The sequence below is a fragment of the Pseudomonas sp. Z1-12 genome, from assembly GCF_051132015.1.
Classification (GTDB): domain Bacteria; phylum Pseudomonadota; class Gammaproteobacteria; order Pseudomonadales; family Pseudomonadaceae; genus Aquipseudomonas; species Aquipseudomonas zanjanensis.
The window spans coordinates 5,624,287-5,850,538 of the sequence record NZ_CP071647.1 but is presented as its reverse complement, the minus strand read 5'-3'; the positions used below and the strand labels follow the sequence as shown (position 1 = coordinate 5,850,538).

Sequence of the window (226,252 nt, the reverse complement as noted above, 5' to 3'; positions counted from 1 at the left end):
ACCACCCACTGATTCCCCTGTGGGGGCAAGCTTTGCCCCCACAGGGCAATCATTATTTGCGGGCCTTGAGGATCACGAATTTCGGCGTGGCGGCCACTTGCTCGACGCCTCGGAACAGCCGCGCCAGTTTGCTATGGTAGCCCAGGTGCCGGTTGCCGACGATGTACAGCGCGCCGCCTACCACCAACGCTTCGCGAGCCTGCTGGAACATCCGCCAGGCGAGGAAATCGCCTACCACCTGCTGCTGGTGAAAGGGCGGGTTGCACAGCACCACATCCAATGACTGCGCCTCTTGCCCGGCCAGGCCATCACCGGCCCGGACGGTCACTTCGCGCTCGCCCAAGGCCGCGCGCCAGTTCTCGGCGGCCGATTGCACGGCCATGTACGACTCGTCCACCAAGGTGTAGTGGGCCTCGGGGTTTTGCAGGGCACTGGCGATGGCCAGCACGCCATTGCCGCAGCCCAGGTCGGCGACCCGGGCCGCTCCGAGATTCTTCGGCAGATGGGGCAGGAACGCACGGGTGCCGATGTCCAAGCCTTCGCGACAGAACACGTTGGCGTGGTTGAGCAGTTCGATCTTTGGCTCGTCCAGCCAGTAGCGCGTGGGGTAGGGCGATACGGCCGGCGCACTGCCCGGCGAAGAGGCAGCTGGCGGCGTGGCGATCAACAGCCGCGCTTTTTTCACCGCCAATGAGGCCTGCACCGGGCCGATGTAACGCTCCAGCAAATCGCCGGCGGCCCGGGGCAAGTGCTTGACCATGGCCCCGGCAATCACCTGGGCGCCCGGCGCCAATTGGCCTTGCAGGCGAATCAGTTGTTCCTCCAGCAGGGCCAGGGTTTTCGGTACTTTGATCAGGACGCGATCGAACGGGCCGGTCAACGGTTCGCTGGCGGGCAACGTGGGCACCGCATCGAAGGGCCGGCCATTGCGCACCAGGTTTTTCTCCAGGGCCTGCAAAGCCAGGAAGGAATCACCGCTGCTGGTCACCAGGACGTTGCCGGCCAGGCTGGCCGCCAGGGCGCCGAAGCCGTCATTGAGCACCAGGACCCGAGTCTGCGCGACCGGTTGTTGTTCGGCCAGGTACGCGAGCAGGTATTCATCGGCCGCATCGAAGGCTTGCAGCGGTTCGTTCTGCTGTTCGGGTTGGCGGATCAGGTCGAGTTGAGCGAAAGGGCTGTCAAGCAGGGGCATGGCTGGGGACTCTGGAGATCAACGAATGTCCCGCTGCCTGGAGGTAGGTGTCTGTGCGGGACCGCCTGAATGAACGGCGTCGCGTGCAAGCAGCGGCATCATTCAAGAGGGACCGTAAATGGTACGTTTTTTTGTTGCACATTACTCGCGGGTTTTTCAGCTCGGCAACGCCGGGCCAAGGGTCAGATCACATGGATCTGGGCGGCTTTGGCCACTGCTGAAATCTTATTGCTGACGTTCAGCTTGCGCATGCAACTGCACACATGAAAATTCACGGTTCGTTCGGAAAGACAGAGAATCCTGCCCACTTCCGACGCCGTCTTGCCTTCGGCTGACCACCTCAATACTTCGATCTCTCTGGGTGACAAGTGACATTTGGGTTGGACAGCGATGGCGTCCGCCAGTTTTTTGCTGGCAAGCGCATGCAGCTTTTGACTGGCGAAGATGGCGTAGCCGAGATTGCCATAATGCTCCTCGATATCAATGGGACAATGGGTTCGTGCAAGGCTGACAGGCTGGACTGGGCCCCTTGTTCGTCATGAACGGCCTGGGTCCAGCCGTACTTGAGTCCCTGTCGATTAAGTTCTCGCCATAACTTCGGGGCCTGAGCGAAAAGATTCTCATCCCAAAGAATCGGGAGCGTTGATTGATTGCAATGTGCTACTAATGGATCATTCGAGGCATAGCCATTTTGTTCATAAAGCCGGTCCCATCCGTAAGGATAATTATTAAGGTTTACCTTGCTGGTATGTTTGTCGGGGCTTCCGAGATAGGCTGAGAATGCGCAATATTCAAATCCTTGATTGTTAAAGAAATTCAGAACTAGACGATAGGCCGTCTGCAGGTCCTTTTCACAAGATAACTTTTTCAGCAACAAGTCCTTCCACCTGTCCATCGCTTTCTCCTGGGTTTGATTCGTCCATGCGGATCCAATCCATGATGCGAATTTTTAGTGTAGGACTATTCCTAACTTTGGAGTGAGATTTTTTAACTGGCTTACAAAATTGTAATGTGATCTTTCTGTAGATTAATTTCTTTTACAGTGTCTCTAACTTTGTACAGTTTTGGCGAAAGTTATAAATGGAACGAGTGCAATTAAAGTGCTATCACTCGCCCGCCGGTGGTGAAAGGGTTCACTTTGCGGGACACTGCACGTCTTGTCTCATAGGAGTGGCCCATGACCGACAGCGCAGAGAAGTTCACCCGCCAGACCCTGCTCGATGTCCAGCCGTTGACGCCTCATTTGTTTACCTTGCGCACGACCCGGGATCGCGGTTTTCGCTTCCGGGCGGGGCAGTTTGCCCGGCTGGGCGTCGCCAAGGCGGACGGCACCACCGTCTGGCGGGCGTACTCCATGGTGTCGTCGCCATTCGACGAATTCCTCGAATTTTTTTCCATCGTGGTTCCCGATGGCGAATTCACCAGCGAACTCAGCCGCTTGCAACCAGGTGACGAACTGTTGGTGGATCGCCAGGCTTTTGGCTACCTGACGCTGGACCGCTTCGTCGACGGTCGGGATTTGTGGTTGCTGTCCACGGGGACGGGCGTGGCGCCGTTTCTTTCGATCCTCCAGGATTTTGAGGTCTGGGAAAAATTCGAGCGGATCATCCTGGTCTACAGCGTGCGCGAGGCACGGGAACTGGCCTATCAGGAGCTCATCAAGGAACTGCCCCAGCGTGACTACCTGGCCGAGTACGCTCACAAGTTTCGTTTCATTGCGACCATCACCCGTGAGCAGCATCCGGGAGCGCTCAACGGGCGGATTACTACGCTGATCGACGATGGCGAGTTGGAGCGCGCGGCCGGCGTAGCGCTGACACCGGAGCATTCGCGGGTGATGCTATGCGGCAACCCGCAAATGATCGATGACACGCGCAAGCTGCTCAAGACCAGGGGCCTGCAACTGAGTCTGACCCGTCGTCCGGGCCAGGTGGCGGTGGAAAACTACTGGTAGGCTCAGGGCCGCTCGTTCTGAGCCTTGAGCAGATCGCGAATCTCACTCAGCAGCAGCTCTTCCTTGGTCGGGACCGGCGGGGCGCTGGGAGCCACGGCCTCTTCACGCTTAAGGCGGTTGATGGCCTTGACGCCCATGAAGATGGCGAACGCGACGATGATGAAGTCAATGGTGCTCTGGATGAATTTACCGTAGGCCAGTACCACCGCAGGCGCATCACCCTGGGCGGCCTTGAGGGTGATGGCCAGGTCACTGAAGTCCACGCCACCGATCAACAGGCCAATTGGCGGCATGACCACGTCGCCAACGAATGACGAAACGATTTTGCCAAAAGCGGCGCCGATGATGATCCCGACGGCCATGTCGACGACATTGCCTTTGACCGCGAAGGCCTTGAACTCGCTTAGCACGCCCATGAGTTATTCCTTGTGACAGATGAAAGATGAGTGGCAGTGTAAGTCAGCCCAACGGGTCTTGCTCGAAACGCTTGCTTACAAAGCTTCCGTTATCGACCTGAGTGGGGAGGAAAAGTTTACAAAGTGCCATCAATCGCGCGCGATACGCGGTTTCAGGCCCGAGCCCTATAACGTTTTTTCTATCGGCACGGTACGGCATTTCTATTTAGGTTTTCTTTTTTCCGGCACTAGCCTCTGGATGGCGCACATGGATGCGCTCTATAACATCAGAGGAACATGCTATGAACACTTCCCTTGGCCACGGGGCTTATTCCCATCGCCGCGCTTTTTTCGTGCTGACCGCGAGCCTTCTATCCTTGTCTGTCAACGCGGCCACCCTGACCCGGGACAACGGTGCGGCGGTCGGCGATAACCAGAATTCGCAAACGGCAGGTCCCAACGGTCCGACCCTGTTGCAAGACGTGCAGTTGATCCAGAAGCTCCAACGCTTCGACCGTGAACGCATCCCCGAGCGCGTGGTGCATGCCCGCGGTACCGGTGCCCACGGCACCTTCACGGTGTCCGACGACCTCAGCGACTTGACCAAGGCCAAGGTGTTCGCCGCAGGCCAGGTGACCCCGGTGTTCGTGCGGTTTTCGGCCGTGGTGCACGGTAATCATTCACCGGAAACCCTGCGCGACCCCCGTGGCTTCGCCACGAAGTTCTACACCGCCGACGGTAATTGGGACTTGGTGGGCAACAACTTCCCGACCTTTTTCATTCGTGATGCCATCAAGTTTCCAGACATGGTACATGCCTTCAAACCCGACCCACGGACCAACCTGGACGATGATTCGCGCCGGTTCGACTTCTTCTCCCATGTTCCAGAATCGACCCGCACCCTGACCGAGTTGTATTCCAACGCCGGCACGCCCGCCAGTTATCGTGAAATGGACGGTAATGGTGTACATGCCTACAAATTGGTTAACGCCAAGGGTGAAGTTCATTACGTGAAGTTTCATTGGAAAAGTTTGCAGGGTTTGAAAAATCTCGATCCGAAAGAAGTTGTGAAAGTTCAGGGTCAAGATTACAGCCATATGACCAATGACTTGGTCAGTCATATCAATAAGGGCGACTTCCCGAAGTGGGACTTGTACGTCCAAGTGTTGAATCCACAGGACCTGGCCAAGTTTGATTTCGATCCATTGGACGCGACCAAGATCTGGCCGGGTGTGGCTGAGCGTAAGGTCGGGCAAATGGTCTTGAACCGTAATCCGGCGAATGTCTTCCAGGAAACCGAGCAGGTGGCCATGGCGCCGGCCAATCTGGTGCCGGGCATCGAGCCTTCCGAGGACCGTTTGCTCCAGGGGCGGGTATTTTCCTACGCCGATACGCAAATGTACCGGATAGGCGCCAATGCCCTGCAGTTGCCGATCAACGCCCCCAAGGTGGCGGTGAACAACGGCAACCAGGACGGCGCGATGAACCCGGGCAGCACCAGCACCGGCGTGAATTACCAACCGAGCCGCCTGACGCCTCGCGAAGAACCGCAGGCGGCACGCTACAGCCAGGCTGCGCTGAGCGGCAGCACCCAGCAGGCGAAGATCCAGCGCGAGCAGAACTTCAAGCAGGCCGGTGATCTGTATCGTTCGTTCAGCAAGAAAGAGCGTGATGACTTGATCGAAAGCTTTGGTGGCTCGCTGGCGACCACCGATGACGAGAGCAAGCACATCATCCTGTCGTTCCTCTACAAGGCCGATCCTGAATACGGCACTGGCGTGGCCCGTGTTGCCAAAGGCGACCTGGCCCGGGTCAAGGCGCTGGCGGAAAAACTGAGCGACTGATCCATCTGTGGGAGCGAGCTTGCTCGCGATGCAGGCAACTCGGTCTGGCTGTGCACCGCAGTGTCTGCATCGCGAGCAAGCTCGCTCCCACAGTCTTTAGTCATGGGGAGACGTCATGATGCGCAGATTTCTTTTATCGATGCTTGCGACCTGGTCAGTGAGCATACTGGCCGATCAGCCAATACCCACTGAGCCGGCTGCGGTACAGGAAGAGTTGCAAAACTATTATTTCGACGCCGCGCGTCGGGGCGACGTGCTGATGCTCGATACGTTTATCGAGGCCGGTTACTCGCTGGATACCCGGGATGAGAAGGGCTACACCGCGCTGATTCTGGCGGCCTATCACGGCCACGGGCCGGCGGTGGAGCGGTTGCTGGCCGCGGGGGCCGATGCCTGCGCCCAGGACAAGCGCGGCAACACCGCACTGATGGGCGCCATTTTTAAAGGCGAAGTGCAGATTGCGCGTCGTTTATTGTCCACCGACTGCAGCCCGGACCAACGCAATGGCGCGGGGCAGACCGCCGCGATGTATGCCGGCCTGTTCAAGCGTGGCGAGTTGCTCGATGCCTTGAAGGCCAAGGGCGCCGACCTGGAGGCCAGGGATCCGTTGGGCAATACCGCGACGAATCTGGCCAACGGTGAAATCAGAATGCCGGCCCCGCAATAAAGCCCGACTGCTATCATCGCGGTTTTTACCCCGGAGTTGAGATGGCCAAGGCAAAGCGCATGTACGGCTGCACCGAGTGCGGCTCGACCTTCCCCAAGTGGGCCGGACAATGCAGTGAATGCGGAGCCTGGAACACCCTGACCGAAACCATGGTGGAAAGCGGCGGCGCGGCGGCTCCTACCGGGCGCACGGGCTGGGCCGGCCAACAGGCGCAGATCAAGACCCTGGCCGAAGTCAGCGTCGAAGAAATCCCGCGTTTCTCCACCGCGTCCGGTGAACTGGATCGGGTGCTGGGGGGCGGCTTGGTGGACGGCTCGGTGGTGCTGATCGGTGGCGATCCGGGCATCGGTAAATCCACCATCCTGTTGCAAACCTTGTGCAACCTCGCCACGCGCATGCCGGCGTTGTACGTCACGGGCGAAGAGTCCCAGCAACAGGTCGCCATGCGCGCCCGGCGCCTGGGCTTGCCCCAGGACCAGTTGCGGGTCATGACCGAGACCTGCATCGAAACCATCATCGCCACGGCGCGCCTGGAAAAGCCCAAGGTGATGGTCATCGACTCGATCCAGACCATTTTCACCGAACAACTGCAGTCGGCCCCGGGCGGCGTGTCCCAAGTGCGTGAAAGCGCGGCGTTGCTGGTGCGCTACGCCAAGCAGAGCGGCACGGCGATTTTCCTGGTGGGCCACGTCACCAAGGAAGGTGCATTGGCAGGACCGCGGGTGCTGGAGCACATGGTCGACACCGTGTTGTATTTCGAAGGCGAATCCGATGGGCGCCTGCGTTTGCTACGGGCGGTGAAGAATCGCTTTGGCGCGGTCAACGAACTGGGGGTGTTCGGCATGACCGACAGGGGCCTGAAAGAAGTCTCGAACCCGTCGGCGATCTTTCTGACACGTGCCCAGGAAGAAGTCCCCGGTAGCGTGGTCATGGCAACGTGGGAAGGGACCCGGCCGATGTTGGTCGAGGTGCAGGCGCTGGTGGACGACAGTCACTTGGCGAACCCACGACGGGTCACCCTGGGCCTGGATCAGAACCGGCTGGCCATGCTGCTGGCGGTGTTGCATCGACACGGTGGGATCCCGACACATGACCAGGACGTGTTCCTCAATGTCGTGGGCGGGGTCAAGGTGCTGGAGACCGCGTCCGACCTGGCATTGATGGCGGCGGTGATGTCCAGCCTGCGCAACCGGCCGCTGCCCCATGATCTGTTGGTGTTTGGTGAAGTCGGGTTGTCGGGGGAAGTGCGACCGGTGCCCAGCGGGCAGGAGCGGCTCAAGGAAGCCGCCAAGCACGGCTTCAAACGCGCCATCGTTCCCAAGGGGAACGCGCCGAAGGAAGCGCCGGCGGGGTTGCAGATCATTGCGGTGACACGCCTGGAACAGGCGTTGGATGCGTTGTTCGAATAATGTCGAGGCAGATGCAGGCCTCCGTGGCGAGGGAGCTTGCTCCCGCTGGGGTGCGCAGCAGCCCCTCAAATAGGCATCGCGGTGTGTCAGGTTGGTGGAGTCGCTGCTTTTGGGGCCGCTACGCGGCCCAGCGGGAGCAAGCTCCCTCGCCACAGGGGATCGTGCACACGGGGGCTGCGGCGGGGCTTTTCAAATATGGATCAAAGCCTTCAACTCCCGCTCCAACTCCTTAGGGTCGCCCAGGTTCAGCTCTATCAATCGGCGTAAATGTGCGATGGAAGCCAGGTCGATATGTTCGCAGACGAAGCCCAGGTGACCATGGTCATCATGGGCCAACCGAACTTCCATTTTGATCTCCGCGTCAGGGCTCAAATGGATATCGGCCATGAAGGGTTGTTCGGGATCGCCAAGCCAGGGTTCGGGTTTTGTGATCAGCATGCCCTTGAGGGACAAATCCAGTAACTTTACCGGCCAGATAAACGGCCCCTGGCTCAGCTCGGTCCTGGCACGGAATTCAACTCGTACGAAGCGGCGACGTTCGCTCATTACGCATTCCCTCTGGAGATTCACTGACTATAGACTGAACTGGGAGCGCATCGTCACCGTTCGGCAACAGACAGACGAATGTCGGGTATGGCCTTTGCCCAGGTTAGCGCTAAACTCCAGTGGCTATCTTTCTTGTCCACCCTGGCTGGAATATAAAAATGAAAAACAATAATAGCCTGCTACGCCATCTGCCCTGGCTACTGCTGGCCGTCATAGGCGCGAGCGCCCTGGGCGTCGTGGCCTTGCGTCGAGGCGAGGCGATCAACGCCCTCTGGATCGTCGTCGCCGCCGTGGCCATCTACCTGGTCGCCTACCGCTACTACAGCCTCTTCATCGCCAACAACGTGATGCAACTCGATGCGCGCCGGGCCACGCCCGCCGTGCTCAACAACGATGGCCTGGACTACGTCCCGACCAACAAACACATCCTTTTCGGCCACCACTTCGCGGCCATTGCCGGCGCGGGGCCGTTGGTCGGGCCGGTGCTGGCGGCGCAGATGGGCTACCTGCCCGGCACGCTCTGGCTGATCGCCGGCGTGGTGCTGGCCGGTGCGGTGCAGGATTTCATGGTCCTGTTCCTGTCCACCCGCCGCAACGGTCGCTCCCTGGGCGACATGGTGCGCGAGGAAATGGGCCGCATCCCCGGCACCATCGCGCTGTTCGGCTGCTTCCTGATCATGATCATCATCCTCGCGGTGCTGGCGCTGATCGTGGTCAAGGCCCTGGCCGAGAGCCCGTGGGGCATCTTCACGGTGATGGCGACCATCCCGATCGCGATGTTCATGGGCATCTACATGCGCTACATCCGCCCGGGCCGCATCGGCGAGATCTCGATCATCGGCGTGCTGTTGCTGCTGGGTTCGATCTGGCTGGGCGGGCAGATTGCCGCCGACCCGGTCTGGGCCAAGGCCTTCACCTTCACCGGGATCCAGATCACCTGGATGCTGATCGGCTATGGTTTTGTCGCGGCGGTGCTGCCGGTGTGGCTGATCCTGGCGCCACGGGACTACCTGTCCACGTTCCTCAAGATCGGCACCATCGTCGCCCTGGCGATCGGCATCCTGGTCACCATGCCCGAGCTGAAAATGCCGGCACTGACCCAGTTCACCGACGGCACCGGGCCGGTGTGGAAGGGCGGTCTGTTCCCGTTCCTGTTCATCACCATCGCCTGCGGCGCGGTCTCGGGCTTCCACGCGCTGATCTCCTCGGGCACCACGCCCAAGCTGCTGGATAACGAAACCAACGCCCGCTACATCGGTTACGGCGGCATGCTGATGGAGTCCTTCGTGGCGATCATGGCCATGGTGGCGGCTTCGGTGATCGAGCCGGGCGTGTACTTCGCCATGAACAGCCCGGCGGCGATCGTCGGTACTGATGTGGTGGCCGTGGCCCAGACTGTCAGCAGTTGGGGTTTCGCAATCACCCCCGACGCGCTGCAAGCGGTGGCCAAGGACATCGGCGAGACCACCATCCTGGCCCGTGCCGGCGGTGCGCCGACCCTGGCGGTCGGGATCGCGCAGATCCTCCACTCGGTGCTGCCGGGTGAGAACACCATGGCGTTCTGGTACCACTTCGCGATCCTGTTCGAAGCGCTGTTCATCCTCACCGCGGTGGACGCCGGCACCCGTGCCGGGCGGTTCATGCTGCAGGACTTGCTCGGCTCGTTCGTGCCGGCCCTCAAGCGCACCGAATCCTGGACCGCCAACCTGATCGCCACCGCCGGCTGCGTGGCGCTGTGGGGTTACTTGCTGTACCAGGGCGTGATCGATCCGCTGGGCGGCATCAACACCTTGTGGCCGCTGTTCGGCATTTCCAACCAGATGCTGGCCGGGATCGCCCTGATGCTCGCCACCGTGGTGCTGATCAAGATGAAGCGCCAGCGCTATGTCTGGGTTACGCTGCTGCCGGCGAGCTGGCTGCTGATCTGCACCACCACCGCGGGCCTGATCAAGCTGTTCGACGCCAACCCGGCGATCGGCTTCCTGGCCCTGGCGCGCAAATACAACGACGCCCTGGCCGCCGGCCAGATCCTGGCCCCGGCCAAGAGCATCGAGCAGATGCAGCACGTGGTGTTCAACGCCTACACCAACGCAACGCTGACGGTGTTGTTCCTGTTCGTGGTCTTCAGCATCCTGTTCTACGCGCTCAAGGTCGGCATCGCCGCCTGGGGCACGAAGGAACGCACGGACAAAGAAGCACCATTCCAGGCCCTGCCGGACGCTTGATAGAGGATTGCAACGATGTTCAATGACTTGAGTCGCCTGGGTAAGTACCTCGGTCAGGCCGCGCGCCTGATGGTCGGCATGCCCGACTACGACAACTACGTCGAGCACATGCAAACCAAGCACCCGGACAAGCCGATGATGGACTACGAGGCGTTCTTCCGGGAACGCCAGGAGGCCCGTTACGGCGACAAGGGTGGGCCCAAGTGCTGTTGATCCGCTGATTGCCAGTGGATGATGCAACCCTGTGGGAGCGAGCTTGCTCGCGAAGGCGTCAGGTCAGTCGCCGTTGATGTGGCTGACACACCGCTATCGCGAGCAAGCTCGCTCCCACAGTTGTTTTGGGTGGGTCCTCAGGATTTGCCTACACCACAGATCCCTTGTGGGGTGGTCTCAGGATCTGCATACACCACCGATCCCTTGTGGGAGCGAGCTTGCTCGCGATAGCGGCGTGTCAGTTGATGATAATGTCGACTGACCCAACGCCTTCGCGAGCAGGCTCGCTCCCACAAAACCGCTTCCCTTTCAGGCATCAAGGAGATTCAGTTTGTCCTCTCCCATCCCGGTCACCATCCTCAGCGGCTTCCTGGGCGCCGGCAAGACCACGCTGTTGCGCCATCTGCTCAAGGCCGAACACGGCCTGAAAATCGCCGTGATCGAGAACGAATTCAGCGATGCCGGTATCGACACCCAACTGCTGGGCGACGAGCCGGTGCAAGTCATGACCCTGGCCAACGGGTGCGTGTGCTGCACCATTCACACCGACCTGACAAAGGCCCTGTACCTGTTGCTCGAGCGGCTGGACAGCGGCGAAATCGCTTTCGATCGCCTGGTGATCGAATGCACCGGATTGGCCGACCCGGCCCCGGTGGCGCAAACTTTTTTCATCGACGAGGACCTGCGCGAGCGTTATATCCTCGACGGCATCCTGACGCTGGTGGATGCCGCTCACGCCGACATCCACCTGGCCCAGGCCATCGCCCAGGCCCAGGTCGGGTTTGCCGATCGCCTGCTGCTGAGCAAGACCGACCTGGTGGACGCCGCCCAAGTCCAGGCCCTTGGCGAACGCCTGGCACGCATCAATCGGCGGGCGCCGATCCGGGTGGTCGAGCACGGCCAGATCGACTTGGCCGAATTGCTCGACATTCGCGGCTTCAACCTCAATGCGGACCTGGGCGCAGGGTTCAGCCTGCGACCGGTGGGCAAGGCCACCCCGGGCGATCGCATCAGCAGCCTGGTGTTGCGCACCGACAAGGCGCTGGATATCGACAAGCTCAGCGAGTTCATGAACCAATTGCTGGAAGATCACGGCAAGCAACTGCTGCGCTACAAAGGCGTGCTGAACATCGCGGGTGAACCCCGTCGACTGGTGTTCCAAGGCGTGCTCAAGTTGTACGGTTTCGATTGGGACACCGAATGGGCACCCGACGAAGCCCGGGAAAGCGTGATCGTGTTCATCGCCGACGAACTGCCTGAAGAGAAGATCCGCGCCGGATTCGAAGCCGCGCTACTTTGACTGTGCCTGCGTTCGTCAAAACGTCTGCTTGAAGCGCTTTTCGTGGCGAGGGAGCTTGCTCCCGCTCGGTTGCGCAGCAACCGCCAAAAAGCGAGGGCGGCTACGCCCCCCAGCGGGAGCAAGCTCCCTCGCCACAACAGCTATTTGACTAGCAGTTTTTGCTCCAGATGGTCCAGGTGCTCGTCCATCAGCCGCACGGCTTCGTTGACGTTGCGTCCTTCCACGGCGTCGACGATCGCCAAGTGTTCCTGCCAGGCGCAATGGCGGCGCGACTTGACCTCGTGTCGCGCCAGGGCCAACGAGGTCAACGGCACCAGGCTGCCGAGAAATTGTAACAATGGCGCGTTACCGGCCATGGCGGCCAGTTGCAGGTGAAACTCGCCGGACAGGCGTATCGCCGGGCCACGCTCGCCGCGGTCCAGGCAGTGTTGTTCCTGCTCTACCAGATCCCGAAGCCGTCGTAGATCCTGCGGTCGTGGTGCCCGGCAGGCCAGGCGCACCAGCGTCTGCTCGGCCAGGCGGCGAGCGTGGAGGATCTGCCGGGTCTGCTCCAGATCTGGCGCGGCGACTTGGGGTCGATGGTTGGGTCGCAGTATCACCACTTGCTGGTGGGACAGGCGCGCCAGGACGCGGCGAATGATGCTGCGGCTGACGCCGAACACATCTCCCAGGCTTTCCTCGGTGAAGCGGCTGGCCGGGGCAATGCGTTGTTCGAGGATGGCGTCGAAGATCCGCGGGTAGATATCGTCCACCGACGGTTTGCCGATCCGGCCGGGCAGGGGCAGGGCGGCAAGTACGTTGTGGTTATGTTGATGGGAAACGAGAGTGTTCATGGCGGTCTCCGCAGGCCCAGGCTCAAGTGCCGAGGCTGTCGTCCGGAATATTCAATTCGATGCCCATGCGCTGGCCTTCCCGGAGAATGTGCCGACGCATTTCGGCGCTGGCCTGGGCGCTGTTCTTGCCACGGATGGCACGGACCACGGCTTCGTTTTCTTCCAGGCGTTCGGCCAGGTGTTCGGGCGAGTTGCGCAACACATCGGCGCTTTGCTTGAGGGCGTTGCTGGTCTGCTGGACCACGTTCTGGAAGATCGGATTGGACGTCAGGGCAAACAGTTCTTCATGGAAAGCGATGTAGGCGTTGGCACAGGCGTCGCTGTCATTGGCTTCCAGGGCTTCGCGCATGTCCATGAGGGTCAGCCGCAACTGGCCGACTTCCTTGCTGCTGATGGACTGGGCCACGAGGCCGACGATGAAGGGCTCCAGGGTGTAGCGCAGTTGCAGCAGGTCTTCCAGGCTCGCGCCGGCCATGGCGCTGCCTTCACTGACGGTATCGTTGAGATTGGCCTCCAATACCACGACGCCTTTGCCGGGCATCGAACGCACCAGGCCCAGCGTCTCCAGGACGATCACCGCTTCACGCAGGCTGGGCCGGCTGATGCCCAGTTGCTCGGCCAGTTCGCGCTGGCCGGGCAGCATGTCCCCCGAGCGCCACTGGCCCCGGGCGAGGGCGGCGCGGAGTTTCTCCACCACGGAATTGACGACGGTCGATGAGCTGATCACATGTGACTCCTTGGAAATCAATCAGGCAATGCCGGCTCGCGGGCCGGCATCGCCGTCTTTCAGAATTGCTGGTGATGGGCACTGCCCACCGGTTTTCTGGGTTGAAAGGTATAGCCTTGTTGGCCGGACAGCACCTTGCGCGCGCGAGGAACATCGATGTCTTTCTCCCAGCGGGCAATCGCCACGGTGGCCACGCAGTTGCCAATCAGGTTGGTCAGGGCCCGGCCAATGCCCATGAACCAGTCCACGGCCAACACCAGCACCAGGCCCACCACCGGGATCGCCGGGATCGCGGTCAGCGTCGCCGCCAGGATTACCAATGCCGAGCCGGGAATTCCATGGGCGCCCTTGGAAGTGATCAGCGACACCAGCAGGATGGTCAACAGGTCGCTCAGGGCCAGGGGTGTACCGGTGGCGTTGGCAATGAAGACAATCGCCAGGGTCAGGTAAATCGAAAAGCCATCCAGGTTGAACGAGTAACCGGTTGGAATCACCAAGCCCACGGTGGAGCTGCCGATCCCCAGGTGTTCGAGCTTGCGCATGATCTGTGGCAGCACGGCATCGGACGAAGCGGTACCGAGGACGATCAGCAGCTCTTCGCGCAGGTATTTGAGAAACGGCAGCATCGGCAGGCCCGATGCGCGCATCACCAGACCGAGGATCACGGCGACAAACGCGATGCAGGTCAGGTAGAACAGGCCGACGAGGCTACCCAGGTGCTGCAGCGAGTCCAGGCCATATTTGCTGGTGGTGAAGGCAATGGCGCCAAACACGCCGATAGGGGCCAGGCGCACGATCATGCCCATGATGCGGAAAATCACGTGGCTGAGTTCGTTGATCAGCCGTGAAATACCGGAAGCGGCGTCACCCACGAGGTTCAATGCACTGCCGAACAGCACGGCGAACAGCAGCACCTGCAGGATATTGTTTTCCGCGAACGCTCCGATCACTGAGGTCGGGATCAGGTTCATCAGGAACTGCGTAGTAGTGACCAGGTGCTGGCCGCGCTGGGCGATATCGTTCACGTCCGTGCTGGAGAGCTGCTCCAGATGGATGTTTGCGCCGCTGCCAATGCCGGTGCTGAAGGCAAGGACCAGGCCGATGACCAGGGCGATGGTGGTAAGGACTTCGAAGTAGATGACCGACTTGAGGCCGATGCGCCCGACCTTCTTGAGATCACCGGCGCCGGAGATGCCGCTGACCACCACGCAGAACACGATCAGGCCGATGAGCATCTTGATCAGCTTGATAAAGCCGTCGCCGAGGGGTTTGAGCTGTGCAGAGTATTCGGGAAGGGTAAGCCCGCAGACGATGCCGAGCACCAATCCGAGGACAACTTGAAGGAAGATCGACCGCGAGCACCATTTGAGCATGGGAGGGATTCCTGGTTCGGTGTCCTTGTTCGCCAGAGGGGCTGGCGTCGGGACTTCATTATTGTGGTCTTACCGGTTTGTCCAGTGCAGGCGCAGTCTAGGCGCTGTTTTCGCGGGTATGCAAGCCCGGCTACAGTGATTTGGCTTGACCGGTCTTACCAGTTGCGGTGAAAGCCCTGTGCTTGAGCCTCTCCCAGGTTGGAAAAAATTTTGCCCCCAAGGCCTAAGCGAATAACGAGGACATGACACAAACCTGTGGCGAGGGAGCTTGCTCCCGCTCGGTTGCGCAGCGACCGCAAAATGTTGGGGCTGCTGCGCCCGAAGCGTCGGACCGGCCCAGCGGGAGCAAGCTCCCTCGCCACAGGGGGTAGATGGTTATCCCAGCCTCACCGGTGTTCTACCGGTATTCGCCTCAGAGGATGCTAAGAATGAACGCCAATAAAAAAGGCCCGCATCTTTCGATGCGGGCCTTTTTGGCTACGCGTTAGCGAGCTAATTAAGCGCCGTATACCGGCAGCTTCTTGCAGATGGCCTTGACCTTCTCACGCACGGCGTCGATGACCGCTTCGTTGTTCAGGTCCGCCAGGATGTCGCAGATCCAGCCGGCCAGTTCCTTGCACTCGGCTTCCTTGAAGCCGCGAGTGGTCACGGCCGGGGTACCGAAGCGCAGACCCGAAGTGACGAACGGCGAGCGTGGGTCGTTGGGCACCGAGTTCTTGTTGACGGTGATGAACGCCTTGCCCAGCGCCGCGTCGGCGTCTTTGCCGGAGATTTCCTGCTTGATCAGCGAAAGCAGGAACAAGTGGTTTTCAGTACCGCCGGACACCACGTCGAAGCCGCGCTCGATGAACACGCCGGCCATGGCCTTGGCATTCTTCACCACTTGTTGCTGGTAAGCCTTGAACTCAGGTTGCAGGGCTTCCTTGAAGCAGATCGCCTTGGCGGCGATCACGTGCTCCAGCGGGCCACCCTGGGCGCCCGGGAAGACGGCGGAGTTCAGCTTCTTCTCGATGTCGGCGTTGGCGCGCGCCAGGATCAGGCCACCACGCGGACCGCGCAGGGTCTTGTGGGTGGTGGTGGTGACCACGTCGGCGAACGGCACCGGGTTCGGGTAGACGCCTGCGGCGACCAGGCCGGCAACGTGGGCCATGTCGACGAACAGGTAGGCACCGACCTTGTCGGCGATCTCGCGGAAACGCGGGAAGTCGAGGACCTGGGAGTAGGCGGAGAAACCGGCCACGATCATTTTCGGCTTGTGCTCGAGGGCCAGGCGCTCGACTTCGTCGTAGTCGATCAGGCCGTTGCCGTCGATGCCGTACTGGACGGCGTTGTACAGCTTGCCGGAGGAGGAAACGCTGGCGCCGTGGGTCAGGTGACCGCCGTGGGCCAGGCTCATGCCCAGGATGGTGTCGCCGGCCGACAGCAGCGCCAGGTACACGGCAGCGTTGGCTTGGGAGCCTGCGTGTGGCTGGACGTTGGCGTAATCGGCGCCGAACAGTTGCTTGGCGCGGTCAATGGCCAGTTGCTCGACCACGTCGACGTACTCGCAACCACCGTAGTAGCGCTTACCTGGGTAGCCTTCGGCGTACTTGTTGGTCAGTACCGAGCCTTGAGCTTCCATCACCGCGGGGCTGGTGTAGTTTTCCGAAGCGATCAGCTCGATGTGCTCTTCCTGGCGCTGAGCTTCTTGCTCCATGGCGGCAAAGAGATCGGCGTCGTACTTGGCAATAGTCAAATCACGGCTGAACATGGCGGTCCTCAAGGATCGGGGCAGAAAAGGGGGGCATTCTACCTCAACCGGTTTTGGAAGGCATATGAAAGGGCGTCATGTCTTGGACGAATGGGTTTCATGGACAATTGTGTGTCGTCCAGGCTGGCGCCATCGCGAGCAAGCTCGCTCCCACATTGGACCTGCGTACACATAACCTGTGGGAGCGAGCTTGCTCGCGATGAGGCCGCTACAGGCGCTGAAGGGCCTCAGTCGAGCATGAACAACGCATCATTGCTGAACTGCGCTTCGAACCGATTGGCCGGCATCGGCCGACCGAACAGGTAGCCCTGGACTTCGTCGCAGCCGTGTTCACGCAGGAAGTCCAATTGCTCGTGGGTCTCGACGCCCTCGGCGATCACCGCCAGGTTGAGGCTGTGGGCCATGGCAATGATTGCCCGGGCGATCTGCGCATCCTGCTCGCCGGAGGGCAGGCCGTCGACGAAGGTGCGGTCGATCTTCAGCACGTCGATGGGGAATTGCTTGAGGTAGTTGAGCGACGAATAACCGGTGCCGAAATCATCGACGGCAATGCTCAGGCCCAGGTTCTTCAACCCGGCGAGGATCTGCATCGCCTCGCTGACTTCGCGCATCAGGATACTTTCCGTCAGTTCCAGCTCCAGGCAGGCCGGCGGCAGGCCAGTGCTGCGCAGGATATTGGCGATGCGCGTGCCCAACTGGCCGTCGGAGAACTGCCGGGCGGAAATGTTGACCGAGACTTTCGGCACCCGGACCTTGGCCTGGTGCCAGGTCCTGAGCTGCCGGCAGGCTTCGGTGATGACCCAGTCGCCGACATCCACCACCAGCCCGAGTTCTTCGAGCACCGGGATGAAATCCCCCGGCGGCACCAACCCGCGTCGCGGATGGCGCCAGCGCAGCAGGGCCTCGGCGCCGGTCAGGCGTTTGCCATCGCCGCTGAACTGCGGCTGGTAATACAGCACGAACTCGTTCTGCTCCAGGGCATGGCGCAGGTCACTTTCCAGTTCCAGGCGCTCCAGGGCGCTGGCGTTCATGTCGGCCTGGTAGAACTGGAAGTTGTTCTTGCCGCGTTCCTTGGCGTGATACATGGCCGTGTCGGCGTTCTTCATCAACTGGCTCAGCTCGTTGCCGTCCTGGGGGCTCAGGGCGATGCCGATACTGGCGGTGACGAAGAACTCGCGGCCTTCGAGCACGAAGGGGCGGACCAGACTGGCGAGGATCTGCTCGGCCACGTTGATGGCCCGGTTCAGCGCCATTTCGCGGCTGGCGCGCGGTTGCAGCAGCAGGGTGAACTCGTCGCCGCCCATGCGCGCCACGGTGTCGTCGTCGGCGACGCAGCCGAGCAGGCGCGTGGCCATCTCCTTGAGCATCCGGTCGCCGGCGGCATGGCCGAGGGAGTCGTTGATCGGCTTGAACCGGTCCAGGTCGAGGAACATCAGCACGACCCAGGTCTTCTGCCGTTCGGCCGATTGCAATGCGGTGTGCAGGCGATCCTGGAACAGCGTGCGGTTGGGCAGGTGGGTCAGGGCGTCGTAATAGGCTAGGCGATGAATGCGCTGCTCGCTGGCCTTGCGTTCGCTGATGTCGCTGAAGAAACACACATAGCTGGCCAGGTCGCCTTCGTCATCCAGCACCGCGGTGATGCCGACCCAGGCCGGGTAGTGTTCGCCATTGCGGCGCTTGAGCCAGACTTCGCCTTCCCAGGTACTGTGCTGTTGCAGTTGCTTGAGCACGTAGCGCAGGTGGGCTTCCTGCTGGTCGTCCACGGTCAGCATGTTGGGCAATTGATCCAGCACTTGCGACACGGCATAACCGCTGACGCGACTGAAGGCTTCGTTGGCCTGGACGATGTAGCCGGCCGGGTCGGTGATCAGGATCGCCGAGGTCGAGTGCTCGAAGACCGTGGCGGCCATGCGCAGGTCTTTTTCGGCGCGACGTTGCTGGCTGATGTCGCGGCCCACACCCAGGACGCCTTCGAACGCGCCATGTTCATCCCACACCAGCACCAACCGCAGCTCGATGGGGATCTTGCGCCCGTCGGCACGCAGGCAGTCGAACAGGAACAACTGGGTCTGCATCTGGTTGCGCAGCTCGGCCAGTTGTGCGGGCTTGTCGAGGGCCTTGCTGACCCGGTCCATCAGGCTGTAGATGCCGGTCAGTTGTTGCGGGTTGGCGATGATCGATTGCCAGCCGTTCTGGAAAATCCAATCGGCGGTGTAGCCCAGCACCGCTTGCACCGACGGGCTGACATAGTTGAGCGAAAGCTTGTTGTCGGTGGAGAAAATCACGTCGCTGATGCTTTCGGCGAGCATCCGGTAGCGTTGCTCGCTGTCGCGCAGCGATTCGCTGGCCTCGATCTGCTCGGTGACGTCCTTGGCCACGCCGATGATTCGCGTCACCTGGTTATGCCGGTCGCGGGCCAGGGCCTGTTCGCGGATGTCGAAACAGCGCCACTTGCCATTGCGATGACGAAAGCGCAACTGGCATTGCAGCAACTGCGTGTAGCCGCCCCGCCGTTGTTCCTGGCGCAGGTTGTGGTAGTGATCGGCATCGTCGCTGTGCAGCAGGATTTCCCAGAAGTACTCGCCCATCTGGTGCAGTTCGGTGCGGTCGTATCCCAGGGTCTGGCCCAGGTGATGGTTGCTGAAGATCATCCGCTGGCTGATGACGTCCTGCACATAGAGATGGTCCGGCACGGTGCGCACCACGTCGGACCAGAACCCCTCGCGTTCGAGCAGCGACAGCTCGATCAGCTTGCGGCTGGTGATGTCGCTGATGCTCAGGATGACCGCGTTATAGTCGTGCTGTTTTTCCGGCAGGCGCAGCACCAGCCACAGGTGCTGGTCGCGACCATGGGCGTCCTGGAGCTTGATTTCCAGTTCCAGTTGCTTGTGTTGATCGAGCAGCGCTTCGAGCAGCTTCGAGCCGACGGGGTTGTTGTCCTGCGCACCCTTGCCGACCAGCAACTGCCAAGCCCGGTCGCAGGAATCGACGTTGAGCAGTTTCAACGCCATCTGGTTGACTTCGGTGACGTGAACTTCCTGGCGCAGCTGTTCGAGTTGGTGAGTGGTTTGCAGCCAGGCGCGCAATTGATCGCCAGTGTGCAGGCCGGCTCGCTCAAAAAAGGCCTTGAGCCCCGACAGGTCAAGTACGCACAGGGCTACGCCGGTGCCTTCGAAAATATCCTGGTAACGTCGCCGTCCCTCGTGCAACTGCCGTTGGCGCCGACGCATGTTCAACAGCGCGATCACCGGCAACAACGAAAACGCCAGGCCCAGCAGGCATTTGCCGATGAAGGCCGGCAACAGTTGTTCAATCACCTGGCGACGGTCGAACAGGCCCCGCAGCTGCCAGTCGCTGCTGCTCAGGGGCACGGTCAGTACGGTGCTTTTCAGGTCGTCCGGCGACAGATGGGTCGGGCTGCTCGAAGGCAGGCTCTCGTCGCGGCTGATGATTTGCTGGTTGAGACGGTTCTCCACCAGCCATAGCGGGCGCAGCCCCACATCGGCCTGCTTGGTGAGGGTGGCGAAAAAGTTCGGGGTCAAGCGCAGGGCCCAATAGCCACGGCCGCTACCGCTGGCCTGGTGCAACAATAGATGCACCACGGAGCCATCTTCGGCATTGCTGAAATAATGGGCCTGGGCCCGGCTGCGTCGCACCAGTTCGCTCAGGTAGTCGGCATCGTGGCTGTTGGCATCACTGTCACTGAGCACCCGGCCGGAAGGGCTCAGCAATGCCAAGCTGCGCAGCTCGGGGAGCGACTGCTGGAGTTTGTGAACCAGGGCCTGCTGCTCGTCGATACTTTGTGGTTGTTCGACGATCGGTAGCAGATTGAGGGCGATTTGCGCGTTCAAGGCCATGTTCAGGCTGACCTGCGCGGCGAGATCGGCGGTGTAGTCGATGGTGTACTGGCGCTGTTGCTGCTGGGTTTCGCGCAGTTGGTCGAGCAGTTGCCAGAACAGCAAGCCGAGCAACAGCAGCACCAGCGTGGCCAGCGCACCCTTCAATGTCCCGCGCAGGGGCGAGCCGGGCACGACAGCGGGTGCGCGAGGGGACAGGGGCGGATTGACGTTGGACAAGCTGTAATCCTGCGTTTTGCTGGACTGGCGCGACGTGCACTATAAGCCGGACGCCCGAAGGGCGGCTAGCATGCCTTGACTTGTGGCAAAGTGCCAGCCCTGGGCGGCTGGACCTTGACCGACGGTTGAGGTAGCTTTGCCGGTCAAACAAGAGCGGTCCAGCTCCAGATTCCCAGGCTCTATTCGCCCGCAGGCATTGATGATCGTCAAGAGCCAGCGCCGCGCATGGCCTGGCTCGTTCTTTTCACCTGTCACTGACGCTAGGTTCACCATGGCTCAATACGTCTTCACCATGCATCGGCTGAGCAAAGTTGTTCCGCCGAAGCGGGAAATCCTGAAAAACATTTCTCTGTCCTTCTTCCCTGGCGCCAAGATCGGCGTGCTGGGCCTCAACGGTTCGGGTAAGTCCACGCTGTTGAAAATCATGGCCGGCGTCGATAACGAATTCGACGGCGAAGCCCGTCCGATGCCGGACCTGAACATCGGCTACTTGCCGCAAGAGCCACAGCTGGACCCAACCAAGACCGTGCGTGAAGTGGTCGAGGAAGCGGTCAGCGTGATCAAGGACGCCCAAGCGCGTCTCGACGAGGTCTACGCCGCCTACGCCGACCCGGATGCCGATTTCGACAAGCTGGCCGCCGAACAGGCCAAGCTCGAAGCGATCCTGCAGGCCAGCGACGGCCACAACCTCGAACGCCAGCTGGAAGTCGCCGCCGATGCGCTGCGCCTGCCGGCGTGGGACGCGAAGGTCGAACACCTCTCCGGCGGTGAGAAGCGCCGCGTGGCCCTGTGCCGCCTGCTGCTGTCGGCACCGGACATGCTGCTGCTCGACGAACCGACCAACCACCTGGACGCCGATTCCGTCGCCTGGCTCGAACATTTCCTGCACGACTTCCCAGGCACCGTGGTGGCGATCACGCACGACCGGTACTTCCTGGACAACGTCGCCGGCTGGATTCTCGAACTCGACCGCGGCGCGGGCATTCCGTACGAGGGCAACTACTCGGGTTGGCTGGAAGCCAAGTCCGATCGTCTGGCCCAGGAATCCAAGCAGCAGTCGGCCCATGAAAAAGCCATGAAGGAAGAACTGGAGTGGGTGCGCAAAGGCGCCAAGGCCCGCCAGTCCAAATCCAAGGCACGTCTGCAACGCTTCGAGGAAATGCAGTCCCAGGAATTCCAGAAGCGCAGCGAAACCAACGAGATCTACATTCCGGCCGGTCCGCGCCTGGGTGACAAGGTCATCGAGTTCAAGAACGTCAGCAAGGGCTACGGCGACCGCGTGCTGATCGACAACCTGTCGTTCTCCATGCCCAAAGGCGCCATCGTCGGTGTGATCGGTGGTAACGGCGCGGGTAAATCCACGCTGTTCCGCATGTTGATGGGCAAGGAAACCCCGGATTCGGGCAGCATCGAGATCGGCGAAACCGTGCAACTGGCCTGCGTTGACCAGAGCCGCGAAGACCTGGACGGCAGCAAGACCGTGTTCCAGCAGATCTCCGACGGTTCCGACCAGATCCGCATCGGCAATTATGAAATCCCGTCGCGCACTTACGTGGGCCGCTTCAACTTCAAGGGCGGCGACCAGCAGAAGTTCGTCAAGGACCTGTCCGGTGGTGAGCGCGGTCGCTTGCACCTGGCGTTGACCCTGAAGGAGGGCGGCAACGTCCTGCTGCTCGACGAACCGTCCAACGACCTCGACGTCGAAACCCTGCGTTCCCTGGAAGAAGCCTTGCTGGACTTCCCGGGCGCCGCCATTGTGATCTCCCACGATCGGTGGTTCCTCGACCGCGTGGCGACCCACATCCTGGCGTACGAAGACGACTCGCAAGCGGTGTTCTTCGAAGGTAACTACACCGAGTACGAGGCCGACCGCAAGAAACGCCTCGGCGAAGCCGCTGCCCAGCCCCATCGCGTACGGCACAAGAAATTGGCCTGATTCGGTCGGTTGCATAAAAAAACGGAGCCTTCGGGCTCCGTTTTTCATGGGCGCAATACGGCCTTCACCACAGATCAGAAATGTGGGAGCGAGCTTGCTCGCGATGGCGTCGGATCAGGGACATTGAGGTTGACTGAGCCACCGCTATCGCGAGCAAACTCGCCCCCACAGGCATTGTCAGCTTGCTTTAAGCGGGCACAGCGAAATCGAGCGACAGTATGTTGGGGATTGTCGGATCGATCTCGTACAGCAAGGCATAACCTGCGCCGGTAATCCCCGTCAGCAGGCTGACGTCGGGAACCCGATCGCTGTCGAGAAAGGGGCCTTCGAAAAACTGCCGGGTGACTTCCTTGAGCGCTTTTCTGACTCTGCCGATCCCCTCGGGATTATCTGAATGCCGATACAAGTCATACAGGCAGATCAGATTGCCGAAATCGCCATGGCAAAGGTTGTAGCCGTCGCCAAACCCGTGTTGCCAGAGATTGTTCTCGCACCGCTTTATATCGTCGAGCACTGTCTGTCGGGTCGCTTCATCCAGGGCGTCCCCCATCGACGCCATGAACTGTCGCCTGGCGATGAGGATGCCTCCATCGCCGTGGCACCACTTGGACGCATGGTCCAGGGGCCCGAGGTTTCGAAGATCCAGCCAGAAACCGTCCCGACTCAAGCGGTTTTCACCTTCCAGCACCTGGATGGCCAAGGGCACCAGCGTTACGTCGCCCGTCACATCATAGGCCTTGCACAATGCGTGGATGACACCCGAGAGTCCGTGGGACAGGCCCGTCAAAATGACGGAGCGATCATCCCGCCGCAGAAGCTGGCCGTCTTCAATCAGGATTTGATCCTTGATGTAGTCGACCATGCGTTGGATGGCCGGCAGCACATCCTCTTGCGCAGAAAGCGCATGGATATTGGCCAGCAGCGTCACAGCGCCACAACAGCCTCCCAGAAAGTCGAAATCATAGTCTTCAGGATGCACTTCAATCAGTTGGCTCAGCAGGCCAGCAATCTTCTCATCATGCCGGGCGTCTCCAGTGACTTGGCGACGATTGATGAGCAAATAGAGGTAAGCCCCCAGCCCGTGATATGCGCTGAGCGTCAAATCGGTTTTGAAAAAACCGAAGCGCTGTTCGAGTGAGTACAGGACCTGATCCATGCGCGACAGAAAGTGCGGCTTGCCGCTCACCTTGAACAGGCTCAGGTAAAACAGGCCAATCCCGGCGATACCGGAGTACAGGCCGTGATCCATTGGCGACGGGTATTTTCTTTGCGTCGTGGAGTGCGTATGGAAAGACAGCCAGCTTATATCCTGTGCTGCGCCCACTATCGCCAGTTCTTCAAGACGGGCGCTGATGCTCTGAACCGCGTCGAGGGCCTTCTTTTCAAGGTTCGCCAGCGTCTGCTTGATACCCGATGGCGGATGCCCATTCGATTCTGGAAACAAGCAGATTTCGAGCAAGGTGCGTTGCAAGGCCCAGTCCTTGCGGGACAGGTTGGCTATTTTTTGTAGGCAACTTTTTAGCGGTGGCTCCAGGGGCGTCATGTCGATGGTTTCACCTTGCGCGCTCGTAAAATAGCTGGCGTTCAGCGGCATGGTAAAGCACGGAATGCTGGACCTTTGCAGATCAGCTATTTCATAGCGGGGAATGCCCTTTTCCCGGTAAGGTTCTTTCAAGTCCTTCCACAAGGTCGCAAGCAGAAGTTCTCTGTCGAGCATGTTTTGTGTAAAGCGTGGGTGACGGATCAGCCCAATAAAATCAGCGTAGCGCTGAGAGTTCTTCAGCAGTACCCGGGTCGACAGTTCACCTGCTGATTGTTCAAGCATCTGCATGACCGCGCGCCGATGAACCATGAGTTCGCCATAGGCATAGTCAAAGCCTTGGAGAAGCTCTGCTTTATACGCTTCAGGTCCCTTGCGCTCACCTTGCCAAAGCGGCAAATGTTTTTGCATCAGGTGGTGTTCGAACTCAACTTTACGCAAATGGTAAAAGCCACCCTCAAAAACCAGGGAAGGGCGCGTCGAGATGAATAGCGCTTGTCGGGTCAGGCCGCTTTGATCGTTATCGGGTTGTTGTGAAAAAGGTACGAAGCCACTGGAACATATTGACTGCTGGACCCATTTAAAACTATTGGACAGTGCACAGCCGGCGGGCAGGTCTGTGAGCAGGTCGCTGGTGGAGGCGGTGAACAAGCACTCGAGGTCAATCATGACCGGACTGTTTGCGCAGACGATAATATTTTCGTAGTGAAAGTCGATTCCGTTCAGCGCATGAATGACGGCCATTTGTGCCCCCATTTTTTGATAGAACAGTCCAACGTCTGCTTCGCTGTCACAAGGTAGGTTGTCGACTTTTTCTACCCAGCTATGTCGCTCGCGGCTGAGAATCCTTGGGGTGTGGATAGAAAAACAGTCCGCGCCTGTCCATTCACGCAATTGTCCAAGAAGACGATAGAAGAAAAGCGCTTCCCGGCTTGCTCTTGGCTTGTAAACCAATGAGGTGGTGCTGATTTTGACTTGGCAGACCGTTTCGCCGCGACCGTGGGGGTCACCCAGGCCGAGCTCGATAGCCTCGATTTTCCGACATGAGATCGAAAACTCCCTCTCCAGCGCTTGAGCATCGTCGGCGAAGTGTTGAATGACTGCATAAAGGTAATGAATGGTGTCGTCCAGCAGATCAAGCAGCAGTACGGCCAGCACTGGGTAGGATTCAAAAAAAACCAGCAACGGCGACGTGCGCAGATGCGCATTGAATCCGTTCAAGTCAATGTCATCGCCGTCCGCAATCTGCGTGTTCAAATAATGCACCAGGCTTTGTTCTGCCGTGCGCCCCACGCGGGTCAGGACATAGCGTTCAAGGCTTGCAAAAAAGGCGGGTTCATCAATGTACGTTGACGCATTGAAATAACGCTCATCGGCCTTGAATGTGTCGACGAAATAAAGATAAAAACGATAGCTGAACCAGTAAAAATTATCCTTGCCGTCCGAGCTTTCTTTCGTTTCGACATGAAGGCTGTCGAGGTGAGTGAGCTTTTCCTTCAAGGCGCTCAACATGCTTTCGCCATCGGTGGGCAAGCCCTGCGGGCTGATGGGTTCCCTGATATACGAGACCAGTTGTTCCTTGTTCAACCCAAAGTGATTCAGCAAGGTTTGGTCATCTGCATGCAGGCGGTTCAGGTTGTTTTCAAAAAGAGCGATGGCACCCTCGGAAGAACCTCTGTACTTCCCTCGTTGATCCAACTTCAAAGCGTTAACAAGCATGCCGTGGCTCCTGGCATGGATAGAGCAGGCAATGCCTGCTCTATGTTTATAGGTATTGCCTGTTGAGAGGGTCAGTTAGCCGGGCTTAACACCCGAGTGTCGAACATCCAATGTTGGTGCACGTGCCAAAGGTATTGCACTCCATCGTGGTTGCCAGCATTCCTCCGAGGTTGTTCGCGGGCGCTTGATAAGCGTCGAATTCGCTATAGAAATCGCCGGACATGTTCAGGATTTGTTCGCTCATGATGTTTTCCTCATCAGTTATCAACATCACATACAGTCAATGGCGTGCGAGTAAACGCATCCGAGCTGTAGGAGGTTGATGGAGTTGTTTTATAGGGGATTAGGACTTATCAAAGACCTGTTGTGCAGATCCATTCTGGCATGGCCAGTATGTGTTAGCTCATTAGTGTCTTTCCTTTGTTGTTGTAATGCGCGCCGATTGGGGCGCGGGAAAAACAGTAGCATGGTGCCGATTTAACGCAAACTTGTTGTTATGACTCCATGTTGCGGTTACATGTGGCTACGGTAAGTAACAAGTTGTTGTGGTGTTTTGATGTTGGGGTTTTTAATTGTGCTCAAAGAGGCCGGCAACATCACTGGAAATCTATCGCCACGATCTCGATGGCGAGATCTCCCAAGGGTCGCGTCCATGTGACTTCATCCCCAACTTTCGCCCCCAACAACGCCCGCCCCAGCGGCGAGCCCCAGTTGATCAATCCACTGGCCGCATCGGCCTGGTCTTCACCCACTAACTGCACTCGCTGCTGTTGATCGTGTTCATCGACAAAGGTCACCCAGTGCCCGATTCGCACCTGATCGGACGACGTCGGCGCAACGACCTGGGCGCTTAGCAGACGCTGTTTAAAGTAGCGCAGATCCCGTTCAAGGTCGGCGATCCGTTGTTTGTCCGCCAGATCCCCTAGGGTCACCTGCTGGCCGTGCAAGGCCTGCAATTCGGCGACCCGGGCTTGAAGCTGGGCTAGCCCGGTGGGCGTGACGTAATTGGGTTGCGCGCTGACCTGGCGTTCGACCGGCTGGTCGGCCTGGGCAGCGGCGTTGTCTTCGTTGACGAAAGCGCGGCTCATGAAACCTCCTCTTGTTGGAGTTTGGGCCATGGTCGCAGGGTTTTGGTTTCGACGGATGTCTGTACGCGACTTACTGCGAGCGATAAGCCCGGGCGGCGTCCTGGTCCTTCTGTTGCTGCCAGGCCCGTTCGCGTTCGTCCCAATGGCGCTCGCGGTAGGCGTTACGCTCTTCACTCTCACGCATCGCCTGGCATTGGCGGAAGCCGTCGCTCCAACCTTCGGCGTAGCGTGCATCCTTCAGGTAACGCGGCACGTCTTTCCTGAATTGGCCAGTGATCACCCCGGCCGCTTGCCGGCCACTGCTGCAGCCATCGTCGTAGCCGTCGGCGAACGCCGGCGGATAGCCCCGGGCGATCAGGTCTTCGTGGGTTGTTTCACAACCACCGAGCAACATCAGCACACCCAGTACCATCGCCGCGCGCTTCATTTTCGTTTTCCTGCGAATCCTGCCTACAAGAAGTCTAGAAGTGGATTCGTCGCAGAGACGTGAAAGCAGGGTGATCAATCCGTTGGTTGCGCAGGCCAGGGTCAGTAGTGATACCACTTCACCTCAAGCATCACCTCGTTCTCCGGCGAGGCCAATTGGCTGAACTCCCGTTGGGCACTCAGGCGCAGGCCGAGGTTGCGGGACAGTTCCCATTGCTGATTGAGGCTCAGGCTACGGCGCACTTCGCCGTTGACGAAATAATCGCCCTTGGCTTCCAGGCTCAGGTTGCCCAGCGGGTTTTTCCACAGCACACCGCTGTTGAAACCGGCGGCCGGGGCGATGAACTGGTCGAAATCGTTGTTGTGTTCCACCCGCACCGTGCCCAGGGCAAAGCCCAGCACATCGTCGCCCAGCGCCCAGGTGCCGCCTGCGCCGCCGTTGACGTGGCTGACCAAGGTTTCATCGTCGTGTTTGCCCGGCACCCGCTCCAGGCCGCCGGTGACCTGCCAGGACAGTGGCTGCAGCAACTCGTTGCGCGGGGTCAGGGAGCGAATGGTCGCCAGGTCCAGTTGCTGCACCTGCCAGTCGTTGCCCTCGTATTGGCGCAGCTTCAATTGGAGGATTTCGATCTGTGCCCCCAGCGGAAAGCTCTCGGCATTGTCGTTGAGGTCGTGATAGGCCATGCGCAAGCCATATTCGCCGAATGCCCGGTCCCCCCGCGTGCCGAGGCCGGCCTGCCAGGTGCGCGATTGGTGACCGTCCTCGGGCAGGCCCGGTTGCGGGATCTCGAGTTCTGGCGCGGGGTTCTGGTTGATCGCCCGCAACAGTTCGAAGCTGCGCTGGGCCCGTTGCGGATCACGTTCCTGGCCGTTGGCGCGATAGCGCTCCAGGCGATAGGCCGCATCGATGATCAACGCCTGGCGCTCACGCGGCAGCGCCTTGAAGGCCGGCGTTTGCAATTGCTGCTGGTCGGCGCTGACCTTAAGTACCCATTGCTGCTCATCATCGCTGAGCGGTTCGGCGCGGCTGAGCAGTTCCCGTTCCCGGGACGGCCGATACTGGATGCTTTCCACCAGGCCGGCTTCCTTCACCGCCTTGACGGTGTCGGTGGGAATCGCCGTCAGCGGGAATTGTTCGGTCAGGCGCAGGCTGGGGCGGGCCACTTGCAACAACTCGAGCAGGCGATAGGAGCAGTTTTCGTCGAAGAAGAAATAGTCGAACTGGATCTGCTTGAGTTCCCAGACATGCCCGACCATGCGCTCGGTTTCCGCCTGGCTCAGGTTGAGGCGGTATTCCCACAGGTCGCGGTTCTCCAGGCTACGGTACTCGGAGAGTTTTTCCTGGTACGGCACCAGGGCGAACAGGCCGGGGTAACCGCCCATCAGGCCTTTCCAGGCATAGAGGATGCTGTTGTCGGAGCCTTCGATGTAGGCACCGAAGTTGATTGCGTAGCTGAGCAGGGCAGTCTTGTCGCTTTGTACGTCGGCCTGGTCGATGCGCAACAGGGTGTGGCCGAACATCGAGGACGGGCTGTTCAGGTACGCGGCCGGGAAAATCATCACCGCGCTGTGGGGCGAGACGTCCTTGAACCACTGGGTGAAATCGCTGCAATCGACTGCCGGCAGGTCTGCCAGGTTGAGCTGCGCCTTCAGCCAGCGGGTTCGCGCCGGGTAGACGCATTGGGCATGTTGCTGGCCGGCGTTGGCTGGGCCATACAAGGCTTGCAGCGTGGCGGTCAGTTCACGGTCGGGATGTTCGTTGCCATCGGGGGCGAGGAAGAATTTTTTGTCGCTGATATAGCTGCGCCAGCCGCCGAGCTTGGCGGTTTCGTAGTGGCCCAGGGAAATCCAGAAGCGGTCGTTGGCCAGTTGCTGCAAACGTTGAGGGTCGACATGAGGTGCGGCGGACAGCGGGGCGCACACACAGAGCGCCAGCCAGGCAAGGCGTTTGAGCATAGTCGGCTACTTGGAAAGTCGAAAAATAAAGACCGAAGGGCCCCAAAAAGAAAACCCGCTCCCCGAGAGGAGCGAGTGCTGCCGAGCTTAAGCTTGAGTGGCGTACTTGGCCAGGCGTGGGTCGTTTTTCAGCACGGCCAGGGTGTTGGTATGCACGTCTTCGGCAGTTACATCAGCTTTGCTGAAGATCTGCTGGAAGTGCTCGTGGGTCACAGCGGAGAAGTGCGCGCGGTCTTCCGGCGCCACGCCCAGTACCACGGCGTAGGTGGTCAGCGCTTCGCCCTGACCCTTGGCCATGTCTTCGGACAGCTCGTTCATCATCCCATTCATGGCCAGCCAGGACTTGCCGCCGTAGGTCAGTGCCGCGTTGGTCGAGCAGCCGTTGGTGCCGGAGGTCATGCCGAAGGTTGCGTTACCGGACGTGCCGTTGGTGGTGGATGCCAGGAAGTGTGCCGGAGTGCCACGCTGACCTTCGAACAGCATGTTGCCCCAGCCGCAATCCGGGCCGCCCGGCGCCTGAGCCATGGCGTTGATGGATACAGCGGTGAAGAGAGTACCGAGAAGAATCCGTTTCATAGCTATGTTCTCTTTATGTGCATACCGATGGACAGGGTCTGGCCCCTACAGCAGCCAGTGGGCCGGTTATTGTTCCAGCCGCGCAGTTTGGAGTTTAGGCACGATCCGAGGGTTCCGTGACATTTTGCAAAAACATTACATGTGATCACCGTTTTACGGGGCCCTGCCCGGGGTTTTTCCGTTGGCTATGCTTTGGTCAGAGGCGCTCCTTGCCAGTCAGGTACAGGCAGCGCCAGAATGCCGCTATCTGCCCCGCCTGATGTAAGGAAGCCCGATGCCTGATCCTGTTGCTGCCAGCTTGCGTCTAGCGCCCGAAGCGCTGACCCGTCCGTTTTCCGCTGAACAGTTCAGCTTCTCTACCACCAATGATCTGGAGCCCTTCCGCGGTGTGCTTGGCCAGGAACGTGCGGTCGAAGCCTTGCAGTTCGGCGTGGCCATGCCACGCCCCGGTTACAACGTATTCGTCATGGGCGAGCCCGGCACCGGCCGGTTTTCGTTCGTCAAACGCTACCTCAAGGCCGAAGGCAAGCGCCTGCAGACCCCGGCGGACTGGGTCTACGTCAACAATTTCGATGAGCCCCGCGAACCCCGCGCCCTGGAACTGCCGTCGGGCACGGCGGGTGCGTTCATCGGTGACATCAACGGCTTGATCGACAACCTGCTGGCGACCTTTCCGGCGGTGTTCGAGCACCCGTCCTACCAGCAGAAGAAAAGCGCCATCGACCGCGCCTTCAACCAGCGCTACGACCGCGCCCTGGATGTGATCGAGCGCCTGGCGCTGGAGAAGGACGTCGCGCTGTACCGTGACAGCAGCAACATCGCCTTCACGCCGATGAGCGAAGGCAAGGCCCTGGACGAGGCGGAGTTCGCCCAGTTGCCGGAAGCCGAGCGCGAGCGTTTCCACGAGGACATCTCTGGCCTTGAGGAGCGCTTGAACGAAGAGCTCGCCAGCCTGCCGCAATGGAAGCGCGAGTCCAGCAACCAGTTGCGCCACCTCAACGAAGAAACCATCACCCTGGCCCTGCAACCGTTGCTGGCGCCGCTGTCGGAAAAATACGCGGAGAACGCTGCGGTCTGCGGCTATCTGCAGGCCATGCAGGTGTATCTGCTCAAGACCGTGGTCGAGCAACTGGTGGACGACAGCAAGAGCGACGCCATCGCCCGCAAACTGCTGGAGGAACAATACGCCCCGAGCCTCGTGGTCGGGCATCCGTCCAGCGGTGGCGCGCCGGTGGTATTCGAACCACACCCGACCTACGACAACCTGTTCGGCCGGATCGAATACAGCACCGACCAGGGCGCGCTCTACACCACCTACCGACAACTGCGTCCGGGCGCCTTGCACCGGGCCAATGGCGGCTTCCTGATCCTGGAAGCGGAAAAAATGCTCAGCGAACCGTTCGTATGGGATGCGCTCAAGCGCGCCCTGCAATCGCGCAAGCTGAAGATGGAATCGCCCCTGGGTGAAATGGGACGCCTGGCCACGGTGACCCTGACGCCGCAACACATCCCGTTGCAGGTCAAGGTCGTGATCATCGGCGCCCGCCAGCTCTATTACGCCTTGCAGGACCTGGATTCGGACTTCCAGGAAATGTTTCGCGTGCTGGTGGATTTCGACGAAGACATCCCGATGGGCGATGAGAGCCTGGAGCAGTTCGCCCAGTTGCTCAAGACCCGCACTTCGGAAGAAGGCATGGCGCCGCTGACCGCCGACGCGGTGGCGCGCCTGGCGACCTACAGCGCCCGCCTGGCTGAACACCAGGGGCGCTTGTCGGCGCGCATCGGTGATTTGTTCCAATTGGTCAGCGAGGCGGATTTCATTCGCCAATTGGCCGGTGACGAAATGACCGATGCCGGCCACATCGAGCGTGCGCTCAAGGCCAAGGCCACCCGCACCGGGCGTGTCTCGGCGCGGATCCTCGACGACATGCTGGCCGGGATCATCCTGATCGACACCGCAGGTGCGGCGGTGGGCAAATGCAACGGATTGACGGTGCTTGAGGTCGGCGACTCGGCGTTTGGCGTGCCGGCACGGATTTCCGCCACGGTGTACCCGGGCGGCAGCGGCATCGTCGACATCGAGCGGGAGGTCAACCTTGGCCAGCCGATCCACTCCAAGGGCGTGATGATTCTCACCGGTTACCTGGGCAGTCGTTATGCCCAGGAATTCCCGCTGGCGATCTCGGCCAGTATCGCCCTGGAGCAATCCTACGGTTATGTGGACGGCGACAGTGCGTCCCTGGGCGAGGCGTGCACGCTGATCTCGGCCCTGTCGAAGACGCCGTTGAAGCAGTGCTTCGCCATCACCGGCTCGATCAACCAGTTCGGTGAAGTGCAGGCGGTGGGCGGGGTCAACGAGAAGATCGAAGGTTTCTTCCGCCTCTGCGAAGCCCGGGGTTTGACCGGTGAGCAGGGGGCAATCATTCCCCAGGCCAACGTCGCGACATTGATGCTCGATGAGAAAGTGCTGGCCGCCGTGCGCGCCGGGCAGTTCCACGTCTATGCGGTGCGCCAGGCCGACGAAGCCCTGAGCCTGCTGGTGGGCGAGCCTGCCGGCGAGCCGGATGAAAACGGTGAGTTCCCGGAGGGCAGCGTCAACGCCCGGGTGGTGGAGCGGCTGCGGGTGATCGCGGAGATGATCAGCGAAGACGACATCAAGGAAGCGGAAAAGGAACTGGCACAGCAGGCCTTGGCGGAGGCCAAGCCGGCTTGATCTCTTCCTGAGGGCCGCAAGACGTCTGTAGAAGTCCACTGTGGGAGCGAGCTTGCTCGCGATAGCGGAGTCTCAGTCATGGTTTTCTCGACTGTCACACCGCTATCGCGAGCAAGCTCGCTCCCACACTGTTTTGTGGATTATCGCTAAAAAGTGCCACCACTTTGGCGTCAATATTCACACTGTGACCGCTCGGCGTATTCTGGTCTCGAAAACCCGTGGGGTCGGAACTTTTCTTCTATCCTCAGCTCAAGGATAACGAGAGTCATCATTGGATCGAAACAGTCTCCTCCCGAGGCTGAATACCGGATCTACCGAGGGGCGCCGCCATGTCGCGCAACCTTTGCCTCACTCGTCAATGCCTGGGTCTGGTCACCCGTATCGAATGCGCCATCCGCCCGCTGGCGGGAGATACCGGTATGTGGACCTTGCTCTTCGCCGCCGGAATGGCGGGCGAACAACCCTCCGCCATCAAGGCCCAAGGGCCATTCCCCGGCCCGACTGCCGCCGAAACCATCCTCGATACCATTGTGCAAAGCCTGACCTTGCACGGCTATGAGCTGGCCGATGACCCGCAGATCTGGTCCTTGCACATGCAGGCCCAACTGCGTGAAATCAATGGAGGCCGTTGTCGCAACGTCGGCGGCTTCGAGTTTCGTCCGCTGCATTGAAAGCCAGCACCGCGCGGGCAGTGGCAGTAAAGTTTTGACACAAGGCGGGAACCAGGGAGGGGCCCGGCATTTGTGGGGCTGGTCATGGCTGATATACTCGCCGCGATTTTTCAGCCCAGGTGTGAGATTCAATGGAACGCTTTATCGAAAACGCAATGTACGCCTCCCGTTGGCTGCTGGCGCCGATCTACTTCGGGCTGTCCCTCGGCCTGCTGGCCTTGGCGTTGAAATTCTTCCAGGAAGTCTTCCACGTCATCCCCAACGTGTTTTCCATGGCCGAGTCCGAGCTGATCCTGGTGCTGCTGTCGTTGATCGACATGGCGCTGGTGGGCGGCCTGCTGGTGATGGTGATGATTTCCGGCTACGAGAACTTCGTCTCGCAACTGGATATCGCCGACGACAAGGAAAAGCTCAACTGGCTGGGCACCATGGACTCTTCGTCGCTGAAGATGAAAGTCGCCGCCTCGATCGTGGCCATCTCGTCCATCCACCTGCTGCGCATCTTCATGGACGCCAAGAACGTCGATCCCGACCACCTGATGTGGTACGTGATTATCCACATGACCTTCGTGGTCTCGGCGTTTGCCATGGGCTACCTGGACAAACTGACCAAACACTGAGGTCTGTCGACCGCGCTGATGCAACGCCCGCCTGTAGAGCCACAGGCGGGCGTTGTCGTTTCCGGCGCCGCACTTTGGCGCGAGGGCTCGTCACCCGCCGTGGCATCTGTGCTAGTCTGCTCGCCCTTTTGGTTCCGGGCGCTCCGGGAGGCGCTGTGGCACACACGGCAACTTCTCGAGCCGTCCGCACAGCGGAGCAGCATCATGTCCGAAGTTAACCTGTCCACCGACGAAACCCGCGTCAGCTACGGCATTGGCCGGCAGTTGGGCGACCAACTGCGCGACAACCCGCCACCGGGTGTCAACCTGGACGCGATCCTGGCCGGCCTGACCGACGCGTTCGCCGGCAAGCCAAGCCGTGTGGGCCAGGACGAGATGTCCGCCAGCTTCAAGGTCATTCGTGAAATCATGCAAGCCGAAGCAGCCGCCAAGGCTGAAGCCGCTGCTGGCGAAGGCCGCGCGTTCCTGGCGGAAAACGCCAAGCGTGAAGGCATCACCACCCTGGCTTCCGGCCTGCAATTCGAAGTGCTGACCCAGGGTGAAGGCGCCAAGCCGACCCGTGAAGACCAGGTGCGTACCCACTACCACGGCACCCTGATCGACGGCACCGTGTTCGACAGCTCCTACGATCGCGGCCAGCCAGCCGAATTCCCGGTAGGCGGCGTGATCCCAGGCTGGACCGAAGCCCTGCAACTGATGAACGCCGGCAGCAAATGGCGCCTGTACGTGCCGAGCGAACTGGCCTACGGCGCTCAAGGCGTTGGCAGCATTCCACCGCACAGCGTGCTGGTGTTCGACGTCGAGTTGTTGGACGTCCTGTAAGACCCTGTCCGGTTTTACAGCCGGACAAAAAACTGTGGGAGCGAGCTTGCTCGCGAAAGCGGATAGTCAGTCGACATCCTCGTTGCTGACGCACCGCCATCGCGAGCAAGCTCGCTCCCACAGGTTATTTATGCTCATCCGTGAAACCTGCCGCTGAAATCACCCGCAGGGCGCAACGCCCGGGCATAGCAGAACAGGAACAGATTGCGCACCAGCTCCTTGAGCACCAGCGGCTCACTGGAATTGAGGCTGTTGAGGTCCAGGTCTCCTTGGTCCTGCAGCTCATTCAAGGCTTCTTCTTCAAGCACCGCACAGACTTCCCCGGTTTCCCGATGCAGGATCCTGAGGTAGGGATGTGGGCGGTCCAGCCAGGCATCGATCAAATACGTCATGGTTCTCATCTCCTTGATGGGTTCGATGAGAATAATTCTTATTCGCTAAATAGCAAGTCTCTATTGGTGTTCCGATTGTTTTTCTGACGATGGGTTGTGGTAGCTCAAGACGGCTGGCACTTGGCTAACGCCCGGGAAATAGGCCTGAAGCGGGGAGGGTGAAGCGCCATCCCACACGCGGGGCATGGGATGGAATACAGCAGTATCAGACTTTTCTGACGAACTCGGATTTGAGTTTCATCGGGCCGATGCCGTCGATCTTGCAGTCGATGTCGTGGTCGCCGTCGCACAGGCGGATGTTCTTGACCTTGGTGCCGACCTTGACCACCAGTGAGGTGCCCTTGACCTTGAGGTCCTTGATCACGGTGATGGTGTCGCCGTCCTGCAGGACGTTGCCGACCGAATCTTTCTTCACGGTGTCGTCGGACGCCGCTTCAATTTCGCCGCTGGCGGACCACTCGTGGGCACACTCCGGGCAGACCAATTGGGTGCCGTCTTCGTAAGTGTATTCGGAATTGCATTTCGGGCAGGGAGGCAACGTGCTCACTAAGGTTCCTTGGGTATCAGGAGGGCAAAAGGACGCACATTATATAGGGTTTTGTTACGAGGAGGGTGATACGGGGCTTTTGTGGCGAGGGAGCTTGCTCCCGCTGGGCTGCGAAGCAGCCCCAATTGGATTGCTGCGATCATTCAGATGGATCGCGTCAGCCGGTTTTACGACGGCTGCGCCGCCGAGCGGGAGCAAGCTCCCTCGCCACAAAAGCTCGCCGTTTTCATGCAATCAATGCGTACGGGCGACCGCAAATTCGCTCAGTTCCACCAGCGCATCGCGGTATTCGCTGGCTGGCAGGGCATCGAGGCATTTGATTGCGCGGGCGACGTAGTCCCGAGCCAGTTTCGCGGTGTATTCCAGCGAGCCGGAGGCTTCGACCGCGACACGGATGCTTTCGAGGTCTTCGATCCCGCCTTTCTGGATCGCCTGGCGTACCAGCGCCGCCTGTTCCGGCGTGCCCTCGCGCATGGTGTAGATCAGCGGCAGGGTCGGCTTGCCTTCGGCCAGGTCGTCGCCGACATTCTTGCCCAGGGTCTCGGCGTCGCCCTTGTAGTCCAGCAGGTCGTCCACCAATTGGAAGGCCACGCCCAGGTGGTCGCCGAAGGTGCGCAGCGCTTCGCTCTGCTCGGCGCTGGCACCGGCCAGGGCGGCGGCGCTGTGGGTCGAGGCTTCGAAGAGCATCGCAGTCTTGCCGCGGATGACTTCCATGTAGGTTTCTTCCGTGGTGCTGGCATCGCGTACCTTGGACAGCTGCAGCACTTCGCCTTCGGCGATGATGCGCGTGGCCTGGGACAGGATCTTCATCACCGGCATCGAGCCCAGCTCGACCATCATCTCGAACGAGCGCGAATACAGGAAGTCGCCCACCAGCACGCTCGGGGCGTTGCCCCACATGGCGTTGGCGGTCGAACGGCCACGGCGCATGCCGGACATGTCGACCACGTCGTCATGCAGCAGGGTCGCGGTGTGCAGGAATTCGATGGTGGCGGCCAGCAGGCGCATGTCGTCGCCTTCGCGACCCAGGGCCTTGCCGCACAGCAGTACCAATAAAGGACGCAGGCGTTTGCCGCCGGCCGAAGTGATGTAGTCGCCGATTTTCGATACCAGCGGCACTCGGGAAGTCAGCTGCTTCTTGATGATGCCGTCGACGGCACTAAAATCGTCCGCCACTGCGCGGTAGAAAGCTTGGGGTTGCATCAGCGACAGGCGCTCCAGAAGGGTTGCGCGGCATGCTAGGACCCACGTCCAGGCCTGTCAAGGCGCGATAGACGGCCACTTGCAAGGCTCGACCGGCTTGCGTACAATCGCGCACCCTGAACTTCCTGGGCAGCACCTGCCTTACGCAATTGCATCCGGGCCTTCCAGCCCATGCAGCCATGCCAGCCAATACCTCTTCTTATAAAGCGCTGGGTGAGCAGGATTATCGGAGAAATACCATGTCGTACGCAGTAATTGTTACTGGTGGCAAGCAATACAAGGTCGCCCCAGGTGAATACCTGAAGATCGAAAAACTGGAAATCGCTACCGGCGAATCCGTGACTTTTGATCGCGTTCTGTTGGTCGCCAATGGCGATGACGTGAATATCGGCGCTCCAGTCGTTGCTGGCGCTACCGTTGTGGCTGAAGTGATCTCCCAAGGTCGTCACGATAAAGTCCGCATCATCAAGTTCCGTCGCCGTAAGCACCACATGAAGCGTATGGGCCACCGCCAGTGGTACACCGAGATCAAAATCACCGGTATTCAGGCTTAATTTCAGCCTAATTCCTCACTAGGAGAATTGAACTCATGGCACACAAAAAAGCTGGTGGTAGTACCCGTAACGGTCGCGACTCAGAAGCCAAACGCCTTGGCGTGAAGATGTATGGCGGCCAGAAGATCATTCCGGGCAACATCATCGTGCGTCAGCGCGGCACCCAATTCCACGCCGGTTACGGTGTTGGCATGGGTAAGGATCACACCCTCTTCGCGAAAATCGAAGGCGTGATCAAGTTCGAAGTAAAGGGCGCGTTCAACCGCCGTTACGTGAGCGTTGTCGCAGCTTAATTGCGAGATCGCTGGAAAAGCCCTGTCTTGCGACGGGGCTTTTTCGTTTGTGGGGTGAGTCTCTTGCAAAACTGTTTGTATGGGCTGTCGGCGCTGCGGTTGGGGCGTGTCATCAGGTCGCTGCGCTCATTTTTGCAAGAGTCTTATGTCTTGTTTTTTTGGCTCGTCCGTATGGCGAGAGGCGTGTGTCATGAAGTTTGTTGATGAAGTATCGATTCGAGTGAAGGCTGGCGACGGCGGCAATGGTTGCATGAGTTTCCGTCGGGAAAAGTTCATTGAAAACGGTGGTCCGAACGGCGGTGACGGGGGTGATGGCGGCTCGATCTACATGCTCGCCGACGAAAACCTCAACACCCTGGTGGACTACCGTTACACCCGGCACTTCGATGCCGAGCGTGGCTCCAACGGCGGCAGCACCGACTGCACCGGCAAGAAGGGCGAAGACCTGATCCTGCGCGTGCCGGTTGGCACCACGGTGATCGATTCGGCCACCCAGGAAGTGATCGGCGACCTGACCAAGGCCGGCCAGCGTCTGCTGGTCGCCCATGGCGGTTGGCACGGCCTGGGCAACACCCGTTTCAAATCCAGTACCAACCGCGCGCCGCGCCAGACCACGCCAGGCAAGCCGGGTGAGCAGCGTGACTTGAAGCTGGAAATGAAAGTGCTGGCCGATGTGGGCCTGCTGGGCCTGCCGAACGCCGGTAAAAGTACCTTCATTCGCTCGGTCTCCGCCGCCAAGCCGAAAGTGGCCGACTACCCGTTCACCACCCTGGTGCCGAACCTGGGCGTGGTCAGTGTCGACCGCTGGAAGAGCTTCGTGATCGCCGACATTCCGGGGTTGATCGAAGGGGCTTCCGAGGGCGCCGGCCTGGGGATTCGTTTCCTCAAGCACTTGTCCCGTACCCGTTTGTTGCTGCACCTCGTCGACATGGCGCCGCTGGATGAAACCAGTGCTGCCGATGCTGCCGAAGTCATCGTCAACGAGCTGACCAAGTTCAGCCCGGCCCTGGCCGAGCGCGACCGTTGGCTGGTGCTGAACAAGTGTGACCAGATCCTTGAAGAAGAGCATGAGGAGCGGGTCAAGGAAATCGTCGATCGCCTGGAGTGGGAAGGTCCGGTCTACGTGATCTCGGCCATCGCCAAGGAAAACACCGAGCGCCTGTGCCACGACATCATGCGGTACCTGGAAGATCGTGCCGACCGCCTGGCCAACGACCCGGCCTACAAGGAAGAACTGGCCGAACTCGATCAGCGTATCGAAGACGAGGCCCGTGCCCAATTGCAAGCGCTGGACGACCAGCGTGCCTTGCGCCGCAGTGGCGTCAAGTCGGTCCATGACATCGGTGACGACGATTGGGACGAAGAGGATGTGGACGACGAGGACGGTCCGGAAATCATCTACGTTCGCGACTGATCGTGTGCTGATGCCACTCCGCTGAAGTCAGTACCTGTGAGAACCCCTGTGGGAGCGAGCTTGCTCGCGATAGCGGTGTATCAGCCGCTATCGATATGGCTGACCCCCGCATCGCGAGCAAGCTCGCTCCCACAGGTTCAACTGTTTCGGCGCGGTGTTATCATCGCAGCCAGCCGGTTTCCAAGGCGCCGCTCACTCGAGCGGCGTTTTGGTATCTGTAAAACGCAAATACGAATAATCCCATGGGCGGCGCTGGGTCGCGCCGTTCGCTGGCAAAGGTTGAAGATGATGCGGAGCAAGGTGACGGGTGCGCAGCGCTGGGTCGTGAAGATCGGCAGTGCACTGCTGACAGCGGATGGCAAAGGCCTGGATCGCCAGGCGATGGCGGTGTGGGTCGAGCAGATGGTGGCCTTGCATGAGGCTGGCGTCGAGCTGGTATTGGTCTCTTCCGGGGCTGTGGCTGCCGGTATGAGCCGCCTGGGCTGGACGTCGCGACCCAGCGCGATGCATGAGCTGCAGGCTGCCGCCGCCATCGGCCAGATGGGCCTGGTGCAGGCCTGGGAGTCGAGCTTTGCCGAGCATGGCCGCCATACGGCGCAGATCCTGCTGACCCACGACGACCTGTCCGACCGCAAGCGCTACCTCAATGCCCGCAGTACCTTGCGGGCGCTGGTGGAGCTGAAAGTCATCCCGGTGATCAACGAAAACGACACAGTGGTCACCGACGAGATCCGTTTCGGCGATAACGACACCCTGGCCGCGCTGGTGGCGAACCTGGTGGAGGCGGACCTGCTGGTGATCCTCACGGATCGCGACGGCATGTTCGATGCCGATCCGCGCAACAATCCCGATGCCAAGCTGATCTACGAAGCCCGTGCCGACGACCCGGCGCTGGATGCGGTGGCGGGCGGCACTGGCGGTGCGCTGGGTCGTGGCGGCATGCAGACCAAGTTGCGTGCGGCGCGTCTGGCGGCGCGCTCCGGCGCTCACACCATCATTGTCGGCGGGCGCTTGGAGCGGGTGCTGGATCGTCTGAAGTCGGGCGAACGCATTGGCACCTTGCTCTCCCCGGAGCGCGGCATGCTGGCGGCGCGCAAGCAGTGGCTGGCCGGGCATCTGCAAACCCGTGGCACGCTGGTGCTGGACGCCGGTGCCGTATCGGCCCTGTCCCAGGGCAACAAGAGCCTGCTGCCGGTGGGCGTGAAGCTGGTCCAGGGCAGTTTCCGCCGGGGCGAAATGGTCGTTTGCGTGGCGCCGGACGGTCGTGAGATCGCTCGCGGCTTGGCTAACTACAGCGCGCTGGAAGCGCAGAAAATCATCGGTCAGTCGTCTGATGCGATTGTCGGTCTGTTGGGTTACATGGCGGAGCCCGAACTGGTTCACCGTGACAACCTGATCCTCGTCTAAGGAAAAATCATGGGTTTGGCAAAAGGATTGATCGGCTTGCTGCTGGCCGTGCCGCTGCTGGCTTCGGCCGAAGAAATCGGTCAGGTGTCCACCGTGTTCAAGTTCGTCGGGCCGAATGACCGGATTGTGGTCGAGGCGTTCGACGATCCTAAGGTGGATGGCGTGACCTGCTACTTGTCGCGAGCCAAGACTGGGGGTGTAAAAGGCGGCTTGGGCCTGGCCGAGGATCGCGCCGAGGCGTCCATCGCCTGTCGCCAGGTCGGGCCGATCAGCTTCAAGGGTGAGCTCAAGGACGGCGAAGAGGTGTTCCGCGAACGCACTTCGTTGGTGTTCAAGACCATGCAAGTGGTGCGGTTCCTCGATAAGAAGCGCAATACGCTGGTGTACCTGGTCTACAGCGACCGGGTGATCGAGGGCAGTCCGCAAAATGCGGTGACCGCCATTCCGATCTTGCCTTGGCGTTAAGTATCGACTGATGAGCGAGCCGGTTGGCTAATGCCGATCAGTTAAGTGGATGTCGCGAGGAAACACATAAACCGTGGCGAGGGAGCTTGCTCCCGCTGGGTCGCGAAGCGGCCCTGTTTTGGGGCTGCTGCGCAGCCCAGCGGGAGCAAGCTCCCTCGCCACAGGATGATTGCCCGACTTTATTTCGCTTAACTGACGGGTCTTAAGCCAGTCGGCTCGCTTTTTTTAATATCCATGGATGTTGTGGTGCTTTTTGGCGCGAAGGGATTCGTATGCGTTCGTTTTTGCTGCTGTTTGTATTGAGTTGTGCTGTTTCCGTCGGGGCCCTGGCGGAGCCGTTTTATAGTGCCAAGCCCCTGGCCCATCCGCTGATAAAAAGCTCCCAGGAGAGTGGGGCGACGCTGGCGTTTATCCGCGAAGCGGAGGGTGTCGTGGGCTACTCATGCCTGTGCGATTCGCCGGATGGCGCGCCGCAAGTGCTCGACCGGTATGGCGATGCCAGTGTCGAGTCGGTGTTCTACGCCAGCCTCGACAGTGATCTCCAGACGTTGGTCGTGCTGTCCCGGGCGAAGGGGCAGTACGTCCTTCATGGTTATCGGTTCGTGCCGTCTACCGGGACGTATCGCCGGCTCGAGACGCTTCAGCCGGCGCTGGATCGTATCGCAGCCAATCGCAAGGTCCTCAATGCCGCCATTGTCCAAAAAGCCCTGGGCGCGTTGCCGCCTTACGCTTACGGCGCCGTGGTGCCCGTGACCGGTATCGTTGAATTCGACACGCTCAATCCCGCTGACGGTACGCTGGTGGGCTACTTCGGTGTCGACGGGGTCCCGGCCTCGGCGGGACAGCCGGCGGAGGATCCCCATCGCGATACCTACAAAAAGACCTTCCAGCAGCGCGAAGGGCGCTGGCTCACGCTGACGTATGAGCGCGTGTCGCCTGGGGATGAGGATGTGGGGGCTGCGTATAGCGTCAGCCGGATGGCTTGGGAAACCCGTCCGGAGCTGTACCGAGGCTCTGAGGATGGGATGGGGGCGATCATGGGGGATAGGCAGCTCTGGGCGCTGGGTTCGTATGCCCAGGGCAAGAAGTCGGGTCAGTGGAAGGAGTTTGGCCCGTCGGGCGACGAGTCTACCGGCGCCTATGTGGATGGGCTGCGCCAGGGGCCATGGGTTATCAGTGATAGGGGGACGGTTTCCAAAGGCATGATTGTCGATGGCTTCTACGAGGGGCGCTGGACGATCGAGGGGTACGACGATGAGGTGCTGATGTCGGGCTTCGATACTTACAAACACGGTGATTTTGACGGGCCTTCCGAGCGTGTGCGTCATGGCGAGGTGATCCAGCGCGGCGATTTCGTGGCGGGCATGCAGCACGGGGATTGGAAAATGCCGTGGGGCGAGGGGCGTTACGTGCAAGGCGTCCGGGAGGGGCGTTGGACATTGAAGGTGGAGGGCGGTGGCGTCCAGACCGTGGATTTTGTTGCCGACAAGAGGCACGGCGAGTTGCGAGAAGTGGATGCTGCGGGGGTGTTGCGGCGGGTCGAGCACTACCGGGCGGGTGTGTTGGATGGGTTGAAAGAGACCTATGCGGCGAATGGCAAGCTCACCTATTCGGCCCACTACGCCAATGGTCAGATCGAAGGGCGGGCGCTGACCTACACGGACGACGGTGCCGTGCTGCTGTCGGATATCTCCTGGCGTTACGGTTCGCGAGAGGGCGCCTTTCGTCTCTACCATCCCAATGGCCAGCCCGATACGGTGGCAACGTACGAAAAGGATGAGCCCATTGGCAACGTGCAATCATTCGACGCGAATGGGGTGTTGATCGCGGACCGCAACTATTGCCATGTGCCGGATGGGAAGTACACCCGCATCAAGCTGTGCGGCAAGCAGCGCGGGGCGTTCAATAACGGCCACTTCGATTCCGAGAGTGACTACCTGTTTGGTAATGAGCAGAGTGCCCGCCATACCCAGGATGGGCGCAATGTGCGGGAGGTGTTGCTGGGGCCTGATGATCGTGTGACTCACAAGGAGTACTACCCCAGCGGTCAGTTGAAGTCCTCCGAGGCTCGGCAGGGGTTCCGGCTGATAACGGTCTACGGGCGCGAATACAAGGACTATTCGTACGCCAGGCGCGAAGGCGAGACGGTTTATTACTACCCAACGGGTGTGGTCGAGCGCCGCATGACCTTCAAGGATGACAAGATCGTGGGCTGCTACACCGGCTACGACGAGGCGGGCGTACAAAGCTTCCCACCACCAGGAGGTTGCCCTCCGCCGAAGCCGGTGGTGTTCAATTTCGGCGAGTAGGGATTCTGATTTTTTGGTCTTCCCCCTCCCAATCAGTGCGGGAGGTTGTGGTGAGTGGAGAATTTATGCCCGCTGAAGATCCAATGTGGGAGCGAGCTTGCTCGCGAAGACGGCAGCACAGTCGGCATCTCCATTACCTGGCCCACCGCCATCGCGAGCAGGCTCGCTCCCACAAGGGGAGGGGCTGCTCTGGTTGGGGGGTAAATCGCAGGCAATAAAAAACCGACCCTGAGGTCGGTTTTTTAATGAGCGCGTCGCTTAGGCAGCAGCGGCAACGTTCAGGGCCTTTACGTGGCCATTCAGGCGGCTCTTATGGCGAGCAGCCTTGTTCTTGTGGATGATGCCTTTATCGGCCATGCGGTCGATAACTGGCACAGCCAGAACGTAAGCAGCTTGAGCTTTTTCAGCGTCTTTTGCGTCGATGGCCTTGACTACGTTCTTGATGTAGGTACGGACCATGGAACGCAGGCTGGCGTTGTGGCTGCGACGCTTCTCAGCCTGTTTTGCACGTTTTTTGGCGGAAGGTGTGTTGGCCACCGTCGAGCTCCTCGAAAGACTTTTTGGGAAATAGCAAACAAAATAGGCCGCGAATCATGCCGATGAGTTGAAGTCTTGTCAAGGGCGGGTGACGCGTTCCGCTGAATGGCAGGTGCTGCGCACCGAAGGATTTCTTTCCGGCGTGCGACCTGTAAACTCGCGGGCTTTGGCTCTGCACTGTTTAGCGGCGCGGAGTATCGCACAAGTGGGCGCGTTGTTCGCCTGCTGTTTATCGACAGGCAAAAACTCTTTTCATGAATCTGCTCAAATCGTTGGCCGCCGTCAGCTCTATCACGATGCTTTCCCGCGTCCTGGGGTTCGTTCGCGATACGTTGATCGCACGGATATTCGGCGCCGGGATGGCCACCGACGCCTTCTTCATCGCCTTCAAGCTGCCCAACCTGTTGCGAAGGATCTTCGCCGAAGGCGCGTTCTCCCAGGCTTTCGTGCCGATCCTGGCGGAATATAAAAGCCAGAAAGGCGACGAGGCGACTCGCACATTCATTGCCTACGTCACTGGCCTGCTGACCTTGGTGCTGGCGCTGGTCACGGCCGCCGGCATGCTCGCCGCACCCTGGGTGATCTGGGCCACGGCGCCGGGCTTTACCGATACCCCGGAAAAATTCCAGCTCACCGCTGACCTGCTACGGGTGACCTTTCCTTATATATTGCTGATTTCCCTGTCGTCCCTGGCCGGGGCGATCCTCAATACCTGGAACCGCTTTTCCGTGCCGGCCTTTGTGCCGACCCTGCTCAACGTCAGCATGATCGTGTTCGCGGTGTTCCTGACGCCTTACTTCGATCCGCCGGTAATGGCCCTGGGCTGGGCGGTACTGGTCGGCGGCCTGGCGCAACTGTTGTATCAGCTGCCGCACCTGAAAAAGATCGGCATGCTGGTGCTGCCGCGGCTGAACCTGCGCGACAGCGGCGTGTGGCGGGTGATGAAGCAGATGTTGCCGGCGATCCTCGGGGTCTCGGTGAGCCAGATTTCCCTGATCATCAACACCATCTTTGCCTCGTTCCTGGTGGCCGGCTCGGTGTCGTGGATGTACTACGCCGATCGCTTGATGGAGTTACCGTCCGGCGTGCTGGGCGTGGCCTTGGGCACGATCCTGCTGCCAACCCTGGCCAAGACCTACGCCAGCCAGGACCGCCACGAATATTCGCGGATCCTCGACTGGGGCCTGCGCCTGTGCTTTGTGCTGGTGCTGCCGTGTGCGCTGGCGCTGGGGATCCTCGCCGAACCGTTGACCGTCTCGCTGTTCCAGTACGGCCAATTTAGTGCCTTTGATGCCTTGATGACTCAGCGGGCACTGATCGCTTACTCGGTGGGTTTGCTCGGCATCATCGTGATCAAGGTGCTGGCGCCTGGGTTCTACGCTCAGCAGAACATCCGCACGCCGGTGAAGATCGCCATTTTCACCCTGGTGATGACGCAGTTGTTCAACCTGCTGCTCATCGGCCCATTGGCCCACGCGGGCCTGGCCCTGGCGATCAGCGCCGGTGCCTGCCTCAACGCCGGGTTGCTGTTCTATCAGTTGCGCAAGCAGAAGATGTATCAACCACAACCAGGCTGGGCCAAGTTCGGCCTCAAGCTGCTGGTGGCCGTGGCGGTGATGTCGGCGGTATTGCTGGGGGCGATGCATTTCATGCCGGCCTGGGGCGAAGGGCAGATGCTCGAGCGTTTCCTGCGCCTGGGCGCCCTGGTGGTGGCCGGCGTGGTGGCGTATTTCGGCATGTTGCTGCTGATGGGGTTCCGTCTGCGCGACTTCAACCGCAAGGCCTTGAGCTGAGGGCGGGCCCTCGATAATCCCGGGTCGGGCAGTGGTTTTGTCGGTTCGATCACTTTGGGGTGCGGTGTTGCCTGTCGTCGGCCGCCGGGTGTGGTTATAATCGGCCACTTTATGAGCAAGAAGCGCGTTATGCAGCTGGTTCGAGGCCTCCACAACCTGCGCCCCCAGCATCGGGGCTGTGTCGCCACTATTGGCAACTTTGACGGTGTTCACCGTGGCCACCAGGCTATCCTGGCGCGGCTGCGCGAGCGTGCGCTGGAATTGGGCGTGCCCAGCTGCGTGGTGATCTTCGAGCCGCAGCCCCGGGAATTTTTCGCTCCGGACACCGCCCCGGCCCGTTTGGCCCGGTTGCGGGACAAGCTGCAACTGCTGGCCGCTGAAGGCGTCGACCGGGTCCTGTGCTTGGCCTTCAACCAACGCCTGAGCAAACTCAGCGCCGCCGAATTCGTCGAGACCATCCTGGTGGACGGTCTCGATGTGAAACATCTGGAAGTCGGCGATGATTTCCGTTTCGGATGCGACCGGTCCGGGGATTTCGATTACCTGCAACAGGCCGGTATCGCCCAGGGGTTCACCGTCGAAGCGGCGCAGACCGTCGAGATGGATGGCTTGCGCGTCAGCAGCACCCAGGTCCGCAATGCCTTGGCGGCGGCCGACTTCGAATTGGCCGAGCGCTTGCTCGGCCGGCCGTACCGGATTGCCGGGCGGATCCTGCACGGGCAGAAACTGGCGCGCCAACTGGGCACGCCGACGGCCAACGTGCAGCTCAAGCGCCGTCGTGTGCCGCTGACCGGGGTGTTCCTGGTGAGTGTCGAGATCGACGGCAAGACCTGGCCCGGCGTCGCCAACATCGGCGTGCGACCCACGGTCCAGGGCGATGGCAAGGCCCACCTTGAAGTACATGTTCTGGATTTTGCCGGCGATCTGTATGACCGGCGTTTGACGGTGGTTTTCCACCATAAGCTGCGTGAAGAGCAGCGTTTTGCCTCCCTGGAGGCGCTCAAGACGGCGATCCATGCAGATATCGCCGCCGCCCGTGCCCTTGTCGCAACCAGCGCCAATCGCTAATGAAGAGCCTTAAATGACCGACTATAAAGCCACGCTAAACCTTCCGGACACCGCCTTCCCAATGAAGGCCGGCCTGCCTCAGCGCGAACCACAGATTCTGCAGCGTTGGGACAGCATTGGCCTGTACGGAAAGTTGCGCGAAATTGGCAAGGATCGTCCGAAGTTCGTCCTGCACGACGGCCCTCCGTACGCCAACGGCACCATCCACATCGGTCACGCGCTGAACAAGATTCTCAAGGACATGATCATCCGCTCCAAGACCCTGTCGGGTTTTGATGCGCCGTATGTCCCGGGCTGGGACTGCCATGGCCTGCCGATCGAGCACAAGGTCGAAGTGACCCACGGCAAGAACCTGGGCGCGGACAAGACCCGCGAGCTGTGCCGTGCCTACGCCACCGAGCAGATCGAAGGGCAGAAGTCCGAATTCATCCGCCTTGGCGTGCTGGGCGACTTCGCCAACCCGTACAAGACCATGGACTTCAAGAACGAAGCTGGCGAAATCCGTGCCCTGGCGAAAATCGTCGAGGGCGGCTTCGTGTTCAAGGGTCTCAAGCCGGTGAACTGGTGCTTCGATTGCGGTTCGGCCCTGGCCGAGGCGGAAGTCGAGTACGAGAACAAGAAGTCCTCGACCATCGACGTCGCGTTCCCGATCGCCGATGAAGACAAGCTCGCCGCCGCGTTCGGCCTGGGCAAGCTGGCCAAACCCGCATCGATTGTGATCTGGACCACCACCCCGTGGACTATCCCGGCCAACCAGGCGCTGAACGTCCACCCGGAATTCAACTACGCCTTGGTCGACGTCGGCGACAAGCTGCTGGTGCTGGCCGAAGAACTGGTCGAATCCTGCCTGGCCCGCTACAACCTCGAAGGTTCGGTGATCGCCACCGCCCCGGGTTCGGCGCTGGAACTGATCAATTTCCGCCATCCGTTCTATGACCGTCTGTCGCCGGTGTACCTGGCCGACTACGTGGAGTTGGGCGCGGGCACTGGCGTGGTTCACTCCGCACCGGCCTATGGCGTCGACGACTTCGTGACCTGCAAGAAATACGGCATGGTCAACGACGACATCCTCAACCCGGTGCAGAGCAATGGCGTGTACGCGCCATCGCTGGAGTTCTTCGGTGGGCAGTTCATCTGGAAAGCCAACCCGGCCATCGTCGACAAGCTGACCGAAGTCGGCGCGCTGCTGCACACCACCGTCATCGAACACAGCTACATGCACTGCTGGCGCCACAAGACCCCGCTGATCTACCGCGCCACTGCGCAATGGTTCATCGGCATGGACAAGCAGCCCACCAGCGGCGACACCCTGCGCCAGCGCTCGCTCAAGGCCATCGAGGAAACCCAGTTCGTGCCGGCCTGGGGCCAGGCGCGCCTGCACTCGATGATCGCCAACCGTCCGGACTGGTGCATCTCCCGCCAGCGCAACTGGGGCGTGCCGATCCCGTTCTTCCTGAACAAGGAAAGCGGCGAATTGCACCCGCGCACCGTCGAACTGATGGAAATCGTGGCCAAGCGCGTCGAAGCCGAAGGCATCGAGGCCTGGTTCAAGATGGATGCCGCCGAGCTGCTGGGCGACGAAGCACCGTTGTACGACAAGATCAGCGACACCCTGGACGTCTGGTTCGACTCCGGCACCACCCACTGGCACGTGCTGCGCGGTTCGCATCCGATGGGCCACGAGACCGGCCCACGCGCCGACCTGTACCTGGAAGGCTCGGACCAACACCGTGGCTGGTTCCACTCGTCCTTGCTGACCGGTTGCGCCATCGACAATCACGCACCGTACCGCGAACTGCTGACCCACGGCTTCACCGTCGATGAGTCTGGCCGCAAGATGTCCAAGTCCCTGGGCAACGTGATCGCGCCGCAAAAGGTCAACGACACCCTGGGCGCCGACATCATGCGCCTGTGGGTTGCGTCCACCGACTATTCCGGCGAGATGGCCGTTTCCGAGCAGATCCTGCAGCGCAGCGCTGACGCCTACCGGCGCATCCGTAACACCGCGCGCTTCCTGCTTTCGAACCTGACCGGCTTCAATCCGGCCACCGACCTGCTGCCGGCCGAAGAAATGCTCGCGCTGGACCGTTGGGCCGTGGACCGTACCCTGTTGCTGCAACGCGAATTGCAGGAGCACTACGGCGAATACCGCTTCTGGAACGTCTATTCCAAGATCCACAACTTCTGCGTGCAGGAGCTGGGCGGTTTCTACCTCGACATCATCAAGGACCGCCAGTACACCACCGGCGCCAACAGCAAGGCCCGTCGTTCGTGCCAGACCGCGCTGTTCCACATCAGCGAGGCCCTGGTGCGCTGGATCGCGCCGATCCTGGCGTTCACCGCCGACGAGCTGTGGCAGTACCTGCCAGGCGAGCGCAACGAGTCGGTGATGCTCAACACCTGGTACGAAGGCCTGACCGAACTGCCGCAAGGCTTCGAGCTGGACCGTGCGTATTGGGATCGCGTGATGGCAGTCAAGGCTGCGGTCAACAAGGAAATGGAGATCCAGCGGGCGGCCAAGGCTGTCGGCGGCAACCTCCAGGCCGAAGTGACCCTCTACGCCGAAGATGCCCTGGGCGCCGACCTGGCGAAGCTGGGCAACGAGCTGCGCTTCGTGCTGATCACCTCCACCGCCAGTGTCGCGCCGTTGGTGCAGGCGCCGGCCGATGCCGTGGCCACTGAAGTCAGCGGCCTGAAGCTGAAGATCGTCAAGTCGAACCACACCAAGTGCGCCCGTTGCTGGCACTGCCGCGAAGATGTCGGCGTGAACCCGGAGCATCCGGAAATCTGCGGTCGTTGCGTGGACAACATCAGTGGTGCTGGCGAGGTTCGTCACTATGCCTAATGTGGCGGGCCGCTTCGGGCGGTTGGGCTGGCTCTGGTTGAGCGTGCTGGTCCTGGTCATCGACCAGGCCAGCAAGTACCACTTCGAGAACTCGCTGACGATGTACCAGCAGATCGTGATCATTCCCGATTACTTCAGCTGGACCCTGGCCTACAACACCGGGGCGGCGTTCAGTTTCCTGGCCGACAGCTCCGGCTGGCAGCGCTGGCTGTTCGCCCTGATCGCCATTGTGGTCAGCGCCGTGCTGGTGGTCTGGCTCAAGCGCCTGGGGCGCAATGAGACTTGGCTGGCGGTGGCGCTGGCCTTGGTGCTCGGTGGGGCCTTGGGCAATCTCTATGATCGCATCGCCCTGGGCCACGTCATCGATTTCATCCTGGTGCATTGGCAGAACCGCTGGTATTTCCCGGCGTTCAACTTTGCCGACAGCGCCATCAGCGTGGGCGCGGTGATGCTCGCCCTGGATATGTTCAAGAGCAAGAAAACCGGAGAAGCCGTCCATGACTGAGCAGCGTATCGCTCAAAACACCGAAGTGAAGCTTCACTTCGCCCTGCACCTGGAAAACGGCGACACCGTCGACAGCACCTTCGACAAGGCGCCGGCGGTGTTCAAGGTCGGTGACGGTAACCTGCTGCCGGGCTTCGAAGCGGCGATCTTCGGTTTCAAGGCCGGCGACAAGCGCACCGTGGTCGTGCCACCAGAAAACGCCTTTGGTCAGCCCAACCCGCAAAACGTGCAGACCATGCCACGCTCCCAGTTCCAGGACATGGAGCTGTCCGAAGGACTGCTGGTGATCTTCAACGACGCGGCCAATACCGAATTGCCGGGCGTGGTGAAGGCTTTTGATGACGCCCAGGTGACCGTGGACTTCAACCATCCGCTGGCGGGCAAGACCTTGAACTTCGAAGTGGAAATCCTCGAAGTGAAGGCGGTTTAAGATTTAACGGGCAGTTCCTGCTGCCACCCGATTCACTGTGGGAGCGAGCTTGCTCGCGATAGCGTCGTACCAGTCAATATTGACGTTGGCTGATATACCCCATCGCGAGCAAGCTCGCTCCCACACGGTATTGCACTGATTCAATTTCTTGCGCGCAAGACACGAGGCACAGCATGCAAATCAAACTCGCCAACCCCCGTGGCTTCTGCGCCGGTGTGGACCGGGCGATCGAAATCGTCAACCGCGCCCTGGAAGTCTTCGGGCCGCCGATCTACGTGCGCCACGAAGTGGTCCACAATAAATTCGTCGTCGAAGACCTGCGCAGCCGCGGGGCGATTTTCGTCGAGGAACTGGACCAGGTGCCGGACGACGTCATCGTTATCTTCAGTGCCCACGGGGTTTCCCAGGCCGTGCGCAGCGAAGCCGCCGGCCGTGGCCTGAAGGTGTTCGACGCGACGTGCCCATTGGTGACCAAGGTGCACATCGAAGTGGCCCGCTACAGCCGTGACGGTCGCGAATGCATCCTGATCGGCCATGAAGGCCACCCGGAAGTCGAAGGCACCATGGGCCAATACGATGCCAGCAACGGCGGTGCGATCTACCTGGTCGAAGACGAGGAAGACGTTGCGGCCTTGCAGGTACGCAACCCCGAGAGCCTGGCCTTCGTGACCCAGACGACCCTGTCCATGGACGACACCAGCCGCGTGATCGACGCCCTGCGTGCGCGTTTCCCGGCCATCGGTGGGCCGCGCAAGGATGACATCTGCTACGCCACCCAGAACCGCCAGGATGCGGTCAAGCAATTGGCCAACGAATGCGATGTGGTGCTGGTGGTCGGCAGCCCGAACAGCTCCAACTCCAACCGCTTGCGCGAGCTGGCCGAGCGCATGTCCACCCCGGCCTACCTGATCGACGGCGCCGAGGACATGCAGCGCAGCTGGTTCGAGGGCGTCGAGCGCATCGGTATCACCGCCGGTGCGTCCGCGCCGGAAGTCCTGGTGCGCGGCGTGATCCAGCAATTGCAGGCCTGGGGTGCCACCGGTGCCGATGAGTTGGCCGGTCGCGAGGAAAACATCACGTTTTCGATGCCGAAAGAGTTGCGCGTCCGCTCTTTGCTTTAAGTCCTTTCTGGCACAGGGGCTCTTCGACTGCGACGCTTTCCAGGCGGACGCGGCCGGAGGGCGCCAATATCACTTGATGATGGCTGATCGCTTCGCGTTTGGCGCAGACATGCAACCTGCCTGCCTGGAATGAGCCGCTGGGGTGCTGGGCGTTCCCCTGGCTGCCGAACCTCACCCCGCGTCTCATCGGCTGGTTACCAACCACCCGGGTGCTTGCGCGGCGTTCCGTCAGCACGGTCTTCTCCTTGTCATCCAGGGTGATGCGCCAGCCTCGGCCCCAATCGTTGTCTATCGCCCTGAGCACGACCGTCCGGTTGCGCGCGATGGCTTCGCTGCGTGCGCTGCGTAACCCGCTGATCAGCAACTGCGCGGTATCCTCGCGTTCGATGGACTCGATCAGCTCTTTGTAGCCCGCGCTGGCCCACGGCAGAACAATTGCGGCAATTGCCAGTCCCATGAGCAGTTCGATCAGGCTGAAGCCCTGTTGATACATGACGTCTCCTCCTTGGAGTCCGAAAACGACGCGCTCCTGGCGCCGCAAACCGAAACAACCGCACACAAAGGCGGTGGTTTGTTCTAGCGTGTAGAAGCAGGTATAGCCGACGGCAACGGAGGGCACCGATGGATCTTCGTACAAAAGGTTTCACGCTGATCGAGGTGCTGGTGGCCCTTGGCGTGCTGCTGATCCTGATCACCATGGCGGTGCCGTCATTTACCGGGTCGCTGCAGAGCACCAAGGCCGACACCGATATCGACGACTTGCGCCGGGCGCTGAACTTTGCCCGGATGACGGCGATCGACCGTGGTATCACCACGCGAATCCGCCCCACCGCCGAGGGCAGCGTCTGGAGCGGCGAACTGACGGTGTATGACAGTACTGGCTCGTCGCCCAATATATTGCGGGTTGTTCCAGCAATGAGCAGCGGCGCGACTCTGACGCTAACCTCAGACGTGACCAACATTGATTTCAACAATCTGGGCGGGCTATCGGCACCGGCCACGCCGGTGAGTTTCAATTATGTACGCGGGGCGCAGAGCAGGACGCTGAGTGTTTGCCTCAATGGACGAATCGTATTGGGAAGTTGCGGATGAAGGGTTGCAGTAAAAGGAGACAGGGGGGCATGACCCTGATCGAGGTGCTGGTGGCGGTGCTGATTCTCGGCGTCGGCTTGCTCGGGGCGGCGATGATCCAGCTCAATGCGCTCAAGTACACCGACAGCTCGCGCATGACCAGCCAGGCCAGTTTCATTGCCTACGACCTGCTGGACCGCATTCGCGCCAACTCCGGCGCCGACTACACCATCACGCCGCCCAGCTCGCCGAACCTCAACGTGGCTCGCGACCAGGACCTTTATGATTTCCAGACCAATATCGTCGCCTTCGGCGGCGCCACGGCCACTGGCACCGTTGCGCTGAACCAGCGGGTCTACACCATCACCATTTCCTGGGATGACGCCCGGGCCGCCAACACCGCCGATGCGGCCGAGGCGCGACGCAGCTTTGTCCTGACCAGCCGCGTCGCCGTCGATCCACCGGGGACGCCGCCATGAACCGGCACAGTCGCGGTTTTGGCCTGATCGAGTTGATGATCGCGCTGGTGCTCAGCCTGATCGTCATCCTGGGTGTCGTGCAGATTTTCATTGCCGCCAAAAACACCTACGTCAGTCAGAATGCCGCCGCGGTGATGCAGGAGGACGCGCGGTTTGCCTTGAGCAAAATGGTCCAGGAAATTCGCATGGTGGGGATGTTCGGTTGCTTGGCGACCATCATCGATGCCTCAACGGATAACAGTTTCGCTGTCAGCCAGACCACGCCAATCCGTTGGGATAACGCCAACCGGAGGTTGACCCTGGTCACCGCTGACATAGGCAATGGCGGTAGCGATCCAACCTGGACCGTCGTCTCCGATTGCCGTACTTCGGCGACGGCCTATTCCAATGCGCGGCTACCAGCGACGGGGCAGTTGGCGTTTCCGATCCGCCGACTGGTCTATAGCTTCAACAACAATCAATTGCTGCTGGGCAGCGGTGCCGGTAACCCGCCGACCCTGTCGGTGCTGGTGGACAACGTGCGGGCGTTTGACGTGACGTTTGGCGTGGCTGGCAGCGCGACGGACATCGCGGCGTCGAGCTACACCAGCAACCCGGCTGACCCGGCGCTGATCCGCAGCGTACGCCTGAGCCTGACGCTTTTTGACCCGAGGAATGCGGTGCGCGAGCAGACCTTCAATGTCGTTGCCGCGTTGCGCAACCGGCTGCTATGAAGGAGATGACTTCGATGGGGCACATGCATCGCCAACGTGGCATGGCCTTGCTGGTCAGCCTGGTCTTCCTGTTGCTGCTGACGTTGATCGGGTTGTCGTCGATGCAGAGCGCCACCCTCCAGGAAAAAATGACCAGCAGCGTCATGCAGCGCAACCAGTCCTTCCAGATGGCCGAGGCGGCGCTGAGGGTCGGGGAAAGCGCGGTGCAGGTCGAAACGTATTCATTGCCGATGTGCACCACTGCGACCCAGTGCGCGCCACCGGACGAGTCGAAGACGCTGACTGTGGCGGGGCGCGACTCAAGGTCGGGAGTACTCTGGGTTGCCGCCGCCGGTGGGTTTTATGGCGTGCAGAACATCGGCACGACACTCACGGCGGTCAATGTGCCAGTCAATACGTCGGCAACGCTGTACCGGATCACGGCGGTAGCGGTGGTGGGCAATAACCAGCGCAGCGTGGTGGAGAGCATCTATGCGAAATACTAAGGTGCTTCGCGGCAGGTGGCAGACGTTGTGGGGGGCGTTGCTGGGCCTTTACCTGGCGGCCCCGGCCTATGCTTTCACGCCTTCGGATTCACCCTTGCTGAGTGCGGCCGCCGTTACGCCGAACGTGATGCTGCTGATCGATGATTCGGGAAGCATGAACAACATCATTTGGGCTGCGGGGTTTGATCCGGCGGCGACGCAAACACGTACTTATGCATGCAGTGCCAGTAACAACTGTAACGACAGGTATGAGCTGGACCTGGAGGACTCGAATATCCTGTTGGTGAGCCTGTTGCGTGGCGGCTGCTCGTCTGGCTGGTACGGTTTCTATCGACCCAGTATCGGCCGGATCTGTCTGCGCTTGCCAGATCCTGTGGGAGGCGGCGATACCCGTTACACCGGCAAATACTTGGCGTATCTGGTGACACTGGCCAACGGCTCGAGCCGCGACTTCACCACAGGTACGATCCCCACGGATTATCGAATCAACGTTGCGCGAGATGTCTCCAATGACTTGGTCGCCAATAACCGCGCCCTGCGTATTGGACTTGCCACCTTCAACCCACCTAATTACAGCAACTCCGGCCCCGGCGGGTACATCGCTCGCGCCATCAGCGACCTGTCGCCGGTCACTGGCAGCGTGACCCAAACCCAGGCCAACGCCAACTACAGCGCCCTGATCAATGCCATCAATGGACTGGGCGCGGTTGCGAACACCCCCTTGGCCGAGAGCTATTACGAGGTCACCCGCTACTTCAGGGGCATGGCGCCTTACTACAATGGCACGCCTGCCACCTACACCAGCCCGATCCAGTACCGTTGCCAGAAAAATTTCGGCGTGGTGGTCACCGACGGCTTGCCCACCTATGACCGGACGTTTCCTACCAACGACCCGCTGGGCCTTTCCCGGCTGCCGAACTGGGATGGCATCAGCAGCAACGATGGCGCCGACCCCTTTGGCAACGCCGAGGGCGACACGCTTTACCTGGACGACATCGCCAAGTTCGCCTTCGACATCGACATGCGCTCCACCGGCACCGACGCCACCGGCAAGAGCTGGAACAGCGTGGATTTTCCTCGGCAGTACCTCAATACCTATACCGTAGGATTTGCCGTCACCAACCAGATGTTGTCCGACGCCGCCCGTTACGGGGCGGGCAAGTATTATCCGGCGAGCGACAGCGAAGGCCTGAATTCGGCGCTGTCGTCAGCCCTGAGTGATATCACTTCCAAAGCTGGCTCCGGGGGCGGCGGCACCACTAACGCCGCCACGTTATCCAGCACCTCCAGCTACTACCAGACCACTTATGACCCCAAGGACTGGCGCGGGACCATCCGGGCATTCGGCTTCACCCCGGCGGGTACGGTCAACACTGCAGCGGTGCAATGGACCACTGACACCGCCATCGTGCCGAGTGCCACGGCACCGATCTATCAATCCTGGAACACCGCGACCAACGTGCCGGTGACCCTGGCCTACGGCAATTTTTCGCCGGCCCAGCAAACCAGCCTCAGCCAGAACCTGCCCACGGGGATCACCGGCAATGACTTGGTGGAGTGGAGCAAGGGCGTCAACAAGACCGGCCTGAAGGTGCGCAGCGCATTATTGGGCGACATCATCAATTCGCCGTTGGTGCTGGCGTCGCCCAATGACCAGACCGCCGCGGATCTGCTCAACGACACCAGCTACAGCACCTACCTGGCGACCAAGGCGACGAACATGAGCACCAGCCTGGTGGTGAATGGCAACGATGGTTTTTTCAGTGTCATCAACAGTGCAAACGGCACGCGGCGTTACGCCTACATGCCTTCGAACGTGCTGCCCTCGTTGCAGGACATTGCCGACGTCAACTACATCAACGGCGTGAGCCACAAATTCCTCGTGGATGGACAGATCGGTGTATTCGACGTGCAGTCGGGGAGCGCCTGGAAGACCGTGGCCGTGGGCGGCACCGGGGCTGGGGGCAAGGTGTTCTATGCGGTCCAGCTGTTCGATGCGGCGGCCGGCAATGCGTATCGGGCGTTGTGGCAAATCAGTGCGCCAACCGTCGCCAACACGGCCAATGCCTTCAATGACTTGGGCTATGCCTACGCGCGCCCTGAAGTCGCGCGGCTGGCGGACGGTCGCTGGGCGGCGTTCATCGCCAACGGTTATGGCAGCAACAGTGGTGTGGCGGCGTTGTACGTGGTGGATATCCGCGACGGTTCGCTGATCCGAAAAATCGTCATCAACAGCAGCGAAACCGATAACGGCCTGTCGTCGGTCAAGCTGCGGGTCAACTCGCAGAATATAGTGCAGGCCGCCTACGGTGGTGACTTGAAGGGACGGATGTGGAAATTCGACCTCAGCGGCACCTCACCCACCGCGTGGGGCCTGGCGTTTGCTGGACAACCGTTGTTCACCGCACCCGGAGGCGCGACCCAGCCGATCACTGTGCAACCTCTGCTGGCAGACAATCCCCAGGGCGGCACCCAGGTGTTTTTTGGCACCGGCAAGTTCAACGAAGCAGCCGACAAGCTCAACAAGGACCTGCAGGCGTTCTATTCGATCTGGGACGCCACGGGCGGCGCGGGGCAAATCACCGTGTCGAGCTTGCAAGCCCAGTCGATCACCGGGGTGTTTTCCGGTAGCACAGGACAGTTCGTGACCACCAGCCAGAGTGATGTGACGTATCCTGCGGAAAAGGGTTGGTACCTGCCGCTGGTGTATAACAATGCGCTGACCGGGGAGCGAGTCATCAACCCGGCCAACCTGGTGCTCGAGCGCGTGGTCTTTACCACGGCCGCCGTGGACACTACCGACCCTTGCGCCAGCTTCGGTACCGGCAAACTGATCGAATTGGATGCGTTCAACGGTAAGATGCTCAACTACGCGGTTCTCGATACCAACAATGACGGCTCGCTCACCAGCCTCGACACGATTTCAGCCGGCGTGGTGTTCACGGGCGGCATACCGACATTGAGCGCCGTCGTCAGTGCCAACGGGGCCACCAATATGATCGTGAACGATTCCGGTGGTGGGATCACCGACCTGCTGGGCAAAACCGTTGGCGGCAGCCGCCGTATCATGTGGCGGCAAATACAATGAGGGAGCAAGGCATGCGCAGATCCAACCGCGGTTTCACCTTGATCGAAATCATGATCGTGATCGCGATCATCGGTATCGTGATCACCGTCGGCTATCCGAGCCTGACCGAATACATGAAGAAGGGCCGACGGGCCGAAATTGCCGGGCTCTTGTCGGAGCAGGCGCAAATTCTTGAGCGCCACTATTCGAAGAACAACGTCTACACCAATGCGACCGGGCTGAGCAGCGGTAACGATTTCTACACCATTAACCTGGTACCAACGGACCAGAGCTTCATTCTGACCGCTGTACGCAGGAGCGGCTCGTCCATGGCCACGGACAAATGCGGTGACTTCAGGATCACCAACACCGGGGTACGAAGCATCGAGAACGCTGCCGCCGGGGTGACCGCCAAGGATTGTTGGGGTCGCTGAGTTTCTTTTATCCGGGCGCGCTTTATGCGCCCTTTGTTTGTGAGTCGAATCAGAACATGACCAGGCAACAGCAAGTGGTGATTGTCGGTGGCGGAGTCATCGGCCTGCTGACGGCGTTCAATCTGGCGTCCGAAGGGCAACGTGTGGTGCTGCTGGACCGTTCCAATGTCGGCCAGGAATCGTCCTGGGCCGGCGGCGGTATCGTTTCGCCGTTGTACCCGTGGCGCTATAGCCCGGCGGTCACGGCGCTGGCCCATTGGTCACAGGATTTTTATCCACAGCTGGGGGAGCGGCTGTTCGCAGCCACCGGGATCGACCCGCAAGTGCATGTGACCGGGCTTTATTGGCTGGATCTGGACGACCAGGACGAAGCGCTGGCCTGGGCCAAGCGGGAAGGGCGCCCGCTGCGGGCTGTGGATATCTCGGCGGTTCACGATGCGGTGCCGGTGCTGGGGGCGGGTTTTTCCCGGGCGATCTACATGGCTGACGTGGCCAACGTGCGTAATCCCCGATTGGTGAAGTCCCTCAAGGCTGCGTTGCTGGCGATGCCGAACGTCACGCTGCATGAGCATTGCGAAGTCGGCGGGTTCATTCGCGACGGTGGGCGTGTGGTGGGTGTGCGCAGTTCTGCCGGTGAAATTCATGGCGATGAGGTGGTGCTGGCCGCCGGTGCCTGGAGCGGTGAGTTGCTCAAGACCTTGGGCTTGAAGTTGCCGGTCGAGCCAGTCAAGGGCCAGATGATTCTGTACAAGTGCGCATCGGATTTTCTGTCGAGCATGGTTCTGGCCAAGGGGCGTTATGCGATCCCGAGGCGTGATGGGCATATTCTGGTCGGCAGTACGCTGGAGCGTGAAGGTTTCGACAAGACCCCGACCGAGGTCGCTTTGGAGAGCCTGAAGGCTTCGGCGCAGCAGCTGATTCCGGCGTTGGCGGGTGCTGAGGTGGTCGGGCATTGGGCTGGTTTGCGGCCTGGGTCGCCTGAAGGTATTCCCTATATCGGCGAGGTGCCGGGGATTGCAGGGCTTTGGCTGAACTGTGGGCATTATCGCAATGGCTTGGTGTTGGCGCCGGCTTCGTGTCAGTTGTTTACGGATTTGATGTTGGGGCGTGAGCCGGTGATTGATCCTGTGCCTTATGCGCCGGCGGGGCGGTTGTAAGGTTCGGTTTTGATACTGCTCTTGTGCTCGGATCAACTGTAGGGAGATTCAACTGTGGGAGCGAGCTTGCTCGCGATGGCGGCCTGATAGTTGGCCGGGATGTTGTTGACCGGGTACATATCCATTGCTGCGGTAACGGCCACTTAGGGTTCCGCCCTTACGGCGGCTCACTTTTGAAAAGCGCAAAAGTAAGCAAAACGCTACATGCCCCACCACTCGGTGCCTCGCCTAGGCTCGGCATGCCCTCACTCCGGCATTGCTTCGTGGGCCGCCGCGAAGGGCCATCCATGGCCCAGCGCGGCTACCTCGGCATCCATGCCGAGGTGCCCACTGCGCAATACCTGCGTTCGGCCATCGTGGTTAACGGGGCGCCTTAGATCAAGATCAAAAGCGAGGCGGCCTAACAGCCGACCTGGCTCTTGCGGTCGTACACCCATCAGATCTGTGGGAGCAAAGCTTGCTCGCGAAGAGGCCTGCACATTCAGCACCTTCATCGGCCATGACACCGCCATCGCGAGCAGGCTCGCTCCCACATTGAATCTTCAGTAGACACAATATTTCATGCGCTCGGACCTCCTGTGGGAGCGAGCTTGCTCGCGATGAGGCCTGCAGCCCAACATCTTCTCGACTGGGGCACCGCCATCGCGAGCAAGCTCGCTCCCACAGGATTTAGGTGGCCAAAAAATTTGTAACTCATCTTCGAGCCAATGTGGGCCTATCCCTCTGTTGCTGTTGCTGTTGCTGTTGCTGTTGCTGTTGCTGTTGCTGTTGCTGTTGCTCTGCTTTTGACTTTGATCTCGGACGCCCCGTTAAACCACGCTGGCCGAACGCAGGCATTGCGCAGTGGGCATCCCGGCATGGATGCCGGGATAGCCGCGCTGGGCCATGGATGGCCCTTCGCGGCGGCCCACGGAGCAATGCCGGAGTGAGGGCACACCGAGCCTTAGCGAGGTGCCGAGTGGTGGGGCAAAGCGTTTTTGGTTACTTTTGGCTGGTCCGGCTCCCGGCTCTTCCAAAAGTGACCCGCCGTAAGGGCGGAACCCTAAGCCGCCGTTACCGCAGAAACGGATATACACACCGCCCTCACAGCCGACCAAGCTTTATGGGAATGGTCGGACAAAATTCTGATTCAAAAAGAATTTTCCGACGAGTTCTGGCGGTTGCCGGGTGGGAAGAACCCTGGCTAACCTTTCCCCGTCGCTGCCAATTCAGCGTCCGGGCGTCGCGGCCCGAAAACTTGGTAATCCATTTCCTCTTTGGAGTACCGCAATGAGTGACAAACCACTACCACCTTCAGAAACCAATAACGCTTCTCCTGACTCCAGCCATAACACGAAAGGGCTCGATGAAGCCGCCAAACGCGCCCTCGACTATTACCTCGGCCCAAAACCCGAAGCCAAAAAGAAACCAACCTCAAACCAGCTATTCACTGTAGTGGACGGCATCGACACCGAATGCCTCCTCACCAACCTCAGCGAAACCCTGGCCTCCGCCAACGCAACAATCAGCGACCTGGCCTTTGAACTCGAAGGCTCGCGACGGCATGTCGCCTTGGGGGTACAGCAGCTGATTGAACTGTGTGCATTACTGGCCAATCGAGTGCTGGACGAACGGGTGCCAGTGCCGGAGGGCTAGAGAGCGGCGTTACAGAGGGTGAACGCCGAACCTGTGGCGAGGGAGCTTGCTCCCGCTGGGTTGCGTAGCAGCCCCAAAAGCAGCGACTCGATCTACCTGATGCACCGAGGTGTCAGGTTGGGGGCCGCTTCGCAGCCCAGCGGGAGCAAGCTCCCTCGCCACAGGGGTAAGCGTAAGCTTAAAAAGCGTGGCTCAATCCAGTCCGAGTTTCTTCAACCGATACCGCATCGACCGAAACGACAACTTCAACCGCTGCGCCGCTGCCGTGCGGTTCCAGCGGGTTTCTTCCAATGCCTGGAGGATGAGCTTGCGCTCGACCTCTTCCAGGTAATCCTCGAGATTGTCGACCTGCATCAAATCGGGATTGCCCGCCTCAGTCGCACTGCCCTCGGCCAGACGCAGGTCATCCGCTTCGATCAGTTGCTGTTCGCACAAGGTATAGGCCCGCTCAAGCATGTTTTCCAGTTCCCGCACATTGCCCGGGAAACGGTAGTTCTGCAGGGCTTCCAAGGCTCGCGGATGGAGCTTTGCCGCAGGGCTGCCGGTGGCGCTGGCCAGGCGCTGGAGCATGTGGTTGGCCAAGGGCTCGATGTCTTCGCGGCGTTCGCGCAAGGGCGGCACGCGCAGTTCGATGACGTTCAGCCGGTAATACAAATCCTGGCGAAAGCGCCCGGCGGCGACCTCGGCGTCGAGATCCTTGTGGGTGGCGCAAAGGATTCGCACATCCACCACCTCCTCCTGCTGGCCGCCCACGGCGCGCACGGCCTTTTCCTGGATGGCTCGCAACAGCTTGACCTGCATCGCCAAGGGCAGGTCGGCCACCTCATCGAGAAACAAGGTTCCGCCATGGGCGGCCTGGAACAGCCCAGGCTTGTCTTCAATGGCGCCGCTAAAGCTGCCTTTTCGGTGGCCGAAGAACTCGCTTTCCATCAGTTCCGTGGGAATCGCCCCACAGTTGACCGGCACAAAACGCTGGTTGGCTCGGGGGCCTTGTTCGTGGATCAGCCGGGCGACCAGCTCCTTGCCGCAGCCCGATTCCCCGCTGATGTACACCGGTGCCTGGCTGCGGGCGAGTTTCTCGATCTGCTTGCGCACACCGAGCATGGGGGGCGAATCGCCCAGCAGGCAGCGTTCTAGGGTGCTGGTCGGTGAGGCGACCGGTGGCAGGCGCAGGGCGCTGGTGACCAGTTCCCGCAGCCGACCCAGGTCGACCGGTTTGGTCAGGAAGTCGAAGGCGCCGGCCTTGAGGGCGTCGATGGCGGTTTCCAGGCTGCCATAGGCGGTGATCATCGCCACGGGCAGTTGTGGATAACGTTGCTGGATGTGCTGCACCAGCTCCAGGCCGGTACCGTCGGGCAGGCGCATGTCGGTCAGGCACAGGTCGAAGGCATCCCCTGCCAGCAGGGCTTGGGCCTCGGCAAGGTTCTTGGCGCTGCGGGTGTCGAGTTTCATCCGGCCCAGGGTAATGTCCAGGAGTTCGCGGATGTCCGGTTCGTCATCGACGATCAGGATTCGTTGCCGTGAGCGATTGTTCAAATCTGTTTCCGTCCGTGAGCAAAAGTGATGCGAAAGCAGCCGCCGCCTTGGCGTGGTTTGAAGTCTAGGCGGGCCTGGTTGCTTTCGCACAGCTCACGGGACAGATAGAGCCCAAGGCCGGTGCCCTGGCTGCTGGTGGTAAAGAAGGGTTCGAACAGGTGCGCCTGCTGCTCGGGCGTGACACCGGGGCCGTTGTCGATGATGTCCAGTGTCGACAGCTGGCTGTGAGGGTCGATGAACAGTTTCAGCCAGGCCTCGGCCTGTTCGTGGGCCATTGCGCTGTGGCGCCAGGCGTTGCGCAGCAGGTTGTCGAGCACCTGGGTGAGCTGATCGGGGTCCATGAGCGTGGTGTAGTCGCCCGGGTCGATGCTCAAGTGCAATTGCTGGTGGTCGGCCATGCTCTCGCGGGCTTGTCGGACGAACTGATCGAGCCAGGTCCGCAGGTCAAGGCGCTGGGGTGTGGTTTGCTGGCGGCGAGACAGCTGCAGGACATTTTCAATGACGCGATTCATTCGTTGGGAGTGATCTTGAATAATCTGCGTCAGACGCCGATCCGCGTCGTTCAGTTCCTCGGATTCGCGCAGCAATTGCGCCGCGTGGCTGATGGCGCCCAAGGGGTTGCGGATTTCATGGGCGATACCGGCGGTCAGGCGCCCCAGGGAGGCGAGCTTGAGCTGTTGGGCGTGTTGGGCCACCTGGGCCAGGTCTTCGAGAAACACCAGGATCTGCTGCTGGTCGTTGTGGCCCAGGGCAATGAAGCTCGGTTGCAGGGTCAGGCCCGTACCGCTGATGGTCAGGCTGGGCGGGCGCAGGCTGGGGTTGTTCAGCCAGAGTTGCAGGCGCTCGACCAGGGCGCTGGAGCAATCGTCGATCGGCTGGCCGACCAGGTCGTGCATGCCCAGCAGGTTCAGCGCGCTTTCGTTGGCCAGTTGGACCCGGCGCTGGCGGTCGAGCACCAGGATGCCGGTGCGCATGCGTTGCAGGATCAGGGCATTGAGGGCTTCCAGTCCGACCACTTCGCTGGCCCGCTGCTCGGCCAGGGTTTCGCTGGCTTCCAAACGTCGGGTCAGGCCCTGCACCAGCAGCGCGGCGGCAAAACACAACGCCCCGAGGGTGCCGGCTTGCAAGTAACTGCTGGGCCGGTTCGAGTCGCTCAAGCCAAGAAATAAACTCGAACCGACGATGCCAAGGGTGGCGACGGCCGCGATCAACAGGCCGATCCGGCCGCGCAGCAGCGTATTGCCAATGGCCACCGAGACGATGAGCAGGTTGCCAATGGCGCTGGGGGCGCCGCCCGCGGCGAAGAACAGCCACGAGAGCAGCAACACGTCGGTCAGGGCCAGGCCGAACAACCGGGCAGGGCGCCGGGTGTTTTCCAGGAACACCACCAGCAGGATATTCAATACCAGGTACAACCAGCTGCCACTGCGCAACAGGTCGTCGTTGGCGTATTCCAGCAGGCGGTTGTCCATGTTGCTGGAGATCAGCAGCACCAGGGTGATGCCGATACTCAGGCGGTACAGGTGGTAGAGGCGCAGCAGGCGCTGCGCCTGTTTGATGCGTGGGCTTGTAGCCTCAGCGCTCACGAGTGCCCGGGCCTTGCTCGAGATGAGCCTGGCTGCAATACCATTGCTGTTCGAGGACCAGCGCCCGGTCACGGGGCAGGTGTACGCCGCAATGGGCGCAACGGACCATGGGCGGTGCGTCGTGCTCCCGCGGAGCGTTCGGCGCGGAGGAGGCGCCCTTGAACTTACGCCAGAACCATACCGCAGTGGCAATCAGAGCGATCCAGAACAATAAACGAAGCATGATGGGCGGCTTTTTGGCTAGAGATCAGGCAGTTTAGCCAAGGACAGGAACGGCGCACAGCGCAATAAAACCCGGGCATAAAAAAGGGAGACCGTCGGGTCAATGCTGTTCACTTAAGGCAATCGGCAAACCCGTGGCGAGGGAGCTTGCTCCCGCTGGGCCGCGAAGCGGCCCCAAAACCTGCCAAGTGCGGCGTATCAGACACACCGCACCCGCCGGTTTACGACTGCTTCGCAGCCGAGCGGGAGCAAGCTCCCTCGCCACAGGGTCATCATTTTTCTTAAGTGAACGGCATTAGACCGTCGGGTCTCCCTTTTTGTAGATGCCTTGGCTCAGTCGAACAGGCCGAAGGTCATGTAGCTGAACCAGGAGCGGTCGCTGGAATCGCTCTCAGGCTCTTCTTCCTCGATCACGTCGCCATTTTCATCCTTGGGCTTGAGTTCGTTCGGGATGGCTTCCTTGGCATCCTGGAACTGGCGCTGTACGTCCTGGTTGGCGCGGGTTTCGCCCGGCGGCAGCGGTGGACGGGATTCGATCAGGCCCAGGGTCGCCTTGCTCAGCCACGAACGGTTGTCGGCTTCGTCAACGCGCGGGGTGAACTGGCCGTCGACCAGCGAAGGGTGATCCGGGTAGTTCAGCTTGAGGGTTTCCAGGCTGGTGGCGGCCAGGTCGTCCAGATGCAGGCGCTGGTAGGCTTCGGTCATCACCGCCAGGCCATCACCGACCGAAGGGGTTTCCTGGAAGTTTTCCACCACGTAGCGGCCACGGTTGGCGGCGGCGACGTAGGCCTGACGGGTCAGGTAGTAGTCGGCCACGTGGATTTCGTAGGAAGCCAGCAGGTTGCGCAGGTAGATCATGCGCTGCTTGGCATCAGGCGAATAACGGCTGTTGGGGAAGCGGCTGGTCAGCTGGGCGAACTCGTTGTAGGAGTCGCGCGCGGCGCCCGGGTCACGCTTGGTCATGTCCAGCGGCAGGAAGCGCGCCAGCAGGCCGACGTCCTGGTCGAAGGAGGTCAGGCCCTTGAGGTAATAGGCGTAATCGACGTTCGGGTGCTGTGGGTGCAGGCGAATGAAGCGCTCGGCGGCGGACTTGGCGGCTTCCGGCTCGGCGTTCTTGTAGTTGGCGTAGATCAGCTCCAACTGGGCCTGATCGGCGTAGCGACCGAACGGATACCGCGACTCCAGCGCCTTCAGCTTGGCGGTGGCGCTGGTGTAGCTGTTGTTATCCAGGTCGTTCTGCGCCTGTTGGTACAGTTCGACTTCGCTCAGGTTTTCGTCTACGACTTCCTTCGACGAGCAAGCAGCAGTCAATGCGAGGATGGCGATCAGCAGCAGGTGTTTCACTTGCATGGCGGCTTGCGTCCCTATGACGGCCGCTGTCTTGGGCGGGGCCGTCCTGTTATGATGAGCGCCCCGTTGAAAAGCCTCGGGGCAAAAGACGCCGTATTTAACCACAAGCGCGCAGCCGAAACCAAAGGCTGTGCCGACGCCCAGTCCGAGCATGTCCGATAAAATAGAACTTCGCGCAGAGGTGCCGTCCGATTTGGGCGGCCAACGCCTCGATCAAGTCGCCGCACAACTCTTTGCCGAGCACTCTCGCTCGCGCCTTTCCGCCTGGATCAAGGACGGCCGCCTGACTGTGGATGGGGCGGTGATCCGTCCGCGCGACATCGTCCACGGCGGTGCCATCCTCGAGCTGACTGCCGAGCAGGAGGCCCAGGGAGAATGGGTCGCCCAGGACATTGCCCTGGACATCGTCTATGAAGACGATGACATCCTGGTGATCAACAAGCCCGCGGGCCTGGTGGTGCACCCGGCGGCCGGTCATGCCGACGGCACGCTGCTCAACGCCTTGTTGCATCACGTGCCGGACATCATCAATGTGCCCCGTGCCGGCATCGTCCATCGCCTGGACAAGGACACCACCGGCCTGATGGTGGTGGCCAAGACCATCCAGGCGCAGACACAGCTGGTCACACAGCTGCAAAGCCGCAGCGTCAGCCGCATCTATGAGTGCATCGTGATCGGTGTGGTCACCGCCGGTGGCAAGATCAACGCCCCGATCGGTCGCCACGGCCAGCAGCGCCAGCGCATGGCGGTGATGGAAGGCGGCAAGCAGGCGGTCAGTCATTACCGCGTGCTGGAGCGTTTCCGTTCCCACACCCACGTGCGGGTCAAGCTGGAAACCGGCCGTACCCACCAGATCCGTGTGCACATGGCCCACATCAACTTCCCGTTGGTGGGCGACCCGGCCTACGGCGGTCGTTTCCGCATTCCGCCGGCTGCCAGCCAGACCATGGTCGAATCGCTGAAGAGTTTCCCGCGCCAGGCGCTGCACGCGCGTTTCCTGGAACTGGATCATCCGACGACCGGCAAGCGCATGAGCTGGGAATCGCCGTTGCCGGATGATTTCGTCTGGTTGCTGACGTTGCTCAAGCAGGACCGCGAGGCGTTCATCGGATGAGTGACTGGCTGATACCCGACTGGCCCGCGCCGGCCCGGGTCAAGGCCTGTGTCACCACCCGCGAAGGCGGCGTCAGCCTGGCGCCGTTCGACAGCCTCAACCTGGGCGACCATGTCGGCGACGACCCCACGGCCGTTGCCGAAAACCGCCGCCGCCTCACCGATCCATTCGCCATCACCCCGGCCTGGCTGCAGCAGGTCCACGGCATTGCCGTGGTCGAGGCTGACCCGACCCAGGTGGCGACCGCCGATGCCAGTTGGACCGCCACGCCGGGTATCGCGTGCACGGCGATGACCGCCGATTGCTTGCCGGTGCTGTTCTGCAACCGTGCCGGCACCCGCGTCGCGGCGGCCCACGCCGGTTGGCGCGGGTTGGCGAACGGTGTGCTGGAAGCCACCCTCGACAGCCTTGCCGTGCCTGCGGATGAAATCCTGGCCTGGCTCGGCCCGGCCATCGGCCCGCAAGCCTTCGAAGTCGGACCGGAAGTGCGTGAAGCCTTCATCGCGCAGTTGCCCCAGGCGGCACAAGCCTTCGTCGCGAGCCCCAACGCCGGCAAATGCCTGGCCGACATCTACGCATTGGCACGGCTGCGTCTGGCGGTACGCGGTGTCACGGCCGTTTACGGCGGCGGTTTGTGTACCGTGACCGACCCACGTTTCTTTTCCTACCGGCGCAATCCGCGCACCGGTCGCTTCGCCTCGCTGATCTGGATCGAGCGCTAGACTTCTCTGATCTGCATCAAGGGCGCCCGGCTTGAATCTTCCAGAATCGACCACATCTATAACGGTATCTGGCAGGTTTCTTCATTCAGGATGTTTTCTAGGTCCGGCCTGCTCATTAGGAAGGTGACCCATGCGTATTGATCGTTTAACCAGCAAACTGCAATTGGCGCTGTCCGATGCCCAGTCCCTGGCCGTCGGCCTGGACCATCCCGGTATCGAACCGGCGCATTTGATGCAAGCCATGCTCGAACAGCAGGGCGGCTCCATCAAGCCCCTGTTGATGCAGGTCGGCTTTGACGTCAACAGCCTGCGAAAAGAATTGGCCAAAGAACTCGACCAGTTGCCCAAGATCCAGAATCCGACCGGTGACGTCAACATGTCCCAGGACTTGGCGCGGCTGCTCAACCAGGCCGATCGCCTGGCCCAGCAGAAGGGCGACCAGTTCATTTCCAGCGAGCTGGTGCTGCTCGCCGCCATGGACGAGAACAGCAAGCTCGGCAAGTTGCTGCTTGGCCAAGGGGTGAGCAAGAAGGCCCTGGAAAACGCCATCAACAACCTGCGTGGCGGCGAAGCGGTGAACGACGCCAACCACGAGGAGTCGCGCCAGGCGCTGGACAAATACACCGTCGACCTGACCAAGCGTGCCGAGGAAGGCAAGCTCGACCCGGTGATCGGTCGCGACGATGAAATCCGCCGCACGATCCAGGTGCTGCAACGCCGTACCAAGAACAATCCGGTGCTGATCGGTGAGCCTGGCGTGGGTAAAACCGCCATCGCCGAGGGCTTGGCCCAGCGCATCATCAACGGCGAAGTGCCGGACGGCCTCAAGGGCAAGCGCCTGTTGTCCCTGGACATGGGGGCTCTGATCGCCGGTGCCAAGTACCGCGGCGAGTTCGAAGAACGGCTCAAGTCCCTGCTCAATGAACTGTCCAAGCAGGAAGGGCAGATCATCCTCTTCATCGACGAACTGCACACCATGGTCGGTGCGGGCAAGGGCGAAGGCTCGATGGACGCCGGCAACATGCTCAAGCCAGCGTTGGCCCGTGGCGAGTTGCACTGTGTCGGCGCGACCACGCTCAACGAGTACCGTCAGTATATAGAGAAGGACGCGGCCCTCGAGCGGCGCTTCCAGAAAGTGCTGGTGGAAGAGCCGAGCGAAGAAGACACCATCGCCATCCTGCGTGGCCTTAAAGAGCGCTACGAAGTTCACCACAAGGTGGCGATCACCGACGGCGCGATCATCGCGGCGGCCAAGCTCAGCCACCGCTACATCACCGACCGGCAATTGCCGGACAAGGCCATCGACCTGATCGACGAGGCCGCGAGCCGCATCCGCATGGAAATCGACTCCAAGCCCGAAGTGCTGGATCGGTTGGAACGTCGCCTGATTCAGCTCAAGGTCGAGTCCCAGGCCCTGAAGAAAGAAAGCGACGAAGCGGCGAAGAAACGTCTGGAGAGGTTGCAGGAAGAAATCGTGCGTCACGAGCGTGAGTATTCCGACCTCGAGGAAATCTGGAACTCGGAGAAAGCCGAGGTCCAGGGTTCTGCGCAGATTCAGCAGAAGATCGAACAGTCTCGCCAGGAACTGGAAGCGGCTCGCCGTAAAGGCGATCTCAACCGCATGGCCGAGCTGCAGTACGGGGTGATCCCGGACCTGGAGCGCAGCCTGCAAATGGTCGACCAGCATGGCAAGAGCGAAAACCAGTTACTGCGCAGCAAAGTCACCGAGGAAGAAATCGCCGAAGTGGTGTCCAAGTGGACCGGCATTCCCGTCTCGAAGATGCTCGAAGGCGAGCGTGACAAGTTGCTGAAAATGGAAAGCCTGCTGCACCAACGCGTGATTGGCCAGGAAGAAGCCGTGGTGGCGGTGTCCAACGCCGTGCGCCGGTCCCGCGCCGGGTTGTCGGACCCTAACCGTCCGAGCGGCTCGTTCATGTTCCTCGGCCCGACCGGTGTCGGTAAAACCGAGCTGTGCAAGGCACTGGCCGAGTTCCTCTTCGATACCGAGGAGGCGATGGTGCGCATCGACATGTCCGAGTTCATGGAGAAACATTCCGTGGCACGGCTGATCGGTGCACCACCGGGTTATGTCGGCTACGAAGAGGGCGGCTACCTGACCGAGGCCGTGCGTCGCAAGCCGTACTCGGTGATCCTGCTCGATGAGGTCGAGAAGGCGCACCCGGATGTGTTCAACATCCTGCTGCAAGTGCTGGAGGATGGTCGCCTGACCGACAGCCACGGGCGCACGGTGGACTTCCGCAACACGGTGATCGTGATGACCTCCAACCTGGGCTCGACGCAGATCCAGGAGCTGGTGGGTGATCGCGAGGCGCAGCGCGCGGCGGTGATGGACGCAATCTCTACCCATTTCCGGCCGGAGTTCATCAACCGGGTCGACGAAGTGGTGATCTTCGAGCCTTTGGCCCGGGATCAGATTGCCGGCATTACCGAGATCCAGTTGGGCCGCCTGCGCAGCCGCCTGACCGAGCGCGAGCTGAAACTGCAATTGAGCGATGAGGCGTTGGACAAGCTGATCGCGGTGGGTTACGACCCGGTCTATGGTGCTCGGCCGCTGAAACGGGCGATCCAGCGCTGGATCGAAAACCCGCTGGCGCAGCTGATTCTGTCGGGTCGCTTCATGCCGGGCGAAACCGTGACCGGAACGGTGGAGAACGACGAAATCGTCTTTACCTGAATCGATTGACAGGGCTTTTGTGGCGAGGGAGCTTGCTCCCGCTGGACCGGGCTGGCGTTCCAGGGCGAAGCACTCCTCGGTTTTTGAGGGGCCGCTACGCGACCCAGCGGGAGCAAGCTCCCTCGCCACGATCCTTGATCTATTCCTGATTCATGGATGTTCACTTTCAAGGGCCATTTTTTTCATCAGGCCGTTGAACTCAAAGGAAAAGGCTTGTAAAGTGCGCCCCGCAGTACGTCACCCCAAGGGCGACTTCTCACTGAGAAGGAATCCAAAATAAGTTGCAAATCATTGTCTTGAAAGCAATTTAAGGGGTTGACAGAGGTTTTGAAAATTGTAGAATAGCGCGCCTCAGACACACGAACGCAGCGATGCAGACGGTGAAAGAGGTTGAAGCGAGATTCAACGATGTAGCTTCAAATTGCAGTAACTTGAAATATCAGTTCCGTGATAGCTCAGTCGGTAGAGCAAATGACTGTTAATCATTGGGTCCCAGGTTCGAGTCCTGGTCACGGAGCCATTTCAATCGGGGTATAGCGCAGTCCGGTAGCGCGCCTGCTTTGGGAGCAGGATGTCAGGAGTTCGAATCCCCTTACCCCGACCATATTTGGGTCGTTAGCTCAGTTGGTAGAGCAGTTGGCTTTTAACCAATTGGTCGTAGGTTCGAATCCCACACGACCCACCATTTTTGAAACCAGCTCGCTGGAATCGAATCTTAAGATCAGAGGCCAAAAGCGCTGATCGAGGAAGGCGACTTGCGAAGGTCGCCTTTTTTTTACCGGGGTATAGCGCAGTCCGGTAGCGCGCCTGCTTTGGGAGCAGGATGTCAGGAGTTCGAATCCCCTTACCCCGACCATATTAAAAATCCTCGTATCGAAAGATACGGGGATTTTTTTTGCCTGGAATAAAGTGGATTACTTAAGTCATCGTACAACTTGCCGATAACCCACCGACAGGGGCCTGGCCCCACCTCGGGCCAACAATAAAAAAGGCACCCTTATGTTTCTTCGTCAGTTGAATATTGCCCCCCGCGCCGCGCTGGGGTTTGCCTTGATCGCCGTGTTGGTGGCGTTGCTCGGGGTGTTTGCGCTGGGGCAGATGTCGAGCATTCGTGACAGTGAAGTCGCCGTGGAAACCCAATGGCTGCCTAGCATTCGCGGGGGTGACGAGATTCGCGAGTGGATGTTGCGGATCCGCACGATTTCCCTGCGCATGGCCCTGGACCAGGATCCGAAGAACATCCCGGTGTACCGCGGCCAGATGGACACCCGCGACAAGGAACTGGGCGAAAAAATCGCGGCTTACGAAAAACTCGTCGTGACGCCTGAAGGCAAGGCCCTTTACGACCAGTTCAAGCAGACGTTCGCTGCGTACCGTACCGGTATCGCGCAATCCTTCACCCTGGCGGAACAGGGGCGTCGGGATGATCTGATCAAGTTGCTGCTGGTGGACATGAAGACCGTGGTGGACGGTTCCGGCAAGCAGCTCAACGATCTGGCGGAGTTGTTCTCCAAGCAGGTGTCCATCGAGAGCCAGAAGTCCCAGGAGCACTACGCCAATTCCCGCATGATCGTCAGCCTGTTCATTGTGCTTGCCGCCCTGGCCACGGTGGCCCTGGCCATGTTGCTCACGCGCAGTATCGTCAAGCCCCTGGGCGAGGCGCTGAATGCTGCGGAGAGCGTCGCCAGGGGGGACTTGACCCGGCCGATCGAAACCCACGGCAACGACGAAGTCAGCCGTTTGCTCAAGGCGTTGGCGGCCATGCAGCAGAATCTGCGCGAGACGTTGCAGGGCATCAGCGGCTCGGCCGCGCAACTGGCCACCGCAGCCGATGAGCTGAACGCCGTCACGCTCGACAGCACCCACAGCCTGCAGCAACAGAACAACGAAATTGAACAGGCTGCCACCGCCGTCACCGAGATGACCACCGCTGTGGAGGAGGTTGCACGCAATGCGGTTTCCACTTCCGATGCCACGCGTCAGTCCAGTGAGTCGGCATCCCTGGGGCAGCAGCGGGTCAGCGACACGGTCGAGGCCATTGGCGCCCTGGCTAACGATGTGCAAGTGACCGGCGGCCTGGTGCAATCTTTGGCCAACCAGTCGCAGGATATCGGCAAGGTGCTGGACGTAATCCGCGCCATCGCCGAGCAGACCAACCTGCTGGCCCTCAACGCGGCCATTGAAGCGGCCCGGGCGGGAGAGAGCGGACGTGGCTTCGCGGTGGTGGCCGACGAGGTGCGAGCGCTGGCTTATCGCACGCAGCAATCGACCCAGGAAATCGAGCAGATGGTCCAAGGCATGCGCAGCGGTGCCACCCAGGCACTCGATTCCATGCAGGCCAGCTCCAGTCGTGCGGCAAGCACCCTGGCGATGGCGGAGCGGGCAGGGGAAGCGCTGCACACCATTACGGCGTCGGTCAGCGAGATCCATGAGCGCAACCTGGTCATCGCCAGTGCCGCCGAAGAACAGGCGCAAGTGGCCCGCGAGGTCGATCGCAACCTGGTGAACATTCGTGATTTGTCGGTGCGCTCGGCTTCCGGCGCGGATCAGACCAGTGCCTCCAGCCATGAATTGTCGCAACTGGCGAATTCGCTGCGCACGATGGTGCAGCGGTTTCAGGTTTGATCGGTGGATAGCTTGGACAGTGATCCTGCCCAAGCTTAAGTATGGACTGTGCCGCCCTCATCGCGAGCAAGCTCGCTCCCACAGGGTGATCGCAATCAACTGTGGGAGCGAGCTTGCTCGCGATGGCGGTGGATCATTCAGACTCAGTGCTGCTGACTCAATGCAACTTCAGCCGAGGCTCGGTCCCGCGTCCGATCTTGCTGCCCAGCATCAGCATGGCCGTGCGGAACATGCCGTACAGCGCCATCTGGTGCATGCGGTACAACGACACATAGAACATCCGCGCCAGCCAGCCTTCGAGCATCACGCTGCCGGTCAGGTTGCCCATCAGGTTGCCCACCGCCGAGAAGCGCGACAGCGAGATCAGCGATCCGTAGTCGGTGTATTTGTAGTCGGGCAGGGCCTTGCCTTCGATCCGCAGTTTCAGCGATTTGGCCAGCAGCGAGGCTTGCTGATGCGCGGCCTGGGCGCGAGGCGGAACGTTACGATCGCTGCCGGGTTGCGGGCAGGCGGCGCAATCGCCGAAGGCAAAGATGTTTTCGTCGCGAGTGGTCTGTAGCGTCGGCAGCACTTGCAGCTGGTTGATCCGGTTGGTCTCCAGCCCGTCGATATCCTTGAGGAATTCTGGCGCGCGAATCCCGGCGGCCCAGACCTTCAAGCTCGCGTCGATCACTTTGCCATCCGCGGTAATCAGGCTGTCGGCGGTCACCTGGCTGACGGCGGCGTTGGTCATCACGTTGACGCCGAGTTTTTCCAAAGTCTTGTGCACCGGTCCACCGATGCGTTCCGGCAATGCCGGCAACACCCGTGGCCCGGCCTCGATCAGGGTGATGTGCATGTTCTCCGGTTTGATCCGGTCCAGGCCATAGGCGTGCAGTTCGTGGGCGGCATTGTGCAGCTCGGCCGCCAGTTCGACCCCGGTCGCGCCGGCGCCGACGATGGCGACACTGATGCGCTCGACGATATCGGTCTGCCCGGCGTGGGCACGCAGATAGTGGTGAAGCAATTGCTGGTGAAAGCGCTCCGCCTGCTTGCGGGTGTCGAGGAACAGGCAGTGTTGCGCCGCGCCTTCGGTGCCGAAATCGTTGGTGGTGCTGCCGACGGCAATCACCAGGGTGTCATAGCCCAATTCCCGGGCCGGCAGCAGCTCGATGCCCGCCTCGTCATAGGTGGCGGCCAACTGGATTCTCTTGCGCTCGCGATCCAGACCGCTCATGCGTCCCAGTTGGAACTCGAAGTGGTTCCATTTTGCCTGGGCAACGTAATTGAGTTCGTCTTCGGAAGAGTTGAGGGAGCCGGCAGCCACTTCGTGCAGCAGGGGTTTCCAGATGTGGGTCAGGTTCGCGTCGACCAGCATCACACTGGCCGTGCCGCGATTGCCCAGAGTCTTACCCAGACGGGTAGCCAACTCCAGGCCGCCGGCGCCGCCGCCAACGATGACAATACGATGAGTCATGGGGATATCTCGCAAGGCTAAAGGAATTCGGTGCCGTTACCCGCGCGAGCATCAAGCGGCTCATAGCGTCAGGTAACTGATCAGTCGGCTCAACAGGCCCAGGCCAATCGTGATGGCCAGTACCACCACCAGGAGCATCCACGGCCGGAAAGGCCGGCGCTCGACTCGGTGCTGGGACAGTTGCAGGTACTCTTCGACATGCTTCTGGTCGTCTGGGTTCAGGCGGCTGGTCATAAAGGCCTCGTCAGGTAGACGTTGCGGAATGTGAAGACGTTACAGCGTCCGGCTAGTTGGCATTGAAAGCAGCATAGCCGCTCGCCGGAACGGGTTCGACGGCCAGGGGGTCGTCCAGGCGAATGATTCCACTTTTTAACACCCGGGCGGTGATTCCGCCATGGCCGCGTACGGCCTGGAATGTACCTTCGCCGAGGTTTCGCTCCAATCGGGCGCAGGGCTGGCACCAGCCGGTGGTTTCAAAAATGGCCTGGCCGATGCGAAAGCGCCGGCCCTTGAGGCTGAACAGATTGATGCCGCTGACCACAATGTTGCGCCGCAGCGCCTGTGGCAGCACCGGCTGGTCCTCGGGACGGCCCATCAGCGCGCTGATCACGGCCAGGTGCTCCCATTGGATCAGCGTCACTTGCCGCGCATTGCGCACACCGGGGCGGGCATGATCGCCGGTCAGCCCGGCCTCCAGGCGCGCCTCCACGGCGTCCAGTTCGATCATCGGTGCGTGGCCTTGGGGGCGCACGCCGATCCAGCGCACACGGCCCTGTTGCGGCACGGCGGCGATCAGTTCCTGCAATGGGCTCACAGGCTGATCCCCACATCGAAGACAATGCTGCGGCCCAGGTTGCCCCGCAGGAAATCCGGCGCATCGGGATGGGCGAACAGCACCCGGGCAAATGTCGGTCCCACCAGCGACAGCGAGCGCCAGCCCTGGCGCAGGTATTCGGTGGGCGGTGGAAAGTGACTGTTGAGGTCCAGCACTTCGCGCTTGAGGCTGGCGAAGGCGATGATGTCCAGATCGCCCAAGTCCATGCCGCGCTCGGTGTAGTTGTGGGCTTTCTTGCGCAACGTCGGGGCCAGGCGCAGCAGGAACTCATTGGCCGGGATCCGCCTGGGCTTGGCTTCGCGCCGCACCAGTTGGCTCAGGGAAAAGGCGCTGCGGCGGCGTTGCAGTTCATCGCGCCATTCGTCATTGAGGCGACGGCCCTCGTCGAGTACGAAAAATACCTCGAAATTGGCATCGCGAAACAGCACGTCCGGCGGCTCCCCGGCCGGGGCGAACTCGTCGGCCCGATAGGGCACGTTCAGCCCTTGCAGCAGACGCTGGCAGACCCAACGCTCACGCTCCCATTTGCGGGCATTGGAAAGAAAGGCGTTGGCTTGCTCGGCCGCGATGGTCAGCAGGCGTAAGTAATCGGAGTCATCCATGAGCCCAAGCTTAGCGTTCAAATGTGGTCAAAAAAATAAAGCTGCTGCGATGGGGCGAAATTTTCGCTGAGGCAGGTGATGCTGTTCACTCAAAGCCCAGCAAGAGCAGAAGGCAGGTCGAGCTTTTTATGCACCTGCGCCTGCGCCATCGCCATCGCGAGCAAGCTCGCTCCCACATGGGGTTTCGGATGTTCACAACATTTTACATACGATACAAAACCTGTGGGAGCGAGCTTGCTCGCGATGAGGCCGGCACATCCAACACCGTCATCGAATGTGACGCCGCTATCGCAAGCAAGCTCGCTCCCACAGGATGAGCATAAGCCTCAGGCAGGGCCCGGCAGGCCATCCTGTTCAGCCTGACGCGCCAACCAGGCGCAGAAAAGATCCCGTTTCTTGCTGTGTTGCGCGCTGCGCTTGGCGATATAGGTGTAGCGGCTTGGCTGAAATCCGAACGGTGCCACCAGGCGACCCAGGCGAATGTCATCGGCCACCAGGTGCCATGGCGCGACACCAATCCCCAGGCCGGCAATCGCCGCCTCCAACGTAAAGTAATAGTGCTCGTATTCCAGTCCGGCCGGCGCGCTGGCGGGGTATCCCATCGCATCGCCCCAGTTCGCCCAGGCGTCCGGACGGGTTTTGGTGTGCAGGAGGGGATAGCGAAAAATCGAGCTCAGGTCAGTCAATTGGATACGCGCGGATAAGGACGGCGCCAAGACGATGCCCAAGCGTTCGGGGAACAACAGGACGGTGTTTTTGCATTCATCCACGACGTCCTGTTCTGCCGTGATCATCACGTCATGACGGTCCCGCCCCGGATCGGTCCCATGGACCGGTGAACTCAAGCGGATCTTGATCTGCGGGTAAGTTGTATTGAAGTCGAAAAGACGGGGAATCAGCCACTTGACCGTGAACGTGCTGAAGCAGGACACGTCGAGGGTGCCGGTCGCCGTGTCTCGGACCCTGCCCACCGCGGCCTCGATCTGATCCAGCGCGGCCGTCAATTCCGGCAGGAGTTCTTGCCCGGCAGGGGTGAGCTGCGGTTTGTTCTTTGGGCCTTCGAACAGGTCCACGCCAAGGCTCAGCTCCAACTGACGGACCTGGCGACTGACAGCGCCCGGGGTGACGGACAACTCTTCGGCGGCCGCATTCATCTTGCCCAGGCGGGCAGCCGCCTCGAAGGTACGCAGTGCATTCAATGGGGGGAGGTGACGTTTCATGAAGTGACTTTAACTCAATTACATCGGGCGCATAAATCGGTATCCGGTACGGTGGGGATTTCGCAGAATTCCTCGGCTTCCCGGGGCTTGACGATTGTTTAACGTCGCGACGACTGGGGAGAACTTCCCCAATCAATTGAGAGCAACTCACATGCCATTCGTTCGTACAGCCGTCACCAAGGGCACCAGCCAGTCGCAACGCCAGCGCATTGTCGAGGGCATACACCAAGCGCTGGTCGAGAGCATTGGCATGCCCGAGGATGAACTGTTCAACCTGGTCACGGACTACGATCCCGAGCAGTTTTTCTACAGCCGCACGTTTAACGGTGTGGATCGTTCAGACCATTTGATCGTGATTGAGATTACGATGCGCAGGGGCCGCAGTGATGCGATGAAGCGCGAGCTCTACAGAAAAATTGCCGACAACCTCGGTATTCAAGCCCAGGTTCGTCCAGAAGACGTTTTCATCTTCATGCATGAGAATGACTATTCGGATTGGTCGGTAGGCTTTGGTAGGTTTGCAATGGCTCTGGTACAACAACCAGGAAGTGTCGCTCCCCAATAGCGAACGAACGGAGTAACCCATGATCGGTGCCGAACTGCTCTCCTCGCAGACCCAGGCGGCCGGCTGGCTGGTGTATGTGCCGGTGTTGGCCTGGGCCGTGGTGCGGGCACCGTGGGTCGAACTGTTCACCGACAGCCGTCGCCAGCATCTGTTATTCGGCACGGTGCTGGCGTTGTTCATGCTGTGGCTGGTACGCCGGGATTTCGATACGGGTGTCTCGTATCATTTCATCGGCATGACCGCCGTGACGTTGCTGCTGGACTGGCCGTTGGCGATCCTGGGGGGCTTGTGCGCGCAGCTTGCGCTGGTGCTGCTGGGACGCCAGGACATGGCGGCGGTCGGGGTCAACGGCGCGCTGCTGATCCTGCTGCCGGTGCTTATCACCGAATGCTGCGCGATCCTGGTGGAGCGCGCCCAGCCACGCAATCTGTTCGTCTACATCTTCTGTTCGGGGTTTCTCGCCGCCGCGCTTTCGGCATTGGCGTGCCTGCTGCTTGGGCTTGGCCTGCTGTGGTACGACGGGATATTCGCCATGCCTTACTGGCTGGAGGACTTCATCGGCTACCTGTGGCTGATCATCTTCCCCGAGGCGTTCATCAACGGCATGGTGATCAGTGCGTTGGTGGTGTTCAGCCCCGAATGGCTGGAGACCTTCAACCGCACGCGCTACCTGTCGGCGCCGTGGAACGATGATGACAAGCCTTGATTCACGTCAAGGCTGCTCCATCACACGCCCTGCATGCTCTGGAAAACTTCCAGGAGCACAACCATGAGTGTTTATGAGTGGGCCAGGCAAGAGATCAGGCGTAGCCACGACGCCGCCATGGAGATCGGTTTCGACCCGGGCTTGAGCCTGCGTGCCTTGCTCAGTGCCATCGTGCAGCAGAGCAAGACCGTGCGCAGCGCTGAAGACTTGGCCGACGAGTTGAGTTTCCTGGCGGAAAACCTCGACGATGAACAGGATTACGGTTTCATGCGGCCTTAGGGGATAACTCCGTTACCTGAGATGACGATGAGCCCGTGGCGAGGGAGCTTGCTCCCGCTGGGGCGCGTAGCGGCCCCTAAAAAACGATGAGTGCTTCGCGCTCAAGCGGGAGCAAGCTCCCTCGCCACAATGATTCCTACCGGGTCTTAGTGATGGGAGCGAGGATTGAAGTCTTCGCTGAACAACTCATCCTCGGCGTCCGGGGCCACGGGGATCTTGTGTTCTTCCGACGCCCAGGCGCCCAGGTCGATCAGTTTGCAGCGGTCGGAACAGAACGGCCGGAATTTGCTCTCCGGGCTCCATTCCACGGGTGCGCCACAGGTTGGACAATCGACGGTTGGGGTTTGGCTCATGATTGGCCTCCACGCAAAGTAAGGTAAAAGTGATGCAGGCGCTCGACCTCGCTGTGCAGCCAGGTGAGGTCGCGGTCGTTGACCACCACGTCGTCGGCATGGCTCAGGCGGTCCTGGCGGCTGGATTGGGCCTTGAGGATCGCTTGGACCTGCTGCTCGCTGGTCTGGTCGCGCTGTAGGGTACGTTCGATCTGCAGTTGTTCTGGCGCGTCGATCACCAGGATCCGCTGGGTCATGGCGTACTGGCCTGACTCGATCAGCAGCGGCGACACCAGGATCGCGTAGGGCGATTGTGCCTGGGCCAGGTGATGGGCGATTTCCTCGGCGATCAACGGATGCAGCAGTGCTTCGAGCCAGCGGCGTTCCTCGGCCTGCTCGAAAATCAGCTTGCGCAGCGCCGCCCGATCCAGGGCGCCGTCGGCCTGTAATACGCCAGGGCCGAAGTGTTCGGCGATTTTTGCCAGCGCCGGGCGCCCGGGCTCGACCACCCAACGTGCGGCGTGATCGGCGTCGATGGCGTGCACACCCAGGTCGATAAAATGCTGGGCCGCCGCGCTCTTGCCGCTGCCGATGCCACCGGTCAGGCCGAGGATCCAGGGTTTTTCCAGGGGGTTATTCATAAAAGATCGACATTAGAAACCGACAGACTGCCAGTAGAAGTCGGTTATTTGACCACCCCAGAGCAAGGCAATCCAGCCGGCAATGGCCAGATAAGGCCCAAAGGGGATTTGTGTCGACCCGGGAGCGTCACGCAGGCGCAGCACAATGACCCCGATAACGGCGCCCACCAGCGACGACAAGAGCAGCGTCAGCGGCAGGATCTGCCAACCGCCCCAGGCGCCCAGCATTGCCAGCAGCTTGAAGTCCCCGTAGCCCATGCCCTCCTTGCCGGTGATCAGCTTGAACACCCAGAACACTGACCACAGCGCCAGGTAGCCGGCCACCGCGCCCCACATCGCTTGGTCCAAGGGAACGAACAGGCCGAAGCTGTTGACGATCAAGCCCAGCCACAACAACGGCAGCACCAAGGTATCAGGTAGCAATTGATGCTCGGCGTCGATCAGGCTCATGCCCAGCAGGCCCCAGGTCAACACCATCACCATGCCGGCCTGCCAGCCAAAGCCGAAATGCCAGGCGACGAATGCCGACAACGCGCCGCAGGCCACTTCGGTCAGGGGGTAACGCTTGCCAATGGGCGCGGCGCAGCTCGAACAGCGGCCGCGCAACATCACGTAGCTGAGCACGGGGATGTTTTCCCAGGCGCGGATGCGATGGTCGCAGTGCGGGCACTGGGAGTGGGGCAACATCAGGTTATAGACCGGGCCCGGGGCCTCAGCCGGCAGGCCCAGCAGATCGTGGGCTTGCAGGCGCCATTCGCGGTCGAGCATCTTCGGCAGGCGCCACACCAGCACGTTGAGGAAGCTGCCGATGATCAGGCCGAGCAATGCCGCAACGAGCACGAAAGCCAGGGGGTACAGCACGAAAAATTCGCTCAAGGGCATGTCAGATCGCAGAGCCGAGTTGAAAGATGGGCAAGTACATGGCAACCACCAGGCCACCGACGACGATCCCCAGGATCACCATGATGAAGGGTTCCATCAGGCTGGTGAGGTTGTCCACCAGATTGTCCACTTCGGCCTCATAAAAGCTCGCGACCTTGTCGAGCATGTCGTCCAGCGCGCCGGATTCCTCGCCGATGGCGGTCATCTGGATGGCCAGGTTCGGAAAGATCCCCGACGCGCGCATGGAAAAATTCAACTGCATGCCGGTGGAGACGTCCTGGCGGATGCGCTGCACGGCGCGCTTGAATACCACGTTGCCGGTGGCGCCCGACACCGAATCGAGGGCTTCGACCAGCGGCACGCCGGCGGCGAAGGTGGTCGAGAGCGTGCGGGCAAAGCGAGCCACCGCGGACTTGTACATCAAGGTGCCGATCAAGGGGAGCTTGAGTAGCCATTTGTCCCGCCAGTCACGAAACGCCTGGGACCGCTTGAGGGCATATTTCACCCCGAAAAACGCCCCCGCCAAACCGCCCAGCAGCATCCACCACCACTCCTGCATGAACTCCGACAGGCCGATGACCATCACTGTGAAGGCCGGCAGCTGCGCACCGAACCCGGAGAAGACCGATTCGAACTGCGGCACCACCTTGACCAGCAGGATGCCCGTGACCACCGCTGCGACGAGTATCACCGCCGTCGGGTAGGTCATGGCTTTCTTGATCTTGGCCTTGAGGGCTTCGCTCTTTTCCTTGTAGGTCGCGACCCGGTCCAGCAGCGTATCCAGGGCACCGGCCTGTTCGCCGGCGTCCACCAGGTTGCAGTACAGCTCGTCGAAATACTGCGGGCATTTGCGCAGCGAGGCGGCGAAGCTATTGCCGGCGGCAACTTCCTGCTTCACCGTATCCACCAGTTTACGCATGTTGGGGTTGTCGAAGCCTTCGCCGATGATGTCGAACGCTTGCAGCAGCGGTACGCCAGCCTTGAGCATCGTGGCCATCTGGCGGGTGAAGAGGGCGATGTCCAGCGGCTTGATGCGCTTGCCCTTGCTGAATATCGAGGTGGATTTCTTGCGGACCTTCTCCGGGTTGATGCCTTGCTTGCGCAGTTGTGCCTTGACCAGGGCCGGGCTCTGGCCCGTCAGCTCACCGGTCATTTTCGTGCCTTTGCGGTCCTTGCCTTCCCACGTGTACACATCGGTTTTGACTGCCTTGACCGCCATGTTCAATCCTTGGTGACCCGGTTGATTTCTTCGAGGCTGGTGACGCCCTGCATCACTTTGAGCAGCCCCGATGCGCGCAGGTCATTGAAGCCGTCGTTGCGCATCTGCAGATCGATTTCCAGCGAGTTGCCCTCGGCCATGATCAACCGTTGCAGCTCGGGCGTGTTCTTGACCACTTCATAAACCCCCACGCGCCCTTTGTAACCGTGGTTGCACTGTTCGCAACCGACCGGCTCATAGATCGTGAATGTGCCGATGCGTTCCCGAGGGAAACCTTCCTTGAGCAAGGCTTCCTCGGGAACCTCGATGGCCTTCTTGCAGTGGTTGCACAGCTTGCGCGCCAGCCGCTGGGCGATGATCAAGTGTACGGCGGTGGCGATGTTGAACCCCGGAATGCCCATGTTCTGCAAGCGGATCAAGGTTTCGGCGGCGCTGTTGGTGTGCAGGGTGGATAGCACCAGGTGCCCGGTCTGGGCGGCCTTGATGGCGATCTCGGCGGTTTCCAGGTCGCGGATCTCGCCGACCATGATCACGTCCGGGTCCTGGCGCAGGAACGAGCGCAGGGCCTGGGCGAAGTCCAGCCCCTGGCGCGGGTTCACGTTGACCTGGTTGATGCCTTCCATGTTGATCTCCACCGGGTCTTCGGCGGTGGAAATGTTGATGTCCACGGTGTTGAGGATATTCAGCCCGGTGTACAGCGACACGGTCTTGCCCGAGCCGGTCGGGCCGGTGACCAGGATCAGTCCTTGCGGTTGCTTGAGGGCGGCCATGTACAGGTCTTTCTGGTCCGGCTCGTAGCCCAGGGCATCGATGCCCATCTGCGCGCTGGACGGATCGAGGATCCGGATCACCACTTTTTCGCCCCAGAGCGTGGGCAGGGTGTTGACCCGGAAGTCGATGGACTTGGTTTTCGACAGGCGCATTTTCAGCCGGCCGTCCTGGGGTTTGCGTCGCTCGGAAATATCCAGGCTGGCCATGACCTTGAGGCGGGCGGCGATGCGGGTCGCCAATTGGATCGGCGGCTTGGCCACTTCCCGCAGCATGCCGTCGGTGCGCACCCGCACCCGGTAGGTTTTTTCGTAGGGCTCGAAATGCAGGTCGGAAGAGCCGCCCTTGATCGCGTCCAGCAACATCTTGTTGACGAAGCGCACCACGGGCGCGTCATCGGTGTCTTGGGTGCCGATGGAGTCCTGCTTGGTGTCGTCGATCGATTCGATGTCCAGGCCATCGAGGTCGACATCGCCCATGCCTTCCAGGCCGGTGCTACTGGACTCGAAGAATTTTTCGATGGCGTCGCTGAGCTTGTCGTCCTCCACCAGGATGGCTTCGGTGGTCAGGCCGGTGCTGAACTGGATGTCGTTGATGGCCTGGTGATTGGTAGGGTCGGAGATGCCCACGTACAGCTTGTTGCCACGCCGCCACAGCGGCAGGGCGTGGTGCTGGCGCACCAGTTTTTCGCTGACCAGGCCGGTGGGTTGGGCTTCCTTGTCCAGGCTGTTGAGGTCCAGCAGGGCCACGCCAAAATGCTCCGAGGCGATTTCCGCGATCTGGCGGCTCTGGACCAGTTTGTTCTGCACCAGGTAGCTGACCAGGGGGATGCGGCTGCGTTGGGCCTGTTGATACGCCTGTTGCGCACTTTGCTCGGTAAGCAGTTCGGCCAGCACCAATTGCTTGGTCAGGCCGCTGAGGGCGATGTCATTCATGGGGATACCGGACGCGGACAGTTCATGACTTATAGCCTAGTCAAGCATCGACGCCAAACCAGCGGGCCAGGGTGACAAAAAACGTCAGATAGTGCGGTTGTTGAGGTAGGACGCCGCCGTTGTGCGGGATCGACACCCTTTATTGATGGGGCTTGAGGGTTGGCATGTGCCCTGCAATGGCGATTTCAGGTCATGAGATTTCGACTCATGCATGGGAGATGTCTATGAATAAGCAAAAGGGCTTTACGCTGATCGAGCTGCTGATCGTCGTGGCGATCATCGGCATTCTGGCGACGTTTGCGTTGCCGCAGTATTCCAGATATCAGGCGCGGGCGAAGGTGACGGCGGGGCTGGCGGAAATCACTTCATTCAAGGTGCCGTACGAGGACAACATGAATCGAGGCGTCGACCCTACGGCCGCCAACATGGGCGTCACCTCACCTACCAGTAATTGCACAATCACCATTACAGGCACAGCGGCGGCCGGAACGGGCACGATTGTATGCGCCCTTGTGAATGCGCCTGCCGCCGTTCAAGGTAGGACAATCACGCACTCTCGTGCAGCGGATGGTGCCTGGACTTGCACGTCTACTGCTCTTCAAGAGTTCTTGCCGGCTGGTTGTGACGGTGCGTAGCAATCCCGGTTGACTCGGCCCCGGTTAAACACCGGGGCTTTTTATTGGAACTGGAAATGCTCGGGAATTCAGGGATTTAGAGATTGGACGAAACCCGCAACTTGCATGTCGAAAATCGGCGGGTCATGCATTTTGCATGATCAAGAAAATTGTCGCTTCGCTTAACCTGCTGATTCATAAGCAATTCATAAATGTTTCAAAACTGGCACAGCCTTCGCACTACTCCTGTTAACCCTGCCGGGATTCATCTCCGGCGGTTTCTGAGAAAAACAGGAGTTACTCGTATGAAGAAGTTCGCTATCACTGCCGCCGCTGCTACCGCTCTGACCCTGACCATGGCTAGCGCATTCGCCGAGACCACTCAAGCAACTCAGGCGCCAATGATGCTGGCTGCAGGCGAAGTGACAGAGGCCAAAGAGGACGTTTCCGATACCTGGATCACCACCAAGGTCAAAGCTGACCTGGTCACTGAAAAAGGCATTCCAGGCACTGATATCAAAGTCGAAACCAACAACGGTGTTGTGTCCTTATCTTCGATGAACAAAGTCACTGAATCACAAAAAGACACCGCCGTGGCAATCGCCAAGAAAATCAAGGGCGTCAAGGACGTATCGGCTGACGGCCTGAAGGCCGAGTAAGGCCAAGACTTCTCGCCTGGACTGGGAGAAGGCACGGCAAGCGGGCTGAGTCATACGCTTGCCGTTGCTTTGGAGTTCATGCGAAAGGCCATAGGGATGTGGCCATTACAGGCCTCCGGCATTCGTGTCGGGGGCCTGTTCTATTTTGGAGAGGGGGCAGTGCGTGGCAGCCGGGAACCGGGTTGCCTTCATCGCGAGCAAGCTCGCTCCCACACTGGATCGCATTGAAATCGGGCCCCTGTGGGAGCGAGCTTGCTCGCGATGGCGGCGGCACGACCAACACACATGACTGCTAGTTGTGTAGTCGCCCGGTCACCGCCCCCGCTTGCTGGTGATCTCCACCAGCCGATTTCCCTCGAAACGCAGGTACTGATACATGCCGTTGTTGGGGCCGTAGGTCAATTCTTCCACCGGGTATTCTTCCCGGCGATTGACGCTGCGTTTGTAGCCCAAGTCATCCCGCGCCGCCGGCTGTCCGCACTTCTGCAGCACTTCGCTCAAGCGGTCGCCGACGCTGATCAACTGGTTGCCGCAGCGCAGCGTGGTGGCCGCCGATGCCTGGCCGGCGGCGAGCAATAGACCCAGGCCGAGCCCGTACCAGGGTTTCATCTTATTCGGCATCCAGATGCATAGGCGTGACCACCCGGCCATCGCTTTCGGCCTGGCCGAGGCTGGCGTCGATGAAATACACGCGGTCGTCGGCCAACTGGCCTTTGTCCACCAGGAAATCCTTGATGCTGCTGGCCCGTTCCTGCCCCAGTTGGCGCAACAGCACGTCGCTGCCGCTCCAGAACTTGATCACGCCTTCGCGCAGTTTCTCGATGCGCGCCGTTTTATCCAGTTGCGTCCATTCGGCCGGCGGCTGGGTCTTGAGGCGCGTGCGGTAGATGCCTTCGAGCAGCGGTGCCTTTTCATCCTCGGGCACCTCTATCAGCGAAGCCTGGGCCGGAACCTTGTCACCCCGACGCTGGAGCATCTTGTAGTAGTTGTACTGGTATTCGCGCTCCAGGCGCTGGGCCGCGAGTAATGGCCCGTCGCTGCTTTCGGCGGCGGTACCCTCGATCTCCAGGCGCAGTTCCGGCCGTTTGGCCAAGGCTTCGGAGAGTTTGAGCAGCGTGCCTTCGTTATCCTTGCTCAGATCGCTGGAGCCCGGCGCAAATGCGACGCTGCCCAGGTCTTCCGAACCGCCGCCGGCCACCAGTCCACCAATGAGCTTGAACGGCGCCTGGGCCGCGCGAACCACCAGGTTGCGCAGGGTCTGCCAGACGATCGGCATGACGCTGAATTGTGGATCGTTGAGGTTGCCGCTGACCGGCAGTTCGATGGAGATCTTGCCCTCGGAGTCCTTGAGCAACGCGATGGCCAGTTTCAGCGGCAGGCTCACGGCGTCCGGGCTGTCGACTTTTTCCCCCAGCTGCAATTGCTCGACCACCACCTTGTTGTCCGCCTGGAGCTGGCCCTTGGTGATGCGGTAATGCAGGTCGAGATTGAGTCGACCCTTGCGGATACGATAGCCCGCAAACTTGCCGGAGTAGGGCGTCAGGGTGGTCAGTTCGACCCGCTTGAAGCTGGTGGCGATGTCGAGGCTGGCCATCGGATCGAAAGGGTTTACTGCTCCCTTGATGGTGACCGGCGCGTAACGATCGACCTTGCCCTTGATGTCCACGCTGGCCGGTTTGGCCTGGCGGCTGTCGATGGTGCCGATCTGGCCATTGAGTTGCTGGATGGCCGTGGCGAAGTTGGGTGTCAGGCTGAAATCGGCGAAGTTGGCCGAACCGTCGTTGATGGCGACGCCGCCGATGTGGATACCCAGCGGTTTTTCCTGGGCCGCCGGTTTGGCTGCGGTGTTCTTCGCGCCACTGTCGGCCGGTTGCGGGATCAGCAGGTCATCGACGTTGGTGGTGCGGTCGTCATTGATCATGAACCGCGCGTAGGGCTGGAACAGGTTGACCTTGTCGATGGACAGGCTGTCGCCGTGCTGGTAGTTGAGGCCTTCGAGGACCAGCTTCTGCCACTTGAGGAAATCACGGGTCTTGAGGGTGTCGAGGGTGTGCAACTGGTCGACCTGGGCGGTGCCGGTGACCGCAAAGGCCAGCGGTTCGGTGCTCTTGAGGTCGACCGCCAGGTCGCTGCCGAGCATCCCGGAGCGCAGCTCCAGGCGAATGAACGGGTTGATGTACGCCTGGGCGACGCGCAGGTCGATGTCCTGGGTCTTGACCTTGAGCCTGGCGCTGATCGGGTTGAGGTTGACCTCGCCGTCGGCCAGGATCTTGCCCTGTTTGCCCAGCCCGGTGTCGAGCTTGAGGGTAAAGGGCGAGCCGTTGAGGGTGTCGTAGTTCTGCAGGTCGAGGTTCAGTGGGCCGACTTCCAGTGCCACGGCAGGCTGCGCCTGGCGGTCGGCCAGGTGCACGTGGTAGTCGCGCAGTTGCACGTCCTTCAACAGCACCTGCCACGGTTTGCTCGGTGGTGCCGGTTCAGGTTTTGGCGAGTCGGCTGCCGCCGGGGCGGATGCCGGTTCAGCCTTGACCTGCGGTTTGGCCGGCTGGCTGGCGAAGAGTTTCTGCCAGTCCAGCTGCCCGTCTGCCTCGCGAGCGGCCCAGGTTTCCAGCTTCTGGCTGCGGATCTTGCCCACCACCACTTGCTGCTTGGCCAGGTCTACCGTGGTTTCGCTGACATCCAGGCGCTCGAGTTTCACCAATGGACGGCCATCGGGGGCCTTGATGGCGAAGGGCGCGACACTGACCGCGACATTGTTGAGCAGCAGTTCGGTGCCTTTGGCCAGGTTGAGCTTGTAGTCGGTGCTGAGGTTCAGGACGCCGTTTTCCAGCACCAGCGGTACGGCGTCGCGCACGTAGGGCCACCAGGCTTTCATCTGGCCACCAGTGACCTTGAGCGTACCCTGGGAAGCAATTGGCGAGAGGCTGAAATTGCCCGTCCAGTCGATCTGCCCGCCCTCGGGGCCGGCGGCCACCAAGGTCATGTCGGCGTTGTCGTCGGGCAGGGTGCTGAGGTTCTTCAGCTCGAAATCGAGGGTGTCGTACAGGAACTCGATGGGCTCGCTGGGGCGCAGGTCCTGGAAATGCACGTAACCGCCAGCCAACTTGATTCGATCGACCCGCAGCGGGAACGGTTTGGCCTCGGGATCGGCAGGCGTCGGTTCGCTGGCTGGCAACTTGAACAGGCCCAGTAGGTTCAACTGACCGTCCTTAGTGAACACGACTTCGGTCTTGGGCTTGTCCAGCTCGATGTTCACCAGATGGAGGGCCCCGGACCACAGGCTGTCGAGTTGCAAATTGGCGTACAGCCGTTCGAAGCCGACTTGCTCTTTGCCCGGTTCGCCGATGTTCAAGCCCCAGAGGGTGACTTCAAGGCTGAAGGGATTGAGTTCGATGCGCTGGATCTGGGCCGGTACTGTCGCAAGGGCGGCCAATTGCTGGTTGGCGATGCGCAAGGCGATGCCTGGCAGAATCAGGAAACCCAACAGACTGTAGAGGGCCAGTGCGGTCAACAGGGCGCCGATAGCGCGAATCAATCCTTTGGGCATGTGCGGCTTCATCTAGGTGTGAATTCGGAGTGCCTTGGAGTATGGCATGCGTTTACGGTTCCGAAGCCACTGTGATTTATGAGATTTATCTGGTTTCCCTGTGAGAATTCAATCCGGGGCCTAGAGCTGGAGGATCAGCGTCTTGAGCGGCGGTTGCTGATCCAGGGAGGGGAAATCGCTGCCTGGGGTCAGCACGCTCCAGTCGCGCACCGGACGGCCGGCTTTTTCCGCACAACGCAACACCTGCTCGCGCCAGTCATCCATGGGCACTTTTGCCAGGTTGTTGCAGCAGATCAGCACACCATTGTCAGCGGTGGTGAGCAGCGCCGGTTTCAGCAGGCTTTGGTAGTCGCGCAACAGATCGACGGTGCCGAACGCACTTTTGGCCCAGGCCGGTGGGTCGAGTAGCACCAGGTCGTACTGGCGTTGCTCCAGGCGCACATAGCTGGGCAGTTTTTGCCCGCGACGCTGGCTGATGGGCAGGCCGGCCAGTTGGCGAATCGCCGGGAAGTAATCCGACTGCACGAATTCCATGGGCTGCAAATCGGGGTTGAGCAGGCCGTTTTCACGGCCCACCGCCAGGTTGCCTTCGGCGAAGTCCAGATTGCATACTTCACGCGCGCCACCCGCGGCGGCGCTCAGGCCGACGCCGCAGGTGTAGGCAAACAGGTTCAACACGCTTTTGCCGCGGCTGTGGGCCTTGACCCAGCCCCGGGCGTTGCGCAGGTCGAGGAACAGCAGTGGATCCTGCCCGGCATGCCGGCCGCGGACACGATAATTCAAGCCCCACTCATGCCCGACCAAATCTTGCAGGGCGGCTTCGTCCGCCTGATAGACGGTGTCCTGGCGGTCGATGCGGGAATTGCCCCGGGCGCGGTCGTTGTAGACCAACAGGGTCTCCAGGCCCAGGCGTTCGTTGACGATGCCGTGCAATTGCAGCAGGTCGTCCCGTTCCAGCGACTGGTGGAAGCTCTGCACCAGCAGTTGCGGGCCATAGCGGTCGATGGTCAGGCCGGGCGCGCCTTCCTGGCTGCCATGGAACAGGCGATAGCAGTCGGTGCCTTGCTGGTGCAGTTGGCCGAGCAGTTCCAGGCGTTGGTCGAGGGCGGCGCGCAGCGCCTGATTCAAGGAAGACATGCCGGGCGCGCCTTAGAGAAATGAGGCGCGGGAGTTTAGCAGTTATGAAGGATCGGGTTTGAGGTTGCACAAGGTTACGAGCTAGACACCGTCCTGTGGCGAGGGAGCTTGCTCCCGCTGGGCTGCGCAGCGGCCCTATGATTTTTGGGAGTGCTACGCACTGGAGCGCCAGCCCGGTCCAGCGGGAGCAAGCTCCCTCGCCACAGGTTCTTGTGTTTGGCCTAGCGATTCAGGCGTTTGTCGATCAACCCCTCCACCACGCTTGGATCGGCCAGGGTCGAGGTGTCGCCAAGGCTGTCGAGTTCGTTGCAGGCGATCTTGCGCAGGATGCGCCGCATGATCTTGCCCGAGCGGGTCTTGGGCAACGCCGGCGCCCACTGGATCAGCTCCGGCTTGGCGAAGCTGCCGATTTCCTTGCTGACGTGAGCCAACAATTCCTTCTTCAGCTCATCGCTGGCCTCCACACCGTTCATCGGCGTGACAAACGCATAGATGCCCTGGCCCTTGAGGTCGTGGGGGTAACCGACCACGGCGGCTTCGGCGATGCTGTCATGCAGTACCAGGGCGCTTTCCACCTCGGCGGTGCCAATGCGATGCCCGGAGACGTTGATCACATCGTCGATACGCCCGGTGATCCAGTAGTCGCCGTCTTCGTCGCGGCGCGCGCCGTCGCCAGTGAAGTAATAACCCGGGTAGGGCTTGAAGTAGGTGTCGACCATGCGTTGATGATCGCCGTAGACGCTGCGAATCTGCCCCGGCCAACTGGATTTGATCGCCAGCACACCGCTGCCGGCACCGTTGATTTCCTTGCCCACCTCATCCAGCAAGACCGGTTGCACGCCGAACATCGGCCGTGTGGCGCAGCCTGGCTTGAGCCGTGGGGCACTGACCAACGGGCTGAGCATGATGCCGCCGGTTTCGGTCTGCCACCAAGTATCGACAATCGGGCAGCGCTGTTCGCCGACCACGTTGAAATACCATTCCCACGCCTCCGGGTTGATCGGCTCGCCGACGCTGCCGAGCAATCGCAGGCTTTTGCGGGACGTTTCCTGCAACGGTCCGGCTCCTTCCCGCATCAACGCGCGCAGGGCGGTCGGCGCGGTGTAGAAGATATTGACCTGATGCTTGTCGATCACTTGCCAGAAACGCGAACTGGTGGGGTGGCTCGGCACGCCCTCGAAGATCAGCGTGGTGGCGCCGTTCGCCAGCGGGCCATAGACGATGTAGCTGTGGCCGGTGACCCAGCCGACGTCGGCGGTGCACCAGAACACCTCGTTGTCGCGGTAGTCGAGCACGTACTTGAACGTCATCGCCGCTTGCAGCAGATAGCCGCCGGTGGTGTGCAGCACGCCCTTGGGCTTGCCGGTACTGCCTGAGGTGTAGAGGATGAACAGCGGGTCTTCGGCGTCCATCGGTTCGGGCGGGCAATCGTCGCTGATGTCGTGCATGGCCTGGTGATACCAGAGGTCACGACCTTCCACCCAGTCCACTTCGCCCTGGGTGCGCTCGACCACCAGCACGGTGCTGACGTTCGGGCAGCTTTCCAGGGCCTTGTCGACGTTGCGCTTGAGCGGTATGAAGCGCCCGCCGCGCACCCCTTCGTCAGCGGTGATCACGGTGCGGCAATCGGCGTCGAGAATCCGGTCGCGCAGGGAGTCCGGCGAGAAGCCGCCGAACACCACCGAATGCACCGCGCCGATGCGGGTGCAGGCGAGCATGGCGTAGGCGGCCTCGGGGATCATCGGCATGTAGATGCAGACCCGGTCGCCTTTCTTCACGCCACGGCTTTTCAGCACGTTGGCCAGGCGGCAGACATGATTGTGGAGTTTCTTGTAGGTGATTTGCGCCGATTCGGCAGGGTCGTCGCCTTCCCAGATGATCGCGATCTGGTCGCCCCGTGTGTCCAGGTGACGGTCGATGCAATTGGCGCTGACGTTCAGCTTGCCGCCGGCGAACCAGGTCGCGTCGCCATTTTTGAGGTCATAGCGCTGGACGGTTTGCCAGGGCGTCATCCAGTCGAGAAAGCGCGTGGCCTGCTCGGCCCAGAAGGCGCTGGGGTGTTCGATGGATTCTTGGTAGAGCCGCTTGTACTCGTCCTGACTCAGTTGCGCAGCCCGGCGGACGGCATCGGCGTGGGGGTACTGGCTGATATCGAACATGACGGTTCCTTATTCTTGTTTTGCGACAAGATATAAAGATGCGCCCAGTAGCCTGAGGGTTCAAGTCACACACAAAGCAACTGTGACAAAGCAACTGTGGGAGCGAGCTTGCTCGCGATAGCGGTGTGCCAGCCCGTTAATAGCAACTGACACACCGCCATCGCGAGCAAGTTCGCTCCCACAGGGAGCAGCGGTGAGCTGTCGGAGCGGGGATACGATCAGCCGCGATGACGCCCGCGGAAGTAGTTGATCAAGCCTTGGGTCGAGGCGTCTTCGGCCGGGTTTTCTTCGCTGCCTACCAGGCGGTTGTAGACGCCCTTGCCCAGTTCCTTGCCCAGCTCCACGCCCCATTGGTCGAAGGCGTTGATGCCCCAGACCACGCTCTGCACGAACACTTTGTGTTCATACAGCGCCACCAGTGCGCCGAGGCGCCGCGGGCTGATGCGTTCGACTACCAGGGTGTTGCTTGGGCGGTTGCCCGGGATCACCTTGTGGGAAGCCAGTTTCTGCACCTCTTCTTCGCTGGCGCCCTTGTCCCGCAGCTCGGCTTCGGCCTCGGCGCGGGTCTTGCCCAGCATCAGTGCCTGGCTCTGGGACAGGCAGTTGGCGTACAGCCACTGGTGATGGTCGGCAACCGGGTTGAAGCTGACGATCGGCACGATGAAGTCGGCCGGGATCAACTGGGTGCCCTGGTGCAGCAACTGGTGGTAGGCGTGCTGACCGTTGCAGCCAACGCCGCCCCAGATGACCGGGCCCGTATCGGTCGACACCGGGGTACCGTCCTGGCGCACGCTCTTGCCGTTGGATTCCATGTCCAACTGCTGCAAATGTTTGGTGATGTTACGCAGGTAGTGGTCGTACGGCAGGATCGCATGGCTCTGCGCGCCCCAGAAGTTGCCGTACCACACGCCCAGCAGCGCCAGCAGCACCGGCATGTTCTGCTCGAATGGGGCGCTCTGGAAATGCTGGTCCATGGAATAGGCGCCGGACAACAATTCCTTGAAGTTCGACATGCCGATGGCCAGGGCGATTGGCAGGCCGATGGCCGACCACAGCGAGTAGCGCCCGCCGACCCAGTCCCACATCGGGAAGATGTTTTCTTCACGGATGCCGAAGGCCACGGCGGCGGCATTGTTGCTCGACACGGCGATAAAGTGGCGATACAGCTCCGCTTCGGAACCACCCTGGGCCAGGTACCAGGCGCGGGCGGCCTGGGCGTTCTTCAGGGTTTCGAGGGTGTTGAACGATTTCGACGAGACGATGAACAGCGTGGTTTCGGCGCGCAGTTTCATGGTCAGTTCGTGGAACTCGCTGCCGTCGATGTTCGCCAGGTAGTGGCAGCGAACGCCTTTGTGCGTGTAGGACAACAGCGCTTCGGACACCAACTGCGGGCCGAGGAAGGAACCACCGATACCGATATTCACCACGTCGGTGATGGGCTTTTCGGTGTAGCCGCGCCACAGGCCGTCGTGAATGCGGCCGACCAGGTCAGTGATCTGGTTCAGCACTTTGTGCACGTCCGGCATCACGTTGACGCCGTTGACCAGCAATTTGTCCCCCACCGGCCGACGCAGGGCGGTGTGCAGGGCAGGGCGGTTTTCCGAGGCGTTGACGATTTCGCCTTCGAACAGCGCCTTGATCGCGCCCCTGAGGTCGACTTCGTTGGCCAGGCCTACCAGCAGGTCGCGGGTCTGGGCGTTGATCAGGTTTTTCGAGTAGTCGAGAAACAGACCGCAGCTCGACAGGGTGAATTGTGTGAAACGCTGCGGATCGGCATTGAACGCTTCGCGCATGCTGAAATCCTGCATGGCTTTGCGGTGGTCATTCAGCGCTTGCCAGGCTGGCAGAGCGGTCACGTCATGAGGGGTTCGGTAATACGCCATCGCTGCGGGTTTCCTTTTTACTTGAACGACCTTTTGTACACGAAAAATTCCGGCGCGGCTCGAGGTGGGCGTCCGGACACTGCATCGACACGATCGCCGGACACAGGGCGACTACAGTAAACCTCGCGTTGCGATCTGTCTTGACTTTGTCTGACCGGTTCCCGGTACTTTTTTATACATCGAGGATGGGAAGGGGCCGACAGATGGAAACGCGGTGGCTTTGAAGATCAACTGTGGGAGCGAGCTTGCTCGCGATAGCAGTGTGTCAGTTGGCGTTTGTTTCAACGGGTACACCGCTATCGCGAGCAAGCTCGCTCCCACAGGGGTTTGTGATGTTCAGGCGGGCGTGTCGAGATCCAGATGCAGGTTGTCGATCAGGCGCGTGGTGCCCAGGAAGGCGGCGACCAGAATCACCAGGTCGCGGTCCTCGCTCGACGCCGGACGCAAGGTCTTGGCGTGACGGATTTCCAGATAGTCGGGACGCAGGCCGGCGGCTTCGAGTTGCTTGAGCTGCGTGCCGATCAGCGCCGGGAAATCCCGCTGACCCTGCTTGATCGCCTCGGCGATCTGGTTCAGGGCGCGATAGACCACGGGCGCGACGGCGCGTTGGTCCGGGCTGAGGAAACCGTTGCGGGACGACAGCGCCAAGCCGTCTTCGGCGCGAACGGTCGGCTCGCCGATGATCTGGATCGGCATGTTCAGGTCATGGACCAGGGCGCGGATCACCGCCAGTTGCTGGAAATCTTTCTGGCCAAACACCGCCAGGTCAGGCTGGACCATATTGAACAGTTTGCTGACCACCGTCGCCACACCCTCGAAATGCCCGGGACGGCTGGCGCCGCACAAGCCTTCGGACAATTGCGGAACGCTGACCCGGGTTTGTCCGGCCATGCCGTCGGGGTACATCTCTTCGACGCTGGGGGCGAACAGCAAGTGGCAGCCGGCCTGGAGCAGTTTTTCCTGGTCGGCCGCCAGGGTGCGGGGGTATTTGTCCAAATCTTCGCCGGCGCCGAATTGCAGCGGGTTGACGAAAATGCTCGCCACCACGAAGTCGGCCCGTTGCGCAGCCTTGGTGACCAACGCCACATGCCCGCTGTGCAGGTTGCCCATGGTCGGCACGAAGGCAATGCGCTTGCCTTCGCCGCGGGCGCGGGCCACGGCGGCCCGCAGTTCGCGTACGGTTTTGACGGTGTTCATGCAGAAAACCCGTGTTCGGTGCCCGGGAAGGTCGCGGCCTTGACTTCAGCGACGTAGGCACTCAAGGCGCCGTGGATAGAAGTTTGCCCAGCCATGAAGTTCTTGACGAACTTGGGCACGCGTCCGGTGATCGATAATCCGAGCATGTCGTGCAGCACCAGTACCTGGCCGTCGGTAGCGCTGCCGGCGCCGATTCCGATCACTGGAATCTTCACCGCCTGGGTGATTTCTTCAGCCAGTTCGCTGGGCACGCATTCGAGCAGCAACATCGCCGCGCCCGCCTGCTCCAGGGCAATCGCATCGGCGCGCATCTGCCGCGCCTGGTTCTCATTGCGGCCCTGGACCTTGTAGCCGCCGAGGATATTCACCGCTTGGGGGGTCAGGCCCAGGTGCGCGCACACGGGGATGCCTCGCTCGGCCAGTAGCCGAATCGAATCGGCCAGCCACAACGCGCCTTCGACCTTGACCATGTGGGCACCGGCCTGCATCAGCATGGCGCTGTTGGTCATGGTTTGCTCGAGGGTGGCGTAGGCCATGAACGGCAGGTCGGCGAGGATCAACGCATCGGTGTTACCACGTTTGACGGCGGCCACATGGTAGGCCATCTCGGCGGTGGTCACCGGCAGCGTGCTGTCGTGACCTTGCAGCACCATGCCGAGGGAATCGCCCACCAGCAGCACTTCGACACCGGCCTCATTGCAGGCGTGGGCGAAGGTTGCGTCATAGCAGGTCAGCATGGTGATTTTTTCACCTTTTTGCTTGAGACCTTGCAGCGTGGTCAGGGTAATAGCTGGCATGAAAAAGTCCTCATTAGGCGCTCGAATTCAGGCGCACCTTCTATGCGTGGTGCTTGTAAGGCCTGGATTACGCCCATTAGCGCCGCGTTGGCGGCGACGGGACGCCTATAGTCGTGAGGAGCACTCGGGAAGTCAATTGGATGTGTTACCGCCGGGTGTTACCGGGGTGACTGATGCGTTTCAGCGTAGGGGCGTGTTCCGAATCTGACTGCTGGGTCCCGGATCCTGTGGGAGCGAGCTTGCTCGCGATAGCGGTGTGTCAGTCATCCTGGACGCTGGATGTGACGACGCCATCGCGAGCAAGCTCGCTCCCACAGGGGGTGGTGTTCGTCAGATTGGTGGCAAGCGTTCCAGGCCGACGAATGGGCACGCCGCAAGGAGATCCTTGAGCAGGCGCCCATCGGCCAGGCGCAGGTCGGCGGGGGCCAGTTCGGCCAGCGGGTAGAGCACAAAGGCCCGGGCCTGCATGTGGTAGTGGGGAACCTTGAGGCGTGGCTCGTCGATCAGGCGATCGCCGAACAGCAGGATGTCCAGGTCCAAGGTGCGCGGCCCCCAGCGTTCGAGACGTTCGCGACCCTGTCCGGTTTCGATGGCTTGCAGCGCATCGAGCAGGTCCAGCGGTGCCAGGCGGCTGTCCAGCGCTGCCACCGCGTTGGTGTAGCGCGGCTGGCCGGGGAGCAGGGAATCGCTTTGATAAAACGCCGAGACACCTACCATTTGCGTGTCAGGCAACTGCGCCAGCGCCTGGACGGCGCTGCGCAATTGTTCGGCGGGTTCGGCGAGGTTGCTGCCCATGCCGATGTAGATGCGTTCCATCGATTATTCGCCCGAAGCGCTCGGTTCACTGGCCCGTTTACGCTTGGCACCGCTGCTGCGACGACGCTTGCGTGGGCCGCTGGCGCCATCATCCTTGCCGCTGAGCTCGCGAATCATGTCGCGACGCTCGCTGTCGTTGGCGTCCTGGTAATCGGTCCACCATTCGCCCAGGCCATCGGTCTGCTCGCCTGCGCTTTCACGCAGCAGGAGGAAGTCGTAGCCGGCGCGGAACCGCGGGTTGTCCAGCAGCAGGTCGGCACGTTTGCCGCTGCGCCGTGGCAGGCGCTCCTGCATGTCCCAAATCTCGCGGATCGGCATCGTGAAGCGTTTTGGAATGGCGATGCGCTGGCACTGTTCGGCGATCAGTTCGTGGGCGGCTTCCTGCATCGCCGGGATCGGCGGCATGCCACGGTCTTGCAGGCGCAGCACCCGGGCCGGCAGGGCAGGCCAGAGCAGGGCGGCGAACAGGAACGCCGGTGTTACCGGCTTGTTCTGCTTGATGCGCAGGTCGGTGTTGATCAGTGCTTCGCTGATCAAGGTGTGGGTATAGGTCGGATTGTGCTCCAGGGCCTCGGCACTGGCGGGGAACAGCGGATCGAACAACTGCAAGTCCACCAGCATCTCGAAGGTATCTGCCGCGTTGCCCGACAGGAACAGCTTGAGCACTTCCTCGAACAGACGGGCCGAGGGGATTTCTCGCAACATCGGCGCCAGTTCGCGAATCGGCATGGCACTGTGTTTTTCGATGCCGAAATCCAGCTTGGCGGCAAAACGCACGGCCCGCAGCATCCGCACCGGGTCTTCCTGGTAGCGTTGCTTGGGATCGCCGATCAGGCGGATCAGGCGATTGCGGATGTCGTGTACGCCGTTGGCGTAATCGAGGATGCGTTCGCTGACCGGATCGTAATACAGGGCGTTGATGGTGAAGTCGCGGCGTTGCGCGTCTTCTTCCAGCGTGCCGTAGACGTTGTCGCGCAGGATGCGCCCGCTCTCGTTGCGGGAAGACTGGTTGCTGTCTTCCTCTTCATCGCTCTGCGGGTGATTGGCCCGGAAAGTCGCCACTTCGATGATTTCGCGGCCGAAATGGATATGGACCAGCTTGAAGCGCCGGCCAATGATCCGGGCGTTGCGAAACTCGGCCCTTATCTGTTCCGGCGTGGCGCTGGTGGCAACGTCGAAATCCTTGGGAGTGATGTTGAGCAGCATGTCGCGCACGCAGCCGCCGACCAGGTAAGCCTGGTAGCCGGCGTTCTGCAAACGTTCGACGATGTTCACCGCATAACGGCTGAACTGGGCCTTTTGCAGTGAATGCTGGCCGCTGTTGAGCACTTCAGGCGTGCTGCGAATATGTTGCGTACGACGCAAGGGAGAACGGAATGACTGGAACAGCTTCTTCAGCATGGGATGCACTGTTTGAAGGAATGTTCGGCCAAAAACGAAGAATGACCGCATGATGGGCGGGGATTCTAGCATTTAGTCGAGGGATGGTGTAGGACAGAGGAGTTTTGGGCTGCAAGCTTTCAGCGAAAGGCGTGTAGGCGGCGGGGAAGGCGGAATGACAGAAACCACAAGGGGAGCCAAAGCTCCCCCAGAATTAGTTGCGTGCTCTGTTTTTATTATTGGTTTCGGGCTTCTTGTTTTTGTTGAGTGCCCGCGCCACGAGGTTTTCCCTTCGTGACCCTCCCAATCGGGAGCCAAGAGCAAACGGATTGCTTTGGTCGCTGTGTTGCAGTGATCAATCGATCCAACCAGTTCAGGCAGCTGTCTTGAGACAGTTTTTATTGTTCTCGGCCTGGTTGCGGGGCAAGCCCCAAATACAACGCCTCTCCAAAAGAATCAGTTAGCTGCGCCTCTCGCCGTCTTGTTTTTATTGTGCGTGAGTCGATTCGTCTTATTTTTATTGTCTTTTGCATTGCTTGTTATTGTTCTTGTACCAAAGCTATAGCAGGGTGCGTGCCAACTTTTGCGAGACCCAGCGAAACCGGGGGTTATAGGGTTATAGCCATTTTTCCGAGGCGAAAAAAAGCCGGGGTTTCGTTACCGTAAGCCCCGGCTTCTGTTACGTGAAAAAGACTGGGGTAACAGTTTTTTCACATTCAGTGGTGTTACCCCCACACCTCAGCTTTCGCTGGTCGCTCCAGTCTTGCGTCGTGGAATCCCCAGGCGCTGACGACGTTCCCACAGGCACTTGCGGCTGACGCCCAGCTTGCGTGCCAGTTCGGTTTCGGTCATGTGGTCCTGGTGCTCAAGGACGAAGTGCTGGAAGTAATCCTCCAGGGACAGGTCTTCGGTAGGTTCGTGGCTGGTGTTGTTGGCGCCGCCGCCCTGTTGCGGGGCCAGGCCGATGAATTCTTCATCGTCCAGATCACTCAGCTCGATATCGATGCCCAGCAGGTCGGCGGAAATTTCCGGGCTCTCGCACAGGATCACCGCCCGCTCGACCGCGTTTTCCAGCTCTCGAACGTTACCCGGCCAGGCGTAATGACGAATGGCCTGTTCGGCGTCCGGAGCGAACTTGAGGTCGGTGCGGTTGACCCGCGCGCTCTGGCGGGCCAGAAACGCCTGGGCGATTTCATTGACGTCGGCGCCACGCTCGCGCAGGGCAGGGAGCTTCAAGGCGATCACGTGCAAGCGGTAGTACAAGTCTTCGCGGAATTGGCCAATTTTCGCCAGGCTCTTGAGGTCACGGTGGGTGGCCGCGATCAGGCGGACATCGACCTTTTGCGACTGCACCGAGCCGACCCGGCGGATTTCGCCTTCCTGGAGCACCCGCAGCAACCGCGCCTGGGCTTCCAATGGCAGCTCGCCGATTTCATCGAGGAACAACGTACCGCCGTCCGCCGCTTCCACCAGCCCGGCACGCCCGGCGCTGGCGCCGGTGAACGCGCCCTTCTCGTGACCGAACAGTTCGGACTCGATCAGGCTTTCCGGAATCGCCGCGCAGTTCACCGAAATCATCGGTGCCTTGGCCCGGCGCGACAGGTTGTGCAGGGCACGGGCCACCAATTCCTTGCCGGTGCCCGACTCGCCCTGGATCAGGACGTTGGAGTCGGTCGGCGCGACTTTGCGGATCTTGCCGTACAGGTCCTGCATGGGCGGGCAGGAGCCAATGATGCCGATTTCGCCATTATTGTTGCTGGCGCCGGCTTTCGCCGAGGCGCTGGCCTTGCCGACGGGTTCCGCAGGATTGCTGGTGGCCGCCTGTCGATCCCGCAGGATGCGGGCCACGGCCTGGAGCATCTCGTCGTGGTCGAACGGTTTGGCGATGTAGTCCACCGCGCCCATTTTCATGGAGTCGACCGCCGAGCGCAGGCTGGCGTAGCTGGTCATGATCAGCACCGGCGTGCCCTGGCCGAGCTTGATCAGCTCGGTGCCCGGGGCGCCAGGCAGGCGCAGGTCGCTGACGATCAGGTCGAACGTGGGGATGCTGAAACGTTCTTGTGCTTCCTGCACTGAACCGGCTTCGCTGACCTGGTACTGGTTGCGTTCCAGCAGGCGGCGCAAGGCGGAGCGGATAATTGTTTCGTCTTCGACGATCAAAATGTGCGGCATTGATTCGATTCTCTCGACGGTCTCAGTTCACAGCGGACGTCGCTTCGACATGACGCGGCAAGGTCACCCGGATACGGGTGCCGCGTTGGCTCTGAACATCGGCCGGGCTGTCGATGGTGATTTGTCCATAATGCTCTTCAACGATGGAATAGACCAGTGCGAGGCCCAGACCGGTGCCTTCGCCAGGATCCTTGGTGGTGAAGAAAGGTTCGAACAATCGGTCCATGATGTTCTGTGGGATACCGCTGCCTTCGTCTTCGACGATCAGGTCGATCGTGTGTTCGAAAGCTTCGCTCTTGACCCGCACCGCGCTGCCGGCCGGTGAGGCGTCCCGCGCGTTGGAGAGCAGGTTGATCAACACCTGGGCGAGCCGCTGGGGGTCGCCATCGACCCAGTGCTCCGGGTCGCACAGGTTGAAGAATTGCACTTCGAAATTGCGCCGGTTGAGGGCCAGCAGACCAATGGCGTCCTGGGCCACTTCGGCCAGGCAGACAGGTTCGTCATTGTGTTGGTGGCCGCCAGCATGGGCGAAACTCATCAGCGACTGGACGATGCGCGACACGCGCTTGGTCTGTTCGAGGATCTGGCCGCTGATTTCCGTCAGCTCGCCGTCGTCCTCGCGCTCTTCGCGCAGGTTCTGCGCCAGGCAGGCGATGCCGGTGATCGGGTTGCCGATTTCGTGGGCCACCCCGGCGGCCAGCCGACCGATACTTGCCAGCCGTTCGGAGTGGACCAGCTTGTCTTCGAGCATTTGGGTGTCGGTCAGGTCTTCCACCAGCAGCACCAGGCCACTGTTACCCGGCGCCAACGGTTCGTCGATGGCCGCTTTGTGCAGGTTCAGCCAGCGGGTCTGGCCGTCGAGGGCCAGGTGCTGTTTGTGCAAATGCTCGTCCGGCAGGTCGATGAACCCTTGCAACAAGCCTTTCCACGGCTCGCCCAAGGTGCTCAGGCGGGAACCGACCACGCGCTGGGCGGCGATTCCGGTGAGCTCTTCCATGGCCTTGTTCCACATCAGGATTTCCTGGTCCTTGGCCAGGGAGCACACGCCCATCGGCAATTCCTGCAGGGTCTGGCGATGGTAACGGCGCAAGGCGTCCAGTTCGGCGGCCAGGCCGGTGAGGCGCGAGTGGTAATCCTCGAGGCGGCTTTCGATGAAATGGATGTCTTCGGTGACGTAGTTCTCGCCGCCAGCCTTGTAGGGCAGGAACGTCTCGACCATGTCCTGGGCCACGCTGGGGCCCATCAGGCCGGACAGGTTGGCCTCGATCCGGTCCCGCAGGCGACGCAAGGCGTATGGGCGGCGTTCATCGAAAGGCAGGTAGAGATCGCGCAGGGCCTGTTCGACTTCCTTTTGCGCGGCCTTGGCGCCCAAGGGCTTGGCCAGTTGCGTGGCGAACTCCTGGGGTGAGGCGGCGTGCAACTCGCGGCGCTGCGGGCGCCGCACGTTGTCCACGGCGCAGGCCTCGGCGGCGCTGGCTTCTTCGCTGCTGGCGTTGGTGAACAGCGAGATCAGGGTGAACATCAGCACGTTCGCCGCCAGGGAAGCGATGGCCGCCATGTGCCAACTGGTGTCGTCGAGCACGTAGATCATGTTCAGCAGCGGAATATAGAAGCCCTGCAGGTTGCCCATCAGCGGTAACAGCATCGCCACCAGCCACACCAGGATTCCTGCCAGCAGGCCGGCGATGAAGCCGCGGCGGTTGGCGGTCGGCCAATACAGCACCGACAGCACGCCAGGCAGGAACTGCAAAGTGGCGACGAAGGCGACGATGCCCAGGTTGGCCAGGTCCTGCCCGTCACCGAGCATCAGGTAAAAACCGTAGCCGGCCATGATGATCGCGACAATCAGCGCCCGTCGGGTCCACTTCAACCAGCGATAGATGTTGCCTTCGGCCGGCGGCTGGTAGAGCGGCAGCACCAAGTGGTTGAGGGCCATGCCCGACAAGGCCAGCGTGGTGACGATGATCAAGCCGCTGGCCGCCGACAGGCCGCCGACGTAGGCCAATAATGCCAGGGCCTTGCTGTTGGCGGCGATGCCGATGCCGAGGGTGAAATATTCCGGGTTGGTGCTGGCGCCCAGCTTCAGGCCGGCCCAGAGGATCAGCGGCACCGCCAGGCTCATCAACAGCAGGAACAACGGCAGGCCCCAACTGGCGCTCACCAGCGAGCGCGGGTTGAGGTTTTCGGTAAAAGTCATGTGGTACATGTGCGGCATCACGATCGCCGAGGCGAAGAATACCAGCAACAGCGTGCGCCACGGGCCTTCCTGCAAAGGCGTGTGCAGGGCGGCGAGGGCGGTCTGGTTCTGCAGCAGCCAGAGCTCAAGCTGCTGCGGGCCATCGAACACGCCGTACAAGGCATAGAGGCCGACACCGCCGATGGCGATCAGCTTGATCACCGACTCGAAGGCGATCGCAAACACCAGGCCTTCGTGTTTTTCCCGCGTGGCGATGTGCCGGGAGCCGAAGAAGATCGTGAACAGAATGATCAGCGCACAGAAGCTCAACGCCACCCGGTGCTGTACCGGCTCGCGGGTCAGGATGCTGATGGAATCGGCCACGGCCTGGATTTGCAGGGCCAGCAGCGGCAACACCCCGACCAGCATGAAGATCGTAGTCAGCGCTCCGGCCCAAGTGCTGCGAAAGCGAAAGGCGAACAGGTCGGCCAGTGACGACAGTTGGTAGGTGCGGGTGATTTTCAGGATCGGGTAGAGCAACACTGGCGCCAGCAGGAACGCCCCTGACACCCCCAGGTAACTGGAGAGGAAACCATAGCCGTACTGATAGGCCAGCCCGACCGTGCCATAGAACGCCCACGCGCTGGCATAGACACCCAGCGACAGGGTGTAGGTCAGCGGGTGGCGGATGATCGCCCGGGGGATCATGCCTCGTTCGCTGATCCAGGCTACGCCGAACAGCACCGCCAGGTAGGCGGCGCTGATCAGGATCATCTGGGTCAGGCTAAAGCTCATCGGCATCTTTTTGGCTCTGCAGGATGAAGGTCACGACAATCAGGATCAGCCAGAGCAGATACGGCCGATACCAGGCACCCGTGGCATCGATCCACCAATCCATGATGGCCGGGGAGAACAGGTAAATCCCCACTACCAGGAGCAGGACCAAGCGATAGATATACATCCCGGCCTCTCTAATTTATGCGCGTGCCCGAAAACGTGCGGCGATGGTAACGGATGGGCGCCAAGCTGCAAGGGCCGTCAACGTATTTGCGCTTCGGGCAGGCTCAGTGTGCGCGGGATCTTGCCCGCATCCCAGTGGCGAATGCCCCAGGCCAGCAGTTCCCGTGGGCTGGCATCGACCAGTTCGAGGCCCGGTTGCTGGCCCAGTGCTCGCAACGCCCTTAGCAACAGCGGCGTGGCCTGGTCGGCCGCCAGCGGCGGCGAACGGTAGGATTTGCCAAGCTTGTGCCCGTCGGGCTGGGTGATCAGCGGCACGTGCAGGTAACGCGGTTGCGGCAACCCGAGCAGTTCTTGCAGGTAGAGTTGGCGTGGCGTGGAGTCCAGCAGGTCGGCGCCGCGCACGATATCGGTCACCCCTTGCCAGGCGTCGTCCAGGACCACGGCCAGTTGATAAGCGTAGAGCCCGTCGCGGCGGCGGATCACGAAGTCACCGACCTCACGGCCCAGGTGCTGGCGGAACTCGCCTTGGACCCGGTCGGTGAAGTGGTATTCCAGCTCGGGGACGCGCAGGCGGATGGCGGCGTCCTCGGTGCCGTGCCCGGCATTGCGGCACAGTCCCGGATAAATACCCTGGTAGGCCTCCAATTGCTTGCGCGAACAGGTGCAGGCATAGGCCAACCCCTGGCTGAACAGGCGGTTGATGACCTGATCGTAGGCGTCATGGCGTTCGCTCTGGCGAACCATCTCGCCGTCCCATTCGAACCCGTAGCTTTCCAGCGCCTGGAGAATCGCCGCTTGCGCGCCCGGCTCCTCCCGGGGCGGGTCGAGGTCCTCCATGCGCAGCAACCAACGCCCACCCACAGCCCGGGCGTCCAGGTACGAAGCCAGTGCGGCGACCAGCGAACCGAAATGCAAGTGGCCGCTGGGGGTGGGGGCGAAGCGTCCGATGTAGGCAGTCATAGGGCGAATGTTACTGGGTCCGGGCAGGAGGAAAGCAATCTCGACAACAAAGCCTATTCCTTGTGGGGATGCACCAAAGCTTGGGGAAAGCATCGGAAACAAAAAACGGAGCGTATGAACGCTCCGTTTCGGTGACAGCCCCGGCAATTACTTGCCGACCTGTTTTTCCTTGATTTCCGCCAGGGTCTTGCAGTCGACACACATGTCGGCGGTCGGACGCGCCTCCAGACGCTTGACGCCGATCTCGACGCCGCAGGACTCGCACCAACCGTATTCTTCGTCTTCGATCAGTTGCAGGGTCTTGTCGATTTTCTTGATGAGCTTGCGCTCACGGTCACGGGCGCGCAGCTCGAGGCTGAACTCTTCTTCCTGGCTGGCACGGTCGGCCGGGTCGGGGAAGTTGGCCGCTTCGTCTTTCATGTGATCCACGGTGCGGTCGACTTCCTGCATCAAGTCCTGTTTCCACTTGTTCAGGATCTTGGTGAAGTGCGCGCGCATGGGGGCGCCCATGTACTCTTCGCCAGCTTGCGGGACGTACGGCTCAAACCCGCTGAGCGTTTGATTTTGATTTTGCTTTGCTTGGGTGGGCATGAATGGACCGCCTCTACTCTTGTAATCCACTACGCAGGATTGCTCCATCACCGACACCTGCCGGCCCTGCGGCTGCAAGCGGGCGAACTTACCAGATCAAATCGGGCCGCGCTACTCCCGGTTGTCGAGCCTGCGGCGGCCGGGGCTTGTAAAACGTGGCCGGGTTCGCTTCGGTGGGGATGTCAACCTGCTCAATGCTTGATTCTAGTCAAGCCTGGGCCAATCGCGGGAGTCATTTCCTGCAATCCGAGGGCTCAGACCGCTTTGGGTTCGTGCTCGTTCCCGCAGTTGTTCCCGAGTTGGGTAGAATCGGTTCTTTTTCCCCTGAAGGAAGGCCAATGGCTCAGCCCTACAGTGCGCGCAGCCGCGCCATCGAACCTTTCCATGTGATGGCGCTGTTGGCCCGCGCCAACGAACTGCAAGCCGCCGGGCATGACGTCATCCACTTGGAGATCGGCGAGCCGGACTTCACCACCGCCGAGCCGATCATCCAGGCCGGCCAGGCCGCGCTGGCGGCGGGCAAGACCCGTTACACCGCGGCCCGGGGCATCCCTGAGCTGCGCGAGGCCATCTCGGGTTTCTATGGGCAGCGCTACGGCGTCGACATCGACCCTCGACGCATCATGATCACGCCGGGCGGCTCTGGCGCGCTGCTGCTGGCCAGCGCTTTGTTGGTCGACCCGGGCAAGCATTGGCTGTTGGCCGACCCTGGCTATCCCTGTAACCGTCATTTCCTGCGCCTGGTGGAAGGCGCGGCGCAATTGGTGCCGGTGGGACCGGATGTGCGTTACCAACTGACGCCGGACCTGGTGAACCGCCATTGGGACCAGGACAGCGTCGGTGCATTGGTGGCCTCGCCGGCCAACCCGACCGGGACGATTCTGACCCGAGACGAGCTGGCGGGGCTGTCCAGGGCCATCAAGGGCCACAACGGTCATCTGGTGGTCGACGAGATCTATCACGGCCTGACCTACGGCACCGACGCCGCCAGCGTGTTGGAAGTGGATGACGATGCCTTTGTCCTCAATAGTTTTTCCAAGTATTTCGGCATGACCGGTTGGCGGCTCGGCTGGCTGGTGGCCCCTTCGGCGGCCATCGGCGAGCTGGAAAAACTTGCGCAGAACCTCTACATCAGTGCGCCGAGCATGGCCCAGTATGCCGCCCTGGCCTGTTTCGAGCCCGCCACGATCGAAATCTTCGAGCAGCGTCGGGCCGAGTTCGCGTTGCGCCGCGACTTTCTGCTGCCGGCCTTGCGGGAATTGGGCTTCGGCATCGCGGTGGAGCCGCAAGGGGCGTTTTACCTCTATGCCGACATCAGCGCGTTCGGCGGCGATGCCTTTGCGTTCTGCCAGCATTTCCTGGAGACCGAGCATGTGGCCTTCACGCCGGGTCTGGACTTCGGACGCCACCAGGCCGGCCATCATGTGCGTTTCGCCTATACACAGAGCCTGCCGCGGTTACAAGAAGCGGTGGAGCGAATCGGGCGCGGACTGCGGAGTTGGCAAGGCTGATGCGTTTTTCCCCTGCGTTGGAAGAAGGCCGCTTGATACGACGTTACAAGCGTTTTCTCGCTGATATCGAGACCGTTCACGGCGAACTTCTTACTATTCACTGCCCCAACACTGGCTCGATGCTCAATTGCATGGCCGAAGGCGCGCGCGTCTGGTTCAGTCGCTCCAGCGACCCCAAGCGCAAGTTGCCCGGCACTTGGGAAATCGGCGAAACCCCTCAGGGACGGCTCGCCTGCATCAATACCGCACGGGCCAATGCCTTGGTCGAGGAGGCCCTGCGCGCCGGGATCATTAGCGAATTGAACGGGTTTACCGGGCTCAAGCGTGAAGTGGCGTACGGCGTGGAAAACAGCCGTATCGATTTTCGCCTGGACTATGAGCTGGGCTCGGCCTGGGTCGAAGTCAAAAGTGTCACGCTGGGGTTCGATGGCACCCACGTGGCGGCGTTTCCCGATGCGGTGACCTTGCGTGGGGCCAAACACTTGAGAGAACTGGCCTGCCTGGCCCGGCAAGGCGTGCGGGCGGTGCAACTGTATTGCGTGAACCTCAGTGGCATCGAGGCCGTGCGCCCGGCACACGAAATCGACCCGGTGTACGCCGCTGCCCTGCGTGACGCGGTGGCGGCGGGTGTGGAGGTGCTGGCCTACGGGGTCACGCTGACGCCCGAGCAGATGTGGGTGGACCGTGCGTTGCCGGTGTTGCTAGAGCTCGACCCAGACGCCGTGCTCGTCCTCCCGGCTATCTAGGGCAGCGAGGAACTGACCGGCGCAGGGGCCGGCCACGCATTCACCGCTTTCGATCAGGAACAGCGCGCCGTGAGTGGCGCACTGGATCAGGCTGGCGCTGGGGTCGAGGAACTGGTCAGGTTGCCATTCCAGCGGCACGCCACGGTGCGGGCAGCGATTGAGATAGACGTACACCTGGCCGGCGCGTCGCACGGCCAGGAGCTTGCGCCCACCGAGCTCGAAGCCGCGACTGCCGTTGTCGGGCAATTGGGCGGCGGTACAAAGAAACTTCATGGGGGTCTCAATATTTGTCGGAGTGAAATCCATTGTGGGAGCGAGCTTGCTCGCGATGACGGTGACACATTCAACATCTGAGTGACCGACAGGCCGCTATCGCGAGCAAGGTTTCGTGTGGCAAAAGATCCATGCTTGACGGTCAAATGAAAACAATTATCAAATGGCGCCTCCTTCGCAAGTGGCTGAGGATACTTGGCCCTACCCGGTCCTGTGAAAAACTTCTTCGAGGAAGCTGCCCGATGCGCCTGAACATCCGCGTTGTTGCGCTCTGTGTCGCACTGTTGGTCAACCAGGGGATCAGCGCCGCTGAGTCGCCGCAGCGTTGGGTCAGCGCTGGCGGCGCCCTTTCGGAGTGGGTCAGTGCGCTGGGCGGCGAATCGAAACTGGTGGGCGTGGACACCACCAGCCAGCATCCTGAGTCGTTGCGGGCCCTGCCCAGCATTGGCTATCAGCGACAGTTGTCCGCCGAGGGTGTATTGAGCCTGCGCCCGCAGATCCTGGTGGGCACCGAAGAAATGGGACCTCCACCGGTGCTGGCGCAAATCCGCAGCGCCGGCGTGCAGGTCGAACTGTTCTCGGCCACCCCTGACCTGCCGACGTTGCAAGGCAATTTGCGCCACTTGGGCCAGTTGCTGGGGGCTGAGGCCGCGGCGGCCCAGGTGTTCGATCGTTATCAGGAACAGCTCACCCAGCAACACGCCCGTGTAGTCGAGGCCCAGCGCAAGCAAAAGGCACCCGGGGTGTTGCTGTTGGTGGGCAGTTCCGGTGGCAAGCCACTGGTTGCTGGCAAGGGCACTTCCGCCGACTGGCTGTTGCAGCAGGCCGGCGCTCACAACCTCGCGACTCACAGTGGCTATAAGTCTTTTTCCGTGGAAAGCCTGGCTGGCCTGAATCCTGAAGTGCTGGTCTTCGCCGACCGTGCCCTGAGCGGTGAAGAGGCGCGAGCGGCGTTGTTCAGGGAAAACCCGATTCTGTCCTCGACCCGAGCCGCCAGGGACGGGCGCGTCATGGAGCTCGACCCGACGCTGTTGGTGGGCGGGTTGGGTCCGCGTCTGCCACAAAGCCTGGTGAAACTGACGGCCGGCTTCTATCCGGCTGAGTCGGCCACGGCGCCATGACCGCGTTGGTCAAGCCACGCACTTTATTCATCGGCCTGGGCCTGCTGTGTCTGCTGGCGACCTGGTTGTCCCTGGCCCTGGGGCCGGTGAGCCTGCCGCTGCTGGACACTTTGCGCGCCGCCTTGCGCTTGTTGGGTTTGCCAGTGGCTGCCGATGGCCTCGAGCAGGCCGAACTGATCCTCGGCCAGATCCGTTTGCCACGCACGCTGCTCGGCTTGGCGGTGGGCGGGGTGTTGGCGTTGTCCGGTGTGGCGATGCAGGGTCTGTTCCGTAATCCACTGGCGGACCCGGGGCTGGTGGGGGTGTCCAGCGGCGCGGCGCTCGGGGCCGCATTCGCAATCGTCGCTGGCTCGACGCTGGGCGGGTTGCCTGAAGCCTTTGGTCCCTACGTGTTGTCGTTGTGTGCCTTCCTCGGCGGGCTCGGCGTGACGGCGCTGGTCTATCGTCTTGGTCGACGCAATGGCCAGACCCATGTCGCGACCATGCTCTTGGCCGGCATTGCCTTGACCGCGTTGTCCGGTTCCGCCGTCGGCCTGTTCACTTACCTGGCGGACGACGCGACCCTGCGCACCTTGACGTTCTGGAACCTGGGCAGCCTCAACGGCGCCAGCTACGCGAGGTTGTGGCCGCTGTTGCTGGTCAGCGCCGGCGTCGCGCTCTGGTTGCCACGCCGGGCCCGGCAACTCAATGCGCTGTTGCTGGGCGAGTCCGAGGCCGCCCACCTGGGTGTCAACGTCGAAGCCCTCAAGCGTGAGCTGGTGTTTTGTACGGCGCTGGGGGTTGGCGCGGCGGTGGCGGCGGCGGGCATGATCGGCTTTGTCGGGCTGGTGGTGCCGCATCTGGTGCGCCTGGTGGCCGGCCCTGATCACCGGGTCTTGTTGCCCGCTTCGGTGCTGGCGGGCGCAAGCCTGTTGTTGCTGGCCGACCTGGTGGCACGCCTGGCGCTGGCCCCGGCGGAATTGCCGATCGGCATCGTCACGGCGTTCATCGGCGCGCCGTTCTTTCTCTATCTATTGGTGCGAGGGCGCGCCTGATGCTGCGAGCCCAGAACCTGCACATTCAACGTGGCCGGAAAACCGTGCTGGCGGACGTCGACCTGCTGCTCAACCCCGGCGAAGTGCTGGGTGTGCTCGGGCCTAACGGTGCGGGTAAAAGCACCTCGCTGGCGGGCCTGTGTGGCGAATTGCGCCCAAGCCAGGGGCAGGTCTGGCTCGATGACCGGCCGCTGGCCCACTGGCAGGGTGTCGAGCGCGCCCGCCGCCTGGCGGTCTTGCCGCAGTCGTCGACCCTGGATTTTGCTTTCCGTGTCGAGGAAGTCGTCGGCATGGGGCGCCTGCCGCACCAGAGCGGTCGGCTGCGGGACGAGCAAATCGTCGCCGCGGCGCTGCAAGCGGCGGACGCCGCGCATCTGCATGGCCGCAGTTACCTGGCGTTGTCCGGTGGCGAACGCCAGCGGGTGCATCTGGCGCGGGTGCTGGCGCAGTTGTGGCCCGGTGAAGCGGGGCAAACCCTGTTGCTGGACGAGCCCACTTCGATGCTCGATCCGTTGCACCAGCACACCATCCTCCAGGCGGTGCGGGAGTTCGCCAGTCGCGGCGCTGCCGTGCTGGTAATCCTGCATGACCTGAACCTGGCGGCGCGTTACTGTGATCGCCTGTTGCTGCTCGCCTCCGGTCGACCGGTGGCCCTGGACACGCCCCGGCAGGTGCTGCGCCCGGAACCGCTCAAGGCGGTGTTCGGCCTGGACGTGCTGGTGCAAGATCATCCGGAGCGCGGGCATCCGTTGATCATTGCCCGCTGAGGGCACCCTGGAGGATATGGACGTGCGCTTGCTCCTGATTCTGGCATTGAGTGTACTGACGGCCTGCCAGAGCATTGCACCGCCCCCGCTTGGCGGACGGATTCGTGACTTGCACAACGGTCAGGCCGTGACGCCCCAAGTGTTGGTCGAACGCTTGGCAAGGGCGCCACGGGTGGTGGTAGGTGAGCGACACGACAATCCTGATCACCACGCGCTGCAGCTATGGCTACTCCAATCCTTGGCCGATCGGCGGGCCCAAGGCAGCCTGCTGCTGGAAATGCTCACTCCAGCGCAACAGCCGCGGGTTGATTCCGTTCGCCAGTTGCCCACCTTGCCCAAGGACCTGCCCGGCGCGCTGGCCTGGTCCCCCGGCTGGGATTGGAATCTCTATGGGCCTATTGTCGAGTTTGCCCTGGCGCAACGTTATGCATTGCTGGCCGCCAATCTGGACGCCGCTGAGATCCAGCGCTTCTATCGGCAAGCGCCCGGCTTGGTGGGCACTCGCTCCAATGCCGTCACGGTGAGGGATGCGTTGTTGGAACAGATTCGTGAATCCCACTGCGGTTTGCTGCCAGAGTCGCAAATGCCGCCAATGCTGGCCGTACAGCAACAGCGTGACCGGCGCATGGCCGAACGCCTGCTGCAAGCGCCGACACCGGCATTGTTGTTCGCTGGCGCCTGGCATGGGCGAAAAGATGTCGGTATGCCGCTGCATGCGCTGGATCTTGGCGCCAGCGAGGCACCGGTCGTGCTGATGCTGGCTGAGGAGGGCAGTGACGTAACGTCGGCCATGGCCGATTACGTGTGGTACACCCCGGCCATGCCGCCCCAGGATTATTGTGTGCAGATGCGTGAACACATCCGTCAATGAAATTGCAGGCAAAAAAAGACCCGGCAAGAGCCGGGTCAAATAACCGTGATTAGCCTGATGAGGAGATATCTGAGAGTCCGAACCAAGGGCTGTTCAAATATCGACCAGTCTCGCGACCGGATGTGGTAATCATAGCGATTCTCATTACCATGTCAAACATTGTTTTACGATTCGTCGAAATAACCTCGCGGCCAGGGTTCGCACAGTGAACGAAAAGGGGTGTCAGGCTTTGTGGCGCGTCGAAATAGCGTCCAGCTGTTTATTCAAGGCTTCCTTGCGTTCAGCGGGGATGTCATTCCAATGCACATCCATCAACGCACCCTCGATGGCGTACAGCAACACCTTGGACGCCCGGAAACCGCGAGTGCGCACGGCGCGATAGGCATCCACGGCCCCGAGCCGGCGTAGATCAGAAGCGCTGTGGATACCCACGGCGTGCAGCCACTGGGCCGATGTCTTGCCCAGATTCTTCAGGTGTTGCAGTTCATCATTCATCGAGCCTCCTTGCGACGGCCGACTGGTGCGGTGGGCAAGCTTCTGAGCAGTGTAGCGGTCAGTAGGAAAAACGTGATTCTTTGGTGGGATTCGACGCAAAAGCTTCTAATGCATTACGCACGATGAGGTGGGAATAGGCTGCATTCTCCAGCGCAAGCGAGGGCGCTGGAGATGTGTTCGGTCGTGGCAGGTCCGCGGGTGGATCGGCCTCGTTAGAGACTGTCAGCGGGTGCGGTAGCGCAATCGGGTGCCGAAATTCATCGACATCAGGATTTCGTCCGCAGACAGCTCGGGCGGAAAGTAGGCCCCGGATATCTGCGCATGGGCCAGGCTCGCGCCTTCCAATGATGATTTGCGGAAATCGATGCCGCGTAAGTCGGTGGCACGGAAATACGCATCGGTGAAATCGACGTCGTCCGCATTCAGTTCCCGCAGATCGAGGCCGCGAAAATCGCCGCCGCGCATGTCGACCATGCCTTGAGGGCGCTCCTTGTTGAAGCCTGAAATGTCATCTTTGCGCAGCAGAGCATAGAGCGGGCTGTTGAGAATCTTGGGATGGCTCATTTCATATCACCTGTTGGTTTTATGACGCCAGTATAGTGCCACTATTTATTGGCCGTGAAGCCGGGCATCGCTTCACGGCCAAAATAGTGATTTACAGGCCTGGCAAACGCTGGCGGATTTGCGCGACGACAATGTCGAGCGTACCGCTTTCATTGGTTTGGACCCGTTTGCTGCAGAGAATTTCCGCCGGGGTCAGGGCTTCGCGGCTGGACTGTTGTGCGGCGATGACCGCCAGGTTCGCATCGGAGGGGTCTTGCTGGTCGGCCTGGCGCTGCGCCAGTCGGCTTTCGATGACCGCTTGCGGCGCGTCGCAGTCGAGAATCAGGAACGGAGCGCCGGTGGCCTCGGCGACTTTTGCCGCGGCATCGCGCTGATCATGCTTGAGATAGGTGGCATCGATCACCACCGGGAAACCGGCGCGCAGGATCGTCGCGGCGACTTCATGCAGGTGGGCGTAGGTGGCGCTGCTGGCGTCGCTGCCATAAATGCCGGCCTGCGGATCGTTGGGGACCTGTTGTTGGCCGAACAGGCGCTTGCGCTCCACGTCCGAACGCAGGCGAATGGCCCCCAGTGCTTCGACCAGGCGCATCGCGACATGGCTTTTGCCCACGGCCGAAACACCGTGGGTGATGGCCAGGAAGGGCGAAGGAATGGTGCTGTAGCTTTCGGCCAGGTTGGCGTAGTTGCGGTATTGGCGCAGGGTGGTTGCGCGCTGCACCGGATCGGCTTCGGCCGGCATGCTGAACAGTGCGACTTTGGCCCGGACGAGGGCGCGGTAGGCTTTATAGAAGTTCAGCAGTTCCAAGCCCTGGTAGTCGCCGGTCAGTTCCAGGTATTGGCTGACGAAACGCCGCGCCAACGATTTAAGGCCGCGATCTTCCAGGTCCATCGCCAGGAAACCGGTGTCGGCGTAGACGTCGGTGAAGCGGAACGGTTCGTTGAATTCGATGCAGTCGAAAATCACCACCTTGCCGTCGATCACGGTGGCGTTGCCCAGGTGGATATCACCGTGGCATTCGCGGATGAAACCGTCGGCCTTGCGCTGGGTGAGCAGCGGCTTGAGCCGTTCGAAACTGCTTTCGGCCCAGGCTTGCAGTGCTTCAAGTTGCAGCAGGTCGGCCTTGTCGTTGAGGAACGGGCGGATCTGTTCGAAGTTCTGCAGCACCGGCGCCATCACGCTTTGCGGCGTGCCGGCGACGTTCTCGGCGGGCACCTTGGGCGTGGAGAGGTGGAACTGGGCGATCTGGGCGGCCATCTCGTCGATGTGCGCGGTGGTCAGTTCGCCGTTGGCTTGCAGTGTGCTGAGCAATTGGCTCTGGGGGAATTGACGCATTTTCAGGGCGTATTCGATGGCCGGGCCGTCGCCACCGAGCTGTGGCGCTTCGGCGCTGCCGGTAATCGGCAGGACTTCCAGGTACAGGTCCCGGGTCAGGCGCTGGTTCAGGCGCAACTCTTCGCTGCAAAAATGCTGGCGCGCTTGGAGGTTGGTGAAATCGAGGAAGCCGAAGTTGACCGGTTTTTTGAATTTGTAGGCGTATGGCCCGGTGAGCAATACCCAGGAAATGTGGGTTTCGATGACCTGGAACGCTTCGACGGGATGCGGGTAGAGGGCCGGGTTTTGCAAGGCGGCGATCAGGGATTGGCTCACGGACGGTCCTTCATAGGCTGGAAAATTCAAGGCCGTCATTATGGCCGCTAGCCGCGCTAACGCAAACCGCGTGGGTGCTCATGTTGAACCGCAGCAAAGTGCGTATAATCCGCCGCCATGACTCGTACCCGATCCCCCCGTACCCCCAAGAAACCACCCGCCAGCCGCCTGCGGCCCTGGCTGGGCTGGGCCCTTAAACTCAGCCTGGTGGGCCTCGTCGTGCTCGCCGGTTTTGCGGTCTATCTCGATGCCGTGGTCCAGGAGAAGTTCTCCGGCAAGCGCTGGACCATTCCGGCCAAGGTCTATGCCCGGCCGTTGGAGCTGTTCGTCGGACAAAAGTTGAGCAAGGCCGACTTCCTGACCGAACTCGATGCCTTGGGTTATCGCCGTGAAAGCGTGGCCAATGGTCCGGGTGCGGCCTCGGTCAATGGCAATACCATCGACCTCAACACCCGTGGTTTCCAGTTCTATGAAGGCATGGAGCAGGCGCAACCGGTGCGGGTGCGTTTTTCCGGCGACTACGTGGCTGCGCTGATCGGCGCCAACAACGCGAGCCTGTCGGTGGTGCGCCTTGAGCCGCTGCTCATTGGTGGCCTGTACCCCAAGAACCTCGAAGACCGGATCCTGATCAAGATCGACCAGGTCCCACCGTTCCTGCTCGATACGCTGATCGCCGTCGAAGACCGCGACTTCTACCATCACTTCGGCGTCTCGCCCAAATCGATTGCCCGGGCCATCTGGGTCAACACCTCCTCGGGCCATATGCGCCAGGGCGGCAGTACCCTGACCCAACAGTTGGTCAAGAACTTCTACCTGACCAACGAGCGCAGCCTGACCCGCAAGCTCACCGAAGCCATGATGGCGTTGTTGCTGGAGTTGCACTACGACAAGCAGGAGATCCTGGAGGCCTACCTCAACGAGGTCTTCGTCGGCCAGGACGGTCAACGGGCGGTGCACGGTTTCGGCCTTGCCAGCCAGTTCTTCTTCAGCCAGCCGCTGTCCGAACTCAAGCTGCATCAAGTGGCGTTGCTGGTGGGCATGGTCAAGGGGCCGTCTTCCTACAACCCGCGTCGTAATCCGGAACGTGCCCTCGAGCGGCGCAACCTGGTGCTCGACTTGCTGCAGCAACAAGGTGTGGCGACAGCCGAGCAAGTCGAAGCGGCGAAAAAGATGCCGTTGGGCGTGACCAAGCGTGGCAGCCTGGCGGACAGTTCGTTCCCAGGGTTCATGGACCTGGTCAAGCGTCAACTGCGGGAAGACTACCGCGACGAAGACTTGACCGAAGAAGGCCTGCGCATCTTCACCAGTTTCGACCCGATCCTGCAGATGAAGGCCGAAGCCTCGGTCGAGGACACCTTCAAGCGATTGGCAGGGCGCAAGGGCTCCGACGAAGTCGAAGCGGCCATGGTCGTGACCAACCCGGAAACCGGTGAGGTCCAGGCGATGATCGGCAGTCGCCAGGCCAGCTTTGCGGGATTCAACCGGGCATTGGACGCGGTGCGCCCGATCGGCTCGTTGATCAAGCCAGCGGTTTACCTCACCGCCTTGGAAAAGCCCAGCCAGTACACGCTGACGAGCTGGCTGTCCGACGAGTCATTCTCGATCAAGGGCGCGGACGGTCAGGTCTGGACGCCGCAGAACTATGATCGTCGCCCCCACGGCACGGTGTTCCTCTACCAAGGGCTGGCGCATTCCTACAACCTGTCGACGGCTCGCCTTGGGCTGGAAGTCGGCGTGCCGAACGTACTCAAGACCCTGGCGCGCCTGGGGGTAAGCCGCGAATTCCCGGCCTTCCCGTCGATGCTGCTGGGCGCTGGTGGGCTGACGCCAATAGAAGTGGCGGCGATGTACCAGACGTTGGCCAACGGCGGTTTCAATACCCCGATGCGCGGGATTCGCAGCGTGCTGACCGCCGATGGCGAGCCGCTCAAGCGTTATCCGTTCCAGATCCAGCAACGTTTCGATCCGGCTTCCATCTACCTGATCCAGAGCGCGATGCAGCGGGTCATGCGTGAAGGCACCGGCAGTTCGGTCTATAACGTGCTGCCCCGGACCCTGACCCTGGCGGGTAAGACCGGCACCAGTAACGACTCGCGTGACAGCTGGTTCGCCGGTTTCAGCCAGGACCTGCTGGCGGTGGTCTGGCTCGGGCGTGATGACAACGGCAAGACCCCGTTCACCGGCGCCACCGGCGCGCTGCAGGTCTGGACCAGTTTCATGCGCAAGGCCGACCCGTTGCCGCTGGACATGCCGCAACCGGACAATATCGTCCAGGCCTGGGTTGATTCGCGTACTGGCCAAGGTTCCGACGCCAATTGCCCGGGCGCAGTACAGATGCCGTATATTCGCGGCAGCGAACCGCCACCCGGTGCAGCCTGTGGCGGCACGAATCCCGCCGAATCGGTGATGGATTGGGTCAAGGACTGGATGAATTAAGCAAAGAGGGTTTCAAGTGAACAAGTGGTTGATTCCAGCGGTAACGGCCGTGGCTTTGCTCAGTGGTTGCTCTACCGTACAACGCGGTTCGATTCCGGTCGTTGACTCCGGCACCGCGGTGTCCAACAGCGAGCGGATCTCGGCCAACGGTGGTTTCCGTCAAACGACGGTGAAACGACCCGTGCAGGGCCAGGCCCAGGCGATTCCGCAAGGCGACACGGGTGTGGTGGTGATGGTGCCCGGTGGCGGCGCGACGACCTCGGCGCCGATCAGCAGCACGCCGATCACACCGGGCCCGATCACGCCAGGTCCTATCGAAACCTCGCCGATCGATCAGGGCAGCTACAGCATGCCCTCGACGCCGAGCCGCATCCCGTCGGCCAGTGCCGGTGGCTTGTCCGCCGATGAGCAACTGGACGGCCCGGTGCTGGCCCTGTTGACCACGGCACAACAGCAACAGGCTGGCGGCGACCTCAACGGCGCCTCCTCCAGCCTGGAGCGTGCCCAACGTGTGGCGCCACGTGAGCCCCAAGTGCTTTATCGCCTGGCCCAGGTGCGTATGGCCCAGGGCGATGCGCCGCAAGCCGAGCAATTGGCCCGCCGTGGCCTGACCTTCGCCAGCGGTCGCCCGGCACTTCAGGCCAGCCTGTGGGAATTGATCGCGCAGGCTCGTGAGAAACAAGGCGATTCGGCTGGCGCGGCGTTGGCCCGTCAGAAGGCCAAGGTTTCGCTCTGATGGATACGCGTTTTCCCCAAATCGCCGATCAGTTGCTGCTGATCGAGCGGGAGCTGCGGGTCCAGGGCTGGTGGAGCGAGGTTTCACCTTCGGCGCAGGCGCTGGCCAGTGTCGAGCCGTTCGCGGTCGACACCCTGGATTTCGAGCAATGGCTGCAATGGATTTTCCTGCCCAGGATGAAAGCCATCCTGGAAAACGACCTGCCGCTGCCCAACGCCTCGGGCATCCTTGCCATGGCCGAGATGGTCTATGCCCAGCGGCCAGGGCAGGGCGCCCAGTTGCAGCGGCTGCTGGCGCAGTTCGATCAGTTGATCAGCGACGTCGGCTGATCGCCATTACTGGCAGTGTTCCTCGATCTGCTGGCGGGTCTCATCGATCCGCTGGCGTCGCTCTTCATCCGTGAGGCGGCGCATTTCCCCCTCCACGTCTTCCCGCACCCTGGGGTTGTTCTGCAATTGCGCCAGGTTGGTCCGGGCCTGTTCGCAGAACACCTTGAGCTGGGCTTCCTGCTCGGCAACCTCTTTTTTGACCTGTTGGTCGATGGCCTTTTGATCGCCAACGACCCCGCCTGAAGCGGGGGACGGTGGTTTGGGCGCTGGCGTCGCGGACTTGCCCACGGTCGTCGCTTCCACGCCTTGGGGCGGCTGGGCGCCAAAGTGGGTCACGCCTTGGGCGTCCACCCATTTATAGATCTGGCCGGCCATGCTCATCGGGCTCAGGCCCACCAGCAGGCTGGCCGTCAATAACATCATTCGCATGCTGTTTCCTTGTCTTGGATTGCGCAATTGAAGCTAACACAGTTGCCGTTTAAGGGTTTTTTCTTGCGTTCTCATGCGCTTACTTCGAATAAAGCACATAGACGACTTGACTTGAAGGAGGCGAAACAGAAGAATCCAAAGTCCGCTGTAGAGGGACTGCCAGAAGCAGACCCACTCGGCAGATCATGAGGCGCATATCCGCGCCGACCTGTTACACCCGCAACGCGTTACCTCGCGCTGGGTGGGAAAGGCCCGCAACACTTGGGACGATCCCAATACTTGCTCAGTCAGTGCTGACGTAGTCGGCGACCACCGTCGCTCATGCTCTGCCGAGAAGTAAACCTATTAAGACCCGTCCCCTTTTGTGGGTCGGTATTCTGGCGTTTTAGAGGTGAACAACGTGGAGCTTTTATCTGGCGGTGAGATGCTCGTCCGCTTTTTGCGTGACGAAGGCGTCAAATATATCTACGGGTACCCCGGTGGTGCTCTTCTTCATGTCTACGATGCCCTGTTCAAAGAACCGGAAGTGACCCACATCCTGGTTCGTCACGAGCAGGCGGCCACCCATATGGCTGATGGTTATGCCCGTGCTACCGGCAAGGCCGGCGTGGTCCTGGTGACTTCCGGTCCTGGCGCCACGAACGCCATCACCGGTATCGCCACCGCGTACATGGACTCCATCCCGATGGTGATCATCTCCGGCCAGGTGCCCAGCACCATGGTGGGCACCGATGCATTCCAGGAAACCGACATGATCGGTATCTCCCGGCCGATCGTGAAGCACAGCTTCATGATCAAGCACGCGTCGGAAATCCCGGAAGTCATGAAGAAGGCCTTCTACCTGGCCGAATCCGGTCGTCCGGGTCCGGTCGTGGTCGACGTCCCCAAAGACATGACCAACCCGGCCGAGAAGTTCGAATACATCTTCCCGAAAAAAGCCAAGCTGCGTTCCTACAGCCCGGCGGTCCGTGGTCATTCCGGGCAAATCCGCAAGGCCGCCGAAATGCTGCTGGCGGCCAAGCGCCCGGTGTTGTACTCCGGTGGTGGCGTGATCCTCGGCGGTGGCTCCGCGCCGCTGACCGAGTTGGCCAAAATGCTCAACCTGCCGGTCACCAATACGCTGATGGGCCTGGGTGCGTTCCCGGGTTCGGACCGTCAGTTCATCGGTATGCTCGGCATGCACGGCAGCTACACCGCCAACCTGGCGATGCACCACGCCGATGTCATCCTCGCGGTCGGCGCGCGTTTCGACGACCGTGTGATCAACGGCGCGGCGAAATTCTGCCCGAACGCCAAGATCATCCACATTGACATCGACCCGGCGTCCATCTCCAAGACCATCAAGGCAGACGTGCCGATTGTCGGTCCTGTAGAGAGCGTGCTGACCGAAATGGTCGCCATTCTCAAGGAAATCGGCGAGGTTCCGAACAAGGAGTCCGTGGCCAGCTGGTGGAAGCAAGTCGATGAATGGCGTGGCGATCGCGGCCTGTTCCCTTATGACAAGGGCGACGGCAGCGTGATCAAGCCGCAGACCGTGATCGAAACCCTGTGCGAAGTGACCAAGGGCGATGCCTTTGTGACCTCCGACGTGGGCCAGCACCAGATGTTCGCTGCGCAATATTACAAGTTCGACAAACCCAATCGCTGGATCAACTCCGGCGGCCTGGGCACCATGGGCTTCGGTTTTCCGGCGGCCATGGGCATCAAATTGAGCTTTCCGCAAGCCGATGTCGCCTGCGTCACGGGCGAAGGCAGCATCCAGATGAACATCCAGGAACTGTCCACCTGCCTGCAATATGGTTTGCCAGTGAAGATCGTGATCCTGAATAACGGTGTGTTGGGGATGGTTCGCCAGTGGCAGGACATGAGCTATGGCAGCCGTCACTCGCATTCCTACATGGAATCGCTGCCTGATTTCGTCAAGCTGGCGGAGGCTTACGGTCACGTTGGCGTGCGCATCACCGAATCGAAGGACTTGAAGTCGAAGATGGAGGAAGCGTTCGCCATGAAGGATCGCCTGGTGGTGATCGATATTGCGGTCGATACCAGCGAGCACGTCTACCCGATGCAGATCAAAGACGGCTCCATGCGCGATATGTGGCTGAGCAAGACGGAGCGTACCTAATCATGCGACACATTATTTCCTTGCTTCTGGAAAACGAACCGGGTGCGCTGTCTCGTGTGGTGGGCCTGTTCTCGCAGCGCAACTACAACATCGAAAGCCTGACCGTGGCGCCAACCGAAGACCCGACCCTGTCGCGTCTGACGCTGACCACCGTGGGGCACGATGAAGTCATCGAGCAGATTACCAAGAACCTGAACAAGCTGATCGAGGTGGTCAAGCTGGTGGACCTGTCGGAAAGCGCTCACATCGAGCGTGAACTGATGCTGGTCAAGGTCAAGGCCACCGGCGCCCAGCGCGCCGAGATCAAGCGTACTACCGATATTTATCGTGGGCAGATCGTCGATGTCAGCGCCAGCGTCTATACCGTTCAGTTGACCGGTACCAGCGACAAGCTCGACAGCTTCATCCAATCGATCGGCACTGCCTCGATTCTGGAAACCGTACGCAGTGGCGTCACCGGGATTGCCCGTGGCGACAAAGTACTGAGCATCTAAACCAAATTAGCGAATGGCCTGAATGGCCAGATATAGGGGAAATTCATGAAAGTTTTCTACGATAAAGATTGCGACCTGTCGATCATCCAGGGCAAGAAAGTCGCCATCATTGGTTACGGTTCCCAAGGCCACGCCCAGGCGTGCAACCTGAAAGATTCCGGCGTTGACGTAACTGTCGGCCTGCGTAAAGGCTCGGCCACCGTTGCCAAGGCCGAGGCCCACGGCCTGAAAGTGACCGACGTGGCTTCTGCCGTTGCCGCTGCCGACCTGGTCATGATCCTGACCCCGGACGAGTTCCAATCGGCGCTGTACAAGAACGAAATCGAGCCGAACATCAAGAAAGGCGCCACCCTGGCCTTCTCCCACGGCTTCGCGATCCACTACAACCAAGTCGTGCCACGTGCCGACCTCGACGTGATCATGATCGCGCCGAAGGCCCCGGGTCACACCGTGCGTTCCGAGTTCGTGAAGGGCGGCGGTATCCCTGACCTGATCGCGATCTACCAGGATGCGTCCGGCAACGCCAAGAACGTAGCCCTGTCCTACGCCGCTGGCGTGGGTGGCGGTCGTACCGGCATCATCGAAACCACCTTCAAGGACGAGACCGAAACCGACCTGTTCGGCGAGCAAGCCGTTCTGTGTGGCGGTACCGTCGAGCTGGTCAAGGCCGGTTTCGAAACCCTGGTTGAAGCCGGCTACGCGCCAGAAATGGCCTACTTCGAATGCCTGCACGAATTGAAGCTGATCGTTGACCTCATGTACGAAGGCGGTATCGCCAACATGAACTACTCGATCTCCAACAACGCCGAATACGGCGAGTACGTGACCGGTCCGGAAGTGATCAACGCCGAGTCCCGCCAGGCCATGCGCAACGCCCTGAAACGTATTCAGGACGGCGAATACGCCAAGATGTTCATCAGCGAAGGCGCCACCGGCTATCCTTCGATGACCGCCAAGCGTCGCAACAACGCCGCCCACGGAATCGAAATCATCGGCGAGCAATTGCGTTCGATGATGCCGTGGATCGGTGCCAACAAGATCGTCGACAAAGCCAAGAACTAAGTCGCGAGCTTGATCGAAAAACGCGGCCTTGGCCGCGTTTTTTCGTTTGGGCGATGGCTTCTGGTATAAAGCTGCATCGTTTGCGGCCGAACCGTCGTCCCAGACATCTGTCGAATTTTTTCACACCGTTGCAAGGTATTGTCCATGAGCGAACGTCCCGACGAGCCAAACCAGGCTCCTGACGCCGAAAGCCTGTTGCCCATCGATGAGCACATCGAAGAAGGCCATGACGCTGAAGGCCGAAAGGTCCGGCATCGTGGCATCTATCTACTGCCGAATCTGTTCACCACCGCGAACCTGTTCGCCGGTTTCTATTCCATCATCAGCTCCATGAGCGCCCAAGCCGCCTTGAGCGCTGGCGATAGCGCAGGGGCGAGCCGTTACTTCGCGTTCGCCGCCATTGCGATCTTCGTCGCCATGGTGCTCGATGGCCTGGACGGGCGCGTCGCCCGCATGACCAATACCCAAAGCGCGTTCGGCGCCGAATATGATTCGCTGTCCGACATGGTCGCGTTTGGCGTGGCGCCCGCCTTGCTGGCGTTCGGCTGGGCGCTGGGGGACATGGGCAAGGTCGGCTGGATGGTCGCCTTCATCTATGTGGCGGGTGCGGCGTTGCGCCTGGCGCGTTTCAATACCCAGGTCGGCAAGGCTGACAAGCGTTACTTCATCGGCCTGGCCAGTCCGGCTGCGGCGGGTGTCGTGGCGGGTGTGGTCTGGGCATTCAGCGACTATGGCATCCAGGGTTCAAAAATGTCGTTCCTGGTGGCGCTGCTGGTTGCCGCGGCCGGGATGCTGATGGTCAGCAACATCAAGTACAACAGCTTCAAGGAGCTGGATCTGAAGGGGCGTGTGCCGTTCGTTGCGATTCTAGCGGTGGTGCTGGTATTCGCCGTGGTGTTCAGTGATCCACCGCGTATCCTGCTGCTGGTATTCCTCGCCTATGCGGCTTCCGGCCCGGTGCAGTACTTGTTGCGTCTTCGCCGACGCTAAACGTTGCCTTAATGTAATTTCCCCCATACTCCGCAGTCTATTGGTGCACCTGCCCTCCAATACTGCGGAGTTGTCATGCTGATCAAGATCCCCAAGTCGTCCGACTGCCGTGAATCGGACGTCACGCCCGAATCTTTCTACCTATCTCGTCGCCAGATGCTCGGTGCAACCATGGCGGGTCTCGCCGTGAGCAGCTTGCCGCAATGGGCCAGCGCTGCCGATGCGGCGCGTTATGCCGATGTCGAACCGGGCAAGGCGCCGTCCTGGTTTGCCGAGAAACTGCCTTCGGTCCAATGGGAGGCGGTCACGGTCAAGAATGAGGCGATCACGCCGTTCAAGGACGCGACCCATTACAACAACTTCTATGAGTTCGGCACCGACAAAGGGGATCCGGCAGCCAATGCCGGATCCTTGAAGACCGAGCCCTGGAGTGTGGTGGTGGACGGGGAGGTGGGTAAGCCAGGGCGCTATGGGTTGGAAGACTTCATGAAGCCTTATCAACTGGAAGAGCGGATTTATCGGCTGCGCTGTGTCGAGGCCTGGTCCATGGTCATTCCGTGGATCGGCTTTCCCATCTCCGCATTGCTCAAGCAAGTCGAGCCGACCTCAAAGGCCAAGTACATCCGCTTCGAAACCCTGCAGGACCCCAAGGTCATGCCGGGGCAGCGTTCCGGTTTCGCCTTGATCGACTGGCCGTACGTGGAGGGCTTGCGTTTGGACGAGGCGATGAACCCGTTGGCGATCCTCGCGGTGGGAATGTACGGGCGGGAGTTGCCGAACCAGAACGGCGCGCCGCTGCGGTTGGTGGTTCCTTGGAAGTATGGGTTCAAAAGTGTGAAGTCCATCGTGCGCATCAGTCTGGTGAGCGAGCAGCCGAAGACCACGTGGCAAAGCATTGCGTCTGACGAATACGGTTTCTATGCCAACGTCAATCCAACAGTCGATCACCCGCGTTGGACCCAGGCGCGTGAACGCCGTCTGCCGAGCGGGCTGTTCAGCCCCAATGTGCGCGACACGCTGATGTTCAACGGCTATCAGGATGAAGTCGCTTCTTTATATGCAGGGATGGACCTGAGGAAGGACTACTGATGCGTTTTCCAGCCTGGCGAATCAGCGTCTTCATCGTGGCGGCGGTCTGGCCTTTGTTCTGGCTTTACGAGGCCTTGATGAATTCGTTGGGTCCTGACCCGGGCAAAGTGCTGGTGGATCGGCTCGGGTTGGGGACGTTGATCCTGTTGTTGATCACCTTGAGCATGACGCCGCTGCAGAAATTGACGGGGTGGGCGGGGTGGATTGCAGTCAGGCGTCAGTTGGGATTGTGGTGCTTTGCTTATGTGGTGCTGCATTTAAGCGGGTATGCGGCGTTCATATTGGGGTTCGACTGGTCGCAGTTGGGCGTCGAGTTGAGTAAGCGGCCTTATATTTTTGTGGGGGCGCTTGGGTTTCTCGGGCTATTGGCATTGGCGGTTACATCCAATCGCTACAGTCAGCGACGATTGGGAGTGCGCTGGAAGAAACTGCATCGCCTGGTGTACCTGATTCTGGGGCTGGGGCTGCTGCATATGCTGTGGATCGTGCGGGCGGATCTGAAAGAATGGGCGATATACGCCTTTATAGGTGCCGCCTTATTAGTGCTAAGGGTGCCGTCGGTTATGCGTCGGATCCCGCGTTTGCTGGGTAGGAAAGTGTCTTCTGCAACAAAAGCGTAATTAGGGGTTGACGGCAGATTCTGGAAGTCTATAATTCGCCCCACTTCCGGCGCAGTCGAAACGGAAAACTCCTTGAGTTTCAAAGAGTTAAGTAGGTTTCGAAGGTGTTGGGCTTCAGTTCATCGAAGCTTGGAAGGAGCAGATAGAGCGGTGTTGTTTGGCTCTATCGGCGGTTCGATCTTCTCGGTCGAAAGCGGTGAAAAAGAGGTGTTGACAGCAGCGAGTAACGCTGTAGAATTCGCCTCCCGCTAACGAGAGATCGGAAGCGCAAGTGGTTGAAGTTGTTGATGTTTCCGAAGCGAAACTTTGAAAACTTCTTAAAATAACCGCTTGACAGATGCACGGGGCGCTGTAGAATGCGCGCCTCGGTTGAGATGAAAGACTCAGCCAACCGCTCTTTAACAACTGAATCAAGCAATTCGTGTGGGTGCTTGTGGAGTCAGACTGCTAGTCAACAGATTATCAGCATCACAAGTTACTCCGCGAGAAATCAAAGATGTAACCAACGATTGCTGAGCCAAGTTTAGGGTTTTCTCAAAACCCAAAGATGTTTGAACTGAAGAGTTTGATCATGGCTCAGATTGAACGCTGGCGGCAGGCCTAACACATGCAAGTCGAGCGGTAGAGAGGTGCTTGCACCTCTTGAGAGCGGCGGACGGGTGAGTAATGCCTAGGAATCTGCCTGGTAGTGGGGGATAACGCTCGGAAACGGACGCTAATACCGCATACGTCCTACGGGAGAAAGCAGGGGACCTTCGGGCCTTGCGCTATCAGATGAGCCTAGGTCGGATTAGCTAGTTGGTGGGGTAATGGCTCACCAAGGCGACGATCCGTAACTGGTCTGAGAGGATGATCAGTCACACTGGAACTGAGACACGGTCCAGACTCCTACGGGAGGCAGCAGTGGGGAATATTGGACAATGGGCGAAAGCCTGATCCAGCCATGCCGCGTGTGTGAAGAAGGTCTTCGGATTGTAAAGCACTTTAAGTTGGGAGGAAGGGCATTAACCTAATACGTTAGTGTTTTGACGTTACCGACAGAATAAGCACCGGCTAACTCTGTGCCAGCAGCCGCGGTAATACAGAGGGTGCAAGCGTTAATCGGAATTACTGGGCGTAAAGCGCGCGTAGGTGGTTCGTTAAGTTGGATGTGAAAGCCCCGGGCTCAACCTGGGAACTGCATTCAAAACTGTCGAGCTAGAGTATGGTAGAGGGTGGTGGAATTTCCTGTGTAGCGGTGAAATGCGTAGATATAGGAAGGAACACCAGTGGCGAAGGCGACCACCTGGACTGATACTGACACTGAGGTGCGAAAGCGTGGGGAGCAAACAGGATTAGATACCCTGGTAGTCCACGCCGTAAACGATGTCAACTAGCCGTTGGGAGCCTTGAGCTCTTAGTGGCGCAGCTAACGCATTAAGTTGACCGCCTGGGGAGTACGGCCGCAAGGTTAAAACTCAAATGAATTGACGGGGGCCCGCACAAGCGGTGGAGCATGTGGTTTAATTCGAAGCAACGCGAAGAACCTTACCAGGCCTTGACATCCAATGAACTTTCCAGAGATGGATTGGTGCCTTCGGGAACATTGAGACAGGTGCTGCATGGCTGTCGTCAGCTCGTGTCGTGAGATGTTGGGTTAAGTCCCGTAACGAGCGCAACCCTTGTCCTTAGTTACCAGCACGTAATGGTGGGCACTCTAAGGAAACTGCCGGTGACAAACCGGAGGAAGGTGGGGATGACGTCAAGTCATCATGGCCCTTACGGCCTGGGCTACACACGTGCTACAATGGTCGGTACAGAGGGTTGCCAAGCCGCGAGGTGGAGCTAATCCCGCAAAACCGATCGTAGTCCGGATCGCAGTCTGCAACTCGACTGCGTGAAGTCGGAATCGCTAGTAATCGCGAATCAGAATGTCGCGGTGAATACGTTCCCGGGCCTTGTACACACCGCCCGTCACACCATGGGAGTGGGTTGCACCAGAAGTAGCTAGTCTAACCTTCGGGAGGACGGTTACCACGGTGTGATTCATGACTGGGGTGAAGTCGTAACAAGGTAGCCGTAGGGGAACCTGCGGCTGGATCACCTCCTTAATCGACGACTGCAGCTGCTCCATGAGCTCCCACACGAATTGCTTGATTCATTGAAGAAGACGAAAGAAGCAGCCCGAAATTGGGTCTGTAGCTCAGTTGGTTAGAGCGCACCCCTGATAAGGGTGAGGTCGGCAGTTCGAATCTGCCCAGACCCACCAATTTTGTGTGGGAAACGCCTGTAGAAATACGGGGCCATAGCTCAGCTGGGAGAGCGCCTGCCTTGCACGCAGGAGGTCAGCGGTTCGATCCCGCTTGGCTCCACCACTACTGCTTCGATTGTATAAAGCTTAGAAATGAGCATTCCATCGGTTCGATGGTGAATGTTGATTTCTAGTCTTTGACTAGTTCGTTCTTTAAAAATTTGGGTATGTGATAGAAAGATAGACTGAACGTTACTTTCACTGGTAACGGATCAGGCTAAGGTAAAATTTGTGAGTTCTCTTAGTTGAGAAATTCGAATTTTCGGCGAATGTCGTCTTCACAGTATAACCAGATTGCTTGGGGTTATATGGTCAAGTGAAGAAGCGCATACGGTGGATGCCTTGGCAGTCAGAGGCGATGAAAGACGTGGTAGCCTGCGAAAAGCTTCGGGGAGTCGGCAAACAGACTTTGATCCGGAGATGTCTGAATGGGGGAACCCAGCCATCATAAGATGGTTATCTTGTACTGAATACATAGGTGCAAGAGGCGAACCAGGGGAACTGAAACATCTAAGTACCCTGAGGAAAAGAAATCAACCGAGATTCCCTTAGTAGTGGCGAGCGAACGGGGACTAGCCCTTAAGCTTCTTTGATTTTAGCGGAACGCTCTGGAAAGTGCGGCCATAGTGGGTGATAGCCCTGTACGCGAAAGGATCTTAGAAGTGAAATCGAGTAGGACGGAGCACGAGAAACTTTGTCTGAATATGGGGGGACCATCCTCCAAGGCTAAATACTACTGACTGACCGATAGTGAACTAGTACCGTGAGGGAAAGGCGAAAAGAACCCCGGAGAGGGGAGTGAAATAGATCCTGAAACCGTATGCGTACAAGCAGTGGGAGCCCACTTTGTTGGGTGACTGCGTACCTTTTGTATAATGGGTCAGCGACTTATTTTCAGTGGCGAGCTTAACCGAATAGGGGAGGCGTAGCGAAAGCGAGTCTTAATAGGGCGTCTAGTCGCTGGGAATAGACCCGAAACCGGGCGATCTATCCATGGGCAGGTTGAAGGTTGGGTAACACTAACTGGAGGACCGAACCGACTACCGTTGAAAAGTTAGCGGATGACCTGTGGATCGGAGTGAAAGGCTAATCAAGCTCGGAGATAGCTGGTTCTCCTCGAAAGCTATTTAGGTAGCGCCTCATGTATCACTGTAGGGGGTAGAGCACTGTTTCGGCTAGGGGGTCATCCCGACTTACCAAACCGATGCAAACTCCGAATACCTACAAGTGCCGAGCATGGGAGACACACGGCGGGTGCTAACGTCCGTCGTGAAAAGGGAAACAACCCAGACCGTCAGCTAAGGTCCCAAAGTTATGGTTAAGTGGGAAACGATGTGGGAAGGCTTAGACAGCTAGGAGGTTGGCTTAGAAGCAGCCACCCTTTAAAGAAAGCGTAATAGCTCACTAGTCGAGTCGGCCTGCGCGGAAGATGTAACGGGGCTCAAACCATACACCGAAGCTACGGGTATCACGTAAGTGATGCGGTAGAGGAGCGTTCTGTAAGCCTGTGAAGGTGAGTTGAGAAGCTTGCTGGAGGTATCAGAAGTGCGAATGCTGACATGAGTAACGACAATGGGTGTGAAAAACACCCACGCCGAAAGACCAAGGTTTCCTGCGCAACGTTAATCGACGCAGGGTTAGTCGGTCCCTAAGGCGAGGCTGAAAAGCGTAGTCGATGGAAAACAGGTTAATATTCCTGTACTTCTGGTTATTGCGATGGAGGGACGGAGAAGGCTAGGCCAGCTTGGCGTTGGTTGTCCAAGTTTAAGGTGGTAGGCTGGAATCTTAGGTAAATCCGGGATTCTAAGGCCGAGAGCTGATGACGAGTTACCCTTTGGGTGACGAAGTGGTTGATGCCATGCTTCCAAGAAAAGCTTCTAAGCTTCAGGTAACCAGGAACCGTACCCCAAACCGACACAGGTGGTTGGGTAGAGAATACCAAGGCGCTTGAGAGAACTCGGGTGAAGGAACTAGGCAAAATGGCACCGTAACTTCGGGAGAAGGTGCGCCGGTGAGGGTGAAGCACTTGCTGCGTAAGCCCACGCCGGTCGAAGATACCAGGCCGCTGCGACTGTTTATTAAAAACACAGCACTCTGCAAACACGAAAGTGGACGTATAGGGTGTGACGCCTGCCCGGTGCCGGAAGGTTAATTGATGGGGTTAGCTAACGCGAAGCTCTTGATCGAAGCCCCGGTAAACGGCGGCCGTAACTATAACGGTCCTAAGGTAGCGAAATTCCTTGTCGGGTAAGTTCCGACCTGCACGAATGGCGTAACGATGGCGGCGCTGTCTCCACCCGAGACTCAGTGAAATTGAAATCGCTGTGAAGATGCAGTGTATCCGCGGCTAGACGGAAAGACCCCGTGAACCTTTACTATAGCTTTGCACTGGACTTTGAATTTGCTTGTGTAGGATAGGTGGGAGGCTTTGAAGCGTGGACGCCAGTCTGCGTGGAGCCATCCTTGAAATACCACCCTGGCAACTTTGAGGTTCTAACTCAGGTCCGTTATCCGGATCGAGGACAGTGTATGGTGGGTAGTTTGACTGGGGCGGTCTCCTCCTAAAGAGTAACGGAGGAGTACGAAGGTGCGCTCAGACCGGTCGGAAATCGGTCGTAGAGTATAAAGGCAAAAGCGCGCTTGACTGCGAGACAGACACGTCGAGCAGGTACGAAAGTAGGTCTTAGTGATCCGGTGGTTCTGTATGGAAGGGCCATCGCTCAACGGATAAAAGGTACTCCGGGGATAACAGGCTGATACCGCCCAAGAGTTCATATCGACGGCGGTGTTTGGCACCTCGATGTCGGCTCATCACATCCTGGGGCTGAAGCCGGTCCCAAGGGTATGGCTGTTCGCCATTTAAAGTGGTACGCGAGCTGGGTTTAGAACGTCGTGAGACAGTTCGGTCCCTATCTGCCGTGGACGTTTGAGATTTGAGAGGGGCTGCTCCTAGTACGAGAGGACCGGAGTGGACGAACCTCTGGTGTTCCGGTTGTCACGCCAGTGGCATTGCCGGGTAGCTATGTTCGGGAAAGATAACCGCTGAAAGCATCTAAGCGGGAAACTTGCCTCAAGATGAGATCTCACTGGGACCTTGAGTCCCCTGAAGGGCCGTCGAAGACTACGACGTTGATAGGCAGGGTGTGTAAGCGCTGTGAGGCGTTGAGCTAACCTGTACTAATTGCCCGTGAGGCTTGACCATATAACACCCAAGCAATTTGCTGACTCGAAAGAGCACCAGATTGCGGTGTGTGAAGACGAAACGAACCGAAAGTTCGAATCTCACAAAACACCGAAAGCTGTCACATACCCAATTTGCTGAAGCGAGGCCACCAGGCCACGACTCAGTACCCGAATTTCTTGACGACCATAGAGCATTGGAACCACCTGATCCCATCCCGAACTCAGCAGTGAAACGATGCATCGCCGATGGTAGTGTGGGGTTTCCCCATGTGAGAGTAGGTCATCGTCAAGATTAAATTCCGAAACCCCTATCTGCTGATGCAGGTAGGGGTTTTGTTTTGCCCGTCATAAAACTCTGCGAAAGCTCGTGATAAATTTGCACAGTTATTTTCGAGCTGGAGCACTAGAATAGCCCCACCTTAGCTGAGCCAGAGCTGTTTATGCCCGATCCGTCAGACACTGATAGGTTGTCAGATCTACCCCTGAGCGATCTGGTGGCGTGTCATGAGTGCGACTTGTTGATGCGCAAGCCCCAACTGGCCCATGGCGAAAAAGCCGAGTGCCCCCGCTGTGGTTATGAGCTGTATGCCCATAGACACAATGTAGTCGAACGCAGCCTTGCCTTGGTGATCGCTGCCTTGCTGTTATATGTGCCGGCCAACTTCTTACCCATCATGCAACTCAATCTGCTCGGGCAGTCCTCCCAGGACACCGTTTGGAGCGGAGTAGTGGGTTTGTTCGATACCGGCATGCAAGGCGTCTCGGTCGTCGTGTTTCTGTGCAGCATGGGCATTCCGCTGCTCAAGTTGCTTTGTCAGTTGGCGGTATTGCTGACTATTCGCTTGGATATTGGCCGTAGCTACGGTTTGTTGCTGTACCGCATTTATCACCATCTACGGGATTGGGGGATGCTTGAGGTTTACCTCATGGGCGTGTTGGTGGCCATCGTCAAGTTGGCAGACATGGCGGCCATCACCGTAGGCCTTGGCTTGGTGTGCTTCATCAGTTTGTTACTTGTTCAGGTCTGGCTGGAAGTGGTGATGTCACCGCATCAGATCTGGCAGGCGTTATCAGGAGAAGATGCCCATGCGGGCGATTGATGCCGGCATTCTGGTTTGTACGGAATGCCATGAGTTGAATCGGCAAGACGCCGAAACCGACAACCAAACCTGTACTCGCTGCGGCGCACTGGTCCATCCCCGTCGCCCGAACAGCTTGATGCGAACCTGGGCGTTGTTGATCACTGCCGCGATTCTTTATATCCCGGCCAATATGCTGCCGATCATGACCATCAACTCGCTGGGCCAAGGCGCTCCGAGCACCATCATGGCCGGTGTCATTGAGTTGGTTCAGCACGGCATGATTCCTATCGCCGCCGTGGTGTTCATCGCCAGTATCCTCGTGCCCACCTTCAAACTGGTGGGCATCGCCTTGTTACTGTTTTCCGTACAGCGGCACCAGCCCATGTCGGCGCGGCAACGCATCCTGATGTACCGTTTCATCGAGTTCATTGGGCGTTGGTCGATGCTGGATATTTTCGTGATCGCCATCCTGGTGGCGGTGGTGAATTTTGGACGACTCGCCAGTGTCGAAGCCGGTCTCGGTGCGATTGCTTTCGCCAGCGTAGTGATTTTGACAATGATTGCCGCAGTAACCTTCGATCCCCGACTGATTTGGGATAACACGGAGTCGGATAACGACCATGACTGATTTGCCTACCGCTAAAACCCGACCGGCTTCGAACTGGTCGGCCATCTGGGTCCTGCCGCTGATTGCGTTGATCATCGGCGGCTGGCTCGGCTGGCGGGCTTATAACGAGACCGGAATCGAAATCAATGTGCGCTTTGAGAGCGGTGAAGGGATTCAAGTCAACAAGACCGAGGTCGTCTACAAAGGTATGACGGTCGGCAAAGTCAAAGACCTCACGCTCGATGATGAAGGCAGCTCGAAGGGCGTTATCGCAACCATCGAGATGAACAAGGATGTCGGGCAGTACCTCAAGAGCGGAACACGTTTCTGGTTGGTCAAGCCGAGCGTGAGCCTGGCCGGGATCACCGGCCTGGAAACCCTGGTATCGGGAAACTACGTGGCGATCAGTCCGGGCGAAGGCGAGTCGACCCGTAAATTCAAGGCCTTGGTCGAAGAGCCGCCGCTGTCGGATTCCAAGCCGGGTTTGCACCTGACTGTGAAGGCTGAGCGCTTGGGGTCGCTGGACCGCGGCAGTCCGGTTTTCTACAAGCAGATCCAGGTTGGCCAGGTGAAAAGCTACCTGTTGTCCGAAGACCAGCGCACTGTTGAAATCAAGATCTTCATCGAGCCGACCTACGCCAGCCTGGTGCGTAAACACACGCGTTTCTGGAACGCCAGTGGCATCAGCATTGACGCCAACCTCTCGGGCGTCAAAGTGCGCAGCGAGTCCCTGGCCAGCATCGTGGCCGGAGGCATCGCCTTCGCCACGCCGGAAAGCCGCAAGGACAGTCCACCGACGGATCCAAGCCTGCCCTTCCGCCTTTACGAAGACTTCGATGCAGCGGCAGCGGGCATTCGCGTGAAGGTCAAGCTCAGCGACTTCGAAGGCTTGCAGGCCGGTCGCACACCTGTGATGTACAAAGGCATTCAGGTCGGCAGTCTGAAGACCCTCAAGGTCGATCCGGATCTGTCCAGTGCCACGGCCGAACTGACCCTGGACCCGTTGGCCGAAGATTACTTGGTGACCGGCACGCAGTTCTGGGTCGTCAAGCCGTCGATCTCCCTGGCGGGTATCACCGGCCTGGAAGCCTTGGTCAAGGGCAACTACATTGCCGTGCGACCGGGTGACAAGGGTGGCGCGCCGCAGCGCGAGTACGAAGCCCGGGCCAAGGCGCCACCGCTGGACTTGCGTTCACCGGGCCTGCATTTGGTCCTGCTGACCGAAAACCTCGGTTCCCTGGAAGTCGGCAGTCCGATTCTCTACAAGCAGGTCAAGGTCGGCTCAGTGCAGAGCTACCAGTTTTCTCGTAAAAAGAAGCAACTGATCATTGGTGTACACATCGAGAAGGAATATGAAGGGCTGGTCAACGGCTCGACACGGTTCTGGAACGCCAGTGGCATCACGCTCACAGGCGGTTTGACAGGGGGGATCCAGGTCAAGAGTGAGTCCTTGCAAAGCCTGATGGCCGGCGGGATTGCCTTCGAAACGCCGGAACCCAATGTGCCGCTGAAAAGACGCATTCCGCGTTTCCGGCTGTTTGCCGATCACGAAGCCGCACAACAGCGCGGCACCGTGGTGACGATCAAGGTCGACCGCGCCGATGGCTTGCGCAGTGGTACGCCGATCCGTTTCAAAGGGCTGGACGTGGGCAAGATCGAAGGTGTCGATCTCAGCGCCGACATGCAATCGGTGTTGCTCACTGCGCGTATCACCGAAGTGCCGGAGCGCATCGCCCGGGTCGGGTCCCAGTTCTGGGTGGTCAAGCCTGAGTTGGGGTTGATGAAGACCTCCAACCTGGAGACGCTGGTCACAGGCCAATACGTTGAAGTGCAGCCTTCGGTGAAAAACCTTGGGCCACAGAAAAGTTTCGTGGCCCTGGCCGACCCGCCGGAAAGCGCGATACCCGAGGCCGGTCTCAGCCTGGTGCTGAGCGCGGCCCGCCGTGGTTCGTTGAAGATTGGCGTACCGGTCACCTATCGGGAAATCACGGTGGGCAAGGTCACAGGTTATGAACTCGGCCAGACGGCGGACCGGGTGCTGATCCATATCCTGATCGAGCCCAAGTATGCACCGCTGGTGCGCAGCGGCTCACGCTTCTGGAACAGCAGTGGCTTCGGTCTGGACTTCGGTCTGTTCAAAGGCGCGACGGTGCGAACCGAGTCCCTTGAAACGTTGATCCAGGGCGGCATTGCGTTCGCAACGCCGGATGGTGAGCGGATGGGCAACCCGGCGCGACCGGAGCAAACCTTCCCGTTGTTCGACAAGTTTGAAGATGAATGGCTGACCTGGGCACCGAAGATCAGTCTCGGCAAATAGTTGAAGGGGGACTGCTCTGGCGCCATCGACGGAACGCCGCCTGGAGCAAGCTCGCTTCCACAGGGATGCAGGATCGTTCATCCAAAAGCATTCCAATGTGGGAGCGAGCTTGCTCGCGATGACGCCATCAGTTGCCCTGAAGGCTCGAAACTAGCGCAATAAAAAAGGCCGCGATCCAATGGATCGCGGCCTTTTTCACATCCAGAGATTCACATCACACCGAATCCAGCTCCGGCTCATCGGCCTGGACATTCACCGTGGCCTTCACCGCATCGTGACGACGGATGTATTTCCAGTCCGCTTCGTCGATGTAGATGCCGTTCGGGCCGCTGCCGCCTTCCAGGTCGATGGCGACACTGGCACAGACTTGCGGCTTCACACTGGCGAGGATCGGCACGAAGCCCAGTTGCAGGCTGGTTTCCAGCAGCGCGGCCTGGTTTTTCTCGTCGATGTCCGCCGCTTCGTCGAGGTAGTACGGCAGGCGCACACGACCGGCCTGTTCGCGGTCCATCAAGTGCAGCAACAAATACATGTTGGTCAGCGCCTTGATGGTCATGGTGGTGCCGTTGGACGCCGCACCGTCGATGTCGGTGTGGATCACTGGCTGGCCGTTGACCTTGGTGATCTCGAACGCCAGTTCGAACAGGTCTTTGAGGCCGAGTTGGTTGTGGTTCGCCGCCACCAGCCGCGCCAGGTATTCCTTGGCTTCTTCGTTCTTGTTGTCCTGCTCGGCGCTCTGGCTGAGGTCGAATACCGACAGCGTCTCGCCTTCCTCGTACTGGCCGGCGCTGTGGATGATCTGGTCGATGTGCTTGAGCGCTTCCTTGTTCGGCGCCAGGACGATACGGAAGCTCTGCAGGTTGGACACCTGGCGCTTGTTGATCTCGCGGTTGAACAGCGCCAGTTGATGCTCGAGGCTGTCGTAGTCGCTGCGGATGTTGCGCAGGGTCCGGGCGATGTCGGTCACGGCCGCACGGCGTGCCTTGCCCAGGGTCAGGGCTTCGTCGGTGCGGTGGGCATAGGCGTTGATCAGCAGCTGCAGGCGCCGCTCCATGTCGTCTTCGCTGTCGAACTTGGCCACGCCCTTGAGGCGCACCTGCGCGTACAACGCTTCGATCTGGCCGTCGACCCGCAGCAACCCTTGCCAGCTGTCCTGGTAGTCGTTGAGCAGTGGCAGCAGGTTGTCCATGGAGTCGTCGACCGGGTCCATGAATGGCGTGCCGAAAGGCAGGTCAGCCGGCAGCAACTGACGGCGACGCAGGGCATCGTCGAGGGTGCGCTGCTTGGCTTCCATGTCGGCGATCTGCCGGCCCACCAGTTGCAACTTGGCGGACAACTGCTGGACGCGTTCGGTGAAGGCATCGCTGGAGCGCTTGAGTTCGTCCTGGGCGGCTTCCATTTGCGCCAGTTGCTCGAGTTTCTCGCCTTCCTCGGCGCTCAAGGTCTGGGTGCGACGGAAATCTTCCAGGGCTTTCTGCGCATCGAGCACCTGCTGGTACAGCGCTTCGGTCTGGGTCTTGCTCGCGGCGCGGTCGGCGGCCACGGCTTGCTGGGTCTTGAGTTGCTTGAGCTCTTTTTCCAGGCGTTCTTTCTGGTCACGCAGCGCGGCACGGTCGGCCAAGGCTTGCAGGGCCGGTGGCTCGATGTGGGACAGGTCGATGGACAGGCCCGGCACTTCGAAACGCTCGCCCTTGAAGCCATCGAGGATCAGCTCCATCGACTTGACCCATTCGCCGTTCTCGTCCAGCGCGATGCCGTGCTCGCCCAGCGGCAGGCTGAACAAGGCGCTGTTGAACAGGCGCATCAGGCGTTCCACGTCCTGTTGCGAGAACTCTTCACGCAGCCGCGCGTAGCTGTTGTTATCTGCGTGATCGAGCTGTTGCTTGACTGATTTCAGGCGTTTTTCCAGATCCCGCAGGCGCTCTTCCAAATCTTCAGCGCTGAACTGCCGGGACTGGGCCAGGGCGCCGGCCAATTCGTCGTGAGCGTCCTTGGCGGCGAGCAGTTGTTGCTCCAGGACCTTGACGTCATCCACCAGGGCAAAGCGGTTCTTGAGCACCGACAGCTCGCCGATCCAGCGCTGGATGCCGCTGATTTCCCGCTCCAGGCGCATCAGCTCCTGGGTGCCGCCGCGCTGGTCGTTCTGCAGCGAATCCTGCTCGTTGCGGTAGTGTTCGGCCTGGATGGTCAGCTCTTCCTTGCGCGCGCTGGCGTAGTCCGACCAGGTGCCCAGCAGCGAGTCGAGCAATGGCGAGAGGCGATGCAATTTGCCGCGCAGGATGTCGCGCTGCTTCACGCCATTGGCCAGGGCTTCCACCAGCGGACCGGCTGCCACCAGGGAGTTGTAGTCCTGCTCCATGCGTCGTACATCGCGGAAGGCTTCTTCGCACGCGGCGATGTAGTCCACGCTGCCGGAGCGCAGGCTGTGTTCGAACGCATCGAGGAACAGTTGCTTGAGCTTGGCCGCGGTGATTTCGCGCATGTGCAGCAGGTTGATAAACAGCGCGCGGAAGGTCTTGAGGCTTTGCTCGCTGGTGGAGCGCAACGGGATCAGCGTCAGGTCCAGCGGGATCGAGGTGTGACCACCCACCAGCAGGCGTCGCAGTTCATCCGGCTTGAGTTCGTAGGCTTTCAGGCCTTCGCGCTCCAAGTTGGTGAACAGCTCTTTCTGGCGCAGGCAGGTGTCATTTTTCTGATAGTGGGCCAGGTCCAGTTTGCCGGCATAGGCAAAGAACTGGTGACCGAAACCACCGCCAGGGCCGCGACCGACCACGCCAATCACGTGTGGGCCGTGGGGCAGGGCGACTTCAACCAGGATGTAGCTGGTGTCCGAGGCAAAGTAGAAACGCCGGGATTGTTCCAGGCTGTACTTGCCGAAGCTCATGTCCGACATGCGGGCCAGGATCGGGAATTGCAAGGCGTTGATCGAGGCGGATTTACCCAGGTTGTTCGCGCCATACACCGACAGCGGTTCTTCCAGGGGGAACAAGCCCAGGCTGTAGCCGGCGGTGTTCAAAAGGGCAAAGCGGCGGATGCCGTAGCGTTCCTTGCTCATGCGTCGGTCTCCTGTTCTTCGGCAATGGCGCGGGCCAGTGCGTCTTCTTCGCTTTCACCTTCGAATTCGCTGAGGTCCAGCGGATCATCGGTCTGCAGCAGTTTTTCGTCGCTGTCTTCATCGATCAATACCGGTGCCGGTAGCGGCAGCACGCTGTGCAGGCTGGCGGCCAGGTCGCGGTCCTGCTGGACGGACAGGCAGACATCAAGGAAGCGATGCATCGGCGGCAGGAAGCGGTACACGCCGTTTTCTTCGCTGGCAAAACCCAGTTGGGTCATGCGGCGCATGATTTTTTCTTCCAGCTCTTCCTGGGTCTGTACTTCGGCCTGGATGAACAGGTCGCGGTATTTCTCCAGCAATGAAGGCAGCTCATCGCGGCCCAGGCTGCCGCCGTCGAGCACGGCGATGGGGTCGCGGCCCTGGTCGGCCAGGTGCTCGACCAGGATGAACGTGAACAGGGCCAAGCGCTGGGCGGTCTTGTTCACCGCCGCAGCGGCCAGGTCCGGCACGAAGTAGTAGAAGCCACGGGTGTCGCACACCAGTTCGAAGCCCAGGGCCTTGAACAGCGTGCGGTACTGGTCCTGGAAGTTCGACAACTGCGCGTACAGTTCCGGGTCGCGGCGGCTGACGTGGTAACCCTTGAACAGCTCGCGGAAGATCGGCGCCAGCTGGGACAGTTCGGATAGATCAAGATGCATGGGGGATGCTCGCAGAATCCTCGGCGGCGGTGTCGCCGGCCGAGAGCAGGGCGAAGGAGCGCAGGCTGACCTGATGCTCGTGAGTGTGGTATTCGCGGCGTTCCAGACGCTCGCGCTTGAAGCGTTTTTCCCGCGACAGGCGCGAGAACCAGTACAGCAATTCGTCGGTGGCGCCGTCCGGCTCCTGCTCCAGCAGCCAGGTCATCAAGTCCGGCATCGGCAGGGCGTCTTCGCAGCGCTCGACCATCTCGCGCACGGTGCGTGGCGCACGCGGTGCTTCGCCGCCCTTGTGGGTCTTGTGGGACTTGGGGAAACGCGCCGGTTTCGGTTCGAAGCGGGCCAGGGCATAAACGTAGGCTTCAACCTGGCTGGCGCTGCCCAGGAAGGTGCTTTGCGGCCGGGTGAACAGCGGCATGGCCGCTTGCGGCACGGCGTCAATGCCTTTGCGGCGAATGGCCGCCAGGGCCAGCGCCGCGCCACGGGTCACGGCGTTATGGCGGCGGGCCTCTTCGCGCAACGGCAGAAGCAGTTCCCGGGCGTGGCGCAGGGTCAACTGGGCGCTGGTCTGCATCTCCAGGATGCGCGCGTGGGTGCGCAGCAGCATGTCGTCGTCCACCAAGTGGCCGAGGCGCTGCTGTTCGGTGAGCATGCGCAACAGCACGTTCTCGACCTTGCGCACGCCTTGCTCGAACGCGCCATCGGCGTTCACCAACTGGATCATTGGCTCGACGTATTCGTCCCAGGTCGCCAGCACTTCGGCGTAGCGCTGGCGCAGCGGGATCTGCCGGTCACTGGTCTTGGCCCGTTCGGCGACGGCCACCAGCGCCTGTTCGTCGTTGGCCAGTTTCTTCAGGACGTCGCGCACGCGCATGTCCAGCAGGCGCAACTGGCGGGCCAGGTCGTTGCCGTCGCGCACATCGAAGGCATCCTGGATGTAGCCGGCCAGGCGTTCGAGGTGACGCAGGTAGGCTTCGATTTCCAGGCACAGGCCCAGGCGGTGTTCGCGGCGCAGGTAGGCGAGGAAGTCATGGATCTGGGCGTTGAGCTCGAAGCGGTTCGGGCTTTTCGCCACCGGTACGAGGATGTCCAGGCGGATCCACACGTCCAGCAGGTTGGTGATGTCCTGGGGCGTGCTGTCCAGTTGTTGGGCGGCCAGCTGTGAACGCAATTCGTTGAGGCTCAGGGTGCCCTGGTCGAAGTGCTCGCACAAAGGTTCCAGCAATGCCCAGTGTTCGGCGAGGGCGCGCAAGACGCGCTTGGGTTCGATCATCGCAATGGCCGTCGGGTTGGCAATTAAAAGCGGCGATTGTACTGCATCGGGCCGGTTGCGATTCACCCCTTGGACGGACTGTCGTTCCCTATTGATCGATAATTGACTCACAGGGAAGCGATCCGCGTCGAAGGGCGGTAGAATCGCTTCCACTTTCAGTTATCCACAAGTGGCCGACCCTTGCTTATCGAGTCCCGTCGCCGCGCCTATCTGACCGCCATGCAGGTGGTCAACTGGCTGCCGCGTACCGAATTGCCGTTCGCCGCCCCGTCGCGGCCCGAGCTGTTGGAAACGCCCGAGCCCGAGTACGTCGCGCCGGTCGTGACGGCGCCTGTGGCCAAGACGGTAGCCGAGCCGCCAGCACCAGCCCCCGAACGGCCAAAAATCGAAGTGCCGCGCCCGAGCCTGGCCTCGACCCGCACCAATGCCAAACCGGTGGAAGAGGTGGTCGAGGCGCCGCCCAAGGCCCCCTATGTCGCCCCGCCGCGTTTCGCCCTGCAACTGCTGCGGGCCGGGCGTTGCCTGCTGTTGGTGGAGTTGCCCACGGGCGAGCCGTTCCAAAGTCGCGATCCGGCCTACCTGCTGCTCAAGGACATGCTGCGCGCCGCCGGTCTGCCGGACAGCCCGCAGATCATTGGCGAACCGGTGCGTTGGCCGCTGTTGTCGCGAGGCACCATGGACCAGGGGCCGGAAGCGGCGCGGGATTTCGTCCAGGGCTTCGTTTCGGCGCGGCTCGAAGACGAGCCCTGCGTGTGCCTGTGGCTGATCGGCCTGCCGGCGGTGAAGTTTGCCGGCGAGGCGGATGCCGAGGCGTTCAATCGCGAACTGCAGGTCGAAGGCCTGGGCTCGGCCTGGGCGTTGCCCGGGCTGGAACTGTTAATGGAAACGCCACAGCGCAAGGCTGATGTCTGGCAAGCCATGCGCCGGCTGATGGCGCGCTGGAAAGAATCGAATGAGTGACGCTGTATCGTTCCGCCCGATGACCGAGGCGGACCTCGACGCTGTACTGAAAATCGAATACGCGGCCTACAGCCACCCCTGGACCCGCGGGATATTTCTCGACGGGCTGGGCAAATACCAGATCTGGCTGATGTTCGAAGGCCAGCAGCAAGTGGGCCATGGGGTGGTGCAGATCATCCTGGACGAGGCGCACCTGCTCAACATCACCGTCAAGCCGGAAAACCAGGGCCGTGGCCTGGGCTTGCGTCTGCTGGAACACCTGATGTCGATCGCCTACAAGGCCGAGGCCCGGGAATGTTTCCTGGAAGTGCGCGACAGCAATCGCACGGCGTTCCGGCTGTATGAGCGCTATGGCTTCAACGAAGTGGGCCGGCGCCGGGATTACTACCCGGCGGTGGGTGGGCGCGAGGATGCGGTGGTCATGGCGTGTACCTTGGTGGACTGAACGGCCACGACCCCTTGTGGGAGCGAGCTCGCTCGCGATGGCTTCGGCACATCCGACATTGATGCAAACTGAACCACCGCCATCGCGAGCAAGCTCGCTCCCACAGGGGCTTGGCGGTGTGCATGAACTCCGTGGTCAAGCACAAAACCACTGTGGGAGCGAGCTTGCTCGCGATGGCGATTGCCGGGTCAGCGCTTGCCATCCAACGGATCGATATCGGCCATTTCCGCTTCGTCCAGCCCATCGCCTCCGCCAATGTCATTTTCATGCACGACGCTCAGGTCCCAATCCGCCTGCTCGTCGTCGCCGGCCTCGGAGGCGTCCCGGGCGCCGTCTTCGCGGATGAGGGTTTCCGGGCTCATGTCGTCATCGGTCGATTGATGGTCATCCGTCGAGGCGCCGGTCATGCCCGCTTCACGCACGCGCTCACGCGGCATCAATTGCTCGCGTTCGTCATTGGGCAGTTCGTCGCCGATTTTCGCGCTGGGCTGTTCGTCGTCGAACTCCAACTCATGCATCGAGCCCATGCGATCCTCGTTGTCGTCGATGGGTTCCGGCTGCGTCGCATCGAAGGGGCGTCGTGAATCATTCATGGCAATTCCTCATACTGTGGGCCTTACTGGTGTCGACCGGCAGCGCAGCCAGGAATTCCAATGCATCACCGACGTGACCCCGACCGGCGGTCGTCTGTCACAGTTGCGCACTCTCTATCGAGGCTAGACAGCATGAACGAATTACAAGATCTGATTGATAACAACGCGCGTTGGGCCGATGCGATCAAGCAGGAGGATCCTGACTTTTTCGCCAAGCTGGCTCGTCAGCAAACCCCGGAGTACCTGTGGATCGGCTGTTCCGATGCGCGGGTGCCGGCCAACGAGATCGTCGGCATGCTGCCGGGTGATCTGTTCGTGCACCGCAACGTGGCCAACGTGGTGCTGCACACCGACCTCAACTGCCTGTCGGTGATCCAGTACGCCGTGGACGTGCTCAAGGTCAAACACATCCTGGTCACCGGCCATTACGGCTGTGGCGGTGTGCGGGCCTCGATGCAGGACCGCCAATTGGGCCTGATCGACGGCTGGCTGCGCTCGATTCGCGACCTGTACTACGAGCATCGCGAGGCGTTGGGCCAGTTGCCGACCGAAGAGGAGCGTGTGGATCGCCTGTGCGAACTCAACGTGATACAGCAGGTCGCCAATGTCGGCCATACCAGCATCGTGCAGAACGCCTGGCACCGTGGGCAGAAACTGTCGATTCATGGCTGCATCTACGGCATCAAGGACGGACGCTGGAAGAGCCTGGACACCACGATCAGCGGTTTCGAGCAATTGCCGCCGCAGTATCGGCTGCGTCCGGTTGGCGCGCCCTGACTTAGGCTTGTCAGTCGCAGTGACATTGACGACGCCAGTGCCGTAGAAATGTGGTGGTTGAAAGACGCTCTTGATAGCTTCGCCCAAGTCGGGGGCGACATCTACTGTCGACTCTGACAAGAGCCAAAGGCGCTTTCCCGTGTCAGCGCAGGCTTACGCGGGAAAGCGCCTCCAGGTTTACACCGCCTCGGCAGGCAGCGGCATGGGCACCTTCAATTGTGGAAGTTGCGACTTGATCGCCGGTGTTTCGCATTTCTTCGCCGCGTCTGCCTCGCTCAGTTTACGCACCGAGGTGTAGAACAACTCGCAGGTCTTTTCCTTTTCCGTGACCTGCCAGGTCTGCGTGCACTGGTTCAGCAGGGTGCTTGGGTCGGTGCCCGGCTTGCTGCCCATGCCGGCCTGCCAGCAGGCAGCACTCAAGTCCTGGCCCATGACTTTCAAGCCGGCGGCATCCGCCTTGGCTTCGTCACCGTCGTAGTTTTCCTTGTCAGCGGCGTACCAGATATAGCTCGGGTGGTTGGAACCCAGGACCGGCACCTTGACCCCCGCCGTCGGGGTGATGGTTGCCAGGCCGAGCACGCCTATGGCTTGGCCGTACTGGGTCTTGATCCAGTTCCGAACGGGCGCTCCGAAGGCCACCATCGGCAATGCGGCGCCGCTGGCGGTTTGGGTAACCTCTTTGACCATGGTGGTCTGGTAATCGTTGAAGTAGCTGTAGAGCCCCTCCAAGGTGCTGCCAGCATTGGACGGCGCAGCGATGGGCGCAATGTCGATGATGGTCTGGTAGGCGGGTGTGTTTGGCGCGGCGATGCCGTTGACGGTGAGCAGCGTGGCCCAGCGGTCGGTGGTGGCCGATTCCAAGTAATCCTGGGCCTGGGTCAGGGAGTAATCCGGCGGGAAGTGCAGCAACTCGACACTCTTGCGGTTCTCCAGGGCCATGCCCAGCGGCAGGAACAGGTACCAGTTGTAGGACCATTTCTTGTCGTTGTTGAGTTTGGTTGCGCCGTTGTACGCCAGGTCCCCAGCGTCGAGTAGGGCCTTCAGCGGTTGACCATAGCTTTTCGGCACGCCGCTGATGTTGGCGTAGACGGTGCCGTTGTCGCTTTTGACGCTGACCTTGGCCGCGTCGTAGCCGTCGCGCTGGACACTTTGCGTCAGGTAATGCTCGACGGTCTGTTCCAGTGTCCAGTCGCGAAAACAAATGACGTTGCAGTTGTTGGGATAAGCGAAGAGACGGGTGACGCGTTCGGTGCTGCCAAGATTTACGTCGATGTCGGCGGCGTGGGCGGCGGCGCTCAGGGTGAGGGCGGCAAGGGGAAGTACAGCGAGTTTGAACATGCTCAGATCCTTTTCAGCGTGGGGGCCCCAGGAAAACAGGGTGTATCCATACTGAAACAGACCGAGCCGAAGAAGAAGTGGGCCGATGGAAATATCGGCCCTGTTTTGTGGCTTTATGGCATCACTGGCGGCAAATACGTCAATGTCGTCCCGAGCGCCCACAGCAGCGCCAGTACCAACGGCGTGTGCACCAGCAACTGTACAAAGGAAAACCCGATCAAGTCCCTGGCCTTCAGCCCCAACACCCCCAGCAACGGCAGCATGTAGAACGGGTTGATGAGGTTCGGCAGCGCTTCGGCGGCGTTATAGATCTGCACCGCCCAACCGAGGTGATAGTTCAGGTCGTTAGCCACTTGCATGACGTAGGGCGCCTCGATGATCCACTTGCCGCCACCGGAAGGAATGAAAAAGCCCAGCACCGCCGAATAGACGCCCATCAGCAAAGCGTACGTGTCATGGGAGGCGATCTGGACGAAAAAGGTCGAGATGTGGTGAGCCAGGGTCTGGGCATCGCTGCCTTTGACCGTGGTCAGCAGCGCGGCGATCGAGCCGTACAACGGGAACTGGATCAACACGCCCGTGGTGGTCGGCACCGCGCGGGCCACGGCGTCGAGAAAGCTGCGCGGCCGCCAGTGCAGCAAGGCGCCGAGCATGATGAACAGGAAGTTATAGGTGTTGAGCCCGGAAATAGCGCTGATCGCAGGCTTGGTCGAAAATTCATGGAACAGCCAGCCGGCGGCCAGTAGCACCAGGGCGATGGTCAGCAGCGGGCTGTGCTCCAGCCATTCTCCCGGGCGGGTACGGGGCTGCAATGCCGGCATGCTGAAACTCGGATCGATTCCACACGCGGCGGCATCACGGGCGCTGTTGGGGCCGGGAGCGGTGGCGTAGGCGACAATCAGCGAGATCACGATCAGCGCCAGCAGCATCACGCCGGACTGCCAGAGAAAAATGGTCTGGGTGAAAGGAATGACGCCGGTAATCGACAGGATCGAGGGTGGCAGGCTGGCCGGGTTGGCCTGTAATTGCGCCGCCGACGAAGACAACCCCAGGGCCCATACCGCGCCGAGGCCCAGGTAAGCGGCGGCGCCGGCGGCGCGGTAATCCATCTTCAGGTCGGTGCGCCGGGCGAGGGCGCGCACCAGCAAACCGCCAAATACCAGCGACAGGCCCCAATTGAGCAACGACGCGACCATGGAAATCAGGGCCACCCACGCCACCGCAGAGCGACCGTTGGTCGGAATGCGCGCCAGGCGATCGATCAATTTGACGGCCGGCGGCGAGCTGGCGACCACGTAACCGCCAATCACCACGAAGGCCATTTGCATGGTGAACGGGATCAGGCTCCAGAAGCCGTCGCCGAACGCCATGGCCGCTGCCGTGGGCGTGGCACCGATGAATTGCGTCGCCACGGCGACCACCAGCACCGCCAGCGCGGCGAAGACCCAGGAGTCGGGAAACCAGCGCTCGGCGAAACTGGAACAGCGCAAGGCGAAGCGGGCGGAACGGCTGTCTTCGATGTCAGTGGTCACGGCAATTACCTCGTTTTTATGATTATGAATATTCAAGGCTGCTTCAAAAGCCAGGCGCAACAGTAGAACAATCCAGTGACCGTGGGAGGCTGATCGGGTTCGGCGGGCGACGGTATATTTTCAGTAGCGGCTCGCGGCGCTCTTAAGAAAAAAAACGCCGGGCCGATGGCAAGGGAACAGCCTATTCAATTCTTCTGCTGTCGGAGCTGCCCATGTTCAACCACCGCCTGAAGCAGGAGCTACTGGCTCTTCGCCAAGAACTGTCCAGCCTTGTGCAAGTCAAGGAAAGCCTGGATCGCGAAATGCTTGGCCTCACCCTGGATGCCGACGGACGGATTCAATCGGTCAATCAGAATTTCCTCGACGAGATGCGCTACAAGAGCCAGGACCTGATCGGCCGGGCTGTGGATGAGCTGGTTCCCGCGTATCTGAGATCCAATGAATTCCAGGTTCGCTTCAAGTCGGCGCTGACCCGTGGCGAGCACTTTTCCGGTGCCGTGCGCCTGCTGCGGGGCAACGGCCAGGAAGCCTGGCTGCGTTCGATCCTCCAGCCCGTACGGAATGCTGACGGGCGGATCCGCTATTTTTCGATGTACTCCAATGACCTGACCCGCACCATCGAAGCGTCCCGGGAACATGAAAACCTCATCGGCGCGTTGGTGCGTTCAACGGCAGTGATCGAGTTCGATCTGGGCGGTCACGTGCTGACGGCCAATGATCGCTTCCTCAATGCCATGGGTTACAGCCTCGCGCAGATCAAGGGCAAGCACCACCGCACGTTTTGTGAGCCTGAGGAATACAACAGCACGGGCTATCAGCATTTCTGGAAACGCTTGAACAGTGGGGAATTCGTGGCCGGGCGCTTCAAGCGCATTGATAGCAGCGGTCGCGAAGTATGGTTGGAGGCGTCCTATAACCCGGTGGTCGATGCCAACGACCGACTGTATAAAGTCGTGAAGTTCGCCACCAACATCACCGACCAGGTGAACCAGGAAAAAGCCGTCGCCGAGGCGGCCAACATTGCCTATAGCACCTCGTTGCAGACCGACAACAGCGCCCAGCGCGGCACGACGGTGGTGACCCAGGCCGTGGACGTGATGCGCGACCTGGCCCGGCACATGCAAACCGCCGGTCAAGGCATCGAGGCGTTGAATGAGCAATCCCTGGTGATCGGCACCATCGTCAAGACCATCAGCGGCATCGCCGAACAGACCAACCTGCTGGCGCTCAACGCCGCGATCGAAGCGGCCCGGGCCGGCGAGCAGGGCCGGGGCTTTGCGGTGGTGGCCGATGAGGTGCGCCAATTGGCATCGCGCACCAGCCAGGCCACCGATGAAATCGTCGGCGTGGTTCGCCAGAACCAGGACATGGCCCGCAACGCCGTGGCGCTGATGACCGACGGCCAGCACCAGGCCGAACATGGACTGGCCTTGGCCGCCGAGGCGGGGACGGTGATCGTTGAGATCCAGGACGGGGCGAAAAAAGTGGTCGATGCGGTGAGCCAGTTCGCTAATCAGCTGTCCACGTAAGGTCTGTGATTATCGTTTTTTACATATTAATTATTGTTTTGCGATAATTTGTTGGTTATGTTCTGGGCTCCTTTATTCTATCGGAGCCTCACATGCACTCGAATCGTCTTGCCTTGTATAGCCAGCGGATGGCAGCCATCACCCTTGTTTTCATGGTCGCGATGATGGCCGTCAACGCTGTGGCCTGGCTGTATCCTGAGGCGACCTCGCGATACGGCCTGGGGTTTGCCCTGACCGAGCGGCAACTGTCGAGTCTGCCTGAAGAGGCGCTGCGGTTGACGGGATGGCAATGCCTGGGTGGGGCACTGTTGACGAGCATTCCCTTGCTGGCCCTGGCGGTCGGGCTTACCAACTTGCGCAGGCTCTTCAAGCATTACGCCCAAGGGCAGTACTTTTCCAGCGCAGCAGCGGTTTACCTGGGAAATGCGGGGCGCGCAGTGGCGGTGTGGGTGCTGTTGGACTTCATCTGCGAGCCGTTCCTCAGCCTGCTGGTGACGATCAATGCACCGGTCGGCCAGCGATTGCTCAGCTTCAGTATTACCGCGCCGTCTTTCGTCGCTTTATTTCTCGCCGCCTGTATTGCGATCATTGCCCGGATACTGTCCCAGGCCAGTGAAGTCGATTCAGAAAACAGAACTTTCGTTTGAGATCGTCATGCCCATAGTTATTCAACTCGATGTGATGCTGGCCATGCGCAAGGTCAAATCCAAGGACCTTGCGGCTGCAATCGGCATTACCGAGGCCAACCTTTCCTTGTTGAAACAAGGAAAGGTCAAGGGTATCCGCCTGGCAACGCTCGAAGCCATTTGCAGCTACCTGCAATGCCAGCCCGCAGATCTACTGATCTATCAACCGCCGAGCGAATTGGATCAGTCGCCCAGTGCCTGACCTTCGCGTCTTGGGTCCGCACCGCCGGCCAGTGAGGTTTTTCCCTGAGCATCACGCACCCGGACAATAGCCTGGGTGCCGCTGTTCATGTCGATTTCGCTCACCGTGTGACCCTTGTCTTTCAGCGCCTGGACCAGCGTCGGGCTGAACTGTCCTTTCTCCAGTTCGGTGGGGCCATTGCGGCTGCCGAAGTTGGGGAGGTTGATGGCGGTTTGCGGATCCAGGTTCCAGTCCAGCAGGCCAATCACTGACTTGGCGACGTATTCGATGATCTGCGAGCCGCCGGGGGAGCCGACAGCGGCCAGCAGCCTACCCTGATGGTCGAAGATCAGTGTCGGCGCCATGGATGAGCGTGGGCGTTTGCCGGGTTCGACGCGGTTGGCGACTTTTTGCCCGTTTTCTTCAGGGATGAACGAGAAATCAGTCATCTGGTTGTTGAGCATGAAACCCTGGACCATCAGGTGCGAGCCGAACGCCGATTCCACCGTCGTGGTCATGGACACCGCACCACCCTGGTCATCCACCGCCACCACTTGCGAGGTGGAAATACGCAGCGGTGAACGGTCCGGGGCGTAGGCTACCTGGATGCCCGGTGGTGTGCCGGACTTGGCGACACCCATGCTACGAGGGCCGATCAGGCTGGCTCGGCTGGCCAGGTAACCTTGGTTTACCAGTCCGTTGAGCGGCACGGCTACAAAATTCGGGTCGGCGATGTATTGGGCGCGGTCGGCGTAGGCCAGGCGCTCGGCTTCGGCGATTAGGTGCACCGCTTCGGGAGAGGGTTCAATGCCGGCGGGTTTATCGGTCTTGAGGGGTTTCAAGGGGGCGAGGGCCGCGTTGCTGTCGCGCTGTTCCAGGGCCTGCAACGTCCCGAGGATCTGTGCCACGGCAACCCCGCCCGAAGACGGTGGTGGCATGCCGCAGATTTGCCAGCGCTTGTAGTCGGTACACAACGCGGGCCGCTCCCGTGCGGTGTAACCCTGGAGGTCGTTCAGTGAAAGGCTGCCGGGGTTGGCGTGACCTTGCACCTTGGCGACGATCTCCTCGGCAACCGGCCCTTTGTACAACGCATCGGGACCTTCGTTGGCGATGCGCTTGAGCACCCCTGCCAATGCAGGGTTTTTCAGGATGGTGCCAACTGCCTTCGGGCTGCCATCGGCATTGAGAAAGTATGCCGCCATGTCCGGCGAGCCCGGCAAAGACGGGTCGGTCGCGATCAATGAATGCAGCCTGGGCGAAATCGCGAAGCCTTGTTCGGCCAACGCAATGGCCGGTTCGAACAACGTCGCCCATTGCAGGCGCCCGTGTTTACGGTGGGCCAGTTCCAGTCCACGCAACACCCCGGGAGTGCCAACGGAGCGGCCACCAATTTGGGCGGCGGTAAACGGCATGGGTTTGCCGTCGGCTTGCAGGAAAAGTCTTTCGGTGGCGCCGGCCGGTGCCGTTTCGCGACCGTCGTAGGTACGCACCGCCTTGCCATCCCACAGCACAATGAACGCGCCGCCGCCAATGCCCGAGGATTGTGGCTCCACCAGGGTCAGCACCGCTTGCATCGCAATCGCCGCGTCGATGGCTGAGCCGCCGCGCCGCAACATCTCCCGCCCGGCTTCGGCCGCCAGCGGGTTGGCCGCAGCCGCCATGTGCTTGTCGGCGTAACGCGTCTGCACGTCGGTGCGGTAGCCGGACGTGATCTCCGGCGGGGCGGGCAATGCTGGTGTGGCGGTGGAGGAGGGCGGGGCCTTGCAGGCGCCGAGCGTTAACGCGACAGCCAGCAACGAAACGGCTGACAGGCGATGAAGGTTCGGTTTCAGATCTGTGAGCACGTGTCGCTCCATCCGTGGGCTTGGGATATAGGATCGACTGTAGCGATGCGAGGCGTGTGGCGCAAATCGACGCGAGACTGAGCAAAGCCCTGTCTGTCCCTGATCGCAGGGGCATAAACAATTTCTGAGAGAGCGGGTTTTTTTCGAGGCATAAAAAAACGGCTTATCTTTCGATAAGCCGTTTTTAGTACTTGGTGGCTACACAGGGACTTGAACCCCGGACCCCAGCATTATGAATGCTATGCTCTAACCAACTGAGCTATGTAGCCAAGTGGCGCGCATTATTCGCCGGTAACGAAGATGTGTCAAGCGTAAATCTGAAATATTTCTCTGCGCTTTCAACCGCTTAACAATCTCGCTGCAAATCCCCGTCAGCCGAGCTGAAATCTCCCTGTGTTGGCACTCAAGGCCTGGCTTCCCTGGCTCAAGGTATCGGCCGCCACGTTCACGGCCCGTGCGCCTTCGAGCAAGCGCATGGCCGCCTGGTCGACCTGTTGGATATTGCCGCTGACTTCGTCGGCGGTGCTGGCTTGTTCATCCACGGCAGTGGCGATTTGCGCCAGGGTGTCGGTGACGCTTTGCACGGCGCTGGCAATTTCGCCCAGTCGCTCGCCGAGGCCAGTGACGGCTTGGGCGTCGGTCTGGGCTTGGCCGCAGGCGGCTTCCATCAGGCTGACGGCTTCGTTGACCGTGGCGCGCAGGCTGTCGACGGTGCCGGCAATCTGTTGCGTGGAGGACTGGGTGCGTTGCGACAGGCTGCGCACTTCATCGGCGACCACCGCGAAACCGCGGCCTTGCTCGCCGGCGCGAGCCGCTTCGATAGCGGCATTGAGGGCCAGGAGATTGGTCTGCTCGGCGACGCCACGAATGGTATCGACCACCAGTTGGATCTGTTGCCCTTGCTCGCTGACCCGCCCCAGTGCGGCGGCGGTTTCGTTGAGCCGTTGGTTGAGCTGCTGGATACTCGCCGTGGTGCGCTGGCTGTCGCGGCTGCTGTCGGCGGCGATGCGCCGGGTTTGCTGGGCGCTGTCGGAAGCTTGTTCACAGCTCTTTGCCACGCCTTGGGAGGTGGCGGCCAGTTGCGTCGCGGCGGCGGCGATCTGGCTGATCTGTATTTGCTGGGCCTCGACTTCTCCCAGGGCGCCGCTGGAGTGTGTATTGAGGGTGCGCACGGCGTTGCTCAACTGCAACGTCTCGTGATCCACCCCCAGCAGGCTGTTGCGCAACTGCACCACGGCGACGTTGAGGGCGGTGCTGATGGCCGCCAGTTCATCGCGCCCTTGCACCGGTACTTGCAAGCTGAGATTGCCGTCGCGCAGGGCCTCGGCCAGTAAGGTGATACCGCTGGCGCTGCGCCGGATCGACGCTTGCAGGCAGACAAAAAGATACAGCGCGGCCAGCAGCAGGCAGCCGAGGACCGTCGCGACCAGGATGAACTGGCGAATCGCCGAGCCGTAGTAGTGGTCCAGTCGCGTATCCAGCGCCACCAGCGATTGTTGCCGCAGGGTCGCCAGGTCGACGAGGAGGGCATCCATGTGTTTTTCGAAGTCTTCCGGCTTCAGATTGATGGCGCCGCCGAACACGCCGTCATCCAGTACCTTGAGGCCGGCGTCCAAGTGCTTGAGGCTGCCTTGGAATTGTCCAGCCCACGTCTGCAGGTCGCTGGGCAGGCGGGTTTCCAGCAATGTTCCGGTCTTGACCAGTTGATCCCGGGCGTCGCCGATACGGCTGCGCAGGTCCCGCAGTTGCAGGCGGCTCTGCAAGGTGAATTGGCCCGACACCACGGAGGCCTGGCCGACGCTGGCCAGACGGCCGACCCGTTCGATCAGGTCTGGCGTCTGCTGGGTGGAAATCTGGGTCAGCAGATAAGTCTCCAGCCAGGAGGCGAGGGTAAGGCGGTTATCCATGACCATTTGTTCGCGCAACGCTTGCAGGGCGCTGAGCGCTGCGGTGAAGCGGTCATAACCATCCGGCCACCAACCCACGCTGCCCAGGCTTTTCGAATCCAGGCCGTTGAGGCTGGTTTGCAGGGTTTGATAACGGGCGAGGGTGTCGGCTTCGGCCCCTGCGGTTTGCAGGGTATTGGCCAGGTCACTGGCGGCCTGGTTGAGGGACGGTTGCACTGCATCGTACGCCGCCATGGCGGCCAGCGTCGCGGGTGTCGGCTGCCGATTGGTCTCGGTGGCACGCCAGCGGGCGGCGCGGTTGCGCTGGGCGGTGAGCAGGTTGTCGAGGTTATCCAGGGCCAGCAATTGGCGCACCCCGGCGCGTTCCCCGGAAATCAGGCTGAGTTTGTCGCGATAATCCTGGCCAATGAGCCACAGGCTGCCCATGAGCGGCAGGATAAAAAGCAGGAACAGCAATTGGAATTTGCGGGCGAAGCCGAAACGTCCCAACAACCTGATTCCCGGTGATAGAAAAGCCTGCATGCCCATACTCCCCTGAACACCCCTGCACTGTTTTTGTGCGTTTTTACACAGTGCTAAAACGGGTGCCCTTTTAAAAGGCCTCGAAAGTTTGTCCAAATCGGCTCGGTAGGCCAGCTCTGTAGCGAAACTTCCCATTCTCGGTCCCCTTTGTAAGGAGCCGCGTTGTAGCTCATTAACAAGGCAAGATTCAGACCATGGCGTTGGGCTATCACCTTGGAATTCGAGAATTTTTCAAGGTCGATAGCAAGCTAAGGGGATAGCCTTGTCGCACCGAAAAATGGCACATTGACGCACCTGCCCGTGTGCACCCTCTGTCGTATGGAAACCCCATGGCTATCAGCAATACCCAGGCCGACACCTCGGCCGTTGCCGCCCCGGCGCAAAGCAGCCCGTTGGTCATGCGCATCATCGGCGCCGTGGCGCTGGCGCACTTGATCAATGACTTGATCCAGGCGGTGCTACCGTCGATCTATCCCATGCTCAAGGACAGCTATGGCCTGACCTTCACCCAAGTTGGCCTGATCACGCTGACGTTCCAGTTGACCGCATCTTTGTTGCAGCCGTGGGTCGGCTATCATACCGACCGACACCCCAAGCCGTGGCTGTTGCCGGCCGGGACGGTGTGCACGCTGATCGGCATTGTGATGATGTCCATGGTCGGCAGTTTTGCCCTGATCCTGTTGGCGGCTGCGTTGATCGGCATTGGTTCGTCGACCTTCCACCCGGAAGCGTCGCGGGTGGCGCGACTGGCCTCGGGTGGCCGCTACGGGCTGGCGCAATCGACGTTCCAGGTGGGCGGTAATGCCGGCTCCGCCTTCGGCCCGCTGCTGGCGGCGGCGATCATCATTCCCTACGGGCAGGGCAATGTGGCCTGGTTCGGGCTGTTCGCCCTGTTTGCGTTGTACGTGCTGTACCGCATCAGCCGCTGGTACGCCAACCACCTGAACCTGTTCAAGCTCAAGCAAGGCCAGGCGGCCACTCATGGGTTGTCCAAGGGCCGAGTCTTGAGTGCGCTGGTGGTGCTGGGGCTGCTGGTGTTTTCCAAGTACTTCTATATGGCCAGTTTTACCAGCTACTTCACGTTCTACCTGATCGAGAAGTTCGACCTGTCGGTGGCCTCTTCGCAGTTGCACCTGTTCCTGTTTCTCGGCGCGGTGGCGGCGGGGACCTTTTTTGGCGGGCCGATTGGCGACAGGATCGGGCGCAAGGCGGTGATCTGGTTCTCGATCCTCGGCGTGGCACCGTTCACCCTGATCCTGCCTCACGTTGACCTGCTGTGGACCAGCATCCTCAGCATGGTCATCGGTTTCATCCTGGCCTCGGCGTTCTCGGCCATCGTCGTGTACGCCCAGGAACTGGTGCCGGGCAACGTCGGGATGATCGCCGGCGTGTTCTTCGGGTTGATGTTTGGTTTCGGCGGGATTGGCGCCGCGTTGCTCGGGCACCTGGCGGACATCCGTGGTATCGAGTATGTGTACTGGCTGTGCTCGTTCCTGCCGTTGCTCGGGGTGTTGGCGATTTTCTTGCCGAGGGCCCGAAAGGCTTGAGAGGGGGAGAGGTTTGAACATTATGTGAGCTGAGCCGCCGCTATCGCGAGCAAGCTCGCTCCCACAGGTTCAGTGGTGTTCACGCGCTTGCGAACATCGAGAATCCATTTGTGGGAGCGAGCTTGCTCGCGAAGGCGTCGGTACCTCCAGCATCATTTCAAGCTGACCCAACACCGTAGCCCGCATTTAAATCCAGCATTACGCCATAGCCCGGCTTTTTGTTATTCTCACCGCCTTCTTTCATGGACGAATACCGGGACAAGCCATGGCTAACGACACCCCGTCACGCATCGGGACGATACTGCTGGGCCTGCTTTTTTCTCTGATTGGCGTTGGCTTGTTGGGCATTGCCGTCAACCTCACCCTTGATCGACGCGACTTTCTCGCCCAGGCACAGACCGCCGATGGCATCGTCAGCCATTTGAATGCCGGTGGTTCGCATCCTGAAATCGCCTTCACCACCGTCAGCGGCGAAAAAATTTCCTATCCCCAGGGCGGCTTTATCTTCGGTTACCAGAAAGACCAACCGGTGCGCGTGCACTACTTGCCCGAGCAGCCGGCTGGCAGCGCCATCGTCGATGCCCCGTCAGCACTGTGGGGGACCTCCGGGGTGCTGGGGTTCATCGGTTTGGTGTTCACCCTTGTCGGCCTGTTAAAAGCTTTCCGTCAACGCGGCCGCGGTGCGGCTCATTCACATAAAGGACTTTGAACGTATGAGCTACACCATCCCTCTCCCGGTCAATGAAAGTCGCTGGCAGTACCAGACCGCCAGCGGCGGCGGTCTGACCGTGGTCATGGTGGCGGGCAGCGGCGGCTCGATTATCTTGCGTTCGCCCCAGGGCGAGGACGTCAGCTATCGCTATGGCGGTGTTGGCGTGGGTGTCGGGTTTGGCGCAAGGCTGCCACGCTTCGGCAAGATCAATATCCAGATCAAGGGCAAGGGTGTGGCTGCGGCCGGTGCGGCGGAGGCGTTTCCCAGCACCGGCAAGGTGTTTGTCAGCGACGCCTTGGTCAATCGCGACCTGACCAGCGACGACATCACGGGGCCTTGCATGTATACCGAAGTGGGCGTGGGCTTGGTGGTCGGCGGTTCGGCCACGGCCCTGCTGTTCGGGCTTGATCCCAAGTTGCTGGCGTTGTCGGTGGCCTTGAGTTCCAACCCGGCAACTTCGCTTATTGCTGCGACCACGGTCAACCGGCAACTGGCGCGCTCGGCCAAGGGGGCGGTGGTCATGGCGGGTGTGAATGCTGGGTTGCAGGCTGGTGGTGGCGCGGCGATCTATATGGGTTATCTGTTCTAGTGAGAATGTCAGTCATTGCTTCGCTAGGGATTTTGTCGCTGATTCAAACATCGCTGTCCTTTGCGGATAATGCCAATGGGAAAAATATCTATTCGCAGCGATGTGTGATGTGCCATGGGGTGGACCTCAAGGGGACGGGGCCTTTGGCTCATAAGAGCAATCCTCCTACGCCTGATCTTACGACTGCGGCTTTCAAGGAGCGCTTGAGGGTTTATCCGGGGGTTATTGTGTCGTCGGTAATACTTCGGCCCAATGGAGACTTGATTCCCAGGACGTTGAAAGAGAATGGGGTGAAGTTGGTGCCGTTTGATTGGGGTGTTAAGGACTTTCGCGATTTGAATCGGTATATGAGTGGTGTGATTTTCAAAGGCCGGTGATTTTCGGGGCTTTTTTTCGTGTTGTTGATGATCTTGTGTGTATATCCGTTATTTAGGTAACGGCTAATTATGGTTCCGCTCTTACAGCGGGTCACTTTTGAAGAGCGCAAAAGTAACCAAAACGCTTCTGCCCCACCACTCGGCACCTCGCTAAGGCTCGGTGTGCCCTCACTCCGGCATTGCTCCGTGGGCCGCCGCGAAGGGCCATCCATGGCCCAGCGCGGCTACCTCGGCATCCATGCCGAGGTGCCCACTGCGCAATGCCTGCGTTCGGCCAGCGTGGTTTAACGGGGCCTTTAGATCAAGATCAAGATCAGAAGCAAGAGCAAGAGCAAGAGCAAGAGCAAGAGCAAGAGCAAGAGCAAGAGCAAGAGCAAGAGCAAGAGCAAGAGCAAGAGCAAGAGATACATGCCAGCATCTATTTGTCTGAGCCTCCGCTATCGCGAGCAAGCTCGCTCCCACACATAATCTTCTGCAGACACAAAACTCATGTACACCACAAAACCTGTGGGAGCGAACTTGCTCGCGAAGAGGCCTGTACATTCAACAACTTCATTGGCTGTGATACCGCTTTCGCGAGCAAGCTCGCTCCCACAGGAGAAACGCGGTCCCATCCAGAGCCAGGTCGGCTATAAGGCCGCCTCGCGGTGGACTTTGATCTCGGGCGCCCCGTTAACCACGCTGGCCGAACGCAGGCATTGCGCAGTGGGCACCTCGGCATGGATGCCGAGGTAGCCGCGCTGGGCCATGGATGGCCCTTCGCGGCGGCCCACGGAGCAATGCCGGAGTGAGGGCATGCCGAGCCCTAGCGAGGCACCGAGTGGTGGGGCAGAAGCGCTTTGGTTACTTTCGCGCTTTTCGAAAGTGACCCGCTGTAAGAGCGGAAGCATAAGTAGCCGTTACCTAAATAACGGATATACACCTCATCCCCCGCAACACCACGTGCAAGTTAGACGTTAAAGCGGAAGTGTCCCTTCTCGTCGGCTTCAACAAACCACCGGTCGAACTCCGCTCATGCCAACGCTGGTGCGGCGTGCAAATCCTTACTGCTCTACTAGAGTGACGAATCCAACACCCGTTAAAGGATTAACCCATGGCAACCAGCGATAGCACGATGGCAAATACCCATACCGTGATAACTGGCCCGGGCACTGTCCAGGTCGACCTCACCGGCCAGTTCGATAATAACCAGAGCATCATTATCCAACCGGACGGCAAGATATTGGTTGGAGGCTATACCGAGTATCTGGCATGGGGATACCCCGGAGCGCCAGGCGAGGAAAGCTACGGTTACGAACAGAATCATTCCGTTGTCCGGCTAAACGCCGATGGTAGCCTGGACACCAGCTTCCATGAAGGTGGCATCGACATCGTACCTGCTGCGATAGCCCCGGCGTCGCGCTACGAGCTGACGGCAGTGCAGACCGACGGCAAGGTGCTTGTCGCCGTTGCGTTGAACACCGACGTACAGGTGGAGCGCTTCAACAGCGACGGGACGCGCGATGCCAGCTTTGGCCAAAATGGCGCTATTACGGTCGACATCAGCCACGACTTCAAAGACATCGACCTGACGGCGAATGCGGATGGCACATTCCAGGTCAGCGCCCGTGGATTTGACCAGGCCACAGTGACAAGGATCGGCAATGACGGCACTTTCGTCGATGGCTTTGGCGAAAATGGCGTGCTGACTGTCAAGATTCCCGAAGACGCTTACTACAACGGAGGGATTTCTGCTGCGGTGCAGGCAGATGGAAGTGTTGTGGTCGGGGCTGCATACAATGCCGCCGGCGTGGGTGATCCGACGTACACCCTACAGCGCTTCAACCCCGACGGTCAGTTGGATACCCGTTTCGGTGATGATGGTGTTCTCTCTTTGAACGCTGCCACGGGTTTTGGCGAAGACTCCGTGGTCACCGTACAGGCTGACGGCAAGATTATCGTGATGGGTCATGGCGAAGGCGATACTTTGGCTACTCTCGCACGGCTTAACGCTGATGGCTCCTTCGATGCCAGCTTTGGCTCCAAGGGTAGGGTGACCTTCGAGGCCGACACGCCTGTGGCGTTGACGGTACAAGACGATGGCAAGATCCTCGCCGCGGGCACGAGCAACGGAGATTTCAGCGTCATCCGCTTGAACGCGGATGGCAGTGTGGATACCGGCTTCGGCAGCCAGGATGGCAAGCTCCATGTGGACGGATACGCCGGCGAAGAAATCCTGCAGGGGAGCGATGCCGCTGAAATCATCCACGGCTTGGCGGGTGATGATGTGCTCCAAGGCAACGGCGGACGCGACGTTCTGCAGGGAGGCGCTGGCGCTGATATTTTCCGCTTCTCCGAATTGAACGACAGTTTCCGCACGACCACGCAAAACAACGGCGACCGGGTCATGGACTTCGACGCCTCTCAGGACCGCATCGATCTGATTGGCCTGGGCTTCACCGGCATTGGCGACGGCCATGGCGGCACCTTGGCTGTCATGGCGAGCTCAGACGGCACTCGCACCTACCTCAAGAACTACGACGCGGATGCCTCTGGACAACGGTTTGAACTGATCTTGGACGGCAACCTGTCGGGGCAATTGGACAGCTCTAACGTGGTGTTCACCGCACCCGCTTTCGAAGGGACGTTTGGTAAAGATACGATGACCGGTTCTGCCTTGTCGGAAATCATCTATGGCCTGGACGGCAATGACCATATCAACGGCGGTGCTGGTGCTGATGTCATCATCGGTGGCGCGGGCGCAGACCGTCTCAACGGCGGAGATAGAGCCGACATTTCGTTGTGGACAGATAACCGTGAAAACGCCGACGTGTTCCGCTATCTCTCTACCGAGGACAGCTATCGTACGGACAGCCATAGCTTTGCCGATCTCATCGAAGGCTTTACCGTTGACGACAAGATCGATGTATCGGCCCTGGGCTATACCGGCTTCGGAGAGGGTACGGGCACTACGCTGGAGATGGTTTATAACAACGAACTGGACCGCACTTATCTGAGGGATGTGGAGGCGGATGCACAAGGCCACCGATTCCAGGTCGCGCTTGCTGGGGACTGGCGAGAAAGCCTTGATGAGGATGACATGATCTTTGCTCCCGACGCCGAGATAGGGCTGATCGGGGTAGCGCCCGAGGCCGATCCAGGGCATTTATTGACCTGACGTCGGCTCCAGACGGTCGCGTGGCAGCGAGTAGCTGCCACGCGATGGGGGCTGAGGACTTTGATCGCCTCCAATGACCTGATGCGAAAAACGTTAGACGTTAAAACGGAAGTGCATCACATCACCATCCTTGACGATGTATTCCTTACCTTCCAAACGCCATTTACCCGCTTCCTTGGCGCCTGCTTCGCCCTTGTACTGGATGAAATCCGAGTAGGCGATGACTTCGGCGCGGATGAAGCCTTTCTCGAAGTCGGTATGGATCACGCCAGCGGCTTGCGGTGCGGTGGCGCCGACGCGCACGGTCCAGGCACGGACTTCTTCGACACCGGCGGTGAAGTAGGTCTGCAGGTGGAGCATCTCGTAGCCGGCGCGGATCACGCGGTTCAAGCCAGGTTCTTCCAGGCCCAGGGCCTCGAGGAACATGTCTTTCTCTTCGCCGTCGTCCAGCTCAGCGATTTCCGCTTCGATCTTGTTGCAGACCGGCACGACCATGGCGCCTTCCTCTTCGGCGATGGCCCTGACCACGTCCAGGTGCGGGTTGTTCTCGAAACCGTCTTCAGCGACGTTGGCGATGTACATGACCGGTTTGGTGGTCAGCAGGTGGAAACCCTTGATCACCAGCTTCTCGTCAGTGCTCATGTTCTTCATCAGGCTGCGCGCAGGCTTGCCTTCGGTGAAGTGGGCGATCAACTGCTCCAGCAGGCCTTTCTGGACAACTGCGTCCTTGTCGCCGCCCTTGGCGTTGCGGGCTACTTTCTGCAGTTGTTTTTCACAACTGTCGAGGTCGGCGAAAATCAGTTCCAGGTCGATGATTTCGATGTCGCGTTTCGGGTCGACGCTATTGGAGACGTGAATCACGTTCTCGTCTTCGAAGCAGCGCACGACGTGGGCGATGGCATCGGTTTCACGGATGTTGGCCAAAAACTTGTTACCCAGGCCTTCGCCCTTCGACGCACCGGCCACCAGGCCTGCGATGTCGACGAATTCCATGGTGGTCGGCAGGATGCGCTTGGGGTTGACGATCGCCGCCAAGGCTTCCAGGCGCGGATCGGGCATCGGTACGATGCCGCTGTTCGGCTCGATGGTGCAGAAGGGGAAGTTCTCGGCCGCGATACCGGATTTGGTCAGGGCGTTGAACAGGGTGGACTTGCCGACGTTAGGCAGGCCGACGATGCCGCAATTGAATCCCATGGTGTTTCCCCTCGGATAAGTGTCAGGCCTTCTGGCTGTGCAGGTTTTTCATCGCACGGTTCCATTCACCGGCGAGGATATCCGGCAGCACGCCGAGGGCAAAGTCGATGCTGGCATCGAGTTTTTCCTGTTCGGCGCGAGGCGCACGACCCAGGACAAAGTTTGAAACCATACTGGCAACGCCCGGGTGGCCGATGCCGAGCCGCAGGCGGTGAAAGGTATTCTGATTACCCAGTTGCGCGATGATGTCGCGCAAGCCGTTGTGACCGCCATGGCCGCCGCCTTGCTTGAGCTTGGCAACGCCCGGAGGCAGGTCGAGTTCGTCGTGGGCCACCAGGATTTCTTCAGGCTTGATGCGGAAGAAACCGGCCAATGCCGCCACGGCTTGGCCGCTGCGGTTCATATAGGTGGTGGGAATCAACAGGCGAACATCCTGACCCTGGTGCGAGAAGCGCCCGGTCAGGCCGAAATACTTGCGATCGGCAGCCAGGCTGACGCCTTGTGCGTGCGCGATGCGCTCAACAAAAAGGGCCCCTGCGTTATGCCGGGTCTGTTCGTATTCAGCGCCTGGATTTCCCAGGCCAACGATCAGTTTAATGGCAGTCACGATAGGGGCCCTTCCTGGAGTGTGGATAACAATGTCGCAATCAGGCGTTGTTGCGACAGTGGACGAAAATGGCGGATCTACCGTTAAGTAAACTTCGCGTTCTCGCCCGCTGTCTCGCTACGTTCCAGTCCGCGATGTTTCCGGTCACTCCGGCGACAGAGTGAAATTACTCTGCAGCGCCTTCTTCAGTGGCTTCTGGAGCAACACGTGGAGCGTGGACGTTGGCAACAGCCTTGTCATCGCCGTGTGCCAGAGCAACAAACTCAACGCCTTTAGGAGCCTTGAGGTCGGACAGGTGAATGATCGTGCCGACTTCGGCGTCAGCCAGGTCGACTTCGATGAATTCAGGCAGGTCTTTCGGCAGGCAGGACACTTCCAGCTCGGAAGTCACGTGCGAGATCTCGCCGCCTTTCTTGACCGGGGCAGCTTCGTTGATGAAGTGCACTGGAACAACAGCAGTCAGCTTCTGACCGGCAACAACGCGGACGAAGTCAGCGTGCATCACGTGGCCTTTGGCCGGGTGACGCTGCAGGGCTTTGATCACGACGTTTTGCTTGGTGCCGCCAACGTTCAGCTCGATGATGTGGCTGTAGGCCGCTTCGTTTTCGAGCAGTTTGGCAACTTCTTTGGCCAGCATGCTGATGGACTCAGGGGCTTTGTCGCCACCGTAGACTACAGCTGGAACCAGGCTTGCGAGACGACGCAGGCGGCGGCTCGCACCTTTCCCCAGGTCGGAACGCACTTCAGCATTCAGAGTAAAATCGTTCATGTTGTATCTCCAAAATAGCCATTTCCGAATGACGTCTGCGACCGACGCCAAAGCGGTATGGGCAAAAAAGCCCCGCCCCAACATGAGTGTTGGGGCGGGGCGCTTTTCGTCAACGAGATCTTCTGGAAAGGGCAGGGCCCTTAACGGAACATCGCACTGATCGATTCTTCATTGCTGATGCGGCGAACCGCTTCGGCAACTACCGGTGCGATATCCAGTTGGCGGATACGCGCACAGGCTTGTGCGGCAGCGGACAGCGGGATGGTGTTGGTCACCACCAGCTCGTCCAGCACGGAATTTTCAATGTTCTCGATCGCTCGACCCGACAGCACAGGGTGTGTGCAGTAGGCAAAGACCTTGGCAGCGCCATGCTCTTTCAGGGCCTTGGCCGCGTGGCACAGGGTGCCGGCGGTATCGACCATGTCATCGACCAGGATACAGGTGCGCCCTTCGACGTCGCCGATGATATGCATCACTTCGGAGTGATTGGCCTTCTCACGACGTTTGTCGATGATACCCAGATCCACGCCCAGGGATTTGGCAACAGCCCGTGCACGCACGACGCCACCAATGTCCGGGGACACGATCATCAGGTTTTCGAAGCGCTGATCTTCAATATCATCCACCAGGACCGGGGAACCGTAGATGTTATCCACGGGGATATCGAAGAAACCCTGGATCTGGTCAGCATGCAAATCAACCGTGAGGACACGGTCGATGCCGACTACGGTCAGCATATCAGCCACGACTTTCGCGCTGATCGCCACACGTGCGGAACGCGGACGGCGATCCTGACGGGCATAACCAAAGTAAGGAATAACAGCAGTGATACGAGTAGCCGAGGAGCGGCGGAAGGCATCAGCCATCACGACGAGTTCCATCAGGTTATCGTTGGTCGGAGCGCAAGTCGGCTGAATAATGAAGACGTCTTTACCGCGAACGTTTTCATTGATCTCGGCAGTGATTTCGCCGTCGGAGAACTTACCGACAGAAATGTCACCGAGAGGGATATGCAGCTGACGTACGACACGCCGAGCCAGATCGGGGTTAGCGTTCCCCGTAAAGACCATCATCTTGGACACGCGCAGTACCTGAAGGCTGAGGGTATACCTGGATGAGTATAGGAAAATGGCAGGGGCGGCTGGATTCGAACCAACGCATGGCAGGATCAAAACCTGCTGCCTTACCGCTTGGCGACGCCCCTGTATCTGTTGCTGCGAGTGCCCAGCACTCGATTCCTTTTAGAGCAGGTCTTGCAGCTTGCGATGCAACATCGAAACGTTGCTTCCTTTTGCTACAAACCCTGTAAGGGTCTCTGTCAGAAGGGCCGAGACTTTATCAGCTTCAGCTTTGCTTGGGAAGCCCCCAAACACACAACTTCCAGTTCCGGTGAGTTTTGCTTCGGTAAATTTACCTAACAAATTCAAAGCGTTACGAACATCTGGATAACGCCTTGCTACCACCGGTAAGCAGTCATTTCGACTGTTTCCCTTGGGAACGGGGCGCACTTTAATGGGAGGAGAGTTACGTGTCAACAGCGGATCTGAAAAAATTTCTGCTGTACTTACAGAGACTTGCGGCACCAGCACCACGTACCAGGGTTCTTCGGGTTCCACCGGGGTGAGTTTTTCCCCAACGCCCTCGGCAAAAGCGGCGTGGCCACGCACGAAAACCGGCACGTCGGCGCCCAGGGAAAGGCCCAGCGCCGCGAGGCGATCGGTGTCCCAGTCCAACTGCCACAAGTGATTGAGGCCCAGTAAAGTCGTCGCCGCATTCGAGCTGCCGCCACCAATGCCGCCGCCCATGGGCAGGATTTTTTCGATCCAGATATCGATGCCTAGCGCGCAACCGGATTGCGCCTGGAGCTTTTGCGCGGCCTTGACGATCAGGTTGCTGTCGTGGGGGACGCCTTCGAATTCGGTGTGCAGGCGAATCACGCCGTCGTCGCGCACGGCAAAGGTGATCTCGTCGCCGTAGTCCAGGAACTGAAAAATCGTCTGCAACTCGTGATAGCCGTCCGGGCGGCGGCCGAGGATGTGCAGCATCAGGTTGAGCTTGGCCGGAGAGGGCAGGGTCAGGCGTGCAGCGGTCATGTCATTGCCCCAGCTTGCGCGGCTGCCATTGCTTGATCACCAGTGTGACGTCGAGGTTGCTGCCGTGCAGCTTGATGCGTTCGGGCAGCCAGTAGCCGTTCTGCTGGGCATAACTGAGGTATTCGATCTGCCAGTCGTCCTGTTCCAGGTTGGACAGGCGGCTGTCGGCGTCGAGTGTCAGGCGACTTTTACTGTCCGGCGCCGGCAATCCACGAACCCACCAGGTCAGGTGGGAAACCGGCAGTTTCCAGCCCAGTTGTTCTTCCAGCAGCGCTTCGGGGCTGGGCGCCTCGTAGCGCCCCTGGTTGGCGACTTCCAGCGAAACCTGGCCCGGCCGGCCGGTCAGGCGGGCCGCCCCACGACCCAGCGGGCCCGACAGGCGAATATCGTAGTAGTCCTGGCGTTGCAGCCAGAACAGCGTGCCACTGCCCGAGTCTTTCGGGGCGCGGATGCCGATCTTGCCGTCGATCTGCCAGCCGTCCAGGCCGCTCAGTTGTTGCTTGTGCTCGCGCCACTGGGCCTGGTTGCCCTGGCCTTGGACGGATTCACGGGCGCCGAAGCCCGCGCAACCGGCGAGCAGGGCAATGAAGCTGAACACGATGAGATGGCGCAAAAACATAATCTTAAAGAGTCTCGGATCCGGTCAGGCGTTTGATGGTGCTGCGCAGAATAGGGCTGTCGGGCTGATCCTTGAGGAATCGGCTCCAGATCTGTCGGGCTTCGCGTTGTTTGCCGTTGGCCCACAGGACCTCGCCCAGGTGAGCGGCGACTTCCTGGTCGGGAAAGCGCTCCAGGGCCTGGCGCAACAGGCGTTCGGCTTCGTCGAGATTGCCCAGGCGGTAATTTACCCAGCCAAGGCTGTCGAGTACTGCCGGGTCTTCCGGATTGATCTGGTGGGCCTGTTCGATCAGCAGCTTGGCCTCGTCGTAGCGGGTGGTGCGATCCGACAACGTATAGCCCAGGGCGTTAAGGGCCATGGCGTTGTCCGGGTCGCGCTGGATGATCAGGCGCAGGTCTTTTTCCATCTGGGCCAGGTCATTGCGTTTTTCCGCCAGCATGGCGCGGGTATACAACAGGTTCAGATCGTCCGGGTATTGCTTCAAGGCTTGTTGCAGTACGTTCCAGGCCTTGTCGCCCTGATTGTTGGCCGACAGGGTTTCGGCTTCGATCAGGTACAGCTGGATCCCGTAGTCGGGCTGGGAATCACGTTGTACGGCGAGGCGACTCTGGGCATCGGCGGTCTTGCCGTTGCTGATCAGGATATCGGCCTGGCGCAACTGCGCCGGCAGATAATCGTTGCCCGGGCCGACCTGGGCGTACTCGATCAGTGCGCTCTCGGGGTCGTTGCGTTCCTCGGCGATGCGACCCAGGTTCAGGTGGGCCGAGTCGACATGGCTTTCCCGGGCGATCAGGTCTTCCAGGTAACCCTTGGCCTCTTCCCAGGCCTTGGCTTCCAGGCAGACCAGCGCCAGGGAATAGCGCAACTCGTCGTCTTCCGGGTATTGCTGGACCAGGCTGGAGAACTCCACCTTGGCGTCGTCCATGCGGTTGTTTTCCACCAGCATGCGGGCGTAGGTGAGGCGCAGGCGCTTGTCGTCCGGATACTTCTTGATGCTTTTTTGCAGCAGCGGCAGCGCTTCGTCGCCACGGTTCAAGCCTTGCAGCAGGCGTGCCCGTAACAGGATCGGCGCCACTTCGCCGGCTTCCGGCGGGTTGTCTTCCAGCAGGGTGAGGGCACCCTGGGCGTCACCGTCCTGTTGCAACAGCAGGGCCTTGCCGAAAATCAGCTGGCCGTTGTTCGGGTGGCGCTGCAACAGGCGATCGAAGCTTTTCATCAGGCCGTTGCGGGTTTCCTGGTCGGTATCGGCGGCGGACAGCGCCAGGAAATCGAAATGGGTGTCGCCCTTGCCCAGCAGGACTTTCTCCATATACACCATGGAGTCGTCGTAGCGCCCGGCCCGGGCCAGCTGCACGGCGGCGGCGCGCTGCGCTTCGAGGTCGTCCGGGGCATTCCTGGCCCAGATCAGCGCCGTATCGAGCGCGGGTTGGTCGGCGCCCAGGTATTCGGCAATGCGAAATGCCCGCTCGGAGATGCCCGGGTCCTGGGTGTTGATGGCCTGGGTCACGTAGTTGTCCAGCGCAATGTCGAAGCGATTGCGCTGGCCTGCCAGTTCGGCGCTCAACAGGCTGAAGATGGTTTCTTCGCTGAAGGAGCCGTAGACCTTGGGTTTTTCAGGGGCCTGCACGCTGTCTTCGACGGGCGGCGTACCGTCCGTCGAAACGGGGGCCATGGACTGGCAGCCGCTGAGCACGGCGAGGGCGAGGAGCAACGCGGAAGATCTATTCATATAGGAAGAGGACGACTAACCTGCGGTCGGATCATCATGACACAAGCCTTGGGGCAAACATAACCGCCCCGTCGATTTACCCTCCAGGGCCGGGCGATAGAGATGGAGTAGTTGTTCTGGATCTGACGAAGTAGGACAATTGCCGGCTTCACGTCACCATCAGCGACCTTGAATGGCCTTCCTTGCACTCGGTATCAACCACAAGACTGCTTCAGTAGACGTCCGCGAGCGCGTGGCCTTTACGCCTGAGCAGCTGGTCGAGGCCTTGCAGCAGCTCTGCCGCCTGACCGACAGCCGCGAAGCTGCGATCCTCTCCACCTGCAATCGCAGCGAGCTCTATATAGAACAGGATCACGTTTCGTCCGATTCAGTGCTGCGCTGGTTGGCCGAATACCATGATTTGAGCCTTGAAGAGCTGCGCGCCAGTGCCTATGTGCATGAAGACGATGCGGCCGTTCGTCACATGATGCGCGTCGCCTCGGGGCTCGATTCGCTGGTGCTGGGCGAGCCACAGATTCTCGGCCAGATGAAGTCGGCCTACGCCGTGGCCCGCGAGGCCGGCACCGTCGGCCCGCTGCTGGGGCGCCTGTTCCAGGCGACGTTCAACGCCGCCAAACAGGTGCGCACCGACACCGCCATTGGCGAGAACCCGGTGTCCGTGGCGTTTGCCGCGGTGAGCCTGGCGAAACAGATTTTCAGTGATTTGCAACGCAGCCAGGCGCTGCTGATCGGCGCCGGCGAGACCATCACCCTGGTCGCCCGCCATCTTCATGACCTGGGTGTGAAACGTATCGTCGTTGCCAACCGCACCCTGGAACGGGCCAGTACCCTGGCCGAACAGTTCGGTGCCCATGCGGTGCTGCTGTCGGACATTCCCGCCGAGTTGGTGCACAGCGACATCGTCATCAGTTCCACCGCCAGCCAGTTGCCGATTCTTGGCAAGGGCGCCGTGGAAAGTGCCCTGAAGCTGCGCAAGCACAAACCGATTTTCATGGTGGACATCGCCGTTCCCCGGGACATCGAGCCGGAAGTCGGCGAGCTGGACGACGTTTACCTTTATAGCGTCGACGACCTGCACGAAGTGGTCGCGGAGAACCTCAAGAGCCGGCAGGGCGCGGCCCAGGCGGCGGAGGAGATGATCAGTGTCGGCGCCGAGGACTTCATGGTGCGCCTGCGTGAGCTGGCTGCGGTGGATGTGCTCAAGGCGTATCGTCAACAGAGCGAGCGCCTGCGCGACGAGGAGCTGCAAAAGGCCCAGCGCCTGCTGGCCAACGGCGGCAGTGCCGAAGAGGTGCTGGTGCAACTGGCCCGCGGCCTGACCAACAAATTGCTCCATGCCCCCAGTGTCCAGCTCAAGAAGCTGACCGCCGAGGGCCGCCTCGATGCGCTGGCCATGGCCCAGGAACTCTTTGCCCTCGGTGAGGGCTCACCGGATAGCTTTTCGGATAAAAAACCGCAATGAAAGCGTCACTGCTCAACAAGCTGGACATCCTCCAGGACCGTTTCGAAGAACTGACCGCCTTGCTGGGCGATGGCGAAGTCATTTCCGACCAGAACAAATTCCGCACCTATTCCAAGGAATACGCGGAAGTCGAGCCGATTGTCGCCACCTATAAACAGCTGCTTAAAGTGCAGGGCGATCTCGAAGGCGCCCAGGCGCTGCTCAAGGACAGCGACCCGGACATGCGCGAAATGGCCGTGGAGGAAGTCCGCGAAGCCAAGGAACAACTGCTCGAACTGGAAAGCAGCCTGCAACGCATGCTGCTGCCCAAGGACCCGAACGACGGGCGCAACGTGTTCCTGGAGATCCGTGCCGGCACCGGCGGCGACGAGGCGGCGATTTTTTCTGGCGACCTGTTCCGCATGTATTCGCGGTATGCCGAGCGTCGCGGTTGGCGGGTGGAAATTCTCTCGGAGAACGAGGGCGAACACGGCGGCTATAAAGAAGTCATCGCCCGGGTCGAGGGCGACAATGTCTACGGCAAGCTGAAGTTCGAATCCGGCGCCCACCGTGTGCAACGCGTGCCGGCCACCGAATCCCAGGGACGCATCCACACCTCGGCTTGCACCGTTGCGGTATTGCCTGAGCCGGACGAGCAGGAAGCCATCGAGATCAACCCGGCGGACTTGCGGGTCGACACGTACCGTTCCTCCGGTGCGGGCGGCCAGCACGTCAACAAGACCGACTCGGCGATCCGTATCACGCACTTGCCCTCGGGCATCGTGGTCGAGTGCCAGGAAGAACGTTCCCAGCACAAGAACCGTGCGCGGGCGATGGCCTGGTTGTCGGCCAAGCTCAACGACCAACAGACCAGTGCCGCCGCCAACGCCATTGCCAGCGAACGCAAGTTGCTGGTGGGCTCGGGCGATCGTTCCGAGCGGATCCGTACCTACAACTTCGCCCAGGGCCGGGTCACCGACCATCGCGTCAACCTGACCCTGTATTCCCTGGACGAGATCCTTGCCGGTGGTGTCGATGCGGTGATCGAGCCGTTGTTGGCCGAATACCAGGCCGACCAGTTGGCGGCGATTGGCGAGTAAGCACAGGTGAATAAATGACCATCATCGCCAGTCTGTTACGCGCCGCCGAACTGCCGGATTCACCCACGCCACGGCTGGACGCCGAGTTGTTGCTGGCCGCTGCCCTGGGCAAGTCCCGCAGCTTCCTGCACACCTGGCCGGAGCGGATCGTACCCAGCGAGGCGGCGTTGCTGTTCTCCGAATACCTGCGGCGGCGGCGTTCCGGCGAGCCGGTGGCCTACATTCTTGGGCAACAGGGCTTCTGGAAGCTCGACCTGGAGGTCGCGCCCCATACCTTGATCCCGCGTCCCGACACCGAGCTGCTGGTGGAAACCGCGCTGGCCTTGTTGCCGGCGACACCGGCCCGGGTCTTGGACCTGGGCACCGGCAGCGGCGCGATTGCCCTGGCCTTGGCCAGCGAGCGCCCGGCCTGGAAGGTCACGGCGGTCGACCGGGTGTTGGAAGCCGTAGCCTTGGCCGAACGCAATCGCCAGCGCCTGGACCTGCGCAACGTCACGGTGTTGAGCAGCCACTGGTTCAGCGCTTTGGAAGGCGAGCGTTTCCAGTTGATCATCAGCAACCCGCCGTACATCGCGGCCAGCGATCCGCACCTGGCCGAGGGCGACGTGCGTTTCGAGCCGGCCAGTGCCTTGGTGGCCGGGCCCGACGGGCTCGACGATCTGCGCCAGATCGTGGCCGAGGCCCCGGCTCACCTGGAACCGGGTGGCTGGCTGATGCTAGAGCACGGATACGATCAGGCCGAAGCGGTGCGCGATTTGCTGAGCGCCCAAGGTTTCACGCAAGTCCACAGCCGCAAGGACCTCGGCGCTCATGAACGCATCAGCCTGGGGTGCCTGCCGTGCTGAACGATCAGGAGCTGTTGCGCTACAGCCGGCAGATTCTGTTGCAGCACGTCGACATCGACGGCCAGTTGCGTCTCAAGCAAAGCCGGGTGTTGATCATCGGGCTCGGCGGGCTCGGCGCCCCGGTGGCGTTGTACCTGGCTGCCGCTGGCGTGGGCGAGATGCACCTGGCGGATTTCGACAGCGTCGACCTGACCAACCTGCAACGCCAGATCATTCACGACACCGACAGCGTCGGCCTGAGCAAGGTCGATTCGGCGATGCGGCGCCTGGGGGCGATCAACCCCGAGGTTCGGCTGGTGCCTCACCGAGCGGCCATGGACGAAGACAGCCTGGCCGCGGCGGTCGGTGCGGTGGATGTGGTGCTCGACTGCTCGGACAATTTCTCGACCCGCGAAGCGGTGAACGCGGCGTGTGTCGCGGCGGGCAAACCGTTGGTGAGCGGCGCGGCGATTCGCCTGGAAGGGCAGTTGTCGGTTTTCGACCCGCGCCGCCCCGAAAGCCCTTGCTACCACTGCCTCTACGGCCACGGCAGCGAAGCCGAGCTGACCTGCAGCGAAGCCGGTGTGATCGGGCCGCTGGTGGGCTTGGTGGGCAGCTTGCAAGCCCTTGAAGCCTTGAAGTTGCTCGCCGGCTTCGGTGAACCGCTGGTGGGGCGCCTGCTGTTGATCGATGCCTTGGGTACGCGGTTCCGTGAACTGCGGGTCAAGCGTGACCCAGGTTGCAGCGTCTGCGGTGATCCACATGAGTGAAGCGCCGGTCGGTGTGCTCGACTCGGGTGTCGGCGGGCTGTCGGTGCTGGGGGAGATCCGTCGACTGCTGCCCAATGAATCGCTGTTGTACGTGGCTGACTGTGGGCATATTCCCTACGGCGAAAAGACCCCGGAATACATCCGGCAACGCTGCGCGATCATTGCCGACTTTCTCCTGGGCCAGGGCGCCAAGGCGTTGGTCGTTGCCTGCAACACCGCAACGGTGGCTGCCGTTGCGGACCTGCGCCGTGATTTTCCCCATTGGCCCATCGTTGGCATGGAGCCGGCGGTCAAGCCGGCGGCCGCCGCGACCCGCAGCGGTATCGTCGGCGTATTGGCCACCACCGGCACTTTGCAGAGCGCCAAGTTCGCCGCGTTGCTCGACCGTTTCGCCAGCGATGTGCGGGTCATCACGCAGCCATGTCCGGGTCTGGTGGAACTGATCGAAACGGGTGACCTGCAAAGCCCGGCCCTGTATCAACTGCTGCAACAGTACATCGAGCCGTTGCTGGCGGCCGGCTGCGATACGCTGATCCTGGGGTGCACGCACTATCCGTTCCTCAAGCCATTGCTCGAGAGGATGATTCCTGAACATATCAGCCTCATCGACACGGGGGCGGCGGTGGCCCGGCAGCTTCAACGCCTGTTGATTGAACGAGGGCTGCTGGCTGAAGGACCGGCCAGCGAAACGCACTTCTGGACGAGTGCCGATCCGATACATCTGAGAAAAATCCTACCAACGCTATGGCATTCGTCTGGCGTTGTGCGAAGCTTCGATCTGTAAAAAAAACGTGAAAATTATGTAATTCCTGCTGAACTTCTGTTTTAGCGTGGATTTCTATAGCTTTGAATGTTTGTAACAAAATCTACTAAGTCTGTTCGGAAAAGGATGTTTCTAATGAAGCGCTTATTCTGCTTTGCCGCGTTTGCGGCTGCGTTGTTGGGGCACACTTACACTGCGCAGGCAGCGGGTGTGGAGTTTGGGGTGGGCCAGACCAGCGACTCGACCATGACCTATCGCCTGGGCATGCAGTTCGACTGGGACAAGAGTTGGTTGCAAAGTGATGTCGGCCGCCTGACCGGCTACTGGAGCGGCGCCTATACCTATTGGGACGGGGACGAAGCATCCAGCAACCACAGCCTGTCGTTCTCGCCCGTGTTCGTGTATGAGTTTTCCGGGCAGAACGTGAAGCCTTACATCGAGGCGGGTGTCGGTGTGGCGTTGTTCGCCAATACCCAAGTGGAAGACAACAAGCTCGGCACGGCCTTCCAGTTCGAAGATCGCATCGGGTTCGGCCTGCGCTTCAATGGTGGGCATGAAGTGGGCATTCGCGCCACTCACTACTCCAACGCGGGTATCAAGTCGACCAACGACGGTGTGGAAAGTTACGCGCTGCATTACACGATGCCGCTGTAACAGCAGAAAAACTGTGGGAGCGAGCTTGCTCGCGATAGCGATCGACCAGCCACCCTGTAGTGCCTGGTCCACCGTCATCGCGAGCAAGCTCGCTCCCACAGAGATATCCAGCAGAAATCAGTCAGATCATTCTGTTATCGATACGCCGTCGCAATGCCCTGGCGTTCTTCCAGGCATTCCGGTGCGCCCATCTCGAACTCGCGGCAGATCAGCGGGCGCTTTTCGTAGATGGTGCACATCATGCTGTCGCGATCCAGGGCCGCGCACCATCCGTCGTCAAGCCGCAGCATCACTTCCCCACCCCAATCGTCCGTGTCGATAAAACGCTCCGGGACCCCGGTGTCGGTGATCAGCATCACTTCCAACTGGCAGCAGCACGCCGCGCACGTCGAGCACGTAACCGCCGGTGCCTGGATTTCATGGAGGGGGATGGTTTTCATGGTGCGCAGTGTAAGGCAATCGGCGGCTCAGGGGCGTCCCTTGATCGGACAGCCGTTTTTTGCCTGGCATGAGCCCGAGTCGGCCGGCAGGGTTTCGGTGGATGAAGGCAGGGGCCAGAGCGCGGTCATGGAGGCAATGGGGAGCGCAACTTCCCGGGGGCGTTCGACCAAATGATCCAGCACCTGTCGCGCCGCTTCTTCTGGCGACCAGTGGCGCGGGGCCGGGGAACAATCGTCGGGCTCCAGCGATGGGTCGTCGAACCCCGGGTGCACCAAGGTCACATCGATGCCGGCGGGGGCCAGTTCTGCCCGGGCCGATTCGAACAGATGACGCATCCCGTTGCCCCCCGCTTCGATTTGCGAAGGCGCCAGGTAGGTTGCCGGGCTGGCGATACCCACCAGATGAGGTTCGATCCCGGCGCGTAACAAGGGCATGGCCACTTCGATGCAGAAACTGGCGGCGAGCAGGTTGCTGCGCACGATATGCTCGATCGATAGGTGATCGGCGGGTTGCCCGTGAACGTACTCAGTGGTCCCGGCATTGAGGATCACCTGATCCAGGGCGCCCCATTGTCGAGTGATTTGTTCGCCGATCTCGCGCACGGTCTGGCTGTCGGTCAAATTGCCGGGCACTGCCAGCACTTGTCCTGGATAACGTGTCGAAAGCAATTCGCATGAGCGGGCCGAGCGCGAACTGACGGCCAAGTAGGCACCTGTCTCGAGTATCGCTTCAGCCAACGAAGCGCCGATTCCGTTGCCAGCTCCGGTAAGCCAGTAGCGCCGTGGCGGTCGTACACCCATTCCATACTCCTTTCGCTTGCGCAGGGCTCTGATACATCGCTTCAGTCGAGCTCCTGCGACTAGTAAGACTATATGTCATCGGAAAAATAATGCATCCCGGAGGCCGGCAGTTTCATGTTCGCTAATCGCCCATCCCTTCAAGGGCTGAGTCCTGTCGCGTCGGCAGGTTTCTGAACGCTGCCAGCGCACGTGCCCGGGACTGGGCCAGATCAACAATCGGTGCCGGGTACTTTGTATTGTCAAACAATTCGCCTTGCACATTAGGGCGGTGGACACTTCGCTTATCGAGATCGTTCAATTCAGGTAACCAACGTTTGATAAATAATCCTTCGCGATCGAATTTTTCCGACTGGCTCAACGGGTTGAAGATACGGAACCAGGGCGCCGAGTCGGTGCCGGTGGAGGCGCTCCACTGCCAGCCGCCATTGTTGGCGGCCAAGTCGCCGTCAATCAGGTGCTGCATGAAAAAGCGCTCGCCTTCGCGCCAATCGATCAACAGGTTCTTGGTCAGGAACATGGCTACGACCATCCGCAAGCGGTTGTGCATCCAGCCGGTCTCCAGCAATTGACGCATGGCCGCATCGATGATCGGCAAGCCGGTGCGTGCCTGTTTCCAGGCCTCCAGTTCCGCGGGGGCCTTGCGCCACGCCAGCGCCTCGGTTTCCGGGCGGAACGCACGATGGCGCGACACGCGCGGATAGCCCACCAGAATATGTTTATAGAACTCACGCCAGAGCAATTCATTGATCCAGGTCACAACACCGGCACTTCCGCTTTCGAATTCTCCCTGGTTGGCTTGCAGCGCTGCATGCAGGTACTGACGCGGCGACATCACCCCAGCCACCAGGTACGCCGAGAGTTGGCTGGTGCCGGGCCGGGCCGGGAAGTCCCGTTCGTGCCGGTAATCGTCGAGGTGCTGGTCGACAAAACTGTCCAGGCGCCGCCGGGCTTCGGTTTCACCGGCGGGCCAGAGGGCACGCAATGCTTCACTGGGCGGGGCGAATCCATCGACTTGCATCGGCACCGGGTCGCGGGCAATGCCGGTGGGCGGCTGCCGCGGCGGTGTGGCGACCAGGCTCGGCAATGAAAAATGCAGGCGGTTGTAGCAGACCTTGCGGAACTGACTGAACACCTGGAAATAATTGCCGGTCTTGGTCAGCACGCTGCCGGGCTTGAACAGCAGTTGATCGAGGTGACTGTGAAACTCGATGCCCTGGTCATTCAGGGCTTGGGCGACCTCGGCGTCGCGTCGCGTTTCATTCACGCCGTACTCTTCATTGACATGCACGGCGCGGATGTTCAGTTCGCGACATAGCGTGAGCAGCACGTGCGGAGCCTGGTGCCAATGCGCTGCATCGCGGATCAAGAGTGGGACGTTCAATTCATCCAGGGCCTCGCTCAACGCGCCGAGGTTGCGCAGCCAGAAGTCGATCTTGCACGGTGCGTCATCATGGGCACGCCATTGCTCGGGGCTGGTCAGGTACACCGCCACGCAGGGCCCTTGGGCTGCGGCGGCCGCCAGGGCGGTGTTATCGCGCAGGCGCAAGTCGCTGCGCAGCCAGATCAATCGGATGCTGTTTTTCATCTAAAGGAGTTCTCGGCGACTCAGTTCGCGGTGAGCCGATAGCGGGTCTTCGGCCCAGGACACCTCGATCATCGAGACGCCTGTGGATAGCCGGGCGTGGTGGATCGACGCGGCCGGGCCGGCAATGATGATTGGGCAATCAATTGCGCCCAGTAGCCTGGGCAGTTGGGACAGATTGAGGGCGTGACTGGAATACAACAGGACGCCACGGGCCTTGAGGCGTTCGACCGCCAAGGCCAGCTCGCCCGCCGGCAGCGGGCTGTCGAACACTTCCACCGGGCAGTCGGCGCTGCTGGCCAGCCAGGCGGTGAGCCACAGGTGCGGGTCCAGGGGCACGTCCGATTGATTGACCAGCAACAGGGGCGCGCCGCGCAGTTGGCGGTTGTTGTGATAGATCCGGCTGCCGAACTTGCTGCGCAGCCACGAGTACAGGAAGACGCGTTCCAACTGCGCACCGAACTGGCCTTGCCAGCGCAGGTGCAGGTCGGCCAGCAATGGCAGGAGCAATTGCTCGCACACGGTCCAGGGCGGATACAGCGCCATCGCCTGGTTGACCAGGTCGTCGATCTGGCGCTCGGCCAGTTGCGTCACCGCCAGCACCAGGGCGTGGCGCTGACGCTGCCAGTCGTTCTGCGCCGGCTGTGTGGTTTCGGTCGGCGCTGGTGTGTCCAGCAACGGCTTGATCTTGCTCACCGCAACGCCACGATCGATCCACGTGAGGATGCTCCGGATCCGTTGTACATGCTCGGCATTGAACAGTCGGTGGCCCTTGGGAGTGCGGTGCGGCACGATCAGTCCGTACCGGCGCTCCCAGGCCCGTAGCGTGATGGCGTTGACCCCGGTCTGCCGGGCGACTTCGCGAATGGGCAGCCAGCCTTGGGCCAAGGCCTTGGCAAAATCGCCCCCCAGGTCGTCGCGGGCGCTGGCGTCGGGGTCGTTCTTCATTAGATAGCGTTTCGCAAGCTGAGGTTTTCCGGGTGCGGTTGCAGGTAGACCTGCTGCGCCAGGTAAGGATCGGGGTGCTGGCGCAGGTGATGCTTGAGCAACGTCAGCGGCACCACCAAGGGCACGATGCCGAGGCGATATTGCCCGATGAGGTGCTGCACCTCTTGTTTGTCCTCGGCGTCGATGTCGCGCTTGAGATACCCGCTCAGGTGTTGCAGCACATTGGTGTGGGTGCGGCGGGTGGCGCATTTCTTCAGGGCGGCCATCAAAGCGCTGAAATAGCGTGGGCCTAGCTCGTTGGCATCGGCCTTGCCCATGGTGCCCAGCAGTTTGCCCAGGGCCTTGTACTGCTCCGGGTTGTGGGCCATGAGCAGGTATTTGTAGCGCGAGTGAAATTCGATCAGGTCGCGACGGGTCAGGCCCTGGCGGCGCAAGGATTGCCAGGCGGCATAGGCAAACACCCGGGTCAGGAAGTTTTCCCGTAGTACCGGGTCGTTGAGGCGACCGTCTTCCTCCACCGGCAGGTCGGGATGGCGTTCGCAAAAGGCCTGGGCATAGATGCCGCGCCCGCCGCCGTCCTGGGTCACGCCGTTGTGGTCATAGACCTTGACCCGCTCCAGTCCACAGGATGGCGATTTCTGCATGAAGATGTAGCCGCAGATGTCATCCAGTTCGCCCGCCATCTGCCGCCCGTAGTCGGCCAGTGGCCGGGTCACGTCGAGGTCGCGATTCACCGTGCCGAGCGCCTCGGGGTGTTCGGGGTCGCCCACCAGGCGGATCGGTTCCCGAGGAATGCCCAGGCCGATAGCGACTTCAGGACACACCGACACGAAATCGAAGTATTCAACGAGGGTGCGGCTGCACAATGGCGATTGCTTGTGCCCGCCATTGAAGCGAACTTCAGCTCCCATCAGGCAGGCGCTGATGGCGATTCTGGGTTTGGCGATGGCTGCTTTGGACATGGGCGACCTCTGATAGCTAAATCTTGTACAGATTCGTTTATCTGTACAATATTTTAATCATAGGACCGAATGGGTGCAAGTCAACCGGATTTATCGATGGGGGGTGATGTAATGAGTGTCGCAGGCAGGCTGCTGTCTCGTTCGACAGCAGCGGATGATGAGCGCTAACGCGCGATCTTACTGCAGGCTGGCATGCAGGCGGCGTGCTGCCTCCTGGCCGCTGAGCCATGCGCCTTCGACCCGGCCGGACAGGCACCAGTCGCCGCATACATACAGGCCCAGGTCTGCATCGGCCAGGGCGCCCCATTCATGGCTGCCGGCGGGGCGGGCGTAGAGCCAGCGATGGGCCACGCTGAAGCTCGGGGCGGGCATCGCACTGTGGAGCAGCTCAGCGAACGCGCCGTGCAGGTGTTCGATCACCGCTTCCTTGGACAGGTCGATGTGCTGCCGGCTCCAGTCGCTGGTGGCGTGCAGCACCCAAGTGTCGAGCTTGCTGTCGCGTCCCGGTTTGCTGCGGTTGCGTGCCAGCCAGTCCAGCGGACTGTCCTGCACGAAGCAGCCCTCCATGGGCGTATCCAGCGGTGCTTCGAAAGCCAGCGCCACGGCCCAGGTCGGGTCCATCTTCACGCCGGCGGCCACCGCGGCCAGTTTCGGTACGGCCGCCAGCAATGCGGTGGCCTGGGGCGCGGGTGTGGCAATCACCACTTGGCCAAAGGGGCCATGGGTGAAACCTTCCGCGTCCTGCAAATGCCAATGTTCCTGGCCGCGGTACACCTCGGTGATCCGGCAGGAAAACTGCACTTGCAGCTTGTCGAGCAAAGCGCGGGTGATGGCGCTCATGCGCGGGGTGCCGACCCAGCGGGTCTGCTCGTCCGGCGATGGGCTCAATTGTCCATTCTGGAAGTTGTAGAGCTGCGGGTTCCATTCCGCGGCCCAGCCGTTGGCTTGCCAGCGCTGGACCTCCGTGACAAAGCGGCGGTCACGGGCGGTGAAGTATTGCGCGCCCATGTCCAGCGCGCCGGCATCGCTGCGCTTGCTCGACATGCGTCCGCCACTGCCATGGCTTTTATCGAAAAGTTGAACGACATGCCCGGCCTCCGTCAGGGCCTGGGCGGCTGAAAGTCCGGCGATGCCGGTGCCGATGATTGCGATAGGTACAGTCATGAGGGCCTCGTTTACCTTTCTGTACAGACTACGCCGTCGTTTAAACCTGTACAATTCTGGTTTTTGGTATAAGTTTCACCGTTCGCGTTTGGACAGGTTGTCCTATTGTTAAACACAGACCCTGTCCGATACGAAAAATCCCTACCTATAAAAATAGACTAATGGGCCGGGTAAAACGCGATGCGAGGAACATCTCATGCACATATTGCTGACCGGCGGTACTGGTTTGATCGGACGTCAGCTCTGCCGCCTCTGGTTGCAGCAGGGGCATCGCTTGACGGTATGGAGTCGCCGACCCGAAGAGGTGGCAAAAATCTGCGGGACATCGGTACGAGGTATTGCCAGGCTGGACGAAATTGACGAGCCGGTGGACGCAGTGGTCAACCTTGCGGGGGCGCCGATTGCCGACCGTCCCTGGAGCCACAAACGCAAGATGTTGTTGTGGAGCAGTCGCATCACGTTGACGGAAGTTTTGCTGGCGTGGCTGGAGCGTTGCAAACAGAAACCGCAGGTGTTGATTTCCGGTTCCGCGGTGGGTTGGTACGGCGACGGTGGCGAGCGTGAGTTGACCGAGGAATCGGGACCGGTAAGCGAAGATTTCGCCAGCCAGTTGTGCATCGCCTGGGAAGAAACCGCGCAACGGGCCGAGGCCTTGGGCCTGCGCGTGGTGCTGGTGCGTACCGGCCTGGTCCTGTCTGCCGAGGGCGGCTTTTTGTCGCGGCTGTTGCTGCCGTTCAAACTGGCGTTGGGCGGGCGTATCGGCAATGGTCGGCAGTGGATGCCGTGGGTTCACATTGACGATCAAATCGCCCTGATTGATTTTCTTCTGCACCGCACCGATGCCAGCGGTCCTTATAATGCGTGCGCGCCGAACCCGGTGCGCAACCGCGATTTTGCCAAGGCCCTGGGGCGCGTCTTGCATCGGCCGGCCGTGGTGCCGATGCCAGAGCTTGCGCTGAAGGTCACGCTGGGGGAGTTGTCCTTGCTGTTGCTCGGCGGCCAGCGCGCCACGCCGGCCCGATTGCAGGCGGCGGGTTTCACATTCCGGTTCACTGATTTGCCTGCGGCCCTGGAAGACTTGTCCAGCCGCCTTTGAAATAGGACGTTGCATGACCGATCACGCGTTGCTTCTGGTGAATCTGGGTTCGCCTGCCTCCACCTCGGTGGCCGATGTGCGCCGCTACCTCAATCAATTCCTGATGGATCCGTATGTCATCGACCTGCCATGGCCGGTGCGGCGCTTGCTGGTATCGCTGATCCTGATCAAGCGTCCCGAGCAGTCGGCCCATGCCTACGCCTCGATCTGGTGGGAGGAGGGTTCGCCGCTGGTGGTGCTCAGTCGCCGGTTGCAACAGGCCATGACCGCGCAGTGGACCCAGGGCCCGGTGGAACTGGCGATGCGTTATGGCGAGCCGTCCATTGAATCGGCGCTCGTACGGCTGGCGAGCCAGGGACACAAGAAGATCACCTTGGCGCCGTTGTACCCGCAGTTCGCCGACAGCACCGTGACCACGGTGATCGAGGAGGCCAAGCGGGTCGCGCGGGAAAAGAAACTCGATGTGCAGTTTTCGATCCTCCAGCCGTTCTACGATCAGCCGGAATACCTCGACGCCCTGGTCACCAGCGCCAAGCCGTACCTGATGCAGGAGCACGATCATCTGTTGTTGAGTTTCCACGGCCTGCCGGAACGGCACCTGACCAAGCTCGACCCGACGGGGTCTCATTGCTTCAAGGATGCCGACTGCTGCAAGAACGCGTCGCCGGAGGTCATGGCGACCTGTTACCGCGCGCAATGCATCCGCACCGCCGAGCTGTTCGCCCAACGCATGGGGCTGGCGGACGGCAAATGGTCGGTGTCGTTCCAGTCGCGCTTGGGACGGGCCAAGTGGATCGAACCCTACACCGAGGCGCGCCTCGATGAACTGGCTAAAAGTGGCGTGAAGAAAGTGTTGGTGATGTGCCCGGCGTTCGTCGCCGACTGCATTGAAACCCTGGAGGAAATCGGCGATCGCGGCCGTGAGCAGTTCCGCGAAGCGGGAGGAGAGGAGTTGGTGCTGGTGCCTTGCCTCAATGATGAGCCGCAGTGGGCGAAGGCGTTGAGTACCCTCTGCGAACGGGCGCCGATTGCTTTGTGAGGTTCAAGGGCCTCATCGCGAGCAAGCTCGCTCCCACAGTGGATCTCGAGTGGTCACAAAATTTGTGTTCACAACAGATCCCCTTGTGGGAGCGAGCTTGCTCGCGATGGCTATCTGACTGACAACAAAGCCTTCAAGCTTGAGTCAGATCAGCGGCTCATCCACCTTCTTCTGCTTCCAACCGTCGTTACCCGGCAGCAGCAGGTTCAGCGCGATCGCCACCACCGCGCACAGCGCGATGCCTTTGAGGCCGAAGTCGTCCGGGCCGGTGCCGGTGCCCACCAGCACACCGCCGATGCCGAACACCAGCGTCACCGAAACGATCACCAGGTTGCGCGCCTCGCCCAGGTCGATCTTGTGGCGGATCAGCGTGTTCATGCCCACCGCCGCAATCGAACCGAACAACAGGCACAGGATCCCGCCCATCACCGGCACCGGGATGCTTTGCAGCAGCGCGCCGAATTTGCCGATGAACGCCAGGCTGATGGCAAAGATCGCCGCCCAGGTCATGATCTTCGGGTTGTAGTTCTTGGTCAGCATCACCGCGCCGGTCACTTCGGCGTAGGTGGTGTTGGGCGGGCCGCCGAACAGGCCGGCGGTGGTGGTGGCAATGCCGTCACCCAGCAGCGTGCGATGCAGGCCGGGTTTTTTCAGGTAGTCGCGACCGGTCACGCTGCCTACGGCAATCACCCCACCGATGTGCTCGATGGCCGGCGCCAGGGCGACCGGCACGATGAACAGGATCGCCTGCCAGTTGAACTCCGGCGCGGTGAAGGCCGGCAGGGCGAACCATGGCGCGGCGGCGATTTTCGCGGTGTCCACGACGCCGAAGAAAAACGCCATGGCAAAGCCCACCAGCACGCCGGAAATGATCGGCACCAGGCGGAAAATGCCTTTGCCGAACACCGCGACGATCAAGGTCGTGAGCAGGGCCGGCATCGAAATCATCATCGCGGTCTGATAATGAATCAGCTCGGTGCCGTCGCCGGCCTTGCCCATCGCCATGTTGGCGGCAATCGGCGCCATGGCCAGGCCGATGGAGATGATCACCGGGCCAATCACCACCGGCGGCAGCAGCCGATCGATGAACCCGGTGCCCTTGATCTTCACCGCCAGGCCCAGGAAGGTGTAGACGAAACCCGCCGCCATCACGCCGCCCATGGTCGCGGCCAGGCCGAACTGGCCCTTGGCGAGGATGATCGGGGTGATGAAGGCAAAGCTCGAGGCCAGGAACACCGGTACCTGGCGCCCAGTGACGACCTGGAACAGGATCGTTCCCAGGCCGGCGGTGAACAGCGCCACGTTAGGGTCCAGCCCGGTGATCAGCGGCATCAATACCAGCGCGCCGAAGGCGACGAACAGCATCTGGGCACCGGACAGGATCTGGCGCCAGAGCGGATCGTTGAACTCGTCTTGCATGCTCAAGCGTCCTTCTGCTTGGTGCCGAAGATCTTGTCGCCGGCATCGCCCAGGCCCGGGATGATGTAGCCATGTTCGTTGAGTTTCTGGTCGATGGACGCGGTGTAGATGGTCACATCCGGGTGGGCGTCCTGCACGGCCTTGATGCCTTCGGGGGCCGCGACCAGCACCATGGCGCGGATGTCCCGGCAACCGGCTTTTTTCAGCAGGTCGATGGTGGCGACCATGGAGCTGCCAGTGGCGAGCATCGGGTCGATGATCATCGCCAGGCGCTCGTCGATTTCCGGCACCAGTTTTTCCAGGTAGGTGTGCGCTTGCAGGGTCTGCTCGTTGCGAGCCACGCCCACGGCGCTGACCTTGGCCCCGGGGATCAGGCTCAGGACGCCCTCGAGCATGCCGATGCCGGCGCGCAGGATCGGCACCACGGTGATTTTCTTGCCAGCGATTTTCTCGACCTGGACCGTACCGGCCCAACCGTCGATGTCATAGGATTCCAGCGGCAGGTCCTTGGTGGCTTCGTAGGTGAGCAGGGCACCGACTTCCTGGGCCAGTTCACGGAAGTTCTTCGTGCTGATATCGGCGCGGCGCATCAGGCCGAGTTTGTGTCTGATCAGCGGGTGGCGGATCTCGAGGATGGGCATGGGGAAGGCTCCGGCGGCGGGCAAAAAAACCGGCCTAGATTAATCTATCCGAGGGTGTTGTCCTATAGACAATACAGAACGTTAGTCCACAAACGCTTGATCTGGCCGGGCGGGATGCGTACCTTTGCCGGCTTTTCCGAACCCTGCCCCTTGGAGAGCGCCATGTCCGCTGATCTCGAGCATATCCGTCAAATCATGCGAGAGGCTGACTGCCTGTACACCGAAGCCGAAGTCGAAGCGGCCATCGCCCGTGTCGGTGCGCAAATCAACGAGCAACTGGCCGATGCCAATCCGGTGGTGTTCTGCGTGATGAACGGCGGGCTGATTTTCTCCGGCAAGCTGTTGACCTACCTGAACTTCCCCCTGGAAGCGTCCTACCTGCACGCGACGCGTTATCGCAACGAAACCAGCGGCGGCGATCTGTTCTGGAAAGCCAAGCCAGAAGTCTCGTTCATCGACCGCGACGTGCTGATCATCGATGACATCCTCGACGAAGGTCACACGCTGGGCGCGATCATCGATTTCTGCAAACACGCCGGCGCCCGTGCCGTGCACACCGCCGTGCTGATCGACAAGGACCATGACCGCAAGGCGCGGCCGGACTTGAAAGCCGATTTCGTCGGCCTGCCGTGCATCGACCGCTACATCTTCGGCTACGGCATGGACTACAAAGGTTACTGGCGCAACGCCAATGGCATCTTCGCCGTCAAGGGCATGTAATCGATGACTCGGCCAAGCTTTCTGGAACAAGCGCTGTTCGATGAGTTGGCCGAGAAAGCCGCGGCCAATCCTCGCGGGCGGCAGCACCATAATTTCCATGGGATGGATGAGCCGTGCCATCGCATGGCGGTGGGTTTGCAGCCTTCCACCTACATCCCGCCGCACCGTCACCTGAGCGCCGACAAGGCGGAAACCTTGCTGGTGCTCAAGGGCCGATTGGGGGTGTTGATTTTTGACCAGGCCGGTGCGGTGGTGGACAAGCGCGTCCTGCAGGCCGGCGGCGATTGCCTCGGCGTCGACTTGCCGGCTGGCGTGTATCACGGCTTGGTGGTGCTGGAAGCCGACAGCCTGATGTTCGAATGCAAGGCCGGCCCTTACCGGCCCGTGGGCGAGGGCGAACTGGCCCACTGGGCGCCCCGTGAAGGTGAGGCCGGCGTGGCGCAATACCACGCCTGGATGCGCGCCCAGTTCGACTGACCTGTGGGCGAGGAGGCTTTTGTGGCGAGGGAGCTTGCTCCCGCTGGGCTGCGTAGCAGCCCCGGGTGAGTCGCACAATTGCAGGTGGGCGCTCCGCACCCAAGCGGGAGCAAGCTCCCTCGCCACAAAGGCTTCCTTGCCACAGATCAGGCAAGGCTTGCGTGAGCGGTGCTGCCAGCAGCCAGCCATTTTTCGCTTTTGACCCGCGCCTGTTCCAAAGTCTGCACATACGCCAATTGCCGCTGTTCGCGATGAATGCCAGCGCGGCGCAGCTTGAGGCGTACCCGGGGCGCGGTCGCGACCAGGATCAGGCCGATGCCGTGCTTGCGGTAATCCTTCAGGATATTTTCCAGCGCGGCCAGGGCGGTCATGTCCAGCATCGGCACGGCGCTCATGTCCACGACCACTACACGAACGCCCGGGTCGAACCGGCGCAGCACATCCAGGGCCTTTTCCGCCGCGCCGAAGAACAGCGGCCCACGGATCCCGTAGCAGCGTACGTGCTCGGGCATGTCCAGCAGGGCCTGGTGGAAGTGGCGCGGCAGTTCGGCACTGTCGGTCAGTTCGCTCATGCGCTTGATGAACAGCCCGGCGGCGAGCAGCAGGCCGACGGCGACGGCCAGGACCATGTCGAACAGCACCGTCAGGCCCAGGCAGGTCAGTAGCACCAGTACGTCGCTGCGCGGGGCGATGCGCAGGGTGTGCAGCACATGCCCGGCTTCGCTCATGTTCCAGGCGACCATCACCAACAGCGCGGCCAGTGCGGCCATGGGCAAGTAACTGAACAGCGGCGCCAGCAGCACAATCGCCACCAGCACCACGAGGCTGTGGATGATCGCGGCCAGCGGTGAAGAGGCGCCGCTGCGCACATTGGTGGCGCTGCGGGCAATGGCGGCGGTGGCGGTGATGCCACCGAACAGCGGCGCCACCAAATTTCCCAGGCCCTGGCCCATCAGCTCGGCGTTGGGGTCGTGCTTGCTGCCGGTCATGCCATCCGCCACCACCGCGCACAACAAGGATTCGATGGCGCCGAGCATGGCGATGGCAAAGGCGGGCGCCAGCAGTTGGCGGATCAGGTCGTAGGAGAGGACCAACCGATTCCCCTGGCTGTCCGGCAGGTTCCAGGGCCAGTCGAAGCTTGGTAGAAAGGGCGGAATGCCCGGGTGAGCGATGCCATCGACAACGTAGCTGAACCGTTCGCCCAGCGTCGCGATCGGCCAGCCGCCGCTTTCCATCGCCAGCCCAAGCAGCGTGCCCACCAGCAGGGCCACCAGATGCCCAGGCACCCGGGGCACCCAGCGCGGCCAGGCAATCAGCACCGCCAGGCACGCGGCGCCGATGACCCCATCGCCGAGACGGGCACTTGGCAGCGCCACGAACAATTCTCCCAGTTGTTCGATGTAGTGTTTGGCTTGGCCTGCGGTGGTCAGCCCCAGCAGGTCCTTCAATTGCAGGGTAGCAATGACCACGCCAATGCCTGCGGTGAAACCGAGGATGACCGGGTAGGGAATGTACTGGATCAAACGGCCGGCGCGCATCAGGCCCAGGGCGATCAGGATCAGGCCGGCGAGCATGGTGCACAACAAGAGGCCGCCCAGGCCGTATTGCTGGGTGATGGGCAGCAGGATGACCACGAACGCCGCTGTCGGCCCGCTCACGTTGAAGCGTGAGCCGCCGGTGAGGGCGATCAGCGGCGCTGCCACCAACACCGTGTACAGGCCGTGCTGCGGCGGCACGCCGACGGCAATCGCCAGGGCCATGGCCAAGGGGATGGCGATAATGCCGACGGTCAGCCCGGCCACCAGATCGCCGCGCAGGCGTTCGAGGGTGTAACCGGCCCGCCAGGTTTGGCGCCAGGCGGCGAACAGCGGTGGGGCGGAGAAAGACATGGGCACTCCACACAAAATGAACGGGCGTTACATCTGGACCTGCCGAATAACGATCCCTGTGGCGAGGGAGCTTGCTCCCGCTCGGCGGCGTCGTAGGAGCTGACGAGTGCAACGAGGCTGCGATCTTTCCACTGCCTATTGAGTCGAGAGCGAAAGATCAAGATCAAAAGATCGCAGCCTTCGGCAGCTCCTACACAAAACCAGCGGGAGCAAGCTCCCTCGCCACACAGGCATGCGCCAGTGAGATCGACGCTGATGGCTCTTTGAGTATGCCGCGCCCGCTGCCCGGATGTATTGATCCGGATCGCTTATTTTTACCGTTGGTGCTCATGCTAGAGTGCCTGGCCAAGACCCAGGAGCTTGCCATGCGTGTATCGATCCGCCGTTGCGCCACTTTGTTGTTGATCGCCAGTCTGCCTTTGACGGCCGTGGCCGCGCCGATGCACAGCCAGTTCCTGCCACCGGATGACCTGGTGGTGCGCCAGGAACAACCTGAACAGCAGCAGTTGCTGCAAGTGACCGAATATTCGGTGGTGCTGGGTAACCAACGCCAGTCCAACCAGCAACCGATCCCGGTCACTTCGCCCCTGCTGGTCCGTCTCAAGGGCAAGCCCTTGAACAAAGGAGCGACCATCAGCCAGGTGATCCTCAACTTCGACGGCGAAAGCAAAAGCCTGAAGAAGCCAGTCTTCGATGAGGCGAGCAAGACCCTGACGCTGTCTTATCCACAGGCCCAGTACCGGGTGGTCATCCATCTGTTGCGCAACAACACGGTTTATGTGCAGTTCCTCACTTACGCCAACGGCCATATCTGGGCCGACCTGCACACCGGTGCCGAACGCCCGCGTTGAGCCCCGGGGCCTGCCGGGGGTAAACTGCCCGCCCCGTGAATTGTGCGAGTTGGAGCCGGCAATGCGTAAAGACAAGAAACAAGTGATTGGCGACGAAATTGGCGATGAGCAGATCAAGCTGTTCCTCAATTTCGAACCGGTCGATGCCACTTCGCCGTCGTTGCACAAACTGATCAAGGCCTACCGTGGCCTGCGGGTCGACGATTTCGAGCGCTTCCTGATGTTCTTCGTCGAGGCCGGCCATGACCTCAACGGCAAGGATGAGCACGGCAACGATTTCGTTGCGCTGATCAAGGACCAGCGTAATGCCGAGGAATACATCGAGTTGATCAACAAGGCGCGCGGCTGAATCGACGTCTATCAACGCTCTTCGGAGCGTTGAATATTCCGCTTGTACGCAACTAATTTTTTATTCGCACATCGCTCTGAAAGGTTATGTCACCATTCGGGTTGTTCTGTTTTATTTGAAACTCCATTACTTTTGCGTTTGAAGCCAAGTGGCTTTTACGTCATTGTCTTAATGGAGTTGTATTTGTCATGGAAGATCAAAAAAAATGTATCGCCGGCGTGCTGCTGTCCTTGGCGGCGTGTCTGGCAAGTTCCGCTTCCTACGCGCGGGATGAAGTTGTCAATGTCGAAATACACAATGCCACGGTAGACGATATTGTTCCTGGTAGCGGCTTTAGCTGGACTGATTATTGGGCCGGTTCGGGCCACAACTTTTGGATCAGTCCGGGTGAGAGCCAGGAGCTGACGTACTACCTGCCTCAGTCACGCTCCAAGGAAGAGGCTTTTAGCTACAGGCAAGACAGTCGCCTCTGCCATTTCAGCTTTGGGCATGTCGCAAGAACACCGGTCAGCGAAGGGGCAATGCCTTTTCGTCGCTGGGTCAACGCGGAGCCGACGGATTATTGTGTCGCTCAGTTGATTGATGTAGAAGATGATGACGACTATGTTCGCAACGGCGGAACACGCATCAAATTCACCATGAAATAACACTGCGGAAAATAAAAAGCCTCCCGTTTTGCACGGGAGGCTTTTTATATTAGCGGCAGTGTATCAGGCGTAACTGTGCGCCTTGCTGTCTTCGACCAACTCCAACGCAATGTTGTTCTGCACATTGATCTTGCGATACAGTGCCGCGTCGGTTTCCAGCACTTTTTCCCGTGCCGGAAAGATCTCCGCGAGCTTGGGAGCCCACTCGCCCTTGGCCTTGTCCGGGAAGCAGCGCTCGATCAGTTCCAACATGATCGACACGGTCACCGATGCACCCGGCGATGCGCCGAGCAGGGCGGCGAGGGTGCCGTCCTTGGCTGCCACCAGTTCGGTGCCGAATTGCAGGACGCCACCTTTCTTCGGGTCTTTCTTGATGATCTGCACCCGTTGGCCGGCCACTTCCAGGCGCCAGTCTTCGGCTTTCGCCTCGGGGTAGAAGCGGCGCAGGGATTCCAGGCGCTGTTCCATGGACTGCATCACTTCGCTGATCAGGTACTTGGTCAGGTCCATGTTGTCCCGGGCCACGGCCAGCATCGGGCCGATGTTGCCGGCACGTACCGACAGCGGCAGGTCCATGATCGAGCCGTGCTTGAGGAACTTGGTGGTGAAACCGGCGTAGGGCCCGAACAGCAGGGATTTCTTGCCATCGACCACGCGGGTGTCCAGGTGCGGCACCGACATGGGCGGCGAACCCACCGCGGCTTGGCTGTAGACCTTGGCCTGGTGGTGCTTGACCACTTCCGGGTTGTCGCAACGCAGCCACTGGCCGCTGACCGGGAAGCCGCCGAAGCCCTTGCTTTCCTCGATGCCCGAGGCTTGCAGCAGCGGCAGCGCCGCGCCGCCGGCACCGAGGAATACAAACTTGGCGTCGACTTCGCGGGTGCTGCCGGAATTGACGTCCTTGATGCTCACGGTCCAGCCGCTGCCGTTGCGCTTGAGCCCGGTAACGCGCTTGCAGTATTTGACTTGGGTGTCCGGGGCGCTGGTCAGGTGCTTGAGCAATTGGTTGGTCAGCGCGCCGAAATTGACGTCGGTACCGTTCATGACACGGGTGGCGGCGATGACTTCATCGTCTGGCCGGCCAGGCATCATCAACGGCATCCACTCGGCCATCTTGGCCTTGTCTTCGGTGTATTCCATGTCGGCGAAGGCGTGATGCTGGTGCATCAACTCGAAACGCTTCTTCAGGAACGCCACGCCTTTCTCGCCTTGCACGAAGCTCAGGTGTGGCACCGGGGCGATGAAAGACTTGGAGGAGCCGAACGTGCCTTTTTTGGTCAGGTACGTCCAGAACTGTTTCGACACCTCGAACTGGGTGTTGATGTGCACGGCTTTCTTGATGTCGACAGTGCCGTCGGCCGCCTGGGGCGTGTAGTTGAGCTCACACAGCCCGGCATGGCCGGTACCGGCGTTGTTCCACGGGTTGGAACTCTCCGCGGCACCGGAATCCATCAGCTCGACGACTTCCAGCGAGATCGCGGGGTCGAGCTCCTTGAGCAGCACGGCCAGGGTGGCACTCATGATGCCGGCCCCTACCAGAACTACATCGACTGCTTCGTTATGCGCCATTTAACGCGTCTCCAAAATCTGCAGCACCAAATTGTCGGCATAGCGGCCAGGAGTGGCGGGGCAGGTCAGTTGCGCCCCAGTGATCCATGGCCAGGATCGCCATGTCCGAATCTTCGCAATTTTTCGCACCTACTGCGGATGCATGCAGCCTGGCCTCAAGAGTCACATGAACTCATTTAAGCGCCGGGCGGGCAATTCGACTTATGGCCGAGACATCCGTTCGTGCAACCAAATCCGTAGCGGACAGGCTTCAGGCGCCGGTTCTTGAGCGATATCTGGTCCTGTGTCGTTGGGCTGTTTCAGACGCCAATGGTGCTTGTTCAGACGCAAAACTCTTCATTTGCTCGCCACACTCTCGTGAAGTTGTGAAAACCCGTTTTTTCACGCTCTTTTGAAGACGTGAACCTCAAAAAAGGGCTGTCCCAGCCTGGCACTGCGCCCGGTTTGGTTGCCCCCATGGAATACATGACAGGCAAAACGGGCAGACAGCTCAGTGACCGAGCGTAATGACAGCTCTGCAGATTCGCGAAAAGTGGTGATTTGCCTGGAGGAACAGCAAGCGCGCCAGCTTCACTCGATCTGTGTGGGCGGCTCTCTGTGGGCGGTGCGGGGTGCCAATACCAGCGCATCAGCGGTGTTGCGCGGCCCGATCAGGAGACGTCCTTATAATCGGGGGGAGATTGTATCGAAGAAACGCAGGGAAATGGTCGTGTTTAATGACTTTTATTAGCCGTCCGGTCAGATGGTCAACAGTTGCCGGTTGCGTGCGCGGGCACGAAGCGGTTGCACGCGGGCGCTGGCGGGCAGTGGCTGGTGCAACCAGTTGAGACGGATCTCATCAATTTCCACCCAGCCTTCGCCCATGGGTTGCAGGCTGCACTGCTTGAACGCCTGGCAACGGCCGTTGCGATCGAGCAGGGCGAAGCTGCGGTGATGAGGGCGCGGGGTGAACAGCGAAATGAGGAAGCGCATGAGCGGATACCGGGTCAGGAAGCTTGGAGCAAGCCTGACAGCGAGCTATGACATACCGGTGTAAGGATCGTGACAATGGGGTGACAGGAACCGGCAATCACGGCCTGTGTCAGACATTTCAGTATCCATCGCAAGTCTTAGTGGCCTGTGTGGCTAATTCGTGCACTCAACTTCGGCGCCAGAACTTGCCAGCCTGCGTTGCCATTCCTCGCCGTAGCGGGCTACGACTCGTCATGGCGCCTTGCCTGGCAAGCCCTGGCACTCGAATTTGAGTACTCGAATTAACCGTACAGGCCACTAGTTCACCGCGATGGCGCACCGCTATACTGCCGGCCTGTTTGTGCCCGATTCTGGAGAGAAGAGCATGTTGCAACGCCTGTTGTTCGGTTTGATCGCTGTGACCAGTCTGACCCTCGTCGGCTGCGCCCACAGCCCGCAACAACTTAACCCGGAGCCCAAGCTCAATGCCCAACTGGCGCCTGTAGGTCGTGGCCAGCCGGTGGTGGTGCGGGTGGTGGACGGTCGTCCGTCGCCGACACTCGGCACCCGCGGCGGGTTGTACCCGGAAACCAGCGTGATCACGGTGCAGGGCGCGCAGATCCTGCCCAAGTTGCAAGCCCAGGCTGAAGCCGCAGTACGTCTGCTGGGCTTCACGCCGACCGCCAATGCCTTGAATGCACCGCAACTGACCGTGACCTTGGCCGAGCTCAAGTACCAATCGCCCAAGGAAGGCATGTACGTGACCGAAGCCACCATCGGCGCGACCTTCCGCTCCGACGTGCAGAACGCCAACCGCCGCTACAGCGGTCGCTACGGTGCGTCCCTGGACCAGCGCTTCGGCATGGCGCCGAACCAGGACACCAACACCAAGCTGGTCAGCGATGTCTTGAGCGATGCCTTGACCCGGCTGTTCAAGGACCCGACCATCGGCCAGGTGCTGGCTGAGTAAATAACAAACCCCCTATCCCCTGTGGGAGCGAGCTTGCTCGCGATAGCGGAATGTCAGCCACCTTGATATTGGCTAATCCATCGCCATCGCGAGCAAGCTCGCTCCCACAGGGGTTTTTTATGGGCGAAATTCTCAGGCTGCCTGGGAATAGAACTCCAGCACGCTGATCCCGGTCAGCAGGTCTGTCTCCGGCAGGTCGGCATGTGGATGGCCGCCGAGGGCGCAATACACCAGCCAATGGCGGTCCTGCACATTGAAGGACAAGCTGTCGACGAGGTTCTGTTGTTCGTCGCTCGGGCTGATGAGGTAGAGGCGATCCTGGTTTTCGGCGTGCAGCATGACGGGTTCCGTGCGGGTTTGAAGGGCGACAGAGTGGCCTATTCAGATGACGAAACGGTGACGGGGGAAATTAATCCAGGCTCCCTCGCCACAAAGGAACCCAGCGCCGCGATGGGATCGTTACTGGTCGGAAAAACGGCGCAGGGCGGCAGGCTTTCGGTAGAATCCGCGCCCTGTTCGTAGGCCACGGACGTGTCCCGTCCGTTTTTCCCTTGAGGTTCGTGATGTCGTCGCATCTGTTTTCGCTGTTCGCCGCCCACCCCGCCAAACTGATCAACCTGCTCGCGCTGCTGTTTGCCTGCCCGGGCGGCTGGGTGCTGCATGCGACGCGTCGCCGGGAACAACGGGCGCGGGCCTGCCTGCAAGCACGCAGTGGCAATGGCGAGGAACGCTTCGAAGCATTGCTGGATCTGGCCACCCAGCGCATGAACCGGTTTTTCTACCGGTTTGGCTTCGGCTGCCTGGCGCTGGCGTTGCTGGTGTCGTGGATCAGTACGCAGTTCTGATGAAGTAGCCTTGCAAGGCAATCGAGGATCGCTTTGCAAAAGTGTTTGCAGGGCAAATGAGAATTGCCTGGCAAAAGTGCTTTTGTGGCGAGGGAGCTTGCTCCCGCTGGGCTGCGAAGCAGCCCCCGTCGAATGGTAAACTCAAATCACTGCAAGCCCGTTTTGCGATTGCTGCGCAATCGAGCGGGAGCAAGCTCCCTCGTCACAGAGGCCAAACCAGGCCCTCGCAAGCCCGGCTTTAAAGCGCCAACCCCGCCTTGACCCGATACTGGTTACGCACCGGCGTCGCATATTGCAGCACCAGGAACGGCCGGTGTTCCGGCGGGCATGCGTCCAGTCGGCGCTGCCATTCTTCCTGGGCCTTGGCCAACTCATCAGCACCAAATACCTCGGCCGCCGTCGGCACCTGCAGTTGCGGGTCGGCGTCGGCCCATTGGGCGTAGGCCAGGTAATGCACCGGGAACAGCCGGTAGCCGCCGAGAATCTGCCGGTCCATCTCCAGGGCCAATTGCTTGGTGTCCTCGAACAGCTCGGTGATGGGCGCGGCGAAGTTCACATGGACCCGGCCCTTGTAGCCGGTGATGCCCTTGGCGATGCTCACGTCGTCTTCGCCCGGGGCCTTGGTGTAGGTGCCGGTGGTGGCGCGGATGTACAACTCGCGGGCCTTGGCCTGGTCGCACGGGTCGTATTCGTAGCTGATCGATACCGGCGTGAGGTTCAGTGACTGGATCACCTCACCGAACGGCTCGTCCTTGCGGCTCATGTGGAACATCTTGAGGATCGCCGATTCGGTCCGGTCGTCACCGTCCTTGGCCCGCCCTTCGGCCTGGGCGATCCAGATCGAGGCGCAGTCGTTGCGGATCGAATGGTTGATATACGCCGACAGCAACTGGTACGCCGCCATTTTTTCCCGCCGCCCGGTGATGGAGCGGTGCACGATGAAACTCTTGTTCAGGCGCATCAGGTCGCTGACAAAGGGCTTTTGCAGCAGGTTGTCGCCAATGGCGATGCGCGGCGTCGGCAGGCCGGCGTGGTACACGGCGTAATTGACGAAGGCCGGGTCCATCACGATATCGCGGTGGTTGGCGATGAACAGATAGGCACTGCCGGACTTGAATTGCTCCACCCCGGTGTAGGTCACGCCATCGGTGGCGCGCTCAATGGTGTGGTCGACGTAGAACTCCACCTTGTCCTGCAACGTAGCGACCGACGTCACACCGGCGAACTCACGGCGCAATCTTTGCGCTATAAGGGGTTTGAGCATCCAGCCGAAGGCGCCGGCCAGGCGTGGGAAGCGGAAGTGGGTGAGGATATCTAGAAACGCCTTGTCGCCGAGCAGCCGTGCCAGCACCGCTGGGACTTCGCTGTCGTCGTAAGGTCGGATGGCATCGAATTCGCCCATCATGCTCTCTTGTTGGAAACGGCTAGGGTAAGTAAAGGTTCGATCGAAAAAACGACAGGGCACGGCCTGGAAGATAAGCCAGACGAAAATAGCCCTGCAAATAGACCGGCGATTATACGCACAAGTCACTTGGGAGACCGCGATGCTGGAACAGGCTAGTTATGATTGTCCCTATTGTGGGGAGGAAGTAGAGACAACCGTGGACTTGTCCGGCGGTGACCAGACCTACATCGAGGACTGTCAGGTGTGTTGTCGGCCGATCACCTTTGTACTGCAAGTCCATGAAGAAGAGTGGCATCTCGAAGTCTTCAGCGAAAACGAGTGAAGGGGCGCCCATGCAGCGAATCTACGAGCTGGACAACGTGATGGAAGGCGAGTTGCTGCAAGGCATGCTCGCCAGCGAAGGCGTCACGGCGCACCTGGTGGGGCGCGACCTGGTCGGCGGCGTGGGGGAATTGCCGATGCATGGATTGCTCGGGCTGGCGGTGGAAGACGACCAGGCGCAATACGCCCGGGAGTTGATCGCCGCGTACAATGCGGCGCTGCCGCTGCCCGGTGACGAACCGGACAGCTATCCCGGCACGCTGGTCTGTTAGGCTGGCGGTCGTTCGTTCGATCAAGAGTCGTGTTGCCCCATGTGTGGACGTTATGCCCTGTTTCGCTGGAACCCCGCCTTCGCGGCCCTGCCCGGTTTTCCCGCCGATCAGAAGGCCCAATGGAATATTTCGCCCAACGATTCGGTGCTGATGCTGCGGGCCGGCGCCGAGGGGCAGCGCGAGCTGGCCCGGGCGCGCTGGGGCCTGACGCCGCCGTGGCTGACCGACCTGTCCCGCACCCCGGCCCATGCCCGGGCCGAAACCGTGGCCGAGCAACCGATGTTCCGCGAGGCCTTGCGCCTGCGCCGCTGCCTGCTGCCGGCCAACGGCTTCTACGAGTGGCGCGGGGGCACGCGCAAGCGTCCGTACTGGCTGACGCCGGGAGAGGGCTCGTCGTTGTTTTTTGCCGCGATCTGGGAAGCGTATCCGGTGCAGGAACAGGTGTGGTTGAGCACGGCGGTGATCACCCAACCGGCGGCGGGTCAACGCCGGCCGTTGATCCTGGACGAAGAAGGCCAGCGCCTGTGGCTCGACCCCGAGACCCCGCTGCATGCCTTGCAAGGGCTGTTGGCCAGCGAGCCGGCGCCACTGCGCGAGCGGGTGTTGGCCAATATGGTCAATGATCCGAAGCTCAATGGGCCGGAGTGCTTGACCCCGGCTTGAGTTTTGCGGCGCTTGTATTGGCCCCATCGTGGATCGCCGCCCGGGGCAGGCTCGCTCCCACAGTGGATTACAGGTGTATTCAAATTTCCGTACACCGACCATCCCCTGTGGGAGCGAGCTTGCTCGCGATGGCGGCGGATCAGTCGACATTAATGTGGCTGATGTACCGTCATCGCGAGCAAGCTCGCTCCCACATTAGGTTCTGGGGGTTACTCGTGATGTGGTTCGCCCAGGAACGTCAGCGAGGTGAACACGCCACGGGTGTCCACGTCCTTGTTGTCCTTGAGCTTGATTTCCATGTGCGCCGCGATCACATTCAGGCCTTCGTTGCGCACCAGTACCTTGGCCCGGCCCTCTGCGTCGGTTTCCGTCGAGACGGTGTTCGGCGCGCTGCGGTAGTCGCCCACCAGTTTCACCCCGGCCGCCGGTTTGCCGTCCAGCAGCACCCGGACCGGTAATGGCTGGCCCGGGCCTACGGTCAGCGGGTCGACTTCCGGCAGGATCACGAACTTGATCGGTTCCAGCGCCGGCAGTTTCGCCCCAGGCTCATAGATCGCCAGGCTGTACTTGAACGTCTGGGTCGCTTCGACCGCCCCGGGCACTTTGCTGCGACCTTCGTTGATCCACTTCTTGTCCGCCGTCTGGGACCACATGCCGTTGTCCAGCGCCACCGCCAGTACGGCTGGCGGCTTGAGCGGTTGCAGGCGGGCGTGGTCCGGCAGGCGCTCTACGGTGACCGGAATCATCTTGCCGCCCAGGTCATAGGCCCAGGCACCGCTGATTTTCTGCGCCTTGAAGGCATTGTCTTCGGCACCGTGGCCGTAGATCACTTCGATGTTGCCGCGACGCTGTTCGGTCCACAGGCCATGGGCCGAGGCCTGCGCGGCCAGGAGCAGGCCGAGCAGGGCGAAGGTCTTGGGGTATTTCATGCTGACTTCCTTATAGATCGAGGGTGAGGCTGACAGTGAAGTTGCGCGGATCGCCGGGCGTGACCCAGTAATTGCTGTAGGAGCGTTCGTAGTATTTTTCGTCGAAGACGTTGTTCAGGTTCAGGCCCACGGTGATGTCATCGCTGGCCTTGTAATGGGCCAGCAGGTCCACGGTGTGGTAGGCCGGCAGTTCGAAATCCTTGCCGGCTTCGCCCGAGCGATCGCCGACGTAAGTGAACGCCGCGCCGACATCCGAGCCGCGCAGGTGCCCATCCTGGAATTCGTAGACCCCCAGCAGGCTGCCGCTGTGTTTGGCGACGCCGAGGATCCGGCTGCCTGTGGGGATCTGCTCGTCACCCTTGGTCACTTCGGCATCGATGTAGGCATAGGCGCCGATCACCCGCACGGCGTCGGTCACTTGCCCGGTGAATTGCAGGTCGATGCCCTGGCTGCGGGCCTTGCCCATGGCACTGTAAAAATCAGTCCCGGCGGTCTGAGCCAGGACGTTTTCCTTCTCGATATGGAACGCCGCCAGGGTGGTGCTCAGGCGATCGTCGAACAACTCGCTCTTGATCCCCACTTCATAGCCGACCCCTTCCTCGGGATCGAAAGTCTTGTCGCCGGCATCCAGGCCGTTGTTGGGCTTGAACGAGGTGGAGGTGTTGGCGAACAGGCCGACCTCGGGCGTCAATTGATACAGCAGGCCGGCCCGCTGGGTCAGGGCGTCGTGGCGTTGGCGGCTGGTGAGATTGGTGTTGTGGTCTTCGATGCTCTGCTCGAAATGCTCGTAGCGCACGCCAAGCATGCCCCGCAGCTTGTCGGTGAAGACGATCTGGTCTTGCAGGTTCAGCGCGCGGCTTTGCACTCGCTCGAAGAAATCCGTGCCGATCCGATCACCATTGGGTTTCGGCTGGCCGTAGACCGGCTGATAGATGTCGATGGGGTAGCTGCCACCGAGGATCCTGGTCACGCGCTCGTTCTTGCGATAGTCCTCGTATTCGCTGCCGATCAGCAGTTCATGCTGCCAGGGTCCGAGGTCGAACAGGCCACGCAATTCAAACTGAGTGATGCTGTCGTGCCAGTTGTTGTCGCGTTCGCGGTAGCGGCGGTTCACCGTGCGGCCATCGGCGTTCAACGGCTGCGCTTCGGAAGCGAATCCCCAGAGTTCACCCTGCTTGTAATGGCTGGCCAGGCGCAGTTGCCAGGCGTCGTTGAGCTGATGCTCGAGGGCGGCCTGGAGCATGTTGTTGTGGTTGTCGATGTCGCCGTCGTTGGGTTCGCCCAGGAAAGTCGAGCGGGAAACGCCGCTCCAGCGATTGTTCGGAGCGACGATGCCGCGGTCGAACGTCGAGCTGTGGCGCACGATTTCGCTTTCCACCAACAACCGCGTATCGGGGTTCAGTTGCCAACTGATGGAAGGCGCAACGAACACACGTTTGCTGCCGACATGGTCGCGAAAGCTATTGTTGTCCTCGACTGCCAGATTGACCCGCGACAGCACGTTGCCTTCGGCGTCCAGTGGCGTGTTGACGTCCAGCGCGGTTCGGTAGCGATCCCAGCTCCCGGCGCTGGTTTGCAGCGTGGTAAAGGCTTCCGGTTGCGGTTTCTTGGTCACGATGTTCACCGTGCCGCCAGGGTCGCCTCGGCCATACAGGCTGGCCGCCGGGCCCTTGAGTACTTCGATGCGTTCGATGTTCGCGGCGTCCGGGGTGCTCGGATAGCCGCGGTTGGCGCTGAAACCGTCCTTGTAGAACTCCGAGGTGGTGAAGCCGCGAACGCTGTATTCGTAGAGCGTCAGGCCACCGAAGTTGTTCTGTTTCGATACGCCGCCGGCATACTCTAATGCCCGTTCAACACTGGTGCTGCCCAGGTCCTTGAGCACGCTGGCGGGAATCACGCTGATCGATTGCGGGATGTCACGCAGGGCCGTGTCGGTCTTGGTTGCACTGGCGGAGCGGGTGGCGCGATAGCCCGTGACAGGCCCGGTGGCGGATTCGTAGTCGGACGTTACGGTGATGGCGTCCAGTTCCAGCGGCTGGATTTCTTCGGCGTAGGCCGGATCGCCGAGCAGGCCCAGGGCGAGGCTGGCGATGGAAATCCGTTTCAGGGATGACATGTTATGTTGTTCCAAACCTTGAGATTGAAACAATATAACACTACCAATGAGAATTTATGCTATTTATATTTCTCTGAAAATGTGGAGCCGAACGCCGTTTTTGTGGCGAGGGAGCTTGCTCCCGCTGGGCTGCGAAGCAGACCCAACAGAATGGAATGCAATCCGTCTGGTGTTTTGAGGTGGCAGGTTTAGGGCTGCTGCGCAGCCCAGCGGGAGCAAGCTCCCTCTCCACAGGGGATTTGAGGAGGGCTTGTTCAGTTGCCAGGCCCTTCTATGGTTATGGTGCGGCTTACTGCTCTTCTTTAGGCACCACCGGCGCTGGCGGTGGGCGCAGGCCGATTTCGGCAGTGAGCTTGAGCTCCTTGCCGTTGCGCATGACCTGGATCGTCACCTTGTCGGTGGGCTTGATCCGCGCCACCTGGTTCATCGAGCGGCGGCCATCGCCGGCCGGTTCGCCATCGATGCTCAGGATCACATCGCCCAGTTGCAGGCCGGCCTTCTGCGCCGGACCGTCGCGGAAGATCCCCGCCACCACGATGCCGGGCCGCCCGGACAAGCCGAAGGATTCCGCCAGTTCCTGGGTCAGCGGCTGGACTTCAATCCCCAGCCAACCGCGGATTACCTGGCCGTGTTCGATGATGGATTTCATCACCTCCATCGCCAGTTTCACCGGAATGGCGAAACCGATGCCCTGGCTGCCGCCGGACTTGGAGAAGATCGCCGTGTTGATCCCGGTGAGGTTGCCGTTGGCATCCACCAGCGCGCCACCGGAATTGCCGGGATTGATCGCGGCGTCGGTCTGGATGAAGTCCTCGTAGTTGTTCAGGCCCAACTGATTGCGCCCGGTGGCGCTGATGATGCCCATGGTCACGGTCTGGCCAACGCCGAACGGGTTGCCGATGGCCAGGGTCACGTCGCCGATGCGGATGCTGTCGGAGCGGCCGATGGTGATGGCCGGCAGGTTCTTGAGATCGATCTTCAGTACCGCCAGGTCGGTTTCCGGGTCGCTGCCGATCACCCGGGCCAGGGTTTCACGACCGTCCTTGAGGGCCACCACGATCTGGTCGGCACCGCTGGTGACGTGGTTGTTGGTCAGGATGTAGCCTTCCGGGCTCATGATCACGCCCGACCCCAGGCTCGACTCCATGCGCTTTTGCTTGGGCGAGTTGTCGCCGAAAAAGCGCCGGAATTGCGGGTCTTCGAACAGCGGATGGCTGGGTTTGTTGATGACCTTGGTGGTGTACAGGTTCACCACGGCCGGCGCGGCGGTGGTCACGGCGTCGGCATAGGACACCGGCCCCTGCAGCACCGCCTTGGTTTGCGGCGCTTGCTGCAGGTTGACGTCGAGGCTCGGCAGGCCAACCCACTCCGGGTAGCGCTGGATAATCAGTAGAGCGACAAGCACACCGGCCAATAGCGGCCAGCCGGAAAAACGCAGCGCCTTGAGCATTAAGCACGTCCTACAAAGGTTGCAGGCGGTATGAGACCGCCCATAATGTCGCGCATTATACGAGGCCGCGCGCGCCTCTGAACGGGATATTTAGGAGTCTTTTCATGGCCGTCGCCCTGAGCACCCTGGTAGAAGAAGCGGACCGTTACCTGGCCAGCAGCCGGATTGCCGATTATTGCCCCAACGGCCTGCAGGTCGAAGGCGCGCCCCAGGTGATGCGCATCGTCAGCGGCGTCACCGCCAGCCAGGCCTTGCTCGATGCGGCTGTCGAGGCCGGGGCCGACCTGGTGCTGGTGCATCACGGTTATTTCTGGAAGGGCGAGAACCCTTGTATCACCGGCATGAAACAGCGTCGTCTCAAGACGTTGCTCAAGCATGACATCAGCCTGCTGGCTTACCACTTGCCCCTGGACCTGCACCCCGAAGTGGGCAATAACGTGCAACTGGCCCGCCAGTTGGACATCACCGTCGAGGGGCCGCTGGATCCGGATAATCCCAAGATTGTCGGCCTGGTCGGCTCTCTGTCCGAACCGATGACGGCGCGGGATTTCGCGCGCAAGGTCCAGGAAGCCTTGGGCCGCGAGCCCTTGCTGATCGAAGGCGAGCAGATGATCCGTCGGGTCGGCTGGTGCACCGGTGGCGGCCAGGGGTATATCGATCAGGCGGTGCTGGCAGGTGTCGACCTTTACCTCAGCGGCGAGGCGTCGGAGCAGACGTTCCACAGCGCCCGGGAGAACGGCATCAGCTTCATTGCCGCCGGGCATCATGCCACTGAGCGTTATGGCGTCCAGGCGCTGGGTGACTACCTGGCGCGACGCTTTGCCCTGGAACACATCTTCATCGATTGCCCGAATCCGATCTGACTGTTTATAACCCTATGGGAACTAACCCCTGTGGGAGCGAGCTTGCTCGCGATGGCGGCGGACCAGTCGACATTAATGTGGCTGACACACCGCTATCGCGAGCAAGCTCGCTCCCACAAAAAGACCGGTGCGGGGCCCGAACCACTGGGCATATCCATATGCTGTTTCGATCTAGTTGGCGCCCTGATTAGAAGAGGTCGCTGTGCTAGGATTCCCCGCTCGAACACGGCCCGCTGGCCGTTCATAAGAAAGTTTTCGTGAGTAGCCATGGTCGACAAACTGACGCATCTGAAACAGCTGGAGGCGGAAAGCATCCACATCATCCGCGAGGTGGCCGCCGAGTTCGATAACCCGGTGATGCTGTACTCCATCGGTAAAGACTCCGCCGTGATGCTGCACCTGGCACGCAAGGCGTTCTTCCCCGGCAAGCTGCCGTTTCCGGTGATGCACGTCGACACCCGCTGGAAATTCCAGGAAATGTACAAGTTCCGCGACCGCATGGTCGAGGAATTGGGCCTGGACCTGATCACTCATGTGAACCCGGACGGCGTGGCGCAGGGCATCAACCCGTTCACCCACGGCAGTGCCAAGCACACCGACATCATGAAGACCGAAGGCCTCAAGCAGGCCTTGGACAAGTATGGTTTCGATGCTGCGTTCGGCGGTGCCCGTCGCGATGAAGAGAAATCCCGCGCCAAGGAGCGCGTGTACTCGTTCCGTGACAGCAAGCACCGCTGGGACCCGAAGAACCAGCGCCCGGAGCTGTGGAACGTCTACAACGGCAAGGTCAACAAGGGCGAGTCGATCCGCGTCTTCCCGCTGTCGAACTGGACCGAGCTGGACATCTGGCAGTACATCTACCTCGAAGGCATCCCGATCGTGCCGCTGTACTTCGCCGCCGAGCGTGAAGTGATCGAGAAGAACGGCACGCTGATCATGATCGACGACGAGCGCATCCTCGAACACCTGTCCGACGAAGACAAAGCCCGTATCGTCAAGAAGAAAGTGCGTTTCCGTACCCTTGGCTGCTACCCGTTGACGGGCGCGGTGGAGTCCGAGGCCGAGAGCCTGACGGACATCATCCAGGAAATGCTCCTGACGCGAACTTCCGAGCGCCAGGGCCGGGTCATCGATCACGATGGCGCAGGCTCGATGGAAGATAAAAAACGTCAAGGTTATTTCTAAGGGGCTGTCATGTCGCATCAATCTGATTTGATCAGCGAGGACATCCTCGCCTACCTGGGCCAGCACGAGCGTAAAGAGCTGCTGCGCTTCCTGACCTGCGGTAACGTCGACGACGGCAAGAGCACCCTGATCGGGCGCCTGCTGCACGACTCCAAGATGATCTACGAAGATCACCTGGAAGCCATCACCCGCGATTCGAAGAAAGTCGGCACCACCGGTGACGACATCGACCTGGCGTTGCTGGTCGATGGCCTGCAGGCCGAGCGCGAGCAAGGCATCACCATCGATGTCGCCTACCGCTATTTCTCCACCGCCAAGCGCAAATTCATCATCGCCGATACCCCCGGCCATGAGCAGTACACCCGCAACATGGCCACCGGTGCTTCCACCTGTGACCTGGCGATCATCCTGGTGGATGCCCGCTACGGCGTGCAGACCCAGACCCGTCGCCACAGCTTCATCGCCTCGTTGCTGGGCATCAAGCACATCGTCGTGGCCATCAACAAGATGGACCTCAAGGACTTCGACCAGGGCGTGTTCGAGTCAATCAAGGCCGACTACCTGAAGTTCGCCGAAGGCTTGAAGATGAAGCCCACCAGCATGCACTTCGTGCCGATGTCCGCCCTCAAGGGCGACAACGTGGTGAACAAGTCCGAGCGTTCACCGTGGTACACCGGCCAATCGCTGATGGAAATCCTCGAGACCGTGGAAGTGGCGGGCGACCGCAATTTCACCGACCTGCGTTTCCCGGTGCAGTACGTCAACCGTCCGAACCTCAACTTCCGCGGTTTCGCCGGCACGCTCGCCAGCGGCATCGTGCACAAGGGCGACGAGGTGGTGGTGCTGCCGTCGGGCAAGAGCAGCCGCGTGAAATCCATCGTCACCTTCGAGGGCGAGCTGGAACACGCCGGTCCAGGCCAGGCGGTGACGCTGACCATGGAAGACGAGATCGACATCTCCCGTGGCGACCTGCTGGTACACGCCGACAACGTGCCGCCGGTCACCGACAGCTTCGAAGCGATGCTGGTGTGGATGGCCGAAGAGCCGATGCTGCCGGGCAAGAAATATGACATCAAGCGTGCCACCAGCTACGTGCCGGGCTCGATTGCCAGCATTGTCAACAAGGTCGATGTGAACACCTTGGAAGAAGGTCCGGCCAGCGCGTTGCAGCTCAACGAAATCGGCAAGGTGAGGATCGCCCTGGATGCGCCGATCGCCCTGGACGGTTACGAGAGCAACCGCACCACTGGCGCGTTCATCGTCATCGATCGCCTGACCAACGGTACGGTCGGCGCCGGCATGATCGTCGCCCAGCCGCTGACCCACGGCAGCAGCTCGCACCACGGTAAACTGGCCCATGTGTCGGTGGAAGAACGCACCCAGCGCTTCGGCCAGCAGCCAGCGACGGTCTTGTTCAGTGGCCTGTCGGGCGCTGGCAAGAGCACGCTGGCCTATGCGGTCGAGCGCAAGTTGTTCGACTCGGGCCGTGCGGTCTTTGTCCTCGATGGCCAGAACCTGCGTCATGACCTGAACAAGGGCTTGCCGCAGGATCGTGCCGGGCGGACCGAGAACTGGCGCCGTGCGGCGCACGTCGCTCGTCAGTTCAACGAAGCGGGGCTGCTGACCTTGGCCGCGTTTGTTGCGCCGAGTGCCGAAGGGCGCGAGCAGGCCAAGGACCTGATCGGCCGTGAGCGTCTGCTGACGGTCTATGTCCAGGCCTCGCCAACGGTGTGTGCCCAGCGTGATCCGCAAGGGCTCTATGCCGCGGCCGGCGACAACATTCCGGGCGAGTCCTTCCCGTATGACGTGCCGCTGGATGCCGACCTGGTGATCGACACCCAGGCGCTGACCCTGGAAGAAAGCGTCAAGCAGGTGCTGGATCTGCTGCGCAAGCGTGGGGCGATCTAAGGGAAACAGCTGCAAGCTTCTAGCTTCAAGCGGCAAGTAAAAGCCCGCCGATGAGTGATCATCGGCGGGCTTTTTTGTTGTCTGGAGGGGCGCCATCGCGAGCAAGCTCGCTCCCACAGGTATTTGCCTCAGCGCTGACCATTGTGGGAGCGAGCTTGCTCGCGATGAGGCCGGTGCAGCCACCTCAAGACTTGGCGGGATACTCCCTATGCATCTGCGCAAGCAACGCATCCTTGTCCTGCCACAACTGGTTGATCCAGCCCTGGAACTCCAGGCGATAGGCACCGTCCTGGTCGTAGCTTTTACCAATGAACTGCGGCGGGATCGTCAGCTCCTGGCAATGCACCACGACCTCGCCAACGTTGCCGCAGAGCAAATCCCAATACCCAGGACGTCCGCCCGGGTAATGGATGGTCACGTTGATGATCGACTCCAATTGTTCGCCCATGGCATCGAGCACAAACGCGATGCCACCGGCCTTGGGCTTGAGCAGGTAGCGAAACGGTGACTGCTGCTGGGCGTGCTTGCCTTCGGTAAAGCGTGTGCCTTCGACGAAGTTGAAGATGCCCACGGGGTTGTCGCGAAACTTCGCGCAGGTCTTGCGGGTGGTTTCCAGGTCCTTGCCTTTCTTTTCCGGATGCTTTTCCAGGTAAGCCTTGGAATAGCGCTTCATGAACGGGAAACCCAGGGCCCACCAGGCCAGGCCGATCACCGGCACCCAAATCAGCTCTTGCTTGAGGAAAAACTTCAACGGCCGGATGCGCCGGTTCAACACGTACTGCAACACCATGATGTCGACCCAGCTCTGGTGGTTGCTGGTGATCAGGTACGAGTGTTGGTAGTCCATGCCCTCCAAGCCGCTGAGGTGCCAGCGGGTACGCCGCACCAGGTTCATCCAGGCCTTGTTGTTGCTGATCCAGGCTTCATGGATGTGGCTCATCAGCCAGTCGGTGAAGCGCTGGGCGGCGGGGAAGGGCAGCACCAGCTTGAAGATCGCCACGATGAACAGCGGTGTGCAGCAGGCGATGGTGTTCAGGGCCAACAGCAGCGAAGCAATGACGCCGCGCAAGGGGGCAGGCAGGAAGTCCAGCATTTAAATATCCAAAGGTCGGTTGGCGGCTTGGATCGCAGTCAGGGCGATGGTGTACACGATGTCGTCGACCTGGGCGCCACGGGGCAAGTCATTCACCGGTTTGCGCAAGCCTTGCAGCATCGGCCCGAGGCTGACGCAATCGGCGCTGCGCTGCACGGCCTTGTGGGTGGTGTTGCCGGTGTTGAGGTCCGGGAAGATGAACACCGTCGCCCGGCCGGCCACCTGACTGTTGGGCGCCAGTTGCCGGGCCACGGTTTCGTTGGCGGCGGCGTCGTATTGCAGCGGGCCGTCGATCAACAGGCCGTGCTGGGCTTCGTGGGCCAGCAGGGTGGCTTCGCGGACTTTTTCCACTTCTTCGCCACTGGCCGACTCGCCGCTGGAATAGCTGAGCATCGCCACCCGTGGGGTGATGCCGAACGCGGCGGCCGAGTCGGCGCTTTGCAGGGCGATTTCCGCCAGCTCCGCGGCGCTGGGGTGCGGGTTCATCACGCAGTCGCCGTAGACCAGCACTTCTTCGGGAAACAGCATGAAAAACACCGAGGACACCAGCGAGCAGCCTGGTGCGGTCTTGATCAGTTGCAAGGCTGGGCGGATGGTGTTGGCGGTGGAGTGGATGACCCCGGAGACCAGTCCGTCCACTTCATCCAGGGCCAGCATCATGGTGCCGATGACCACGGTGTCTTCCAGTTGCTGCTCGGCCATCGGCGCGTTCAGGCTCTTGCTCTTGCGCAACCGCACCATCGGCTCGACGTAGCGCTCGCGGATCGAGTCCGGATCGAGAATCTCCAGCCCTGGCGGCAGTTCGATGCCTTGGGCGCGGGCCACCGCCTCGACGTCGGCCGGCTTGGCCAGCAACACGCAGCGGGCGATGCCCCGGGCCTGGCAAATGGCGGCGGCCTGGACGGTCAGCGGTTCGCTGCCTTCGGGCAGGACGATGCGTTTGTTGGCGGCCTGGGCGCGCTGGATCAGCTGATAGCGGAACACCGCTGGCGACAGGCGCATTTCCCGCGGCGTGCCGCAGCGCTGGTGCAACCATTTGGCGTCCAGGTGGCTGGCGACAAAATCGGTGATGATCTCCGCACGTTCGCGGTCATCGATGGGGATTTCCTTGTTCAGGCCGTTGAGCAGGTTGGCGGTGTCATAGGAGCCCGTGCTCACCGACAGCACCGGCAACCCTGCCTGCAAGGCGCCGCGGCACAGGTCCATGATGCGTGGGTCGGGCAACGTGTCGCTGGTCAGCAACAGGCCGGCCAGCGGCACGCCGTTGATCGCCGCCAGGCTCACGGCGAGGATGATGTCGTCGCGATCGCCAGGCGTCACCACCAGCACGCCGGGCTTGAGCAGTTCCACGGTGTTGCGCATGGTGCGGGCGCAAATGATGATGTTGCTCATGCGCCGGGTTTCGTAGTCGCCGGCATTGAGCACCTGTGCGCCCATCAGGTCGGCCACGTCGCGGGTGCGCGGGGCATTGAGTTCGGGGCGAAACGGCAGGCAACCGAGCAGGCGGAAATCGCCGCTGCGCAACAGGGGCGAGTGCTCCTTGAGCCGTGCGGAAAACGCTTCCATGCTTTCGTCGGTGCGGACCTTGTTCAGGATCACCCCGAGGACTTTCGGGTCCTTCGGCCCGCCGAACAACTGCGCTTGCAACTCCACCCGCCCGGAAAGCTCGGTCAGCACTTCGTTTTCCGGTGCCGACACCAGGATGACCTCGGCGTCGAGGCTCTTGGCCAGGTGCAGGTTGACCCGGGCGGCGTAGCTGGCGTTGCGGGTCGGGACCATGCCCTCGACGACCAGCACGTCCTTGCCGATGGCCGCTTGCTGGTAAAGGGTGATGATTTCTTCCAGCAGCTCATCGAGCTGGCCATCGCCGAGCATGCGCTCCACATGAGCCAGGCCCAGGGGTTGCGGCGGCTTGAGACCATGGGTGCGGGCCACCAGCTCGGTGGAGCGCTCCGGCCCGGTGTCGCCGGGATGCGGCTGGGCAATGGGTTTGAAAAAGCCGACTTTCAGCCCGGCCCGTTCAAGGGTACGCACCAGCCCGAGGCTGATGGAGGTCAGACCCACCCCGAAATCGGTGGGCGCGATAAAAAAAGTTTGCATGCGAATTCTCTAAGGGGGAATGGCGCGACCTATGACTGGCCGTCTACCCACGATTCAGTCGCCAAGGTTATCGCTAACCGGGCCTTGAGCGCACCAGCCGCAATCAAAGGGCTGGCCTATTTTTCCAATACGTTGCGCAGGGTCCAGCACCCAGGCCCGAGACTGCCACGGCGGTTGGTGACGCAGGTGCTGGGTGTGGCCACAGGACAGCTCGGCCACCCAGTGTCCGTCCTCGTCCTGATGGAAACCGGTGACCGTCGGTCTGTTCGAGCTAGCCCGTTTGTCCGGGTTCCGTTCGCTTTCGGGCAAATCCTTGTTTAGACTTGTCCGTTCTTCATTCTTATGCAAAAGGTCTCGCCCCATGCTGATCGCCGCCAATAAGGCTGTCTCCATCGACTATACCCTGACCAACGACGCTGGTGAGGTCATCGACAGCTCTGCCGGCGGCGCTCCGCTGGTCTACCTGCAAGGCGCGGGTAATATCATTCCAGGCCTGGAGAAGGCCCTGGAAGGCAAAGCCGTCGGTGACGAGCTGAAAGTGGCCGTTGAGCCGGAAGACGCCTATGGCGAATATTCCGCTGAACTGGTCAGCACCTTGAGCCGTAGCATGTTCGAAGGCGTGGATGAGCTGGAAGTGGGCATGCAGTTCCATGCTTCGGCGCCCGATGGCCAGATGCAGATCGTCACCATCCGCGACCTGGACGGCGACGACGTCACCGTTGACGGCAACCACCCGTTGGCCGGTCAGCGCTTGAACTTCCAAGTCAAGATCGTTGACATCCGTGACGCCAGCCAGGAAGAAATCGCCCATGGTCACGTCCATGGTGAAGGCGGCCATCACCATTGATTTCTGCGCTACGCTCAAGTTGACTGGAGAGGCGCCCTATGGCGCCTTTTTAGTCCCTGCTGTTAGCATCACCCATGGCTGTTTCGAAAAGATCCGCAAACCTGGAGTTCGTCATGAGTGCTTTCCACGACCTTAAACTGAAAGCCCTGGATGGTCAGGAGCTTCCTCTGGCGCCTTTCAAGGGGCAAGTCGTGCTGGTGGTCAACGTCGCCTCCAAATGTGGCCTTACGCCTCAGTACGCGGCGCTGGAAAATCTCTATCAGCAATACAAGAACAAGGGCTTCAGCGTGCTGGGCCTGCCTTGCAATCAGTTCGCCGGGCAAGAGCCGGGGACCGAGCAGGAAATCCAGGAGTTCTGTAGCCTCAACTATGGCGTGACGTTCCCGCTGTCCAGCAAGCTGGACGTGAATGGTCATGATCGTCATCAGTTGTACCGCCTGCTGGCGGGCGAGGGGGCCGAGTTTCCCGGGGACATCACCTGGAACTTCGAAAAATTCCTGCTTGGCAAGGACGGCAGGGTGCTGGCGCGTTTCTCACCGCGCACGGAGCCGGATGATCCTGCCGTGATCAAGGCGATCGAAAAAGCGCTGGCTTGATCCCAATAATGTATGGCGGTGCCTTTGTGGCGAGGGAGCTTGCTCCCGCTGGGCTGCGAAGCGGCCCTGGCTTTTTGCGGTTGCTGCGCAACCGAGCGGGAGCAAGCTCCCTCGCCACAGGGAACATGCTTGAGGCTGTGGTACTCACCGCTCCCTTCTGATCCTTGATCATTCAAATCAATAGTGCTGTCCAGCGCCCCTCGTGCTCCATATTATCGTCGTCATATCCGACCTGTGACTTCGTTCCGTGGAGTGCCCCATGCCTGTAAAAGCCCTGTTCAAACCCTTCCAACTCGGCGCGTTCGAGTTGCCGACCCGGGTGGTGATGGCGCCGATGACCCGTTCCTTTTCGCCGGGCGGCGTGCCGAACGCCAAGGTGATCGAGTACTACCGTCGTCGCGCGGCGGCCGGGGTCGGCCTGATCATCACCGAGGGCACGACGGTCGGGCACAAGGCCTCCAACGGCTACCCGAACGTGCCGCATTTCTACGGCGATGCAGCGTTGGCCGGCTGGAAGCAGGTGGTCGATGCGGTGCATGCCGAAGGCGGCAAGATCGTTCCACAGTTGTGGCACGTGGGCAGCGTGCGACGCATCGGCACCGAGCCGGACGCCAGCGTGCCGGGTTACGGTCCGACCGAAAAGCTCAAGGACGGCCAGGTGGTGGTCCACGGCATGACCCAGGCGGACATCGACGATGTCATCGCGGCCTTCGCCCAAGCGGCAAAAGACGCCCAGGGCATCGGCATGGACGGAGTGGAGATCCACGGTGCCCACGGTTACCTGGTGGACCAGTTCTTCTGGGAAGGCAGCAACCAGCGCACCGACGGCTACGGCGGCAGCCTGGCCAACCGTTCGCGCTTTGCGATCGAACTGATCCGTGCCGTGCGTGCGGCGGTGGGCGAGGGCTTCCCGATCATTTTCCGCTTCTCCCAATGGAAACAGCAGGATTACACCGCGCGCCTGGTGCAGACGCCTGAAGCCTTGGGCGAATTTCTCAAGCCGTTGTCCGAAGCGGGTGTGGATATTTTCCACTGCTCGACGCGACGTTTCTGGGAGCCGGAATTCGAAGGCTCCGAGCTGAACCTGGCCGGCTGGACCCGCAAGCTCACCGGCAAGCCCACCATCACCGTCGGCAGCGTCGGCCTGGATGGCGAGTTCCTGCAGTTCATGGTCAACACCGACAAAGTCGCGCAACCGGCCAGCCTGGAAAAGCTGCTGGAGCGCCTGAACAACGATGAGTTCGACCTGGTGGCGGTGGGGCGTGCGCTGCTGGTGGATCCGGACTGGGCGCAAAAAGTCCGTGAAGGGCGGGAGCAGGAGATCTTGCCGTTCAGTCGCGAGGCGTTGATGACCTTGGTTTAGGCGGCGTCTGATCCGACGCCATCGCGAGCAAGCTCGCTCCCACATTTGATCTTCAGCGCGCACAAATTTTGTGTTTAGCCGAGAACCCCTGTGGGAGCGAGCTTGCTCGCGATGGCGGCCTCAGCATCACCAAACAATCAGCGCGCCGTCGGCGCAGCAGGCATCACCTGCTCACCCACGCAAACCCCTCGCAACTGCGCTTCAAATTGCTCGATCACCGACGCCCACCCCTGGCGACTGGCATGCTGGCGCGCATTGAGTCGCACGCAACGCAAGGTCTCGCGCTCTTCCAGCAGCCAACGGGCGGCATCGCAGAACGCCTCTTCATCGCCTGGCATCGCCAGCACGCCGTTGTAGCCGTGGCGAATATGTTGCGCCGCGGCGGCCTGGTCGTAGGCCACCACCCCCAGCCCGGACGCCAGCGCCTCCAGCACCACATTGCCGAAGGTTTCGGTCAGGCTCGGAAAGACAAACACATCCCCGGACGCATAGTGGCTGGCCAGCGCCTCGCCGCGTTGCGAACCGCAAAAGATCGCCTCGGGCAATGCCTGCTCCAACGCGGACCGCTGCGGGCCGTCGCCGACCACTACCAGTTTCATCCGGCGCCCCGGGAAAGCGCTGCACAGCGTGTCGAAACTGCGCTTGAGCAGCCCGAGGTTTTTCTCCGGTGCCAGGCGTCCGACATGGATCACGGCAATGTCGTCATCGCCCAGGCCCCACGCTTCGCGCAGGCTCGCCGAGCGCTTGGTTGGATGGAACAGTTGGCTGTCCACGCCCCGGGACAACAACGCCACCCGCTCGAAATGACGTCGCTCCAATTCCAGGCGTTGGCTGAGACTGGGCACGAGGGTCAGGCTGGAGCGGTTGTGAAACCAGCGCAGGTAATGGGTGAGCCCGCGACTCAACAGCCCGAGGCCGTACTGTTGGGTGTATTGCTGGAAATTGGTGTGGAAACCACTGACCACCGAGATGCCCAGGCGACGCGCCGCCCGCAGCGCCGACAAACCCAGCGGCCCTTCCGTGGCGATGTACAGCACGTCCGGACGATGGCGTTTCCAGCGCCGGAGCAGTTTATGCATCGACGCCTGGCCCCACTGCAAGCCCGGATAACCCGGCAGCGGCCAGCCCCGGCACAGCAGCAGTTGGTCGTCGTTGGCCTGGCGCGGGTCCTCGGCCTGGCGAGGTCGTATCAGCTCGACCTGATGCCCGCGGGCGCGCAAGCCGTCGTACAGGCGGCCCAAGGTATTGGCCACGCCGTTGATTTCCGGCGGGAAGGTTTCGGTGATCAGGGTAATGTGCAGGGGTGTGGTCATGACCCCAGTGTCGACCGGGGCCATTTCGTCATTGTGACGCCTGGATGATGGATTTGTGACCGGCTCAGCCCTGGCGGGCCAACGCGGTCTCGGCGCCTTGCTCGCGCACCCAGAACAACGTCGCCCCGGCCACCGCCGCCGGCATCATCAGGATGTTCACCACCGGGATCAGCAGCACCAGGTACACGCTGCCGCCAAAGCCCAGGCTCTGCCAGCGTTTTTCCCGCAGCCAGGCGAGCATTTCGTTCCAGCCCAACTTGTGGTTGTCTGCCGGGTAGTCGATGTACTGGATCGCCATCATCCACACGCCGAACAGCAACCACAGCGGCGCCGCCACCAGATTGACCACGGGGATGAACGACAGCACGAACAGCCCCAGGGCGCGGGGCAGGAAATAACCCAGCTTGCGCGCCTCCCGGCTCAGGGTCCGGGGGATCATGGCGATCAACTCGGCCCAGCTGAAGGCCGGGAAATCGTCGGTGCCACGAATGACTACTTCGACTTTTTCCGCGAGAAATCCGTTGAACGGCGCCGCGATGATGTTGGCGAGCATGGTGAAGGTGAAAAATACCATCAACACGACGAGCACCACGAACAGCGGCCAAAGCACATAGCTGAGGAAGCTCAACCATTCCGGCAGCGACGGCATCAGCGTATCGACCCACAGGCTGAACTGATGGCCGGCCAGGTAGATCAATCCGACGAACAGCACCAGGTTGATCGCCAGGGGCAAGAGGACGAACAGGCGCAGGCCCGGGCTCAAGACCAACTTGAGGCCTTCTCGCAGATATTGCGGGCCGGACAGGACGGGGGCGGGCATAGGTGGCTCCGAGCGAAGATGAACGCGCCGACCTTACCGGCTTTGCCCCGCCCGGGAAAGCGGCGACATGGCGTGTAACAACGTTTCTTGAGGCGAAGGCGCCTATTAAAAGGACCGCCGGGGATAGAGCTCACCTATGAGCTGGATTGTTAAACCGTATTTCCTTAATCTTCGCTCCCTCGATACGCTGCACCCATTCTTTTCCAGGACTGTCGAACCCAAGCCTTCCCCAAGTGCGTCAACGGTCCTTTTTTATTTGCGCCGCTCACCCGGCGTTCCGGCCCGCAAGGTCCGGTCAACAGGAGCAGGTCATGTCTGAAGTGCGTCATTCGCGAGTGATTATCCTTGGTTCCGGCCCTGCCGGTTACAGCGCTGCGGTCTATGCGGCCCGTGCCAACCTCAAGCCGCTGCTGATCACCGGCATGCAGGCCGGCGGCCAATTGACCACCACCACCGAAGTCGACAACTGGCCGGGCGACGTCCACGGCTTGACCGGCCCGGCCCTGATGGAGCGCATGAAGGAACACGCCGAGCGCTTCGAGACCGAGATCGTCTTCGATCACATCAATGCCGTGGATTTCGCCGCCAAGCCATACACCCTGACCGGCGACAGCGCGACCTACACGTGTGATGCCCTGATCATCGCCACCGGCGCCAGCGCTCGTTACCTGGGCCTGCCGTCGGAAGAAGCGTTCATGGGCAAAGGTGTTTCGGCCTGCGCCACCTGCGATGGCTTCTTCTACCGCAACAAGCCAGTGGCTGTGGTCGGTGGCGGCAACACCGCCGTCGAGGAAGCCCTGTACCTGGCCAACATCGCCAGCACGGTCACCTTGATCCACCGTCGCGAAACCTTCCGCGCCGAGAAGATCCTGATCGACAAGCTCAACGCCCGCGTCGCCGAAGGCAAGATCATCCTCAAGCTCAACGCGACCCTGGACGAAGTGCTGGGGGACAACATGGGCGTGACCGGTGCCCGCCTGAAGAACAACGACGGCAGCTTTGACGAGATCAAGGTTGACGGCGTCTTCATCGCCATCGGCCATACCCCGAACACCTCGTTGTTCGAAGGCCAACTGGAACTCAAGGACGGCTACCTGGTAGTCAAGGGCGGCCGCGATGGCAACGCCACCGCCACCAGCGTCGAAGGCATCTTCGCGGCCGGCGACGTGGCCGACCACGTCTACCGCCAGGCGATCACCTCGGCCGGTGCCGGTTGCATGGCAGCCCTGGACACCGAGCGTTACCTGGATGGCCTGCAGAACGCTTCGTTCTGATTCATCGGGTACAAAAAAACCGGCTTCGGCCGGTTTTTTCATGCCTGGTATTTAACACAACGCCTGTGGATAACCTTTGTGGGAGCGAGCTTGCTCGCGATAGCGGTGTGTCAGTCAGCCTCGATTTGGCTGAACTGGCGCTATCGCGAGCAAGCTCGCTCCCACAGGGTTTTGTGTGGTCAGAAACAGAGCATTTCAGGCCAGCTTCGCCAGGCACGCCTCCAAAATATCCAACCCCTCTTCCAGCACCGCCGGTTCGGTCGTCAACGGCGCCAGCAGCCGGATGATGTGCCGCGATTTGCCGCTGGGCATCAGCAGCAGGCCCGCTTCCCGTGCCAGGGCCAGCAGTTGCGTCAGTTGTGCCGAGGCCGGAGTGCCATCGGCGTGGCTCAGTTCGATGCCGCGCATCGCGCCGACACCGGTCAGGCGGCCGAGGTAAGGGCTCAGCCCGCGACGGCGCCAGGATTCGTAGCGGCTGACGATCGCCTCTTCCTGTTGTGCACCCCAGGCGGCCAGATTAGCGTCGGTCATTTCGTCCAGGGTCGCCAGTGCGGCGGCGCAGGCGATGGGGTTGCCCGAGTAGGTGCCGCCCAAGCCACCCTTGGGCAGGTTGTCCAGCAGCGCCTTGCGTCCCACCACTGCTCCCAGGGGCACGCCACCGGCAATGCTTTTGCCCAGCAGCACCAGGTCTGGCTCGATGCCCAACCGGGGGAAGGCAAAGCGCTGGCCGGTGCGGCCGAAGCCGGACTGGATCTCATCGACGATCAGCACAATGCCCTTCTCGTCGCAGAACCGCCGCAGGGCCTGAGCGAAGGGCACGTCCATCGCCAGGAAGCCGGCCTCGCCCTGCACCGGCTCGACAATGAAACAGGCCACGTCATTCACGTCGATCTCGACGCTGAACAGCCGCTCCATGGCCTTCAAAGCCTCATCGCAGGTGATGCCGTTGTCCTGGCTGGGGTACGGCAGGTGATACACCGGCCCGGGCAGCACGCCAACTTTCTGTTTGTAGGGCGCGACCTTGCCGTTGAGGTTGAGGGTCGCCAGGGTGCGGCCGTGAAAGGCGCCGTCGAACGCGATCACGGCGGTGCGGCCCGTGGCACCGCGCACGATCTTCAAGGCATTCTCCGCCGCTTCGGCGCCGCTGTTGGTGAGCATGCCGCTGACGGGGTAGCCCAGCGGGATGAACGCCGCCAGACGTTCCATCAACTCGATGTAGGGCGCGTGAGGCGCGGCGTTGAAGGCGTAGTGAGTCAGCCGGGTGGCCTGTTCGCGGATCGCCTCGACGATGCGCGGATGGCAATGGCCCAGGTTCAATACACCGATGCCACCGACGAAATCGATGTAGCGTCTGCCGTCGGTATCCCAGACCTCGGCATTCTTGCCGTGGCTGAGGCTGACGGGATGCACGATAGAGATCGATTGGCTGATGGTTTCGCTGCTCATGGAGGACGGCCCGGACGAAGGAGAAATTTCCGTTATCTAAGCCGCGAGCAGAGGGGCCCGGCAAACGAAATAAAGTTGCCGGGTCAATCTTAAAAGTCGGGATGTGGTGAGGCGCTGCTTACTTGGGATGTGTAGCCCGTGGCGAGGGAGCTTGCTCCCGCTGGGGCGCGAAGCGGCCCCGAAACCTGGCAACTCGGAGTGTCAGGCAAATTGAGTTTGATTGTTTGGGGCTGCTGCGCAGCCCAGCGGGAGCAAGCTCCCTCGCCACAAAAGCGGACCTGGCTACAGAGCGGGGCTCGGGTCAACGCCGTTGCAGCGGCTGCTCCTTAAACGTCACGGCCGCCAGCCCATGGGCCATCAACGCGCGGATATTACCGTGATCGCTACCTTGGGGCGTGGCCAGCACCGAACGGTAATGTTCGCCAAACGCCAGCAGCGCTTCTTCATCGCTCAAGCCTTCGAGCAGCGCCAGGCCCAGGGTCTTGCACGAACCTTCGTTCTGCCCGGCGGCGTTTTGCACGCCGCCGTTGTTGAAAGCCTGGGGCTGGTAGTCGTAGCCGGCGGCGATAAAGGCCAAGGTGTCGGCGAAGGCATGTTCACCGCTCTTGAGGCGGGTGCGCAGGGTGGCAAGATCAAGCATCGGGTTTTCCTTTGGAGAACGCCGCCTGTTGTTCGGCGCTGGCTTCTTTCTGGTAGAGGGCTTTCCACTCGGCGTACGGCATGCCGTAGACCACTTCGCGGGCGTCGTCGAGGCTGACCTCGACCTGGCGTTCATCGGCGGCGGCCTTGTACCACTTGGACAGGCAGTTGCGGCAGAAGCCGGCGAGGTTCATCAGGTCGATGTTCTGCACATCCTTGCGGCTGTCCAGGTGGGCAACCAGCCGACGGAAAGCGGCGGCTTCGAGTTCGAGGCGTTGTTGGTCGTTCATGGGGGTCTCTGCAAGACAGCTTCAAGTGGCAAGCTTCAAGCTGAAAGTGGGTTTGCGGTGTTCAGGCCTGAAGCTTACAGCTTGAAGCTTTTGGCTGCTACGAAGTAGCCCTGCTTGCCGCGAGCGTAATCGATACGGACTCGGCGAAGCGCAAGGCGTGCGGCTTGTCCACTTCGACTTCGGCGTACAGCACCGACTCATTGGCCATGACCAGGTCGAGCAGTTCCTGGGTAAGGCGTTCGAGCAGGGCGAAGCGGTTGCCTTCCACGTGGGCGATGATCGCCTTGGTGATGGTGCGGTAGTTCAGCGCGTGGTCGATGTCGTTGTCGCGCACCGCTTCTTGGGCAGCGTAGAGGATGGTCAGGTTGATCAACACATCCTGCTTGTTGAGGATTTCATCCTCGTTGATGCCGATGAAGGTGCGCAGGCGCAGGTCCTTGACCTTGATACGTGCCATGGCTGGCTGAAGTTGTGGCATTTACTTGCTCCGTCGAATCAATTGCAGGAACTCCTGGCGCGTGGTGCTGGAGTCGCGAAAGGCGCCGAGCATCACCGAGGTGTTCATGGTCGAGTTCTGTTTTTCGACACCGCGCATCATCATGCACATGTGCTGGGCCTCGATCACCACCGCCACGCCGGCGGCCTGGGTGACCTGCTGCACCGCGTCGGCGATTTGCCGGGTCAGGTTCTCCTGGATTTGCAGGCGGCGGGCGAACATGTCCACCAACCGGGCGATCTTCGACAGCCCCAAGACCTTGCCGGTAGGAATATAAGCCACATGGGCCTTGCCGATGAAGGGCAACAGGTGATGTTCGCAGAGTGAATAGAGTTCGATGTCGGCGACGATCACCATTTCATCGCTGTCAGAGGCGAACAGCGCGCCGTTGACGATTTGCTCGACGCTTTGGTCATAGCCATGGCAAAGGTACTGCATGGCCTTGGCGGCACGCACCGGGGTATCGAGCAAACCCTCGCGCTCGGGGTTTTCCCCCAGGCCGATGAGGATCTCGCGGTAGTGCTGGGGCAGGGATAGCGTCATGGTGCATCCTCGAAACAAGGCTATTTGACGTGCCGCCCGCCGTTGACGGTCAGGGTCGTGCCGGTGACATAGGGGTTGTCCAGCAGATAACGCAGGCTCTGGTAGATCACTTCGCTGCCAGGTTCGATACCCAGCGCGGACTTGGCCAGGGCCTTGGCGCGGTAAGCCGCGTCGTCTTCGGGTTTGAACAGTAGCAGGGCCGGGGCGATGCCGTTGACCTTGATCGCGGGGGCGAACTTCGCCGCGAACGACAGGGTCAGGCTTTCCAGGCCGGCCTTGGTGGCGCAATAGGCGATATGCCGGGCGCTGCCCTTGCGAGTCACGTCATCGCTGATGTGCACGATATCCGCGGGCGTTGAACGCCGCAGCAGTTCGGCGCCATGCAGGTTGATCAGGTAAGGCGCGAGCATGTGCACGCTGAACATGGCGCTGAATGCCGTCGCTTCGTTGCCAGGCGCCTCGGTCATCCAGGCCGAGGCGTTGTGCACGATGGCCCGCAGCTGGTCGGCGTGCTGCTTGAGTTGTTCGATAAAGGCCAGGATTCCCGTTTCGCTGGAGAAGTCGGCGAACAGCACCGTCGCCCCCAAGTCGCGCAACGCCTGCACGCCGGGGCGTTCGGTGCGATAGGTCGCGATCACCGGGTGCCCGTCCTCCAGCAAGCGTCGGGCGCAGTGCAGGCCGACGCGCTGGGCTGCACCAGTGATCAGGATAGGAGCGGTGGCGCTGGACATGGGACGGCTCGGTTCACGGCAAGAGCAAAACTATAACAGCGACGGAGGAGGCATCCTACGTACAACGGCTAATCCAGTGGCAACTCAACTGTCCCCTGGGGGAATGAGCTTGCTCGCGATAGCGGTGCGACAGTCAACAACGAGTTTGACGGACAGGCCGCCATCGCGAGCAAGCTCGCTCCCACACGTCCTTTGTTGCCTATGAGTCAGGGTAACTGTTTAGGCGGGTGGCATCACTGATTCTGCGTAGCCGGCAACTCCCGCTGCGGCGGGCCGTTGAGCCAGTTCGCCAGCAAATGGGTCGACATCGGGATAAACAGGTAAACCATCAGCGGTGTCAGGATGAGTGTGCTGATCAGCACGCGGTTCAACAGGCCCAGTTCGCCCAGCAGCGGCCCCAACAGGAAGTTGAACAACAGCGATACGGGAAAGAACGCGAGCCAGATGGCCACGGCCTGTTTCCAGCGGGGCGGACGCTGGCCGACCGCGCCGAACCAGCCATCGATGCCACGCACCCGATGTTCGGAGGGATGGGCAAACAGATCGCTGCCCCGTCCCAGCCAGGCCGTGCGTGAAGCGGAGTGTTCCCAGGCGTGCAGGGTCTGTTCGTCGGCGAACCGGAAGATGATCTGGAATTCATCGTCCTGGGGCGGTGGCGCGAGCACGCCGGAACCCAGGTAGCCGGGAAAATCAGTGGCCAGTTGTTCGCCTTCGCGCAACCAGGCAATCAGATCTTCATAGCGCCCGTTGGCGACGCGGCGGGCCACCATCAGGGTGACGGGTGAGGTAGACATTATGTATCTCCGTAAGACAGGCGCAGTACTCCGGGTAGGAGATTCGCGGGAGACGCCCCGGGATGGTGGGTAGCGTCAGGTCGCCAAAAAACAGGCAAGGATTATTCCCGATTGTGCGAAAAACAACAAAATCGCACCTTTAATACGTTTGTTCTTGTCATGACGTGTGATGGAGGGGTAAAACAAGGATCCAATTTCCCTGCCGGGATTGTCTGCAAAAATGAGCCTAATCACAGAGGAAAGCCTGGTTTTCCAGGCAGCAGGTGCCTTGAAGCGGGAAGAGCTGTTTCCCATTCGCGAAGTTGCGCGCATGACCGGTGTGAATCCCGTGACCCTACGCGCATGGGAGCGGCGCTACGGTTTAATCCAACCCACTCGCACCGAAAGTGGGCATCGCCTGTACTCTTTGAGTGATATCGAAAAGGTGCGCAGCATCCTGGCGTGGATAGACCGCGGGGTAGCCGTAAGCAAAGTGGGAAAGATTTTGGCGAAGACCGAGTCGGTGCAACCGGTCTCCACGCTGATTTCATCGGATCTGGTCAGGGCCGACTACGCCCAGTGGCAGCACCAGGTGGCGGCCGCAGTCGCCAACTTTGACGATGTGGAACTCGATCACGTCTATGGTCAGATCTTTTCCACCTACACCGTGCCGGTCGTGTTCCAGGACATCCTGATGCCGCTTTGGCGACAAATGCTGTATCGCCAGCCAGAGTTCGGGCAAATCAGCGAATGGGTATTTTTCGACGGCTTCCTGCGTTCACGCATCACCCAGCGGCTTTTGCTCAAGCGCGAAGCTCTGGCGTCTCGTATCTTGGTCTGTGCTATTGCTGGCCAATGCCGTGAACTGGAGTTGCTGGTCGCGGCGCTGTTCCTGTCCAAGGCGGACGTGGGCGTCAGGGTGCTGTCAATCGGCCTGCCGTTCGACGAACTGTCCCTGGTGTGCCAGAAGGTCCAGCCGCTGGCCTTGGTGCTCGTTTCCGATCACGCGCCGGTCCCGGATTTGCCCAAGCGCCTGGGCAAGTTGGCGATGACCCTCGATTGTCCGTTGATGCTGGCCGGTGAGGCATCCGACCTCGCGCAGGAAAGCCTGGCGGGCTCGTCAATCGGTTGCCTGGGTAATGACGGAACGGTGATGCGCCAGCGCCTGCGCCAATTTCTGGCAGGCAATCTCGACACCTGACTGACTAGAGATGCATGGTGGGATGGGTCAGGCGATGTTGCTGCAGGATGTACTGGCGCAGGCGCTCGGTCTCGTCCTGGTCATTCTGGTTCAGGTGATAGGCCAACAAACCTCGATCGGTTTCTCGTTCGAAGGATCCACGTAATGAAATCCTCTCGTAGCCTGACGGGCTGAACCACAAGGCAAATTGCTTTGGTGGCTTGGTGCGGCTGCGGTTTTCCAGCAATACGCCTTTGCAGGACACCTCGTGGACCCAGAGCGGTCCCGGCTGGCCCTTGATATTCTCCAGCGCCACCGGCTCGTCGAGCACCAGGCGCCACGGGCGAATCTTCGGTCCGTCCTCGTAGATGCTTGGCACACCCAGGCGCAGGTGCATCGCATGGAATTCGTCTTCCACCAGATGCAGCGGAAAAGTCATTTGCTGGTTTTCGAAATTGGCTTGCAACGTGACCTGCTCATTCGCTGCCAGGCGCGTCAGCAAGTCACGGATCTGCGACCCACCGTTGACCAGCAAGCTCGACGTGACATCCCGCTCGTTCAACTGCGGGTTGTGCTGCATGGTCCGGATGAAATCCAGTTCATCCTGCGTCAGGAGGGCATCGCGCTGCATGGTCGGCTCGAAATGATGATTTACATATTCACTGGTGATTGTAGTGACTGACCATTAATTCGGGGTTTTGTTTTCACCGTTCGTCGCTTCGAGCCGTGCAATCGTTTCCCGGGCTTCGGCCAGCTCCTTTTCCAGCTGAATGACGCGTTGTTGAGCCTTGACTTGAGTCGTGACGTTTTTTTGCACACCGATGAAATAGGTGTGCCCGTCAGCCGAATTTTTCACCGTGGACAGTGACAATTCATTCCAGAACGGAGTGCCGTCCTTGCGGTAGTTGCGCAACACCTCGCGACAGGTACCTCCCTCTCTCAAGGCCTTGCGAATGGGCTCCAGGGAAGGTTGGTCCCGATCACCCGACTGCAGGAAGCGGCAATCCTGATAGAGGATTTCGTCGCGGTGATAGCCGGTCAATCGTTCGAAGGCTGGGTTCACGTAGATCAGGATGTTGTCTTCGCCTTCTTTTTCAGCGATGACAATCCCGTCGTTCGAAGCATCGATGACCAGTTGCATCAGTTGAGCGTTGATCATTGGAAAGCGCCCTTTGAACATTCTTTGATGCAACATCTTAAAAGAAATCGACAGGCTGTCCACTGGCCATCACTGCCGTTGAGAGCCATTCGCAGCCCGGCAGGTGCAGCTGTTACTATCCCGGCTCTCTTTTCAGGTTCAGGATCAGATCGATGAAAGTCGCCATTCTTTCCGGCTCAGTGTATGGCACCGCCGAAGAAGTCGCCCGGCACGCCGCCAAACTGCTTTGCGCTGAGGGCTTCGACGCCCGGCACGACCCTCGCGCGACGTTGGCGGATGTGCAGGCGTTCGCGCCAGAGGCCTTGCTGGCGGTGACGTCCACGACCGGCATGGGCGAGTTGCCAGACAATTTGATGCCATTGTATTCGATCATCCGCGACCAATTGCCAGGGTTCTTTCGCGGCTTGCCTGGCGCGGTGATCGGCCTGGGTGACGCCAGCTATGGGGATACCTTCTGCGCCGGCGGCGAGCAGATGTGCGAGTTGTTCGCCGAACTGGGCGTGCGCGAGGTGCTGCCGATGCTGCGCCTGGACGCCAGCGAAAGCGTCACCCCGGAAACCGATGCCGAGCCGTGGCTTGCCGAATTGATCGAAAAGTTGCGCCCCTGAAGCGAATCCGGTGACTCGTTTGGCCAGTAAGCTGGCTGCCAATGCAACTACCGCCTCTGAAAGACCTGACTAGACTGATTTTCTTGCGTAAGACGTTTTGATGACGAGACTCCTATAACTAGAAACCAGAGGTCAGAGCCGTGAGCGTAGCGCCCGTCCAAACGACACTTAGTATCAAGGAACAGGTCAGTGCGGCCGAATGGCAAACCCGGGTGGACCTGGCCGCCTGTTATCGGCTTGTCGCGCTGCATGGCTGGGATGACCTGATCTTCACCCATATCTCCGCGAAGGTCCCCGGCACCGAGGATTTCCTGATCAACCCCTTCGGGTTGATGTTCCATGAAGTCACCGCTTCGAGCCTGGTCAAGGTCGACCAGGCTGGCAACAAGTTGATGGACAGCCCCTACGACATCAACCCGGCCGGCTACACCATCCACAGCGCGGTGCATGAGGTGCGCCATGATGTCGCCTGTGTGTTGCACACCCACACCGCCGCCGGCGTTGCGGTATCGGCACAGAAGCAAGGAGTGTTGCCGATCAGCCAGCAAGCGCTGTTCGTGCTGTCGAGCCTGGCCTATCACGCCTACGAAGGGGTGGCCTTGAATCACGAAGAAAAGGCGCGCCTGCAGGCCGACCTGGGCGAAAGCAATTTCCTGATGCTGCACAACCATGGCTTGCTGACATGCGGCGGCACCATCGCCGATACCTTCCTGATGATGTTTACCTTTCAACGGGCCTGTGACATCCAGGTCCTGGCCCAGAACGGCGGGGCCGAATTGATCGCCATCGAGCCGCAGATTCTGGCCGGCGCCCGAGCGATGATCGCCGGCGTGACCAAAAGCGCCCAGGGCATGGGCGGTGCGTTGGCTTGGCCGGCGTTGCTGCGCAAGCTCGATCAACACGATAGCGGGTATAGAAGCTGATGCCCCTGGCCCAGATCCCCCTGCGTATCTGGCGCCAGCGCAGCCAGATCTTCATGTTCCGTGGCCATGCCATCCGTTATTGGGTGGCGGGGCAGGGCGAGCCGCTGCTGTTGATCCACGGTTTCCCCACCGCCAGTTGGGATTGGCATTACCTGTGGCAACCCTTGGCGCAACGCTACCGGGTGATCGCATGTGACATGCTCGGTTTCGGCGACTCGGCCAAGCCGACGGATCACGTCTATAGCCTGCTGGAGCAGGCCGATCTGCAACAGGCCCTGCTGGCGCACCTGAGTGTGAAGGGCGCCGTGCATCTGCTGGCCCACGATTACGGCGACAGCGTGGCCCAGGAGCTGCTCGCGCGGCACTACGACGCGCGCATCCACCTCGCCAGTTGTGTCTTTCTCAATGGCGGTCTGTTCCCTGAAACCCACCGTCCGGTATGGGCCCAGAAAGTTCTGCTAAGTCCCCTGGGCTGGCTCTTGGGGCGAATGTTCTGCCGGGAAAGCCTGGCCAGCAGCTTTCGGCAGATTTTCGGGCCCTCGACCGGCCCTACCGAAAGCGAACTGGATGACTTCTGGAGCCTGGTGCAGGCCCATCGCGGTCCGCGGATCATGCACAAACTCATCGCCTATATTCCCGAGCGCCGTGTGCAGCGGGATCGCTGGGTGCAGGCGATGCAACGCGGCGAAGTGCCGTTGCGGGTGATCGATGGCGCGGTCAATCCGATTTCCGGTGAGCACATGGTGGCGCGCTACGAGGCCCTGATCCCCAACCCGGACACGGTGTTGCTGCCCGACATCGGCCACTATCCGCACACCGAGGCCCCGGTGCAGGTGCTCAAGCATTACCTGGCGTTTCGCGAAGCCATCGCCGTGCCGCACAGGCAAATGGCCTGTTCCTGAGGGCGCGGGAGGGAGCGAGCTTGTGTGGGAGCGAGCCTGCTCGCGAAGGCGCCAGCACATCCAACCCCCATTCTGACTGGAAGACCGCTATCGCGAGCAAGCTCGCTCCCACAATAAATCGATTGTGAATACAGAATTTGTGAGCACCAAAATCCCCTGTGGGAGCGAGCTTGCTCGCGATAGCGGTACATCTGCCAGCCAGGAAAATCAAAGGCGCCGCCGTGGCTTGGGCCCGCATCATCCCCTCGCCTTATCGGCCACCATTCACTGGCAACCGTCTTGATTGTGACCGGCCGACAGGTGCCCGACACTCGTGCCCATTGTCCTATTCGCCTGCTGGAGTTCTGCCATGAGTGAGTCTGTGCGCTTCGAAGATAAAGTCGTGATCGTCACGGGAGCCGGCGGTGGCCTGGGACGCGCCCACGCGCTGCTATTCGCCAGGCAAGGCGCGAAAGTGCTGGTTAACGACCTGGGCGGCTCGGCTCAAGGGGAAGGGGCCAATGCCTCGGCAGCGGACCGGGTGGTCGCCGAAATCCGCGAAGCGGGCGGCATCGCCGAGGCCAACCATGACTCGGTGACCGACGGCGACAAGCTGGTCCAAAATGCGCTCGACGCGTTCGGTCGTGTCGATGTGGTGGTCAACAATGCCGGGATCCTGCGGGACAAGACGTTTCACAAAATGGACGACGCCGATTGGGACCTGGTCTACCGCGTCCACGTCGAGGGCGCCTACAAGGTGACCCGGGCCGCTTGGCCGCACCTGCGTGAGCAAAACTACGGGCGGGTGATCTTCACCGCATCCACCTCTGGCATCTACGGCAACTTCGGCCAATCCAACTACGGCATGGCCAAGCTTGGTCTCTATGGCCTGACCCGAACCCTGGCCATCGAAGGCCGCAAGAACAACATCTTGGTCAATGCCATCGCCCCCACCGGCGGCACCCGCATGACCGAAGGCCTGATCCCGCCGCAGGTGTTCGAGCAACTCAAGCCCGAACTCGTCAGCCCGCTGGTGGTTTACCTGGCCAGCGAGACTTGCCAGGAAACCTCCGGCCTGTTCGAAGTGGGCGGCGGCTGGATGGGCAAGGTGCGCTGGGAGCGCAGCCTGGGCGCTGGCTTCGATCCACGCAAAGGCTTTTCCCCTGAAGACGTCGCCGCCCATTGGCAGCAGATCTGCGATTTCCAGGATGCTGTACACCCGAATGACAACCTGGAAGCCTTGAAGGAAATGATGGCGAATCTGCAACGGCACGCCATTTAACAGTTATAGCCCGCGCCGGTTGCTGTCAGCACAGTAACCGGTTCAGGGAAAATACTTCTTCACCAGGGCCGCCAGGTTCGCGGCGGTCTCGGCGTCCATCACACCGTCATACTTGGCCGGGCGAAAGTGCAACTGAAATGCTCTTACCAGGCGCTGGAAACCTGCACCCGTCGTGGCCGCCGAAGTGTCATAGCCGTATCGTTTGAATAGCCCGACCAATTGTTCGCGAAGAGGAATTCCACAGGCTCGATACACCTGCATGAATTCTTCTTGAGTGGTGTCATCGAACCATGCACCAATGCCCTTGAGATACAACGCGTGCCAGGGGAACATCGGCCCCGGATCGCTCTTGCGCCCGGCGGCGATATCCGAATGCGCCACCACGTTGACCGGGCTGATGTCCGGGTAGCGCTTGAGAATGTCCAGCGCCAGGTATTCGATGGCCTCGATCTGCTGGGCCTTGTAGGGCGGAAAAGTAAATTGCCCTTGGTTATCGGTGGCCAGGTTGACAATTTCCACGCCGATCGAGCTGTCGTTCAGGTTGCTGCGATTACCCCAACTGCTTACACCTGCATGCCAGGCCCGCTGGTTTTCGTCCACCAGGTTGAAAATCTGCGGTTCCTTGAAACCTGCTTTCAAGTAGGTGGGGTCGGTGAAGTCGGGAATCAGGTAATGGGCGCTGACGGAAGGGCCGGTCAATGCATTGACGGACGATGCGAAGTTGCCGGCGGTGTAATGGAAAACTAAAAAACGAACGCGGCTGTTATAGCCTTTTGTTGAACGATAGCTGGTGTTGTTTATTTGCATTGTCGATAACTCACTGGGAAATAAATCGGAGCGAAATGCTGCGATTGCTTTCAGCGTAACAGTGAGTGTTTTGTGTGCGCGTAGTTGGATTCTGGCTTTGTTGTAGGACCGGGCGCTTAGAGGCTAAGGATTTTTTAATAATGGCGACAAAAAGCCCTTTTGCTGCGGGCTATCAGCAGCAAAAGGGCGTTGATTATTTTTCCATTGGATCAGGGTTGCTTGAACCCGGTTTTCCGTTGGCGGCGCGCCATTCCTTTACTTCTTTCACCACAGCCTCAGGTCCGCTCTTTCCTGCTTCTGGGTAATACAATAAATCTGATCCAGAGGGATGCTCTGAGATGTATCGCGGGTGATGCAGTTTCACTACCCGGGCCGGTTGCCGGCAGCCGCGGCAACCGTGCTCATGGACAATACTTTCGCCAGGCCGCCAGGTTCGCGGCGGCCTCGATAGGGCGCAGACCTATCCTGCACGGCTCAACATCCAGGCAAAGCGCTCGGCGGGCCATTCCTTGCGGTCTGATACCTGCCCGTCGCCGAGCTCGACGACCCGCAATACACCGTCTGATCTGAGGATTACGTCGATCGAGAAAAAAGGGCTTTCGATCAGCCGTGCACACTCGGTCACCAACTCAGGTACTTCACCGGTGGCGCCATAGGCCTGCCCGTGGAGTACAAAGTAGCGACGTTCAGTTTCTTCGAGGTATTCCTCTCGTCGCCTGACACATATACCGCCTTCGATCTGGCCCCGATAACGGCGCATCTTTTCAACAAGCGGCGCGATGCCTTGGCGAGTATCAACCAAGCTGCCACTACCTGTGTTAAGTGACTTTACGTAGTCCTTGATGAAGTAGCCGGGCCATTGCCGGCCTTCGAGTGCCTGAGTGAAGTTTGCATCGCTGTCCAGCACTACCGTTTCGCTAGTGTAAGCAACCAACAACGGATACCACTGCGGCAAGTGATGACAGTGCCGATATTGTGTGGCGTTGGTCACTTCAATGGCGCCCTTGTGGCGCAGCTGGTTAACCAAGGCGGTGTACGCATCGGGCGTCAGCATCCACCCGCGATACAAAACCGAGTCTCCGGGCGTGAGGGGTGCAGAAGTCTTGAAAAGGCCAGCTTCGAAATCTTCAAAAGAGAACAGCACGGTCCTCAGTCCCGCAGTCGTTACCGCTTCGTACTCTTCAGCGTACTGCTCATCAGGACGTTTTTTATCAAATGGGTCGCTAGGATAGAGTAGGTGCATTGCTTCTTACCGATGAAAAGTGAAGGGTCAAAATCCTGCTGGGTTCGGTACATCATGACGCCGGAATCGAGAGACCCCTGCTGCCGGTTATTCAGCGGCAAGGGGCGTTCAACTATCTGGAGCGTCAGGGGTGCTTGAAGCCTGGTTTACCGTTGGCTGCACGCCAGCTTTTTATCTCGTCGACTATCGCCTCAGAGCTTTCCTTGCCAGGCTCTGGATAGAATAGTAAATCTGATCCTGCGGGGTGCTCTGAGATACGCTTGAAATCTAGGACGGCGTTGTTATGTGCTTTTTCAGAAGGAAAAGCTCCTTCTGAAATTTTTATTACGAAGGCGAGAAATTCTTTTTCAGTTATTTCGGTTATCGATTTCTTCATTGCTTGTGCTCTCTATGAATTTCAATATGTCTTTTAGGGGTGGCGAGAGTGATATTGTCAATGTCGTAAACTCCACCATTTAAAGAGATGTATTTTTTGTGGTGAAGCTCATATTTGGTTCGTGCGCCAATCTGTTCAGTCTCCTTGGTATAGGCAGAACGACCTTTTTTCATTTCTACTAAATTACGTGAATTAAATTCTTGCGAGAGTATAGGATCGCCAGCGACGGCTTTCCAAAAAGCTTCCCGAAACTTCCTGAAATTCCTAAATTCCTTCCCCCTCAACTGATCCGCAATCTGCGACGGAATGGGTGATCCTTCACCTTGCGATGCTGCGTCCATCCACCCACCTGAAACCGGAGCTCCCGTCCCCAGCGCAACCCCAGGGTCTTCCCGTCGATCCCTGAACATGACGTACAGAGGCGGCAGGCCTGAGTCGATTGGGAAAACGAAAACATAATCATCGAAGCTGTCTGCGGTTATTTCGGGGAACGGATCGATCCTTCCCTCTATGGGCGTTACCGATGCGCCTGTATAAACAGGCGGGGCGGGTGGTTCGGCGGGAAGGTCCGTGGAACTGTTGGCGGGTTGAACGACCGGCGTCCACGTCAAGGTTCTGGGTGGGGTTTCTTCAGTTGTAGCGGTGTAGAGATTTTGTTGAGCGTTATAGGTAACCGGAACCACTTTGACTTTCGACGGATGGGTTATGCCGTCGGTGTTGATCACGAGGATTTCGGATTGACCATCCACGGTCGCTTGAGAAGTGAGGCGTACCGGCAAGTCAACGAATCTGTCGGCCGCCGCGATTGTATGCAAATCGTAGTGATGTATCGGTGCGAGCTCCGAGAGTGGTGTGCTGAACGCATATCGCTCGGGTAATTCACCGTTCGCCAGCTTGGGTGAATAGAGCAGCGCCGCAAAACCCGCCAAGGTCGGCACAGCCACTGCGGTGAGCGACTCGATAGCCATGGCGACTGCGGCTCGTAGCGCGGCCTGGATTGCCAAGGTCGCTTCCGAACTTATGGCCAGGCTACTGCCGACAAGCGTGAACACCGGACCGGCTGCGGCTGCCGCGCCAAGTATCGGATAGGCGCGCCCCGCCAGGACTTGTTCCAGTGCTTGTGCCTGGGCTACGCGTAGGATCTCGGCTTCGGCCGCCTTGCGTGCCTCTTCCGTGGAAGCCCATTCAGAAGAATTGTTAAAGACGGTATAGATAGGCGGAATACCCGACTCGACCGGGAACACCGTGACGAACCCACTACCAAAATCGTAATCCTCCAGCTCCGGATCCTTATCGACCCCTCTGGTTATGGCCCAGGGGGTTCCGCCCTCATAGAGGTCGATCTTCGGCACGATCGATGGCAGTGTCGTGGATGCATCCGTCTCTTTTACGATAGGCGTCCAGGTCATCAAGGTGGATGAGCCATCTGGACTGTAGGATTTGTAGACGTTGCTGTGAGGGTCGAGTGTTGCAAGCCTTACCGGCACGCTGGAGGGCACCGATGTTCCGTCGGCATTCGCGACGACGAACATCATCTCGTCGTCGGTGGTCATGGAACCCAGCACAACCGGGAGATTGACCGCTCCTTTCGATGCTGCGATTGCCAGCAAATCATCGGTGTTGGCTGGAGCTAGTTCTGACAGCGGAACACTCAGGGCGTAGCGTTCTTCGTTGCCCAGCTCCGACGGGTCAATCAGTGACGCGAACCATGCAACAGTGGGTGATGCCATTGCGGTAACTGTTTTTAGGGTCGCCGAAACCGCGGTGCGCAACTCATCCGTGATGCCCGAGGCGGTCACCCGGTTGGGAGCGAAGGTCCCACCTGCGATTGTAAATACTGGGCCGGCGGCTGCCGCGGCGCCCGATACAGGAAATGTACGGGTAGCCCGGGCTGGTTGACGTGCCTTTTGAACTTCTGCCTGACGCCTCGCTTCCTCCGCCTCAAGTTCCTCAGCAGCGGCCCACCTTTCGGCCTCCCATAAGGCCATGGCGGCATCGTGGGCTTGTTTAGCAGCTACTGTTGCGGCAATCCGCGCAATCCGTGCTCGTTCTTCAGCAGCGCGTTTAGCCTCGGCTTCGGCGGCCTTGCGCGCCTGTTCCTGAGCCACGCGTTTGGCTTCAACTTGAGCCTTTGCCCGAGCCTCAGCGACTTTTTTTGCGTTTGCCTGGGCAATGGCTTTGTTGTGTGCGGTTAAGCGAGCATCCAATAGCTTGATCTGCTCAGCCAGGAATTTTGCCTCGTACGCCGCAGCATAAGAGACATTCCACTTGGAAATTGCTTTGTAGTAAGCCCTTTGTCCTCCGCGACGGCCAACGAGCTCGAACCCCTTACGACGAGCGTCTTGAAACTTGTGAGTCAGTGGATCATGACCATAATAAAGATTGGCTATCGCTATATGTTCTTGATGATCTTTTCTCGCTTTGAACAGTTGTAGCTTGAGTGTTCGTAATTCAATTTCGGCCGCATCGGTTCCACGCGGGACCACCGCAGCAACGGCTGCTCTTGTTTTTGCGAGTTCGGCGTTGGTTATATGGGTGATATTTTTGATATTTTCTTTGAAGAGCTCTTCGGTGGATGTGTTACTTTCATCCAGCCAATCAATGGCATAATCAACGGCATCGTATGCACGATCGGAGTGGTCTGGGCCTGATACGCCTCTTGCGCTAAATCCATAACCATTAGATGACGAAGGCGTGCGGGGTATGCCTCTATTCACAAGGAGATTTTTTTCTTGCTGCATATCGAGTTCCTTTCGAATCGAATCTGAATAGCCACACCGTCATTCAACATGTGCAGTCGTTCATGGCTATTTGCGTAGTCACCGATCCTGGGCGACCAAGGAAACTATAAGTTCGAACTCCACATGCAGGCAGGTGAGCCTTTCCGACAACACTGTAGGAAACAAGAAGTTTTAACTCGGAAACAGCCGCACATAAAAAAGGCCGCTGCAAAAAGCAGCGGCCTAAGCGTGACGTTGCAAAGGAGCTACAAACCAACGTCGATAAGCACGGGATGATGGACCGATGCGCCAATCCATCCGAATGACGGTGCGCCAGGCGTGAGGGATGCCGTGGCGACTTGCGTTTGCAGGCCCGTTGCCCTGCAAGCCCGGCCAGCATAGGGACCGAGCCCGGAGGGAAACAGCCCGAATCCGGACATGCACCGTTGCAGGGCGCGTAACAGTGTTCGGCGAGGCAGGGGTATGCGCGGCGCTGATAACCCATCATCCAATCCATCCATGCACACCCCAAAGGTCCGCTGGGCAGGGGCTGTCATCCTTTTGAGGTACAGCGTGAATACCTCCTTGGTGCGCTTATCGCCCATGGCATCCGGCAGTAGGGTGAAGGCTCTGTCACTCACCGGGGAAGACGCATGACAACAATAACAATGCGCGCCATCTTCAAGCCGCAGGCGCTGGCCGTCGCGGTGGCCTTGGGTTGCTGTGCCCAGGCGCAGGCCGTTTCATTCAATATTGGCGAGATCGAGGGTCAGTTCGATTCGTCGCTGTCCGTGGGCGCGAGCTGGGGCATGCGCGATGCCGACAAGGACCTGGTCGGTACGGTCAATGGTGGTACGGGCCAATCCTCCACCGGTGATGATGGACGGCTGAATTTCAAGAAGGGCGAGACCTTTTCCAAAATCTTCAAGGGCCTGCACGACCTCGAGCTCAAGTACGGCGATACCGGTGTGTTCGTGCGCGGCAAGTACTGGTACGACTTCGAGCTCAAGGATGAAGGCCGCGAGTTCAAGGACATCAGCGACAGCAATCGCAAGGAGGGCGCCAAGTCATCGGGGGCGCAGATTCTTGATGCCTTCGTCTACCACAACTATTCCATCGCCGATTTGCCAGGCACCGTTCGCGCCGGCAAGCAGGTGGTCAGTTGGGGGGAAAGTACTTTCATCGGCAACTCCATCAACAGCATCAACCCGGTGGACGTGTCCGCGTTCCGTCGCCCCGGTGCGGAGATCAAGGAAGGCCTGATTCCGGTGAACATGCTGTTCGCCTCCCAAGGTCTGACCGACAAGCTCACCATCGAAGGGTTCTACCAGTTGGAGTGGGACCAG

At 60.5% G+C, this 226,252-nt stretch carries 209 protein-coding genes, 8 tRNA genes, 3 rRNA genes and 2 pseudogenes (2 of these 222 running past the window's edge); 115 read left to right on the top strand and 107 right to left on the bottom strand.

The genetic code is table 11. The features are described from left to right. A protein-coding gene (locus tag J3P85_RS25535; protein WP_003205785.1) for a DUF2474 domain-containing protein crosses the window boundary here: on the top strand, positions 1 to 12 show its 3' portion. Its footprint begins 153 nt before the window's first position; the window shows 12 of its 165 coding nt (coding positions 154-165); the start codon falls outside the window, past its left edge; the stop codon is at positions 10 to 12. Positions 13 to 52: 40 nt separating this feature from the next. Here J3P85_RS25535 and J3P85_RS25530 read toward each other — a convergent pair whose 3' ends face one another. The 3 genes from J3P85_RS25530 to J3P85_RS25520 all read right to left on the bottom strand — a co-directional run bounded on the left by J3P85_RS25530 (position 53) and on the right by J3P85_RS25520 (position 2,087). Next, the gene (locus tag J3P85_RS25530; RefSeq protein ID WP_434703978.1) at positions 53 to 1,192 is read right to left on the bottom strand and encodes a methyltransferase; all 1,140 of its coding nucleotides are present in this window, start codon (positions 1,190 to 1,192) and stop codon (positions 53 to 55) included. Positions 1,193 to 1,374: 182 nt separating this feature from the next. After that, entirely contained in the window at positions 1,375 to 1,500 is a 126-nt protein-coding gene (locus J3P85_RS25525) for a LuxR C-terminal-related transcriptional regulator (RefSeq protein ID WP_434706424.1), read from the bottom strand. Positions 1,501 to 1,532: 32 nt separating this feature from the next. Further along, the gene (locus tag J3P85_RS25520) at positions 1,533 to 2,087 is read right to left on the bottom strand and encodes an autoinducer binding domain-containing protein (protein ID WP_434703976.1); all 555 of its coding nucleotides are present in this window, start codon (positions 2,085 to 2,087) and stop codon (positions 1,533 to 1,535) included. Between the two features lie 282 nt (positions 2,088 to 2,369). On the opposite strand from J3P85_RS25520, the gene J3P85_RS25515 reads away from it, so the two are divergent. Beyond that, positions 2,370 to 3,146, top strand: coding sequence for a ferredoxin--NADP reductase (locus tag J3P85_RS25515; protein WP_434703975.1), 777 nt, complete (start codon positions 2,370 to 2,372; stop codon positions 3,144 to 3,146). 2 nt (positions 3,147 to 3,148) lie between these two features. Here J3P85_RS25515 and mscL read toward each other — a convergent pair whose 3' ends face one another. Next, a complete protein-coding gene (mscL, locus tag J3P85_RS25510) occupies positions 3,149 to 3,562 on the bottom strand; it encodes a large-conductance mechanosensitive channel protein MscL (RefSeq protein ID WP_003205779.1) in 414 nt (137 codons plus the stop codon). A 281-nt stretch (positions 3,563 to 3,843) separates the two neighbouring features. Between mscL and katB the strand changes: the two genes are divergently transcribed. From katB to radA, 3 genes are all read left to right on the top strand, one after another. Further along, complete coding sequence (gene katB, locus J3P85_RS25505; RefSeq protein WP_434703973.1) at positions 3,844 to 5,385, top strand: catalase KatB; 1,542 nt, start codon at positions 3,844 to 3,846, stop codon at positions 5,383 to 5,385. 118 nt (positions 5,386 to 5,503) lie between these two features. Further along, the gene (locus J3P85_RS25500) at positions 5,504 to 6,052 is read left to right on the top strand and encodes an ankyrin repeat domain-containing protein (protein WP_434706423.1); all 549 of its coding nucleotides are present in this window, start codon (positions 5,504 to 5,506) and stop codon (positions 6,050 to 6,052) included. Positions 6,053 to 6,093: 41 nt separating this feature from the next. Continuing rightward, complete coding sequence (gene radA, locus J3P85_RS25495; protein ID WP_030140305.1) at positions 6,094 to 7,461, top strand: DNA repair protein RadA; 1,368 nt, start codon at positions 6,094 to 6,096, stop codon at positions 7,459 to 7,461. 189 nt (positions 7,462 to 7,650) lie between these two features. Here the strand turns inward: radA and J3P85_RS25490 are convergent, their stop codons facing one another. Beyond that, the gene (locus tag J3P85_RS25490) at positions 7,651 to 8,007 is read right to left on the bottom strand and encodes a PilZ domain-containing protein (protein WP_434703972.1); all 357 of its coding nucleotides are present in this window, start codon (positions 8,005 to 8,007) and stop codon (positions 7,651 to 7,653) included. A 158-nt stretch (positions 8,008 to 8,165) separates the two neighbouring features. Between J3P85_RS25490 and J3P85_RS25485 the strand changes: the two genes are divergently transcribed. The 3 genes from J3P85_RS25485 (at position 8,166) to yjiA (ending at position 11,745) form a co-directional block, all read left to right on the top strand. Then, complete coding sequence (locus tag J3P85_RS25485) at positions 8,166 to 10,232, top strand: carbon starvation CstA family protein (protein ID WP_411385681.1); 2,067 nt, start codon at positions 8,166 to 8,168, stop codon at positions 10,230 to 10,232. Between the two features lie 15 nt (positions 10,233 to 10,247). Further along, a complete protein-coding gene (locus tag J3P85_RS25480; RefSeq protein ID WP_434703971.1) occupies positions 10,248 to 10,445 on the top strand; it encodes a YbdD/YjiX family protein in 198 nt (65 codons plus the stop codon). Positions 10,446 to 10,776: 331 nt separating this feature from the next. After that, positions 10,777 to 11,745: a GTPase gene (gene yjiA / locus J3P85_RS25475; protein WP_434703970.1), complete on the top strand. Its 969-nt coding sequence runs from the start codon at positions 10,777 to 10,779 to the stop codon at positions 11,743 to 11,745. A gap of 140 nt (positions 11,746 to 11,885) precedes the next feature. Here the strand turns inward: yjiA and J3P85_RS25470 are convergent, their stop codons facing one another. The 5 genes from J3P85_RS25470 to J3P85_RS25450 form a co-directional block, all read right to left on the bottom strand. Next, a complete protein-coding gene (locus J3P85_RS25470) occupies positions 11,886 to 12,578 on the bottom strand; it encodes a GntR family transcriptional regulator (RefSeq protein ID WP_434703969.1) in 693 nt (230 codons plus the stop codon). 22 nt (positions 12,579 to 12,600) lie between these two features. After that, positions 12,601 to 13,305 carry a FadR/GntR family transcriptional regulator gene (locus J3P85_RS25465; protein ID WP_411385678.1) on the bottom strand — a complete coding sequence of 235 codons (705 nt, stop codon included), beginning with the start codon at positions 13,303 to 13,305 and terminating at the stop codon, positions 12,601 to 12,603. Between the two features lie 59 nt (positions 13,306 to 13,364). Next, entirely contained in the window at positions 13,365 to 14,678 is a 1,314-nt protein-coding gene (locus tag J3P85_RS25460; RefSeq protein ID WP_186709788.1) for a C4-dicarboxylate transporter DctA, read from the bottom strand. 496 nt (positions 14,679 to 15,174) lie between these two features. Further along, positions 15,175 to 16,428, bottom strand: coding sequence for a serine hydroxymethyltransferase (gene glyA, locus J3P85_RS25455; RefSeq protein ID WP_039593914.1), 1,254 nt, complete (start codon positions 16,426 to 16,428; stop codon positions 15,175 to 15,177). A gap of 227 nt (positions 16,429 to 16,655) precedes the next feature. Then, entirely contained in the window at positions 16,656 to 20,504 is a 3,849-nt protein-coding gene (locus tag J3P85_RS25450; protein WP_434703967.1) for a sensor domain-containing protein, read from the bottom strand. Between the two features lie 271 nt (positions 20,505 to 20,775). Here J3P85_RS25450 and ettA point away from each other — a divergent pair, with 271 nt between their 5' ends. Continuing rightward, positions 20,776 to 22,440, top strand: coding sequence for an energy-dependent translational throttle protein EttA (ettA, locus tag J3P85_RS25445; protein ID WP_135847259.1), 1,665 nt, complete (start codon positions 20,776 to 20,778; stop codon positions 22,438 to 22,440). A 187-nt stretch (positions 22,441 to 22,627) separates the two neighbouring features. On the opposite strand, the gene lanM is transcribed toward ettA, so the two are convergent. The 6 genes from lanM to J3P85_RS25415 all read right to left on the bottom strand — a co-directional run bounded on the left by lanM (position 22,628) and on the right by J3P85_RS25415 (position 29,745). Beyond that, positions 22,628 to 25,699, bottom strand: coding sequence for a type 2 lanthipeptide synthetase LanM (gene lanM / locus J3P85_RS25440; RefSeq protein ID WP_434703966.1), 3,072 nt, complete (start codon positions 25,697 to 25,699; stop codon positions 22,628 to 22,630). Between the two features lie 85 nt (positions 25,700 to 25,784). Further along, a complete protein-coding gene (locus tag J3P85_RS25435; protein WP_434703965.1) occupies positions 25,785 to 25,943 on the bottom strand; it encodes a hypothetical protein in 159 nt (52 codons plus the stop codon). A gap of 352 nt (positions 25,944 to 26,295) precedes the next feature. Beyond that, a complete protein-coding gene (locus J3P85_RS25430; RefSeq protein WP_434703963.1) occupies positions 26,296 to 26,787 on the bottom strand; it encodes a GreA/GreB family elongation factor in 492 nt (163 codons plus the stop codon). A gap of 70 nt (positions 26,788 to 26,857) precedes the next feature. Beyond that, positions 26,858 to 27,214 carry a hypothetical protein gene (locus J3P85_RS25425; RefSeq protein ID WP_434703961.1) on the bottom strand — a complete coding sequence of 119 codons (357 nt, stop codon included), beginning with the start codon at positions 27,212 to 27,214 and terminating at the stop codon, positions 26,858 to 26,860. 101 nt (positions 27,215 to 27,315) lie between these two features. Continuing rightward, positions 27,316 to 29,169, bottom strand: a complete 1,854-nt coding sequence (locus J3P85_RS25420; protein WP_434703960.1) for an Lnb N-terminal periplasmic domain-containing protein — start codon at positions 29,167 to 29,169, stop codon at positions 27,316 to 27,318. 87 nt (positions 29,170 to 29,256) lie between these two features. Beyond that, positions 29,257 to 29,745 (bottom strand): DUF3015 domain-containing protein, encoded by a 489-nt coding sequence (locus J3P85_RS25415; protein WP_030140293.1) that lies wholly within the window; start codon positions 29,743 to 29,745, stop codon positions 29,257 to 29,259. 274 nt (positions 29,746 to 30,019) lie between these two features. On the opposite strand from J3P85_RS25415, the gene J3P85_RS25410 reads away from it, so the two are divergent. From J3P85_RS25410 to J3P85_RS25395, 4 genes are all read left to right on the top strand, one after another. Then, entirely contained in the window at positions 30,020 to 32,458 is a 2,439-nt protein-coding gene (locus J3P85_RS25410; protein ID WP_186709818.1) for a Lon protease family protein, read from the top strand. A 329-nt stretch (positions 32,459 to 32,787) separates the two neighbouring features. Then, positions 32,788 to 33,129 (top strand): hypothetical protein, encoded by a 342-nt coding sequence (locus tag J3P85_RS25405; protein ID WP_186730510.1) that lies wholly within the window; start codon positions 32,788 to 32,790, stop codon positions 33,127 to 33,129. A gap of 131 nt (positions 33,130 to 33,260) precedes the next feature. Beyond that, the gene (locus tag J3P85_RS25400; protein ID WP_186709819.1) at positions 33,261 to 33,749 is read left to right on the top strand and encodes a TIGR00645 family protein; all 489 of its coding nucleotides are present in this window, start codon (positions 33,261 to 33,263) and stop codon (positions 33,747 to 33,749) included. A 204-nt stretch (positions 33,750 to 33,953) separates the two neighbouring features. Then, complete coding sequence (locus J3P85_RS25395) at positions 33,954 to 34,571, top strand: FKBP-type peptidyl-prolyl cis-trans isomerase (protein WP_186709820.1); 618 nt, start codon at positions 33,954 to 33,956, stop codon at positions 34,569 to 34,571. A gap of 134 nt (positions 34,572 to 34,705) precedes the next feature. On the opposite strand, the gene J3P85_RS25390 is transcribed toward J3P85_RS25395, so the two are convergent. From J3P85_RS25390 to J3P85_RS25380, 3 genes are all read right to left on the bottom strand, one after another. Further along, the gene (locus J3P85_RS25390; protein ID WP_053125388.1) at positions 34,706 to 34,963 is read right to left on the bottom strand and encodes a PA4570 family protein; all 258 of its coding nucleotides are present in this window, start codon (positions 34,961 to 34,963) and stop codon (positions 34,706 to 34,708) included. A gap of 205 nt (positions 34,964 to 35,168) precedes the next feature. After that, the gene (locus J3P85_RS25385; RefSeq protein ID WP_434703959.1) at positions 35,169 to 35,510 is read right to left on the bottom strand and encodes a zinc ribbon domain-containing protein YjdM; all 342 of its coding nucleotides are present in this window, start codon (positions 35,508 to 35,510) and stop codon (positions 35,169 to 35,171) included. 234 nt (positions 35,511 to 35,744) lie between these two features. Further along, positions 35,745 to 36,713 carry a polyprenyl synthetase family protein gene (locus tag J3P85_RS25380; protein WP_072346139.1) on the bottom strand — a complete coding sequence of 323 codons (969 nt, stop codon included), beginning with the start codon at positions 36,711 to 36,713 and terminating at the stop codon, positions 35,745 to 35,747. 239 nt (positions 36,714 to 36,952) lie between these two features. Between J3P85_RS25380 and rplU the strand changes: the two genes are divergently transcribed. From rplU to J3P85_RS25350, 6 genes are all read left to right on the top strand, one after another. Then, positions 36,953 to 37,267 carry a 50S ribosomal protein L21 gene (gene rplU, locus J3P85_RS25375; protein WP_003176051.1) on the top strand — a complete coding sequence of 105 codons (315 nt, stop codon included), beginning with the start codon at positions 36,953 to 36,955 and terminating at the stop codon, positions 37,265 to 37,267. Positions 37,268 to 37,302: 35 nt separating this feature from the next. Next, positions 37,303 to 37,560: a 50S ribosomal protein L27 gene (rpmA, locus tag J3P85_RS25370; protein WP_003176049.1), complete on the top strand. Its 258-nt coding sequence runs from the start codon at positions 37,303 to 37,305 to the stop codon at positions 37,558 to 37,560. Positions 37,561 to 37,750: 190 nt separating this feature from the next. Next, entirely contained in the window at positions 37,751 to 38,974 is a 1,224-nt protein-coding gene (cgtA, locus tag J3P85_RS25365; protein WP_039593902.1) for an Obg family GTPase CgtA, read from the top strand. A 288-nt stretch (positions 38,975 to 39,262) separates the two neighbouring features. Further along, the gene (proB, locus tag J3P85_RS25360) at positions 39,263 to 40,381 is read left to right on the top strand and encodes a glutamate 5-kinase (RefSeq protein ID WP_030140287.1); all 1,119 of its coding nucleotides are present in this window, start codon (positions 39,263 to 39,265) and stop codon (positions 40,379 to 40,381) included. A 9-nt stretch (positions 40,382 to 40,390) separates the two neighbouring features. Then, positions 40,391 to 40,846 carry a CreA family protein gene (locus J3P85_RS25355; RefSeq protein WP_003205733.1) on the top strand — a complete coding sequence of 152 codons (456 nt, stop codon included), beginning with the start codon at positions 40,391 to 40,393 and terminating at the stop codon, positions 40,844 to 40,846. A 272-nt stretch (positions 40,847 to 41,118) separates the two neighbouring features. Continuing rightward, positions 41,119 to 43,155: a hypothetical protein gene (locus J3P85_RS25350; RefSeq protein ID WP_434703958.1), complete on the top strand. Its 2,037-nt coding sequence runs from the start codon at positions 41,119 to 41,121 to the stop codon at positions 43,153 to 43,155. 258 nt (positions 43,156 to 43,413) lie between these two features. Here J3P85_RS25350 and rpsT read toward each other — a convergent pair whose 3' ends face one another. Further along, positions 43,414 to 43,692 (bottom strand): 30S ribosomal protein S20, encoded by a 279-nt coding sequence (gene rpsT, locus J3P85_RS25345; protein WP_003185593.1) that lies wholly within the window; start codon positions 43,690 to 43,692, stop codon positions 43,414 to 43,416. A 254-nt stretch (positions 43,693 to 43,946) separates the two neighbouring features. Here rpsT and murJ point away from each other — a divergent pair, with 254 nt between their 5' ends. From murJ to ispH, 6 genes are all read left to right on the top strand, one after another. Then, positions 43,947 to 45,485 (top strand): murein biosynthesis integral membrane protein MurJ, encoded by a 1,539-nt coding sequence (gene murJ, locus J3P85_RS25340; RefSeq protein WP_186709825.1) that lies wholly within the window; start codon positions 43,947 to 43,949, stop codon positions 45,483 to 45,485. A gap of 129 nt (positions 45,486 to 45,614) precedes the next feature. Next, positions 45,615 to 46,553, top strand: a complete 939-nt coding sequence (gene ribF, locus J3P85_RS25335; RefSeq protein ID WP_186709827.1) for a bifunctional riboflavin kinase/FAD synthetase — start codon at positions 45,615 to 45,617, stop codon at positions 46,551 to 46,553. Between the two features lie 13 nt (positions 46,554 to 46,566). Beyond that, complete coding sequence (gene ileS / locus J3P85_RS25330; RefSeq protein ID WP_434703957.1) at positions 46,567 to 49,398, top strand: isoleucine--tRNA ligase; 2,832 nt, start codon at positions 46,567 to 46,569, stop codon at positions 49,396 to 49,398. Beyond that, complete coding sequence (gene lspA, locus J3P85_RS25325; protein ID WP_434703956.1) at positions 49,391 to 49,903, top strand: signal peptidase II; 513 nt, start codon at positions 49,391 to 49,393, stop codon at positions 49,901 to 49,903. The genes ileS and lspA overlap by 8 nt, the downstream gene beginning before the upstream one ends. Continuing rightward, positions 49,896 to 50,333 (top strand): FKBP-type peptidyl-prolyl cis-trans isomerase, encoded by a 438-nt coding sequence (gene fkpB, locus J3P85_RS25320; RefSeq protein WP_030140281.1) that lies wholly within the window; start codon positions 49,896 to 49,898, stop codon positions 50,331 to 50,333. Before lspA ends, fkpB begins: the two co-directional genes overlap by 8 nt. A 173-nt stretch (positions 50,334 to 50,506) precedes the next feature. Beyond that, positions 50,507 to 51,454 (top strand): 4-hydroxy-3-methylbut-2-enyl diphosphate reductase, encoded by a 948-nt coding sequence (ispH, locus tag J3P85_RS25315; protein ID WP_122564938.1) that lies wholly within the window; start codon positions 50,507 to 50,509, stop codon positions 51,452 to 51,454. Here ispH and J3P85_RS25310 read toward each other — a convergent pair. Next, complete coding sequence (locus J3P85_RS25310) at positions 51,408 to 51,947, bottom strand: GspH/FimT family pseudopilin (RefSeq protein ID WP_434703955.1); 540 nt, start codon at positions 51,945 to 51,947, stop codon at positions 51,408 to 51,410. The two genes, ispH and J3P85_RS25310, sit on opposite strands and share 47 nt — an antisense overlap. A gap of 128 nt (positions 51,948 to 52,075) precedes the next feature. Between J3P85_RS25310 and J3P85_RS25305 the strand changes: the two genes are divergently transcribed. From J3P85_RS25305 to J3P85_RS25265, 9 genes are all read left to right on the top strand, one after another. Then, a complete protein-coding gene (locus J3P85_RS25305; RefSeq protein ID WP_434703954.1) occupies positions 52,076 to 52,546 on the top strand; it encodes a GspH/FimT family pseudopilin in 471 nt (156 codons plus the stop codon). Then, on the top strand, positions 52,543 to 53,004 hold the full coding sequence (gene pilV, locus J3P85_RS25300; protein ID WP_434703953.1) for a type IV pilus modification protein PilV: 462 nt from the start codon (positions 52,543 to 52,545) through the stop codon (positions 53,002 to 53,004). Before J3P85_RS25305 ends, pilV begins: the two co-directional genes overlap by 4 nt. After that, entirely contained in the window at positions 53,001 to 53,717 is a 717-nt protein-coding gene (locus tag J3P85_RS25295; protein ID WP_434703951.1) for a PilW family protein, read from the top strand. Before pilV ends, J3P85_RS25295 begins: the two co-directional genes overlap by 4 nt. Positions 53,718 to 53,722: 5 nt before the next feature. Then, on the top strand, positions 53,723 to 54,202 hold the full coding sequence (locus J3P85_RS25290) for a pilus assembly PilX family protein (RefSeq protein ID WP_434706422.1): 480 nt from the start codon (positions 53,723 to 53,725) through the stop codon (positions 54,200 to 54,202). Then, positions 54,189 to 57,290: a pilus assembly protein gene (locus J3P85_RS25285; protein ID WP_434703949.1), complete on the top strand. Its 3,102-nt coding sequence runs from the start codon at positions 54,189 to 54,191 to the stop codon at positions 57,288 to 57,290. The genes J3P85_RS25290 and J3P85_RS25285 overlap by 14 nt, the downstream gene beginning before the upstream one ends. Before the next feature lie 11 nt (positions 57,291 to 57,301). Further along, positions 57,302 to 57,703 (top strand): type IV pilin protein, encoded by a 402-nt coding sequence (locus J3P85_RS25280; protein WP_434703948.1) that lies wholly within the window; start codon positions 57,302 to 57,304, stop codon positions 57,701 to 57,703. A 56-nt stretch (positions 57,704 to 57,759) separates the two neighbouring features. Then, the gene (thiO, locus tag J3P85_RS25275; protein ID WP_434703947.1) at positions 57,760 to 58,860 is read left to right on the top strand and encodes a glycine oxidase ThiO; all 1,101 of its coding nucleotides are present in this window, start codon (positions 57,760 to 57,762) and stop codon (positions 58,858 to 58,860) included. Positions 58,861 to 59,099: 239 nt separating this feature from the next. Continuing rightward, complete coding sequence (locus J3P85_RS25270) at positions 59,100 to 59,237, top strand: hypothetical protein (RefSeq protein WP_434706449.1); 138 nt, start codon at positions 59,100 to 59,102, stop codon at positions 59,235 to 59,237. 892 nt (positions 59,238 to 60,129) lie between these two features. Then, positions 60,130 to 60,495: a DUF6124 family protein gene (locus J3P85_RS25265; protein WP_207967164.1), complete on the top strand. Its 366-nt coding sequence runs from the start codon at positions 60,130 to 60,132 to the stop codon at positions 60,493 to 60,495. A 192-nt stretch (positions 60,496 to 60,687) separates the two neighbouring features. On the opposite strand, the gene J3P85_RS25260 is transcribed toward J3P85_RS25265, so the two are convergent. The 4 genes from J3P85_RS25260 to J3P85_RS25245 form a co-directional block, all read right to left on the bottom strand. Beyond that, positions 60,688 to 62,031, bottom strand: a complete 1,344-nt coding sequence (locus J3P85_RS25260) for a sigma-54-dependent transcriptional regulator (RefSeq protein WP_434703945.1) — start codon at positions 62,029 to 62,031, stop codon at positions 60,688 to 60,690. After that, positions 62,028 to 63,617, bottom strand: a complete 1,590-nt coding sequence (locus J3P85_RS25255) for a two-component system sensor histidine kinase NtrB (protein ID WP_434703944.1) — start codon at positions 63,615 to 63,617, stop codon at positions 62,028 to 62,030. The genes J3P85_RS25260 and J3P85_RS25255 overlap by 4 nt, the downstream gene beginning before the upstream one ends. Further along, positions 63,607 to 63,840, bottom strand: a complete 234-nt coding sequence (locus tag J3P85_RS25250) for a PP0621 family protein (protein WP_434703943.1) — start codon at positions 63,838 to 63,840, stop codon at positions 63,607 to 63,609. Before J3P85_RS25250 ends, J3P85_RS25255 begins: the two co-directional genes overlap by 11 nt. 332 nt (positions 63,841 to 64,172) lie before the next feature. Next, complete coding sequence (locus tag J3P85_RS25245) at positions 64,173 to 65,189, bottom strand: outer membrane protein assembly factor BamD (protein ID WP_186708980.1); 1,017 nt, start codon at positions 65,187 to 65,189, stop codon at positions 64,173 to 64,175. Positions 65,190 to 65,340: 151 nt separating this feature from the next. Between J3P85_RS25245 and rluD the strand changes: the two genes are divergently transcribed. The 9 genes and pseudogenes from rluD to J3P85_RS25200 all read left to right on the top strand — a co-directional run bounded on the left by rluD (position 65,341) and on the right by J3P85_RS25200 (position 72,345). Next, positions 65,341 to 66,303: a 23S rRNA pseudouridine(1911/1915/1917) synthase RluD gene (gene rluD, locus J3P85_RS25240; RefSeq protein WP_186708981.1), complete on the top strand. Its 963-nt coding sequence runs from the start codon at positions 65,341 to 65,343 to the stop codon at positions 66,301 to 66,303. Further along, positions 66,300 to 67,025, top strand: coding sequence for a peptidoglycan editing factor PgeF (pgeF, locus tag J3P85_RS25235; protein WP_434703942.1), 726 nt, complete (start codon positions 66,300 to 66,302; stop codon positions 67,023 to 67,025). The genes rluD and pgeF overlap by 4 nt, the downstream gene beginning before the upstream one ends. 130 nt (positions 67,026 to 67,155) lie before the next feature. Then, the gene (clpB, locus tag J3P85_RS25230) at positions 67,156 to 69,720 is read left to right on the top strand and encodes an ATP-dependent chaperone ClpB (protein ID WP_434703941.1); all 2,565 of its coding nucleotides are present in this window, start codon (positions 67,156 to 67,158) and stop codon (positions 69,718 to 69,720) included. A gap of 444 nt (positions 69,721 to 70,164) precedes the next feature. Further along, a tRNA-Asn gene (locus tag J3P85_RS25225) sits at positions 70,165 to 70,240 on the top strand. Positions 70,241 to 70,247: 7 nt separating this feature from the next. Beyond that, positions 70,248 to 70,324: transfer RNA gene (locus J3P85_RS25220), tRNA-Pro, on the top strand. Positions 70,325 to 70,329: 5 nt separating this feature from the next. Continuing rightward, positions 70,330 to 70,405, top strand: a tRNA-Lys gene (locus tag J3P85_RS25215). Positions 70,406 to 70,499: 94 nt separating this feature from the next. After that, a tRNA-Pro gene (locus J3P85_RS25210) sits at positions 70,500 to 70,576 on the top strand. Positions 70,577 to 70,719: 143 nt separating this feature from the next. After that, positions 70,720 to 71,442: pseudogene (locus J3P85_RS25205) on the top strand (MCP four helix bundle domain-containing protein); the annotation flags it as partial. Between the two features lie 39 nt (positions 71,443 to 71,481). After that, positions 71,482 to 72,345: a methyl-accepting chemotaxis protein gene (locus tag J3P85_RS25200; RefSeq protein WP_411387556.1), complete on the top strand. Its 864-nt coding sequence runs from the start codon at positions 71,482 to 71,484 to the stop codon at positions 72,343 to 72,345. Between the two features lie 157 nt (positions 72,346 to 72,502). Here the strand turns inward: J3P85_RS25200 and J3P85_RS25195 are convergent, their stop codons facing one another. The 5 genes from J3P85_RS25195 to J3P85_RS25175 all read right to left on the bottom strand — a co-directional run bounded on the left by J3P85_RS25195 (position 72,503) and on the right by J3P85_RS25175 (position 76,458). Then, positions 72,503 to 73,801, bottom strand: a complete 1,299-nt coding sequence (locus J3P85_RS25195; RefSeq protein WP_434703940.1) for an NAD(P)/FAD-dependent oxidoreductase — start codon at positions 73,799 to 73,801, stop codon at positions 72,503 to 72,505. Between the two features lie 60 nt (positions 73,802 to 73,861). Beyond that, positions 73,862 to 74,035, bottom strand: a complete 174-nt coding sequence (locus J3P85_RS25190; RefSeq protein ID WP_039593877.1) for a DUF3094 family protein — start codon at positions 74,033 to 74,035, stop codon at positions 73,862 to 73,864. Between the two features lie 52 nt (positions 74,036 to 74,087). Next, the gene (locus J3P85_RS25185) at positions 74,088 to 74,615 is read right to left on the bottom strand and encodes an MOSC domain-containing protein (protein WP_434703939.1); all 528 of its coding nucleotides are present in this window, start codon (positions 74,613 to 74,615) and stop codon (positions 74,088 to 74,090) included. Beyond that, a complete protein-coding gene (locus J3P85_RS25180) occupies positions 74,612 to 75,238 on the bottom strand; it encodes a DUF1780 domain-containing protein (RefSeq protein ID WP_186709015.1) in 627 nt (208 codons plus the stop codon). Before J3P85_RS25180 ends, J3P85_RS25185 begins: the two co-directional genes overlap by 4 nt. Positions 75,239 to 75,564: 326 nt before the next feature. Next, a complete protein-coding gene (locus tag J3P85_RS25175; protein WP_434703938.1) occupies positions 75,565 to 76,458 on the bottom strand; it encodes a LysR substrate-binding domain-containing protein in 894 nt (297 codons plus the stop codon). A gap of 151 nt (positions 76,459 to 76,609) precedes the next feature. Here J3P85_RS25175 and J3P85_RS25170 point away from each other — a divergent pair, with 151 nt between their 5' ends. The 3 genes from J3P85_RS25170 (at position 76,610) to J3P85_RS25160 (ending at position 78,008) form a co-directional block, all read left to right on the top strand. Further along, positions 76,610 to 77,023 carry a tautomerase family protein gene (locus J3P85_RS25170; RefSeq protein WP_434703937.1) on the top strand — a complete coding sequence of 138 codons (414 nt, stop codon included), beginning with the start codon at positions 76,610 to 76,612 and terminating at the stop codon, positions 77,021 to 77,023. Positions 77,024 to 77,042: 19 nt separating this feature from the next. After that, complete coding sequence (locus J3P85_RS25165; RefSeq protein ID WP_186730376.1) at positions 77,043 to 77,729, top strand: energy-coupling factor ABC transporter permease; 687 nt, start codon at positions 77,043 to 77,045, stop codon at positions 77,727 to 77,729. A gap of 63 nt (positions 77,730 to 77,792) precedes the next feature. Further along, entirely contained in the window at positions 77,793 to 78,008 is a 216-nt protein-coding gene (locus J3P85_RS25160) for a hypothetical protein (RefSeq protein ID WP_053125334.1), read from the top strand. A gap of 146 nt (positions 78,009 to 78,154) precedes the next feature. Here the strand turns inward: J3P85_RS25160 and yacG are convergent, their stop codons facing one another. Genes yacG through pilB form a run of 5 tightly spaced genes read right to left on the bottom strand, consistent with a single transcriptional unit; the run spans position 78,155 to position 82,785 of the window. After that, a complete protein-coding gene (gene yacG, locus J3P85_RS25155) occupies positions 78,155 to 78,361 on the bottom strand; it encodes a DNA gyrase inhibitor YacG (RefSeq protein ID WP_186709040.1) in 207 nt (68 codons plus the stop codon). Continuing rightward, complete coding sequence (gene coaE / locus J3P85_RS25150; RefSeq protein ID WP_434703936.1) at positions 78,358 to 78,981, bottom strand: dephospho-CoA kinase; 624 nt, start codon at positions 78,979 to 78,981, stop codon at positions 78,358 to 78,360. The genes yacG and coaE overlap by 4 nt, the downstream gene beginning before the upstream one ends. Before the next feature lie 12 nt (positions 78,982 to 78,993). After that, complete coding sequence (locus J3P85_RS25145) at positions 78,994 to 79,863, bottom strand: prepilin peptidase (RefSeq protein ID WP_434703935.1); 870 nt, start codon at positions 79,861 to 79,863, stop codon at positions 78,994 to 78,996. Between the two features lies 1 nt (position 79,864). Then, positions 79,865 to 81,082, bottom strand: coding sequence for a type II secretion system F family protein (locus J3P85_RS25140; RefSeq protein WP_411385656.1), 1,218 nt, complete (start codon positions 81,080 to 81,082; stop codon positions 79,865 to 79,867). Positions 81,083 to 81,084: 2 nt separating this feature from the next. Beyond that, a complete protein-coding gene (gene pilB / locus J3P85_RS25135; protein WP_411385655.1) occupies positions 81,085 to 82,785 on the bottom strand; it encodes a type IV-A pilus assembly ATPase PilB in 1,701 nt (566 codons plus the stop codon). A gap of 224 nt (positions 82,786 to 83,009) precedes the next feature. Between pilB and J3P85_RS25130 the strand changes: the two genes are divergently transcribed. Both J3P85_RS25130 and J3P85_RS25125 read left to right on the top strand, forming a co-directional pair. Continuing rightward, positions 83,010 to 83,420, top strand: coding sequence for a pilin (locus J3P85_RS25130; protein ID WP_434703934.1), 411 nt, complete (start codon positions 83,010 to 83,012; stop codon positions 83,418 to 83,420). 284 nt (positions 83,421 to 83,704) lie between these two features. Next, positions 83,705 to 84,058: a BON domain-containing protein gene (locus J3P85_RS25125; protein ID WP_207967178.1), complete on the top strand. Its 354-nt coding sequence runs from the start codon at positions 83,705 to 83,707 to the stop codon at positions 84,056 to 84,058. A 312-nt stretch (positions 84,059 to 84,370) separates the two neighbouring features. On the opposite strand, the gene J3P85_RS25120 is transcribed toward J3P85_RS25125, so the two are convergent. From J3P85_RS25120 to dksA, 14 genes are all read right to left on the bottom strand, one after another. Continuing rightward, positions 84,371 to 84,667, bottom strand: a complete 297-nt coding sequence (locus tag J3P85_RS25120; RefSeq protein WP_186709067.1) for a DUF2845 domain-containing protein — start codon at positions 84,665 to 84,667, stop codon at positions 84,371 to 84,373. A gap of 1 nt (position 84,668) precedes the next feature. After that, positions 84,669 to 87,602, bottom strand: a complete 2,934-nt coding sequence (locus tag J3P85_RS25115) for a DUF748 domain-containing protein (RefSeq protein WP_434703933.1) — start codon at positions 87,600 to 87,602, stop codon at positions 84,669 to 84,671. 120 nt (positions 87,603 to 87,722) lie between these two features. Then, positions 87,723 to 88,739, bottom strand: a complete 1,017-nt coding sequence (locus J3P85_RS25110) for a class I SAM-dependent rRNA methyltransferase (protein WP_411385651.1) — start codon at positions 88,737 to 88,739, stop codon at positions 87,723 to 87,725. Positions 88,740 to 88,960: 221 nt separating this feature from the next. Further along, the gene (gene acs / locus J3P85_RS25105) at positions 88,961 to 90,898 is read right to left on the bottom strand and encodes an acetate--CoA ligase (RefSeq protein ID WP_434703932.1); all 1,938 of its coding nucleotides are present in this window, start codon (positions 90,896 to 90,898) and stop codon (positions 88,961 to 88,963) included. Positions 90,899 to 91,116: 218 nt separating this feature from the next. Beyond that, entirely contained in the window at positions 91,117 to 92,781 is a 1,665-nt protein-coding gene (pgi, locus tag J3P85_RS25100; RefSeq protein ID WP_434703931.1) for a glucose-6-phosphate isomerase, read from the bottom strand. Between the two features lie 336 nt (positions 92,782 to 93,117). Beyond that, the gene (panC, locus tag J3P85_RS25095) at positions 93,118 to 93,978 is read right to left on the bottom strand and encodes a pantoate--beta-alanine ligase (protein WP_434703930.1); all 861 of its coding nucleotides are present in this window, start codon (positions 93,976 to 93,978) and stop codon (positions 93,118 to 93,120) included. Next, complete coding sequence (gene panB, locus J3P85_RS25090; RefSeq protein WP_411385648.1) at positions 93,975 to 94,775, bottom strand: 3-methyl-2-oxobutanoate hydroxymethyltransferase; 801 nt, start codon at positions 94,773 to 94,775, stop codon at positions 93,975 to 93,977. Before panB ends, panC begins: the two co-directional genes overlap by 4 nt. Positions 94,776 to 95,105: 330 nt before the next feature. Further along, a complete protein-coding gene (gene folK, locus J3P85_RS25085; RefSeq protein WP_434703929.1) occupies positions 95,106 to 95,591 on the bottom strand; it encodes a 2-amino-4-hydroxy-6-hydroxymethyldihydropteridine diphosphokinase in 486 nt (161 codons plus the stop codon). Positions 95,592 to 95,594: 3 nt separating this feature from the next. After that, positions 95,595 to 96,992, bottom strand: coding sequence for a polynucleotide adenylyltransferase PcnB (locus J3P85_RS25080; protein WP_434703928.1), 1,398 nt, complete (start codon positions 96,990 to 96,992; stop codon positions 95,595 to 95,597). A 717-nt stretch (positions 96,993 to 97,709) separates the two neighbouring features. Beyond that, the gene (locus J3P85_RS25075) at positions 97,710 to 99,143 is read right to left on the bottom strand and encodes a sigma-54-dependent transcriptional regulator (protein ID WP_186709094.1); all 1,434 of its coding nucleotides are present in this window, start codon (positions 99,141 to 99,143) and stop codon (positions 97,710 to 97,712) included. Positions 99,144 to 99,165: 22 nt separating this feature from the next. Beyond that, the gene (locus tag J3P85_RS25070; protein WP_186709097.1) at positions 99,166 to 102,120 is read right to left on the bottom strand and encodes a sensor histidine kinase; all 2,955 of its coding nucleotides are present in this window, start codon (positions 102,118 to 102,120) and stop codon (positions 99,166 to 99,168) included. Next, a complete protein-coding gene (locus J3P85_RS25065) occupies positions 102,104 to 102,280 on the bottom strand; it encodes a hypothetical protein (RefSeq protein ID WP_003176118.1) in 177 nt (58 codons plus the stop codon). The genes J3P85_RS25070 and J3P85_RS25065 overlap by 17 nt, the downstream gene beginning before the upstream one ends. Before the next feature lie 77 nt (positions 102,281 to 102,357). Next, entirely contained in the window at positions 102,358 to 103,239 is an 882-nt protein-coding gene (gluQRS, locus tag J3P85_RS25060) for a tRNA glutamyl-Q(34) synthetase GluQRS (protein WP_250964584.1), read from the bottom strand. Positions 103,240 to 103,386: 147 nt separating this feature from the next. Further along, entirely contained in the window at positions 103,387 to 103,830 is a 444-nt protein-coding gene (gene dksA / locus J3P85_RS25055; RefSeq protein WP_186709115.1) for an RNA polymerase-binding protein DksA, read from the bottom strand. 338 nt (positions 103,831 to 104,168) lie between these two features. On the opposite strand from dksA, the gene J3P85_RS25050 reads away from it, so the two are divergent. Together J3P85_RS25050 and sfsA are read left to right on the top strand one after the other, a co-directional pair. Continuing rightward, positions 104,169 to 105,341, top strand: a complete 1,173-nt coding sequence (locus tag J3P85_RS25050; RefSeq protein WP_434703927.1) for a pyridoxal phosphate-dependent aminotransferase — start codon at positions 104,169 to 104,171, stop codon at positions 105,339 to 105,341. Continuing rightward, positions 105,341 to 106,087 carry a DNA/RNA nuclease SfsA gene (sfsA, locus tag J3P85_RS25045; protein ID WP_434703926.1) on the top strand — a complete coding sequence of 249 codons (747 nt, stop codon included), beginning with the start codon at positions 105,341 to 105,343 and terminating at the stop codon, positions 106,085 to 106,087. Before J3P85_RS25050 ends, sfsA begins: the two co-directional genes overlap by 1 nt. Here sfsA and J3P85_RS25040 read toward each other — a convergent pair. Continuing rightward, a complete protein-coding gene (locus J3P85_RS25040) occupies positions 106,043 to 106,360 on the bottom strand; it encodes a Rieske (2Fe-2S) protein (RefSeq protein ID WP_434703925.1) in 318 nt (105 codons plus the stop codon). The two genes, sfsA and J3P85_RS25040, sit on opposite strands and share 45 nt — an antisense overlap. A 242-nt stretch (positions 106,361 to 106,602) precedes the next feature. Between J3P85_RS25040 and J3P85_RS25035 the strand changes: the two genes are divergently transcribed. Genes J3P85_RS25035 through J3P85_RS25020 form a run of 4 tightly spaced genes read left to right on the top strand, consistent with a single transcriptional unit; the run spans position 106,603 to position 110,153 of the window. Continuing rightward, positions 106,603 to 107,481 (top strand): heme/hemin ABC transporter substrate-binding protein, encoded by an 879-nt coding sequence (locus J3P85_RS25035; protein WP_434703924.1) that lies wholly within the window; start codon positions 106,603 to 106,605, stop codon positions 107,479 to 107,481. Positions 107,482 to 107,531: 50 nt separating this feature from the next. Next, positions 107,532 to 108,515 (top strand): FecCD family ABC transporter permease, encoded by a 984-nt coding sequence (locus J3P85_RS25030; protein ID WP_186709154.1) that lies wholly within the window; start codon positions 107,532 to 107,534, stop codon positions 108,513 to 108,515. Then, a complete protein-coding gene (locus tag J3P85_RS25025; protein WP_434703923.1) occupies positions 108,515 to 109,282 on the top strand; it encodes a heme ABC transporter ATP-binding protein in 768 nt (255 codons plus the stop codon). Before J3P85_RS25030 ends, J3P85_RS25025 begins: the two co-directional genes overlap by 1 nt. A gap of 16 nt (positions 109,283 to 109,298) precedes the next feature. Further along, positions 109,299 to 110,153 (top strand): ChaN family lipoprotein, encoded by an 855-nt coding sequence (locus J3P85_RS25020; RefSeq protein WP_434703921.1) that lies wholly within the window; start codon positions 109,299 to 109,301, stop codon positions 110,151 to 110,153. Between the two features lie 222 nt (positions 110,154 to 110,375). On the opposite strand, the gene J3P85_RS25015 is transcribed toward J3P85_RS25020, so the two are convergent. The 3 genes from J3P85_RS25015 to J3P85_RS25005 all read right to left on the bottom strand — a co-directional run bounded on the left by J3P85_RS25015 (position 110,376) and on the right by J3P85_RS25005 (position 112,860). Next, positions 110,376 to 110,648 carry a TfoX/Sxy family protein gene (locus J3P85_RS25015; RefSeq protein WP_003205623.1) on the bottom strand — a complete coding sequence of 91 codons (273 nt, stop codon included), beginning with the start codon at positions 110,646 to 110,648 and terminating at the stop codon, positions 110,376 to 110,378. Positions 110,649 to 110,870: 222 nt separating this feature from the next. Continuing rightward, on the bottom strand, positions 110,871 to 111,212 hold the full coding sequence (locus tag J3P85_RS25010; protein ID WP_434703920.1) for a pentapeptide repeat-containing protein: 342 nt from the start codon (positions 111,210 to 111,212) through the stop codon (positions 110,871 to 110,873). 91 nt (positions 111,213 to 111,303) lie between these two features. Next, the gene (locus tag J3P85_RS25005) at positions 111,304 to 112,860 is read right to left on the bottom strand and encodes an AAA family ATPase (RefSeq protein ID WP_434703919.1); all 1,557 of its coding nucleotides are present in this window, start codon (positions 112,858 to 112,860) and stop codon (positions 111,304 to 111,306) included. Between the two features lie 117 nt (positions 112,861 to 112,977). On the opposite strand from J3P85_RS25005, the gene mrcB reads away from it, so the two are divergent. From mrcB to J3P85_RS24990, 3 genes are read left to right on the top strand one after another with little or no spacing between them, the layout of a single operon-like run. After that, positions 112,978 to 115,296 (top strand): penicillin-binding protein 1B, encoded by a 2,319-nt coding sequence (mrcB, locus tag J3P85_RS25000; protein WP_434703918.1) that lies wholly within the window; start codon positions 112,978 to 112,980, stop codon positions 115,294 to 115,296. Between the two features lie 16 nt (positions 115,297 to 115,312). Continuing rightward, on the top strand, positions 115,313 to 116,032 hold the full coding sequence (locus J3P85_RS24995; RefSeq protein ID WP_434703917.1) for a hypothetical protein: 720 nt from the start codon (positions 115,313 to 115,315) through the stop codon (positions 116,030 to 116,032). Next, entirely contained in the window at positions 116,032 to 116,361 is a 330-nt protein-coding gene (locus tag J3P85_RS24990) for a YqcC family protein (RefSeq protein WP_186730363.1), read from the top strand. The genes J3P85_RS24995 and J3P85_RS24990 overlap by 1 nt, the downstream gene beginning before the upstream one ends. 6 nt (positions 116,362 to 116,367) lie before the next feature. Here J3P85_RS24990 and J3P85_RS24985 read toward each other — a convergent pair whose 3' ends face one another. Beyond that, complete coding sequence (locus tag J3P85_RS24985; protein ID WP_434703916.1) at positions 116,368 to 116,790, bottom strand: DUF4124 domain-containing protein; 423 nt, start codon at positions 116,788 to 116,790, stop codon at positions 116,368 to 116,370. Between the two features lie 400 nt (positions 116,791 to 117,190). On the opposite strand from J3P85_RS24985, the gene J3P85_RS24980 reads away from it, so the two are divergent. The 14 genes from J3P85_RS24980 (at position 117,191) to J3P85_RS24915 (ending at position 132,649) form a co-directional block, all read left to right on the top strand. Then, positions 117,191 to 118,915 (top strand): acetolactate synthase 3 large subunit, encoded by a 1,725-nt coding sequence (locus tag J3P85_RS24980; RefSeq protein ID WP_186709149.1) that lies wholly within the window; start codon positions 117,191 to 117,193, stop codon positions 118,913 to 118,915. Between the two features lie 2 nt (positions 118,916 to 118,917). Then, on the top strand, positions 118,918 to 119,409 hold the full coding sequence (gene ilvN / locus J3P85_RS24975) for an acetolactate synthase small subunit (protein WP_003176102.1): 492 nt from the start codon (positions 118,918 to 118,920) through the stop codon (positions 119,407 to 119,409). Positions 119,410 to 119,454: 45 nt separating this feature from the next. After that, positions 119,455 to 120,471, top strand: a complete 1,017-nt coding sequence (gene ilvC / locus J3P85_RS24970) for a ketol-acid reductoisomerase (RefSeq protein ID WP_003185459.1) — start codon at positions 119,455 to 119,457, stop codon at positions 120,469 to 120,471. 144 nt (positions 120,472 to 120,615) lie between these two features. After that, on the top strand, positions 120,616 to 121,461 hold the full coding sequence (gene pssA, locus J3P85_RS24965) for a CDP-diacylglycerol--serine O-phosphatidyltransferase (RefSeq protein WP_053125264.1): 846 nt from the start codon (positions 120,616 to 120,618) through the stop codon (positions 121,459 to 121,461). Positions 121,462 to 121,536: 75 nt separating this feature from the next. Next, a complete protein-coding gene (gene msrP / locus J3P85_RS24960; protein WP_186730361.1) occupies positions 121,537 to 122,550 on the top strand; it encodes a protein-methionine-sulfoxide reductase catalytic subunit MsrP in 1,014 nt (337 codons plus the stop codon). Then, positions 122,550 to 123,170 (top strand): protein-methionine-sulfoxide reductase heme-binding subunit MsrQ, encoded by a 621-nt coding sequence (msrQ, locus tag J3P85_RS24955; RefSeq protein WP_434703914.1) that lies wholly within the window; start codon positions 122,550 to 122,552, stop codon positions 123,168 to 123,170. The genes msrP and msrQ overlap by 1 nt, the downstream gene beginning before the upstream one ends. A gap of 553 nt (positions 123,171 to 123,723) precedes the next feature. Then, positions 123,724 to 125,260: ribosomal RNA gene (locus J3P85_RS24950) — 16S ribosomal RNA — on the top strand. Positions 125,261 to 125,341: 81 nt separating this feature from the next. Further along, a tRNA-Ile gene (locus tag J3P85_RS24945) sits at positions 125,342 to 125,418 on the top strand. Between the two features lie 30 nt (positions 125,419 to 125,448). Then, positions 125,449 to 125,524 (top strand) — tRNA-Ala (locus tag J3P85_RS24940). 246 nt (positions 125,525 to 125,770) lie between these two features. Further along, a 23S ribosomal RNA gene (locus tag J3P85_RS24935) occupies positions 125,771 to 128,662 on the top strand. A 157-nt stretch (positions 128,663 to 128,819) separates the two neighbouring features. After that, positions 128,820 to 128,935: ribosomal RNA gene (rrf, locus tag J3P85_RS24930) — 5S ribosomal RNA — on the top strand. The 16S, 23S and 5S rRNA genes sit together here with 2 tRNA genes alongside, the layout of an rRNA operon. Before the next feature lie 148 nt (positions 128,936 to 129,083). Then, positions 129,084 to 129,743, top strand: coding sequence for a paraquat-inducible protein A (locus tag J3P85_RS24925; protein ID WP_207966219.1), 660 nt, complete (start codon positions 129,084 to 129,086; stop codon positions 129,741 to 129,743). Beyond that, positions 129,730 to 130,353 (top strand): paraquat-inducible protein A, encoded by a 624-nt coding sequence (locus J3P85_RS24920; protein WP_434576356.1) that lies wholly within the window; start codon positions 129,730 to 129,732, stop codon positions 130,351 to 130,353. The genes J3P85_RS24925 and J3P85_RS24920 overlap by 14 nt, the downstream gene beginning before the upstream one ends. Beyond that, positions 130,346 to 132,649, top strand: coding sequence for an MlaD family protein (locus J3P85_RS24915; RefSeq protein ID WP_434703912.1), 2,304 nt, complete (start codon positions 130,346 to 130,348; stop codon positions 132,647 to 132,649). Before J3P85_RS24920 ends, J3P85_RS24915 begins: the two co-directional genes overlap by 8 nt. 214 nt (positions 132,650 to 132,863) lie before the next feature. On the opposite strand, the gene mksF is transcribed toward J3P85_RS24915, so the two are convergent. From mksF to mksB, 3 genes are read right to left on the bottom strand one after another with little or no spacing between them, the layout of a single operon-like run. Beyond that, on the bottom strand, positions 132,864 to 135,704 hold the full coding sequence (gene mksF, locus J3P85_RS24910; protein WP_411385638.1) for an Mks condensin complex protein MksF: 2,841 nt from the start codon (positions 135,702 to 135,704) through the stop codon (positions 132,864 to 132,866). Next, positions 135,701 to 136,402, bottom strand: coding sequence for an Mks condensin complex protein MksE (mksE, locus tag J3P85_RS24905; protein ID WP_014340217.1), 702 nt, complete (start codon positions 136,400 to 136,402; stop codon positions 135,701 to 135,703). Before mksE ends, mksF begins: the two co-directional genes overlap by 4 nt. Further along, entirely contained in the window at positions 136,392 to 137,672 is a 1,281-nt protein-coding gene (gene mksB, locus J3P85_RS24900) for an Mks condensin complex protein MksB (RefSeq protein WP_411385637.1), read from the bottom strand. Before mksB ends, mksE begins: the two co-directional genes overlap by 11 nt. Positions 137,673 to 137,852: 180 nt before the next feature. On the opposite strand from mksB, the gene J3P85_RS24895 reads away from it, so the two are divergent. Both J3P85_RS24895 and rimI read left to right on the top strand, forming a co-directional pair. Beyond that, entirely contained in the window at positions 137,853 to 138,632 is a 780-nt protein-coding gene (locus J3P85_RS24895) for an energy transducer TonB (RefSeq protein WP_434703911.1), read from the top strand. Next, the gene (gene rimI, locus J3P85_RS24890) at positions 138,625 to 139,077 is read left to right on the top strand and encodes a ribosomal protein S18-alanine N-acetyltransferase (RefSeq protein ID WP_047229376.1); all 453 of its coding nucleotides are present in this window, start codon (positions 138,625 to 138,627) and stop codon (positions 139,075 to 139,077) included. Before J3P85_RS24895 ends, rimI begins: the two co-directional genes overlap by 8 nt. 188 nt (positions 139,078 to 139,265) lie before the next feature. Here the strand turns inward: rimI and J3P85_RS24885 are convergent, their stop codons facing one another. Then, positions 139,266 to 139,670 carry a serine kinase/phosphatase gene (locus tag J3P85_RS24885; RefSeq protein WP_434703909.1) on the bottom strand — a complete coding sequence of 135 codons (405 nt, stop codon included), beginning with the start codon at positions 139,668 to 139,670 and terminating at the stop codon, positions 139,266 to 139,268. On the opposite strand from J3P85_RS24885, the gene J3P85_RS24880 reads away from it, so the two are divergent. Then, complete coding sequence (locus tag J3P85_RS24880; protein ID WP_264083867.1) at positions 139,669 to 139,797, top strand: hypothetical protein; 129 nt, start codon at positions 139,669 to 139,671, stop codon at positions 139,795 to 139,797. The two genes, J3P85_RS24885 and J3P85_RS24880, sit on opposite strands and share 2 nt — an antisense overlap. A 5-nt stretch (positions 139,798 to 139,802) precedes the next feature. Then, positions 139,803 to 140,447 carry a carbonate dehydratase gene (gene can, locus J3P85_RS24875; protein WP_003185433.1) on the top strand — a complete coding sequence of 215 codons (645 nt, stop codon included), beginning with the start codon at positions 139,803 to 139,805 and terminating at the stop codon, positions 140,445 to 140,447. Positions 140,448 to 140,624: 177 nt separating this feature from the next. On the opposite strand, the gene J3P85_RS24870 is transcribed toward can, so the two are convergent. Then, positions 140,625 to 141,785, bottom strand: a complete 1,161-nt coding sequence (locus J3P85_RS24870) for a hypothetical protein (protein WP_434703907.1) — start codon at positions 141,783 to 141,785, stop codon at positions 140,625 to 140,627. A gap of 113 nt (positions 141,786 to 141,898) precedes the next feature. Further along, positions 141,899 to 143,317, bottom strand: coding sequence for a short-chain fatty acid transporter (locus tag J3P85_RS24865; protein WP_053125223.1), 1,419 nt, complete (start codon positions 143,315 to 143,317; stop codon positions 141,899 to 141,901). A gap of 212 nt (positions 143,318 to 143,529) precedes the next feature. Here J3P85_RS24865 and J3P85_RS24860 point away from each other — a divergent pair. The 4 genes and pseudogenes from J3P85_RS24860 to J3P85_RS24845 form a co-directional block, all read left to right on the top strand. Next, a pseudogene (locus tag J3P85_RS24860) lies at positions 143,530 to 144,258 on the top strand (PAS domain-containing protein); the annotation flags it as partial. 156 nt (positions 144,259 to 144,414) lie between these two features. Then, on the top strand, positions 144,415 to 144,846 hold the full coding sequence (locus J3P85_RS24855) for a methyl-accepting chemotaxis protein (RefSeq protein ID WP_411387554.1): 432 nt from the start codon (positions 144,415 to 144,417) through the stop codon (positions 144,844 to 144,846). Between the two features lie 92 nt (positions 144,847 to 144,938). After that, positions 144,939 to 145,493 carry a DUF2975 domain-containing protein gene (locus J3P85_RS24850; protein WP_207966229.1) on the top strand — a complete coding sequence of 185 codons (555 nt, stop codon included), beginning with the start codon at positions 144,939 to 144,941 and terminating at the stop codon, positions 145,491 to 145,493. Between the two features lie 7 nt (positions 145,494 to 145,500). Then, on the top strand, positions 145,501 to 145,734 hold the full coding sequence (locus J3P85_RS24845; protein WP_434703905.1) for a helix-turn-helix domain-containing protein: 234 nt from the start codon (positions 145,501 to 145,503) through the stop codon (positions 145,732 to 145,734). On the opposite strand, the gene ggt is transcribed toward J3P85_RS24845, so the two are convergent. The 3 genes from ggt to J3P85_RS24830 form a co-directional block, all read right to left on the bottom strand. Next, positions 145,716 to 147,569, bottom strand: a complete 1,854-nt coding sequence (gene ggt, locus J3P85_RS24840) for a gamma-glutamyltransferase (protein WP_434703904.1) — start codon at positions 147,567 to 147,569, stop codon at positions 145,716 to 145,718. The two genes, J3P85_RS24845 and ggt, sit on opposite strands and share 19 nt — an antisense overlap. Positions 147,570 to 147,749: 180 nt before the next feature. Further along, positions 147,750 to 147,826: transfer RNA gene (locus tag J3P85_RS24835), tRNA-Met, on the bottom strand. 102 nt (positions 147,827 to 147,928) lie between these two features. Further along, positions 147,929 to 149,986: a methyl-accepting chemotaxis protein gene (locus tag J3P85_RS24830; RefSeq protein ID WP_434703903.1), complete on the bottom strand. Its 2,058-nt coding sequence runs from the start codon at positions 149,984 to 149,986 to the stop codon at positions 147,929 to 147,931. Between the two features lie 329 nt (positions 149,987 to 150,315). Here J3P85_RS24830 and J3P85_RS24825 point away from each other — a divergent pair, with 329 nt between their 5' ends. The 4 genes from J3P85_RS24825 to J3P85_RS24810 all read left to right on the top strand — a co-directional run bounded on the left by J3P85_RS24825 (position 150,316) and on the right by J3P85_RS24810 (position 153,211). Further along, complete coding sequence (locus J3P85_RS24825; protein WP_411385632.1) at positions 150,316 to 151,533, top strand: MFS transporter; 1,218 nt, start codon at positions 150,316 to 150,318, stop codon at positions 151,531 to 151,533. 265 nt (positions 151,534 to 151,798) lie between these two features. Beyond that, positions 151,799 to 152,242 carry a DUF3592 domain-containing protein gene (locus tag J3P85_RS24820; RefSeq protein WP_250965020.1) on the top strand — a complete coding sequence of 148 codons (444 nt, stop codon included), beginning with the start codon at positions 151,799 to 151,801 and terminating at the stop codon, positions 152,240 to 152,242. 4 nt (positions 152,243 to 152,246) lie between these two features. Beyond that, the gene (locus J3P85_RS24815; RefSeq protein ID WP_434703901.1) at positions 152,247 to 152,834 is read left to right on the top strand and encodes a hypothetical protein; all 588 of its coding nucleotides are present in this window, start codon (positions 152,247 to 152,249) and stop codon (positions 152,832 to 152,834) included. A gap of 5 nt (positions 152,835 to 152,839) precedes the next feature. Further along, the gene (locus J3P85_RS24810) at positions 152,840 to 153,211 is read left to right on the top strand and encodes a c-type cytochrome (protein WP_434703900.1); all 372 of its coding nucleotides are present in this window, start codon (positions 152,840 to 152,842) and stop codon (positions 153,209 to 153,211) included. 629 nt (positions 153,212 to 153,840) lie between these two features. Here the strand turns inward: J3P85_RS24810 and J3P85_RS24805 are convergent. Beyond that, positions 153,841 to 154,008: a hypothetical protein gene (locus J3P85_RS24805; protein ID WP_434706448.1), complete on the bottom strand. Its 168-nt coding sequence runs from the start codon at positions 154,006 to 154,008 to the stop codon at positions 153,841 to 153,843. Positions 154,009 to 154,304: 296 nt separating this feature from the next. On the opposite strand from J3P85_RS24805, the gene J3P85_RS24800 reads away from it, so the two are divergent. Then, entirely contained in the window at positions 154,305 to 156,368 is a 2,064-nt protein-coding gene (locus tag J3P85_RS24800) for a calcium-binding protein (RefSeq protein WP_434703898.1), read from the top strand. 93 nt (positions 156,369 to 156,461) lie between these two features. On the opposite strand, the gene ychF is transcribed toward J3P85_RS24800, so the two are convergent. From ychF to J3P85_RS24760, 8 genes are all read right to left on the bottom strand, one after another. Next, entirely contained in the window at positions 156,462 to 157,562 is a 1,101-nt protein-coding gene (gene ychF / locus J3P85_RS24795) for a redox-regulated ATPase YchF (protein WP_411385630.1), read from the bottom strand. A gap of 22 nt (positions 157,563 to 157,584) precedes the next feature. Beyond that, positions 157,585 to 158,169 (bottom strand): aminoacyl-tRNA hydrolase, encoded by a 585-nt coding sequence (gene pth, locus J3P85_RS24790; RefSeq protein ID WP_003185374.1) that lies wholly within the window; start codon positions 158,167 to 158,169, stop codon positions 157,585 to 157,587. A gap of 166 nt (positions 158,170 to 158,335) precedes the next feature. After that, entirely contained in the window at positions 158,336 to 158,938 is a 603-nt protein-coding gene (locus J3P85_RS24785; protein ID WP_060740648.1) for a 50S ribosomal protein L25/general stress protein Ctc, read from the bottom strand. Positions 158,939 to 159,078: 140 nt separating this feature from the next. Continuing rightward, positions 159,079 to 160,020: a ribose-phosphate pyrophosphokinase gene (locus tag J3P85_RS24780; protein WP_003171603.1), complete on the bottom strand. Its 942-nt coding sequence runs from the start codon at positions 160,018 to 160,020 to the stop codon at positions 159,079 to 159,081. A 47-nt stretch (positions 160,021 to 160,067) separates the two neighbouring features. Beyond that, positions 160,068 to 160,142 (bottom strand) — tRNA-Gln (locus J3P85_RS24775). 37 nt (positions 160,143 to 160,179) lie between these two features. After that, the gene (ispE, locus tag J3P85_RS24770; protein ID WP_434703896.1) at positions 160,180 to 161,031 is read right to left on the bottom strand and encodes a 4-(cytidine 5'-diphospho)-2-C-methyl-D-erythritol kinase; all 852 of its coding nucleotides are present in this window, start codon (positions 161,029 to 161,031) and stop codon (positions 160,180 to 160,182) included. Position 161,032: 1 nt separating this feature from the next. Beyond that, entirely contained in the window at positions 161,033 to 161,650 is a 618-nt protein-coding gene (gene lolB, locus J3P85_RS24765) for a lipoprotein insertase outer membrane protein LolB (RefSeq protein ID WP_186705004.1), read from the bottom strand. 4 nt (positions 161,651 to 161,654) lie between these two features. Further along, positions 161,655 to 163,379, bottom strand: coding sequence for a tetratricopeptide repeat protein (locus J3P85_RS24760; protein WP_186705005.1), 1,725 nt, complete (start codon positions 163,377 to 163,379; stop codon positions 161,655 to 161,657). Positions 163,380 to 163,551: 172 nt separating this feature from the next. Between J3P85_RS24760 and hemA the strand changes: the two genes are divergently transcribed. The 6 genes from hemA to J3P85_RS24730 all read left to right on the top strand — a co-directional run bounded on the left by hemA (position 163,552) and on the right by J3P85_RS24730 (position 168,931). Further along, entirely contained in the window at positions 163,552 to 164,841 is a 1,290-nt protein-coding gene (hemA, locus tag J3P85_RS24755; RefSeq protein ID WP_186705006.1) for a glutamyl-tRNA reductase, read from the top strand. Further along, complete coding sequence (gene prfA / locus J3P85_RS24750; protein WP_250964074.1) at positions 164,838 to 165,920, top strand: peptide chain release factor 1; 1,083 nt, start codon at positions 164,838 to 164,840, stop codon at positions 165,918 to 165,920. Before hemA ends, prfA begins: the two co-directional genes overlap by 4 nt. 14 nt (positions 165,921 to 165,934) lie before the next feature. Continuing rightward, positions 165,935 to 166,765: a peptide chain release factor N(5)-glutamine methyltransferase gene (prmC, locus tag J3P85_RS24745; protein ID WP_186705008.1), complete on the top strand. Its 831-nt coding sequence runs from the start codon at positions 165,935 to 165,937 to the stop codon at positions 166,763 to 166,765. Next, the gene (locus J3P85_RS24740) at positions 166,759 to 167,514 is read left to right on the top strand and encodes a molybdopterin-synthase adenylyltransferase MoeB (protein ID WP_186705009.1); all 756 of its coding nucleotides are present in this window, start codon (positions 166,759 to 166,761) and stop codon (positions 167,512 to 167,514) included. Before prmC ends, J3P85_RS24740 begins: the two co-directional genes overlap by 7 nt. Continuing rightward, positions 167,507 to 168,298 carry a glutamate racemase gene (gene murI, locus J3P85_RS24735; RefSeq protein ID WP_434703895.1) on the top strand — a complete coding sequence of 264 codons (792 nt, stop codon included), beginning with the start codon at positions 167,507 to 167,509 and terminating at the stop codon, positions 168,296 to 168,298. Before J3P85_RS24740 ends, murI begins: the two co-directional genes overlap by 8 nt. Before the next feature lie 114 nt (positions 168,299 to 168,412). Further along, positions 168,413 to 168,931 carry an acyloxyacyl hydrolase gene (locus J3P85_RS24730; protein WP_186705011.1) on the top strand — a complete coding sequence of 173 codons (519 nt, stop codon included), beginning with the start codon at positions 168,413 to 168,415 and terminating at the stop codon, positions 168,929 to 168,931. A 134-nt stretch (positions 168,932 to 169,065) separates the two neighbouring features. On the opposite strand, the gene J3P85_RS24725 is transcribed toward J3P85_RS24730, so the two are convergent. The 6 genes from J3P85_RS24725 to J3P85_RS24700 form a co-directional block, all read right to left on the bottom strand. Next, a complete protein-coding gene (locus tag J3P85_RS24725; RefSeq protein ID WP_186705012.1) occupies positions 169,066 to 169,371 on the bottom strand; it encodes a YkgJ family cysteine cluster protein in 306 nt (101 codons plus the stop codon). Positions 169,372 to 169,398: 27 nt separating this feature from the next. Further along, the gene (locus J3P85_RS24720) at positions 169,399 to 170,172 is read right to left on the bottom strand and encodes an SDR family NAD(P)-dependent oxidoreductase (RefSeq protein WP_434703892.1); all 774 of its coding nucleotides are present in this window, start codon (positions 170,170 to 170,172) and stop codon (positions 169,399 to 169,401) included. A 121-nt stretch (positions 170,173 to 170,293) separates the two neighbouring features. Then, positions 170,294 to 171,745 carry a deoxyribodipyrimidine photo-lyase gene (gene phrB, locus J3P85_RS24715; protein ID WP_434706421.1) on the bottom strand — a complete coding sequence of 484 codons (1,452 nt, stop codon included), beginning with the start codon at positions 171,743 to 171,745 and terminating at the stop codon, positions 170,294 to 170,296. 12 nt (positions 171,746 to 171,757) lie between these two features. Continuing rightward, entirely contained in the window at positions 171,758 to 172,702 is a 945-nt protein-coding gene (locus tag J3P85_RS24710) for a MerR family transcriptional regulator (protein WP_434703890.1), read from the bottom strand. Continuing rightward, positions 172,702 to 173,664, bottom strand: coding sequence for a YbgA family protein (locus J3P85_RS24705; RefSeq protein WP_186705016.1), 963 nt, complete (start codon positions 173,662 to 173,664; stop codon positions 172,702 to 172,704). Before J3P85_RS24705 ends, J3P85_RS24710 begins: the two co-directional genes overlap by 1 nt. Before the next feature lie 177 nt (positions 173,665 to 173,841). Continuing rightward, positions 173,842 to 174,828: an NAD(P)/FAD-dependent oxidoreductase gene (locus tag J3P85_RS24700; protein ID WP_186705017.1), complete on the bottom strand. Its 987-nt coding sequence runs from the start codon at positions 174,826 to 174,828 to the stop codon at positions 173,842 to 173,844. A 196-nt stretch (positions 174,829 to 175,024) separates the two neighbouring features. Between J3P85_RS24700 and J3P85_RS24695 the strand changes: the two genes are divergently transcribed. Then, positions 175,025 to 175,924, top strand: coding sequence for a TIGR01777 family oxidoreductase (locus J3P85_RS24695; protein WP_434703888.1), 900 nt, complete (start codon positions 175,025 to 175,027; stop codon positions 175,922 to 175,924). 13 nt (positions 175,925 to 175,937) lie between these two features. Continuing rightward, complete coding sequence (gene hemH, locus J3P85_RS24690; protein ID WP_434703887.1) at positions 175,938 to 176,963, top strand: ferrochelatase; 1,026 nt, start codon at positions 175,938 to 175,940, stop codon at positions 176,961 to 176,963. Positions 176,964 to 177,107: 144 nt separating this feature from the next. On the opposite strand, the gene J3P85_RS24685 is transcribed toward hemH, so the two are convergent. Together J3P85_RS24685 and upp are read right to left on the bottom strand one after the other, a co-directional pair. Next, positions 177,108 to 178,382, bottom strand: a complete 1,275-nt coding sequence (locus J3P85_RS24685; protein WP_186705020.1) for a uracil-xanthine permease family protein — start codon at positions 178,380 to 178,382, stop codon at positions 177,108 to 177,110. Between the two features lie 2 nt (positions 178,383 to 178,384). After that, complete coding sequence (gene upp / locus J3P85_RS24680) at positions 178,385 to 179,023, bottom strand: uracil phosphoribosyltransferase (RefSeq protein WP_186705021.1); 639 nt, start codon at positions 179,021 to 179,023, stop codon at positions 178,385 to 178,387. A 162-nt stretch (positions 179,024 to 179,185) separates the two neighbouring features. Between upp and J3P85_RS24675 the strand changes: the two genes are divergently transcribed. Then, the gene (locus J3P85_RS24675) at positions 179,186 to 179,743 is read left to right on the top strand and encodes a hypoxanthine-guanine phosphoribosyltransferase (RefSeq protein ID WP_053125250.1); all 558 of its coding nucleotides are present in this window, start codon (positions 179,186 to 179,188) and stop codon (positions 179,741 to 179,743) included. A gap of 3 nt (positions 179,744 to 179,746) precedes the next feature. Beyond that, on the top strand, positions 179,747 to 180,220 hold the full coding sequence (locus J3P85_RS24670; protein ID WP_434703886.1) for a WbuC family cupin fold metalloprotein: 474 nt from the start codon (positions 179,747 to 179,749) through the stop codon (positions 180,218 to 180,220). Between the two features lie 146 nt (positions 180,221 to 180,366). Here J3P85_RS24670 and dauA read toward each other — a convergent pair whose 3' ends face one another. Then, positions 180,367 to 182,109: a C4-dicarboxylic acid transporter DauA gene (dauA, locus tag J3P85_RS24665; RefSeq protein ID WP_434703884.1), complete on the bottom strand. Its 1,743-nt coding sequence runs from the start codon at positions 182,107 to 182,109 to the stop codon at positions 180,367 to 180,369. 365 nt (positions 182,110 to 182,474) lie between these two features. Between dauA and J3P85_RS24660 the strand changes: the two genes are divergently transcribed. From J3P85_RS24660 to J3P85_RS24650, 3 genes are all read left to right on the top strand, one after another. After that, on the top strand, positions 182,475 to 182,960 hold the full coding sequence (locus J3P85_RS24660; RefSeq protein WP_434703882.1) for a hypothetical protein: 486 nt from the start codon (positions 182,475 to 182,477) through the stop codon (positions 182,958 to 182,960). Positions 182,961 to 183,021: 61 nt separating this feature from the next. Next, positions 183,022 to 183,309, top strand: a complete 288-nt coding sequence (locus J3P85_RS24655) for a PA4642 family protein (protein ID WP_434703881.1) — start codon at positions 183,022 to 183,024, stop codon at positions 183,307 to 183,309. A 188-nt stretch (positions 183,310 to 183,497) separates the two neighbouring features. After that, positions 183,498 to 183,956, top strand: coding sequence for a hypothetical protein (locus J3P85_RS24650; RefSeq protein ID WP_434703879.1), 459 nt, complete (start codon positions 183,498 to 183,500; stop codon positions 183,954 to 183,956). Positions 183,957 to 184,019: 63 nt separating this feature from the next. On the opposite strand, the gene mqo is transcribed toward J3P85_RS24650, so the two are convergent. Continuing rightward, positions 184,020 to 185,525, bottom strand: a complete 1,506-nt coding sequence (mqo, locus tag J3P85_RS24645) for a malate dehydrogenase (quinone) (RefSeq protein ID WP_434703878.1) — start codon at positions 185,523 to 185,525, stop codon at positions 184,020 to 184,022. Positions 185,526 to 186,263: 738 nt separating this feature from the next. Beyond that, positions 186,264 to 186,497 carry a hypothetical protein gene (locus tag J3P85_RS24640; protein WP_014340171.1) on the bottom strand — a complete coding sequence of 78 codons (234 nt, stop codon included), beginning with the start codon at positions 186,495 to 186,497 and terminating at the stop codon, positions 186,264 to 186,266. 364 nt (positions 186,498 to 186,861) lie between these two features. On the opposite strand from J3P85_RS24640, the gene J3P85_RS24635 reads away from it, so the two are divergent. After that, on the top strand, positions 186,862 to 187,446 hold the full coding sequence (locus J3P85_RS24635; RefSeq protein WP_003205489.1) for a YajG family lipoprotein: 585 nt from the start codon (positions 186,862 to 186,864) through the stop codon (positions 187,444 to 187,446). 132 nt (positions 187,447 to 187,578) lie between these two features. Here the strand turns inward: J3P85_RS24635 and J3P85_RS24630 are convergent, their stop codons facing one another. Continuing rightward, positions 187,579 to 187,785 (bottom strand): hypothetical protein, encoded by a 207-nt coding sequence (locus J3P85_RS24630; protein WP_058544127.1) that lies wholly within the window; start codon positions 187,783 to 187,785, stop codon positions 187,579 to 187,581. Positions 187,786 to 188,009: 224 nt separating this feature from the next. On the opposite strand from J3P85_RS24630, the gene J3P85_RS24625 reads away from it, so the two are divergent. Beyond that, positions 188,010 to 188,291, top strand: coding sequence for a hypothetical protein (locus tag J3P85_RS24625; protein ID WP_411385615.1), 282 nt, complete (start codon positions 188,010 to 188,012; stop codon positions 188,289 to 188,291). A 238-nt stretch (positions 188,292 to 188,529) separates the two neighbouring features. Here the strand turns inward: J3P85_RS24625 and J3P85_RS24620 are convergent, their stop codons facing one another. Further along, entirely contained in the window at positions 188,530 to 189,696 is a 1,167-nt protein-coding gene (locus J3P85_RS24620; protein ID WP_060740673.1) for a 1-acyl-sn-glycerol-3-phosphate acyltransferase, read from the bottom strand. Positions 189,697 to 189,835: 139 nt separating this feature from the next. Between J3P85_RS24620 and J3P85_RS24615 the strand changes: the two genes are divergently transcribed. The 3 genes from J3P85_RS24615 to J3P85_RS24605 are packed head-to-tail and all read left to right on the top strand — an operon-like array spanning position 189,836 to position 190,952. Further along, positions 189,836 to 190,018 carry a CPXCG motif-containing cysteine-rich protein gene (locus tag J3P85_RS24615; protein WP_207964449.1) on the top strand — a complete coding sequence of 61 codons (183 nt, stop codon included), beginning with the start codon at positions 189,836 to 189,838 and terminating at the stop codon, positions 190,016 to 190,018. Between the two features lie 10 nt (positions 190,019 to 190,028). After that, positions 190,029 to 190,289: a putative signal transducing protein gene (locus J3P85_RS24610; RefSeq protein ID WP_434703874.1), complete on the top strand. Its 261-nt coding sequence runs from the start codon at positions 190,029 to 190,031 to the stop codon at positions 190,287 to 190,289. Positions 190,290 to 190,328: 39 nt separating this feature from the next. After that, the gene (locus J3P85_RS24605; RefSeq protein WP_207964445.1) at positions 190,329 to 190,952 is read left to right on the top strand and encodes an SOS response-associated peptidase; all 624 of its coding nucleotides are present in this window, start codon (positions 190,329 to 190,331) and stop codon (positions 190,950 to 190,952) included. A gap of 209 nt (positions 190,953 to 191,161) precedes the next feature. On the opposite strand, the gene J3P85_RS24600 is transcribed toward J3P85_RS24605, so the two are convergent. The 3 genes from J3P85_RS24600 to algW all read right to left on the bottom strand — a co-directional run bounded on the left by J3P85_RS24600 (position 191,162) and on the right by algW (position 195,447). Continuing rightward, complete coding sequence (locus J3P85_RS24600; protein ID WP_250964052.1) at positions 191,162 to 191,881, bottom strand: DUF4198 domain-containing protein; 720 nt, start codon at positions 191,879 to 191,881, stop codon at positions 191,162 to 191,164. 10 nt (positions 191,882 to 191,891) lie between these two features. Next, positions 191,892 to 193,997, bottom strand: coding sequence for a TonB-dependent siderophore receptor (locus tag J3P85_RS24595; protein ID WP_434703873.1), 2,106 nt, complete (start codon positions 193,995 to 193,997; stop codon positions 191,892 to 191,894). A gap of 289 nt (positions 193,998 to 194,286) precedes the next feature. Continuing rightward, on the bottom strand, positions 194,287 to 195,447 hold the full coding sequence (gene algW, locus J3P85_RS24590) for a Do family serine endopeptidase AlgW (protein WP_434703871.1): 1,161 nt from the start codon (positions 195,445 to 195,447) through the stop codon (positions 194,287 to 194,289). A 104-nt stretch (positions 195,448 to 195,551) separates the two neighbouring features. On the opposite strand from algW, the gene J3P85_RS24585 reads away from it, so the two are divergent. The 3 genes from J3P85_RS24585 to cysN all read left to right on the top strand — a co-directional run bounded on the left by J3P85_RS24585 (position 195,552) and on the right by cysN (position 199,403). After that, positions 195,552 to 196,310 (top strand): Nif3-like dinuclear metal center hexameric protein, encoded by a 759-nt coding sequence (locus J3P85_RS24585; protein ID WP_434703870.1) that lies wholly within the window; start codon positions 195,552 to 195,554, stop codon positions 196,308 to 196,310. Positions 196,311 to 196,577: 267 nt separating this feature from the next. Further along, the gene (gene cysD, locus J3P85_RS24580) at positions 196,578 to 197,495 is read left to right on the top strand and encodes a sulfate adenylyltransferase subunit CysD (RefSeq protein WP_003178041.1); all 918 of its coding nucleotides are present in this window, start codon (positions 196,578 to 196,580) and stop codon (positions 197,493 to 197,495) included. A gap of 9 nt (positions 197,496 to 197,504) precedes the next feature. Then, positions 197,505 to 199,403, top strand: coding sequence for a sulfate adenylyltransferase subunit CysN (gene cysN / locus J3P85_RS24575; protein WP_434703868.1), 1,899 nt, complete (start codon positions 197,505 to 197,507; stop codon positions 199,401 to 199,403). Between the two features lie 184 nt (positions 199,404 to 199,587). Here cysN and J3P85_RS24570 read toward each other — a convergent pair whose 3' ends face one another. The 3 genes from J3P85_RS24570 to J3P85_RS24560 are packed head-to-tail and all read right to left on the bottom strand — an operon-like array spanning position 199,588 to position 202,989. Continuing rightward, positions 199,588 to 200,496 (bottom strand): acyltransferase, encoded by a 909-nt coding sequence (locus J3P85_RS24570; protein ID WP_434703867.1) that lies wholly within the window; start codon positions 200,494 to 200,496, stop codon positions 199,588 to 199,590. Beyond that, on the bottom strand, positions 200,497 to 202,596 hold the full coding sequence (gene pta, locus J3P85_RS24565) for a phosphate acetyltransferase (protein ID WP_053125134.1): 2,100 nt from the start codon (positions 202,594 to 202,596) through the stop codon (positions 200,497 to 200,499). A 54-nt stretch (positions 202,597 to 202,650) separates the two neighbouring features. Continuing rightward, positions 202,651 to 202,989 (bottom strand): DUF3565 domain-containing protein, encoded by a 339-nt coding sequence (locus tag J3P85_RS24560; protein WP_250964045.1) that lies wholly within the window; start codon positions 202,987 to 202,989, stop codon positions 202,651 to 202,653. Between J3P85_RS24560 and J3P85_RS24555 the strand changes: the two genes are divergently transcribed. The 3 genes from J3P85_RS24555 (at position 202,958) to J3P85_RS24545 (ending at position 205,402) form a co-directional block, all read left to right on the top strand. Further along, a complete protein-coding gene (locus J3P85_RS24555) occupies positions 202,958 to 203,443 on the top strand; it encodes an FKBP-type peptidyl-prolyl cis-trans isomerase (protein WP_434703866.1) in 486 nt (161 codons plus the stop codon). The genes J3P85_RS24560 and J3P85_RS24555 overlap by 32 nt on opposite strands. 113 nt (positions 203,444 to 203,556) lie before the next feature. Further along, positions 203,557 to 204,039, top strand: coding sequence for a glutathione peroxidase (locus J3P85_RS24550; RefSeq protein ID WP_434703865.1), 483 nt, complete (start codon positions 203,557 to 203,559; stop codon positions 204,037 to 204,039). A gap of 259 nt (positions 204,040 to 204,298) precedes the next feature. Then, positions 204,299 to 205,402: an NADH:flavin oxidoreductase gene (locus J3P85_RS24545; RefSeq protein ID WP_434703864.1), complete on the top strand. Its 1,104-nt coding sequence runs from the start codon at positions 204,299 to 204,301 to the stop codon at positions 205,400 to 205,402. Positions 205,403 to 205,539: 137 nt separating this feature from the next. Here the strand turns inward: J3P85_RS24545 and J3P85_RS24540 are convergent, their stop codons facing one another. Both J3P85_RS24540 and cysZ read right to left on the bottom strand, forming a co-directional pair. Beyond that, positions 205,540 to 206,739, bottom strand: a complete 1,200-nt coding sequence (locus J3P85_RS24540; protein WP_434703863.1) for a glycosyltransferase family 4 protein — start codon at positions 206,737 to 206,739, stop codon at positions 205,540 to 205,542. A gap of 40 nt (positions 206,740 to 206,779) precedes the next feature. Then, positions 206,780 to 207,535, bottom strand: coding sequence for a sulfate transporter CysZ (gene cysZ, locus J3P85_RS24535; protein ID WP_186729782.1), 756 nt, complete (start codon positions 207,533 to 207,535; stop codon positions 206,780 to 206,782). A gap of 311 nt (positions 207,536 to 207,846) precedes the next feature. Here cysZ and trxB point away from each other — a divergent pair, with 311 nt between their 5' ends. Further along, a complete protein-coding gene (trxB, locus tag J3P85_RS24530) occupies positions 207,847 to 208,809 on the top strand; it encodes a thioredoxin-disulfide reductase (protein ID WP_003205459.1) in 963 nt (320 codons plus the stop codon). Between the two features lie 195 nt (positions 208,810 to 209,004). Here trxB and J3P85_RS24525 read toward each other — a convergent pair whose 3' ends face one another. From J3P85_RS24525 to J3P85_RS24495, 7 genes are all read right to left on the bottom strand, one after another. Beyond that, entirely contained in the window at positions 209,005 to 210,255 is a 1,251-nt protein-coding gene (locus tag J3P85_RS24525) for a 2-aminoadipate transaminase (protein WP_434703862.1), read from the bottom strand. Positions 210,256 to 210,556: 301 nt separating this feature from the next. Beyond that, on the bottom strand, positions 210,557 to 210,895 hold the full coding sequence (locus J3P85_RS24520; RefSeq protein WP_434703861.1) for a HopJ type III effector protein: 339 nt from the start codon (positions 210,893 to 210,895) through the stop codon (positions 210,557 to 210,559). Beyond that, complete coding sequence (locus tag J3P85_RS24515) at positions 210,888 to 211,184, bottom strand: DUF1244 domain-containing protein (protein WP_434703860.1); 297 nt, start codon at positions 211,182 to 211,184, stop codon at positions 210,888 to 210,890. Before J3P85_RS24515 ends, J3P85_RS24520 begins: the two co-directional genes overlap by 8 nt. A gap of 97 nt (positions 211,185 to 211,281) precedes the next feature. Continuing rightward, positions 211,282 to 211,662, bottom strand: a complete 381-nt coding sequence (gene folX / locus J3P85_RS24510; protein ID WP_025211888.1) for a dihydroneopterin triphosphate 2'-epimerase — start codon at positions 211,660 to 211,662, stop codon at positions 211,282 to 211,284. Then, positions 211,663 to 212,223 (bottom strand): GTP cyclohydrolase I FolE, encoded by a 561-nt coding sequence (gene folE / locus J3P85_RS24505; RefSeq protein ID WP_434703858.1) that lies wholly within the window; start codon positions 212,221 to 212,223, stop codon positions 211,663 to 211,665. Between the two features lie 20 nt (positions 212,224 to 212,243). Next, positions 212,244 to 212,954 (bottom strand): dihydromonapterin reductase, encoded by a 711-nt coding sequence (gene folM, locus J3P85_RS24500; protein ID WP_434703856.1) that lies wholly within the window; start codon positions 212,952 to 212,954, stop codon positions 212,244 to 212,246. Between the two features lie 233 nt (positions 212,955 to 213,187). Beyond that, on the bottom strand, positions 213,188 to 213,748 hold the full coding sequence (locus J3P85_RS24495; RefSeq protein WP_434703855.1) for an antibiotic biosynthesis monooxygenase: 561 nt from the start codon (positions 213,746 to 213,748) through the stop codon (positions 213,188 to 213,190). 220 nt (positions 213,749 to 213,968) lie between these two features. Here J3P85_RS24495 and J3P85_RS24490 point away from each other — a divergent pair, with 220 nt between their 5' ends. Then, the gene (locus J3P85_RS24490; protein WP_434703854.1) at positions 213,969 to 214,928 is read left to right on the top strand and encodes a MerR family transcriptional regulator; all 960 of its coding nucleotides are present in this window, start codon (positions 213,969 to 213,971) and stop codon (positions 214,926 to 214,928) included. A 4-nt stretch (positions 214,929 to 214,932) separates the two neighbouring features. On the opposite strand, the gene J3P85_RS24485 is transcribed toward J3P85_RS24490, so the two are convergent. Both J3P85_RS24485 and J3P85_RS24480 read right to left on the bottom strand, forming a co-directional pair. Beyond that, a complete protein-coding gene (locus J3P85_RS24485; protein WP_186729776.1) occupies positions 214,933 to 215,538 on the bottom strand; it encodes a hypothetical protein in 606 nt (201 codons plus the stop codon). Positions 215,539 to 215,592: 54 nt separating this feature from the next. Beyond that, positions 215,593 to 216,066: a PAS domain-containing protein gene (locus J3P85_RS24480; protein WP_434703852.1), complete on the bottom strand. Its 474-nt coding sequence runs from the start codon at positions 216,064 to 216,066 to the stop codon at positions 215,593 to 215,595. A gap of 152 nt (positions 216,067 to 216,218) precedes the next feature. Here J3P85_RS24480 and J3P85_RS24475 point away from each other — a divergent pair, with 152 nt between their 5' ends. The 4 genes from J3P85_RS24475 (at position 216,219) to J3P85_RS24460 (ending at position 219,760) form a co-directional block, all read left to right on the top strand. After that, positions 216,219 to 216,674: a flavodoxin gene (locus tag J3P85_RS24475; protein ID WP_434703851.1), complete on the top strand. Its 456-nt coding sequence runs from the start codon at positions 216,219 to 216,221 to the stop codon at positions 216,672 to 216,674. A gap of 140 nt (positions 216,675 to 216,814) precedes the next feature. Further along, a complete protein-coding gene (locus J3P85_RS24470; RefSeq protein ID WP_434703849.1) occupies positions 216,815 to 217,597 on the top strand; it encodes a class II aldolase/adducin family protein in 783 nt (260 codons plus the stop codon). Next, the gene (locus J3P85_RS24465; protein WP_434703847.1) at positions 217,597 to 218,499 is read left to right on the top strand and encodes an alpha/beta fold hydrolase; all 903 of its coding nucleotides are present in this window, start codon (positions 217,597 to 217,599) and stop codon (positions 218,497 to 218,499) included. The genes J3P85_RS24470 and J3P85_RS24465 overlap by 1 nt, the downstream gene beginning before the upstream one ends. 349 nt (positions 218,500 to 218,848) lie before the next feature. Next, the gene (locus J3P85_RS24460; RefSeq protein ID WP_427002419.1) at positions 218,849 to 219,760 is read left to right on the top strand and encodes an SDR family oxidoreductase; all 912 of its coding nucleotides are present in this window, start codon (positions 218,849 to 218,851) and stop codon (positions 219,758 to 219,760) included. A 42-nt stretch (positions 219,761 to 219,802) separates the two neighbouring features. On the opposite strand, the gene J3P85_RS24455 is transcribed toward J3P85_RS24460, so the two are convergent. The 5 genes from J3P85_RS24455 to J3P85_RS24435 form a co-directional block, all read right to left on the bottom strand. Then, entirely contained in the window at positions 219,803 to 220,567 is a 765-nt protein-coding gene (locus J3P85_RS24455) for an N-acetylmuramoyl-L-alanine amidase (protein WP_434703845.1), read from the bottom strand. Positions 220,568 to 220,760: 193 nt separating this feature from the next. Next, on the bottom strand, positions 220,761 to 220,931 hold the full coding sequence (locus J3P85_RS24450; protein ID WP_434703844.1) for a bacteriocin immunity protein: 171 nt from the start codon (positions 220,929 to 220,931) through the stop codon (positions 220,761 to 220,763). 96 nt (positions 220,932 to 221,027) lie between these two features. Further along, positions 221,028 to 221,810 (bottom strand): ATP-grasp domain-containing protein, encoded by a 783-nt coding sequence (locus J3P85_RS24445; RefSeq protein ID WP_434703843.1) that lies wholly within the window; start codon positions 221,808 to 221,810, stop codon positions 221,028 to 221,030. Positions 221,811 to 221,934: 124 nt separating this feature from the next. After that, positions 221,935 to 222,186: a bacteriocin immunity protein gene (locus J3P85_RS24440; protein WP_434703842.1), complete on the bottom strand. Its 252-nt coding sequence runs from the start codon at positions 222,184 to 222,186 to the stop codon at positions 221,935 to 221,937. Then, positions 222,183 to 224,927, bottom strand: a complete 2,745-nt coding sequence (locus tag J3P85_RS24435) for an S-type pyocin domain-containing protein (protein WP_434703840.1) — start codon at positions 224,925 to 224,927, stop codon at positions 222,183 to 222,185. The genes J3P85_RS24440 and J3P85_RS24435 overlap by 4 nt, the downstream gene beginning before the upstream one ends. A 632-nt stretch (positions 224,928 to 225,559) precedes the next feature. Here J3P85_RS24435 and J3P85_RS24430 point away from each other — a divergent pair. Then, positions 225,560 to 226,252, top strand: partial view of a DUF1302 domain-containing protein gene (locus tag J3P85_RS24430; protein WP_186729772.1) — the start only. 1,101 nt of this gene lie beyond the right edge of the window; the window shows 693 of its 1,794 coding nt (coding positions 1-693); its start codon is at positions 225,560 to 225,562; its stop codon lies beyond the right edge, outside the window.

Coding starts and splice junctions, on each gene's coding strand:
- J3P85_RS25530 (WP_434703978.1), bottom strand. CDS start 1,192: ATGCCCCTGCTTGACAGCCCTTTCGCTCAACTCGACCTGATCCGCCAA.
- J3P85_RS25520 (WP_434703976.1), bottom strand. CDS start 2,087: ATGGACAGGTGGAAGGACTTGTTGCTGAAAAAGTTATCTTGTGAAAAG.
- J3P85_RS25515 (WP_434703975.1), top strand. CDS start 2,370: ATGACCGACAGCGCAGAGAAGTTCACCCGCCAGACCCTGCTCGATGTC.
- mscL (WP_003205779.1), bottom strand. CDS start 3,562: ATGGGCGTGCTAAGCGAGTTCAAGGCCTTCGCGGTCAAAGGCAATGTC.
- katB (WP_434703973.1), top strand. CDS start 3,844: ATGAACACTTCCCTTGGCCACGGGGCTTATTCCCATCGCCGCGCTTTT.
- J3P85_RS25500 (WP_434706423.1), top strand. CDS start 5,504: ATGCGCAGATTTCTTTTATCGATGCTTGCGACCTGGTCAGTGAGCATA.
- radA (WP_030140305.1), top strand. CDS start 6,094: ATGGCCAAGGCAAAGCGCATGTACGGCTGCACCGAGTGCGGCTCGACC.
- J3P85_RS25490 (WP_434703972.1), bottom strand. CDS start 8,007: ATGAGCGAACGTCGCCGCTTCGTACGAGTTGAATTCCGTGCCAGGACC.
- J3P85_RS25485 (WP_411385681.1), top strand. CDS start 8,166: ATGAAAAACAATAATAGCCTGCTACGCCATCTGCCCTGGCTACTGCTG.
- J3P85_RS25480 (WP_434703971.1), top strand. CDS start 10,248: ATGTTCAATGACTTGAGTCGCCTGGGTAAGTACCTCGGTCAGGCCGCG.
- J3P85_RS25470 (WP_434703969.1), bottom strand. CDS start 12,578: ATGAACACTCTCGTTTCCCATCAACATAACCACAACGTACTTGCCGCC.
- J3P85_RS25460 (WP_186709788.1), bottom strand. CDS start 14,678: ATGCTCAAATGGTGCTCGCGGTCGATCTTCCTTCAAGTTGTCCTCGGA.
- glyA (WP_039593914.1), bottom strand. CDS start 16,428: ATGTTCAGCCGTGATTTGACTATTGCCAAGTACGACGCCGATCTCTTT.
- ettA (WP_135847259.1), top strand. CDS start 20,776: ATGGCTCAATACGTCTTCACCATGCATCGGCTGAGCAAAGTTGTTCCG.
- lanM (WP_434703966.1), bottom strand. CDS start 25,699: ATGCTTGTTAACGCTTTGAAGTTGGATCAACGAGGGAAGTACAGAGGT.
- J3P85_RS25435 (WP_434703965.1), bottom strand. CDS start 25,943: ATGAGCGAACAAATCCTGAACATGTCCGGCGATTTCTATAGCGAATTC.
- J3P85_RS25430 (WP_434703963.1), bottom strand. CDS start 26,787: ATGAGCCGCGCTTTCGTCAACGAAGACAACGCCGCTGCCCAGGCCGAC.
- J3P85_RS25425 (WP_434703961.1), bottom strand. CDS start 27,214: ATGAAGCGCGCGGCGATGGTACTGGGTGTGCTGATGTTGCTCGGTGGT.
- J3P85_RS25420 (WP_434703960.1), bottom strand. CDS start 29,169: ATGCTCAAACGCCTTGCCTGGCTGGCGCTCTGTGTGTGCGCCCCGCTG.
- J3P85_RS25415 (WP_030140293.1), bottom strand. CDS start 29,745: ATGAAACGGATTCTTCTCGGTACTCTCTTCACCGCTGTATCCATCAAC.
- J3P85_RS25410 (WP_186709818.1), top strand. CDS start 30,020: ATGCCTGATCCTGTTGCTGCCAGCTTGCGTCTAGCGCCCGAAGCGCTG.
- J3P85_RS25405 (WP_186730510.1), top strand. CDS start 32,788: ATGTCGCGCAACCTTTGCCTCACTCGTCAATGCCTGGGTCTGGTCACC.
- J3P85_RS25400 (WP_186709819.1), top strand. CDS start 33,261: ATGGAACGCTTTATCGAAAACGCAATGTACGCCTCCCGTTGGCTGCTG.
- J3P85_RS25395 (WP_186709820.1), top strand. CDS start 33,954: ATGTCCGAAGTTAACCTGTCCACCGACGAAACCCGCGTCAGCTACGGC.
- J3P85_RS25390 (WP_053125388.1), bottom strand. CDS start 34,963: ATGACGTATTTGATCGATGCCTGGCTGGACCGCCCACATCCCTACCTC.
- J3P85_RS25380 (WP_072346139.1), bottom strand. CDS start 36,713: ATGCAACCCCAAGCTTTCTACCGCGCAGTGGCGGACGATTTTAGTGCC.
- rplU (WP_003176051.1), top strand. CDS start 36,953: ATGTCGTACGCAGTAATTGTTACTGGTGGCAAGCAATACAAGGTCGCC.
- rpmA (WP_003176049.1), top strand. CDS start 37,303: ATGGCACACAAAAAAGCTGGTGGTAGTACCCGTAACGGTCGCGACTCA.
- cgtA (WP_039593902.1), top strand. CDS start 37,751: ATGAAGTTTGTTGATGAAGTATCGATTCGAGTGAAGGCTGGCGACGGC.
- proB (WP_030140287.1), top strand. CDS start 39,263: ATGCGGAGCAAGGTGACGGGTGCGCAGCGCTGGGTCGTGAAGATCGGC.
- J3P85_RS25355 (WP_003205733.1), top strand. CDS start 40,391: ATGGGTTTGGCAAAAGGATTGATCGGCTTGCTGCTGGCCGTGCCGCTG.
- J3P85_RS25350 (WP_434703958.1), top strand. CDS start 41,119: ATGCGTTCGTTTTTGCTGCTGTTTGTATTGAGTTGTGCTGTTTCCGTC.
- murJ (WP_186709825.1), top strand. CDS start 43,947: ATGAATCTGCTCAAATCGTTGGCCGCCGTCAGCTCTATCACGATGCTT.
- ribF (WP_186709827.1), top strand. CDS start 45,615: ATGCAGCTGGTTCGAGGCCTCCACAACCTGCGCCCCCAGCATCGGGGC.
- ileS (WP_434703957.1), top strand. CDS start 46,567: ATGACCGACTATAAAGCCACGCTAAACCTTCCGGACACCGCCTTCCCA.
- lspA (WP_434703956.1), top strand. CDS start 49,391: ATGCCTAATGTGGCGGGCCGCTTCGGGCGGTTGGGCTGGCTCTGGTTG.
- fkpB (WP_030140281.1), top strand. CDS start 49,896: ATGACTGAGCAGCGTATCGCTCAAAACACCGAAGTGAAGCTTCACTTC.
- ispH (WP_122564938.1), top strand. CDS start 50,507: ATGCAAATCAAACTCGCCAACCCCCGTGGCTTCTGCGCCGGTGTGGAC.
- J3P85_RS25310 (WP_434703955.1), bottom strand. CDS start 51,947: ATGTATCAACAGGGCTTCAGCCTGATCGAACTGCTCATGGGACTGGCA.
- J3P85_RS25305 (WP_434703954.1), top strand. CDS start 52,076: ATGGATCTTCGTACAAAAGGTTTCACGCTGATCGAGGTGCTGGTGGCC.
- pilV (WP_434703953.1), top strand. CDS start 52,543: ATGAAGGGTTGCAGTAAAAGGAGACAGGGGGGCATGACCCTGATCGAG.
- J3P85_RS25295 (WP_434703951.1), top strand. CDS start 53,001: ATGAACCGGCACAGTCGCGGTTTTGGCCTGATCGAGTTGATGATCGCG.
- J3P85_RS25290 (WP_434706422.1), top strand. CDS start 53,723: ATGACTTCGATGGGGCACATGCATCGCCAACGTGGCATGGCCTTGCTG.
- J3P85_RS25285 (WP_434703949.1), top strand. CDS start 54,189: ATGCGAAATACTAAGGTGCTTCGCGGCAGGTGGCAGACGTTGTGGGGG.
- J3P85_RS25280 (WP_434703948.1), top strand. CDS start 57,302: ATGCGCAGATCCAACCGCGGTTTCACCTTGATCGAAATCATGATCGTG.
- thiO (WP_434703947.1), top strand. CDS start 57,760: ATGACCAGGCAACAGCAAGTGGTGATTGTCGGTGGCGGAGTCATCGGC.
- J3P85_RS25270 (WP_434706449.1), top strand. CDS start 59,100: ATGCCCTCACTCCGGCATTGCTTCGTGGGCCGCCGCGAAGGGCCATCC.
- J3P85_RS25265 (WP_207967164.1), top strand. CDS start 60,130: ATGAGTGACAAACCACTACCACCTTCAGAAACCAATAACGCTTCTCCT.
- J3P85_RS25250 (WP_434703943.1), bottom strand. CDS start 63,840: ATGCTTCGTTTATTGTTCTGGATCGCTCTGATTGCCACTGCGGTATGG.
- J3P85_RS25245 (WP_186708980.1), bottom strand. CDS start 65,189: ATGCAAGTGAAACACCTGCTGCTGATCGCCATCCTCGCATTGACTGCT.
- rluD (WP_186708981.1), top strand. CDS start 65,341: ATGTCCGATAAAATAGAACTTCGCGCAGAGGTGCCGTCCGATTTGGGC.
- pgeF (WP_434703942.1), top strand. CDS start 66,300: ATGAGTGACTGGCTGATACCCGACTGGCCCGCGCCGGCCCGGGTCAAG.
- clpB (WP_434703941.1), top strand. CDS start 67,156: ATGCGTATTGATCGTTTAACCAGCAAACTGCAATTGGCGCTGTCCGAT.
- J3P85_RS25200 (WP_411387556.1), top strand. CDS start 71,482: ATGCAGCAGAATCTGCGCGAGACGTTGCAGGGCATCAGCGGCTCGGCC.
- J3P85_RS25195 (WP_434703940.1), bottom strand. CDS start 73,801: ATGACTCATCGTATTGTCATCGTTGGCGGCGGCGCCGGCGGCCTGGAG.
- J3P85_RS25190 (WP_039593877.1), bottom strand. CDS start 74,035: ATGACCAGCCGCCTGAACCCAGACGACCAGAAGCATGTCGAAGAGTAC.
- J3P85_RS25180 (WP_186709015.1), bottom strand. CDS start 75,238: ATGGATGACTCCGATTACTTACGCCTGCTGACCATCGCGGCCGAGCAA.
- J3P85_RS25175 (WP_434703938.1), bottom strand. CDS start 76,458: ATGAAACGTCACCTCCCCCCATTGAATGCACTGCGTACCTTCGAGGCG.
- J3P85_RS25170 (WP_434703937.1), top strand. CDS start 76,610: ATGCCATTCGTTCGTACAGCCGTCACCAAGGGCACCAGCCAGTCGCAA.
- J3P85_RS25165 (WP_186730376.1), top strand. CDS start 77,043: ATGATCGGTGCCGAACTGCTCTCCTCGCAGACCCAGGCGGCCGGCTGG.
- J3P85_RS25160 (WP_053125334.1), top strand. CDS start 77,793: ATGAGTGTTTATGAGTGGGCCAGGCAAGAGATCAGGCGTAGCCACGAC.
- yacG (WP_186709040.1), bottom strand. CDS start 78,361: ATGAGCCAAACCCCAACCGTCGATTGTCCAACCTGTGGCGCACCCGTG.
- coaE (WP_434703936.1), bottom strand. CDS start 78,981: ATGAATAACCCCCTGGAAAAACCCTGGATCCTCGGCCTGACCGGTGGC.
- J3P85_RS25145 (WP_434703935.1), bottom strand. CDS start 79,863: ATGCCCTTGAGCGAATTTTTCGTGCTGTACCCCCTGGCTTTCGTGCTC.
- J3P85_RS25140 (WP_411385656.1), bottom strand. CDS start 81,082: ATGGCGGTCAAGGCAGTCAAAACCGATGTGTACACGTGGGAAGGCAAG.
- pilB (WP_411385655.1), bottom strand. CDS start 82,785: ATGAATGACATCGCCCTCAGCGGCCTGACCAAGCAATTGGTGCTGGCC.
- J3P85_RS25130 (WP_434703934.1), top strand. CDS start 83,010: ATGAATAAGCAAAAGGGCTTTACGCTGATCGAGCTGCTGATCGTCGTG.
- J3P85_RS25125 (WP_207967178.1), top strand. CDS start 83,705: ATGAAGAAGTTCGCTATCACTGCCGCCGCTGCTACCGCTCTGACCCTG.
- J3P85_RS25120 (WP_186709067.1), bottom strand. CDS start 84,667: ATGAAACCCTGGTACGGGCTCGGCCTGGGTCTATTGCTCGCCGCCGGC.
- J3P85_RS25115 (WP_434703933.1), bottom strand. CDS start 87,602: ATGCCCAAAGGATTGATTCGCGCTATCGGCGCCCTGTTGACCGCACTG.
- J3P85_RS25110 (WP_411385651.1), bottom strand. CDS start 88,739: ATGTCTTCCTTGAATCAGGCGCTGCGCGCCGCCCTCGACCAACGCCTG.
- acs (WP_434703932.1), bottom strand. CDS start 90,898: ATGTTCGATATCAGCCAGTACCCCCACGCCGATGCCGTCCGCCGGGCT.
- pgi (WP_434703931.1), bottom strand. CDS start 92,781: ATGGCGTATTACCGAACCCCTCATGACGTGACCGCTCTGCCAGCCTGG.
- panC (WP_434703930.1), bottom strand. CDS start 93,978: ATGAACACCGTCAAAACCGTACGCGAACTGCGGGCCGCCGTGGCCCGC.
- panB (WP_411385648.1), bottom strand. CDS start 94,775: ATGCCAGCTATTACCCTGACCACGCTGCAAGGTCTCAAGCAAAAAGGT.
- folK (WP_434703929.1), bottom strand. CDS start 95,591: ATGGAACGCATCTACATCGGCATGGGCAGCAACCTCGCCGAACCCGCC.
- J3P85_RS25080 (WP_434703928.1), bottom strand. CDS start 96,992: ATGCTGAAGAAGCTGTTCCAGTCATTCCGTTCTCCCTTGCGTCGTACG.
- J3P85_RS25075 (WP_186709094.1), bottom strand. CDS start 99,143: ATGCCGCACATTTTGATCGTCGAAGACGAAACAATTATCCGCTCCGCC.
- J3P85_RS25070 (WP_186709097.1), bottom strand. CDS start 102,120: ATGCCGATGAGCTTTAGCCTGACCCAGATGATCCTGATCAGCGCCGCC.
- J3P85_RS25065 (WP_003176118.1), bottom strand. CDS start 102,280: ATGTATATCTATCGCTTGGTCCTGCTCCTGGTAGTGGGGATTTACCTG.
- gluQRS (WP_250964584.1), bottom strand. CDS start 103,239: ATGACTGCCTACATCGGACGCTTCGCCCCCACCCCCAGCGGCCACTTG.
- dksA (WP_186709115.1), bottom strand. CDS start 103,830: ATGCCCACCCAAGCAAAGCAAAATCAAAATCAAACGCTCAGCGGGTTT.
- J3P85_RS25050 (WP_434703927.1), top strand. CDS start 104,169: ATGGCTCAGCCCTACAGTGCGCGCAGCCGCGCCATCGAACCTTTCCAT.
- sfsA (WP_434703926.1), top strand. CDS start 105,341: ATGCGTTTTTCCCCTGCGTTGGAAGAAGGCCGCTTGATACGACGTTAC.
- J3P85_RS25040 (WP_434703925.1), bottom strand. CDS start 106,360: ATGAAGTTTCTTTGTACCGCCGCCCAATTGCCCGACAACGGCAGTCGC.
- J3P85_RS25035 (WP_434703924.1), top strand. CDS start 106,603: ATGCGCCTGAACATCCGCGTTGTTGCGCTCTGTGTCGCACTGTTGGTC.
- J3P85_RS25025 (WP_434703923.1), top strand. CDS start 108,515: ATGCTGCGAGCCCAGAACCTGCACATTCAACGTGGCCGGAAAACCGTG.
- J3P85_RS25020 (WP_434703921.1), top strand. CDS start 109,299: ATGGACGTGCGCTTGCTCCTGATTCTGGCATTGAGTGTACTGACGGCC.
- J3P85_RS25015 (WP_003205623.1), bottom strand. CDS start 110,648: ATGAATGATGAACTGCAACACCTGAAGAATCTGGGCAAGACATCGGCC.
- J3P85_RS25010 (WP_434703920.1), bottom strand. CDS start 111,212: ATGAGCCATCCCAAGATTCTCAACAGCCCGCTCTATGCTCTGCTGCGC.
- mrcB (WP_434703918.1), top strand. CDS start 112,978: ATGACTCGTACCCGATCCCCCCGTACCCCCAAGAAACCACCCGCCAGC.
- J3P85_RS24990 (WP_186730363.1), top strand. CDS start 116,032: ATGGATACGCGTTTTCCCCAAATCGCCGATCAGTTGCTGCTGATCGAG.
- J3P85_RS24985 (WP_434703916.1), bottom strand. CDS start 116,790: ATGCGAATGATGTTATTGACGGCCAGCCTGCTGGTGGGCCTGAGCCCG.
- ilvN (WP_003176102.1), top strand. CDS start 118,918: ATGCGACACATTATTTCCTTGCTTCTGGAAAACGAACCGGGTGCGCTG.
- ilvC (WP_003185459.1), top strand. CDS start 119,455: ATGAAAGTTTTCTACGATAAAGATTGCGACCTGTCGATCATCCAGGGC.
- pssA (WP_053125264.1), top strand. CDS start 120,616: ATGAGCGAACGTCCCGACGAGCCAAACCAGGCTCCTGACGCCGAAAGC.
- msrP (WP_186730361.1), top strand. CDS start 121,537: ATGCTGATCAAGATCCCCAAGTCGTCCGACTGCCGTGAATCGGACGTC.
- msrQ (WP_434703914.1), top strand. CDS start 122,550: ATGCGTTTTCCAGCCTGGCGAATCAGCGTCTTCATCGTGGCGGCGGTC.
- J3P85_RS24925 (WP_207966219.1), top strand. CDS start 129,084: ATGCCCGATCCGTCAGACACTGATAGGTTGTCAGATCTACCCCTGAGC.
- J3P85_RS24920 (WP_434576356.1), top strand. CDS start 129,730: ATGCGGGCGATTGATGCCGGCATTCTGGTTTGTACGGAATGCCATGAG.
- J3P85_RS24915 (WP_434703912.1), top strand. CDS start 130,346: ATGACTGATTTGCCTACCGCTAAAACCCGACCGGCTTCGAACTGGTCG.
- mksF (WP_411385638.1), bottom strand. CDS start 135,704: ATGAGCAAGGAACGCTACGGCATCCGCCGCTTTGCCCTTTTGAACACC.
- mksE (WP_014340217.1), bottom strand. CDS start 136,402: ATGCATCTTGATCTATCCGAACTGTCCCAGCTGGCGCCGATCTTCCGC.
- mksB (WP_411385637.1), bottom strand. CDS start 137,672: ATGATCGAACCCAAGCGCGTCTTGCGCGCCCTCGCCGAACACTGGGCA.
- rimI (WP_047229376.1), top strand. CDS start 138,625: ATGAGTGACGCTGTATCGTTCCGCCCGATGACCGAGGCGGACCTCGAC.
- J3P85_RS24880 (WP_264083867.1), top strand. CDS start 139,669: ATGGCAATTCCTCATACTGTGGGCCTTACTGGTGTCGACCGGCAGCGC.
- J3P85_RS24885 (WP_434703909.1), bottom strand. CDS start 139,670: ATGAATGATTCACGACGCCCCTTCGATGCGACGCAGCCGGAACCCATC.
- can (WP_003185433.1), top strand. CDS start 139,803: ATGAACGAATTACAAGATCTGATTGATAACAACGCGCGTTGGGCCGAT.
- J3P85_RS24870 (WP_434703907.1), bottom strand. CDS start 141,785: ATGTTCAAACTCGCTGTACTTCCCCTTGCCGCCCTCACCCTGAGCGCC.
- J3P85_RS24855 (WP_411387554.1), top strand. CDS start 144,415: ATGCGCGACCTGGCCCGGCACATGCAAACCGCCGGTCAAGGCATCGAG.
- J3P85_RS24850 (WP_207966229.1), top strand. CDS start 144,939: ATGCACTCGAATCGTCTTGCCTTGTATAGCCAGCGGATGGCAGCCATC.
- J3P85_RS24845 (WP_434703905.1), top strand. CDS start 145,501: ATGCCCATAGTTATTCAACTCGATGTGATGCTGGCCATGCGCAAGGTC.
- ggt (WP_434703904.1), bottom strand. CDS start 147,569: ATGGAGCGACACGTGCTCACAGATCTGAAACCGAACCTTCATCGCCTG.
- J3P85_RS24830 (WP_434703903.1), bottom strand. CDS start 149,986: ATGCAGGCTTTTCTATCACCGGGAATCAGGTTGTTGGGACGTTTCGGC.
- J3P85_RS24825 (WP_411385632.1), top strand. CDS start 150,316: ATGGCTATCAGCAATACCCAGGCCGACACCTCGGCCGTTGCCGCCCCG.
- J3P85_RS24820 (WP_250965020.1), top strand. CDS start 151,799: ATGGCTAACGACACCCCGTCACGCATCGGGACGATACTGCTGGGCCTG.
- J3P85_RS24815 (WP_434703901.1), top strand. CDS start 152,247: ATGAGCTACACCATCCCTCTCCCGGTCAATGAAAGTCGCTGGCAGTAC.
- J3P85_RS24810 (WP_434703900.1), top strand. CDS start 152,840: ATGTCAGTCATTGCTTCGCTAGGGATTTTGTCGCTGATTCAAACATCG.
- J3P85_RS24805 (WP_434706448.1), bottom strand. CDS start 154,008: ATGCCCTCACTCCGGCATTGCTCCGTGGGCCGCCGCGAAGGGCCATCC.
- J3P85_RS24800 (WP_434703898.1), top strand. CDS start 154,305: ATGGCAACCAGCGATAGCACGATGGCAAATACCCATACCGTGATAACT.
- ychF (WP_411385630.1), bottom strand. CDS start 157,562: ATGGGATTCAATTGCGGCATCGTCGGCCTGCCTAACGTCGGCAAGTCC.
- J3P85_RS24785 (WP_060740648.1), bottom strand. CDS start 158,938: ATGAACGATTTTACTCTGAATGCTGAAGTGCGTTCCGACCTGGGGAAA.
- ispE (WP_434703896.1), bottom strand. CDS start 161,031: ATGACCGCTGCACGCCTGACCCTGCCCTCTCCGGCCAAGCTCAACCTG.
- lolB (WP_186705004.1), bottom strand. CDS start 161,650: ATGTTTTTGCGCCATCTCATCGTGTTCAGCTTCATTGCCCTGCTCGCC.
- J3P85_RS24760 (WP_186705005.1), bottom strand. CDS start 163,379: ATGAATAGATCTTCCGCGTTGCTCCTCGCCCTCGCCGTGCTCAGCGGC.
- hemA (WP_186705006.1), top strand. CDS start 163,552: ATGGCCTTCCTTGCACTCGGTATCAACCACAAGACTGCTTCAGTAGAC.
- prfA (WP_250964074.1), top strand. CDS start 164,838: ATGAAAGCGTCACTGCTCAACAAGCTGGACATCCTCCAGGACCGTTTC.
- prmC (WP_186705008.1), top strand. CDS start 165,935: ATGACCATCATCGCCAGTCTGTTACGCGCCGCCGAACTGCCGGATTCA.
- murI (WP_434703895.1), top strand. CDS start 167,507: ATGAGTGAAGCGCCGGTCGGTGTGCTCGACTCGGGTGTCGGCGGGCTG.
- J3P85_RS24730 (WP_186705011.1), top strand. CDS start 168,413: ATGAAGCGCTTATTCTGCTTTGCCGCGTTTGCGGCTGCGTTGTTGGGG.
- J3P85_RS24725 (WP_186705012.1), bottom strand. CDS start 169,371: ATGAAAACCATCCCCCTCCATGAAATCCAGGCACCGGCGGTTACGTGC.
- J3P85_RS24720 (WP_434703892.1), bottom strand. CDS start 170,172: ATGGGTGTACGACCGCCACGGCGCTACTGGCTTACCGGAGCTGGCAAC.
- J3P85_RS24710 (WP_434703890.1), bottom strand. CDS start 172,702: ATGAAGAACGACCCCGACGCCAGCGCCCGCGACGACCTGGGGGGCGAT.
- J3P85_RS24705 (WP_186705016.1), bottom strand. CDS start 173,664: ATGTCCAAAGCAGCCATCGCCAAACCCAGAATCGCCATCAGCGCCTGC.
- J3P85_RS24700 (WP_186705017.1), bottom strand. CDS start 174,828: ATGACTGTACCTATCGCAATCATCGGCACCGGCATCGCCGGACTTTCA.
- J3P85_RS24695 (WP_434703888.1), top strand. CDS start 175,025: ATGCACATATTGCTGACCGGCGGTACTGGTTTGATCGGACGTCAGCTC.
- hemH (WP_434703887.1), top strand. CDS start 175,938: ATGACCGATCACGCGTTGCTTCTGGTGAATCTGGGTTCGCCTGCCTCC.
- J3P85_RS24685 (WP_186705020.1), bottom strand. CDS start 178,382: ATGCAAGACGAGTTCAACGATCCGCTCTGGCGCCAGATCCTGTCCGGT.
- upp (WP_186705021.1), bottom strand. CDS start 179,023: ATGCCCATCCTCGAGATCCGCCACCCGCTGATCAGACACAAACTCGGC.
- J3P85_RS24675 (WP_053125250.1), top strand. CDS start 179,186: ATGTCCGCTGATCTCGAGCATATCCGTCAAATCATGCGAGAGGCTGAC.
- J3P85_RS24670 (WP_434703886.1), top strand. CDS start 179,747: ATGACTCGGCCAAGCTTTCTGGAACAAGCGCTGTTCGATGAGTTGGCC.
- dauA (WP_434703884.1), bottom strand. CDS start 182,109: ATGTCTTTCTCCGCCCCACCGCTGTTCGCCGCCTGGCGCCAAACCTGG.
- J3P85_RS24660 (WP_434703882.1), top strand. CDS start 182,475: ATGCGTGTATCGATCCGCCGTTGCGCCACTTTGTTGTTGATCGCCAGT.
- J3P85_RS24655 (WP_434703881.1), top strand. CDS start 183,022: ATGCGTAAAGACAAGAAACAAGTGATTGGCGACGAAATTGGCGATGAG.
- J3P85_RS24650 (WP_434703879.1), top strand. CDS start 183,498: ATGGAAGATCAAAAAAAATGTATCGCCGGCGTGCTGCTGTCCTTGGCG.
- mqo (WP_434703878.1), bottom strand. CDS start 185,525: ATGGCGCATAACGAAGCAGTCGATGTAGTTCTGGTAGGGGCCGGCATC.
- J3P85_RS24640 (WP_014340171.1), bottom strand. CDS start 186,497: ATGCGCTTCCTCATTTCGCTGTTCACCCCGCGCCCTCATCACCGCAGC.
- J3P85_RS24635 (WP_003205489.1), top strand. CDS start 186,862: ATGTTGCAACGCCTGTTGTTCGGTTTGATCGCTGTGACCAGTCTGACC.
- J3P85_RS24630 (WP_058544127.1), bottom strand. CDS start 187,785: ATGCTGCACGCCGAAAACCAGGATCGCCTCTACCTCATCAGCCCGAGC.
- J3P85_RS24625 (WP_411385615.1), top strand. CDS start 188,010: ATGTCGTCGCATCTGTTTTCGCTGTTCGCCGCCCACCCCGCCAAACTG.
- J3P85_RS24620 (WP_060740673.1), bottom strand. CDS start 189,696: ATGATGGGCGAATTCGATGCCATCCGACCTTACGACGACAGCGAAGTC.
- J3P85_RS24615 (WP_207964449.1), top strand. CDS start 189,836: ATGCTGGAACAGGCTAGTTATGATTGTCCCTATTGTGGGGAGGAAGTA.
- J3P85_RS24610 (WP_434703874.1), top strand. CDS start 190,029: ATGCAGCGAATCTACGAGCTGGACAACGTGATGGAAGGCGAGTTGCTG.
- J3P85_RS24605 (WP_207964445.1), top strand. CDS start 190,329: ATGTGTGGACGTTATGCCCTGTTTCGCTGGAACCCCGCCTTCGCGGCC.
- J3P85_RS24600 (WP_250964052.1), bottom strand. CDS start 191,881: ATGAAATACCCCAAGACCTTCGCCCTGCTCGGCCTGCTCCTGGCCGCG.
- J3P85_RS24595 (WP_434703873.1), bottom strand. CDS start 193,997: ATGTCATCCCTGAAACGGATTTCCATCGCCAGCCTCGCCCTGGGCCTG.
- algW (WP_434703871.1), bottom strand. CDS start 195,447: ATGCTCAAGGCGCTGCGTTTTTCCGGCTGGCCGCTATTGGCCGGTGTG.
- J3P85_RS24585 (WP_434703870.1), top strand. CDS start 195,552: ATGGCCGTCGCCCTGAGCACCCTGGTAGAAGAAGCGGACCGTTACCTG.
- cysD (WP_003178041.1), top strand. CDS start 196,578: ATGGTCGACAAACTGACGCATCTGAAACAGCTGGAGGCGGAAAGCATC.
- cysN (WP_434703868.1), top strand. CDS start 197,505: ATGTCGCATCAATCTGATTTGATCAGCGAGGACATCCTCGCCTACCTG.
- J3P85_RS24570 (WP_434703867.1), bottom strand. CDS start 200,496: ATGCTGGACTTCCTGCCTGCCCCCTTGCGCGGCGTCATTGCTTCGCTG.
- pta (WP_053125134.1), bottom strand. CDS start 202,596: ATGCAAACTTTTTTTATCGCGCCCACCGATTTCGGGGTGGGTCTGACC.
- J3P85_RS24555 (WP_434703866.1), top strand. CDS start 202,958: ATGCTGATCGCCGCCAATAAGGCTGTCTCCATCGACTATACCCTGACC.
- J3P85_RS24560 (WP_250964045.1), bottom strand. CDS start 202,989: ATGGAGACAGCCTTATTGGCGGCGATCAGCATGGGGCGAGACCTTTTG.
- J3P85_RS24550 (WP_434703865.1), top strand. CDS start 203,557: ATGAGTGCTTTCCACGACCTTAAACTGAAAGCCCTGGATGGTCAGGAG.
- J3P85_RS24545 (WP_434703864.1), top strand. CDS start 204,299: ATGCCTGTAAAAGCCCTGTTCAAACCCTTCCAACTCGGCGCGTTCGAG.
- J3P85_RS24540 (WP_434703863.1), bottom strand. CDS start 206,739: ATGGCCCCGGTCGACACTGGGGTCATGACCACACCCCTGCACATTACC.
- cysZ (WP_186729782.1), bottom strand. CDS start 207,535: ATGCCCGCCCCCGTCCTGTCCGGCCCGCAATATCTGCGAGAAGGCCTC.
- trxB (WP_003205459.1), top strand. CDS start 207,847: ATGTCTGAAGTGCGTCATTCGCGAGTGATTATCCTTGGTTCCGGCCCT.
- J3P85_RS24525 (WP_434703862.1), bottom strand. CDS start 210,255: ATGAGCAGCGAAACCATCAGCCAATCGATCTCTATCGTGCATCCCGTC.
- J3P85_RS24520 (WP_434703861.1), bottom strand. CDS start 210,895: ATGCTTGATCTTGCCACCCTGCGCACCCGCCTCAAGAGCGGTGAACAT.
- J3P85_RS24515 (WP_434703860.1), bottom strand. CDS start 211,184: ATGAACGACCAACAACGCCTCGAACTCGAAGCCGCCGCTTTCCGTCGG.
- folX (WP_025211888.1), bottom strand. CDS start 211,662: ATGCCACAACTTCAGCCAGCCATGGCACGTATCAAGGTCAAGGACCTG.
- folE (WP_434703858.1), bottom strand. CDS start 212,223: ATGACGCTATCCCTGCCCCAGCACTACCGCGAGATCCTCATCGGCCTG.
- folM (WP_434703856.1), bottom strand. CDS start 212,954: ATGTCCAGCGCCACCGCTCCTATCCTGATCACTGGTGCAGCCCAGCGC.
- J3P85_RS24495 (WP_434703855.1), bottom strand. CDS start 213,748: ATGTCTACCTCACCCGTCACCCTGATGGTGGCCCGCCGCGTCGCCAAC.
- J3P85_RS24490 (WP_434703854.1), top strand. CDS start 213,969: ATGAGCCTAATCACAGAGGAAAGCCTGGTTTTCCAGGCAGCAGGTGCC.
- J3P85_RS24485 (WP_186729776.1), bottom strand. CDS start 215,538: ATGCAGCGCGATGCCCTCCTGACGCAGGATGAACTGGATTTCATCCGG.
- J3P85_RS24480 (WP_434703852.1), bottom strand. CDS start 216,066: ATGATCAACGCTCAACTGATGCAACTGGTCATCGATGCTTCGAACGAC.
- J3P85_RS24475 (WP_434703851.1), top strand. CDS start 216,219: ATGAAAGTCGCCATTCTTTCCGGCTCAGTGTATGGCACCGCCGAAGAA.
- J3P85_RS24465 (WP_434703847.1), top strand. CDS start 217,597: ATGCCCCTGGCCCAGATCCCCCTGCGTATCTGGCGCCAGCGCAGCCAG.
- J3P85_RS24460 (WP_427002419.1), top strand. CDS start 218,849: ATGAGTGAGTCTGTGCGCTTCGAAGATAAAGTCGTGATCGTCACGGGA.
- J3P85_RS24455 (WP_434703845.1), bottom strand. CDS start 220,567: ATGCAAATAAACAACACCAGCTATCGTTCAACAAAAGGCTATAACAGC.
- J3P85_RS24445 (WP_434703843.1), bottom strand. CDS start 221,810: ATGCACCTACTCTATCCTAGCGACCCATTTGATAAAAAACGTCCTGAT.
- J3P85_RS24440 (WP_434703842.1), bottom strand. CDS start 222,186: ATGAAGAAATCGATAACCGAAATAACTGAAAAAGAATTTCTCGCCTTC.
- J3P85_RS24435 (WP_434703840.1), bottom strand. CDS start 224,927: ATGCAGCAAGAAAAAAATCTCCTTGTGAATAGAGGCATACCCCGCACG.